The 230686-nt window shown below is 65.0% G+C and carries 185 protein-coding genes, 6 tRNA genes and 1 pseudogene (2 of these 192 only partly in view); 149 read left to right on the top strand and 43 right to left on the bottom strand.

All coding sequences use genetic code 11. The annotated features are described in order from the left end of the window. From BN3560_RS06930 to BN3560_RS06860, 16 genes are all read left to right on the top strand, one after another. On the top strand, positions 1 to 488 hold the final stretch of the coding sequence (locus BN3560_RS06930) for an AAA family ATPase (RefSeq protein WP_087191174.1). The gene continues 1801 nt to the left of window position 1, outside the view; only the last 488 of its 2289 coding nucleotides appear in the window; its start codon lies beyond the left edge, outside the window; the stop codon is at positions 486 to 488. Positions 489 to 558: 70 nt separating this feature from the next. Continuing rightward, positions 559 to 1875, top strand: coding sequence for an adenylosuccinate synthase (locus tag BN3560_RS06925; protein WP_015539258.1), 1317 nt, complete (start codon positions 559 to 561; stop codon positions 1873 to 1875). Next, complete coding sequence (gene purD, locus BN3560_RS06920) at positions 1875 to 3164, top strand: phosphoribosylamine--glycine ligase (protein ID WP_087191175.1); 1290 nt, start codon at positions 1875 to 1877, stop codon at positions 3162 to 3164. Before BN3560_RS06925 ends, purD begins: the two co-directional genes overlap by 1 nt. 90 nt (positions 3165 to 3254) lie before the next feature. Then, on the top strand, positions 3255 to 4562 hold the full coding sequence (locus BN3560_RS06915; protein ID WP_096227506.1) for a coproporphyrinogen III oxidase family protein: 1308 nt from the start codon (positions 3255 to 3257) through the stop codon (positions 4560 to 4562). A gap of 138 nt (positions 4563 to 4700) precedes the next feature. Next, positions 4701 to 8915 carry a pilus assembly FimT family protein gene (locus BN3560_RS06910; protein WP_096227505.1) on the top strand — a complete coding sequence of 1405 codons (4215 nt, stop codon included), beginning with the start codon at positions 4701 to 4703 and terminating at the stop codon, positions 8913 to 8915. Continuing rightward, positions 8912 to 9502 (top strand): hypothetical protein, encoded by a 591-nt coding sequence (locus tag BN3560_RS06905; protein WP_087191178.1) that lies wholly within the window; start codon positions 8912 to 8914, stop codon positions 9500 to 9502. Before BN3560_RS06910 ends, BN3560_RS06905 begins: the two co-directional genes overlap by 4 nt. After that, a complete protein-coding gene (locus tag BN3560_RS14335; protein WP_123649809.1) occupies positions 9499 to 9846 on the top strand; it encodes a hypothetical protein in 348 nt (115 codons plus the stop codon). Before BN3560_RS06905 ends, BN3560_RS14335 begins: the two co-directional genes overlap by 4 nt. Beyond that, entirely contained in the window at positions 9843 to 10379 is a 537-nt protein-coding gene (locus BN3560_RS06900; RefSeq protein WP_123649810.1) for a PulJ/GspJ family protein, read from the top strand. Before BN3560_RS14335 ends, BN3560_RS06900 begins: the two co-directional genes overlap by 4 nt. A gap of 2 nt (positions 10380 to 10381) precedes the next feature. Next, positions 10382 to 12082 (top strand): GspE/PulE family protein, encoded by a 1701-nt coding sequence (locus BN3560_RS06895; protein WP_096227503.1) that lies wholly within the window; start codon positions 10382 to 10384, stop codon positions 12080 to 12082. A gap of 12 nt (positions 12083 to 12094) precedes the next feature. After that, a complete protein-coding gene (locus tag BN3560_RS06890) occupies positions 12095 to 13150 on the top strand; it encodes a type IV pilus twitching motility protein PilT (protein WP_087191181.1) in 1056 nt (351 codons plus the stop codon). Then, positions 13150 to 14358: a type II secretion system F family protein gene (locus BN3560_RS06885; RefSeq protein WP_087191182.1), complete on the top strand. Its 1209-nt coding sequence runs from the start codon at positions 13150 to 13152 to the stop codon at positions 14356 to 14358. The genes BN3560_RS06890 and BN3560_RS06885 overlap by 1 nt, the downstream gene beginning before the upstream one ends. A 113-nt stretch (positions 14359 to 14471) precedes the next feature. Further along, the gene (locus tag BN3560_RS06880; RefSeq protein ID WP_123649829.1) at positions 14472 to 14870 is read left to right on the top strand and encodes a type II secretion system protein; all 399 of its coding nucleotides are present in this window, start codon (positions 14472 to 14474) and stop codon (positions 14868 to 14870) included. A gap of 65 nt (positions 14871 to 14935) precedes the next feature. Continuing rightward, the gene (locus BN3560_RS06875; protein WP_224767921.1) at positions 14936 to 15901 is read left to right on the top strand and encodes a prepilin peptidase; all 966 of its coding nucleotides are present in this window, start codon (positions 14936 to 14938) and stop codon (positions 15899 to 15901) included. 102 nt (positions 15902 to 16003) lie between these two features. Continuing rightward, on the top strand, positions 16004 to 16996 hold the full coding sequence (gene pilM / locus BN3560_RS06870) for a pilus assembly protein PilM (RefSeq protein ID WP_087191185.1): 993 nt from the start codon (positions 16004 to 16006) through the stop codon (positions 16994 to 16996). Between the two features lie 5 nt (positions 16997 to 17001). Then, entirely contained in the window at positions 17002 to 17712 is a 711-nt protein-coding gene (locus tag BN3560_RS06865; RefSeq protein ID WP_224767922.1) for a hypothetical protein, read from the top strand. Further along, entirely contained in the window at positions 17699 to 18301 is a 603-nt protein-coding gene (locus BN3560_RS06860; protein ID WP_087191186.1) for a hypothetical protein, read from the top strand. Before BN3560_RS06865 ends, BN3560_RS06860 begins: the two co-directional genes overlap by 14 nt. A 33-nt stretch (positions 18302 to 18334) precedes the next feature. On the opposite strand, the gene BN3560_RS06855 is transcribed toward BN3560_RS06860, so the two are convergent. Beyond that, a complete protein-coding gene (locus BN3560_RS06855) occupies positions 18335 to 20929 on the bottom strand; it encodes a GGDEF domain-containing protein (RefSeq protein WP_224767924.1) in 2595 nt (864 codons plus the stop codon). A gap of 207 nt (positions 20930 to 21136) precedes the next feature. Here BN3560_RS06855 and BN3560_RS06850 point away from each other — a divergent pair. Beyond that, positions 21137 to 21212: transfer RNA gene (locus BN3560_RS06850), tRNA-Phe, on the top strand. 356 nt (positions 21213 to 21568) lie between these two features. Here the strand turns inward: BN3560_RS06850 and BN3560_RS06845 are convergent. Further along, positions 21569 to 21712: pseudogene (locus tag BN3560_RS06845) on the bottom strand (twin-arginine translocase TatA/TatE family subunit); the annotation flags it as partial. A gap of 314 nt (positions 21713 to 22026) precedes the next feature. On the opposite strand from BN3560_RS06845, the gene BN3560_RS06840 reads away from it, so the two are divergent. The 11 genes from BN3560_RS06840 (at position 22027) to BN3560_RS06790 (ending at position 36266) form a co-directional block, all read left to right on the top strand. Continuing rightward, a complete protein-coding gene (locus tag BN3560_RS06840) occupies positions 22027 to 22623 on the top strand; it encodes a TetR/AcrR family transcriptional regulator (RefSeq protein ID WP_087191206.1) in 597 nt (198 codons plus the stop codon). A 157-nt stretch (positions 22624 to 22780) separates the two neighbouring features. Then, positions 22781 to 23251 carry a 5-(carboxyamino)imidazole ribonucleotide mutase gene (gene purE / locus BN3560_RS06835; RefSeq protein WP_087191188.1) on the top strand — a complete coding sequence of 157 codons (471 nt, stop codon included), beginning with the start codon at positions 22781 to 22783 and terminating at the stop codon, positions 23249 to 23251. Positions 23252 to 23443: 192 nt separating this feature from the next. After that, positions 23444 to 25540: a thiamine pyrophosphate-dependent enzyme gene (locus BN3560_RS06830; protein WP_197702177.1), complete on the top strand. Its 2097-nt coding sequence runs from the start codon at positions 23444 to 23446 to the stop codon at positions 25538 to 25540. Then, positions 25533 to 26126 carry an indolepyruvate oxidoreductase subunit beta gene (locus BN3560_RS06825; RefSeq protein WP_087191189.1) on the top strand — a complete coding sequence of 198 codons (594 nt, stop codon included), beginning with the start codon at positions 25533 to 25535 and terminating at the stop codon, positions 26124 to 26126. The genes BN3560_RS06830 and BN3560_RS06825 overlap by 8 nt, the downstream gene beginning before the upstream one ends. A gap of 137 nt (positions 26127 to 26263) precedes the next feature. Continuing rightward, the gene (locus tag BN3560_RS06820) at positions 26264 to 27247 is read left to right on the top strand and encodes a diguanylate cyclase domain-containing protein (RefSeq protein WP_096227502.1); all 984 of its coding nucleotides are present in this window, start codon (positions 26264 to 26266) and stop codon (positions 27245 to 27247) included. A gap of 302 nt (positions 27248 to 27549) precedes the next feature. Beyond that, entirely contained in the window at positions 27550 to 28791 is a 1242-nt protein-coding gene (locus BN3560_RS06815; RefSeq protein WP_096227501.1) for a phenylacetate--CoA ligase family protein, read from the top strand. A gap of 516 nt (positions 28792 to 29307) precedes the next feature. Then, positions 29308 to 29499, top strand: a complete 192-nt coding sequence (locus BN3560_RS06810) for a hypothetical protein (protein ID WP_096227500.1) — start codon at positions 29308 to 29310, stop codon at positions 29497 to 29499. Between the two features lie 243 nt (positions 29500 to 29742). Next, the gene (locus BN3560_RS06805) at positions 29743 to 31281 is read left to right on the top strand and encodes a sodium:solute symporter family protein (RefSeq protein ID WP_096227499.1); all 1539 of its coding nucleotides are present in this window, start codon (positions 29743 to 29745) and stop codon (positions 31279 to 31281) included. 389 nt (positions 31282 to 31670) lie between these two features. Beyond that, positions 31671 to 33122: an ATP-binding protein gene (locus BN3560_RS06800; protein WP_161959432.1), complete on the top strand. Its 1452-nt coding sequence runs from the start codon at positions 31671 to 31673 to the stop codon at positions 33120 to 33122. A gap of 258 nt (positions 33123 to 33380) precedes the next feature. Beyond that, positions 33381 to 34424, top strand: a complete 1044-nt coding sequence (locus BN3560_RS06795; protein WP_231897357.1) for a YdcF family protein — start codon at positions 33381 to 33383, stop codon at positions 34422 to 34424. 183 nt (positions 34425 to 34607) lie between these two features. Then, positions 34608 to 36266 carry a Na+/H+ antiporter NhaC family protein gene (locus tag BN3560_RS06790; protein ID WP_096227496.1) on the top strand — a complete coding sequence of 553 codons (1659 nt, stop codon included), beginning with the start codon at positions 34608 to 34610 and terminating at the stop codon, positions 36264 to 36266. Positions 36267 to 36409: 143 nt separating this feature from the next. Here BN3560_RS06790 and BN3560_RS06785 read toward each other — a convergent pair whose 3' ends face one another. Beyond that, positions 36410 to 37096 carry a 5-formyltetrahydrofolate cyclo-ligase gene (locus BN3560_RS06785; protein ID WP_231897419.1) on the bottom strand — a complete coding sequence of 229 codons (687 nt, stop codon included), beginning with the start codon at positions 37094 to 37096 and terminating at the stop codon, positions 36410 to 36412. A gap of 368 nt (positions 37097 to 37464) precedes the next feature. On the opposite strand from BN3560_RS06785, the gene BN3560_RS06780 reads away from it, so the two are divergent. Next, positions 37465 to 37938, top strand: coding sequence for an RrF2 family transcriptional regulator (locus BN3560_RS06780; RefSeq protein WP_096227495.1), 474 nt, complete (start codon positions 37465 to 37467; stop codon positions 37936 to 37938). A gap of 158 nt (positions 37939 to 38096) precedes the next feature. Here BN3560_RS06780 and BN3560_RS06775 read toward each other — a convergent pair whose 3' ends face one another. From BN3560_RS06775 to BN3560_RS06755, 6 genes are all read right to left on the bottom strand, one after another. Continuing rightward, positions 38097 to 39422 carry an Nramp family divalent metal transporter gene (locus BN3560_RS06775; protein ID WP_406565868.1) on the bottom strand — a complete coding sequence of 442 codons (1326 nt, stop codon included), beginning with the start codon at positions 39420 to 39422 and terminating at the stop codon, positions 38097 to 38099. A 66-nt stretch (positions 39423 to 39488) separates the two neighbouring features. After that, positions 39489 to 40841, bottom strand: a complete 1353-nt coding sequence (locus BN3560_RS06770; protein WP_087191196.1) for a magnesium transporter — start codon at positions 40839 to 40841, stop codon at positions 39489 to 39491. Positions 40842 to 41023: 182 nt separating this feature from the next. Continuing rightward, positions 41024 to 41100 (bottom strand) — tRNA-Arg (locus tag BN3560_RS06765). A gap of 192 nt (positions 41101 to 41292) precedes the next feature. Beyond that, entirely contained in the window at positions 41293 to 41460 is a 168-nt protein-coding gene (locus BN3560_RS14330) for a hypothetical protein (RefSeq protein WP_154270079.1), read from the bottom strand. Between the two features lie 221 nt (positions 41461 to 41681). Then, positions 41682 to 42575, bottom strand: a complete 894-nt coding sequence (locus BN3560_RS06760) for an ATP-binding cassette domain-containing protein (protein WP_096227493.1) — start codon at positions 42573 to 42575, stop codon at positions 41682 to 41684. Between the two features lies 1 nt (position 42576). Next, the gene (locus BN3560_RS06755; RefSeq protein WP_096227492.1) at positions 42577 to 44172 is read right to left on the bottom strand and encodes an ABC transporter permease/substrate-binding protein; all 1596 of its coding nucleotides are present in this window, start codon (positions 44170 to 44172) and stop codon (positions 42577 to 42579) included. Between the two features lie 374 nt (positions 44173 to 44546). Between BN3560_RS06755 and BN3560_RS06750 the strand changes: the two genes are divergently transcribed. Both BN3560_RS06750 and BN3560_RS06745 read left to right on the top strand, forming a co-directional pair. Beyond that, on the top strand, positions 44547 to 45896 hold the full coding sequence (locus tag BN3560_RS06750; RefSeq protein ID WP_096227491.1) for a citrate/2-methylcitrate synthase: 1350 nt from the start codon (positions 44547 to 44549) through the stop codon (positions 45894 to 45896). A 176-nt stretch (positions 45897 to 46072) separates the two neighbouring features. Beyond that, positions 46073 to 46522, top strand: a complete 450-nt coding sequence (locus BN3560_RS06745) for a MarR family winged helix-turn-helix transcriptional regulator (protein WP_096227490.1) — start codon at positions 46073 to 46075, stop codon at positions 46520 to 46522. A gap of 321 nt (positions 46523 to 46843) precedes the next feature. Here BN3560_RS06745 and BN3560_RS06740 read toward each other — a convergent pair whose 3' ends face one another. Continuing rightward, complete coding sequence (locus BN3560_RS06740; RefSeq protein ID WP_096227489.1) at positions 46844 to 47659, bottom strand: molecular chaperone TorD family protein; 816 nt, start codon at positions 47657 to 47659, stop codon at positions 46844 to 46846. 184 nt (positions 47660 to 47843) lie between these two features. Between BN3560_RS06740 and BN3560_RS06735 the strand changes: the two genes are divergently transcribed. The 5 genes from BN3560_RS06735 to BN3560_RS06715 all read left to right on the top strand — a co-directional run bounded on the left by BN3560_RS06735 (position 47844) and on the right by BN3560_RS06715 (position 53950). Continuing rightward, on the top strand, positions 47844 to 48983 hold the full coding sequence (locus BN3560_RS06735; RefSeq protein ID WP_123649812.1) for a hypothetical protein: 1140 nt from the start codon (positions 47844 to 47846) through the stop codon (positions 48981 to 48983). Then, on the top strand, positions 48980 to 50005 hold the full coding sequence (locus tag BN3560_RS06730) for a molybdopterin-dependent oxidoreductase (RefSeq protein WP_161959433.1): 1026 nt from the start codon (positions 48980 to 48982) through the stop codon (positions 50003 to 50005). The genes BN3560_RS06735 and BN3560_RS06730 overlap by 4 nt, the downstream gene beginning before the upstream one ends. Positions 50006 to 50033: 28 nt before the next feature. After that, entirely contained in the window at positions 50034 to 51731 is a 1698-nt protein-coding gene (locus BN3560_RS06725; RefSeq protein ID WP_161959434.1) for a molybdopterin dinucleotide binding domain-containing protein, read from the top strand. A gap of 10 nt (positions 51732 to 51741) precedes the next feature. Continuing rightward, a complete protein-coding gene (locus BN3560_RS06720) occupies positions 51742 to 52362 on the top strand; it encodes a 4Fe-4S dicluster domain-containing protein (protein WP_096227486.1) in 621 nt (206 codons plus the stop codon). A 208-nt stretch (positions 52363 to 52570) separates the two neighbouring features. After that, entirely contained in the window at positions 52571 to 53950 is a 1380-nt protein-coding gene (locus BN3560_RS06715) for an MATE family efflux transporter (RefSeq protein ID WP_157780555.1), read from the top strand. A gap of 173 nt (positions 53951 to 54123) precedes the next feature. Here BN3560_RS06715 and BN3560_RS06710 read toward each other — a convergent pair. After that, positions 54124 to 54211 (bottom strand) — tRNA-Ser (locus BN3560_RS06710). 222 nt (positions 54212 to 54433) lie between these two features. On the opposite strand from BN3560_RS06710, the gene BN3560_RS06705 reads away from it, so the two are divergent. The 5 genes from BN3560_RS06705 to BN3560_RS06685 all read left to right on the top strand — a co-directional run bounded on the left by BN3560_RS06705 (position 54434) and on the right by BN3560_RS06685 (position 59684). Then, positions 54434 to 54997 carry a nucleoside deaminase gene (locus BN3560_RS06705; protein ID WP_241555789.1) on the top strand — a complete coding sequence of 188 codons (564 nt, stop codon included), beginning with the start codon at positions 54434 to 54436 and terminating at the stop codon, positions 54995 to 54997. Continuing rightward, a complete protein-coding gene (gene ispE / locus BN3560_RS06700; protein WP_227153969.1) occupies positions 54994 to 56169 on the top strand; it encodes a 4-(cytidine 5'-diphospho)-2-C-methyl-D-erythritol kinase in 1176 nt (391 codons plus the stop codon). Before BN3560_RS06705 ends, ispE begins: the two co-directional genes overlap by 4 nt. A gap of 301 nt (positions 56170 to 56470) precedes the next feature. After that, the gene (locus tag BN3560_RS06695) at positions 56471 to 57025 is read left to right on the top strand and encodes a LemA family protein (RefSeq protein ID WP_087191493.1); all 555 of its coding nucleotides are present in this window, start codon (positions 56471 to 56473) and stop codon (positions 57023 to 57025) included. A 166-nt stretch (positions 57026 to 57191) separates the two neighbouring features. Further along, complete coding sequence (locus BN3560_RS06690; RefSeq protein WP_161959435.1) at positions 57192 to 59258, top strand: ATP-binding response regulator; 2067 nt, start codon at positions 57192 to 57194, stop codon at positions 59256 to 59258. Positions 59259 to 59306: 48 nt separating this feature from the next. Next, positions 59307 to 59684 carry a guanylate cyclase gene (locus tag BN3560_RS06685; RefSeq protein WP_096227483.1) on the top strand — a complete coding sequence of 126 codons (378 nt, stop codon included), beginning with the start codon at positions 59307 to 59309 and terminating at the stop codon, positions 59682 to 59684. A 61-nt stretch (positions 59685 to 59745) separates the two neighbouring features. Here BN3560_RS06685 and BN3560_RS06680 read toward each other — a convergent pair. Further along, positions 59746 to 59836 (bottom strand) — tRNA-Ser (locus BN3560_RS06680). Positions 59837 to 59900: 64 nt separating this feature from the next. Between BN3560_RS06680 and BN3560_RS06675 the strand changes: the two genes are divergently transcribed. From BN3560_RS06675 to BN3560_RS06665, 3 genes are all read left to right on the top strand, one after another. Further along, positions 59901 to 61976, top strand: a complete 2076-nt coding sequence (locus BN3560_RS06675; protein WP_227115366.1) for a DUF2207 domain-containing protein — start codon at positions 59901 to 59903, stop codon at positions 61974 to 61976. Between the two features lie 186 nt (positions 61977 to 62162). Further along, positions 62163 to 62753 carry an RNA polymerase sigma factor gene (locus BN3560_RS06670; protein WP_227115367.1) on the top strand — a complete coding sequence of 197 codons (591 nt, stop codon included), beginning with the start codon at positions 62163 to 62165 and terminating at the stop codon, positions 62751 to 62753. Then, the gene (locus BN3560_RS06665) at positions 62686 to 63771 is read left to right on the top strand and encodes a hypothetical protein (RefSeq protein ID WP_123649813.1); all 1086 of its coding nucleotides are present in this window, start codon (positions 62686 to 62688) and stop codon (positions 63769 to 63771) included. Before BN3560_RS06670 ends, BN3560_RS06665 begins: the two co-directional genes overlap by 68 nt. Positions 63772 to 64254: 483 nt before the next feature. Here BN3560_RS06665 and BN3560_RS06660 read toward each other — a convergent pair. The 4 genes from BN3560_RS06660 to BN3560_RS06645 all read right to left on the bottom strand — a co-directional run bounded on the left by BN3560_RS06660 (position 64255) and on the right by BN3560_RS06645 (position 67137). Further along, positions 64255 to 64341, bottom strand: a tRNA-Leu gene (locus tag BN3560_RS06660). Between the two features lie 171 nt (positions 64342 to 64512). Then, complete coding sequence (locus tag BN3560_RS06655; RefSeq protein WP_227115368.1) at positions 64513 to 65073, bottom strand: methylated-DNA--[protein]-cysteine S-methyltransferase; 561 nt, start codon at positions 65071 to 65073, stop codon at positions 64513 to 64515. 3 nt (positions 65074 to 65076) lie between these two features. Next, on the bottom strand, positions 65077 to 65619 hold the full coding sequence (locus BN3560_RS06650; protein ID WP_096227481.1) for a methylated-DNA--[protein]-cysteine S-methyltransferase: 543 nt from the start codon (positions 65617 to 65619) through the stop codon (positions 65077 to 65079). Between the two features lie 12 nt (positions 65620 to 65631). Continuing rightward, a complete protein-coding gene (locus BN3560_RS06645; protein WP_096227480.1) occupies positions 65632 to 67137 on the bottom strand; it encodes an AlkA N-terminal domain-containing protein in 1506 nt (501 codons plus the stop codon). A gap of 659 nt (positions 67138 to 67796) precedes the next feature. Between BN3560_RS06645 and BN3560_RS06640 the strand changes: the two genes are divergently transcribed. The 3 genes from BN3560_RS06640 (at position 67797) to BN3560_RS06630 (ending at position 72536) form a co-directional block, all read left to right on the top strand. Further along, positions 67797 to 70040: a serine/threonine-protein kinase gene (locus BN3560_RS06640; RefSeq protein ID WP_231897356.1), complete on the top strand. Its 2244-nt coding sequence runs from the start codon at positions 67797 to 67799 to the stop codon at positions 70038 to 70040. Between the two features lie 149 nt (positions 70041 to 70189). Then, positions 70190 to 71086 carry an acetamidase/formamidase family protein gene (locus tag BN3560_RS06635; protein WP_096227479.1) on the top strand — a complete coding sequence of 299 codons (897 nt, stop codon included), beginning with the start codon at positions 70190 to 70192 and terminating at the stop codon, positions 71084 to 71086. Positions 71087 to 71120: 34 nt separating this feature from the next. Next, entirely contained in the window at positions 71121 to 72536 is a 1416-nt protein-coding gene (locus tag BN3560_RS06630; RefSeq protein WP_096227478.1) for an APC family permease, read from the top strand. Positions 72537 to 72632: 96 nt separating this feature from the next. Here BN3560_RS06630 and BN3560_RS06625 read toward each other — a convergent pair whose 3' ends face one another. From BN3560_RS06625 to BN3560_RS14690, 3 genes are all read right to left on the bottom strand, one after another. After that, positions 72633 to 73508, bottom strand: a complete 876-nt coding sequence (locus BN3560_RS06625; protein ID WP_096227477.1) for a PfkB family carbohydrate kinase — start codon at positions 73506 to 73508, stop codon at positions 72633 to 72635. A 155-nt stretch (positions 73509 to 73663) separates the two neighbouring features. Continuing rightward, positions 73664 to 73864, bottom strand: a complete 201-nt coding sequence (locus BN3560_RS06620; protein WP_087191501.1) for a DUF6724 family protein — start codon at positions 73862 to 73864, stop codon at positions 73664 to 73666. Between the two features lie 78 nt (positions 73865 to 73942). Then, positions 73943 to 74344 (bottom strand): hypothetical protein, encoded by a 402-nt coding sequence (locus BN3560_RS14690; protein ID WP_172623281.1) that lies wholly within the window; start codon positions 74342 to 74344, stop codon positions 73943 to 73945. Here BN3560_RS14690 and BN3560_RS06615 point away from each other — a divergent pair. From BN3560_RS06615 to BN3560_RS06550, 14 genes are all read left to right on the top strand, one after another. Beyond that, positions 74343 to 76796 (top strand): hybrid sensor histidine kinase/response regulator, encoded by a 2454-nt coding sequence (locus BN3560_RS06615; protein WP_172623280.1) that lies wholly within the window; start codon positions 74343 to 74345, stop codon positions 76794 to 76796. The two genes, BN3560_RS14690 and BN3560_RS06615, sit on opposite strands and share 2 nt — an antisense overlap. 145 nt (positions 76797 to 76941) lie before the next feature. Beyond that, positions 76942 to 78231 carry a serine--tRNA ligase gene (serS, locus tag BN3560_RS06610; protein ID WP_096227476.1) on the top strand — a complete coding sequence of 430 codons (1290 nt, stop codon included), beginning with the start codon at positions 76942 to 76944 and terminating at the stop codon, positions 78229 to 78231. Positions 78232 to 78261: 30 nt separating this feature from the next. Continuing rightward, positions 78262 to 79566: a hypothetical protein gene (locus BN3560_RS06605; RefSeq protein ID WP_096227475.1), complete on the top strand. Its 1305-nt coding sequence runs from the start codon at positions 78262 to 78264 to the stop codon at positions 79564 to 79566. After that, positions 79567 to 79977: a cyanophycin synthetase family protein gene (locus tag BN3560_RS06600; protein ID WP_096227474.1), complete on the top strand. Its 411-nt coding sequence runs from the start codon at positions 79567 to 79569 to the stop codon at positions 79975 to 79977. A gap of 4 nt (positions 79978 to 79981) precedes the next feature. Beyond that, positions 79982 to 81247 carry an aminotransferase-like domain-containing protein gene (locus tag BN3560_RS06595; RefSeq protein WP_096227473.1) on the top strand — a complete coding sequence of 422 codons (1266 nt, stop codon included), beginning with the start codon at positions 79982 to 79984 and terminating at the stop codon, positions 81245 to 81247. Positions 81248 to 81266: 19 nt separating this feature from the next. Further along, positions 81267 to 82259: a D-alanine--D-alanine ligase family protein gene (locus tag BN3560_RS06590; protein WP_096227472.1), complete on the top strand. Its 993-nt coding sequence runs from the start codon at positions 81267 to 81269 to the stop codon at positions 82257 to 82259. Between the two features lie 138 nt (positions 82260 to 82397). Next, complete coding sequence (locus tag BN3560_RS06585) at positions 82398 to 83006, top strand: YtxH domain-containing protein (protein ID WP_087191508.1); 609 nt, start codon at positions 82398 to 82400, stop codon at positions 83004 to 83006. A gap of 163 nt (positions 83007 to 83169) precedes the next feature. Then, a complete protein-coding gene (locus BN3560_RS06580; RefSeq protein ID WP_096227471.1) occupies positions 83170 to 84165 on the top strand; it encodes a PRC-barrel domain-containing protein in 996 nt (331 codons plus the stop codon). 8 nt (positions 84166 to 84173) lie between these two features. Next, positions 84174 to 84986: a TVP38/TMEM64 family protein gene (locus tag BN3560_RS06575; RefSeq protein ID WP_227115371.1), complete on the top strand. Its 813-nt coding sequence runs from the start codon at positions 84174 to 84176 to the stop codon at positions 84984 to 84986. A gap of 182 nt (positions 84987 to 85168) precedes the next feature. Next, positions 85169 to 86263 (top strand): TM2 domain-containing protein, encoded by a 1095-nt coding sequence (locus BN3560_RS06570; protein ID WP_096227470.1) that lies wholly within the window; start codon positions 85169 to 85171, stop codon positions 86261 to 86263. A gap of 218 nt (positions 86264 to 86481) precedes the next feature. Next, positions 86482 to 87420, top strand: a complete 939-nt coding sequence (locus BN3560_RS06565) for a beta/alpha barrel domain-containing protein (RefSeq protein ID WP_087191511.1) — start codon at positions 86482 to 86484, stop codon at positions 87418 to 87420. Between the two features lie 470 nt (positions 87421 to 87890). Continuing rightward, the gene (locus tag BN3560_RS06560; RefSeq protein WP_096227469.1) at positions 87891 to 89444 is read left to right on the top strand and encodes a catalase; all 1554 of its coding nucleotides are present in this window, start codon (positions 87891 to 87893) and stop codon (positions 89442 to 89444) included. Positions 89445 to 89703: 259 nt separating this feature from the next. After that, on the top strand, positions 89704 to 89925 hold the full coding sequence (locus BN3560_RS06555; RefSeq protein WP_015539205.1) for a hypothetical protein: 222 nt from the start codon (positions 89704 to 89706) through the stop codon (positions 89923 to 89925). Positions 89926 to 90015: 90 nt separating this feature from the next. Further along, positions 90016 to 91449 carry a serpin family protein gene (locus BN3560_RS06550; RefSeq protein ID WP_096227468.1) on the top strand — a complete coding sequence of 478 codons (1434 nt, stop codon included), beginning with the start codon at positions 90016 to 90018 and terminating at the stop codon, positions 91447 to 91449. Between the two features lie 162 nt (positions 91450 to 91611). On the opposite strand, the gene BN3560_RS06545 is transcribed toward BN3560_RS06550, so the two are convergent. Then, positions 91612 to 91694, bottom strand: a tRNA-Leu gene (locus tag BN3560_RS06545). Between the two features lie 257 nt (positions 91695 to 91951). Between BN3560_RS06545 and BN3560_RS06540 the strand changes: the two genes are divergently transcribed. The 15 genes from BN3560_RS06540 to BN3560_RS06465 all read left to right on the top strand — a co-directional run bounded on the left by BN3560_RS06540 (position 91952) and on the right by BN3560_RS06465 (position 119894). Further along, on the top strand, positions 91952 to 93379 hold the full coding sequence (locus BN3560_RS06540; RefSeq protein WP_096227467.1) for a Sapep family Mn(2+)-dependent dipeptidase: 1428 nt from the start codon (positions 91952 to 91954) through the stop codon (positions 93377 to 93379). Between the two features lie 69 nt (positions 93380 to 93448). Continuing rightward, complete coding sequence (locus BN3560_RS06535; RefSeq protein ID WP_096227466.1) at positions 93449 to 94330, top strand: tyrosine-protein phosphatase; 882 nt, start codon at positions 93449 to 93451, stop codon at positions 94328 to 94330. A gap of 243 nt (positions 94331 to 94573) precedes the next feature. Further along, positions 94574 to 95287, top strand: coding sequence for a LytR/AlgR family response regulator transcription factor (locus tag BN3560_RS06530; RefSeq protein ID WP_080144027.1), 714 nt, complete (start codon positions 94574 to 94576; stop codon positions 95285 to 95287). 262 nt (positions 95288 to 95549) lie between these two features. Further along, entirely contained in the window at positions 95550 to 96833 is a 1284-nt protein-coding gene (locus BN3560_RS06525; RefSeq protein WP_096227465.1) for a Fic family protein, read from the top strand. 35 nt (positions 96834 to 96868) lie between these two features. Further along, complete coding sequence (locus BN3560_RS06520) at positions 96869 to 97045, top strand: LytTR family DNA-binding domain-containing protein (protein WP_227115373.1); 177 nt, start codon at positions 96869 to 96871, stop codon at positions 97043 to 97045. 233 nt (positions 97046 to 97278) lie between these two features. Next, positions 97279 to 99204: a hypothetical protein gene (locus tag BN3560_RS06515; protein ID WP_096227464.1), complete on the top strand. Its 1926-nt coding sequence runs from the start codon at positions 97279 to 97281 to the stop codon at positions 99202 to 99204. Positions 99205 to 99988: 784 nt separating this feature from the next. Beyond that, on the top strand, positions 99989 to 106708 hold the full coding sequence (locus tag BN3560_RS06510) for a leucine-rich repeat protein (RefSeq protein ID WP_123649814.1): 6720 nt from the start codon (positions 99989 to 99991) through the stop codon (positions 106706 to 106708). 37 nt (positions 106709 to 106745) lie between these two features. After that, entirely contained in the window at positions 106746 to 111077 is a 4332-nt protein-coding gene (locus tag BN3560_RS06505; RefSeq protein ID WP_096227462.1) for an InlB B-repeat-containing protein, read from the top strand. A 97-nt stretch (positions 111078 to 111174) separates the two neighbouring features. Beyond that, positions 111175 to 111801 (top strand): flagellar basal body-associated FliL family protein, encoded by a 627-nt coding sequence (locus BN3560_RS06500; protein WP_096227461.1) that lies wholly within the window; start codon positions 111175 to 111177, stop codon positions 111799 to 111801. Positions 111802 to 111833: 32 nt separating this feature from the next. Next, a complete protein-coding gene (locus BN3560_RS06495) occupies positions 111834 to 112484 on the top strand; it encodes a hypothetical protein (RefSeq protein ID WP_096227460.1) in 651 nt (216 codons plus the stop codon). A gap of 94 nt (positions 112485 to 112578) precedes the next feature. After that, on the top strand, positions 112579 to 113184 hold the full coding sequence (locus BN3560_RS06490; protein WP_123649816.1) for a hypothetical protein: 606 nt from the start codon (positions 112579 to 112581) through the stop codon (positions 113182 to 113184). Positions 113185 to 113204: 20 nt separating this feature from the next. Beyond that, positions 113205 to 116954 carry an InlB B-repeat-containing protein gene (locus BN3560_RS06485; protein ID WP_123649817.1) on the top strand — a complete coding sequence of 1250 codons (3750 nt, stop codon included), beginning with the start codon at positions 113205 to 113207 and terminating at the stop codon, positions 116952 to 116954. A gap of 11 nt (positions 116955 to 116965) precedes the next feature. Continuing rightward, positions 116966 to 117268: a hypothetical protein gene (locus BN3560_RS06480; RefSeq protein WP_096227457.1), complete on the top strand. Its 303-nt coding sequence runs from the start codon at positions 116966 to 116968 to the stop codon at positions 117266 to 117268. Positions 117269 to 117378: 110 nt separating this feature from the next. Beyond that, positions 117379 to 118068 carry a hypothetical protein gene (locus BN3560_RS14320; protein ID WP_123649818.1) on the top strand — a complete coding sequence of 230 codons (690 nt, stop codon included), beginning with the start codon at positions 117379 to 117381 and terminating at the stop codon, positions 118066 to 118068. Continuing rightward, complete coding sequence (locus BN3560_RS06465) at positions 118059 to 119894, top strand: hypothetical protein (protein WP_123649819.1); 1836 nt, start codon at positions 118059 to 118061, stop codon at positions 119892 to 119894. Before BN3560_RS14320 ends, BN3560_RS06465 begins: the two co-directional genes overlap by 10 nt. A 136-nt stretch (positions 119895 to 120030) precedes the next feature. Here the strand turns inward: BN3560_RS06465 and BN3560_RS06460 are convergent, their stop codons facing one another. Next, complete coding sequence (locus tag BN3560_RS06460; protein ID WP_096227453.1) at positions 120031 to 120267, bottom strand: hypothetical protein; 237 nt, start codon at positions 120265 to 120267, stop codon at positions 120031 to 120033. A gap of 416 nt (positions 120268 to 120683) precedes the next feature. Further along, positions 120684 to 121448 carry a nigerythrin gene (gene ngr, locus BN3560_RS06455; RefSeq protein WP_087191517.1) on the bottom strand — a complete coding sequence of 255 codons (765 nt, stop codon included), beginning with the start codon at positions 121446 to 121448 and terminating at the stop codon, positions 120684 to 120686. 264 nt (positions 121449 to 121712) lie between these two features. Between ngr and BN3560_RS06450 the strand changes: the two genes are divergently transcribed. The 4 genes from BN3560_RS06450 (at position 121713) to hypD (ending at position 127784) form a co-directional block, all read left to right on the top strand. Continuing rightward, positions 121713 to 123419 (top strand): glucose-6-phosphate isomerase, encoded by a 1707-nt coding sequence (locus BN3560_RS06450; RefSeq protein WP_096227452.1) that lies wholly within the window; start codon positions 121713 to 121715, stop codon positions 123417 to 123419. A 37-nt stretch (positions 123420 to 123456) separates the two neighbouring features. Further along, positions 123457 to 126270 (top strand): carbamoyltransferase HypF, encoded by a 2814-nt coding sequence (locus BN3560_RS14685; protein WP_227114990.1) that lies wholly within the window; start codon positions 123457 to 123459, stop codon positions 126268 to 126270. Positions 126271 to 126321: 51 nt separating this feature from the next. After that, positions 126322 to 126579: a HypC/HybG/HupF family hydrogenase formation chaperone gene (locus BN3560_RS06435; RefSeq protein ID WP_096227451.1), complete on the top strand. Its 258-nt coding sequence runs from the start codon at positions 126322 to 126324 to the stop codon at positions 126577 to 126579. Between the two features lie 119 nt (positions 126580 to 126698). Then, positions 126699 to 127784 carry a hydrogenase formation protein HypD gene (gene hypD / locus BN3560_RS06430; RefSeq protein WP_172623279.1) on the top strand — a complete coding sequence of 362 codons (1086 nt, stop codon included), beginning with the start codon at positions 126699 to 126701 and terminating at the stop codon, positions 127782 to 127784. A gap of 664 nt (positions 127785 to 128448) precedes the next feature. Here hypD and BN3560_RS06420 read toward each other — a convergent pair. Further along, a complete protein-coding gene (locus BN3560_RS06420; RefSeq protein WP_096227449.1) occupies positions 128449 to 130095 on the bottom strand; it encodes an FAD-dependent oxidoreductase in 1647 nt (548 codons plus the stop codon). A gap of 109 nt (positions 130096 to 130204) precedes the next feature. Between BN3560_RS06420 and BN3560_RS06415 the strand changes: the two genes are divergently transcribed. The 9 genes from BN3560_RS06415 to BN3560_RS06375 all read left to right on the top strand — a co-directional run bounded on the left by BN3560_RS06415 (position 130205) and on the right by BN3560_RS06375 (position 142329). Beyond that, a complete protein-coding gene (locus BN3560_RS06415; RefSeq protein WP_123649820.1) occupies positions 130205 to 131728 on the top strand; it encodes a helix-turn-helix transcriptional regulator in 1524 nt (507 codons plus the stop codon). Positions 131729 to 131827: 99 nt separating this feature from the next. Then, the gene (locus BN3560_RS06410) at positions 131828 to 133312 is read left to right on the top strand and encodes a cytochrome ubiquinol oxidase subunit I (RefSeq protein ID WP_096227447.1); all 1485 of its coding nucleotides are present in this window, start codon (positions 131828 to 131830) and stop codon (positions 133310 to 133312) included. 2 nt (positions 133313 to 133314) lie between these two features. Next, positions 133315 to 134352, top strand: coding sequence for a cytochrome d ubiquinol oxidase subunit II (gene cydB, locus BN3560_RS06405; protein WP_087191523.1), 1038 nt, complete (start codon positions 133315 to 133317; stop codon positions 134350 to 134352). Between the two features lie 130 nt (positions 134353 to 134482). Next, a complete protein-coding gene (locus BN3560_RS06400; protein ID WP_224767827.1) occupies positions 134483 to 135604 on the top strand; it encodes a DUF4190 domain-containing protein in 1122 nt (373 codons plus the stop codon). Positions 135605 to 135850: 246 nt separating this feature from the next. Then, entirely contained in the window at positions 135851 to 138472 is a 2622-nt protein-coding gene (locus tag BN3560_RS06395; RefSeq protein ID WP_096227446.1) for a molybdopterin-dependent oxidoreductase, read from the top strand. 15 nt (positions 138473 to 138487) lie between these two features. After that, positions 138488 to 139060, top strand: a complete 573-nt coding sequence (locus BN3560_RS06390) for a 4Fe-4S dicluster domain-containing protein (RefSeq protein WP_087190279.1) — start codon at positions 138488 to 138490, stop codon at positions 139058 to 139060. Positions 139061 to 139128: 68 nt separating this feature from the next. Next, the gene (locus tag BN3560_RS06385; protein ID WP_096227445.1) at positions 139129 to 139794 is read left to right on the top strand and encodes a TorD/DmsD family molecular chaperone; all 666 of its coding nucleotides are present in this window, start codon (positions 139129 to 139131) and stop codon (positions 139792 to 139794) included. Between the two features lie 36 nt (positions 139795 to 139830). Then, a complete protein-coding gene (locus tag BN3560_RS06380; RefSeq protein WP_096227444.1) occupies positions 139831 to 141501 on the top strand; it encodes an ATP-binding protein in 1671 nt (556 codons plus the stop codon). A gap of 114 nt (positions 141502 to 141615) precedes the next feature. Continuing rightward, the gene (locus BN3560_RS06375; protein WP_167380490.1) at positions 141616 to 142329 is read left to right on the top strand and encodes a response regulator transcription factor; all 714 of its coding nucleotides are present in this window, start codon (positions 141616 to 141618) and stop codon (positions 142327 to 142329) included. 148 nt (positions 142330 to 142477) lie between these two features. Here BN3560_RS06375 and BN3560_RS06370 read toward each other — a convergent pair whose 3' ends face one another. Next, entirely contained in the window at positions 142478 to 142921 is a 444-nt protein-coding gene (locus BN3560_RS06370; RefSeq protein WP_096227443.1) for a GatB/YqeY domain-containing protein, read from the bottom strand. A gap of 323 nt (positions 142922 to 143244) precedes the next feature. Between BN3560_RS06370 and BN3560_RS06365 the strand changes: the two genes are divergently transcribed. The 8 genes from BN3560_RS06365 (at position 143245) to BN3560_RS06330 (ending at position 151879) form a co-directional block, all read left to right on the top strand. After that, positions 143245 to 143733, top strand: a complete 489-nt coding sequence (locus BN3560_RS06365) for a PH domain-containing protein (RefSeq protein WP_096227442.1) — start codon at positions 143245 to 143247, stop codon at positions 143731 to 143733. Beyond that, on the top strand, positions 143733 to 145736 hold the full coding sequence (locus BN3560_RS06360; RefSeq protein ID WP_154270162.1) for a PH domain-containing protein: 2004 nt from the start codon (positions 143733 to 143735) through the stop codon (positions 145734 to 145736). The genes BN3560_RS06365 and BN3560_RS06360 overlap by 1 nt, the downstream gene beginning before the upstream one ends. A gap of 123 nt (positions 145737 to 145859) precedes the next feature. Then, positions 145860 to 146531 (top strand): PAQR family membrane homeostasis protein TrhA, encoded by a 672-nt coding sequence (gene trhA, locus BN3560_RS06355; protein WP_224767824.1) that lies wholly within the window; start codon positions 145860 to 145862, stop codon positions 146529 to 146531. A gap of 165 nt (positions 146532 to 146696) precedes the next feature. Then, positions 146697 to 148079 carry a hemolysin family protein gene (locus BN3560_RS06350; protein WP_096227440.1) on the top strand — a complete coding sequence of 461 codons (1383 nt, stop codon included), beginning with the start codon at positions 146697 to 146699 and terminating at the stop codon, positions 148077 to 148079. A gap of 34 nt (positions 148080 to 148113) precedes the next feature. Continuing rightward, the gene (locus BN3560_RS06345) at positions 148114 to 149250 is read left to right on the top strand and encodes a PspC domain-containing protein (protein ID WP_161959436.1); all 1137 of its coding nucleotides are present in this window, start codon (positions 148114 to 148116) and stop codon (positions 149248 to 149250) included. A gap of 287 nt (positions 149251 to 149537) precedes the next feature. Beyond that, positions 149538 to 150353: a CMP-2-keto-3-deoxyoctulosonic acid synthetase gene (locus BN3560_RS06340; RefSeq protein WP_087190270.1), complete on the top strand. Its 816-nt coding sequence runs from the start codon at positions 149538 to 149540 to the stop codon at positions 150351 to 150353. A 173-nt stretch (positions 150354 to 150526) separates the two neighbouring features. Beyond that, positions 150527 to 151192 carry a potassium channel family protein gene (locus tag BN3560_RS06335; protein ID WP_015539183.1) on the top strand — a complete coding sequence of 222 codons (666 nt, stop codon included), beginning with the start codon at positions 150527 to 150529 and terminating at the stop codon, positions 151190 to 151192. A gap of 9 nt (positions 151193 to 151201) precedes the next feature. Further along, positions 151202 to 151879, top strand: a complete 678-nt coding sequence (locus tag BN3560_RS06330; RefSeq protein WP_087190269.1) for a potassium channel family protein — start codon at positions 151202 to 151204, stop codon at positions 151877 to 151879. A gap of 101 nt (positions 151880 to 151980) precedes the next feature. On the opposite strand, the gene BN3560_RS06325 is transcribed toward BN3560_RS06330, so the two are convergent. Further along, positions 151981 to 152499 (bottom strand): MOSC domain-containing protein, encoded by a 519-nt coding sequence (locus tag BN3560_RS06325; protein ID WP_087190268.1) that lies wholly within the window; start codon positions 152497 to 152499, stop codon positions 151981 to 151983. A 180-nt stretch (positions 152500 to 152679) separates the two neighbouring features. On the opposite strand from BN3560_RS06325, the gene purB reads away from it, so the two are divergent. Beyond that, positions 152680 to 154023, top strand: a complete 1344-nt coding sequence (gene purB, locus BN3560_RS06320) for an adenylosuccinate lyase (protein ID WP_096227438.1) — start codon at positions 152680 to 152682, stop codon at positions 154021 to 154023. 111 nt (positions 154024 to 154134) lie between these two features. On the opposite strand, the gene BN3560_RS06315 is transcribed toward purB, so the two are convergent. Next, positions 154135 to 155724, bottom strand: coding sequence for a Tat pathway signal protein (locus tag BN3560_RS06315; RefSeq protein WP_227114992.1), 1590 nt, complete (start codon positions 155722 to 155724; stop codon positions 154135 to 154137). 153 nt (positions 155725 to 155877) lie between these two features. Between BN3560_RS06315 and BN3560_RS06310 the strand changes: the two genes are divergently transcribed. The 10 genes from BN3560_RS06310 (at position 155878) to BN3560_RS06265 (ending at position 168084) form a co-directional block, all read left to right on the top strand. Continuing rightward, the gene (locus BN3560_RS06310) at positions 155878 to 156588 is read left to right on the top strand and encodes a response regulator transcription factor (protein ID WP_015539178.1); all 711 of its coding nucleotides are present in this window, start codon (positions 155878 to 155880) and stop codon (positions 156586 to 156588) included. A gap of 54 nt (positions 156589 to 156642) precedes the next feature. Next, positions 156643 to 158238 (top strand): HAMP domain-containing sensor histidine kinase, encoded by a 1596-nt coding sequence (locus BN3560_RS06305; protein ID WP_224767959.1) that lies wholly within the window; start codon positions 156643 to 156645, stop codon positions 158236 to 158238. 85 nt (positions 158239 to 158323) lie between these two features. Beyond that, positions 158324 to 159202: a phosphoribosylaminoimidazolesuccinocarboxamide synthase gene (locus tag BN3560_RS06300; protein ID WP_096227437.1), complete on the top strand. Its 879-nt coding sequence runs from the start codon at positions 158324 to 158326 to the stop codon at positions 159200 to 159202. 183 nt (positions 159203 to 159385) lie between these two features. Then, positions 159386 to 160102 (top strand): hypothetical protein, encoded by a 717-nt coding sequence (locus BN3560_RS06295; RefSeq protein ID WP_227114993.1) that lies wholly within the window; start codon positions 159386 to 159388, stop codon positions 160100 to 160102. Positions 160103 to 160114: 12 nt separating this feature from the next. Further along, complete coding sequence (locus tag BN3560_RS06290; protein ID WP_096227436.1) at positions 160115 to 163831, top strand: phosphoribosylformylglycinamidine synthase; 3717 nt, start codon at positions 160115 to 160117, stop codon at positions 163829 to 163831. 77 nt (positions 163832 to 163908) lie between these two features. After that, positions 163909 to 164658, top strand: coding sequence for a GNAT family N-acetyltransferase (locus BN3560_RS06285; protein ID WP_096228606.1), 750 nt, complete (start codon positions 163909 to 163911; stop codon positions 164656 to 164658). A gap of 27 nt (positions 164659 to 164685) precedes the next feature. Next, complete coding sequence (locus BN3560_RS06280) at positions 164686 to 164907, top strand: DNA-binding protein (RefSeq protein ID WP_096227435.1); 222 nt, start codon at positions 164686 to 164688, stop codon at positions 164905 to 164907. A gap of 126 nt (positions 164908 to 165033) precedes the next feature. Beyond that, a complete protein-coding gene (locus BN3560_RS06275; RefSeq protein WP_096227434.1) occupies positions 165034 to 166275 on the top strand; it encodes a Fic family protein in 1242 nt (413 codons plus the stop codon). 155 nt (positions 166276 to 166430) lie between these two features. After that, positions 166431 to 167093, top strand: a complete 663-nt coding sequence (locus BN3560_RS06270) for a DUF6323 family protein (RefSeq protein ID WP_123649821.1) — start codon at positions 166431 to 166433, stop codon at positions 167091 to 167093. Between the two features lie 7 nt (positions 167094 to 167100). Beyond that, entirely contained in the window at positions 167101 to 168084 is a 984-nt protein-coding gene (locus tag BN3560_RS06265; RefSeq protein ID WP_096227432.1) for a DUF6179 domain-containing protein, read from the top strand. On the opposite strand, the gene BN3560_RS06260 is transcribed toward BN3560_RS06265, so the two are convergent. From BN3560_RS06260 to BN3560_RS06230, 7 genes are all read right to left on the bottom strand, one after another. Beyond that, positions 168081 to 169280 carry an Mbeg1-like protein gene (locus tag BN3560_RS06260; protein WP_096227431.1) on the bottom strand — a complete coding sequence of 400 codons (1200 nt, stop codon included), beginning with the start codon at positions 169278 to 169280 and terminating at the stop codon, positions 168081 to 168083. The genes BN3560_RS06265 and BN3560_RS06260 overlap by 4 nt on opposite strands. A 182-nt stretch (positions 169281 to 169462) precedes the next feature. Further along, positions 169463 to 169984, bottom strand: coding sequence for an Asp23/Gls24 family envelope stress response protein (locus tag BN3560_RS06255; RefSeq protein ID WP_087190257.1), 522 nt, complete (start codon positions 169982 to 169984; stop codon positions 169463 to 169465). Between the two features lie 79 nt (positions 169985 to 170063). After that, positions 170064 to 170633 (bottom strand): DUF2273 domain-containing protein, encoded by a 570-nt coding sequence (locus BN3560_RS06250; RefSeq protein WP_227114995.1) that lies wholly within the window; start codon positions 170631 to 170633, stop codon positions 170064 to 170066. A 12-nt stretch (positions 170634 to 170645) separates the two neighbouring features. After that, positions 170646 to 171269: an alkaline shock response membrane anchor protein AmaP gene (gene amaP / locus BN3560_RS06245; RefSeq protein ID WP_096227430.1), complete on the bottom strand. Its 624-nt coding sequence runs from the start codon at positions 171267 to 171269 to the stop codon at positions 170646 to 170648. Positions 171270 to 171561: 292 nt separating this feature from the next. Next, complete coding sequence (locus tag BN3560_RS06240) at positions 171562 to 172788, bottom strand: molybdopterin molybdotransferase MoeA (protein WP_172623278.1); 1227 nt, start codon at positions 172786 to 172788, stop codon at positions 171562 to 171564. A 364-nt stretch (positions 172789 to 173152) separates the two neighbouring features. Then, positions 173153 to 173548, bottom strand: a complete 396-nt coding sequence (locus BN3560_RS06235; RefSeq protein ID WP_087190254.1) for a molybdenum cofactor biosynthesis protein MoaE — start codon at positions 173546 to 173548, stop codon at positions 173153 to 173155. A 298-nt stretch (positions 173549 to 173846) separates the two neighbouring features. Continuing rightward, complete coding sequence (locus BN3560_RS06230) at positions 173847 to 174401, bottom strand: TetR/AcrR family transcriptional regulator (RefSeq protein ID WP_161959437.1); 555 nt, start codon at positions 174399 to 174401, stop codon at positions 173847 to 173849. Between the two features lie 381 nt (positions 174402 to 174782). On the opposite strand from BN3560_RS06230, the gene BN3560_RS06225 reads away from it, so the two are divergent. The 11 genes from BN3560_RS06225 (at position 174783) to BN3560_RS06175 (ending at position 190370) form a co-directional block, all read left to right on the top strand. Further along, the gene (locus BN3560_RS06225; RefSeq protein ID WP_096227427.1) at positions 174783 to 176876 is read left to right on the top strand and encodes an efflux RND transporter permease subunit; all 2094 of its coding nucleotides are present in this window, start codon (positions 174783 to 174785) and stop codon (positions 176874 to 176876) included. Between the two features lie 104 nt (positions 176877 to 176980). Continuing rightward, positions 176981 to 178870: a hypothetical protein gene (locus BN3560_RS06220; protein ID WP_123649822.1), complete on the top strand. Its 1890-nt coding sequence runs from the start codon at positions 176981 to 176983 to the stop codon at positions 178868 to 178870. Between the two features lie 935 nt (positions 178871 to 179805). Beyond that, positions 179806 to 181161: a diaminopimelate decarboxylase gene (lysA, locus tag BN3560_RS06215; protein WP_096227425.1), complete on the top strand. Its 1356-nt coding sequence runs from the start codon at positions 179806 to 179808 to the stop codon at positions 181159 to 181161. A gap of 10 nt (positions 181162 to 181171) precedes the next feature. Continuing rightward, the gene (locus BN3560_RS06210; RefSeq protein WP_087190249.1) at positions 181172 to 182455 is read left to right on the top strand and encodes a homoserine dehydrogenase; all 1284 of its coding nucleotides are present in this window, start codon (positions 181172 to 181174) and stop codon (positions 182453 to 182455) included. A 236-nt stretch (positions 182456 to 182691) separates the two neighbouring features. Then, positions 182692 to 183108, top strand: coding sequence for a zinc ribbon domain-containing protein (locus tag BN3560_RS06205; RefSeq protein WP_096227424.1), 417 nt, complete (start codon positions 182692 to 182694; stop codon positions 183106 to 183108). Between the two features lie 9 nt (positions 183109 to 183117). Next, a complete protein-coding gene (locus tag BN3560_RS06200; protein ID WP_224767917.1) occupies positions 183118 to 183558 on the top strand; it encodes a MarR family winged helix-turn-helix transcriptional regulator in 441 nt (146 codons plus the stop codon). 1 nt (position 183559) lies between these two features. Further along, positions 183560 to 184462, top strand: coding sequence for a DUF5685 family protein (locus BN3560_RS06195; RefSeq protein WP_096227423.1), 903 nt, complete (start codon positions 183560 to 183562; stop codon positions 184460 to 184462). Beyond that, complete coding sequence (locus BN3560_RS06190) at positions 184455 to 185234, top strand: J domain-containing protein (RefSeq protein ID WP_096227422.1); 780 nt, start codon at positions 184455 to 184457, stop codon at positions 185232 to 185234. The genes BN3560_RS06195 and BN3560_RS06190 overlap by 8 nt, the downstream gene beginning before the upstream one ends. Before the next feature lie 131 nt (positions 185235 to 185365). Then, the gene (dnaK, locus tag BN3560_RS06185; RefSeq protein WP_087190245.1) at positions 185366 to 187135 is read left to right on the top strand and encodes a molecular chaperone DnaK; all 1770 of its coding nucleotides are present in this window, start codon (positions 185366 to 185368) and stop codon (positions 187133 to 187135) included. A 226-nt stretch (positions 187136 to 187361) separates the two neighbouring features. Further along, positions 187362 to 189470: a sensor domain-containing phosphodiesterase gene (locus tag BN3560_RS06180; protein WP_231897355.1), complete on the top strand. Its 2109-nt coding sequence runs from the start codon at positions 187362 to 187364 to the stop codon at positions 189468 to 189470. A gap of 225 nt (positions 189471 to 189695) precedes the next feature. Continuing rightward, on the top strand, positions 189696 to 190370 hold the full coding sequence (locus tag BN3560_RS06175) for an HAD family hydrolase (protein WP_096227420.1): 675 nt from the start codon (positions 189696 to 189698) through the stop codon (positions 190368 to 190370). 46 nt (positions 190371 to 190416) lie between these two features. On the opposite strand, the gene BN3560_RS06170 is transcribed toward BN3560_RS06175, so the two are convergent. From BN3560_RS06170 to metA, 4 genes are all read right to left on the bottom strand, one after another. After that, the gene (locus BN3560_RS06170; protein WP_087190242.1) at positions 190417 to 190803 is read right to left on the bottom strand and encodes a type II toxin-antitoxin system death-on-curing family toxin; all 387 of its coding nucleotides are present in this window, start codon (positions 190801 to 190803) and stop codon (positions 190417 to 190419) included. After that, positions 190800 to 191015 carry a type II toxin-antitoxin system Phd/YefM family antitoxin gene (locus BN3560_RS06165; protein WP_096227419.1) on the bottom strand — a complete coding sequence of 72 codons (216 nt, stop codon included), beginning with the start codon at positions 191013 to 191015 and terminating at the stop codon, positions 190800 to 190802. Before BN3560_RS06165 ends, BN3560_RS06170 begins: the two co-directional genes overlap by 4 nt. A gap of 101 nt (positions 191016 to 191116) precedes the next feature. Beyond that, entirely contained in the window at positions 191117 to 191317 is a 201-nt protein-coding gene (locus BN3560_RS06160) for a hypothetical protein (protein WP_096227418.1), read from the bottom strand. Further along, a complete protein-coding gene (gene metA / locus BN3560_RS06155) occupies positions 191310 to 192251 on the bottom strand; it encodes a homoserine O-acetyltransferase MetA (RefSeq protein WP_096227417.1) in 942 nt (313 codons plus the stop codon). Before metA ends, BN3560_RS06160 begins: the two co-directional genes overlap by 8 nt. Before the next feature lie 262 nt (positions 192252 to 192513). On the opposite strand from metA, the gene BN3560_RS06150 reads away from it, so the two are divergent. The 4 genes from BN3560_RS06150 to BN3560_RS06135 all read left to right on the top strand — a co-directional run bounded on the left by BN3560_RS06150 (position 192514) and on the right by BN3560_RS06135 (position 197181). Continuing rightward, a complete protein-coding gene (locus BN3560_RS06150) occupies positions 192514 to 193644 on the top strand; it encodes a YkvI family membrane protein (protein WP_096227416.1) in 1131 nt (376 codons plus the stop codon). A 16-nt stretch (positions 193645 to 193660) separates the two neighbouring features. Further along, the gene (locus BN3560_RS06145; protein ID WP_096227415.1) at positions 193661 to 195022 is read left to right on the top strand and encodes an aspartate aminotransferase family protein; all 1362 of its coding nucleotides are present in this window, start codon (positions 193661 to 193663) and stop codon (positions 195020 to 195022) included. 365 nt (positions 195023 to 195387) lie between these two features. Beyond that, positions 195388 to 196668: an O-acetylhomoserine aminocarboxypropyltransferase/cysteine synthase family protein gene (locus BN3560_RS06140; RefSeq protein WP_096227414.1), complete on the top strand. Its 1281-nt coding sequence runs from the start codon at positions 195388 to 195390 to the stop codon at positions 196666 to 196668. A 78-nt stretch (positions 196669 to 196746) separates the two neighbouring features. Beyond that, positions 196747 to 197181, top strand: coding sequence for a hypothetical protein (locus tag BN3560_RS06135; RefSeq protein WP_096227413.1), 435 nt, complete (start codon positions 196747 to 196749; stop codon positions 197179 to 197181). Positions 197182 to 197233: 52 nt separating this feature from the next. On the opposite strand, the gene BN3560_RS06130 is transcribed toward BN3560_RS06135, so the two are convergent. Together BN3560_RS06130 and BN3560_RS06125 are read right to left on the bottom strand one after the other, a co-directional pair. Beyond that, positions 197234 to 198091, bottom strand: a complete 858-nt coding sequence (locus BN3560_RS06130) for a ZIP family metal transporter (RefSeq protein ID WP_096227412.1) — start codon at positions 198089 to 198091, stop codon at positions 197234 to 197236. 173 nt (positions 198092 to 198264) lie between these two features. Then, entirely contained in the window at positions 198265 to 199323 is a 1059-nt protein-coding gene (locus BN3560_RS06125; RefSeq protein WP_096227411.1) for an ECF transporter S component, read from the bottom strand. A 141-nt stretch (positions 199324 to 199464) separates the two neighbouring features. Between BN3560_RS06125 and BN3560_RS06120 the strand changes: the two genes are divergently transcribed. The 4 genes from BN3560_RS06120 (at position 199465) to BN3560_RS06105 (ending at position 201658) form a co-directional block, all read left to right on the top strand. Then, on the top strand, positions 199465 to 199749 hold the full coding sequence (locus BN3560_RS06120; RefSeq protein ID WP_087190233.1) for a homocitrate synthase: 285 nt from the start codon (positions 199465 to 199467) through the stop codon (positions 199747 to 199749). 439 nt (positions 199750 to 200188) lie between these two features. After that, positions 200189 to 200623 carry a 50S ribosomal protein L13 gene (rplM, locus tag BN3560_RS06115; RefSeq protein ID WP_087190232.1) on the top strand — a complete coding sequence of 145 codons (435 nt, stop codon included), beginning with the start codon at positions 200189 to 200191 and terminating at the stop codon, positions 200621 to 200623. A 3-nt stretch (positions 200624 to 200626) separates the two neighbouring features. Then, on the top strand, positions 200627 to 201019 hold the full coding sequence (gene rpsI / locus BN3560_RS06110) for a 30S ribosomal protein S9 (RefSeq protein ID WP_041239129.1): 393 nt from the start codon (positions 200627 to 200629) through the stop codon (positions 201017 to 201019). Positions 201020 to 201118: 99 nt separating this feature from the next. Then, complete coding sequence (locus BN3560_RS06105) at positions 201119 to 201658, top strand: GNAT family N-acetyltransferase (RefSeq protein ID WP_096227410.1); 540 nt, start codon at positions 201119 to 201121, stop codon at positions 201656 to 201658. Between the two features lie 112 nt (positions 201659 to 201770). Here the strand turns inward: BN3560_RS06105 and BN3560_RS06100 are convergent, their stop codons facing one another. Then, the gene (locus tag BN3560_RS06100) at positions 201771 to 202679 is read right to left on the bottom strand and encodes a helix-turn-helix transcriptional regulator (protein ID WP_096227409.1); all 909 of its coding nucleotides are present in this window, start codon (positions 202677 to 202679) and stop codon (positions 201771 to 201773) included. A 132-nt stretch (positions 202680 to 202811) separates the two neighbouring features. On the opposite strand from BN3560_RS06100, the gene BN3560_RS06095 reads away from it, so the two are divergent. From BN3560_RS06095 to BN3560_RS06025, 15 genes are all read left to right on the top strand, one after another. Next, positions 202812 to 203888: an AbrB family transcriptional regulator gene (locus BN3560_RS06095; RefSeq protein ID WP_096227408.1), complete on the top strand. Its 1077-nt coding sequence runs from the start codon at positions 202812 to 202814 to the stop codon at positions 203886 to 203888. A 1-nt stretch (position 203889) separates the two neighbouring features. Next, entirely contained in the window at positions 203890 to 204906 is a 1017-nt protein-coding gene (locus tag BN3560_RS06090) for a type I glyceraldehyde-3-phosphate dehydrogenase (RefSeq protein WP_096227407.1), read from the top strand. Between the two features lie 22 nt (positions 204907 to 204928). Beyond that, positions 204929 to 205162, top strand: coding sequence for an ArsR/SmtB family transcription factor (locus tag BN3560_RS06085; protein WP_197702176.1), 234 nt, complete (start codon positions 204929 to 204931; stop codon positions 205160 to 205162). Between the two features lie 122 nt (positions 205163 to 205284). Next, complete coding sequence (gene nrfD / locus BN3560_RS06080; RefSeq protein WP_157780554.1) at positions 205285 to 206145, top strand: NrfD/PsrC family molybdoenzyme membrane anchor subunit; 861 nt, start codon at positions 205285 to 205287, stop codon at positions 206143 to 206145. 27 nt (positions 206146 to 206172) lie between these two features. Continuing rightward, positions 206173 to 208728, top strand: a complete 2556-nt coding sequence (locus BN3560_RS06075) for a molybdopterin-dependent oxidoreductase (protein ID WP_096227404.1) — start codon at positions 206173 to 206175, stop codon at positions 208726 to 208728. Next, positions 208728 to 209414 (top strand): 4Fe-4S dicluster domain-containing protein, encoded by a 687-nt coding sequence (locus BN3560_RS06070; protein WP_096227403.1) that lies wholly within the window; start codon positions 208728 to 208730, stop codon positions 209412 to 209414. Before BN3560_RS06075 ends, BN3560_RS06070 begins: the two co-directional genes overlap by 1 nt. Positions 209415 to 209427: 13 nt before the next feature. Then, positions 209428 to 210018 (top strand): TorD/DmsD family molecular chaperone, encoded by a 591-nt coding sequence (locus tag BN3560_RS06065; RefSeq protein ID WP_157780553.1) that lies wholly within the window; start codon positions 209428 to 209430, stop codon positions 210016 to 210018. Between the two features lie 104 nt (positions 210019 to 210122). Beyond that, on the top strand, positions 210123 to 211094 hold the full coding sequence (locus BN3560_RS06060) for a substrate-binding domain-containing protein (protein ID WP_096227401.1): 972 nt from the start codon (positions 210123 to 210125) through the stop codon (positions 211092 to 211094). 5 nt (positions 211095 to 211099) lie between these two features. Then, complete coding sequence (locus tag BN3560_RS06055) at positions 211100 to 212563, top strand: HAMP domain-containing sensor histidine kinase (RefSeq protein ID WP_123649824.1); 1464 nt, start codon at positions 211100 to 211102, stop codon at positions 212561 to 212563. Next, positions 212553 to 213203 carry a response regulator transcription factor gene (locus BN3560_RS06050; protein WP_096227399.1) on the top strand — a complete coding sequence of 217 codons (651 nt, stop codon included), beginning with the start codon at positions 212553 to 212555 and terminating at the stop codon, positions 213201 to 213203. The genes BN3560_RS06055 and BN3560_RS06050 overlap by 11 nt, the downstream gene beginning before the upstream one ends. A gap of 186 nt (positions 213204 to 213389) precedes the next feature. Continuing rightward, positions 213390 to 214619, top strand: coding sequence for an MFS transporter (locus tag BN3560_RS06045; RefSeq protein ID WP_123649825.1), 1230 nt, complete (start codon positions 213390 to 213392; stop codon positions 214617 to 214619). 245 nt (positions 214620 to 214864) lie between these two features. After that, positions 214865 to 216952 carry a glutamine synthetase III family protein gene (locus BN3560_RS06040; RefSeq protein ID WP_041239126.1) on the top strand — a complete coding sequence of 696 codons (2088 nt, stop codon included), beginning with the start codon at positions 214865 to 214867 and terminating at the stop codon, positions 216950 to 216952. A 328-nt stretch (positions 216953 to 217280) separates the two neighbouring features. Further along, positions 217281 to 218204 carry a branched-chain amino acid transaminase gene (locus tag BN3560_RS06035; RefSeq protein ID WP_096227397.1) on the top strand — a complete coding sequence of 308 codons (924 nt, stop codon included), beginning with the start codon at positions 217281 to 217283 and terminating at the stop codon, positions 218202 to 218204. 14 nt (positions 218205 to 218218) lie between these two features. Next, complete coding sequence (cimA, locus tag BN3560_RS06030) at positions 218219 to 219814, top strand: citramalate synthase (RefSeq protein WP_096227396.1); 1596 nt, start codon at positions 218219 to 218221, stop codon at positions 219812 to 219814. A 166-nt stretch (positions 219815 to 219980) separates the two neighbouring features. Continuing rightward, positions 219981 to 220283: a YerC/YecD family TrpR-related protein gene (locus BN3560_RS06025; RefSeq protein ID WP_096227395.1), complete on the top strand. Its 303-nt coding sequence runs from the start codon at positions 219981 to 219983 to the stop codon at positions 220281 to 220283. A gap of 9 nt (positions 220284 to 220292) precedes the next feature. On the opposite strand, the gene BN3560_RS06020 is transcribed toward BN3560_RS06025, so the two are convergent. From BN3560_RS06020 to BN3560_RS06010, 3 genes are all read right to left on the bottom strand, one after another. Further along, on the bottom strand, positions 220293 to 221255 hold the full coding sequence (locus BN3560_RS06020; RefSeq protein WP_096227394.1) for a hypothetical protein: 963 nt from the start codon (positions 221253 to 221255) through the stop codon (positions 220293 to 220295). 168 nt (positions 221256 to 221423) lie between these two features. Continuing rightward, complete coding sequence (locus BN3560_RS06015) at positions 221424 to 222245, bottom strand: nucleotidyl transferase AbiEii/AbiGii toxin family protein (RefSeq protein ID WP_096227393.1); 822 nt, start codon at positions 222243 to 222245, stop codon at positions 221424 to 221426. Continuing rightward, the gene (locus BN3560_RS06010; protein ID WP_096227392.1) at positions 222246 to 222773 is read right to left on the bottom strand and encodes a type IV toxin-antitoxin system AbiEi family antitoxin domain-containing protein; all 528 of its coding nucleotides are present in this window, start codon (positions 222771 to 222773) and stop codon (positions 222246 to 222248) included. A 185-nt stretch (positions 222774 to 222958) separates the two neighbouring features. Here BN3560_RS06010 and BN3560_RS06005 point away from each other — a divergent pair, with 185 nt between their 5' ends. The 7 genes from BN3560_RS06005 to BN3560_RS05975 all read left to right on the top strand — a co-directional run. Further along, complete coding sequence (locus BN3560_RS06005; protein ID WP_096227391.1) at positions 222959 to 223921, top strand: DUF5692 family protein; 963 nt, start codon at positions 222959 to 222961, stop codon at positions 223919 to 223921. A gap of 99 nt (positions 223922 to 224020) precedes the next feature. Next, complete coding sequence (locus BN3560_RS06000) at positions 224021 to 224719, top strand: TetR/AcrR family transcriptional regulator (RefSeq protein ID WP_096227390.1); 699 nt, start codon at positions 224021 to 224023, stop codon at positions 224717 to 224719. A gap of 139 nt (positions 224720 to 224858) precedes the next feature. Continuing rightward, the gene (locus BN3560_RS05995) at positions 224859 to 225929 is read left to right on the top strand and encodes a C40 family peptidase (protein WP_096227389.1); all 1071 of its coding nucleotides are present in this window, start codon (positions 224859 to 224861) and stop codon (positions 225927 to 225929) included. Positions 225930 to 226049: 120 nt separating this feature from the next. After that, on the top strand, positions 226050 to 226610 hold the full coding sequence (locus BN3560_RS05990) for an NAD(P)H-dependent oxidoreductase (protein WP_096227388.1): 561 nt from the start codon (positions 226050 to 226052) through the stop codon (positions 226608 to 226610). 1 nt (position 226611) lies between these two features. Next, complete coding sequence (locus tag BN3560_RS05985) at positions 226612 to 227982, top strand: HD-GYP domain-containing protein (protein ID WP_227115002.1); 1371 nt, start codon at positions 226612 to 226614, stop codon at positions 227980 to 227982. 65 nt (positions 227983 to 228047) lie between these two features. Then, positions 228048 to 228605 carry a cysteine hydrolase family protein gene (locus tag BN3560_RS05980; protein WP_041239123.1) on the top strand — a complete coding sequence of 186 codons (558 nt, stop codon included), beginning with the start codon at positions 228048 to 228050 and terminating at the stop codon, positions 228603 to 228605. 99 nt (positions 228606 to 228704) lie between these two features. Continuing rightward, positions 228705 to 230686: the 5' portion of a molybdopterin-containing oxidoreductase family protein gene (locus BN3560_RS05975; RefSeq protein WP_096227387.1), read on the top strand. The gene runs 172 nt beyond the window's last position; only the first 1982 of its 2154 coding nucleotides appear in the window; its start codon is at positions 228705 to 228707; its stop codon lies beyond the right edge, outside the window.

Genomic DNA, 230686 nt, shown 5'->3' with positions numbered 1-230686 from the left:
GCACGCGCCAAGACGAGAGCGCCCAGGACTACGCGCGCCTGCTCTTGGCGAAGCGCATGCTGGAGGCCGCCATCGCCGCATGGGAATCCAAGAGCCAGCCCGAGGTGTACCGCCAGGCCAGCCGCCTTCTCTCGCTCATGACCGACGGGCGCTGGGTCAAGGTGGTCATGACGCCCGAGGGCAGGCTGCAGGTGATGGATGCGGTGAAGACGGAGCGCGAGCCCGTTCACCTGTCGCTGGGCACGTGCCAGCAGCTCTACCTGGCACTGCGCATCGCGCTGCTCATGACGGCCGACAACGTGGGCCGCTCCGTGCCCATCTTGGCCGACGACATCTTGGTGAACTTCGATGCTCGCCGCCGCATCGGCGCCGCCCTTGCGCTTGCGGAACTGTCCCGCACGCGCCAGGTGATTCTGTTCACCTGCCATGAAGAAATAGTAGAGTCCATGCGCTCGGTCGATCCGGCGCTGAACGTTGTGGAACTGTAATATAATCATGAATCTGCGGATAGGTTGACGGCCCGGCGCGCAGGCGCGGGCGCGAAAGGATGCGAACCATATGCCCAGCACGGTACTCGTCGGCGCCCAGTGGGGAGACGAAGGCAAAGGCAAGATAACCGACCTGATCGCGCGCGAATACGATTTCGTCGTGCGCTACCAAGGCGGCAACAACGCCGGCCACACGGTCATCCACGGCGACAAGAAGCTCGCGCTGCACCTCATGCCCTCCGGCGTCATGTACGATCACGCGGTGCCGGTCATCGGCAACGGCGTGGTGGTGGACCCCGGCGTGCTCATCAAGGAGATGGCCATGCTTGAGGCCGAGGGAATCTCCTGCAAAAACCTCAAGATCAGCTGCGATGCGCACGTTATCATGCCCTACCACAAGGACTTCGACGGCGCGGACGAGAAGCGCCTGGGCGAGAACAAGATCGGCACCACCAAGCGCGGCATCGGCCCGTGCTACCAGGACAAGGCCGCCCGCAAGGGCATCCGCATCCAGGACCTGCTGGACGAGAAGATATTCCGCCTGAAGCTGGAGACGGCGCTGGCGCAGAAGAACCCCGTGCTGCAGAAGATCTACGGCCTGCACACCTACACGGTCGACGAGATCTGCGAGGAGTACCTGCCCTACGCGCGCATCCTCAAGCCCTACATGGCCGAGACGGCCCAGCTGCTGAACGAGGGCCTGCGCGCCGGCAAGTCGATACTCTTCGAGGGCGCGCAGGGCACGCTCTTGGACATCGACCACGGCACGTACCCCTACGTCACCAGCTCGTCGTGCTGCGCCGGCGGCGCGGCCACGGGTTCGGGCGTGGGGCCCACGGCCATCGAGCGCGTGCTGGGCATCCAGAAGGCCTACATCACGCGCGTGGGCGAGGGCCCGTTCCCCACGGAGCAGCGCTTCCCCGAGGACGGGGGCGTTGGCGAGGAGGCCGAGGTCGGTGAGACGCTGTGCGCGGTGGGCCACGAGTTCGGCGTGACCACGGGGCGCAAGCGCCGCTGCGGCTGGTTCGACGCGGTCATCGCGCGCTACGCGGCCGAGGTCAACGGCCTCACTGACGTGGCGCTCACGAAGCTGGACGTGCTGTCGGCCTTCGACACCATCAAAGTGTGCACGGCCTACGAGTGCGAGGGCAAGGTGTACGACTACTTCCCCATGCAGCAGAGCGTGCTGTTCCACGCGAAGCCCGTGTACGAGGAGCTGCCCGGTTGGAAGGGCGTCGACATCACCGAATGCCGCACCTTCGAGGAGCTGCCCGAGAACGCGCAGCGCTACGTGGAGTACCTGGAGAAGATCACCGGCGTGCCCGTCAGCATCATCGCCGTGGGTCCCGATCGCGACCAGACGATCATGAGAGGGTGGGATCGCTAATGAACATCTTGGTGTTGGGCGGCGGCGGCCGCGAGCATGCTATCGCGTGGTCGCTTGCGAAGTCCCCGCGCACGGACAAGCTCTACGTGGCCCCCGGCAACGGCGGCACGGCCGATATCGCCCGCAACGTGGGCGACCTGGCCGTCGAGGACGGCCGCGCGGTGCTCGCGTTCGTGGAGGAGCACGACGTGGAGCTCGTGGTCATCGGCCCCGAGGCGCCGCTCGTTGCGGGCGTGGCCGACGAGCTGCGCGAGGCCGGCATCGCCGTGTTCGGCCCCGATGCCCAGGGCGCCCAGCTCGAGGGCAGCAAGACGTTCAGCAAGCGCTTCATGGACGCCCACGGCATACCCACCGCGCGTTACGGCAGCTTCGACGATCTTGAGGAAGCGCTGGGCTACCTGTCCGCGCTGGAAGCCCCGGTTGTGGTGAAGGCCGACGGCCTGGCGGCGGGCAAGGGCGTCATCGTAGCCGAGGACAAGGAGACGGCGGAAGAGGCCGTGCGCTCCTGCTTCGACGGCGCGTTCGGCCAGGCCGGCTCTACCGTGGTCATCGAGGAGTGCCTCACCGGCCCCGAATGCTCGCTGCTCGCGTTCGTGTCGGGCGGCAAGGCCCATTGCATGGCCACGGCCCAGGACCACAAGCGCGCCTTCGACGGCGACCGCGGCCCGAACACGGGCGGCATGGGCGTGTACTCGCCCGTGCCCATCGTGACGGCCGACGAGCTGGCCGCTATGCACGAGATCATGGAGAAGTCCGCCGCTGCCACGGCCACCGACTTCGCCTGCGACTACCGCGGCGTGCTGTACGGCGGCTTCATGCTCACGCCCGAGGGCCCGAAGGTGCTGGAGTTCAACGCGCGCTTCGGCGACCCCGAGACGCAGGTGGTGCTGCCGCGCCTGGAGGCCGACCTCGTGGACATCGTGCTGGCCGTGGCCGAAGGCCGGCCCGACGACATCGAGCTGCGCTGGAGCGAGCAGTGGGCCGTGTGCGTGGTGCTGGCCAGCGAGGGCTATCCCGGTGCCTACGAGAAGGGCAAGGTCATCCTCGGCATCGAGGAGGCCGAGGAGATAGAGGGCGTGACGGTGTTCCATGCCGGCACGGCGCGCAACGCCGACGGCGAGCTGGTCACGGCCGGCGGCCGCGTGCTCAACGTGGTGGCCTTGGGCGACTCGTTCGACGACGCCCGGGAGAAGGCCTACGAGGCCTGCAGTCTCATCAACTTCGAGGGCAAGCAGTACCGCACCGACATCGGCAAGAAGGCCGCCGCCGGTCGCGAGGCTTGGAACTAACCGCTCCGGGCATGCCCCGAGGCGTCCCGCAGGGGCGCGTTTCGGGGCATGCCCGCGCGTTTTCGCAGTAAACGAGAAGAGGTCTTCGCATTGCTATCTGAACGCATGCTCACGGCGGTCGTCCGCCAGTGCACGAAAAGCTACCTGAAGCTCCGGCCCACCGATGACGTGCGGGTTCCCGCGCCGAAGCCGGGGCAGAAGTACATGCTGTACATGCACGTGCCGTTCTGCGAGCGGCTGTGCCCGTACTGCTCGTTCAACCGCTTTCCGTTCGCGGAGGATCGCGCGCGGCCGTACTTCGCCAGCATGCGCAAAGAGATGATGATGCTGAAAGAGCTGGGCTACGATTTCGAGAGCCTGTACGTGGGCGGCGGCACGCCCACCATCATGATCGACGAGCTGTGCGACACCATCGATCTGGCGAAGGAGACGTTCTCCATCAAGGAGGTTTCCAGCGAGACGAACCCGAACCACCTGATACCGGCGTACCTGGACAAGCTGCAGGGCCGCGTGCAGCGCTTGAGCGTGGGTGTGCAGAGCTTCGACGACGGCCTGCTCAAGCAGATGGACCGCTACGACAAGTACGGCAGCGGCGCCGAGATACTCGCGCGCATCGGCGAGGCCAGCCCGTACTTCACCTCGCTCAACGTGGATATGATCTTCAACTTCCCCGCGCAGACCGAGGATATCCTCATCAACGACATCGAGCGCGTGGTGGAAAGCGGCACGAGCCAGACGACGTTCTACCCGCTTATGGCCAGTCCCAGCGTCGCACGCCAGCTCGCCCGCACCGTGGGGCGCGTGGACTACGCCCGCGAGCGCACGTACTACGAGATCATCAGCGAACTCTTGGCCGGCGGCTCCGACCCGCTGTTCGAGCACGGCAGCGCCTGGACGTTCAACAAGCGCGGAACCGGCGTGGCCGGCGAGGACGCTATGATCGACGAGTACGTGGTGGACTACGAGGAATACCCCGCCATCGGAAGCGGCGGCATCACGTACCTGGGCGACAACCTGTTCGTGAACACGTTCTCCGTGAACGACTACAACGCCGCCATCGCGCAGGGTCGTATGTCGCTCATGGGCAAGACCACCTTCAGCAAGCATGACCGCATGCGCTACCGATTCATGATGCAGCTGTTCGGCCTGCGCCTGGACAAGCGCCAGTTCCGAAAGGACTTCGGCTGCACCGTGGAGGCCGGCCTGCCTGTGGAGATGGCCTTCATGAAAGCATCCGGAGCCTTCGACCGCGACACGTCCGACGAGCTCACCCTCACCCCGAAGGGCCGCTACCTCATGGTGGTCATGATGCGTCAGTTCTTCATCGGCGTGAACAACCTCCGCGACCAAGCACGAGCCGCCTTGGTGGGCGAGGAGAGGGAGCTGATTTTTGGGTAGCGAGGCGGTCCAGACGCCGGCGTGTAATTCAGGCTTCAAACTACGGTTTAGTTAACCCCCCGTGTGCAAAATGTTAAGATGTACTTTCAGTACGTCTATGCTCGGCATGCCAAGCGGCGAGAACGAGGGAGCTGAAAGATGACCGGTAGCAAGAAGCATAGCGAGGGCTTCACTCTCGCAGAGCTCCTGCTCTCCATCGCCATTATTCTGGTGCTCGCCGCCATTGCCATTCCTTCTATTGTCAACGCGCAGAACAACATGCGCATGGTGGAGCTGAACAACGCCGCCGAGTCCATTGCCAACGCCGCCCAAACCCAGATGACCGCCAAGAAGGTCGCCGGAACGTGGCTGGATCTCGTGGAGAAGACGGGAACCGATGGCAAGAAAACGGACGTGTACCCGAAAGCGGTGGACTTGCCCGGCGGATTCTCCCCCGACGATGTTTACTACATGACGGCTTCCCAAGTTCGGCAAAGCGGTGTTCTTACCAACCTGTCCATAGATGACGCCGTGCTCAACGGCGACTATATCATCGAATTCACGAAATCGACCGCAAATGTGGTGAGCGTGTTCTACACCGACGGCAAATCCGGCTTCTTCGGCACGGCCCCGCAGGGCGGCAACGACGCCGCGAAGGCCTACTACCAGGCCTCCGGCTCCCGCGAGCAAGACGCCCGCAAGTCGGCGACTCCTATGATAGGGTACTACCAAGGCACCCCTGCCTCCGCCACGAACGCAGTTGCCCTGGAGAGCCCGGTGATCTGGGTGGATGAGCTCGGTCGGCTATGCATTCAAAACCCCAACATAACCAATAACAGTAAGGTGCCTACGACAATGGACGTGTCCATTTCGATAAAAGGCGAAGAGAACTCTGCGACCATCGTGCTTTCAGGGCTCGACGCAAAGGGGGGTGGCTACGCTGTCTCTTCAGGCGACCTTTCCGATTCGTATTCGAACTCGGTGAAAGAAACGCAAATATACGATGTGATATCCCGTGACATGGTCGATAACAATGTGTTCAGGATCGACCTGAATGATCTGAAACGTGTTCTGGAAAGTTCCGTCACAGATCAAGGCAAGGCTTTGGCGATAGTTGTCCAGAAGCTCGCTTCGTCAAGCGCAAATCTCCATGTTTTGGCTGCTGTCTCATCGTCTGATCCGGCTATGCCTTCGATTTCCGCCACAGCCGAGGCGTATATGGAATGGCCGGAGAAAATTGCAACACTGACCGTTTTGGTAACCAATCCTGCACTCGATGCGCAAATAGTTGAGGGCGGCAAAAAACGGTCTTCGGCCAGCCATATATCTGGAACCTATGAAGATCCCCAGACTAAGTTGATAACCGATTCAGGAGATGCGCCCGTCACGGATCTCTCCATGAAAGACCAGCAAGCCATTTTCAATCTGGATGATGCAGGAATCGAGACGAATTCGATTCTAAAAGCAGAAAATGTCGAATCTTCGCGGCAGTCGTATTCAGGCGGCTGGGTCAAGCTTGCCGACGCGATATCCCAAACGAGCAAAGACGTGAATGTCTATGCCCAAGTGACCGCCGGCACTTACACTTCGGATCCGGGCAGCGAGATAAACGTGTCGAAGATGGTCAATCCTGGAAACGGATCGTTGCTTTGGCAAGGCGGCGGATCGTTCTCTCCGTCGGGCAAAGCTCATGCGTACCAGATCTACGAGATTTGGATCAACGGCGAACGAGCTGGATATATAAATCAAGGCGTATGGACGTGGGAAGAATCCGAACTCGGAGACTGTTTTTCTCAATGCGTTGATCCGATAACCGCCGATTCTACCGAAGTGAAGATAAACCTTAGTCGACTGTACGACCGTGTACCGCGAGATTTCGATGGCTACGAAGTGTATGTGCGGACTACCCCCAAAGCCAGCGAGGTCAAGCAGTATTTCGTTGACAACATGGATCGTATCAAAGACTACTTTACCGGAAAGCAGCGAACGACGGGCATGCGCGGAGTAAATCTCGGTGCCCCCGTTCGCCAGCCATTCGAAAACGAGTTCGGTGCCTCGTCCACGGTGGCGTTGTTCAATATAACTTCGGCGTCGCCAACGGATAAGTACAATTCCGAAAGTGTGAAAAACGACGGTAAGTCTTTCTTCGCTTCAGATGATGTTCGCGTTTACTATTCGGCAACGTCGGCGTTGGCGTGGAAAGGCAATTCAAGCAACGCGAGCGTTTATACGGAAGTGCCGAGTGCTCAGCTGTGGGGTTTTAAGAAGGAAGACCAGTTCCAAAACGTTCTTCCCGACGCTTACGTAGAACAACCGAGGAGCTCAAACGAACCGTATGCGCTCACCAGCACCACATCAGCGGATTTCGAGCTGTCGACGCAGCGCGACGGCTTGTTCTATCGCGTGCTTGAATACTGTGACGACAAGGGAAAACGCTTAGACGGCAGCGAATTGCAGTATGTTCCTTATACTGTCCAAAAGATGGCGGAGTATGCGACAATAGCCGATGCGCCTCAAAAGGAAGGCTGTCTTTCAAGTTGGAAAACCCCGAATGCCAGCACTTGGCCGGCCGAGGGAGCGATCATTGTCGAACCGAAGCAACTGGTAGCCTCATATGGCTCTTTTCTTAAGTATGGACATGTAAAGCTAACGGTGAATTATAGTGAGATACCCAAAGTAGCAGGACTTATGTATTTGGAGTTCGGCGAAGACGGTAAAGTTGGTTATTACGGATGTCTGAGCTCCCAAACGCAGCCGATAGCGAATTTGTTGGATGAAATTAATGAAAATGGCGTTCAAGAAACCATAAGTTCTTGGGGCTACTATGCTGTGGTCCCTGTCGAAGAAGGCGATAGCGAGAAGGCGCCTTCGTTTGTCGGCACGAATAACAGATTGGCATCGCTCGATAGTAAGAGCCATATCAAGTTTTCCATCGACGGAGCCGAGTATCGGGCATACAAGATCACAAGCAAGGGAGACGGTCTTAAGGCAAAGAGCGTGGCGATAGAACTCAAATACAACGGAATCGACTCTCTTTACTACCTCAACTTCAACTTTGCGTGCGCAGTTGAAAACAACTCGAGCAAAGCTGGCTCTTGGGGTGAGACCGAAGGGGCTGCATGGATCGTGCGGCATGCCGATCAGTTTCCGGGGTGCTTGTCCACGGGCTATGCGACGCCAGTGGTGAAGACATATAGTGCCGACTGCTTCAAACAGACGCATGATTTGGATATGGTGCAACGAACAGGTACGGGCAGGAACTTCAAAGATGTATCGTTCTCGGGAGTCTATGACGGCCTTGGCTACAAAATACGCAACGCACATGTTAATGCTACGGGTGCTTTCCGATCCAATACGGTGAGTCCCCGCGGAGCCTCGTTCCTTTTTCCAGAGGTAATCGGAACGGACGACAAGCGCGCTTGTTTAAAAAACATCCATTTAGTTGAAGACACGAGTCAGCTTGATGCGGGGAAGTACGTATGGGACTGGTCATACGATGATGGCAACACGCACGACGATTCCCAGACGTATATCGGTTTGGTTGCTGGTACGATTCGCAAGTGTGATGTCGAAGGTTGCTCCGTGTCGGGCTACTCTTCTAACAAGTCCCCCTCTGCGTTTATAGAAATAGAGCACAAGGGCTCAAACGTCTATGGCTGGGGGATTTTGATCGGCTGGGCATCCGACTCTAATATCAAGGGCATGATAAACCCCAAGAATCCAGAAATCGTAACACCGACATACGTGGAAGGAATCACGTTTACCACGACATCCAGGTCTTCCTCATGGAGCTCCGACATCAGTATAGGTGCACTTCTAGGAAAAGCCGAGCAAAATGTCAATCTCAGCGACTGCTCGACAAGCAATGTCTCTGTAGGGACAAGCCTCTTGGCCAAGAATAGAACCGCTTTCGTCGGAGGGTTGGTGGGAAATTATGAAAATTCGCTGACGTTGGTTGGCTGCTCGGCTAAAGAAGTGAGTCTTTTGGTTGATCCTGGACAGGCAAACGGAAGTAACAAGCTTATCGTTGGAGGATTGGTCGGCAAAGGTATAGCCTTTGACTCTGGCAGTAAAAATAACTTCGTAGGCGTAGTTTTGAAAAGAGAGGGCCTGTCGGATTTCCAAGTTGTCGACCAAGGCGTCGTAGTGCAGCCGGAAGCGAAACCCGAATCGCCCTCGGAGCCTGGATCCGAACCTGTTGATGATGCTTTCGGTGTCGATTCTGATCTGTCTCAAAAAAGCGAGCATGATACGCCTTCGACCGAAAACGGGCGGAAGGAAGAGGTAGATCCTGTTCAAGACAAATCTGCCGATTCTCCGCAGCAGTCCGCTGAACAGCATCCAGAAGGTTCAGACGAGGTCATGCGATCATGAAGAGCAATACTCTTCAAGCGAAGTTTCGCGACACCGCCGGCGCCTCCATCGTCATCGCGTTGGTATTCTTCCTTATTTGCGCCATCATCGGGTCGGTGGTGCTCACGGCGGCGTCGGTGCAGGCGAAGGCTGTGCAGACGCACAGGGAATTGCAGCAGGCGGAGTACACAGTTGGCTCAGCAGCGCAAACCATTGGCTATGACATGGATATGGATGAATTGACCATTGTTTCTAGTCCTGACGGCGACACCGTGCAGGGTGCCCAATACAGTGTGTTCGGTCGAGAATTTTGGAAAACCTACGGTAGCAGCATTTTGGAAAGGCGGGCTGTAAAAGAGTCCTTTGGCTCGGGAGAAAGACTTGTTATCAAGCAAGGAAACTCGACGGTATATGGCAAATTGCTTGTAGATTCCGATCTCAACATAACAATAGACCTGTCATTGGATGAGAGCTTTGCTCCAGCCTCGCCTTACAACATGACGGTATACCTGCAATGTATCCCAACCTACAATGCCTCGGGAAAACTTGTATCGTTTTCTTATGAGCGCGCTGCTATTACGAAGACCAATGACGGTGATAGGATATGAGAAAGTATCTGGCCTCACTTAGTTCGAAGATTGCTTCTAAAGAAGCCGATACCTTAGTAGAGGCTTTGGCAGCGCTGCTTATAGCGGCACTCGGTGCCACGTTACTCGCAACGATGGTTATGGTCTCGACAAATGTGTCTGTGACGAGTAGGCAGTCACTCTCGAATTTGTACAAGGCCGAAGCGGGTATGGCCGAAAGCGGTGTCAGTGGAGCCGATTTCTCATTCGGTAAAATTAACATTCAAGTAAAGGTTTGGACATATCAGGCGAAAGACGACAGCGGCCAAGTGGTATTCGAACGGTATCAAAATATAAGCGCTCGGCCTGAGAACGCGCAGCAATGATTAAAGTGACTCGATATCGCAAAAGAACTCTTGTTGCTTTGACACATTGCTTGCGCGATCAGCGGGGTTTCATGCTGGCCGAGCAGTTGGTCAGCATTATATTCATTGGACTGCTGTGCATTGTGATATCCGCTGGAATGGGTGCTGCTATGAGCGCATACGGCAGCATCACGAGGCAAACTGTCGCTGACAATCTGCTAGCGCGCGCGGTTGAAACAGTGAGCGATGAGATGGCCTACGCTCGTTCGGTCGAAGGAAGTGGAGAGTTTCCCGCTTATGTGAGCGCAGGCTATCGCGAAACAGTGCAGTTTTACGATCCTGACGCTGGCTTTTCGCCCAACGGCATTATGCTGGCAACCAGCACTGCTTCAGTAACGCTTGTGCCCTCTCAGGATGGGCTCATTCCTGTTTTGGATAGCGTCATCTATGATGAGACAGCCAACGCTTGGACGTTTGATGTGAGCATTCGTGAAGGAGAGAGCCTTCCGCCCTTGGCGGAAGCATCGCTCTCCGTGAAAAGAATAGGATCGTAGCAATGGCATACAAGCGCTTGGGAGACGTGTTGACCGATGCGGGGCTCATCACCGATGAGCAGCTGGGGCATGCGCTCGCGCAGCAGAAGGAGTCGAAGCGGCGCCTGGGCGACGAGCTCATCGCCGAGGGCGTCATCACGGAGGTGGAGCTCATCGAGGCGCTGCAGATGCAGCTGGGCATCGAGTTCGTGGACCTTTCCGCCATCGACCTCGACCCCGAGATGAGCCGCGTGGTGTCGAAGAACGTCGCCCGGCAGTACAACGTGGTGCCTGTGCGCACCACGCCCGAGGACGTGTACCTGGCCATGAGCGACCCGCTGAACTTCATGGCCATCGAGGCGGTGAAGAATGCCACCCGCAAGCGCGTCGTGCCCATGGTGGCCACGAACGACTCGGTCATGCGCGCTATCATGACGCTGTACGGCAACGAGGGCGCCGCCCGCGCCATCGAGGAGATGAAGCGCGACGCCCGCGCCGCCGGCACCGACGACGGGGGCAACTTCCAAACCTCCACGCTGGGCGACGACGCCGACGCGCAGTCCGCCCCCACGGTGCGCCTGGTGAACAGCATCATCGAGCGAGCCGCAACCGAGCGCGCGTCCGACATCCACCTGGAGCCGCGCGAGGCCGACCTGCATGTGCGCATGCGCATTGACGGCGTGCTGCGCACCATCCTCACCGTGCCGAAGGAGCTGCAGGCTTCCGTCATCTCGCGTTTGAAGATCATGGGCGGCATGAACACATCCGAGCGCCGTGTCCCCCAGGACGGCCGCGCGAACATCCGCCTGAAGAAGCAGGACATCGACCTGCGCATCAACACGCTGCCCACCATCCACGGCGAGACGGTGGTCATCCGCCTGCTGGATAAGAACGAGTCGCTCTTCGACCCCAAGGGCATCGGCTTGGCGGGCTCGAACCTGGAGAAGTACAACCGCCTCATCCATGCTAACAACGGCATGGTGCTCATCGTGGGTCCCACCGGCTCGGGCAAGAGCTCCACCATGTACACCATGATCCGCGAGCTGAACGACGACTCGGTGAACCTGGTGACGCTGGAAGACCCGGTGGAGTACAACATCGACGGCGCGAACCAGGTGCAGATCAACGAGAAGACGGGCATGACGTTCGCCAGCGGCCTGCGCGCCATCTTGCGCCAAGACCCTGACATCGTGGCGGTGGGCGAGATCCGCGACGGCGAGACGGCCGAGATTGCCATGCGCGCCGCCATCACCGGCCACCTGGTGCTCTCCACCGTGCACACGTTCGACGCTGCCAGTACCATCGACCGCCTTGTCGACATCGGCGTGGAGCCGTACCTCATAGCCAGCGGCGTGCGCGGCATCATCTCCCAGCGCCTCGTGCGCCTGGTGTGCCCGCACTGCCGCGAGGAGTACGCGCCGGACCCGGAGGAGCTGGAGACGCTGGGCATGCGCTACGACCCTGCGGTGAAGTTCTTCCGCGGCACAGGCTGCCCCATGTGCTTCGGCACCGGATACCGCGGGCGCACCGGGGTGTTCGAGATACTCGTGCTCGACCGCGCGCTGCGCGCCCGCATCACGGGCGGCGCCACGCGCGAGGAGCTGCAGACCGCCATCGAGCAGTCGGGTTCGTACCGCACCATGGCCGACAGCTGCCGCGAGCTCGTGCTGAACGGCGTGACCACGGTGGAAGAGGCCCGTAAGACCATCACGGCGCTGGAATAGAAAGGCGCGACCATGAACATCGAACAACTCATCAACCATGCGCACGAGGCGAACGCTTCCGACGTGCATCTGGTGTGCGGCCTGCCGGTGAAGTTCCGCGTGAATGGCCACTTGGTGGATGCGGGCGTGGACGGCGACGCGCCGCTCACGCACGAGGCGTGCGAGCGCTTGGCGCGCGAGCTGGCCGGGCAGGATTACGCCTGCATAGAACGTGCGGGCGAGCTCGACCGGGCCGACACCATCGCCGGCGTGCGCGTGCGCGTGAACCTGTTCCGCCAGCAGGGGCACGTGAGCGCCGCCCTGCGCCTGTTGTCAGACGTCATCCCGCCGCTCGAGACGCTGGGCCTGCCCCCGGCGGTCATGGACTTCCCGAAGATCCAGCGCGGCATCGTGGTGGTGACGGGCGAGACGGGCAGCGGCAAGTCCACGACGCTCGCGGCGCTCATCGACGCCATCAACCACACGCGCGCCGAGAATATCATCACCATGGAAGACCCTATCGAGTATATCTACACGCCCGACCGCTCCATCATCTCCCAGCGCGAGATAGGACAGGACACGGCCAGCTACCACGACGCCCTGCGCGCCGTGCTGCGCGAGGACCCCGATATCATCCTCATCGGCGAGATGCGCGACCTGGACACTATCCAGACGGCACTCACCGCCGCCGAGACGGGCCACTTCGTGCTGGCCACGTTGCACACGAAGTCGGCGGCCGATTCCATCGACCGCATGGTGGACGTGTTCCCCGAGGGTTTGCAGCGCCAGATACGCATGCAGATATCCACCACGCTCGTGGCGGTGCTGTCCCAGCAGCTGCTGCCGAGCCGCGACGGGAGCGGCCGTGCGCTGGCGTGCGAGCTGATGATGGTGACGCCCGCCATCCGCAACCTTATCCGCGAGGGGAAGACGCCGCAGATCCAGAGCTCGCTGGCCACCTCGGCCGCCGCGGGCAGCGTCACCATGGACAACGCGCTGCTGAACCTGTACCGGGCCCGCGCCATAGACGCCCAGACGGCGCTCGAAGCCGCCCACGATGTCGATTACGTGAGAAAGAACGTCCGCTGATGCCCACCTTCACCTACACCGGCCTTTCCGTCACCGGCGACAAAGTCAGCGGCGTCGTGGAGGCCTACGACGAGATTGAGGCCATGGAGCAGGCGCGCGACCTGTGCCGCATCGTGCAGAGCGTGAAACAGGTGCGCGAGGGCAAGAACATCCTGACCACGGACATAACGAAGCCGCGCGCGAAGCCGAAGCAGCTGGCCATCATGTGCTCGCAGTTCGCCATCATCCTGCAGGCGGGGCTCTCCATCGCCCGCGCCGTGTCGCTGGTGGCCGACCAGACCACCGACAAGTACCTGCACCGCGTGCTGGCCGAGGTGGCCACCGACGTGGCGAGCGGCCACGGCCTGGCCGACAGCTTCGAGAACAAGGGGCCCGAGCTGCCGCGCGTGTTCGTGGAGACCGTGCGTGCCGGCGAGGAGAGCGGCCATTTGCCGGAAAGCTTCGAGCGGCTGCACAAGTACTACGACAAGCGCGCGAAGGTGGGGGCGAAGGTGGCCAGCGCGCTCACGTACCCGATATTCGTGCTCATCATCGCCGTGGTCGTGGTGGCCGTGATGATGGTGATGGTGATTCCCGCCATCGCGGGCATGGTATCGTCGCTGGGCACCGATATGCCGGCCATCACTCAATTTTTGATTGATGCCTCGAACTGGGTGTCGGCCAACTGGCTGATCGTGCTTATAGTGATAGTGCTGGCGGCGGTGGGAGCAAAACTGTCCAGCACGACCGAGGCTGGCAAGACCCTGCTGGCGAAAGCGAAGCTAAGGATGCCGGTGCTGGGCGTGGTGGGCGAGTTCTCCGGCGCCTCGCAGTTCGCGAACACCATGTCCACGCTCATTGCGGCGGGCTTGCCCATGACGCGCGCCGTGGCCGTGACGGGCCGTGTGCTGGGCAACTACGTGCTGTCGCGCGAGGTGGGACGCATGGAGGCGGGGCTTGAGGAAGGCCGCACGCTGGGAGAGTGCATGGAGCAGTGCCGGTATTTCCCGCGCACGCTCATAGAGATGTGCTCGGTAGGCGAGCAGACCGGCGAGCTGGAGGCGACGCTGGAGACGATGGGCGAGTTCTACGATAACGAGACGCAGCGCGTGACCGACCGCGCGCTCTCCCTTATGGAGCCGACGCTGCTCGTGCTCATGGCCGTGTTCGCCGGGTTCATCGTCATCGCGCTGTACCTGCCGCTTTTCACCATGTACGCGAACATGTAGGCTGTTATGCCACCGGGGATGTGTTAAATGGTGGTATGATCGTTCGATCATGAATGGGGGATTGTTCTTGGCGGCGAGAGGCTGCTGGGAGAGAGGAAACAACGGTGAAGGAAATGATTAAGAGGATAAGGGAAGAGAAGGGCGGCTTCACGCTCGCCGAGTTGCTGATCGTCGTGGCGATTATCCTGGTGCTGGTGGCCGTAGCCGTGCCGGTGTTTTCAGGGGCTATGGACAACGCCAACAAGTCCGTGTTTGAAGCAAACGTTCGTGCTGCGAGAATGGAAGCGGCGAATGATTATTTGTCAAACCATGCTTCCGATACGGGAGCGTTGTACCACGTTAGTCTTTATATGAAAGACGGTGATGGTCACAAAAAGGGCGATACCGTGATTTCGTATTCCGGCAAGGGCAGTGCTGCTGAAGACACTACTCCCGGTACTTGGAATGGCAACGACAGCCCAATTGTTTATAATGTGTATATCGCGCCGTCGGAAATTAAACCGACAGCTTAACTTTGTCCCTCCCGCTCAACATCTTCACTCCTAGTCAAGCGGCGATCCTCATCGGGGTCGCCGCTTTGCTCGGTGCGGTGTTCGGCAGCTTCGTGAACTGCCTTGCGTGGCGCCTCGTTCACGGCGAGAGCGTCCTTGCCGGGCGCAGCCACTGCACAAGCTGCGGGCATTCGCTCGGGGTGCTCGATCTCATCCCGGTCGTGTCGTGGCTCGCGCTGCGCGGGCGTTGCCGGCATTGCGGCGAGCGGGTGAGCCCGCGCTACGTGATAGTGGAGCTGCTGATGGCCGCCTTGTTCGTCGCGCTTCTCGTCGTGTACGGCGTAGGCGCGCCATGGCTCGCCTACGCTGCGCTCGCATGCATCCTCATGGGAGCCTCGCTCGTCGACCTCGACACGTACACCATTCCCAACGGCTTCGTGATCGCGGCAGCGGCCGTGTGGCTGCTCATGATGGCGGCGTCGCTCGCGGGCGCAATCGGCTTTCCGCTCGTTCCCGCAGCAATGCGTGAGCCCGCTGCGTTGGTGGCTGCCGACTCGCTCCTCGCCGGCGCTGCTCCCGAGGTCGTCTCCTCGGTTTTCGGCGTGGGCAGCCTGTTCGCCCCGCTGGTCGGGGCTGGCTGGCTGGCCGGCCTGCTCGACGGCCTGGCGGGCGGCCTTCTCGTGGGTGGCGGCATCCTGCTGTTCTCGCTCGTGTTCGACGCGGTGACGGGCAAGACGTCGCTCGGCGGCGGCGACGTGAAGCTGCTGTTCGCCGTGGGGCTGTTCCTCGGCGCGGCCCTGTCCCTGTTGAATCTGCTTGTCGCTTGCGTGCTGGGCCTCGTGTTCGCGGCTTTCCGCTTGCGCAGGGCCCCCTCGGCTCCGTGCGGCAAGGCCGTCAAGGACGTCGCGGGCGAAGGCAAGGGCGCCTCCCCGGAGAGCGTCCCGCCGCCGGTGGACAAGGCCATCCCCTTCGGACCGGCCATCGCGGCGGCCACCATGCTCACGCTGCTGGGAGGCCCGCTCGTCCTCACCTGGTACGTCGGGCTGTTTTAGGGCTGGCTGCGCGGCCTGTTCCGGCAACGGCGCGGGAATGGCAGGGGGGATGGTATAAACTGTCCTTGGAAGGGAAATGCGGGATCGAAAGGACTTCTCCGCATGGGTAAAACCTACACGGGCGTCGATATCGGCAATGCGAGCGTGAAGCTCGCGGTGTGCGATGACGACGTCATCAAGAACATCGTGGTGGAGGCGCTGCCGGAAGGGCTCATGGCCGAAGGCAGGCTCATCAGCTTCGACGCTATGGCCGACTTCATCAAGGGGCTCGTCAAGCGTACAGGCGGTATTGCAAAGGATGCGGCCCTCGCGCTCTCCTCGACGGATTGCCTTGTGCGACGGCTGTCCGTTCCGGCCATGACGGAAAAGGAGCTGGAACTGAACCTGCCCTACGAGTTCCGTGATTACATCGCCCAGGGCAAGGACCGCTACTACTACGATTACGCGGTGCTCGCCACGCACCTCGATCCCGAGGGCGTGCCGGAGGGCATGGACCTGCTGGCCGCCGCCACCACGAAGCAGACCGTGGACGACTACCTGGAGATGTTCCGTCGCGCCGGCATGCGCCTGCGCATAGCCACGCCGGCGGCTGCGGCGTTCCAGAACCTGGTGGGCGGGAACCCGCGCGCGTTGGCGAACTGCTGCGTCATCGACTTCGCGCACAGCGGTACCAAGCTGCACTTCTTCGCCGACGGTGCCTACGACGTCACGCGCGTCATCGACATCGGCGGGGCCGACATCGACCGCGCCATCGCCGCCGAGCGCGGCGTGGACGTCCATGTGGCGAACGGGTACAAGCTCTCCGACTACGACGGCGTGCAGCAGGGCGCGGCGGCCTTCGACGTCTACGAGTCCATCGCCGTGGAGATAGGGCGCGCCCTCAACTTCTACGGCTTCAACAACCCGGACACCAACGTGGAGATGGCGTACTGCTGCGGCGGAGGCTCGTCGCTGCAGCCGCTGGTGAACGTCGTGGCAAGCCATATCGATATAGACCTGCGGTCGATATCCGACATCATGCCCGAAGCGAGCGGCGACAACGATTTGCGCGCCCAATGCCCCGGCGCCGTGGGCGCGACCATGAAGGCCAGGTGAGAGTCGTGGTCGATCTCAACAGGGAAATATCGTTCGGTCCGTTCGGGCACAAGAAGGACGGCGCCGAGTCGCCGGAGCCAGGGGGCGCCCCTGGCTCCGGCCGCCGCGCTTCGCGCGGCGGCCGTGCCAAGGTCGTGTACCCCACGAAAACCACCATCAACCTTGTCAAGCAAGAGGCAACCCACGGCAGCATCGCAACGCAAGTGGGCCTGTTCGCCATCGCACTCGTTCTCATCGGCGTGTTCGCGAAGTTCGCGGTCATCGATCCGTTGGCAAGCGGCATGGACAGCTCGGCCGAGGTGGCCGCCGCCCAGGCGCAGCTCGACGAGCTCCAGGCCGCAAACGAGAACTACGCGGCCCTCAACGAGAAGTACGCGCGCTACGTGGTGACCGGCCTCACGGAGGAGGAATCGAACCTGGCGAACCGCAACGCCGTGCTCGACCTCATCCGTTCGAACCTCATGTCCGTGGGCTATCTGTCCTCGGTCAAGGTGGTGGGCAACACCGTGATGGCGACGTGTCTCGGGGCTGATCTGACCGAGGTCTCGCGCCTGGTGGAGCGCCTTGAGGCGGATAGCCGCGTCTCGCACGTTACCGTGTCCACGGCCCAGGGAAAGGACAACGCGGCAACGTCGGCAACCATCGAGGTCACGCTCAAGGGCGCGCTCGACGATGGGGCCGAGACGGGAGAGGGGGCCGGCAATGGCGCGGCGTAGCATATTGAACCGATCCTTCTCCACGCGCGAGAAAGTGCTTATCCTGGTATTGGTGGCGTTGCTCCTGGTGGCATGCTACTACTTTCTGGTCGTCAAGAACGTGGCCGACACTAAGGCCGAGAACGACCTGCAGCTGCAGGAGATCCAGATGCAGGTCGACACGCAGACGGCCCTTGCCATGGCGCGCACGCGCATGGAGAACGAGCTCGCCGAGTTGGGAGACGTGGGGAAGCTGCCCGTGGTGGCCGCCTACGACAACATCCGCAACGAGCTCGACGAGCTGAACACGCTTCTGTCCGGCGTGGGCACCTACGATGTGAAGTTCAGCCAGCCCGAGCTCGATGGCGAGCTGGTGCGGCGTCCTGTCACCATCACGTATACCGTGGCGGGCTACAACGAGGCGCTCGGTATCGTGCAGTCGCTCCAAAACGGCACGTACCGCTGCGACGTCACCGACTTCGCCTTGACCGGCAAGATGCTCGCCGACGGCAGCATCGAGAGCGTGAGCGCCACGCTCGACGTCACTTATTACGAGACGACGAAAGGCGCCACCAACTTGAGCGGCTTGGTTGAGAAGAGCGCATCGTAGCTATCTCGAGCGGTCGTCGCAAGGCGGCCGCTTTTAGTTTTCCCTCAATCTCTCCAACACGAAGCGGTCCTTGCCATCGGCCTTGGCGCGATAGAGGGCGCTGTCGGCTTGCTGGTAGGCTTCGCGGTACGGTATGGTGATGCCGGCCAGTTCCACGCCGCCGATGCTCAGCGTGATGGTGCGCTCGACGCCGTGTTGGTCGTCGAACGTCACGCCGCGGCCTACGAGGCGTGCGCAGCGTTCGGCCAACTGGTCGTGGTCGATAGGGCCGTCGATGCACACGGCGAACTCGTCTCCGCCCAAGCGTCCGATAAGGTCGTGGGGGCGGAAGGCGCCGCGCAGCTCTTCGGCGGTTTCGCGAAGCGCGACATCGCCGGTGAGGTGCCCGTACGTGTCGTTGACGCTTTTGAAGTCGTCTGTGTCGATGACCAACATGGCTCCGCACGTGCCCGACTCCAGCAGCTTCTCGGCCTGCTCGCAGAACGTCGCCCAGTTCAGCAAGCCTGTGAGGCCGTCGTGTCGCGCGCGATCCGAAAGATCCATCTTCTCGCGCACCTCGTCGTCCACGCTCGTGATCTTCCCGATGACCGAGATAGGCCGTCCCTCGTCGTTCGTCACCAGATGCGACGCGATACGAACCCAGTGCTTCTCGCCCGGTCTGGGCTCGTACGGCAGATCGACGGAAGAGTTGGTGGGAGACGTGAGCGCGTCGAGCATCTCGGGGTCGGCATCGGCGGCGATAAGGGCGTGAGCGTGGGAGATGATGCGGTACGATCCGTCGTCCGACTCCTCGCCCACGGAGGCGATCACGCGCGAGCGGGAGCCCTTGGGGTTCGACATGATCAGCGTGTCCGCGGCAAGCGAGTACTCGAACAAAAGCTCGTTCGTCAGGCTGTACAGCTTCTGGAAACGCAGGTTCTCCTCGCGCACGCGGCGGTTGGCAAGCACGCGCGAACGCAGGTAGAGCACCAGCAGCACGATCACCACCACGAGTATGGCGATAGCTGCGATGGCGAACTCCAGCAGGTGGCTCGCAAGGAATGCGCCGACCTGCTCTTCGGAATCGACGAGCACGTTCTCGTATACGATGGAGTCCAGCTCCTCGGTGGAGAGGCCGCGAATGGACTTGTTGATGATAGACAGCAGGTCGGGCTCCACCGGATGCACAAGGCCGAAGCACACTTCGATGGCCTCGGTGGAGGTGGGCAGGGTCAGCAGGTTGCTCAGCCCGTCCACGTTCGTGTAGTACGGGGCGGTGTACGAGGTGCCGTACGTATAGTCAGCCCGGCCGTCGTTCACGGCCTTGAAGCATTCCTCCATCGACCCGTATATGGTTGTGGAGTCGTTAGCGGGCAGGGCGCTTTCCAGTTCCCAGGAAAGGGCCAGCTTTCGATTGGACAGATCGTCGGGATCGACGAACCGGTTGTATACGAGCAGCAGGTTCGTGGTCATGTACGGTGCCGAGAGCGACAGGCCCAAAGTCGAGGCTACGGTGTCGTTGCCGTCTATTCCGGCTACTAAGTCAACCCCGGCCTCGCGGATGGCGGATGCCATGTCGTCGCTGCGCTCGATGCGCACGACCTCGAACGAGAGGCCCGTCTTTTGCGACAGGAAGTCGAGCATGCCCTGCGACACGCCCTCGAACTCGCCGGTCAGGCGGTCGAAGGACTGGAGGGGTGCCCGTTCGGCGATGATCCCTACGCGCAGCGTATCGTGGTTGCGTGCAAACTCCGCCTCGTCGCTCGACAGGGCGTATCCGGCGCCGTTGTTGGCGAAGTGCTTCTTGTAAAGGGAGTCCTGCAACTGGGGATTGCTCTCGTTGATGCGCTCGATGGTCTGGTCGATCTCGTCGATGATCGCGCGGTCGCCTTTCGGCGCCGCGAAGAAGAACGGTCGCCCGGCAAACGTGGCAACCACGTGGAATCCTTCTACGGGGCTGATGTCGACGCCAAGGAAGGCGTCGGCCTCTTCCGATATTGTCCTCTCTGCCAGTTCGTTGTTGGTGGAGCATTCTACAGTGGTGTACTCAAGGTTGTTTTTCTCGCAGAAATAGGCGAGCTCTTCGCGGCGCAGCTTCGCGGAGCTCGAAAGAGCAATGTTCAACGGCCCCTCGGTGAAGAGGTTGGTCGACGTTATTTTGGCGTTCTCGTTGGGGACGAACAACGAGGTGTGCGCAGTGCCGTAGCTGTTCCGGGGATACTCGTACATGTCGTCGAGTGCAGGGCTGTACGTCATACCGCCCTCGAGGTCGATTCGGCCGTCCTCGAGCATGTTTATCAGGTCGATTGCCTGGTCGTTGGTGGTTTCGCCCTCGGCTTCCACGAACTCGTACGTCCATCCGGTGAACTGTGCGATACGCTGCAGGTAATCGTAGGTGTAGCCTTCGAGCGTACCGTCGGCATTGCGGCAGAGCATACCCGGGATGTCCATGTACCCCACCCTGACCACGCGTTGCTCGAAACCGGTTGATTGGGTGCCCGGCGTCGACGCCGTATCCGCGAATGCCCTGCCCGCTGCGCCGTCGTTGGTGGCCGGTGTGATGGACATGAGGGTGCAGGCGAGCAGTGCGGCAAGGATGATCCTCGCCGCAACGGAGAAGCGCGCTATCCGGGATATTCCCACGACCATTAACCCTCTTTCTACAAGTGCTGTCATTGTAACCCCAACGGGGTGTTCTAACGCACGAGAACGACAACTGGCAGGAAGGGTTCAGCTCTAGGTTGCGGCTCGGAAGCCCGCTTGCGAAAATCCGAGAGGAAATGCCTCATGGGCGCTTGACCCGGACACGCGCGACCGGTACAATATCGTTCCACGTCCTCACGGACGCGTACCTGTGGTCGGGTAGCTCAGTTGGTAGAGCAGCGGACTGAAAATCCGCGTGCCGAGGGTTCAAGTCCCCCTCCGACCACCACTGCAACGACAGCGCCCCGAATCCTGCGATTCGGGGCGCTTTTTGTGTGCCGAGCAGGGCACGCTCTCTAAGGCTTATAGGGTTATAGGACAAAACGTGTAACCCTAGCCCTAATTCCAATCGCTTCTCCAAGGGCCGCTTGTATGCAGGTCGTTCCAGGCGACTGCGGTGCCCCATCGAGGGGTTATAGGCCGAAACGCGTACCTTAACCTCAATCGCAATCAAGTTGGTAGGGACCGCTAGAAAGTAGATGTGTGCGGGGTATGTCGGGGTGAGCGGCTGCGAACAGGTTAGGGAGACGGGCCGGCTTCTTGCCCTTGCTGCGCCGCCCAGGCGGGAGGTTATGCCGTCTGGGTATCGTCTTCCACCCGGCCGCGGATCTTCTTGACGGTGCGGCCCAGCATGCCGCCCAGCTTGGGCAGGTTCTTGGGGCCGAAGATGACGAGCACGACCGCGAGGATCAGGATCAGCTCGGGCAGTCCCATGCCGAATATTTTCATTGTCCGCCCCTTTCGCGGTCCGGTTTTCCATTGCCTTAGGTAGTATAGCAGCCCTAACTTTATAGCGACTATAAAATTGTGGCAAATAAAGAAATGACTCGCGAAACTTCCGTATAATGCAAGAAGTTTAACGAGCAGGACGGTAGGGGGGAGGAGCAGGCATGGAGAGGCCGTGCGAGCGGAAGAGAGCGCCGAGGGGCGAGAAGCGGAAGGCGCCGGGCGAAGGGAGCCCAGATGCCGTTGGATCACCCGCCGAGCCGGAGGGTAGCCCGACGGTTGCGGACGCCGTTGCGGTTGGGGCGGACGCCGAGGGCTTGCGCGAGCGCAAACGCCGCGAGACGCGCGCGGCTATCGAGCGCGCGGCTATCTCGCTGGTGGACGAGCTGGGCTACGACAACGTGACCGTGGCCATGATCAGCGAGCGAGCCGTGGTCTCGCAAGGCACGTTCTTCAACTACTTCCCCACGAAGGACGCCGCCATCGTGGGGCTGGGGCTCGTCGACCTCGATGCCGAAGCCGTCCATGCTGCCTACGACCGCATAGAGGGCACGCCGTACCACGCCACCCTCGCGCTGTTCCTCAAGGTGGTGCGCGATCTGGACTGGACGAGCGAGATCGCCGCCATGCGGGCGCGGCTGGTGGCCCAGACGCCGGCGCTTATGAAGCTGTTCCTAGACGGCACGTTCGGCTTCGTGTCCGAGTTCCGCGGCATTTTGACCACCTACCTGGAACAGCATCCCGAGAGGCGCACCTGCCCGGACGAGCTGGCGCCTTCCGAGGAGGCGGGTCTTGTGGTGGCCGAGGCGCTTGAGGCGGCGAAGTTCGCGTTGGCCCGCGCCACGGCCGATCCCGATGCATCGCTTCCCGAGGCGGCCGAAGTGGAGGCCGTCGTCAGGCGGATCGTCGGGTAGGGCGCCGCGCCTGCCTTCCGCGGTCTGCGTGCAGGACGCGGCCGGTCGATGGAAAAGCAGCGCATGAGCGGGCGCGGGCTTTCCGAAACCCCTACAATAACAGGATCGAACAATATGAGCGCCGCCGCGTCAGGTGACGCTGAACGAAGGAGGCCACATGCCCTGCGAGAACAACAATCCGGTCGTCGGCATCATCATGGGATCCGAGAGCGACATGCCTGCCATGGAGCCGTGCATGAAGCAGCTCGACGAGTTCGGCATCACCTACGAGGTGAAGGTGGCCAGCGCGCACCGCAAGCCGGCCGAGGTGCACGAGTGGGCCTCGACGGCGCACGAGCGCGGCATCCGCGTAATCGTGGCGGCCGCGGGCAAGGCCGCGCACTTGGGCGGCGTCGTGGCGGCGTACACCCCGAACCCGGTTATTGCCGTGCCCATGAAGACGAGCGATCTGGGCGGCCTCGACTCGCTGCTGTCGATGGTGCAGATGCCCTCCGGTGTGCCGGTGGCCTGCGTGGCTATAAACGGCGCGAAGAATGCGGCCATCCTGGCCGTGCAGATCCTCGGCACCGGCTGCGATACCGCCCGCCAGAAGATCATCGACTTCAAGCAAGGTATGGCCGAGGCGTAGGCTGCGCCGACCGCGCCTCGCCCGGACGCGCGCGCATGGAGGCTGCCGGTTTTGCTATCATGGGATTCACGAGAGTCCGGGCGTGAGATGCCGAATGTTTCACGTGAAACATTTGTACGGATAGTCGGCGGCGCATCCTCTCCGTTGCTGTCCTGGCAACGGCCAACGAGTACCGAAGCAGGCGAGACGCATATGACGAAGAAACTTCTGATGGGAAACGAGGCGTTCGCGCACGCGGCGCTCGAGGCGGGCGTGCGCGTGGTGGCAGGGTACCCCGGCACGCCTTCTTCCGAGCTTATCGAGACGGTGGCGAAGCTCCACGCGTCGGGCGCCGCGCACGGCGTGCATGTGGAGTGGTCCACCAACGAGAAGTCGGCGCTTGAGCTGCTGGCCGGCGCCTCCTGCGCCGGCGCGCGCTGCCTGTTCACCTGCAAGCAGGTGGGGCTCAACGTGGCGTCCGATCCGCTCATGAGCCTGAACTACGTGGGAGTGAAGGGCGGTCTCGTTCTGTTCGTGGCCGACGACCCGGGCCCCATCTCGTCGCAGACCGAGCAGGACACGCGCCGCTTCGCTGCCTTCGCGAAGATACCCGTGCTGGATCCGTCCACGCCCGACGAGGGCTTCGCCATGATGCACGCCGCCTTCGACCTGTCCGAGCGCTACCGCACGCCCGTCATCGTGCGGCCCACCACGCGCATCAACCACGCGTCCACGTTCTTCGACGTGGCCGATGCCACCGACGCGCGCCCCGTGCCGCCCGAGGGCTTCGAGCGCGATCCCAAGTGGATCATCTTCCCGCGCCGCGCCTACGAGGCGCACGGCGAGATCAACGAGCGGCTGCGCGCCATCGCGCACGACTTCCACGCCGAGCCCGCGCTGGCAGCGTTCAACCCGATAACGCAAACGAATGCTTCACGTGAAACAGGCGCGCCGCGCCTCGGAATCGTGGCGGGCGGGGTGTCGGCGGCCTATGCGCGCGAGGCGCTGCGCATGCTGGAGGAGCGCGGCGTCGAGCTGCCGGCCTTCCGCTTCTGGCAGGTGGGCACGCCGTACCCGTTCCCGGAGGAGACCGCGGCGCGGTTCGCGGAAGGCCTCGACCAGGTGCTCGTTTTGGAGGAGCTCGACCATGTGCTTGAGGACGAGCTGCTTCGCTTCGCCGGGCGCACGCACGCGGCGCTCGAGGTGCGCGGCCGCTTGACCGGAGACGCGCGCGACCGCGGCGAGAACGACGTGGACGACATCGCCGCGCGCATCGCGAGCTTCCTCGGCGTGTCGGGCGCCGTCCCCGACGCCTCGGCAGCGGCGGCTTGCGACGAGCCGTTGCCCGTGCGCCCGCCGGTGCTGTGCGCCGGCTGCCCGCATCGCGGCAGCTTCTACGCCGTGAAGCGCGCGCTGGGGAAGGCCCCGGCCGTGCTGTGCGGCGACATCGGCTGCTACACGCTGGGCAACGCCAAGCCGCTCGACGCCGTGGACACGTGCCTGTGCATGGGGGCGGGCATCACCATGGCGCAGGGCTTCGCCGTGGTCGAGCCGGGCAAGAAGCACGTGGCGTTCGTGGGCGATTCCACGTTCTTCGCCAGCGGCCTGCCGGGCATCGTAAACGCCGTCTACAACGGCCACGATGTGACCGTGTGCGTGTTGGACAACGCCACCACCGCCATGACCGGCTCGCAGCCGCACCCCGGCACGGGCGTCACGCTCATGGGGCCGAGGCGCGCGCCCGTCTCCATCGAGCGCGTGCTCCAGGCCGTGGGCTTCGAGTGCATCGTGCATGCCGATCCGCTCGACCTGGACGCCTCCGTTGCCGCCGCAACCGAGGCGCTGGCGTTCGAGGGCCCCAGCGCCATCCTGTTCGAATCGCCGTGCGTGCAGCTGGCGAGGCCGGGCGCGCCCGCGGCGGTGGACGCGGATGCATGCACCGGCTGCAAGAAGTGCATCACCGAGATAGGCTGCCCCGGCATCGGCTTCGACGGCGACGCGCGCGGCCCGAAGAGCGGCGAGCGCGGCCAGGCGTTCGTGGACGCGAGCCTGTGCAACGGCTGCGGCCTATGCGTGCAGGTGTGCCCCTTCGACGCGCTTCGTGTTCCGTCGGCTTGCCAGCCGACGGATGCGGTCGACTCTGCGGCTTCCCGCAGTGCCCGACCTCGCCGCGCTGACGAAGGCTCGCGTACCGAGGTACGCCACGCCTCCGCCAGCCCGTCGATCTCGGGCACTGCGGAAACCCTCGCTGACGTTGGCGGACCTGGAGCTTCGGACGAATCGGCGGCAGAAGGAGGCACCCATGCGTAACGTGCTGTTGGCGGGCGTGGGCGGCCAGGGCACGGTGCTGGCTGCGAAGGTGCTGGCCCAGGCCGCGCAGGAGAAGGGCTGGCAGGTGCGCACGGCCGAGACCATCGGCATGGCGCAGCGCGGCGGCAACGTGGTGTCGCACGTGCGCATGGGCGATGGCGGGGAAGAGGTGCTGGCGCCGCTGCTGGCACGCGGCACGGCCGACCTCGTGGTGGCCTTCGAGCCGGCGGAGGCCGCGCGCGTGGTGCCGTTCCTGGCGCCTGGCGGCACGCTGGTCACGGCCACGACGGCGCTCCAGCCCGTCACGGCGGCGCTGTCGAAGACCCCGTACCGCGCGGCTGCCGTGGTCGCGCGCCTGCAGGAGCAGCTGGCCGGTGCCGCCATGTTCGTGGCCGTGGACGACGCGGCGCTGTGCGCGAAGGCGGGAAGCCGCAAGGTGCTGAACACGCTGCTCCTGGCCAGCGCGCTGAAGACGGGCTGCCTGCCGCTCGATCTGGACGACCTGCGCCGCGCCATTGCCGCCTGCGTGAAGCCGCGCTTCGTCGACCTCAACCTGGCCGCCATCGACGCGGTGGCGGGCGCGTAGGTCCTTCGGCCGCGCCTTCGTCTTGCGACTTTCCGGCCACCTCCCATGCAAATGAGCAGGGGGGTAGCGTATACCCTGTTATACTGAACGGTGAAGCAGGAGCGGCATGCCGAATCCGAACCGGAACGAGGGACGACATGGATGAGACGATGGGGCGTGCATGGCTTGACGAGGCCGTCGAGCTGACCAAGGCACTCTGGCACGCCTACCTCTTGGAGCCCACCGAAGAGGGCGTCCATTTCATCTTCGACTCGCTCTTCCAAAGCGATTTCTCGCTCATCGGCACGGGCAAGCACGAGATGTACCCCAGCCTTCCGGCGTTCATGGCCGGCCTCGAGCGCGACCAGGAAGAGGCCCAGGACATAACCTTCGAGATACTCGACGACTACTACGAGGCCCGTCCGCTCGACGAGCGTTGCTGCATCGTGTTCGGCACGCTGTGGGTGCGCGAGAAACCCAGCAAGCCCAAGCCGCTGCTTGTGGAGATGGACACGCGCTTCAGCATGGTGTTCCGCCGCGAGGGCGACCGTTGGCTCCTTGCCCACCTGCACCATTCGACGCCCAACGTCGATCAGCGCCGCGACGAGTACTACCCCAAGACCGTGACGGAGCAGGCGAACGCCGCGCTCGCGTACTCCAAGACGCTCGAGCGCCGCGCAGAGATGGATTCAATGACCGGCCTGTTCAACCACGTTGCCTTCGAAGGTTACGTGAGCGAGGCCCTGGCGCGCGGCAGCGCGGACAGCACGTTCTTCATGATCGACCTGGACGACTTCAAGTTGGTGAACGACACGCTCGGGCACCCCGAGGGAGATCGCGTCATCGTGGAGTTCGCCGACGTGCTCTCCGACGTGTTCGCACGGGATGCGTACGTGGGGCGCATGGGCGGTGACGAGTTCGCCGCGTTCACCGAGTGCCCGCTCACGGCCGCGCAGGCCGAGGCGAAGGCGCGCACGCTCATCGAGCGCTGGACGGAGCGGTCGGACGGGCGCGTGAAGCTGGGCTGCTCCATCGGCCTGGCGTCCGTCGCGCGCGGCCAGTCGTTCCACGACCTGTACCACGCCGCCGACAAGGCGCTCTACGCCAGCAAGCGCAACGGCAAGGGGCGCTTCAGCTGGTAGGGCAGAGTAGCGGTGATTGCTCTGGGGCGAAGCGCGGAGGCGCTGTGGAGGCGCTGCGCTCCATGCGCCTCGCCTGGTGCTTGCAAGCCGCTGCGCGGTACGCCTCGTCCTCGTGCGAAAAAACGGCTTTGCTTTCCGCGGCCGTTCGCCTAGAATACCAAGCATGGTAATCGCGAACGACATCGTCTTCCTCCCAGCCGTGGTTTCGGCTGGTCGATGGCTCTAGCTTCAAGACTCGCCGTGGGCGAGCTTGAAGCGACCCCTGCAACCCCGCCAGCCATCCAACGAAACGAGGATCTCCCATGCAGCTGACCACCGACCAGTTCGCGCTCGTCAAGGAGCAGTTCAAGACTCTGAAAGCACGTTCGCCGTTCTATGCCATGAAGTTCGAGGGCATCGACCTCGCCGACGTGCAATCCCAGGAAGATTTCGAGAAGCTGCCGTTCTCCGAGAAGGACGATCTGCGCCGCGTGTACCCGCTGGGCCTGCAGGCCGTGCCCGATGAGGAGGTCGTGCGCATCCACTCGTCGTCCGGCACCACGGGCACGCCGGTCATCGTGCCTTACACGCAGCAGGACGTGACGGACTGGGCCATCCAGTTCGCGCGCTGCTACGAGACGGCGGGCATCACGAACACCGACCGCATCCAGATCACCCCCGGCTACGGCCTGTGGACGGCCGGCATCGGCTTCCAGCTGGGCGCCGAGCACCTGGGCGCCATGGCCATTCCCATGGGACCCGGCAACACCGAGAAGCAGCTGCGCATGATGCAGGACTTGAAGTCCACCGTGCTCTGCGCCACCAGCTCCTACGCGCTGCTGCTGGCCGAGGAGATCGCCGAGCGCGGCATCCGCGACAAGCTCTGCCTGCGCAAGGGCGTCATCGGCTCCGAGCGCTGGGGCGACAAGATGCGCGCCCGCATCGCCGGCGAGCTGGGCGTGGAGATCTACGACATCTACGGTCTGACCGAGGTGTACGGCCCCGGCATCGGCATCTCGTGCGACGCGCACCATGGCATGCACGTGTGGGACGATTACGTGTACGTGGAGATCGTCGACCCTGCGACGGGCTTGCCCGTGCCTGACGGCGAGGTGGGCGAGCTTGTGCTGACCACGCTGCGCAAGCAGGGCGCGCCGCTCATCCGCTACCGCACGCACGACCTCACGCGCATCATCCCCGGCGACTGCACGTGCGGCTTCGGACATCGCCACCCGCGCATCGATACGCTCACCGGCCGCACCGACGACATGTTCAAGGTGAAGGGCTGCAACATCTTCCCTGCGCAGGTGGAGGAGGTCATCGCCGCCACCGACGGCACGAGCTCGGAGTACCAGGTGATGATCGAGAACATCAGCGGCAAGGACGTGCTCACCGTGCTGTTCGAGACCCCGCTCGACGGCGAGGCGAAGACCCGCGCCGAGGAGGAGCTGGCGCTTATCTTCAAGGCGAAGTGCGGCTGCACCCCCGACGCGAAGGGCGTCCCCATGGGCGAGCTGCCCCGTTCGGAGAAGAAGACCAAGCGCATCTTCGACAGCCGGTACTAGTTCCGTTTGCCTACGGCAAACGGAACCAGCCGATGCTGCGGGCGGCTGCGGTACCCGATCTTCGCGCGATCGCAGAAGATCGGGTACCAAAGTACGCGTCGCCTTCGCGATCTCACGAACCTCGGGCACCTCAGCCGCCCTCGCTGACTTACTACGCCAACCTGCGCGGCCGTTATGCGGCCTCCGGCCGCATGGCCGGGGCGCTGCGCCCCGGCCAACCAACCGCGCGGCCGTTTTCGCGCCTGCGGCGCGAAGGCCGCCCTGCGGGCGGCCGGCGGCGGCTCTCCCGTGGTTTTCGCGCCTGCCGGCGCGAAAGGGCGCTCTGGCAAGCGCCCTGCTCAACCTGCGAGCCCGTTATGCGGCCTCCGGCCGCATGGGCGGATCGCTGCGCTTCCGCCCGATCAACCTGTGCGCTCCGTATGCTTCACGTGAAACATACGTTCGCTAGCGGGAGAAACGAGGCGGTCTGCTCACTTTTTCGCTGACCGAAGCGCTCCACTGTGATAAAGTATGCGCATGCATTCCGCGAAGGGACATATCGTCGTTGACGAGCGCTGGCGTTTCGAGCTGGCCGTCGCGGCCGTGTGTCGCGCCTTCGCTCCGCGTGCTTCCGAATGCCTCTCGCCGTCTGCCTTGCAGCGCACGGTCGCACAGCAGGATGACGGAACCTACCGCGCCATCTCCTATTATTCCTATCGATACCTCTAGCACATGGGTTTGCCCGTGGTGCTGCGACGTGTCGAACTCCGGCATGAAGCGCCCCGCAGCCGGCAAAGTCATGTGCGCCACCGCGCGGGCCTGTTCTTCGCGTGACGTTTCATGTGAAACATTTGTTCTTAAATCGCAGGACATTGAGACGAGTGTTTCACGTGAAACACGCGGGGGAGAGGGCTCGGATTACTCGAGCAAGCGCTGCCGCCAGGCAGCGCGCGATACGATGGGAATACTCCAATGATCGAAAAGATATGCATGGTGCTCATTTTCGTGGGCGTGGCGGTGGGCGTGGGCATATACTGCCGACGCCACACCGGCACTGTCGACGGCTTCATTCTGGGCGGCCGCAACGTGGGGCCGTGGCTCTCCGCGTTCGCGTTCGGCACGAGCTACTTCTCCGCTGTCATCTTCGTGGGATACGCCGGTCAGTTCGGCTGGAAGTACGGCATAGCGGCCACGTGGATCGGCATCGGCAACGCCATCCTCGGCAGCTTGCTGGCCTGGTGGGTGCTCGGCCCGCGCACACGCGAGATGACGCACCGGCTGGGCGCGTCCACGATGCCCGAGTTCTTCGGCGCGCGCTTCCAGTCGAAGGGCTTGCGCATCGCGGCCGCGGCCATCATCTTCGTGTTCCTCATCCCGTACACGGCCAGCGTCTACAACGGCCTGTCGCGTCTGTTCGGCATGGCGTTCGGGCTGCCCTACGAGTGGTGCGTCATCGGCATGGCCGTTATCACCTGCATCTACGTGGTGCTGGGCGGCTACATGGCCACCGTCATGAACGACTTCATCCAGGGCATCGTCATGCTGCTGGGCATCGTGGCGGTCATCGTGGCCGTGCTGGTGAACAACGGCGGCTTCACCGAGGCCATCACCACGCTCTCACTCATCCCAGCCGAGGGGTCCGAGATGGCCGGCCCGTTCGTGAGCTTCTTCGGGCCGAACCTGCCTGACCTCATCGGCGTCATCATTCTCACCAGCCTGGGCACGTGGGGCCTGCCGCAGATGGTGCAGAAGTTCTACGCCATCAAGAGCGGCCCGGCTATCAAGCAGGGCGCCATCATCTCCACGGTGTTCGCCATGATCGTGGCCGGCGGAAGCTACTTCCTAGGTGGGTTCGGCCGCCTGTACGGCGGGCAGGTGGAGATGACGGCCGTCGGCACGCCGGTGTACGATTCCATCATCCCCACCATGCTGTCCACGCTGCCCGACCTGCTCATCGGCATCGTGATCGTGCTGGTGCTGAGCGCATCCATGTCCACGCTGTCGTCGCTCGTGCTCACGTCGTCGTCCACGCTCACGCTCGACCTCATCAAGGACAACCTTGTGAAGAACATGAGCGAGAAGAAGCAGCTGTCGTACATGCGCGTGCTGTTGGTGGTGTTCATCGTGATCTCGGCGGTGCTGGCGCTCGTGCAGTACAACTCGTCCATCACGTTCATCGCGCAGCTCATGTCCATCAGCTGGGGCGCGCTGGCCGGTTCGTTCTTGGGCCCGTTTTTCTGGGGGCTGTTCTCCAAGCGCATCTCGCGGCCGGCCGTGTGGGCCAGCTTCATCGTGGGCGTGGGCCTGACCACGGGGAACATGATCGCCGGGTTCGTGGGCACGGCGTTCATCGCCAGCCCCATCAATTGCGGCGCCATCGCCATGGTGCTGTCGCTGGTCATCGTTCCGGTGGTGAGCCTGTTCACGAAGCGCGTGGACTTCGAGGTGGATCCGCCGCGCGTGGAGGGCGCTATCGACCGCGAGTACGAGCAGGAGCTGGAAGCGGAATAGGGCTGTGCGGCCGCCCCGCGCGAGGGACGGCAGGCACGCTCCCAGTGCGGGTATGCTCGGGCTGGGAGCGCGGCCGCGCCGTCTCATTCGTCTGTCGCACGAATGGATGCTTCATGAGAAACATCCGTTCGGCGGGCACGTAGCGGAAGCGCCCGCGGACGTCGCGGGCAGTGGTCGGCGTTTTTTCATTTGCTCGCCATTTGCTTTTCTGGGAGCGCTCGATGCCTTGCGCCGAGCGCTCCGAGGTCGATTCGCCTCCCGCAGCGCTTCTGACCAGGAGCGCTGCGGTCCTTTTCGCCCCAAATCCGCCCCGAATCTCATTTGCTCGCCGTTTGCTTTTCATTTGCTTCGTTGCTATGCTAGCGTTCAAAATGGAGCGAAGGAGCACTATGCAGAATATCGGAGCCTTGATTGAGAATCTTCGGAAACTTCCCAATGAAACGGAATACGTGGAATTCAAGAGAGACTTCACCGAGCCGGAGAAAGAGGCCAAGGATATTTGCGCTCTTGCTAACGCGGCAGCCGCTCATGACGCTTCGGCAGCCTACAAGATTTGGGGCATTGATGATGCCACTCATGAAATCGTCGGCACCTCTTTCAATCCGAAATCTCGCAAGAAGGGCAACCAAGAGCTCGAAATGTGGCTTCGGCAGCATTTGAGCGCGAACGCTCATTTTGAATTCATCGAGCACGAGCATCGAGGGCTCGATGTCGTTGTTCTCAAGATATGGCCCGCTTACCATCAGCCGGTGCAATATGACAACATCGTGTATGTTCGCACGGGCAGCTGCACCCAAAAACTCACGCACGGCTCAACTCGAGAGTCGGAGTTGTGGAAGAAAATCCAGCAAGAGGTTTTCGAGGATCAAATCGCGATCGAGGATGTCGCCGAGAAAGATGTGCCCGATCTTCTCGATGTGGACGCTTATTTCAGGTTAACAGGAACAACGCGGCCTGAGCAAATTGAAACGGTCATTCACTATTTTCTTGAGGAAGGCATGCTCCTTCGTCAAGACAACGGCTTGCTGTCGATAACGAACCTAGGGGTGTTGCTGTTCGCGAAGACCTTGGACTTGTTCCCGACGGTGCGTCGTAAAGCCGTTCGCGTGATGCTGTACAGCGGCCGTGGTCGAATAGACCTGATGAAAGAACGGGTGTTTAATCAAGGCTACGCAGTAAGCATGGAGTCTCTATACGATTACGTAATGGAGCTCGTTCCTGCGAAGGAGGATATCAGAGGTGCATTGCGAACGACGGTGACAGCGTATCCGTCTATTGCAGTCAGAGAGCTCATTTCCAACGCCCTTATTCACCAAGATTTCACGGTGACGGGCGCAGCTCCCCTTATCGAGTTTTTCGACCATCGTGTCGAGTTCACGAATCCGGGCAGCCCTCTTGTCGATGTGGACAGAATCGTGAACGATCCACCGAGGTCGAGAAACGAAAAGCTGGCAGCCCTCATGCGCCGGCTCCATATGTGCGAGGAAGCGGGGAGCGGCTGGGATAAGATCATCAGCGCTTGCGAGCATTTTCGCATGCCGGCTCCGAAGATTGAGATTCGTGAAGAGAGGAGCATGCGCGTTTCGCTGCGACAGGCTGTAGCTTACAAGGATCTAAGTCCGCAAGAGCGTTTGGATGCCTGCTATTGGCACTCGTGCATCTGCTATGCGCAAGGTGATTTCGCAACGAATCAGAGCCTGAGAGATCGTTTCGGTTTGAAATCGTCGAATGCTTCGCAAATTTCTCGTCTCATCAAAGAGGCGATCGATAGAAATCTCATCAAACCGGTCGATCCCGATACTTCGTTTCGCTACATGAAGTACGAGCCCTCTTGGGCCTAGGAAAGTTCATTTGCTCGCCATTTGCTTTTCTGGGAGCGCTCGATGCCTTTCGCCGAGCGCTCCGAGGTCGATTCGCCTCTCGCAGCGCTTCTGACCAGGAGCGCTGCGGTCCTTTTCGCCCCAAATCCGCCCCGAATCTCATTTGCTCGCCATTTGCTCAGCACGCCGCGTTAACGCGTGCCTCACATGAAGCACGCGGCCGGCCGCTCCAAAAGGAACAATTCGGTGACGGCGGGGCGTCGAACGCTATACTATCCGATGACCGTACCCATCCTCCCGAACCCCGTCGGAAGCCAGTCTATGTTCTTCACGCTGCTCCTCATATACTTTCCCGCGCTGGTGTTCGGGTTCCTGTTCATAAAAAACTACCGCAAGGAGCCGCGCCAGTTCCGCAACGCTTTGTACTTCCTGCTGTTGTGCCTGTTCGCGCTCTATGGCTTGTCCATCCAGTTCGAGCTGCCGTGGCTCGTGCTCATCGGGTTCGCCGCTATCCCCTTCGGCACGGTGGCGCTTGTCGTGTTTCTAACGGCGAACACGTTCGTGGTGGTGAGGCGCGAGGGGCTCAGCTTGTCGCATTTGCTGCCGGGGCTCCTAGCGCTCGGTATCGTGACGGCTTGCGTAGGCGGGCCGGTTCTCCTGCTTGTGCAGGCACCCCCGTTGCTTTTGGCGCTGTATCTGCTCGTGCTGATGGAGGGCTCGTACGTGGCGTTCACGTTTGCGGCGCTGCTGCTGTACTCGTGGCTGTACCGACGGCTGCCGAAGCGCCGCGACTACGACTACATCGTCGTGCACGGCGCGGGCCTGTCGGGAACGAAGCCCACGCCGCTGCTGGCCGCGCGCCTCGACAAGGCCGTCGAGCTCTGGGAGGCCGACGGGCGCCGCGCGATCATCATCGCGTCGGGCGGCCAAGGCGCCGACGAGGCCGTGTCGGAAGCGGAGGCCATGCGCACGTACCTCGTCGAGGAGCGCGGCGTGCCTGCCGACGCCATCATCGAGGAGGACCGTTCGACCACCACGATGGAGAACCTGCGCAACTCCAAGGCCATCATGGACGCGCGGTCGGGCGCGGGCGCGTACCGCGCCGCCGTGGTGACCAGCGATTACCACGTGTTCCGCACCGCCGAGTACGCGCACAAGATCGGGCTCGCCGCCGACGGCGTGGGCAGCAAGATCGCGCGCTACTTCTGGCCCACCGCATTCATCCGCGAGTTCGTGGCCGTCAGCAACGCCCATCGCTGGCCGTTCGTGGCGATCTTCGTGCTCTGGCTTCCCTTCGCCGCCGTCGCGCTGCTCCAGCTCTAAGCATTCCAGCTGCGGCCACCCTCCTGGCCGCAAGCTGCAAGCGCGCGATCAACCGCTGTCCGTGCCGGCGCAAAAGCGGTATTCGCGCTGCTCGCGACGCTTCCGTATCGTATACTAGGGCGCATGACTCAAGCGCCGCACTCGTCGGCGCTGACGGATCCGATGCGACTGAAGGGGACGCATATGGAAGGCTTCGACCTTATCAGCACGGGCGTGTGGTCCATCATCCCGCCCATCCTGGCGCTGGCGCTGGCGCTCATCACGAAGGAGGTGTACTCCTCGCTCGCCATCGGCGTGTTCACCGGCATGGTTATCTACCAGTTCAGCCTGAACGGCGCCGGGTTCGAGCAGCTGGTGGATTCGTTCACCATGGTGCCGCAGATGATGGCCGAGCAGATAGCCGGCAACGGGGCGCTGCTCTTGTTCCTTGCGCTGTTGGGCGCGCTCGTAGTGGTCATTGCCGGCGCGGGTGGTTCGCGCGCGTACGGCGAGTGGGTGGCCACGCATATCAAGAACGCGAAGATGGCGCAGATCCTCACGGCGGTTCTCGGCATCATCATCTTCGTGGACGACTACTTCAACTGCCTCACGGTGGGCGCGGTCATGCGCCCCGTGACCGACCGCTTCAAGATCAGCCACGAGAAGCTCGCGTGGATCATCGACTCCACGGCCGCGCCCATCTGCATCATCGCGCCTGTGTCTTCGTGGGCCGTGGCCGTGGGCGGCTACCTGGGCGAGGGAGGCTTTACCACGTTCGTCCAGTCCATCCCGTACAACTTCTACGCGCTGCTCACCATCGTGTTCGTGTTCTTCATGTGCGCCACCAAGAAGGACTTCGGCCCCATGCGCGTGGCCAAGGCCGAGTTCCAAGACGAGGGCGCCAAGCAGGATATCCCCCCGAAGGACAGCGCGCTCGAGGCCATGGCGACCGTCGGCCTTTCCGACCGCGAGGCCGCCGACACGCTGCCGCCGTTCAACATGGAGACGGTGGTGGCCGAGCGCGACGAGTTGGACGAGGCGGCGCAGACGGCGGTGGAGGAGTTCAAGGGCATCGCCATCTCCGAGAAGGGTCGCGTGTTCGACCTCATCGTGCCCATCGTGGTGCTCATTATCTTCTCCATCTTGGGGATGCTGTACGCGGGCGGGTTCTTCAAGGGCGTCGACTTCGCCACCGCCGTGGGCGAGAATCCGGTGTTCGGCCTGTGCATAGGCGTGTGCGTTTCGCTCGTGGTGGCCGCTATCATGTTCCTGCCGCGCAAGCTCATGACGCTTTCCGGGTACATGGAGGGCATCTCCGAGGGCGTGCGCTCCATGGTGGGCGCCATCATGATCCTCGTGCTGGCGTGGAGCCTCGGCGGCACGTGCCGCTACCTGCTGGGTACGGGCGAGTTCGTGAGCGGTTTCCTGAACAGCATCGGCGTGGGGCTGGCTCTGTTGCCGGCCGTGATCTTCGTGGTGGCCGCGTTCATCGGGTTCGCCATGGGCACGTCGTGGGGCACCATCGCGCTCATCCTGCCCATCGTGATCGGCGTCTTCCCCGCCGACAACCCGCTGTTCCTGGTGGCCATCGGTGCCACGCTGGGCGGCGCGGTCTACGGCGACCACGTGTCGCCCATATCGGACACCACCATCCTGTCGTCGGCCGGTGCGCAGTGCAACCACCTGCGCCACGTGGCCACGCAGCTGCCGTACGCGTCGGTGGTGGCCGTGATCTGCCTGGTGGGCTATCTCATTGCCGGGTTCACGGGCAATCCTTGGATCTCGCTCGCCGTGGGCGCCGTGCTCATGGTGGCGGCCGTGCTGGTGCTGAACAAGTCCAGGTACGGGGCTTTGAAGGGCTAGCGCGCCTCTGCCGTTGCTTGTTTTGCCGGGCCGTGCGCCGCGAAGAGGCGCACGGCCTGTTATTTCAAAAACCCCGACTGGTTTGGTCGAAATGACGAAAAACCAGGAGGGTGGCATTCCGGCCGTTCGTGCATCCCCGCCGTCTACGCGTGGACGATGCGGGCAAGTGGGCGGTCGTGCGGTTCGCAGGGCACGGCCGGCACCCTTTGCTCGTCGAAGGCCACGCCCACGACCAGCGCGTCGTCCCGGAGAAGGGGGAGCAGGCGGTCGTAGTTGCCGCCGCCGTAGCCAAGCCGATTCCCCGCATCGTCGAAAGCTACGAGCGGCACCGCCACTGCATCGAGGTCGGCGGGCTCCGCTTCCTCGTAGCCTCCGTCGGACAGCGCGGCGCAGGGCAGACAGCGCAGCGGGCTGTCAAGGAATGCCGTGCGCGCCTGGTCGAGGCGCTCGCGGGGCACGCGGTAGAATGCCATGCGGCTTGGCCCCCGATCATCCGCCCCCGCGCGCACCATGCAGGGGAAGCACACGTCCCACCCGCGTGCGAAGGCGGCGTGAACGAACGCTTGCAGGTTCACCTCGCTGCGCATGGCGGCGTACACGGCAATGCATGGCGGGCGGCCGAAGTTCCGATATGTCCGAACTTCATGTGTCGGTCCCTGCTGGTTCGCTTCCGCGGAATCACCGGCGGGAGGGCATGTTCTGCCGGTGCCGGTGACCGGCGCGCAGGCTTCCTCAACCAATCGTTCAAGCGCGCGGCAAATCGTCGCGGACTTGTGCGCTCGCGTTTGCGCATCCAGTGCGTCGCGCCTTCCGAGCACGTCTGCGCGCATGTTTTTCTTCTCGTCCATGTCGCCAGTATAACACCGCGGCAACGCCGGTAATGGACGGCTGCATTCGATGGCCCAGATAGTTAACGATAGTCGATAACTGCAGGTCAAGATTGCGTAGACGTAACCGTTTCCATTCGATTTGCTATGCAATCGGCTCAATGACCTTGCTATAATCGTTCTGCATTCGGTACACTCGAATCGTCCCGGAACGCCCTGCTGGTCTTCGGAGCGTACATGTTTGAAAGACGCTGTTTTACGGCGTCTTTTGTGTTATTCGGGACATGTTTGAGCATTTAGCGTATATATATGAAAGTCGCTTATAGCAGGCATCTTAGCCTACCGAAAGCAGCGGCGAGTTAGGAGACATCGTGCAATTCAAGGCATCGACGGACTATGGCATGCGCGCCATCCTGTACCTGGCCGCACAGGGTACCACGTGCTCCTCCAAAGACATCGCGCAGGACATGTCCATACCGCGTGATTATCTCATCCAGCTGGCCCAGTTGCTGCGCAACGCGGGCCTCATCGAGGCGCGGCCGGGCAAGCACGGCGGCTATCGGCTGGCAAAGGAGCCGTCCGATATCACCGTGCTGCAGATCATGAAGGCGCTCGAGGAAGATGCGAAGGCCTCCACCCGCGCCAAGCGCTCGTCCCGCAAGGACGGAGCCATGGTGCAGGGCGTGAAGCAGACCTATCAGCTTATCGAGGAGAGCTTCGACGCCTACCTGGACAGCCTGACCATCGAGATGCTGCTCGAAAGCGTGAAGAACGGCGACAACCGCCGCCTCTTCCTGGCCGAGCGCCTCGAGGACGAGGGCAAGCGCCTCGCCGAGAACGCCTAGCGTCTGAAAGACGCGCCCCGTACGTCGGCCGTCTATGCCGCCTGCCGGCGTGCTCGGCGATATTCCGCTGCCCTGGGCTCCTTAGGCGCCCTGCGCAGCTTGCCGTTGCGGAAGGCCGCATCGGCCCCAGTGCCGATCGCCATCCCGGCCTCGCGCTCCTAGCCGATGCCCAGCATCTGCATGACCAGCAGCGCTGCCGTAAGCACGGTGACGATGCCCACGGTCAGCCAGATGAGCACGCGTGACACCGCGCGCGAGCGATACGCGCCCATCACGCGCTTGTCGGCCGAGATGATGGCCATGAATACCAGCAGCACCGGCAAGATGAGGCCGTTCACGAACTGCGCCGTGAGCATGACCCCCATGAGGTCGATTCCCGGGATGAGCACCACGATGGCCGAGAACGCAATCACGAACGTGAAGATGCTCTTGAACAGCGGCGCCTCCCTCCACTTGAACGACACGCCCGCCTCCCAGCCGAACGCCTCGCAGATCACGAACGACGTGGTAAGCGGCAGCACGCACGCTGCCAAGAACGATGCGGCTATGAGTCCGATGGCGAACAGCGCCTCGGCGTAGTGTCCCGCGAACGGCGCCAGGGCCGATGCGGCGTCGGCGGCCGATTCTATCTCGATGCCCTGCGGGAACAGCACGGCGCCCGTGGTCACGATGATGAACCACGCCACGAGGCACGCGGCGATAGTGCCGGCGATCACGTCCACCTTTTGCGAGAAGAAGTCCTTCACGCCCACGCCCTTCTCCACCACGTTGCTCTGGGCGAAGAACATCATCCACGGAGCGATGGTGGTGCCGATCATGGCGATGACGAGCGAGACGAAGCTCGTGTCGCTTACCACGTGCGGCACTACGGTGCTGACCAGCGCATTGTCCCAGTCAGGCTGCGCCATGAACGCAGCCACGATGTACGTGACGAACACGAGCGACAGCACGAGGAACACCTTCTCCACCCGCTTGTAGCTGCCGCCCACCACCAAGAGCCATACGGCCACGGCGGCCACCGGAACGGCCAGGTACTTCGACACGCCGAACATCTCCATGCCGCTGGCGATGCCGGCGAACTCCGAGAACGTGGTGGCCACGTTGCCGATGAGCAGCGCCAGCATGGCCAGCGCGGTCAGGCGAATGCCGAAACGCTCGCGGATGAGCGCTGCGAAGCCCTTGCCCGTGACGGCGCCCATGCGGGCAGCCGTCATCTGCACCACGATGAGCAGCACGCACATGATGGGTATGACCCAGAGCGTCGCGTAGCCGAACTTCGCACCTACGGTGGAGTACGTGGAAATGCCGCCTGCGTCGTTGCCGGCCATGGCCGTGACCACGCCGGGACCGAGCGCGGCCAGCAGCAGCCACAGCTTGCTCGGCTTCTTCTCGGCGGGCATTTGGGCGGGATCGGCGCCCCCCTCCGCGGCATCGGCGGGCACGGCGCGCGCAGGCGCCTTGCCCTCGCCTCCGGCCTTCGTCATCTTGAAGCTGCCCCATTCGCGCTGCGCGCGGGCCGGGCGCTCCTCCCGGTTCCTCACCATCATGGCCTACCTCCCGGCGTAGCCGATGACCTGCAGCAGCACCAGCGTGTACAGTCCCAGGAACAGCAGGGAGGCCAGCACGATACCCACCGCCTTGAGGGCCGTGGCCTTCGTCTTGTCGCCGCTCACGTCCTCTTCGATGGCATCCCAGGCGTCGTCGACGGTGACGATGCCCAGCAGCATGTTGTGCTCGTCCACCACGGGCATGGCGGGAAGCTCGTACTTGAAGATGTCGGCCGCCACGTCCTCCTCCGTCTCGTCGGGCGGTACGGAGATCACGTCCTCGTACATGACGTCGCCCACGGGCCTCGCGTCGTCGGTGAGCACGAGGGTGCGCAGGCTGAGAACGCCCTCGAACTCGTCGTACTCGTCGAGCACGTAGACGTAGTGAACGGTGGGGTGGTCCTCGGGAAGCTCGCGCAGCACCTCGATGACCTCGCCGACCGTGTCGGTGGCGTGCACTGACACGAACTGCGTGGTCATCATGCCGCCGGCCGTGCCGTCCTTGTAGCCCAGCAGGCGGCGGATCTCGGTGGCGTCCTCCACGCCCATCAGGCGCAGCAGCGTCTCGGCCTTCTCGTAGGACAGGTCGCGCACGATGTCGGCCGCGTCGTCCGGGTCCATGCTGCCCAGCAGGCCGGCGGCACGGGCGTCGTCCAAGTCCTCGATGAAGTCGGCCTGGTACTCGTCCTCCATCTCGGAGATGGCCTCGGTGGCCTGGGCGTCGTCCAAGTGCTGGAACACGTTGGCACGCTGCTGGGGGTCAAGCTGCTCCAAGATGTCGGCCACGTCGGCGGGATGCAGCTCGTCCAGGCGCTTGTGCGTCACGGACAGCTGCACCTCGGACAGGTCGCGGTCGAGCAGGTCCATGTAGTTCCAGGCGATGATCTGCTCGTCGATGCGCTTGCCGAATACCTTCGCCACGGCCACCACGGCGCGCTCGAGCCACGGCGCCAGGCCGCGCAGGATGCCGCGCGCCCCCACCTCGGCGCCCAGCAGGCGCAGCTGCGTGCCCGAGATGGAGAGCTTCAGGTCGTTCACGCGCACGACCTTCATGCCCTGCGTGTCCACGATCTGGCGATTCAGAAGGTCGCGCGCCAGCAGGATCTCCTCGGGCTGCAGATAGCTGAAGCGGATGTCGTGGGCCGGCACGGACAGCCTGATGCCGTCCTCGTCGAACTCCTCGACGTACTTGCGCCACGAGATCATGAACGGGACCTTGCCCGGCCCCTGGAAGGCCAGGCTGGTGATGCGGGGGAACACCTCGCCGGTGGAGATGGCCAGGTCGGAGATCGTGCCGATCTTCTCGCCGGTCGCATCGACGACGGGCTTTCCCATCATTTGAGAGAGATAGAGCATGTGAATTCCCTTACGTGTTTGCTCGCAGGCAGTCGTCCTTCGACCGCCGACGTAAGGGAATCGAAGGAGGACTACTTACTGTGAGGTTTCGATTTTCGAACCTTCAACAAAGTCCCTTTCGCTCGACCAATAAAAAAACCGCACGTGCTGCTGCCAGTCGTTGCGGAATGAAAGTGCTGAAATGGTGCGCCGTGAGGGATTCGAACCCCCGACGTACTGATTCGTAGTCAGTCCCTCTATCCAGCTGAGGTAACGGCGCACGTCGAAACAGCAAAAGCTATTATGCCGGTAACCATCTTCTCTGTCAACGGCTATTTTTAAGAAGTTTGAGAAATATTTCCCGTGAAGCGTTGGTTGCGCGCAGCTTGCCGGTGCCCGAGCACCAAGCGCTGTCCGCATCGGGCGCACGCCTGATGCGGACAGCAGGAATGCAGAGGCGCGTCTTGGCTGCCTACTTGGCTTCCGACCAGTTCTCGATGATCTTGGCGGACTCCTTGTTGCCCACATCGATGACATCGATCTCGTCGGGCGTTTCGACGACTTCCAAGACCTCCTCGTTGCTGGGGATGACGATCTTTTCCTCGGAGCCGTTTTCCTCGGGCGTTTTCTTGTCGGACATGGTTTCTCCCATCTTTCGGACGAACGGTACGCTGGAACCAATCGTAAGGCGCCGACACGGCGAGCAAGCTCGGCATGGGCATCGTTTACGTGCGCGTAGCGGAATGTTTGGGGGCGTGACAAAGGGACGGGGATAATGTCACACTCTCGGGAGCCCTACTGCTTTCGAGCACAGCGGGGAGTGAGACATTATCCCCGTCCCTTTGTCACGCTCGTGCGGCCCTATCGCGCGTACACGCTCTGCTTGCGGGAGACCAGGCGGTCGACGAACTCGGTGGCGGGGCTGCGCAGGATCTCGCAGGGCGGCGCGAACTGCACGGCGCGGCCGGCTTCCATGACCAGCACCTTGTCGCCGAGGTCGAGCGCCTCGTCGATGTCGTGTGTCACGAACAGCACGGTGATGCCCGTCTGCCGGTGGATGCGCTTGATCTCGTCCTGCAGGCTGCTGCGGGTGATGGCGTCCACGGCGCTGAACGGCTCGTCGGCCAGCAGGATATCGGGGCTGGCTGCCAGCGCGCGGGCGATGCCGACGCGCTGCGCCTGACCGCCCGACAGCTCGGCGGGGTAGCGGTCCATGATGTCGCGCGGCAGCCCGATAATGTCCATCCACTTCTCCACGGCCGCCTCGGTGCGGCGGCGATCGCGCTTGTTCAGCAGCGTGGGCACGTATGCGATGTTCTGCTCCACGCTGAGGTGGGGGAACAGCACGCTGCCCTGGATGGCGTAGCCGACGGTGCGGCGCAGCTCGATGGGATCGACGCTCGACGTGGCCTGCCCGTGCACGAGCACCTCGCCCTCGTCGGGCATCACCAGCGCGTTCACCATTTTCAGCAACGTGGTCTTGCCGCAGCCCGAGCTGCCGATGATGGCGACCAAAGCGCCCTCTTCGATGGCGAGGTCCACGTCGTTCACGGCCACGGCGTCGCCGAAGCGCTTGGTCACGTGCTCGAACGCCACCGCGGGCGCGCACGTGTCGTCCTGGGCGGAGGCGGTACGGCATCGTCCGTCATTCCGAACGCCGTCAGCGGCTTCCCTCTTGTCGTCCCGAGCGGAGGCGGTGAGGCTGTCGGGGTCGAAGGATCCTGAGCGGCGCGTCTGCGCGGATGTTGTTTCCATGTTACATCAGCCCCTTCTCGGCCAAAAACGCATCGGCCACCGCTTTCGGTTCCTGCCCCTGCGTCTCAACGGCGTTGTTCATGCGCGCCATGTCGGTGTCGGTGATGGCTCCTTGCAACTTCAGCAGCTCGTCGCGCAGCTCGGGGTGCTTTTCCAGGGTGTCCTGGCGCACCACGTTGCCGCAGAGGTACGAGGGGTAGAAGTGCTGGTCGTCCTCGAGCACCACGAGGCGATCGTCAGCCACTTTGCCGTCGGTGGTGGATACGACGATGGCGTCCACCTTGTTCTCGAACAGCGCCTGGTACTTCAAGCTGATGTCCATGTCGCGCGTGCTGCCGAAGTCCATGCCGTAGGCAGCCTGCAAGCCGAGGTAGCCGTCCTGACGGTCGTAGAAGTCGGGCTCCGCGCCGAGCGCGAGCCCGCCCGCAACCTCCGCAAGGTCCGAGTATGTGCGAAGATCGTAGCGTTCGGCCACGTCCTTGCTCACGGCCAGGCCGTACGTGTTGTTGAAGCCGTACATCCCCACCCAGGTGAGGCCGAGCTGCGACTCGTATTCCTGCCGCATCGTGTCGAACATCGACTCGTCGTAGGTGTTCTCGTGCTTCAGCACGGCGTTCCAGCCTGTTCCGGTGTACTCGGGGTAGAGGTCGAAGTCGCCCTTCTCCATGCCGGGCTCGATGTTCGACGTACCGCCTCCCACGCCTTGCGTCAGCTCCACGGCGAGGTCGGTGTCGTGCTCGATCAGCGTGTTCAGCATCTCGCCCAAGATGTACTGCTCGGTCATGGGCTTCGTCGCGATGTTCACCACGTTGTCGCCGCCGCCGCGATTCGCGAACGCGAAGGCCCCGCCCGCGATCAGCACCACGGCCGTGCCCGCGGCCACGACGGCACCCGTGCGCCGACGAAAGTCCTGGCCCGCTTCCTTCTGCGTTCCGGTGCGCTTGCGACGGTGCGCGCTCGACGGCTCGAGGTGGCGGCGCGTCGACTTCTCGGCCAGCCCCAGCAGCAGGTCAACGACGATGGCCAGCAGCGCGATCAGCACGCTGCCCGCCAACGTCATGGCCTCGTTGCCTGTCGTGATGCCGCGGTAGATGGCCACGCCCAGGCCGCCCGCGCCGATGAAGCTGGCGATGCCGGCCAGCGCGATGGTCATGGTGGCCATGTTGCGGATGCCGCTCATGATGATGGGCGCGGCCAGCGGCAGCTCGATGCGGTAGAGCAGCTGGCGGTCGGTGGAGCCCATGCCGCGCGCCGCCTCGATGATGGCGGGGTCGATGGTGGTGAGGCCGGTGTAGGTGTTGCGCACCATCGGCAGCAGCGCGTACACGGTGAGCGCCACGATGGCCGTGAGGTCGCCGATGCCCGTGACGGGGATGAGGAAGCCGAACAGTGCGATGGACGGGATGGTGTACACGAAGTTCACCAGCGCGAGCACCGGTTTCGCGCCGCGCCGCCACTGGGCGATGGCAATGCCCAGCGACAACCCGATGAGGACCGCCAGCGCAATGGATATGAACGAGATGCCTATATGCTGAAGGAACAGGTCGAAAAACCAAGCGCGCTTCTCGATGAGCAGCTGGAACAGGGATGAGAGCATGGACGCCTCGTTTTCACTGGATGGGCACCGTGTCGTACCGGCTATTTTAGCGCTCCGCCCCTTGAGCCATCGCCCGCCCTGCCGTCCGCATACGAACCGTCATTTGCCCGTCACCGCCGCTCCGTGCGCGCATCCGCCATTTCCGGTCGGATGGCGGCGCGCCCTCCTCCGCTCCGCTGACCTTCCACATGAAGATTCCCTCTGTTATTCGCCGGAAAGTGCTGTGAAGGCGTATCCCAAGGCTTTATCATACTAAAGCACGAACGGACGACCATCCGATTTCCCCGCCATTCGCTTCGCATTGCGCCCGGTCTCGCCGGGTCTCGGGCAATGCACGGCGGGAGCGGGGCCGTCCATGACGCAGGGAGGTTTGCATGCAAGAAGAAGAGAAGAAGATCGCTCTCTACGAGAATTTCAAGACCATCAACTCCATCGACCCCGCCTACTACGAGCAGTACGACGTGAAGCGCGGCCTGCGCAACGCGGACGGCACCGGCGTGGTGGCCGGCCTCACGAACATCGCGAACGTGCACGGCTACGTGGTGTCGGACAACGAGAAGATCGCCGACGAGGGCCATCTTCGCTACCGCGGCTACGACGTGTACGACCTCTTGGGCGACCAGTCCGCCGAGCACCGCTTCAACTTCGAGGAGGTGTCGTACCTGCTGCTCATGGGCGAGCTGCCCACGCGCGAGCAGCTCGACCGCTTCATCGAGGTCCTCGACGGCCAGCGCGAGCTGCCCGACGGGTTCACCGCGTCTATGATCATGCGCGACACGCCGCCCGATATCATGAACGTGCTGGCACGCACCATCCTCTTGCTGTACGCCTACGATCCCGACGCGGAGGATCGCTCGGCCCACCATGAGATCCACACCGCCATCTCGCTCATCTCGCGCCTGCCGCGCATCATGGTGCTCACGTACTATGCCAAGCGGGCCCGCTACAACAACGAGTCCATGATCATGCACCGCTTCATACCCGGCCAGTCCACGGCCGAGACCATCCTTTCCATGCTGCGTCCCGACCGCCAGTTCACGCCGGAGGAGGCGCGCATGCTCGACGTCATGCTGTGCCTGCACGCCGAGCACGGCGGCGGCAACAACTCCACGTTCACCACGCGCGTGCTGACCTCGTCCGACACCGACCCGTACTCCACGTATGCCGGCGCCATCGGCTCACTGAAGGGCTGGAAGCACGGCGGCGCGAACCACCAGGTGCTGGCCATGCAGCAGGAGATCAAGGAGAACGTGGCCGACTGGTCAGACGAGGGCCAGGTGGCCGACTACCTGGCGAAGATCGTGCGCAAGGAGGCCTTCGACAAAACGGGCCTCGTGTACGGCATGGGCCACGCGGTGTACACGAAGAGCGACCCGCGCGCCATCATCTGCAAGCAGTTCGCCGAGGGCCTTGCCGTGGGCACGGAGTTCGAGGCCGAGTTCAATCTGCTGAAGTCCATCGAGCGACTGGCCCCCGAGGTCATCCTGCGCGAGAAGGGCACGGCCAAGGATATGTGCGCGAACATCGACATGTACTCCGGCTTCGTGTACTCCATGATGGGCATCCCCGAGGATTTGTTCACCCCGCTGTTCGCCTGCGCCCGCATGTCCGGCTGGGCCGCCCACCGCTTCGAGGAGATAGTCTCCGGCAAGCGCATCATCCGTCCCGCCTACAAGTCCACCCGCAGCGGCAAGCGCGACTACGTGGCCATGGAAGAGCGGTAGGACAAGCCGCGCGGCCAACAAGGGAACGGATGCCTCATGCGAAGCATTCGCTACCGCAGGACCGGCAAGATCGGCGCTCGAAGGGTTTCGGCGCGGCATCGCTTCGGCGGTGCCGCGCCTTTGTTGTTTCTGTGGGTCGACGATTGATATATCAACGAACGTGCTAGCATGGGCGTATGAACACTCAAGACTCCATACCCGTGAATCTGGCGCAACGCCTTGTGTTCACGGTGAACCAGTATCAGGCGTATCTCTCGCGGCACCTCAAGGAGTACCGGATTGGGTCGTCGGAGTATCCCGTGCTCATCTACCTGGTGCATCGCGAGAGCGAAGGCGACGGCACGCTGAAGGTCAGCCAGAGCGACATCGCGCAGCGCCAGCACCGCGACCCGGCGCTCATCACGCGCGCCGCGCGCAGCCTTGCCGAAAAAGGGCTGATCACCGTGCATCCCGATCCCGAGAACCGCGCGCGCAACGTGCTGCGCCTCACGCCCGCGGGCCGCGAGGCGGCCGTCAAGGTGGAAGAGCTCGTTTCGGCATGGGAGGAGGAGGCCCAAGGCGGCCTCGACGAGCAAGAGCGCCGCCAGCTCGGCGACCTCCTCGCCCGCCTGGAGCTCCCGCGCTAAAGGGTGATCTGGGCGATCCGCCCGCCTCCTGCCGCCTGCCCGAAAACCCGCCGCGGCACGTGGCAAATTTCTCCCTGCTGCTTCAAATAATCGAACGAATATTCTGACCCTCCCTTTGACGCATAACCAACTGCAATGGTAAAAACTACCGAATTAGGAAAGATCGCACGGTCTGACTATATGAATATTTTTATTCACCAGGCATTTTGCAGGGAAGCACCCTCAGATTCGGCCGTAAAGCGGTCCTGATCTTCCGAATTCGGTAGTTTTTTATCAACGGGAGGCGCGCTGCGCGTCAAAGGGAGAATCAGAACGAATGTTTCACGTGAAACATTCGGGTTGGTTGCCGCGCGCAGAGCGGGCGGCGAGCGCTTCGAGCGCGGCCCTGCCGTACGCCGTGCGCGCGTGGGGAAGCGCGGCGGTGCAGAAGGCGGCGACCCAGGGGAGGTGCTCCTGCTCGAAGGATTGCCTCTGCTGCGCGTATGCGGCGGCTGCGGGACCGTCGCCCCGTGCGTATGCGGCCTCCTCGGCGCGGACCAGGCAGTCGAGGAAGGCCAGTTCGACTCCCAGATAGTCGTCGCGCTCGGCCGTGCCGTCGAATCGGACGCCGGCACGCCGGTAGCTGGCAGACACATCGCCCTCGACGGCACCTTCGCGATAGTACGCCTCGTAGGGGGGCAGCGGGCCGTCCTGGCTGACGCCGCGGCAGAGCCGCGTGCGGTCTGCGGCGACGGCCCGCTGCTCCTCGGCGAGCGCATCGGCGCCTTCCACCCCGCGCGCTACCAGATCCTCCACGCGCTTGCACCAAGCGGCAAGCCCGCTACGCCCGGCAGCATCCGCCTCCCCGGCTGCATCCGCCGCCCCGGTCGTGTCCGCCGCCCCGGCCGCGCATGCCGTTCCTGTCGCTTCTGCTGCAGCCGTGACGCCTACCGCGCCCACCGCCCCCGCCGTATCGGCAGCGCCCGTCGCGCCTGTCGCGCCCGCCGCTCCAGCTTCCTCGGCCTCGGTCGACTCCAGCAGCATCCGCGTGCGTTTCGCCAGATCGACGACGTAGGCTGTTCCCGGTACCTCTATCGGGTCCAGCAGCACGTGCGCGCCGTAGCCGTACCAGGCTGCCGCTTTCCGGGCGTCTTCCATCCCGCATCCCCTCGCTTCGCTCGTCCTTCGCTGGTGAAGAATATACGGTCATTGTCTTGACATGTCAACAGCCGGTTGCTAGGATTCACAAATGACAAGTCAATAGACATGTCAATAAGCATACCGGGTAATGGGAAGGAAGCCCGGTCTGCGCTTCCAGACGACCAAGAAGAAGGAGGGATTCATGGAAAGCGATCTGTCGAAGTCGGCCGCACAGGCGGCGACGGGAGAGCCGGGGGCTGCGATCGCGCCGCCGCCAAGGGCCGTGTGGGTCGCCGGCATCGTGCTGGCCGTGGTCGGCGCGGCGGCGTTCGCCGTGCAGATGGCGAACCAGAGCATGGCGGGAGGCTCGCACTACCCCTGGGGGTTCTACATCGCGCTGTTCTACGCTGCGGCCTCGGCCGGCGCGGGGCTGCTGATGGTTGCGGGCATCGCCCGTTGGGCGGGCGCCATTGGCGCGCGCGACATGGGCGTGCTCTACGCCGTCGCATGCGCCCTGTTCGTGGTGGCATCGGTGCTCATCGTGGTCGACCTGGGCAACCCGGCGGCCATCCTGCTGACGTACGCTTCGGCCAACCCGGCCTCGCCGGTGTTCTTCGACGCCATCGTGCTGCCGCTGTGCATCGCGTTCGCCGTTGCAGCCGCGCTGTTCGCCGGGAAGGGCGAGGCGGCGGGAAGGACGTTCGCCCTCGCGGGCGTCGTCGCGGGGCTTGCGCTGCTGGCGGTGGAGGCATGGCTGCTCACCACGTGCAGCGGCCGCGACGCGTGGGGCGTGCTGCTGGGCGCGGGCCCGGCGCTCATCCAGGCGGCGGCGCTCGGCATAGCCATCGTCGTGCTGTGCGGCCCCGCGCGCCGCGGATGGCGCGCGCTGCTGGCGGGAGCCGCGCTGGTCATGACGGCGTCGCTCGTGTTCGACGTGGTGCTGAACCAGGGCGATGGCACCGTGCTGGGAGCCCAGTTCGCCGCCATCGCCGCTTCGCCCTTGTTCTGGGCTGCGGCCGTCATGGGTCTCGCCGCCGTCGTACTGCTGGCGCTGCCGGCCGCCTCGGCCCTCGTCGCACGGGTGGCCGCGGCATGCGCCGTCGCCGCCGTGCCGCTGTTCAAGCTGGCCATCTTCCAGGCGACCCAGTCCGTCGTGCCCCTCGCCGAGCTCGAGGCCGCCGGTGCGGCGCCGTTCGACGCGATGGAACTTGTCGTGTTCGCGGGCGCCGTGGGCGTGGGGACCCTCGTGTACGCGGCGGCCCTGCGCATTCTCGCCGCCCGTTCCACCGCCGCCGCCAATCCGGCTGCGGCCGCCAACGCAAAGGAGGTGCAGGCGTCATGACGCTCACACGCCGCACGTTTTTCAAGGGCGCCGCAGCGGCGGGGGCCGCCGCTATGCTGGGCGCCGAGGCTGCCGGTGCCAGCCCCTGGTTCTCGCCGCTCGCGCCCGAGCAGGCGCACGCCGCCCCCGTCGAGGAGTGGAAGCCGGCCACGTGCCCGGCCTGCCACAACCCCATCTGCGGCACGCAGGTGAAAGTGGTCGACGGCGTGGCCGTGGAGATCAAGGGCGACCCGAATTCGCCTACGAACCAGGGCAGGCTCTGCCCGCGCGGCCTGTCGGTTCTGGGCGGGCTGTACCACCCGTACCGCGTGAAGAAGCCGCTCAAGCGAACGAACCCGGAGAAGGGCCTCGACGTCGACCCCGGCTGGGTGGAGATCAGCTGGGACGAGGCCCTGCAGATCACCACCGAGAAGCTGAAAGCCTGTCTGGAGAAGGACCCGCGCACGCTGTTCACCCAGACGGGCTTCGGCAACGAGGACTCGTTCAAGCGCCTGATATTCGAGAGCGCCTTCGGCACGCCGAACGGCCTGACCACCTCCGGCCCGCTGTGCGCCGACCACTTCGGCCCCATGTGCACCAAGGGCACGAAGGTCGACCGCGCCGACACCGAGCGCTGCAACTGCCTGGTTATCATGGGCCGCTCCGTGGGTGACGAGTGGGGGCTCGCGCACCGCAACACCAAGGAGTACGTCGATTCGGTCGCGCGCGGCATGAAGATCGTCTGCGTGAACCCGCGCAAGACCAACGCGGCGCAAACCGGCGAATGGGTGCCCATCGTGCCCGGCACCGACGTGGCCATGTGCTGGGCGCTGGTGAACGTGATGCTGTACGAGCGCCAAGACGTCGACGAGCACTTCCTCAAGGTGCGCACGAATGCGCCGTACCTCATAGAGGACGTGTCCGAGGAGCTCAAGGGCACGAAGGTGTGCTTCCAGGACTATGCGCGCGACGAGGCCACGGGCAAGCCGCTCGTGTGGGACGAGGGGGCAGCCGCGGCGGTTCCGTTCCACGTCGTCGGGTGAGACGTACGCCCTGTTCGGAGAGTACGCGGTGGGCGGTAAGAACGTGAAGACCTGCCTGCAGCTCATCAAGGACTACACGGCGGATATGACGCCCGAATGGGCGGAGGAGATCACGTCGGTGCCCGCCGATACCATCCGCCGCATCGCCAACGAGCTGGTGGACCACGCGCTCATCGGCTCCACCATCGAGCTGGACGGCGAGACGTTCCCGTTCCGTCCCGCCGGCGTGCTGGCGCCCGGTCGCGGCTCGAACTCGAATCCGCTGAACGTCGAGCTGTTCAAGGCCATCGAGGTGGTGAACGAGCTGCTGGGCTGCATCGACGTGCCTGGCGGCATCCTGGGCCTCGAACATGGCGACCTGCACGTGATGGACACCGACGACGACGGCATGCTGCTCCCCCCGGCCTCCGACAACTTCAGGAACCAGGCGGTGGGCCAGGAGAAGCTGTCGTTCCCGCCCAAAAGCTACAAGCTGGAGTGCTTCTATCCCCACGAGCTGCACGTGATGCAGCTGGTGTGGCGCGCCGCGCTCGACCCGGAGAGCTATTACCTGGACTACAAGCCCGAGGTGTACATGGTGCTGGGTGGCGGCAACCCGCTGCGCTCGAACTCCAACCCCGAGGCGGTGGTGGAGGTGCTCAAGCAGATCCCCTTCACGTTCACCATCTCGCTGTGGATGGACGAGATGACCCAGTTCGCCGACGTGGTGCTGCCCGAGCACCACGCGCTCGAGCGCTACGCGCTGTGGAATGCAAGCTGGATATCCAACAAGAGCGCGTCGGACTACGTGAAGAGCCTGCGCGTGCTGGAGGCGCGCAAGCCGGTGGTGGAGCCGGTGTTCGACACGCGCCAGCAGGAGGACCTGCTGATCGAATGGGCGTCCCGCCTGGGCATCCTGCCGAAGATGACCGGCATCGCCAACAAGGGCTTCCAGGGGAAGTTCCTGCCCGGCAAGCCCGGCGGCATCGCCGACGAGTACGCGCTCAGCCCAAAGGAGCCCTACACATACGCCGACGTGTGCGAGCGCAAGCTGAAGACGCAGTTCGGCGAGCAGGGCTGGGACGCGGTGAAGGAGTGCGCGGTAGTCGGGTACACGCAGCCCGACGTGAAGTCGGGCTATATCTGGCACTGGCATCCCGAGAACGCGTACCGCGTGCCGCTGTACTTCCGCTACAACGCCCGCAGCGCCCAGATGCTGCGCGCGCTCATCGAGGAGAACGACATCGAATTCCCGCACGCCGACCTGGACGAGGTGCTGCGCCAGTACTCGGGCGCACCGGTGTTCTTCGAGTTCGAGGGCATGCACCCCACCGAGGAGTTTCCGCTCAAGGTGCTCCAGTTCAAGACGCACTTCCAGGTGAACGACTCCACGGGCTTGTCGTACAACCACTGGCTGCACGACATCGAGCAGCGCTTCGACCCTCATCTGAAGAAGGTGCTCGTGGCGCCGTCGCGCGCCGACGAGCTGGGATTGGCCGAAGGCGACCAGGTGGTGGTCGAGTCCATGTACGGCGGCAAGACCACGGGCGTGCTGCACCTTTCCGAGATGATCCATCCCTCCACGCTCGCCATCTCGGGCAAGTGGGGCGCGAAGGGCGCGGGGCTCGTCGACTTCGCGCACGAGGGGCCGCACTACAACACGCTGCTCAACGACGACGAGCGGGACATCGGCTTCATGATGGGCAACTTGAACAACTCGGTTGCCGTCAAAGTCTACAAGGCGTAAGGGGGACTTTATGAGATACGGAATGGTCATCGACCTGCGGCGCTGCGTGGGATGCAACGCGTGCACGGTCGCGTGCAAGCAGTCCAACGGCACGCCTCCCGGCATGTTCTACTCGCATGTGTCGCTGCGCGAGGAGGGCGCGTACCCGAACGCCACTGCGCGCTACACGCCCATGCTGTGCGGGCATTGCGAGGAGGCCGCCTGCGTGTCGGTGTGCCCGACGGGCGCGTCGTACCGCGACGAGGCCGGCGTGGTGCGCGTCGACCACGGGAAGTGCATCGGATGCAAGTACTGTATCGCCGCCTGCCCTTACGAGGTGCGCACGTTCCTGAGCGAGCGCATAGAGGGGTACTTTCCCGGAAGCGGCCTGACCGAGCAGGAGCGGGTCATGTACGGAGGCTTCGAGGTTGGCAAGGTGTACAAGTGCGACTTCTGCCGCAGCAAGGGCTACACCGACGGCATCGGGCCCTCGTGCGTGCGCGCCTGCCCCGGCGATGCGCGCGTGTTCGGCGACCTGGACGACCCCGAAAGCGAGGTGGCCAGGTTGCTGGCCGCCGAGCAGGTGCGGGTGCTCGGCGAGGAGTACGGTACGAAGCCGAACGTGTATTACGTCGCGCGTTCGGGAGCATAGCGAGCCCGAGGGCTCGAACCTCCCCGATCCGTCTTCCCGCCCCCTCCGCGATGGCCGGGCGCTGCACACCGTGCGGCGCCCGGCCTTGCATATGCGGGGAAAGCCGGTATCATAGGACGTGGCATTGACATGTCACTATTGAACGGGGAGAGCGGCAGACGGGGGAGCGATGGGTCGGCTCGGCAGGAGGGAAAGCGCTTCGGGGCGCATGGCGCCCCGGGCCGCCGTGCGCATGGGCTCCGATCCCGTCGGGCGGCTGCTGGCGCGGTTCGCCGTCCCCGTGGTTGCGGGGCTTCTGGTATCGCGCTTCTACATCCTCGTGGACGGTATGTTCGTGGGCCAGGCGCTGGGCTCGGCGGGCGTGGCCGCGACCGCCATCGCCATGCCGTTCGTCACGCTGCTGAACGCCCTGGTCATGCTCATCGGCGACGGGGGCACCGCCGTGGTCGCCCTGCGCCTGGGCGCCGGCGAGCGGCAGGGGGCGGCTTCTGTGCTGGGGAACGCCCTGGTAATGCGCCTCATCCTGGCCGTCGTGCTGGGGGCGACCGTGCTGTGGTGGGCCGATCCGCTGCTGGGGCTGGCGGGAGCGTCGGGGGCGGTGCTCGGGCAGGCGAAGACGTACCTGGTCGTCACCGTGTTCGGCACGTTCGCGCTGGGCTTCTCGCTGGGCATCGACACGTTCCTGCGCGCCGCGGGCTTCCCGAACCGCACGCTGCTGGTGCAGGTGGCGGGTGCGCTGGCGAACATCGGCTTGGACTATGCGTTCGTCGTGGCCTGGGGCTGGGGCATAGCGGGCGCGGCATGGGCGACGGTCCTGGGACAGGGGGTGTCCCTGGTGGTTACGCTGGCGCTCCTGTTCAAGCGCGACATGCCGTTTCGCCTGCGCGTGCGCGACCTGCGGCCCGACGCCCCGCTCATGGGGTGCATCGCGCTGCTGGGCATGCCGTCGTTCATCGTGCGCGGATCGGATGCCGCGCTCAACCTGGTGATGAACGCGCTGATCGTGGGCTATGGAGCCGCGACGGCTATCGGCGGGGACGACGCGCTCGCCGTGTCCGGGGCCATCAACCGCGTGCTGCAGTTCGCGCTGGTGCCCGCCATCGGCATTGCGGTGGCGGCGCGCCCGCTGGTCGGCTTCAACTACGGCGCGGGGAACCGCGTGCGCGTGCGCGCCATCGTGAGGGTGGCCCTTGCATCAGGCGCGGCTTGCCTGACGGCGGTATGGCTGCTGGTGGAAACAGACCCGGCGCTGCTCATGGGGCTGTTCGGCTTCCACGGGGAAACCGCAGCGTTCGCGGCGTGGGCGCTGCGGGTGTCGCTGCTGGCCATGCCCATCCTCATGGTGCGCATCACGGGCACCAACTACTTCCAGGCCATCGGCGGTGCGAACAAGGCCATCCTGCTCACGTTCTGCCAGCAGGTGGTGTTCCTGCTGCCCTTCATCGTTGCAGCGCCCCTGGTGCTGCCGCAGCTGACGGGCGCCACCCCGCTCGAGTCGGTGTTCTGGGGCATGCTGGCCTCCGACGTGGCCTCGACCGCCCTGGTCGCGGTGTTTTTGCTGCGCGACCCTGCGCTGCGCAGGGCGTGACGGCGACGTGCGCGCCGGCCCGCGCCCGGCCGGCCGCCGCAGTAACCGGCGGGCTGCCGCAGCACCCGCCCGGCCGGCCGGGCGCCGCAATACCTGCTCGGACGACGCAGTAACCGGTCGGCTGCCGCAGAAAAAAGCGCCCGGAGCCGCTGGCTTCCGGGCGCGTTGCGCTCTGGCGGAGGAAGTAGGATTCGAACCCACGGACGCGTGAACGTCAACAGTTTTCAAGACTGCCGCCTTCAACCACTCGGCCATTCCTCCGCGATGGGGGATGCGGGCGCTGTCCGCGAGGGGCGCTCCGCACGGCAATGTTTCACGTGAAACATTTGTTCGCCGCATGCGCTTTTCGAAAAGAGGTTCCGAAAAGCAAGCAAAGGATACCATATAATAATCCGTATGTACGACGAAGACAACAGAGCCGACGCTCCCCCTTGCGAACCTGCGGCCTCTGCGTCCCGAACGTGCAGGCCGGAGGAGACGGCGGTGCCGAGCGGCCTGACGGCGCAGGAGGCTGCCCGCGTTTCCGCTCATTGGCGGCCGCGCCTTTCCGACGAGGACTATATGCGCCTGGCGATCGACGAGGCGCGTCGCGCCGAAGGGCTGGGCGAGGTGCCCATCGGTGCCGTGGTGGTGTACGAGCCCATCGACCCTGCGACCCGCCGCCCCCTGGCCGAACCGCGGGTGATCGCGCGAGCGTGCAACTTGCGCGAGACGACGCGGGATCCGGCGGGGCACGCCGAGTTCCTGGCCATGCGGCAGGCGTCGGCCGCCCTCGGCGCGTGGCGGCTTGCCGGCTGCACGGTGTACGTGACGCTGGAGCCGTGCATCATGTGCGCGGGCCTCATGCACCAGGCGCGCATCGACCGCTGCGTGTACGGTGCGCCCGATCCGAAGGCCGGCGCGCTGGGAACGCTGTACCGCATCAACGAGGACGAGCGGCTCAACCACAACTTCACCGCGGCGCCCGGTGTGCTGGGCGACGAGTGCGCGGAGATGCTGCGTGCGTTCTTCGCGCGCAAGAGAAGGAAACGAACGGAGCCCCGATGACGAACCAGAACGAAGAGAACCTCCCCGGCACCCATGTGTCCGACGCTCCCGAGAGGGCGGCGTCTGCCTGCTCCGACCCGGGACGGCAGGCGGCCGCCGCAGGCTCGCAAGCTCCCGCCTGCCCGGCTTCGGCGCGGTCGGCAGCTGCGAACCCGCAGCCTGCAGCCGGCACGCCCGCGAGCGACCCGCATGCGGTGGACATGCTGGCGGCGGCGCGTGCCGCGCAGAAGGTCGACGAGGCGGCGTTCGGTGGCCCGGGAGCCGTCAAGGTCATCGCGCCTGCCAAGGTGAACCTGTTCCTGGGCATAGGGCAGCGGCGCCCCGACGGCTACCACGAGGCCCTGAGCGTCATGCACGCGCTCACCATGCACGACGTGCTGCGCATGCGGCTGGCGCCCGCGCAACCCGAAGGCCCCGCCGGCCTCTCCATCGCCCTCGACTGCCGCGTGGCCGAGGGCCTGCCCCCGCTCGATGTGCCGCCCGAGGACAACATCGTGAGCAGGGCGATCCGCCGGCTCGCCGAGGCAATCGGCCGCAGCGAGTGCGAGCAGGTGTCCGTGCTGCTGGAGAAGCGCATCCCCGCCGAGGCGGGGCTGGGCGGCGGCTCGTCCGATGCCGCCGCGGCGCTCGTGGGCGCGGCACAGCTGTGGGGGCTGGCCGCCGACGACCCGCGCATCGAGGAGGTCGCGCGCACCCTGGGCGCCGACGTGCCGTTCTTCCTGCACGGCGGATGCGCCGTTCTGGATGGCGCGGGCGATGCGTTCGTGCGCGAGCTTGCGCCCATGGGCTCTCCCGTGGTGCTGGTGAGGCCTGCGGGCGGCGTGTCGACGGCTGCCGCGTACCGGGCGTTCGACGAGTGCCCGGTGCCCGTGGCCGCATCCGACCGCGACGCGGCGCTTGCCGCCGCACGCGCCCAGGACGTGCCCCTGCGCAACAACCTGGCGGCCGCCTCCGAGTCGCTGCTGCCCGCGCTGGCCGACGTGCGCGCGTGGGCCGAGGCGTGCCCGGACGTGCAGCAGGCCCTCATGTCGGGCAGCGGGTCGGCCGTGTTCGCGCTCTGCGACACGTTCGAGGCCGCCGGTCGCGCCGCCGCCCAGGCCCGTCTGCGCGGCTGGTGGGCCCATGCCACGACGTTCGGCCGGGTACGCGCCGCCGCCGTCCCCTCCCGCTGAGCGCACCCGCCCGAAGCCGCGCCTCCCGCTCCGGTCGACGGCGCCGTCCCGATTGCAACCAGCCCGCAATCTGCCCCACCGGCGCCGTCCCGCCTATGACCGTGAGCCGTCCTACCGCGGCCCGTCCCGACAAGCTGCTGCTCCCGCCGCCCGCTATGGCCCGAAAGGGGGATGCAGCGCTCCGCTGTCCGCCTACGGCTCGTACTAAAGAAGGATGCCCTGGGTTACAGATTCAATCTATGTTCCCCATACGTGACCCAAGATGTTAAAATCCCAGTTACGTAATAGCAAAGGAGAGCTTATGAGCATCCCACTGATTGTCATCCTCGTCATCGTTGTCGTCCTGGTCGTTGCCATCATCGGCCTGTACAACAACCTGGTGAAGCTGCGCAACATGGTGGACAACGCCTGGGCGCAGATCGACGTGCAGCTGCAGCGCCGCTTGGACCTGATCCCGAACCTCGTGGAGACGGTCAAGGGCTACGCCTCGCACGAGCGCGGGACGCTCGAGGAGGTCACGCAGGCGCGCACCGCCGTGATGAACGCGCCCACGCCGGAGGGCAAGATGCAGGCCGACGGCATCCTTACCGGCGCCCTGAAGAACCTGTTCGCCGTGGCCGAGGCTTACCCCGACCTCAAGGCCAACGCGAACTTCCAGCAGCTCCAGGCCGAGCTGTCCAACACCGAGGACAAGATCAGCTACATGCGCCAGAGCTACAACGACACGGTCATGAAGTTCAACACGGCCATCCAGACGTTCCCGGCGGTGCTGTTCGCGGGGATGATGGGCTTCAAGCAGCGCGACAGCTTCGATGCCGCAGCCGGGGCGGACGTCGCCCCCAAGGTTCAATTCTAAGAGCGATCACCGCGCGCGCCCGAACCAACGAGGCGGGCGCTCCATTCTAGCCTAGCCAAGATCCGTTCGCGCAGCCACGCCGAGCGGCGCGGTTGCGCGAACGGATATGCCCGGTGGCCTTCTCCATTCGGGCGCTTGTCGGAGACAACAGGTCGGAAGTGATTGTATGACGCATGGTTTCCGCTACCATCGGATGCTCGACCGCGACCAACTCGCGCGGGTGCTCGACACCCGCATGCTCTCGTTCGCAATGACGTGCGCCCTGGTCGTTCTTCTTCTTGTGTTCTACACGGTGACGATGGTGAACATGGGCGCCATCTCCAGTCGAATCGACGAGATAAACGCGCATCCCTATCCGGTGACGGTGGCGGCAGGCGAGGTGGAAACCAACCTGGTTCAGCTGCGCACGCTTTCGGACCGGCTCGTGTACGTGAGGACGCCCGAGGCCGTGGATGCCGTCGAGGACGAGTATGCGAGCATCGATCGGGCGATAGCGGATCCGCTGGCCACCATTGCCAGCCAATGCCGGTCGTCCCCCGAGAAGGCGGGCGCGCTTTCGGCTGACTATGAAACGCTGAAGGCCGAGCAGCGACGGCTCATCGACACGTGCCGCGATCCCGCCACTACCGACGCCGAGGTGCAGCGCACGGTAAGCGAGCAGGTAGACCCGCTGATCGGGGCAATGCTCGCACGCAATTCCGAGATCATCGGGAGCTCGCACCAATCGTTCGACGCCCTGTTCGAGCTGGCCGTCAAGGCCTGTGCGGAAACCGCGCTGTACGCTACCGTGCTCATGGCGGGCGTGTTGGCCGTGCTCGCTGTCTTCTTGGTTACGTTAAGGCGCCGCAATGCCGAGCGCGACCGGCTCCAGAAGAACCTCGAGGCAGCGCTCGAAACGGCCCGCCACGCCAGCCAGGCGAAGTCGCAGTTCCTTGCCAGCGTGTCGCACAACATACGCACGCCGTGTTCGGCCATCGTGGGGCTGACGGAGATTGCCGAGCGCCATGTGGGCGAGAAAGACCGGGTGGAGGAGTGCTTGTCGAAGATCACGCTCTCATCGCACCACCTGATAAGCCTGATCAACGATGTTCTGGAGATGAGCAAGATCGAAAGCGGGCGGTTCATGCTGAATGACGAATCGTTCAGTTTGGAAGAGCTCGTGTCCCTGGTCGACGTTATCGCCCAGCAGCAGGCGCGCACGAAGCAGCTCGTGTTCCACATGGAAGCGGACGACGTTTCCGGCGTCTACGTGCGCGGCGATTCCCTGCGCTTGCGTCAGGTGCTGCTGAACCTTATCGGCAATGCCGTGAAATACACCGAGCCGGGCGGCGAGGTTCGCCTGCGCGTGCGGCTGGAGCGCCCAGGTTGCGTGTCGCCCGATCGGGCTCCCTGTACCGACGAGTCCCTGATGCTGGGCGAGAGCCGCGGCACCGACTTTCCCGAAACGCCCTGCGGCGGAGAAGGAGCGTGCGGTTGCGCGCTGTACCGGTTCGAGATCGAGGACAACGGTATAGGCATGGCGCCCGAGTTCGTGGGGCGTATCTTCGAGCCCTTCGAGCGAGAGCGCTCCGATGAGACGCGCAGCATCGAGGGAACCGGGCTGGGCATGTCCATCACGAAGAGCATCGTCGATCAGATGGGCGGCGCCATCGCCGTGAAAAGCGAGCGTCATCATGGCACGACGTTCACGGTCGACCTCCCGCTCTGCCTGGAGAGAGCCGATGCTGCCAAGCCCCTGCCCGCCGACGACGTGGTGCCCACGCTGCCGAGGCGCGTGGATTTCTCGGGCGTGCGCGTGCTGGTAGCAGAAGACGATGAGATCAACGCCGAGATAGCTTGCGACATCGTGGGACGCACGCATGCCGAGGTAGTCTGGGCGCATGATGGCGCAGAGGCGGTCGAGACGGTGTTGGGCGCCCCCGACGGCTGGTTCGACCTCGTGTTCATGGATGTGGAGATGCCGAACATGGACGGCTTGGAGGCTTCGCGCACCCTGCGGGATGCCTGCCGTCGCGAGGGGCGGCCGCAGCTCGTTATCGTGGCCATGACGGCGAATGCGTATGTGGAGGACCGTCGCCGCGCGTTCGATGCCGGCATGGACGACTACCTGGTGAAGCCTTTCGGCTTCGCCGACGTATGCGACGTGATGGACCTGCGCCTGCCAGCCCGCAGCGAATCGGATGGGCGGCATGCGGCAAACGAGTCGGCGGAGCCCGCCTTCTCTTTGGTATGATGGTGGCGAAGGAACGTAGGCGGGAGCGGCATTGAAGGGAGTGGACCGATGGTAGCAAGGCTTTCGCGTATCGTGCCGCTGCTCATCGTGTTGGCCGTTGTCGCGGGCATCGTGTACCTTGTTGCCGCATGGCGCCACTCGCCGAACCGCGGCAAGGAGATACTCATCAGGCTGTTCACATGGTTGACGGGGGCTCTCTCGGTCGTGTTCCTGCTCATAAGCCTGTATGCGCTGCTTGACGGCAATGCCCTCATCCTTGACTTGGGCGCGAGCTTCCTCGTGGCCGCGCTCATCGGCCTGGGCATAACGCGCATCTGCCGCGCCGTGTTCGTGCGCAATCACCCCGGCTGGAAGCAGAAACCCGTGCGGACGACGCACCCGGACGATCATCCTCGGCGCCCGTTCACGCCGCCGTGGAAGCGGTAGGGAGGACGGGCGAAGGTGCAAAAAAGAAAGCACCCCAAGAGGGGTGCGAAGGATGTCTCGATGGCGGAGAAGCAGGGATTCGAACCCTGGATACCCTTGTGGGGTATACTCACTTAGCAGGCGAGCACCTTCGGCCTCTCGGTCACTTCTCCGCGCTATAATAGGTGCGATTCGCTATGATACCGTGACCATCTCGAACTTGCAAGGAGATTGACCGTGCAAATCACGAGTGATCCTCATAATACCGGGGCGCGTGCTGCGATAGCCGCCCCTGCACGCCGTGCGAGCCATGCCGCTGCAGATGCTCGGGCCGTGCGCCGTCCCGTTGCGGCGCGCCTCATACTGCTGGCATCCGCGCTCGTCTTGGCTGCCGCAGCGCTGCTGGCTGCCGCGCCGGGCGAGGCGTTCGCGAAGTCCTACGACATGACGAAGGTGGACATAACGGCGCAGGCCGAGACGGATGGGTCGCTGCATGCGGTGGAGCAGCGCACGTTCGACTTCAACGGAGACTTCACGGCGGTGTGGTGGACGTTCGAGGGATTGCCTTCGAACGCGGAGCTGAAGGTGAACTCCGTGCGCATGGCGCGCGTGGACGGGGACGGCAACGTGGTGGGCGAGTGGGAGACGCTGCCCGGCGTGCCGTTCGTGCTGGACTGGCGCGATGCGGGAGGCCCCGGAACGGATGCGTACTCGGTCGACGCGCCGAAGAACACGGTGTACGCCTTCTTCGATGTCTCGGATGAGAAGGCGGTTATCGAGCTGGACTACACCGTGGTGAACGGCGTGCAGGCCTACAAGGACGTGGCCGAGGTGAACTGGAAGTACGTCGGCGACCAGTGGGAGGAGTCGTCGGCCGACATCACCATGACGCTGGCGCTGCCGGTGCCGCAGGGCGTGGCGGTGGAGCCCGGCGAGAACGTGCGTGCATGGGGCCATGGCCCGCTCGACGGGTCGTTGGCCATCAATTCGGACGGCAGCGTCACGTACACCGTGCCGAAGGTGAACGCCGGCCAGTACGCCGAGGCGCGCGTGCTGTTCCCCGTGGCGTGGCTCACGAACCTCTCTCCCGATGCGGCGAAGCTCCATGCGGACGAGGCGCGTCTCGACAAGGTGCTGGCCGAGGAGGAGGACTGGGCCGACCAGGCCAACCACAACCGCATGCAGTCGCTGGCCTTCGTCATCGGCTGCGGTGTGCTGTGCGTGCTGCTCATTGCTTGGGCGCTGTGGTCCTACTTCCGCTACGGCAAGGAGCATGCCCCGAGCTTCACCGACGAGTACTGGCGCGACGTTCCCGATCCGCGCGTGCACCCGGCCGTGATCGGCCGCCTGTGGCGCTGGGACCGCGAGAGCCAGGACGACTTCACGGCCACCCTCATGCACCTGTCGCACAGCGGCGCCATCCGCATCGACCGCGGCACGTATCAGGACCAGAAGTCCTTCGGCCGTACCGAGACGGTGGAGGACTACTATCTGACGCGCGTGCCCGCCGTGGCCGACGCGGTGGAGAACCCCATAGACCGGCAGGCGCTCGACCTCCTGTTCGGCACCATTGCCGCCGGTGGCGACTCGCTGTGGTTCGGCACCATCCAGCAGTATGGGAAGGACCACCCCGAGAAGTTCCTGGATGCCATGAAGACCTGGCAGGGCATCGTGTCGGCCGAGACGAACCGCTGGGACTTCTTCGAGGTCAAAGGCAAGCGCTACCAGGGGTACCTCGTTACGCTCGCCATTCTGGTGGGGGTGGCCGGCTTGGGCGTCGGGCTGCTCACGGACAACTTCATCCCGCTCATCTTCATGCTGCCCACGGCCATTGCGCTGGGCGTGATAGGCAACTACCTGCCGCGGCGCAGCGTGGAGGGGAACAACCTGGTGGCGAAGTGCAAGGCGCTGCGCAACTGGCTGCGCGACTTCTCGTCGCTCGACGAGCGCCCTCCCACCGACGTGAAGGTGTGGGGCGAGTTCATGGTGTACGCCTACGTGTTCGGCATTGCGAAGCAGGTCATGAGCGAGCTGCAGACGCACGTGCCCGAGCTGTTCGAGCCCGCGGCGGGCACGGCGTACGGATACGGCTACGTGCCATGGTGGTTCTGGTACGCGCCCACGCACGGCGCCGGCGGCGCGGTCATGCCGGCAGCGGGCGACCTGCTGCACACGGCCGTATCGAACACCGTGAGCACGGCGCAGGCCGCCATCTCGGGCGCGAGCGGCAACTTCTCCAGCGGCGGCGGCTTCGGCGGCGGTTTCAGCGGCGGCGGAGGCGGCGGCTTCGGCGGAGGAGGCGGCGCCCGGTAGCGCGGGGCGCGATTGCGGGCGGCTGGCGGCGCGGCATATCGTCGGATCTGCGCATCGGCGCATCGAGGCGTTATTGCTGACGGTGCGGCGCTGCGGCGCCCGATCTGCTCACCGTTCCGTCAGTTTCCGTAAACCGCATGAGACACCCTCCTGCTCCCGAGCGTGTTAGGGGCAGGAGGTGAATACGTGAGAAGAGAAAAAGAACGTGCCAGCGGGCGCCCCCTCAGGTCGGATGCGCTCATCCGGCAGGCCATGGCCGCCTGGGGCGGCTCGGTCTGGCGGCTCGCCCTGGCGCAGACGGGCTCCAAGGAAGATGCTGAGGACGTCTACCAGGACGTGTTCTTGCGGCTCGCCCAGAACACGACAGAGTTCTCCGGCCAGGAGCACCTGAAAGCCTGGCTCCTGCGCGTGGCCGTCAACCGCTGCCATGACGTGGCCCGCCTACGCAGCCGCCGTCCGGCGGTGCCCCTCGACAGCATGCCCTTCGAGCCGACCGATGCGGGCCCGCTCTCGCCCGACGAGGTGCGCGCCCTGTGGGAAGCGGTGGGGGAGCTGTCCGAGAGCATGCGCATCGTCATCCATCTGTATTACCAAGAGGGCTATTCCGGAAAAGAGATCGCGGAGGTGCTCGGCATCGAGCCGTCCACCGTGCGCACGCGCCTGCAAAGGGCGCGCGCACAGCTAAGAACATCTTTGGGAGGTGTCGACTATGGCCAGTGCGAACCAGTACAAAGCGATGATGGACCAAGCGGAGCCACCTGCCCATCTGCAGGATGACGTGATGGCGCGCCTCGGCGAGCTGCGCGGGGAGAAGGCTGCCGGACGCGAGGGGGCAACGTGCGGGCCGCAGGCGTTCATAGCTCGCGCCGGGGGAAAGCGCCGAGCGGTGCCTAGGGCGGCGAAGGTGCTGACCGGTGCGTTGGCTGCCGCGGTTGTGGCGGGCGCCCTGATCGCCGTGCCCGCGCTGCTGCCCGGCGTTCCGGGCGGCTCGGAAGGCGCGGGTGCCGGGACGCCCGCATCCTCGCTGGCCGAGCAGTTCGGCTTGGCGCTCTACGCGGATGCCGACGAGGGCGGCCAGACGGTGAGCGTTGCGACGGCTGACGAGGGCATTGTGCCGTTCGGCGGCGAAGGGGGGCCGCGGCCGAGCGCTCTCTCGTACCAGTTGAACCTCGCCTGCGTGGGCGAGGGCATCGAGTCCGTGATCTACGCCATCGACGGCGAGGATGTGGCGTTCGAGCTGATAGACATGAAGCCGCTGGAAGACGGGACGCTGGTGCCGTCGACGTACACGGCATCGCAGGAATTCACCCTTGACTACGCCGACCAGCAGCCCGAGGATCTGTGCCGACTGGTCAAGGTGGATCTGCGCACGCCGGAAGAGCGCGATTGGAGCGCACGCGTCGCTGACGTGCTCGCACGCCTGGATGCAGCAACTGATCCCGCTGAAAAGGAGGCGCTGAACAATGAGCTGACCGAGCTCGACAAGGAGCAGGCAGATAGCATCAACGGTGGGTACGAGGCGCTTGGCCAAGATGAGGATGCGCGCTACGCCGCCATGGACGAGCTCTTCTTCGAAGCATCCTGCGAGGCTGCACAGAAGATCGGCCAGGCAACGCTTTCGGCCACCGCCACGTTCACTGACGGAACCACTCTCATGCGCCGGTACCGCATCATGCCCGTCGAGAACTTCGAGCAGGTGTTCGCCGACCGCATGGCCGCCAACCGCGAGCAAGGCCGCCCCGACGACGACCCCCGCCTCACCGCCCCCCTTTTCGAGATCACCGAGCTGGCGTAACAAGCTCCAACGCGCAATCAGAAGGGCCCTGGTCGTTGACCGGGGCCCTTCTGCATTCAGGCGCCTTCGCATGTCGGCGGTAATGTGCTCTGCCCAAGAGCGGGTAGCTGCTGTGTAGCATGCTATAATGAGCAAGTTCGGTGCTTCGTCGCCCGGGCGGCTTCGAAAGATCGGAGAAGCCTATGGATCCCCAAACGATCATTGCGGTATGCGCGCTTCTTACGGTGGCAATCGGAATCGTGAGTTTGGCCAGAAGGGAGTGACGAACGGCCTTGTGCGTGAAAAAGCCGGTAACCCCTGTGCAAGAGTAAACCGGCTTAAGCAAGGAACAAGTGCTGCCCGAGTCGGCGGGGCACCGTTCGATTCGGATTGTACCACACTCGCGCAAACGACGCAGGGCTCGGCACATTGCTGTGCACCAACGAAGCCACACTTGCCGACAACGAAAAGAGCCCCGGATTCCGGGGCTCTTCCAAGTTCAAATGGTGCGGGTGAAAGGACTTGAACCTTCATGGGGTTGCCCCCATACGGACCTGAACCGTACGCGTCTGCCAATTCCGCCACACCCGCATCTGCTCTCCGACCTCGGTCGAAAGCAAGAACAGATGATACAGGACTTCATCCGCCTATGCAAGACTGAAATTTGCTCCTGCGGAGAAAAACGGCCTATAACGAGCAATCGCAGAGAGCTTCCACGCGTCTCCCGCGCTGCGCTCTCCGGGTACGTGCTGCGGAGGCTCCTTACAGGGCGGTGCCGCGCTTCGGCACGTAGAGGCCGGTCAGGTCGGCGCCCTCGTGCTCCAGCAGCCAGGCCTTGCGGGCGATGCCGCCGGCGTATCCGGTCAGGCTGCCGTCCGAGCCGATCACGCGATGGCAGGGCAGGATAATGGAGATGGGGTTGCGCCCGTTCGCCGTGCCAACGGCGCGCGCCGAGGCCTTACCACCGCAATCGCATGCGATCTGCGCGGCGAGCTCGGCGTAGGTGCGCAGCTCGCCGTAAGGGATGTCGGCCAGCAGCTTCCACACGCGCTGCTGGAACGGGGTGCCGCCCGGCTTGAGGGGCAGCGTCGCTACGGGAAGGGGGTCGCCGTCGAAGTAGCGGTCGAGCCAGGCGCGCACCTGCGCGAACACGGGAAGGTCGTCGCGGCGCTGCAGGTTCCCCGCCACCTTGCCGGCGAAGTACTTCTGACCCTCGATCCATAGCCCGACGATTGCCTCGCCGTCGCTCGCGATGGTGAGGTCGCCCAGCTCGGCATGGGGGTACACGGTCGAGTAAAGCATGAGGTCCCCGCTCTCTTCCATGCGCTAGAGCGCCGTGCCCTTCTTGGGAACGAAAAAGGCCTCCATGTTGACTCCCTCGTGCTCCAGCAGCCATATCTTGCGCGTCAGGCCGCCGGCGTAACCGGTCAGGCTGCCGTTCGCGCCCACCACGCGGTGGCAGGGTATGATGATGGAAATGGGATTGTGCCCGACGGCCCCGCCCACGGCCTGGGAGGACATTTTCTCCTTGCCGTTTTCCTGTGCGATTTCCCGGGCCAGGTCGCCGTAGGTGCGCACGCAACCGTAGGGAATCTCTGCCAGCTTGCGCCACACGCGCTGGCGGAATGCGGTGCCGTTGGGCGCCAGCGGCAGCTCGGCTGTCGCTGGTCGCTTGCCGGCGAAGTAGCGCTCAAGCCAGTCTTTCGCCTGCGCGAAAACGGGCAGGTCATCGGCCGGCACCATCTCGCCGTCCACCGTGCCGCCGAAGTGCTTCTGCCCGGCCATCCACAGCCCCACGATGCTCTGGCCGTCGCTTGCTATCGCGACCTCGCCGAATTCTGGATGGGTGTAGCTCGTCCGATATACCATGTGCCTTCCTTCCTATGCGGCCAGCGAGTTCCACAGGCACAGCACCGCGTAGCTGCGCCACGGGCGCCACTGCTCGGCCAGCGCCAGCCGTTCCTTCGGTTCCAGGTGGGGTAGAGCGTGTTTCACGCCGGCATCGGTCTCCATGAAGGCGTCGGGATGGTTGAGCACCCTCATGGCCAGGTAGTTCGCCGACCAGGGGCCGATGCCTTTCACCGCTAGCAGGCGTTCCATCTGCTCCGCCACCACGGCACCGGTATCGAAGCGCAGCTCGCCGGTCTCAAGCAGCCGCGCGATCTCGGCGATGGTACGCGAGCGCGTCCTGATAATGCCCAGCACGCCGAGCGCGTCCTCGATGGGTTCGAGCGCGGCGACCTCCGCCGCTGTGGGGAACGCGTGCGTGAGCCCTGGGATGCCGGTGTCCACGGGCTTGCCGTAGCGCTCTACGATGCGCGCCGCCAGCCGGTTGGCGGCCACCACCGTCACCTGCTGGCCGAGGATGGCCCGCACGGACGTCTCGAAAGGGTCGAAGCAGCCGGGCACCCGCGTTCCCAGGACCGCCGCGCCCGGAACCGTATCATTCAGCGAGGCGATGCCCTCGTGCACGGCCTGCGGGTCGCAATCGACGTCGAACATGCGGCGCACCCGGGCGATGACCTGCGACGTCACCGGCAACAGCGACGCGCTCATCGTGACGGCAAGCGCCCCCCGCCGCTCGTTGTCGGTCACGCGCACCCAGCCGAGCACCTCCTCGTTGCCGTGCTGCATGCGCACGACGCGCGCGTAGGCGTGCTCGTCCACCGCTTCCACGCCTTCCAGCTGGCGGGCACGGAAGAACGCGAGCAGCTCGGCGAAGCGGTACGGCGGACGGTAGCTCAGCGTGAAGGCCACTCCGTCGCCCGACGGCGTGCGCCGTCGGGCGCTCTTGCGCACGGCGGTGGGGGTGAGTCGATAGCGTTCCTTGAACAGGTCGTTGAAGCGCCGCACGCTCTTGAACCCGGCGGCCGCGGCCACCTGGCTTACCGGGAGGTCCGAGTCGGTGAGCAGGCTCTTCGCCAGAAGGAGGCGGCAGGTTTGCAGGTACTGCACCGGCGTCACCTCGAACTCGCGTTGGAAGGCCCGCCGCAGGTGGCGATCGGTGTAGCCCAGCCGCTCCGCCATGCGCTCGAGGCTCTCGCCGCTCGTGCAGCCCTCGCGCAGCAGCGAGGCCGCCCGCCGCGCGAGGTTCGCGGACGCGTCGGCGATGGAGTGGCCGGGCGCGAGCTCCGGGCGGCACACGAGGCACGGGCGGTATCCGGCAGCCTCCGCCTCGGCCGCTGTCTCGTAGAACGTGCAGTTCTCGTACTTGGGCATGTGCACGTGGCAGACGGGGCGGCAGTACACGCCCGTGGAGGACACGCCCACGAACGCCTGGCCGTCGAATCGCGCGTCCTTCGACGCGAACGCCGCGTACAGCGCCCGCTTGCGCGATTCAGGATGGTTGAGGTCCTTCCGCAAGGTGCTCTCCTGTGCTTCTGCCATGGGGTGCCGCCCTCCTTCCGAGTGATCCGCACTGCGAGAGGCGGTGCAGCTGCCGAGCCGCCTCTAAAGTCGCCGTACCATGCAGCGCCGCGCCGCCAGTTGCGGCACCGAACTGCCTCTCCGACAAGAGTCTAGCGCGAAAGGCTGGAGGGAACTAGCCGTTTTCGGACGTCAAGTTGAAACCTCTGTGGAACAACGCCGCATTCGCGCGTCCGGCGCTGTTTCCTGAAGCCTCGCGTTTGCGGCCCGTTCGCCCGGTTCGTCATCTGACGCCGAAAACGCCTGCTGCTGTCAAAAAAGAGCCGGTTTGGCAATCTGGATGTCGGCCTTGGAAGGTCTTCTCTGCGAGGAACTAGAAAAAGGCCAGGTCGCGTTACACACTGCACCACCTTCGAAGTGGCAGCGGTTGCCAAACCGGCGCTTTTTTGACAGCAGCAGGCGTTTTTGCCGGCAGGCCGGTAACTACGGCCAGACAGCAGGTCCGGCTGGACCAGAAGAATGACTGCTGGTTTCGAGGAGCGCCGTCGCTCGTTCATTCGACGCTTCCGGGTGGGGAGCGTGCCGTGGAGGGGCGAATTGCGCTATCATGGTCGGTGCAGGCGCGCGGTGCTCGCCTGCCGCTTTCTGAAACGAACCCGCAACGACCGCAGAGAAGGCGCATGGCACGCAACCAGCTCATATTGGATCGGTACCGACCCATCGGGGAGTCGCGCTCGGGCGGCTTCGGCACGGTGCGTGTTGCGTGGGACACGCGCATCCAGCGCAAGGTGGCCATCAAGTGCATCGAGCTCGACGAGGTGGATGCCGCACGTGCGGCGCTGCCGGGTGCCGATGCGGTGCGGCGGCAGACGACCGCCCCCGCCTCTGCGCCTGTCGAAGCCCACGGCTATCCCGAGCAGGCGGGTGCCGGCGCGATGCCGCGCTTCGACGAGGTCGACTGGGACGATATCCCGTCTTGGGAAGGCGAGGATGTGTTCCCGGGCGAGGAGCCGCCCGTCGCGCAACGGCGCGCGGCCCAATCCGGCGTGGCTGCGGGACGCAATCCCGACGACGTCCCGCCTTGGGAGGACCTCCCCGCCGCCCCTCCGCCGCCTCCCGACTTCGAGAGTCCCTTCCGTAAGCGGGACAAGGCTGCCGCGACCGCAGCCGCGCGCCCCTCATCCGCCGCGCCCCATGGTTCCCCGGCTGCCGCAGCCTACCGCGACCCCGCGGCCGACCTGGACGACGACCTGCCGCCGGTGCGCTCGCTCTCCCACATCCCCGGCTTGGACGAGGCGCGCACGGCCGCCATGCTCACCGACCCGAACATCGTCACGGTGTACGACTTCGAGGTGCAGGGCCAGACGGCCTACCTTATTATGGAGTACATCGAGGGCATCACCCTCACGGAACTGCTGCACGACTACGCCGACTACCTCACGCTCGACATGGTGGCCGCCGTGTTCGGCTCCGTCGCCCACGCGCTGGAGGTGGCCCACGAGAACCAGGTGCTCCACCTGGACATCAAGCCGGACAACGTATTGATCAACCGCCAGGGACAGGTGAAGGTGACGGACTTCGGCCTGGCCACGCTCGCGGATGCCGGCGGCTTCGGCGCGGCGGGCGGCGGTACCATCGGCTACATGCCGCTCGAGCAGATGCGCGGCGTGAGCCTGGACGCACGTTGCGACGAGTGGGCACTCGCCTCCGTCACGTACGAGATGCTGGCCGGCGAGAACCCGTTCCTTGCGCCCGATCTGGCCCGCGCGGAGTCCGCCATCGAGGATGCGGAGCTCGTGCTGCCTTCGCTGTGCTGGGACGAGCTCGATCCGGCGGTCGACGACGTGGTGTTCTACGCGCTCGACCCCGACCGCGAGCAGCGCTACGACAACGTGACCGACTTCGCCGAGGAGATGGAGAAGTTCCTGGGCGACCCGAGGACGGGTCATCGCGAGCTGGCCGTCATCGTAGGCGATGCGCAGGGCGACGACGAGGCGGAAGAGGAAGAAAGAGCGCCGCACCCGTCCCGTCCCCCGCGTGTGCCGCTGCGCGAGCGCATCACGCGCCGGCAGGCGGCCGTGGCGGCGCGCATCGTGGGCGCGGCGGGCAGCGGGGCCGTGGCATTCGTGGCGCTGGCGAACTTGCCGCAGATAGGCGGCCTGGAGGGTATCTTCGGCCTGGCGGGGCCGGCCCTGCTGCTGTTCTGGGGGCTGTTCGCGCTCATTGCGCTGGCCGGCGCGCTCAAGCCGCACCTGGGAGCATTGCTGGCCTACTTCGCGCTGGCCGCGGCGCTCATCGCGCAGGGCGCGCCGGCTGCCGGCTGCGTACTGCTGGCGGCTACGGCGGTGTGGTGGTACTTCGCCGGGCGGTTGGGCAACGCGGCGGCGAACGCCACGTTCGCCGTGCCCCTGGCCGGCGCCGTGGGCGGCAACCAGCTGGCGCCCGTGGTGGCCGGGTTCTTCCTGCCGCCAGCCCGCGCGCTCGGCACGACGGCGTTCGCGCTGCTCGTGGCCGCGCTGCTGGCATCGTTCGGCTCCGGCAACCTGCTGGGATGGGACGCGTTCGCCCGTTGGGACTTCGCCGGCACCGACGTGCAGGCGAACCTGGGCGCGCTGCTCTTGCAGCCCGCCACCTGGTGCGTGGCCGTCAGCTGGCTGGCCGCCGCCGCAGTTCTCTCCGCGTGTCGGTGCCGTCTGTCGCGCATCCTCGCGGTGCTCGGCATCGTGCTGGTCGCCGCCGCGCTCGTGGCCGGCATCTGCGCTGCGGCTTGGCTTGCCTCGGGCCAGCTCACCTGGATGCCCTCGGTTGCGGCCATCGTGTCCACGGCCGTGGCCGTCGCCGTCCTTGTCGTTGCCAGCCACCTGGAGCCACCTGCGCTCGACCTGCAGGAGGAATGGGAAGAAGCCGCGTCGAGCGAAGGCTGACCGGCATTTCCTCCTAAATAGCGCGTGCGTTCGCGTTCCTTCTGGAGTATCGTGTGATGCGCCAACGGTAGAGCGCTCTATTGCGCAGGAGCGTTGCGGCCATGGCGTCAGAAGAATACGAGCAAGCGAGACGAAGAAAGGGGAAACCCATGCATCAGCTAGGAGACGAGTGCGTGCTGTTCGCGTTCGCGCGCGACCTCGAACCGGCGCTCCGGGTGGCGTCGGGCGACACGGTACGCATCCGCACGCAGGACTGCTTCGGCAACCAGGTGCAGGCGCCCGAGGACCAGCTTGACGAGATCGACTGGGACGCCATCAACCCGGCCACGGGCCCCGTGTACGTGGAGGGAGCCGTCCCCGGCGGCGCACTGAAGGTGAGCATCGACAACATCGAGCTGGACGCGCAGACGGCCTCGTGCACCGGCAAGGACGAGGGCGTGTGCGGCGACCGCTTCGATGCGTGGAGCACGCGCCTGTGCGCCATCGAGGACGGCAAGCTCAGGTGGAGCGACAAGCTGTCCATCCCGCTCAACCCCATGATCGGTGTTATCGGCGTTGCCCCGGAGGGCGAGCCCGTGAACTGCGGCACGCCGGGCAGCCACGGCGGCAACATGGACAACACCGCCATCACCACGGGGGCCACGCTCTACTTCCCGGTGGCCGTGGAAGGCGCGCTCTTCGGCTGCGGCGACATGCACGCGGCCATGGGCGACGGCGAGATCAGCGTCTCGGGTGCGGAGGTGGCCGGCTGGGCCACGGTCACGCTCACGGCACTCCCGGACCTGCATCTCGCGGACCCGCTTATCGAGAACGACACGCACTTCGGCGTGATCGCCTCGGCCGAGACGCTCGACGCAGCAGCCGACCGCGCCGTGCACGAGATGGTGGACCTGCTGCATGACCGCACCGGCGTGGCCCAAGACGAGCTCGTCATGCTGCTGTCGCTCGTGGCAGACGTGCAGGTGTGCCAGATGGTCGACCCGGAGAAGACCGTGCGCTTCATGGTGCCGAAGTACGTGCTGGACGCGCTCGGCTTCGCGCTGTAGGGCAAAGACAAACCAAGAAAACAGGGGGGATCCAATGACTGAAGAGCAGAAGGCGGTCTCGTCCGCCAACGACGCGGCCCAATCCCAAAGCGCCGCCTCCGAGGCCGCGCTGGAGGCCATGGGCTACAAGCAGGAGCTCAAGCGCGCCATGTCCGTGCCCGACATGCTGGTGTACGGGCTCATCTTCATGGTGCCCATCGCGCCGTTCGGAATCTACGGCGGCGTGTTCGGCGACTCGGGCGGCATGCCCGCGCTCGTGTACCTGGTGGGCATGGTGGCCATGATCTTCACGGCGTTCTCCTACGCCACCCTCTCGCAGGCGTTCCCCGTGTCCGGCTCGGTGTACGGCTACACCAGCCGCGGCATCAACAAGCCGGTGGGCTTCGTGACCGGCTGGACCATGCTGCTGGACTACCTGCTGGTGCCCACGCTGCTGTACGTGGTGGCCGCGCAGGCCATGAGCGGCATCGTGCCCGAGGTGCCCGCGCTCATCTGGGGCATCCTGTTCGTGGCCATCAACACGTTCGTGAACATCCGCGGCATCGAGCTCACGGTCATCGTCGACCGCGTGGCCGTGGTGCTGGAGATACTGTGCCTGGGCGTGTTCGTGGTCATGGGCGCGCTGTGGATCGCCACCGACCCGCTGTCCAACGGCTTCACCATCCAGCCGTTCTACAACCCCGAGACGTTCAACCCCGGCCTGGTGATGAGCGCCGTGTCGCTGGGCGTGCTGTCGTTCCTCGGCTTCGACGGCATCGCCACGCTGTCCGAGGAGGCCAAGGACGCGAAGAAGGGCCCGTCGAAGGCCATGGTGGGGTCGCTCCTGATCGTGGGCTTCCTGTTCATGCTGCAAACCTACATCGCGGGCTGCATCAGCCCCGACGGCGCCGTGTTCGCGAACGACCCCGACAACGCGTTCTACCTGGTGGCCGAGGTTGCCGGCGGCAAGTTCCTCTACGTGCTGTGCGCGCTGGCCACGGCCATCGCGTGGGGCATCTTCAACTCGCTGGCCGCTCAGACGGCCATCAGCCGCATCCTGTTCGCCATGAGCCGCGACGGCAACCTGCCGAAGGCGCTTGCAAAGGTGCATCCCAAGTTCAAGACGCCCTACGTGGCAGCCGCGTTCGTGGGCGCGCTGTCGCTCGTGCTGGTCATCGTGTTCGAGCAGCTGGGCATCGACGCCATCTCGCGCCTCGTGAACTTCGGCGCGCTCACGTCGTTCTGCGTGCTGCACGTGACGGTGGTGTGGCACTTCTTTATCAAAGAGCGCGACGGCAAGGTGTTCACGCACCTCATCCTGCCGCTTCTGGGCTTCATCATCGTGGGCTACACGTGGATCAGCCTCGACCCGGCGTCCAAGACCATGGGCATCATCTGGGTCGTCGCCGGCATCGCGTACTATTTCGTGCTGCACAAGGTGATGAAGAAGAACGTCGACCTGGAGGTGTAGCGCCCCAACCGCCCGCTGGAGCATAGCGCAAAAACGCCCTCGGGAACCCAATCCCGAGGGCGTCGCCTGTCGACTGCGTGATGCGATCGCGTCCCTCTACAGCAGTTCGCACACCTTTCCCAGCAGGGGCTCGAAGCTCACGCCGCGGTCGCGGAACTCGGGCTGCTTCGCACTCACGATCATGGCGTCGTGCACGAAGTCGCCGGCGAAGCGCACGGCCTCCTCCAGCGTGCGGCCCGCCATGACGGCAGCCATCAGGCACGATGCGTACAGGTCGCCGGTGCCGTGCAGCATGTAGGGCAGGTACTCGTTGTGCACCTCCACGGTGTCCATGTCAACGCCGCCCACGAAGTTGCGGATGCACGTCTCGCCCTCGCGCTGGATGCCCTTGAGCACCACGTGCTTCGCGCCCTTCGCAACCAGCGCGTCCACCAACCGGTGCGCCTCCTCGTCCGAGATGTCCGTGCCGGCCCACTCGTCGCCGATGGGCTCGCCCAGGATGATGGCGGCCTCCGTCAGGTTCGGCGTGAGGATGTCGGCGCCGCAGGCCAGCTCGGCCATGGCGTCGCAGAGCTCGGGCGTGTAGGTGGGGTACACCTTGCCGTGGTCGGCCATCACCGGGTCGACCACGCGCAGCGCGGCGGGGTACAGGGCATACAGGTCGCGGATGCGGTCCACCTGCTCGGGCGCGCCCAAGAAACCGGAGTACACCGCATCGATCTCCACGCCGATGTTCTTCCAGGCCGCCAGGTAGTCCTTCAGCATGGAGGTGGTGTCGTGCATGTACCAGCCGGGGAACGCCGTGTGCGACGAGAACAGGCCGGTGGGCACGGGGCACACGTCGCAACCAGCGGCCGACAGCACGGGAATGGCCACGCCCAGCGAGCACTTGCCGTAGCCGCACAGGTCGTGCACGGCGGCAACGCGCGGGATGTAGTCGCCTTCGCGGGAGTACAGGGTGGTTTCGCTCATGGTTCGCTCTTTCTCGAAGGGGTCGGTGTCTGGTTCGTTGTCTGGCAATGGTACGATGCGGCGGGTGGGCGGCTCGAACCGTTGCCAAGTTGAAAACGGGCGCCGTGGGCGCCCGTTGGTGTCCTCTGCTCGAACCGATGCGGTAGGAGCTTCTGTTACTGGTCCTTCTCCTCGTCGTCATCATCGTCGAAGAACGACCAATCGTCTTCTTCGGCCTCGCGGCTGACGAAGCGCTTGCGCGTACGCCTCTCCATGATAATGCAGGCTATTATGCTGATGACCAGCCCGATGGCGATCAGGCATCCGATGCCCTCGAACGTCTCGAACAGGAAATGGTACAGTTGACCGAAGTCCATGGCAGCCTCTTCGTCCTATCTACGCAAAGTCCGCCCGCAGGCGTCACTTCTCCGATTAAGTTTTGCGGGTAGAGTATACTATGCCCGTGCAAATTCGGGATACCTCCACGACGAGAATCCTTCATATACGTGAACGCACCAACTGAAGACTGCGAAGGTGGGCGCATGCGCGCTGGAAACCAGGCGGGACGCGGCAGGCGGCTCGCTCTCTATATCGTCGCCGCCTTGGCAGCGGTTGTTGTCCTGGGCACCTCGCTCGGGCTCATGGGTTACATCGACCAGAAGCTCAAGCAGGGAGCCGAGCAGCAGGTGGTCACGTTCACGCAGCAAGCCGCCTCCAATGTCGCAGACCGCATCTTCATCGTGCAGAACGCTATCGGGGCGTTCGAGGTGCAATCGGCCGATCCGGTCACCGTCGTGCCGGCGCTGCAGGGCCTGCGCGACCAGTTCGGCTTTGCCGAGGTTTGCGTTCTCGGGCATGGATGGCCGAGGGGTCCTCTCGGACGGCACGCCGTTCTCCGTGGAAGAGATGGCCCAGCCCGAAACGGCCCTCTCGCAGGGCAAGGACTCGTACTCCTCCACGTTCGAGCTGGACGATGGCCGCCGCGTGCGCCTGGCACAGCGTCCCCTCTATCTCGATGGGCAGCAGATAGGCGCGCTGTACGTGCAGATTCCCCTGTCCATGTTCTCCATGAGCAAGCAGTTGGACATGTTCGACGGACGCGGCTACTTCATGCTGTTCCAAGGGACGACGGGCGAGATACTCGTGCCTCCTATCGAAGACACGAAAACGCCGGTGAACAGCGGCATGACGGTCTACTCGTTCCTCGACCAGGCGGCGGAATACGAGCGACCTCCCGACGACGGCATGACGGAGATGATGGCCTTGTCGTTCGGCGAAGATGCGGAAGATCTGCCCACGTTGGACGAGACGGTCGCGGCGGGCGAGACGGGGCTTGCCGTCGGGTTCGTTGACGGCAAGGACAGCTACGTGTGCGTGGCGCCGGTGGGAGAGGGCAGCTGGTACGTATGCAACGTCATACCCGTGGAGAACGTGCGCGCCGAGGCGTCTATCGTGCTCACCGCGTTCCAGGTGGTGTTCGCCGTGGTAGTGCTGTGCTTCGCCGCCGTCATCGCGCTCATGTTCTCCTCGTATCGCAAGCGCATGCTCGAGCGCAACGTGGCCATGAAGTCGCGCCTGTACAAGGCCCTGTCCGACAGCTTGGATATGGCGGTTAACCTGTACTGCCCCGTAGACGGTACCGTCACGCCCATCGTGGCGAAGGCTGCGCGCATCCTGGGCTTCACCATGCCCGAGATCATCGCAGACCCCCGCGTCGCCGACGAGCTGCAGCTGTCGGAGCAGGGCCGCGGCCTGCTGGACCGCCTGCGCGAAGGTGCAGTGCAGGCCCCGCAACAGGGCCAGTTCTCATTCGTGCACCTGCAGACAGGCAAGGTGCGGTGGATAGCGTATTCTGCCAGCCCCTTGAGCTACGAGGGCAAGCAGCGCATCCTGGTGGTGTTGCGCGACGTTACCACCGAGAAGGAGCTGCAGCTGTCCATGAAGGATGCCATGACGGCCGCCGAGGCCGCCAACCAGGCGAAATCCGAATTTCTCTCGCGTATGAGCCATGAGATACGCACGCCTATGAACGCCATCATAGGCATGCTGCAGATAGCGAAGCTGCATACCGACGATGCCGAGAGGACCGAGGAGAGCCTGCGGAAAATCGGTGCGGCGTCCGACCATCTGCTCAACCTCATCAACGACGTGCTGGACATCTCGAAGATCGAGAGCGGGAAGATGGTGCTAACGAGCGAGCCGTTCCGCTTGTCGGTGCTTTTGGAGCGCGCGGCCGCCGTCATCGGCCCGCAATGCGAGCAGAAGGGCCAGGCCTTCGAGGTGGTCGTTCCCGAAGACGACGAGGTGTTCGTGGGCGACGCCGTGCGCCTGCGCCAGCTCCTCATCAACCTGTTGACGAATTCCGTGAAGTACACGCGGCCGGGCGGCCATGTGAGGCTGGAGGCATCCATCGACGCAGACTCGATCGTAGCCTACCGCTGCGTGACCTTCGTGGTGGCCGACGATGGCATCGGCATGACCGAGGAGTTCCACGAGCACCTGTTCGAGCCGTTCGTTATGGAGGGGCGCGCGAACGTGCAGGGTACGGGTCTCGGCATGCCCATCGTGAAGAACATCGTTACCATGATGGGCGGCGACATACACGTGCGCACCGCGGTCGACCAGGGCACGACGTTCACCATCACGGTGAACCTGCGGCTGGCGTTCGAGCCCGAGCGCCGCGCGCTGGCGGCGGCCGAGCGGGCGGGCGATGCGTGGGAGGGCTCGCTCGACGTGTCGGGTCGGCCGCAGAAGCAACCGCAATCGCACTTAACCGAGGTGGCTTTCGACGGCCTGTACGGAACGGCGTCGCGTGTGCCCGCGCCGTCCTCGTTGTCTCTCCCGTCGGCCACGAGGTCGCCCCTGCTGCGGCCCGACGGCCCCGCGACGGCCCCTCTGCCCACGGCGGCGAGCCTCGCGGGCACGCGCGTGCTGCTGGCCGAGGACAACGACTTGAACGCCGAGATAGCCTGCGAGCTTCTGGGCGAGTCCGGCCTGGAGGTTGAGTGGGCCGAGAACGGCGAGGAGGCGTGCCGCCTGTTCGCCGAGTCCGAACCGGGCTACTACGACGTGGTGCTCATGGACGTGCAGATGCCGGTGATGGACGGTTACGAAGCCACCCGTTGCATTCGCGCGCTCCCGCGTACCGACGCCGCCGACGTGCCCATCATCGCCATGTCGGCGAACGCCTTCGCAGAGGACGTGCGCGCCTCGCTGGAGTGCGGCATGGACGCCCACCTGTCCAAGCCCATCGACATGCGTCGCGTGCTCAAGGAGATAGCCATCCACCTTCAAAAGCGCCGCAGCTAGCGGGCGCGCGGGCGAAAGAGGCGCTGCTTGCGGAACTGGCCGGGAACATGCCGAGCGAGTGAAGGATTGCATGAGGCGCTCGTGGGTGCGATATACTGAAGTTATACTGAAACGATAACCGGGTCCTACCGAGAAGGAGCGCGTCATGCTAGACATCAAGTTCGTCCGCGACAACCAGGCAGCCGTCGCCGAGGCGATGGAAAACCGCCATGCCTCGTGGGATGCCGCTCGCTTCTCCGAACTGGACGAGACCCGTCGTGCCGCCATCGCGAAGGAGGAGGCGCTGCAGGCCGAGCGCAACGCCGCCTCGAAGTCCATCGGCGCCATGATGGGCGCCGGCCAGAAAGACGAGGCCGAGGCTGCCAAGGAGCGCGTGCGCGCCATCAACGACGAGCTGGCCGTGATCGGCAAGGAGCGCGAAGCCGCCGACGAGGCCCTGCGCGACCTGCTGCTGGCCACGCCGAACATGCCGGCCGACTCCACGCCCGTGGGCGAGAGCGAGGACGACAACCCCGAGGTGCGCCGCTGGGGCACGCCGCGCGACTTCGCCGCCGAGGGCTTCGAGATGAAGCCGCACTGGGACCTGGGGCCGGAGCTCGGCATCATCGACTTCGAGCGCGCGGTGAAGCTCGCGCGCAGCCGCTTCATCCTGCTGGGCGGCCTGGGCGCCCGCCTGGAGCGCGCCCTCATTAACTTCATGGCCGACACGCACTCCTCGCGCGGCTACAAGGAATGGTGGTGCCCGGCCATGGCCAACGCCGAGACGCTCACCGGCACGGGCCAGCTGCCGAAGTTCGAGGAAGACCTGTTCCACACCACCGAGGGCCTCTACCTCATCCCCACGGCCGAGGTGCAGCTCACGAACATCCACGCCGGCGAGGTGCTCGACGCCGGCCAGCTGCCGCTCAAGTACTGCGCGTTCACCCCGTGCTTCCGCGAGGAGGCGGGCAGCGCCGGCCGCGACACGCGCGGGCTCATCCGCGTGCACCAGTTCGACAAGGTGGAGATGGTGAAGTACGCCAAGCCCGAGGAGAGCTTCGACGACCTGGAGGCCATGGTGGCCGACGCCGAGAACATCCTGCAGCTGCTGGGCCTGCCGTACCGCGTGATCAGCCTGTGCACGGGCGACATCGGGTTCTCGGCCGCCAAGACGTACGACCTCGAGGTGTGGCTGCCCAGCTACAACGGCTACAAGGAGATCTCGTCGTGCTCCAACTGCACGGACTTCCAGGCGCGCCGCGCGAACATCAAGTACCGCGACCCCGCGAATTTCAAGGGCTCGCGCTTCGTGCACACGTTGAACGGCTCGGGTCTGGCGGTTGGCCGCACGATGGCCGCCGTCATCGAGAACTACCAGCAGGCCGACGGCACCGTGCGCGTGCCCGACGTGCTGGTTCCCTACATGGGCGGCGTCGAGGTCATCGCGCCCGAATAGGCGCGGCGGGCTCGGTCAGGGGCGAAGCGCGTGGTAACGAAGCGCAAGTCGGTAAAGAACGCGAAGAAGATCTCCAGCATGCCGGACGCGGCGAAGGCCGCGTCCGGCGTTTCGGCGAAGGCTGCCGCCACAGGTCCGGTTAAGGCCGTGCCCAAAAGCCCGGCGAAGGGCGCGGAGAAGGAGCCCGCCGAGGCTCCGGCGAAGGCAGCTTCGGCGGATGCGGCCAAAAGCTCGGCCAAGCGTGCGGTCGAGGGCCTGGCGAAAGGCCCTGCCAAGGATCCTGCCGAGGGCGCGGCCAAGGCGGGCGGCGCGAAGCCCAAGCCGTCCGTTGCCTCTGCGCGCAAGGTTGCCGTTCCGCCGGCGCCGGCGGAAGCCTCGGCGTCGAGTGGCGCGCGGTCGAAAAAGGCGGCGAAGCGGAAGGGCGCACCAGGACAGAGCGGGCGTCTCGAGAAGCAGGCGAGCGCCGCGGCTGGAACGGGCGAGGATGCGGAGGCGGCCCCGTCCCGCGAGGGCGCGCCGCGCAAGCACGCAGGAGGCCGGCGCCGCTGGCCCTGGTGCGTGGCGCTCGGCGTGCTGGCGGTGCTGCTGGTTGCCGCGGCCGGGTTCTCGTGGGACCGCTGGCTGCGTTACGACGACGCGCGCGAGCTGCAGGGAGAGTGGCAGGTCGACGGCACGACGCGGGTGATCGTGATCGACGGCGCGTCTATCAAGCTCACCGACGACGTGGCCTACGCCTACACCATCGATCCTACGGCCAAGACCATCGAGTTCACGTTCGGGAACATGGAGGGATCTGGCCGCTACCGCTTCTCGGCCGATCGGTCGCAGCTCGTGGTGACGGAGGGGTCCTCTTACTCCGCCCTGTCCACGCTGTTCGAGGATGTCGGCTGGATGTGGGACGGGCTCGTGCGCTTCGTGCAGGGGCAGGCCCCGGCGCAGCCGGAGGCGGAGGAGGGCATCACCGTTCTCGCGCGCGTCTCGCACGACGCTGCGGCGCAGCCGCGTAACGACGAGGGGCTTGCCGCAGGTGCAGCAGGCGACCTGGCAAACGGCGCCCCGGGGGCCGGTTCGTCCGACGCTGCCAACGGCTCGGCAGGCGATGCGGGTGCGAGCGGCGGCGCCTCCGCGGATGCGGGCAGCACGGGCTCCAACGCGCCCGCCGGCGATGCGGGTTCCAGCGGGGATGCCGACGGCGGCACCAATGCGGGCGGCGGGAACGCCGCCAACGCCGGGGCCTCGAACTCGAATGCCTCCCCGTCCAACGGCCCGGGTTCGATCTCCCCTGCTCCCGACAATCTGTTCGACCTGAACGACGTGAACGACGCGGGTGCCTGATTGGACGCCCTCGCCATCGAGCGCCTCGTGGTGGGCGAGGGCCGCATCGGCTGCGACGTGGTCTTTGCCGCGCAGGCGCCGCGCACCACCGATCCCGTGCTCGCCGCCCGCGTGTGCGCGTCGTTCCCCAACCTGCCGCGCCATGCCTGCGTGAACGGGGCGGGCGACACGTTCGGCGCCGTCATGGAGGCCACGTCGCTGCCGCATTTGCTGGAGCACCTCGTCATCGACCTGCAGACGCAGGCGGCGCCTCCCGATGCGTCCCCCGACACCGCCTACGTGGGCATCACCAGGTGGACGGACGAAAACGCCGGGCGGGCGCACATCGAGGTGAGCTTCACCGACGATTTGGTAGCTTTGCGGGCTTTTCGCGACGCGGCGCGCTTTCTGAACGAAGCGGTGGTACTCTAACGCAATGACTACGGCACACCTCACATTCGACCAGACGGGCGACAAGATTGCCGAACGCGTCGTGAAGATGCGCTCTTCCGCCGTGCGCGACCTGTTCGCCGCCGCGTCGAACCCCAACATCATCTCGCTCTCCGGCGGCATGCCCGACGTGTCGCTGCTGCCGCACTCCGCCATCCGCGCGGCCACCCGCGCCGCCTGCGACGACGAGCGCGCCGTGGCGCTGCAGTACGGCTCCACCGACGGCCGCGTGGAAACGAAGCAGGTGTTCTGCGACCTCATGCGCGACATCGGCGTGCGCGCCAAGCCCGAGAACGTCATGATAACCACGGGCGCTCAAGAGGCGCTCGACCTTATTGCCAAGACGTTTTTGAATCCGGGCGACATCGTGCTGGCCGAGGGCCCCACCTACCTGGGCGCGCTGCAGGCGTTTTCCGCCTACGAGCCCGACATCCGCTGCATCCCCTTCGACGACGAGGGCATGCGCATGGACCTGCTGGAGGAAGAGCTCGCGCGCCTCGGCAAGGGCAACCTGCGCCTGAAGTTCCTCTACACCATCCCGAACTTCCAGAACCCCGGCGGCGTGACCATGGTGCCCGCCCGCCGCAAGCGCCTGCTGGAGCTGTCGGAGGAGTACGGCTTCATGGTGGTGGAGGACGACCCCTACGGCCGCCTGCGCTACGACGGCGGCCACGTGCTGCCGCTCAAGGCGCTCTCGGACGACGTCGTGTACCTGGGCACCGTGTCGAAGGTGTTCGCGCCGGGCCTGCGCACCGGCTGGATCGTGGCGCCGAAGAGCGTGCTGGCGAAGATCAACCTGGTGAAGCAGGGCACCGACCTCTGCGGAAGCGCCTTCAACCAGGTGGTGGTGGAGCACTACTTCACCGACACCCCGTGGCAGAAGACGTTGCAGAAGTTCGTGAAAACCTACCGCACGCGACGCGACGCCATGCTGGCCGCGTTGGACGAGCACTTCCCGGCCGAGGCCACCTGGACGCGCCCCGAAGGCGGCTTCTTCGTGTGGGTGACGCTGCCGCCGTACGTGGATACCGGCTCCATGCTGTCCGTGGCGCTGGAGAGGGGCGTGACGTACACGCCGGGCGACGGCTTCTATCCCGGCGGCTCCGCCGGCAAGAACTGCATGCGCATCGCGTTCTGCTACGAGAGCCCCGAGAACCTCGCCGAGGCCGTCAAGCGCCTCGCCGCCGTCATCAACGACCGCCTGGAGCTCTACCGCGCCTTCCTGGAGGCGGGCGCCATCAAAGCCGAATAAGCCGAACAAGGAGTTATCGATGGGCCTCAAAGTTGCAGTGTTGATGGGCGGCGCTTCGTTCGAGCGCGAGTTTTCCCTGGCCAGTGGCAAGAATGTGTGTGCTGCGCTCGAAGAGGCCGGCCACAAGGCGGTGCCGCTCGACACCACGGGCGAGCTGGTGCCCACGCTGCGCAGCGAGCGCCCCGACGTGTGCTACAGCGCCCTGCACGGCAAGCACGGCGAGGATGGCACCATTCAAAGCCTGCTCGAGTTCCTGGACATCCCCTTCATCGGCTCGCCGTCGCACGTGTGCCATCGCTCGTGGAACAAGGACTCCATGCACTACGAGCTGGCCACGTACCGCGCTATCACCGGAGAAGCGCCGGTCGCCTCGTGGCCGCAGGGCATCTACCTGGCGCGTGACGCGTTCAAGGACATGGGCGCGGCCACGGCGCTCGATCTGGTGCAGGAACGCGTGATCGGCGGCTTCCCCGTGGCCGTGAAGCCCGCGCATGGAGGTTCCGCCCTGGGCGTGCACAAGGTGGATTCCGTCGACGATCTGGGCGAGGCCATCCTCGACGCGCTCTCGTTCGACGAGGCCGTGGTCATCGAGCAGTGGGTGGACGGCGTGGAGATGGCCGTGTCGGTGCTCGGCACCGGCTGGGACGCCTACGCGCTGCCGCCGGTGGAGATCGTGCCCACGAAGGGCCTCTACGGCACCGAGGCGCGCATGGAGCCCGGCGCCGTGCAGTACTTCGCGCCCGTGCGCCCCGCCTCGCTGTCCGACGACGAGGGCGACGCCCAGGCCATCCGCGCCGAGATCGAGCGCGCCGCGCTGGAGGTGTACCGCGCCTACAACGCCCGCGACCTAGCCCGCATCGACCTCATCTGGGACGGCGCCCAGGCCCGCGTCTTCGAGGTGAACGTGTCGCCCGGCATGGCCGAGCGCTCCCTGTTCCCCGCCGCCTGCGCCGCCGCCGGCCTGTCCCTCTCCAGCGTGCTGAACGAGCTGGTATCCCAGTACGCGAAGTAGTATCGCGGCGCTTTCGCTTCTGGCAACGAAACGGCAACTGAATCATAGAGCGCTCGTGTTTTCCCTACTGGTGGTTGGCGGGTGCCCCTATAATGGGCTGATCGACAAACGTCCAGGACATTCCTTTAGGAGGCAGATATGGGCAACAAGGTAGGAACCTTCCTCATCGGCGGTTTGGTCGGCGCTGCCGTCGCACTGCTGTACGCTCCCCGCTCGGGCTATGAGACGCGCGCCATGGTCACCGACAAGATGAACGCGGCGTGGGGCGAGGCCCAGGAGTTGGGCGCGCAGGCGTCTGACAAGGCGCAGCAGGTGTACCAGGACGCCACGTCCAAGGGCCAGGAGGTCGTGCACGACGTGGCCGCCAAGGGCCAGCAGGCCGTTCAGGACGCCCAGACCAAGGGCCAGGAGCTGTACGGCGCCGCCAGTGCGCGCGTGCAGGAAGCTGCCGACAACATCAAGCCGGTGTTCTCCGAGAAGAACGACGACCTGCGCGAGAAGATCGAGGCTGCCCGCCAGCGCATCGCGGCCCAGGTGGCCAAGAACGCCGAGCAGGCGCATGACGCCGTGAGCGACAAGATCCCCGTAGCCGCCGACAACGCGCACGAGGCGGTGGACAACGTGGCCGGCAAGGCCAAGGAAGCCGCCGATACCGCGACGAACGCCGCCGAGTCGGCCGCCGGCAAGATCGCCGGCGACACGGAGGTCCCGGTCGACAAGGGCCCTGCCGAGAGCAAAGAGAACTAAGTAGCCTGCACGAATGAAGGGTGCACCGCGCCAAGCCGGACGGCGATGACCGTCCGGCTTCCGCATGCCCCCTTCGCGTCATCGGCACGCAGGAAGACAGCGGCCGACGCGGCCTGAGAGAGCCGCGCCGCTACACAGCTGCGCGCCTGGGGGAAGATCGAACATGGCCAACAAACTTATCACGACCGACGAGCTCACGGGCGTGCGCGTCGTCGGCGGGAAGAAGGGCACGAAGCGCATCGGCAAGGTGCGTCGTTTCGTGTTCCACCCCAAGGAGAAGCGCGTCGTGGGCTTCGTGGTGAAGCGCCCCGACCTGCTGTGGATGTTTCGTCGCAAAGACCTGTTCGTGGCCGTTAACGGCTACGAGATAGAGGACGGCCGCATCGTGGTGAGCAACGATCCGGCTGCCACCAACCGCGCCGCCTGCAAGGAGCTCGGCGTTGACTGGGACGCGTGCGTGCTGTGGGTGGGGCTGCCCGTCATGACCGAGGACGGGGATACGCTCGGCGTGGTGGGTTCCGTGGCGTTCGATCGCAGGACAGGGGCTATCGCCTCCGTCACCACCGACAGCGGTGCGACGGCCAATGCGCTGCTGGGCAAGCGCGAGATTCCGGCCAATCTCGTGAAGGGCTTCAAGCGCGGCATGGGCGCAGCTCTCGCCCAAACGGGCGAGGAGGGCGAGGAGTCCGAAGAGGTGGTGCTCGGCGCCATCCTCGTGGCCGACGAGGCGCGCGACATCGCCGTGGAAGGCGGCCTGGCCGAGAAGGCTGGCGAGGCCACGGCCGTGGTAGTGGACAAGGCCCATACCGCCGTCGACAAGGCAAAGCCCGTCGCCAGCGCCGCCGCCAAGAAGACCGGCGAGGTGGTGAACAAGGGCGCGTACGCCACAGGCAAGCAGATCGCCGCCACGAAGGGCATGTTCTCCGGCTTCAAGGAGGAATACGACAAGGCGCGCGGCCCGAAGCCCTCGCAGGAAAAGGCTCTGGAGAAGACAGGCGAGCTCGAAGCGGATGAACTGCCTGAACCGTCATCGCAGGCCGAGAAAGCCCCCGCCAAGCAAGCTGCGACCAAGAAGCAGTCCGCCAAGAAACCGGCGCCCAAGAAGAACATGTTCTCCGCATTCAAAGAAGAGTACGACAAAGCGCGCCACGACGATTAGGCATACCATTGACGCAGAAACCAACGCATGAATTCGATACCGGCAAACTGAAGCAGAAGGCGGCCGAACGCACGCACGAGCTGCACGAGAAGGCGCAGCAGGAGACGACCGTGCACGGCCACAAGATGGAGAAGGGCGACATCTTCAAGTTCGTCGGCCTGATCGCATTCTTCGCCATTATGGTGATTATCTGCCTGCTCATCTGGCCGTATGTGGCCGACATCTTCGAGCCGGGCGGCATCGACCGCGTCATCGCGGACGTGCGCGGCGCAGGGCCGGTGGGCTTCCTCATCCTGCTGGGGCTTCAGTTCCTGCAGATCGTGGTGGCGTTCATCCCGGGCGAGGTCGTGCAGATAGCGGCCGGCATGCTGTACGGGCCGTGGTTGGGCGCGCTCATCATCCTGATGGGCTGCGTCGTTTCCAGCGCGTTCATCTTCGCGCTCGTGCACAAGCTGGGCGCGCCGTTCGTGCAGAGCATGGTGCCCACGAAGTACCTGGAAAAGTTCCGCGCCTTCGAGAAGACGGGGAAGCTGAGCATCGTGGTGTTCATCCTGTTCCTTATCCCCGGCTTGCCGAAGGACACGTTCACCTACCTGGTGCCCCTCACGGACATGAACATGCGCACGTTCCTGCTGCTGTCGAACATCGGGCGCATACCCGGCATCCTCGTGTCGACGTACGCTGCCGACGGGCTCATCGACGGGCGCTTCGCAGAGAGCGCCGTCCTGTTCGCCGTGGCCGCGGTTATCGCGGTGCTGGGCATCGTGTTCCAGAAGCGCATCATGAAATTCCTGGAGAAGCGGTCGCACCGCGACAAGTAGGCGCAGCGCGCACCAGCCACGTCGTACGGCGCGACGGGTGCGCGCTTTCGGAACTTTCGGCAACGGAAACCTTAACGATGGTATACAGAGGGCAACGACACGGTGACGGTTTACCGTCAGAGCCGTACGGCCGGATACCATGGCGCTATCACCTTGGAACCTCACGATAAGAGAGGCATGTTATGAACCTCAACGAACAGAACGGCAGCGCATCGGACGAGGTCGCCGCTGCTGAAGCCGAGCTTCGCGCTGCACAGGAAACGCTCGAGGCGGCACGCGCGCGCCTTGCCGAGCTCAAGGGCGAGCACCCCGCCGTCAAGCCGGGTGCCGCTCCGTCCGATGCCGCCGGCGACGGGGAGCCCGCCGAGGCCTTCGGCGTGGCCGCTGTCGTCGTGGACGAGGATACCGCCGAGATCGAGGCCGTCATCTTCGAGGCAGAGGCGGTGGCCGCGGCTGACGATGACGTGCAGGGCGATTCCGTGGCGGACGGAGATACGCCTGCCGAGGCTGCTTCGGATGATGCTGGCGATGCGCCTGCGTGCGCGGTGGACGAGGCGGATACGCCTGCGGCTGGCGACGCTCCGGATTATTCCGGCTTCGATGAGCCTGCAAGCGGCGAGCCTTCCTCGAACGATGCGCCCGAGCCGGCGCCGGCCTCCCCGGCCGACACGGCCGCCATTCCGGTGCAAGGCGAGCCGACGCCCGAATGGGTTCCCTACACGACGGCTCCCGCAGCGGACCCGTCGCTCGGTTCGCAGCCGACGCCCCCGTCGGGTGCATCCTATGATGCGCCGTACGTTCCGCCCACCGGCTCGACGGTGTCCGGTCCCGTGCCTCCTGCACCTGGCCAAGGCTCCTACCAGAATCCCCAGCAACCGCCGCAGCCCCAGCAACCCTACGGCGGTTATGCCGCACCCTACGGCCAGACGCCCCATGCGGGTCCTGGAGCCGTGCCTCCGCAGCAGCCGTATTACGGCTACCAGCAACCCTATTACCAGCAGCCGTACCAGCAGCCTGTCATCGCGACGAAGGATCATGTGGCCGCCGGCCTGCTCGCCATCTTCCTGGGCGCGTTGGGCATCCACAAGTTCTACCTGGGCTACAATACGGCCGGCTTCATCATGCTTGCCGTCACCATTCTGGGCAGCTTGTTCACGTTCGGCCTGGCGGGCGGCGTCATGTGGGTCATCGGCATCATCGAGGGCATACTCTACCTGACGAAGTCCCAGTCCGAGTTCGAGCAGATGTACGTGGTAAACAAGCGCGAGTGGTTCTAAGGTTCCGACGGCCTCCCGACAGCCGAAAGGCCTCGGAGCGCCCCTGCACGAAGCGCTTTGCCGGGCGTCTGCCATCGTCCAACTGCCAAACGCCCGCTCGCCTGATAGTTCCCCGGTTTTTCGGTGGAGCAACGCGGGCGGTTCCGTCCATTGGCTAGAATAACTTCATCGATTAAGGCAGCGTTGCCTTGCGACTGAGATCCTATAAGGAGGAAATCATGCCCCAAATTACTCGTGACCAGGTGAGGGTGCCGGCCGACGTCATGCCGGAGTCCCGCGACGAGTACATCGCGAACTACCTGAAGGCCACCCGCGGAACGGGCCGCCTCATGCTGTTCGCCTGCGATCAGAAGATCGAGCACCTCAACAAGGACTTCTACGGCGAGGGCATCGACATTGCCGACGCCGAGCCGCAGCACCTCTTTGAGATCGGCCGCCAGGGCGTGTGCGGCGTGCTCGCCGGCCAGCGCGGTCTCATCGCGCAGTACGCGGCCGACTATCCCGAGATCAACTACCTCGTTAAGATGAACTCGAAGACGAACCTCGTGGGCACGAAGCAGGACGACCCCTACTCGCCGCAGCTCTACGACCTGGACGCTGTGCTTGCCATGCGCGAGGCCGGCGTGAACGTGGTGGGCATCGGCTACACCATCTACCTGGGCAGCGAGTACGAGTCCACCATGATGGCCGAAGCCGGCGAGCTCATCGCCCAGGCCCATGCCAACGGCCTGCTGGTCGTGCTGTGGATCTACCCGCGCGGCAAGGCCGTCACGGCCGAGAAGGACCCGGCGCTCATCGCCGGTGCGGCGGGCGTGGCCCTGTGCCTCGGCGCCGACTTCGTGAAGGTGAACCCGCCGAAGCCCGAGGACGGCACGGCTCCGGCCGAGGCCCTCAAGGTGGCCACGATGGCGTCCGGCCGCACGGGCCTCGTGTGCGCCGGCGGATCGACGGTAGACGCCGAGACGTTCCTCACCCAGCTCTACGACCAGATTCACACGGGCGGCGCCGTGGGCAACGCCACCGGTCGCAACATCCACCAGCGCTCGCTGGACGAGGCTGTCCGCCTGACGAAGGCCATCAGCGCCATCACCTTGGCCGACTACTCCGTCGCCGACGCCCTTGCCGTGTTCAACGGCGAGAAGGATTTCGCTCTGTAGGGTTTCGGGCTCCCATCGCGAACAGGGAAACGGGCGCTTCGGCGTCCGTTTCCTTTTTATACGCCTACCGCGGTCCGAGAGAAGGGGAGCGCCCTTGGCCCCACCTTCGAGACCCACCTGCAGCGAATCATGGACGATCTCAGGGAAACGTACTCTGATATCCCTGCTCATCACGCTGTTTCACATGAAACACCCCATCCCGACTAGCCTCCCCCTAGCTCGTCTCGTCCCGGCTCGCCCCTTCCTTCCACGGCTCATTCCCCGCCTTTTCGCTCCTCTCCTTGTCTCTCCACCTCTAACATTTGCGATTTATTTCGAAATTCAAAAATCAATTCGCTTGATGAAACTGTGATCTAATTGAGAATTATTATCAATAATATGGTGAAGTGAGCTCCTCGGGTGCTATGATCGCGGCAACCGATAGATGTGAACGATGCCCATCGGGGCATCCGCCAGGAAGGGGTCATACCATGGCCAGCGAATCCGACACCACGCGCCTCACGAACGAGGTAGGCAATCCCGTCGCCGACAACAACCACACGCTCACGGCGGGCGAGCGCGGCCCCATGATGCTCCAGGACAACTGGATGATCGAGAAGCTCGCGCACTTCGACCGCGAGGTCATCCCCGAGCGCCGCATGCACGCGAAGGGCTCGGGCGCGTACGGCACCTTCAAGGTGACGGGCGATATCAGCCAGTACACGAAGGCCAAGGTGTTCCAGCCGGGCGCCGAGACCGAGGTGTTCGTCCGCTTCTCCACGGTTGCCGGCGAGCGCGGCGCGGCCGACGCCGAGCGCGACATCCGCGGCTTCGCCATGAAGTTCTACACGCCCGAGGGCAACTGGGACCTCGTGGGCAACAACACGCCGGTGTTCTTCCTGCGCGATCCGAAGAAGTTCATCGACCTCAACCACGTGGTGAAGCGCGACCCGAAAACCAACATGCACTCGGCCCAGAGCAACTGGGACTTCTGGTCGAGCCTGCCCGAGGCGCTGCACCAGGTGACCATCGTCATGTCCGACCGCGGCATCCCGGCCAGCTACCGCCACATGCACGGCTTCGGCAGCCACACCTACAGCCTGATCAACGAGCAGAACGAACGCGTGTGGGTGAAGTTCCACCTCAAGACCAACCAGGGCATCAAGAACCTCACCGACGACGAGGCCGCCCAGATCATCGCGGGCGACCGCGAGAGCCATCAGCGCGACTTGTTCGGTGCCATCGAGCGCGGCGAGTTCCCCAGCTGGCGCTTCTGCATCCAGGTGATGGACGAGGCCACCGCGAAGAACCACAAGGAGAACCCGTTCGACATCACGAAGACGTGGAGCCAGAAGGAGTTCCCCCTCATCGAGGTGGGCACGCTGGAGCTGAACCGCAATCCCGAGAACTACTTCGCCGAGGTGGAGCAGGCCGCGTTCGCTCCGACGCACCTCGTGCCGGGCATCGGCCTGTCGCCCGACAAGCTGCTGCAGGGCCGCCTGTTCGCATACGGCGACGCGCAGCGCTACCGCCTGGGCGTCAACCACAACCACATCCCGGTGAACCGTCCGCGCTGCCCCTACGCCGAGTTCCATCGCGACGGGGCCATGCGCACCGACGGCAACTTCGGCGGAACCATCGGCTACGAGCCCAACAGCTACGGGCAGTGGCAGCAGCAGGCCGACGCGGCCGAGCCGCCGCTGGACCTGTTCGGTCCGATGGACGCGTGGGACCCGGCGGACGACCCGACCGATGACACGTTCTATCAGCCGGGCGACCTGTATCGCCTGATGGAGGAGCCGCAGCGCGCTGCGCTCATCGGCAACACCGCGCGCAACATGGAGGGCGTGACCGAGAACATCCGCCTGCGCCACGCCGCCCACTGCTACAAGGCCGACCCCGAATACGGCGACCGCCTGGCCGAGGCGCTGGGCGTGGACGAGAACCGCGTGCACGAGCTGGCGCAGATGACCCACGAGGAGCGCATGGCCGCCACCGGCCAGCAGGTCCCCGCCCGGAAGATCGGCGGCGAGGTGCGCGCGTAAATCATCCGAAGAGGGCAGCCTTTCATCAAGCCATCGAAAATGGGCTCGTCGAATTCGACGAGCCCATTTCGCATGTCGTCACTGAAAATATCAGTGACGACATGCAGTGACAAGTGAGAAATTGTAGTGAGAATTGATAGAGACGTATCCTTCAAGCGGTAGTCGGGTTGAGATCGGGTTCGACACGGTTGGGGGATGCGCGTGGCACGGTGGACGGCTTGGCGTATGCTGGCTCTTTCATCAAGCGAAAGGAGCCGCCATGCGCGAGATATCGGGTTTGGCCAAGTTCGGGTACTTCTGCGTGGGATTGTTCGGCGGGTTGTTCGGCGTGCTGGCCGCGTGGTTCATGGGCAAGGACGGCTGGGGCTGGAGCGAAGGCGGCAAGCTGTTCGCTTGGTTCGGTTGCCTGTTTTGGCTCATCGTGTGGGTGATCATGGTGGTGACCGGCGGCATCGCGACGTTCCTCGCCTTCCTGTTCTAGCTTTTCCCGACAATCGGGCGCGTTGGATCGTGTTACCCTGCGAAGGAACGAACGCGACCGGCGCGCTGCGCTTTGGGGAAGGCGGGGAGCATGCGGAGGAAAAGAGACACGCAGATAAAGCCGAGCGTGCGTGCGGTGCGCGCGCAGTCGGAGGCAAGCCTGCATGAGGCAAGATCGCACGCGCAGGCGAAGGCGAGGCCCCTGCGGAAGGCCGTGCTTGCGGCGGTGCTCGCGCTGGCGGCCGCCTTCGCGCTGGCCGCCTGCGCCCAGGCAGGCGATGTACCGCAGCCTTCGGGATCGGTCTCCTACGAGGGCGTGACCACCGTTGCGCTCGCAGAGCTCCCCGCGAAGCCGGCGGCCGACGACTACGAAGCGCAAGACGAGCTCTTGGGCGCGAATGCGCTGGACGGGTCGTTCGTAGACGGCCTCTCGGCGTTCTCCTACCGCAGCGCATCCGCGGTGCTCGGCGATGAGCCGCAGGCCAACGGTAACTTCTCGCCGGCCAGCCTGTACCTGGCGCTCGCTATGACGCAGATGGGCGCCGCCGGCGAGACACGCGACGAGATCGCGGCGGCGCTGAGCTCCTCCGACGCTGCGGCCACGGCGGAGCAGTGCGGCAACCTGATGCGCCTGCTGGCCACCGACCACCTTTCTGACGTCAGGCTGGCGAACTCCGTGTGGATGCGTCCCGACGCGCAGTTCAAGCAGCCGTTCGTCGACGCCATGCGCGACCAGTTCTACGCCTCGTTGTTCCTGGCCGATTTCGGCACCGGTGCAGCCGACAAGGCCATGGCGCAGTGGATTGCCGACAACACCGAGGGCACGCTGAACCCCGCGTTCAAAAGCCAGGAGGGCCAGCTGCTCTCGTTGATCGATACCGTGTACTTCAAGGGCGAGTGGGCTAAGGCCTTCGACGCGGAGGCCACTGTGCCCGGCGCGTTCGCGGCCGAGCGCGGCGACGTGCAGGCGGCCTTCATGGTGCAGCGGCTCGACCGTCCGCAGGAGATCCGCCAGACCGAAGCCTACACGCGCGCGAGCCTCGGGTTCGTGGACGGCAGCGAGATGACGTTCGTGCTGCCCGCCGAGGGCAGGGGCGTGCAGGACCTGCTGGCCGACGGGGCCCTGCTCGAAGAGGCGTTCGCGGGCGAGTCCACCGGCGAGGCATTCGTCACCTACCGTGTGCCGAAGTTCGCCTTCGACAGCTCCTATGGCTTGATCCCCGCTCTTGAGCGGCTGGGCGTCGTCGCAGCGTTCGGCGACCAGGCCGACTTCTCCAATCTTTCCGACACTCCCGCCTACGTGTCGAGCGTGTCGCAGGAAAGCCGCATCGGCCTTGACGAGAACGGCGTGGAGGCGAGCGCCTACACGAAGGTGGACATCATGGAGATGTCGGCATTGCCCGACCCGTCGGTGATCGAGGAGCTGGAGTTCAATTTGGATCGGCCGTTCCTGTACGAGATCCGCACGCGTCAGGGCATCCCGCTGTTCGCCGGCCTCTGCGCCCAGCCCGACGCGGTGGCGTGAGGGCGTCATGGCGCAAGGCGCGCCGCTGCTCGTTGTCATCCTGGGTTGCATGCTTCCGCTCAAGATGCAGGTGACGAGACGAATACCCCGCCCGTCTCTCCGCGTTTTCGCTCCCCAATGCAAAAACGATCCCTTGACGGGATCGTTCTCGGATATGCGAAGTGGTGCCCGAGGCGGGATTTGAACCCGCACGTCTAGGACAACGGTTTTTGAGACCGCCGCGTCTGCCATTCCGCCACTCGGGCGCACCGTGAAAGTATACCGGATGCCCCGTAGGCCGTCGAGGGCAAACTGGTGCGAATTGTGCGCGCGAATCGCAAGAAGGCTCTTCGCGCTGCGCACTCGCCGCTACCTTGTGGCGCCCGCTCGGCAAACGGTCAACATATACATGACGGTCTGGCGCGCCGTTGCCGCTTGGCGCATAATGGTGGCAACGTCGCCGGACGGCGCTAGCGCCGCTGCGGCCTGCAAACGCATCTTCGGAACGAGAGGCGGACACGCAATGAATCAAACCGAACTGACGAATAAGATCGACGCATACCTCGAGAAGAACTGGGACGCCATGGTGGACGACATCGCCACGCTCGTGCGCATTCCCAGCTTCCAGGAAGACGACAAGAAGGCCGACGGCGCCCCGTTCGGCCCCGGCCCCAAGAAGGCGCTCGAAGCGGCGCTCGAGCTGGCGGGCGGCATGGGTTTCAAGACCCATGATGCCGAGGGCTATATCGGCTTCGCCGACTTCCCCGGCGCCTCCGACACGCAGCTGGGCATCATCGGCCACATGGACGTGGTGCCGGCCGGCCCCGGCTGGACCTTCGAGCCCTACGAGGTCACGCGCAAGGACGGCTACCTTGTGGGCCGCGGCACGCTGGACGACAAGGGCCCCAGCGTCATGGCCCTGCACGCTATGAAGTTCTGGAAGGACCTGCAGGACGAGGGCGAGGCGCCGCAGTTCCCCTATACCGTGCGCTTCCTGTTCGGCGCGAACGAGGAATCCGGCATGGCCGACGTGGCCTACTACCACCTGCACTACGACGACCCGGCCTTCCTGTTCACGCCCGATGCGGAGTTCCCCGTGTGCTACGGCGAGAAGGGCGGCTACGACGGCATGCTCATGAGCAAGCCCATCGAGCCGTGCGCGCGCGTCGTCGTGGAGTTCGAGGGCGGCGCGGCCACGAACGCGGTGCCGGGCCTGGCCCACGCCATTGTGAACGCCGATGCCCACGAGCTGAAGAACACCGACCGCATCGTCGTGACCGAGGCCGGCCCCGGCCGGGCGCGGCTCGAGGCCACCGGCAAGGGCGCGCACGCCTCAATGCCCGACGATGGCGTCAACGCCATCGGCCTCATCGTGGACTACCTGCTGGAGAACGGTCTGTGCGGCGCCGACGAGCGCGCGTTCCTGGAGTTGGACCAGAAGCTGCTCAACCACACGGATGGAAGCGGCGTGGGCATCAAGAGCTCCGATGAGTACTTCGGCCCCCTCACCGTTATCGGCGGCACCATCGCCCTCAAGGACGACCGCTTCGTGCAGACGGTGGACAGCCGCTTCCCCACGTCCATCACGGCGGACGAGATTACCGAGCGCCTGCGCCAGCTGGCCGAGGAGATCGGCGGTTCGTTCGAGAACACCCTGCTCATGGAGCCGTTCCTGGTGAAGCCGGACAGCCCCGTGATTCAGGCGCTGCTGAACGCCTACAACGAGGCCACGGGAGAGGACGCCAAGCCGTTCACCATGGGCGGCGGCACCTACGCGCGCGAGTTCAAGAGCGGGGCGAGCTTCGGCCCCGAGAAGCCGTGGGAGAAGAATCCGGACTGGGTCGGCACGATGCACGGTCCCGACGAGGGCGTGAGCGAGGAACTGCTCAAGCAGTCCTTCAAGATCTACGCGCTCACGTTGGACAAGCTCATGCAGCTCGACCTGAAGTAGAAGCCTGCGCGAGCGCCCCGCCGCCGGATAAGCGCGCGGGGCGCTTCCGTCTTTGGAAGGAGCACTGCCATGGTCGACACCGTGCCCGACGATTTCTCCCCCGCGCTCGGCATAGCCGATGCCGAAGGGCTCGAGAAGGTATCCGACGGCCATATCGAGCTGGAGGGGCTGCCGAACACGCGCGATATCGGCGGCATCCCCGCGGCCGACGGTCGCTACGTCAAACACGCGCGCCTGCTGCGTTCGGGCGCGCTCGCCGGTGCGACAGAACGCGACCTGGAGGTGTTGCTCGACGACTTCGGCGTGCGCACGGTCATCGACCTGCGCACCGAGGAGGAGCGCCGCGAGAAGCCCGACCCCGAGGACGGCGTGGAAGGCGTGCGCTTCGAGGACGCTCCGGTGCTGAACACGGCCACCCTCGGCGTGACGCGCGAGGGCGGCATCAAGGGCGCGCTAAAGATGCTGCGCGCCGTGCAGGATGACCCAGCCCAGATCATGAGGGATATCTACGAGCGCATGGTGCTGGACGAGGCCAGCCAGCGCGGCTTCGCCTCCTTCTTCGACGACGTGCTGGACACCCAGGAGGGCGCCGTGCTGTGGCACTGCACCATCGGCAAAGACCGCGCAGGGCTGGCCGCCATGCTGCTGCTGCACGTGCTGGGCGCCTCGCACGACGACATCATGCGGGACTACGAGGCCACGAACCGCTACGTGGCGTCGCGCACCGAGGACATTATGGACGCGCTGGCAACCTACCATCTGGCCGGAAAGCTGGACAAGAGCATTCAGGTCATCAATTCGGCCGACCCGCGTTTCCTGCAGGCGGCGCTCGACTCCATCGACCGGGAGTTCGGCGGGTTGGACGCCTACGTGGAGAAAGCCGTGGGCATCACCGACGAGAAGCGCGACACCTTGCGCGCCCGCTACCTGACGGACGACCCGAGAGGCTAGGCGAAGGCAGGAGGGGGCGCCTTGGGGCCCGCGGGAGCCGACGCGCGCGCTGCCGCCGTGTTTTCGCTGCGGCCCCGCGCCGCCTCGCGTCGAGCCGCCTCCCGTTCTGCATGACGTTCGCCGCTTGAAACCGTCGAGTTAATTCGTATATTCGGGCTTCTCCGCAGTTTCCGCCTGCCTTGATTTATAATGATGCCGAAAGAGGCGAAAAGTATGTCGGGGTTCGGAAGCGAGGAGGTTCACGTGTTGAAGGCCATGATCGTCGATGATGAGGCTCCTGCGCGCTCTGAACTGAAGTTCCTGCTGGACGAGTTGGGGCAGACCGAGGTGGTCGCCGAGGCCGCCAGCGTGCGCGAGGCTATCGAGAAGCTCAAGGAATACCCGGTCGACGTCATGTTCCTGGACGTGAACATGCCCGAGGCCACGGGCCTGCAGCTGGCCGAGGCCCTGCAGCACCTGAAGTTCCCGCCCGCCGTGGTGTTCGTGACGGCGTACAGCGAGTTCGCGCTCGAGGCGTTCAAGGTCAGCGCCATCGACTACCTGGTGAAGCCGGTGGAGACGGAGCGCCTGTCGCAGGCCATCTCCCGCGTGCGCGAGCACGTGTCGCTGCACGTGGCCGCCCAGAAGTCCGAGCGCATCCCCGTCGAGAAGGGCGGGAAGAAGATACTCATCGGTATCGACAAGATCCGCTTCGTCATGGCGCGCGACGACTATGCCTACCTGCAGACCGACACGGACCGCTACTTCTCCACGGTGAGCCTGGCCCAGCTGGAGAAGCGCCTGGACGGCCACGGGTTCTTCCGCGTGCACCGCGGCTACCTGGTGAACCTGTCGATGGTGGAGGAGATAGAGTCGGTGTCCGGCGGCACCCTGCTGCTCACGCTGAACGCCGTGGACGAGAAAATTCCCGTGTCCCGCCGCCGCGTGTCCGCGCTGAAGAAGGCTCTGGGACTGTAACTGGCGCCGCATACGATGAACGAGCAAGGGAGGCTGAGGCCTCCCTTTTTTCTGGCCGGCCGCCAAATATGCCAGTTCTGTCTTCGAGCGAAAGGCGCGCTTCAGCGTGCGAGCTGCTCCTTTTGCTCCAAGATCGCCCTTGATTGGTCATCATTATTTCAGGTTAATCAGTAACCTGAAATAAGAAGAAGCCATGTTTCAGGTTGCCCGCAGTTCTTCACTCCTTGTTTCGGGTTATAGTAACCTGCAATAAGGAGGCAGCATGGGAACGTTGCACCAAGAGTTCTGGATGAGCGAAGGCTTGGGAAGGACGCGGCGCGAACGGCAGAGCGGCGCGTATCGCTACTACCTGCCTACGCGGCTCAGGGATATGCACATAGCTCTCGAACCCGACGTTGTGGGCGACGTCAGCCGAGCTGAGTACGCTATCGTTGCGTTGAACGAGCGCACGGCCGCGCTTCGCAGCTCCGAGGGCATCGCCCGGCTTTTGCTGCGCGCCGAGGCGGTCTCGTCGTCTTTCATCGAAGGCCTTTCGATCGGCACGCGAAGGCTTTTGCGGGCGGAAATGAACCTGGGCAGCCAAGAAGCGTTTCGCCATGATGAGTCCGCGGCCGAAGTAGTGGGAAACATCCACGCGATGCAGAGCGCGCTCGCGGCAGCCCAGGCTGACGAGACGGTTACGACCGAGACGATCCTCGCGATTCATCGGACGCTTTGCGCGGGCACGCGCATCGAGCGGTTCGGCGGGGTGGTGAGGGATCGGCAGAACTGGGTTGGCGGAAACTCGTACAACCCCCTCGCGGCCGATTACATCCCGCCCGCACCCCAGCATGTGCCCGCCCTGTTGGACGATCTCGCAGAATACTGCAACGACCAGGTTGTTTCCCCTATTGTGCAAGCCGCGATCGTCCATGCGCAGTTCGAGTCCATCCATCCGTTCATAGACGGGAACGGTCGGACTGGCAGAGCGCTCATTCACCTTGTTCTCCGAAGACGGGGTCTTGCACCGCAGCTCGTGCCCCCGGTGTCCCTCGTGCTCGCTACGCATGCGCAGAGCTACGTCCAGGGGTTGACGGGCTTCCGCTATCTCGACTCGGCACGGGAGGAGTCCATCCGCGGCGGCATCAACGAATGGGTGTCCTTTTTCGCCGGCGCGTGCCTCGCCTCGTGCGAGGAGGCCGAGCGCTTCGAGCGAAGCGCCGACGCGCTGCTGGTCGAATGGCGCGATCGGCTGGGAAGCGTTCGCAAGAACTCCGCGCTCGACCTCATGTTGGAAGAGCTGGTGGGCATGCCGGTGTTCACGGTGAAGTTGGTCGTCGAGGCCACGGGGCGTGCGACGAGCGCTGTCTCGGCGGCGATCGAGCGGTGCATCGATGCGGGCATTGCCAAGCCTCTGGGCAATCAGAAGCGCAACCGGGTGTTCGAGATACCCGAGGTCATCAACGAGTTCAACATCTTCGAGCGCAGGTTGGCGAGCCCGGTGGGCGATACGAGCATGGAAAAGCCCGTGCGCGCCGTGCCCGAGCGGCTCAGGCATATACGGTAGGGTGGACGGAGATTCGAGTTTCACCTAGGTGTCAGTTGGGCGGCCACGGGTTCTTCCGCGAGCACCGCGGCTACCTGGTGAACCTGTCGATGGTGGAGGAGATAGAGTCGGTGTCCGGCGGCACCCTTCTGCTCACGCTGAACGCCGTGGACGAGAAGATCCCCGTGTCCCGCCGCCGCGTGTCCGCGCTTAAGAAGGCGTTGGGACTGTAAAGAACTTCAGTCATATATTTGAATGCGAGGGAGGCTGCGGCCTCCCTTTCTGTTGAGGCTGTCAACCTTTGAGCGCACGTGGCGCGAGACGATCGAGGTTTCCCGTAGGCATGCGGTTTAGGCGTTGCGCGGGAAAAGACGTATAATATCACGCCATATCCGAGAGGCCCGCGTGCGAGGCGCCGCGGCGGGGGCCCGCGCATGGCGCGCGGCGCGACAAAACGAAGGACGGCATGGGCGAGAGGTCACAGGGAAAACTGACGCTGGAAGAGCTGCTGCATGCAGCCGATGCGCCGATCCTCGACGTGTCCGATGGCGCGATGCCGGACGAGCCGGTGTCGGATCTTCTGCGCGACCTGCTGGGCGGAGGAGCGGATGAGTCGCGGGATGACGGAGGCCTTTTAGAGCAGCTGCAGGACTTGCCGCGCATTCCCGTTGCCGCCGCGCCTTCGGAGGAAAAGCCGGAGGAGAGGGCGGACGAACCTGCGGCCGGCGAGCCACCTGCCGGCCACGCCTCCGGCAAACAGCCTGCCGCCGAGCCGGCGGTTGAAAGATCGCTCGCCGGTACGGTGCCGGTGGAAGCGCCTCTGACTAACGCGATGCCGTTCGAAGATTCGCAAGCCGCAAAACCCGCCTCCGATGAATCGTCCGGAGATCTTCCTGCTGACGACCCGAATGGAGAATCGTCGGCCGGAGCTCCTCCGGCCGATACGGTGTCTTTTGGAAAGTCGCCTGCTGGCGAGGAATCTGCGGGTGCGCCTTCCGCCGACGGTTCGCCGACCCGAGGGCAACCGGCAGAGGAGCTCTCGCCGAAGGCCTCGACAGAGGAACTGCCAGTCGAGCCAGCGGTTGAGCTGCGGGAGCGGCCAGCCGAGGAGAGAACGCGCAAACGCGTGTCGGCCAAGGAGCCTTGCACTTCGTCGCCGGTAGAGAAACCCGCCGCCAAACAGGGGGAGCCGACGGGGCAGTCAAGCGAGCGGCCGTCCCGTCGGCTGGGACGGCATGCTGCCGGAACATCGGCCAGCCGTGCGCGTCGCCGCGAGGCAGAGCGGCAGCAGGCGGTCTCTCGTTCGGCGCTCGAGTCGCCAAAGCAGCCCGAACCGTCGTTCCAGCTCGCGCTTGAGCCAATATCGCCGTCCGAACCCGCACCGCAGTCACCGGCGGCGGCTGCCCAACGCGAGCACGCCTCGCAGCGCGAGACGGTGCCGAAAGACGAAGCCCGGCTCGCGTCCGCTCCTCTCACCCTGTCCGACCTGACCGCGGCCGTGGAGCCTCTTCCCTCACCTGCCTCGGCGGCGGCGCCCGAGCAGCCGCGCCGCCCCGACGCGCGCGGCGCGCAGCTGCGCGCCCTGCGGCAGCAGCTCGAACGGCGTATGCGGGATCTCGCGGCGGGGGAGACATCGACGCCGTGTGAGCGCATTCGACGGGAGACGCTTGCCACTGGCAACGCCGCGAACAAGATGCGCCCGGCAGCAGCATCGGAGAACGCGGCCGACCGTCCGTCGAAGGGCCCCGCCCATGCCCGTCCGACGAAGTGCGCTCCGTCCAGGTCGCGGCGCCTGAAAGTGGCGGCGGCCACGGCGGGCGTTCTCGTGCTCGTGGCGTTTCTGGCGACGGCATTCGGTCTTGCGGGCGCGCCCTTTGGCTTCCCGAGCCTGCCCGGCGACACCGTCTTTTCGACGGCTCCGTCCGAAACCGATGCCGGCGGCGCTGTTTCCGAAGGCAGAACCGGCTCGGCCGCAGGCGATTCCTCCAGCGACGAGGCCAAGGGCGAATCCGGATCCGGCTCGCCCGCCTCTTCGGGAAAGGCCGGCGCCCCGCAGACGGCAACCGAGGACCGTTCCGGTACGGTGGTGTACCGCTACACGGCGCTCTCCGCCGACGGCATGGGCAGCACGGTGGTTGAAACCGTGCGATTCGGCCGGGATGGTCTTTGCGAAACGTCCACCATGGAGGCAGCCTTTGCCGACGGGTTGGAGGCGGAGGCGTTCCTCGAAACCCTACGGCGCGACTACGGCCCCGCGTTCGAGGATGGTGCGACTGAAGGCTCCACGGCCACGGCCACGCTCGACGTGAGCGCCAACAAGCTGGATCGTGAGGCGTACGAGGACGCTCTGCGGGACAGCGTAGAGGATCTTTCCATAGTGAGGAAGTCCTGAGTGGTGCTCGGCAGCTGCGGCCGGTTTGTGTTCTGATATATCCGAATCACCCAGCGTTTACAACAGCGGGGTGATGTAATCGAGCGGTTCGTATCGGGTTACCGATCCCCGTTTTCCCCTTTGGCTCCGTATGTTCCACGGTCGCGCGTGCCGGCGTGTGCACGCTTGTCTAAGTGCGGGGCAGTGATGTGTTTCGGGCACGAAGCTAGAAGCCGGAGCACGATAAAACGCCGTCTTAAGCGGGTCTGGGTCCTCTGGTAAAACCGAGTCACGAAATCATATAACCGCAGTTGAAATGCTATTTTAACTCAGTGGGGGTGTTATATAAAACCTTCTCGGTCCCCTTCGTTATGAAGGAAATATGAAAGTATTCGCCAAGTTCCTTCTACCGGGAAAACGTTGCGGGACAAGGCCATATCGCACGCCGACCGTACATCCAGCGCGTTGCGCGAAAAAAACCCAGAGAAAACCTAGCCATTCGTTTTCTCGATTTTGCACAGGGGGGATCGCTATACTGCATGCCACTACCGGGGGGTGTCTAAAACCGCACCACGGATACTTGGGGGAGCACCATCTTGTCCGAGCAGGCGCTCTATGGGTAGTGAACAGGAACATTCAAACGCACAAGCAGAAGCACAGCAGAGGGAAAACGATGCGACATAGCCGAATAACGAACGTCGGAAAGGCAGCCTGCGCTGCCTTCTTGTCATGCCTTCTAGCGGCCAGCCCCGTTTTGGACGGGTTGGCAATGGAGCCGCGCGCGTACGCGAACGAAGGAGGCGCGGTGCAAGAGGCCGCCTCGCCCGAGGAGCAGGGAGCTGCTGGCGGCGAGGGAACGACGACGGATGACGCCGGTTCTTCCAGTACCGGGGGCAGCGACGCCAAGGCGGAGGGCGGCGCGGCTGATCCGGAAGGCACCGGCCAGTTTCAGCAGGAGCTTCCCCTGTCCGGCGGCACCGCGGGCGGGCAGTCGGCGGCCGGTGCCCCGGACACGGCGGCGCGTCCTCCGCAAACCACGGCGGACGATCGCGTGACCGGCGACATGCCGTTGTCCGACGGCCCGTCTGCCGCGAAGGCGGGAACCATCGTGGTGGACGGCGTGAAGTACGTCGTGAACGCCGATGGCGTTACGGCCACGGTGGCGGGCTGGCATGACACGGCCGTTCCTGCTGGCGATTTGGCCATCGTGGCGAAAGTGGTGAGCGGGGCTGATGCCTACCTGGTGACGTCCGTTGCCGACGAGGCGTTCAAGGGATGCACCGACCTGCGAACCGTCGCGTTGCCCGACAGCTTGGAGAACATGGGCAAGGACGCGTTCGCCGAGTGTCCCGCGTTCGAGTCGTTCGCGGTGGGCGAGCGCAACGAGGCGTTCGCCGCCTTCGACGGCATGCTGTTCGACGCGCCGCTGGAGACGCTCGTGCGCTGCCCCGAGGGCAAGCGCGGCACGGCCCTGCTTCCCGACACGGCGAAGAAGGTGGACGAGGGCGCCTTCGACGGCTGTGCCCAGCTGGCCGTCATCGAAGCTGGCCCCGACAATCAGGCTTTCGCCACGGTGGACAACATCCTGTACAGCAAAGACCATACCACGCTGCTGCATGCGCCCGCGCGCACGGTTGCGGCTGCGCTGGCCCTCGAGACCAAGACCGTGGCCGCTGGATCGTTCGCGCAGTGCGACGGCCTGGCTTCCCTGCTGTCACTGGGCTCGGTCGAGACGGTGGAGGGAGGCGCGTTCTCCTTCGAAGCGTTCGCAAACGTTGTCGTGGCGCTGGCCTCCGGCGACAATTACGACGCGCGCAAGGCCGTGTGGGAGCGCGCTGGCTTCTCGCGGTTCCAAGAGCCGGCCGATCCGGGCACGGTACAGGCTCCTGCACCCGGCGAGGGCGGCTTCGCGTTCGAGCTGCTCGACGACTACACGTTGGCGGTCTCGTGGAGCGGCGGCTCGGGCGAGCCCGATGCCGATCTGACTATTCCCACGTCCGGCCAGGTTAACGACGTGAGCTACCGCGTGTCGGCCATCGCCCCCGGTGGCTTCGCCGGCATCGAGCGCCTGACCAACGTGCAGATCCGCGCGCCTATTACCAAGGTGGGCGACAACGCGTTCGCCGGCTGCGCGAACCTGTCGTCCGTTACCTTGGAGGAGGGTGTTGCCTCCCTCGGTGCCGGCGCGTTCGCCGGTACGGCCGTCGAGTCCGTGGCGATTCCGGCCAGCATCTCCTTCGTCGGGGAGCGTGTGTTCTCCGACTGCTCCGCGCTTTCGCGCATCCTCACGTTCTCGAATGCCGCTGACGTGGCACCCGACGTCCTGGCCGGCTGCTCCGGCGTCTCGGTGTACTGCCCGGTGGCGCCCGACGGAACCTATCCTTGGAACATCGGCCTGCCGGCCGCCGGCAACCACCGCTGCGCTTACGGCCTGTCATTCGCCCCTGAACCTCTGACGCTCGCCATGGGCGAGAGCGCCGACCTGTTCGCAGGCGGCACCTGCGAGGTTCCTCAAGGCTGCGAGCTGGCCTATTCCTATCCCGCCACTCCGCTTTCCGTGGACAATGGCCAAGCCACCGGCAAGAAGCCCGGCACCTCGGAGGTGACGGCCACGCTGTCGCTCGACGGCATCGAGCTCGCCCGCGCCACCCGCACCGTGGAAGTGTGCGAGGCGGCAGCTGAGGAAACCGAGGACGAAGGCTCCGACGAAGTAGGGAGGGGAGCTGACGACAAGCCCGCAGGCGAAACCGTGCAGAACGAGGTCTTGCCATCCGAGGCTCACGAGGACGATCTCGTTCTGCTTGGCGAGGAGTACCCCATGCTCTCCATGGCGGCCATGCTTGGAACGTCAGAGACGTTCGAGGTCGATGCTCCAACTGGGCAAAAACTCATCTGCACAGTCCTCTCTTCTACGGCTGGGACGAGCGATAGGCGTGTGTCCGTTGCGGCCGCCGACCCGACTTCGTGCGAGGGAGCGCTCGAGATACCCGCTACCGTCAGTGGTGGCGGAGAAGAGTACAAGGTAGTCGAAGTGGCTTATCGCGGGTTCTACTACTCGGAAATCGAGAGCGTTGCCCTACCGTCATCTATTGAAACAGTCGGCAATGACGCTTTCTACGGTTGCTTCCGGTTGCGCGAAGTCGTTTTCGAGGGATCGGGTGCCACGATCATCGGCGACAATGCGTTCCTCGGGTGTAGGGTGCTCGGCGCCATCGAACTGCCCGCGGGAACGACATCCATCGGCTCCCGGGCGTTCGCGCTTTGCGCGGCTTTGGCCGACATGGTTGTTCCCGATTCTGTGACGACACTGGGAGCCAGGGCCTTCGAGTCCTGCTCGAGTCTCGCCAGCCTTGTGGTGGGGAAGGGTGTTGACAGCATTCCCGGCCTCTTTGTCATGCGCTGCCCGCTCTTGACCGACATCGTCGTTCTCGGAACCATTCAGGCATTCGATCCCACTGCGTTCGATTCGGCCGATGCAAGTGGCATGGTCGTGCGCGTATCGACAAAAGCCCAGCAGACCTTGTGGACAGAGGCTAACGATGCGAACGGATTCGGCCTCGATCCCGCGAACATCGTTGTTGCAGGCGAGTTGTGCACGGTTCGGTTCGAGCCGTCCAATGGCGAGTTCTCTGCTTTCGAGCGCTTTGTCGAGAAGGGAACGCCTCTCTCCGAGCCTGCAGCGCCGGCACGGGACGGCTTTGGACTTGCCGGATGGCATGTTCAAGATATTTCCGGTCCCCGTTGGAGTTTCTCTTCCGCCGTAGAGCAGGATATGACTCTCGTGGCCGAATGGATCGAGGACGCCCAAGAGGGAAATCTCGTCTATCGTATGCGGTCTGATGGCGAGAGCGTCTCGGTTGCCGCAGCGGATCCGTCCGCAGTCCCGGAGAGTCTCGACATACCCGCCTCGGTCGAACTTGCCGGTCGCAACTACCCCGTGCGCGAGATCGCATCCTATGGATTCGCTTTCGCCAAAGAGCTGGCCTCGGTGCGGGTACCCTCCAGTGTCGAGGTTCTCGACGTCCGTGCATTCAAAGACTGTCAAGCGCTCACGGAGATCGTGTTCGGCGTCGGGTCGTCGCTCGGAATAATCGAGGCAGATGCGTTCGAGAACTGCACTGCGCTGAAGGCCCTATCGCTACCGGCAAGTTTGGTGAACATCAGCAGAGCGGCTTTCGGAGGCTGCACTGAATTGGAGGCGCTCGAATTCGAGCAGGGCTCGAGTCTCCGCATCATTCAAAGCGCGGCATTTGTGGGTTGCTCGAAACTCGCTGCTGTGAATTTTCCAGACTCGCTAGAGACCATCTACGACGTGGCGTTTTCCTCCTGCTCTTCGCTGCGCTCGGTCGGGTTTTCCACGGGGCTTAAGATGATCGGTGCGAACTCTTTCAATGGCTCGGGCCTTGAATCCGTTTCGCTACCCGAGGGCTTGACCAAGCTTGAGTCGGGGGCTTTCGGCAGCTGCAAGTCCCTGAAGAGCGTCGAGCTCAATCTTTCGATTGTGGCAGATGGCAAATTGGTCTTCAACGGCTGCCCTGAACTTGACAGCGTGTTCGCGTATGGAAAGATGGAAAGCAGCAACATTTCCACTGCTTTCCCTGATGCTATGAAGGGCGACTCCGGCGTTACCGTCGTCCTGCCCCCGATAGCTCGTGATGGAAGCGGCGACGATTTTGCCGCTATGGCCGAGACGTGGAAAAACGTCCACGGCTTTTCAAAAGTTGTCGTTTCGGAAGGCGTGCTCCCCACCGATGGCAACACGCAATATGGTCATTGGAATTTAGACGCAGACGGCATCCTGCGCATCTGGTGTGAACGCGATGGAGCGGTGATCCAAGATCTGGGATGGACGACATGGGGTCCCTCCCAGCCTTCGATCTTCCAGAATCATTGGGGCCCTGTGCGCGATTTTGTCAAAAGTATCGTCGTGGAGGACTCGGTCGACGCCGTCAACATGCGGTTTTGGTTTTCCACCATGAAGAATCTTTCGGACGTCTCAAGTGTCCAGGTGCCGGACGGCGTCACTGATATTGAGGCGATGTTTGCCGCCTCGGGTATCAGGCAAGTGCCCGATACTCTTGTTCTCCATGACGGAATAACGAACCTCAGAAGGCTTTTCATGGAGTGCGCGCAGCTCGAGTCTTTCCCTGCATATTTCAACTTGCCTGCTGCCGCAGTCAATTTCGAGGCAATGTTTGCTAGTTGCGAATCCCTTGTCAAATTGCCCGATAATTTTTCTTTACCGACTTCTGTGGAAAAATGCGGATCGTTATTTTCTGGGTGCCGTTCGCTCGAATACCTTCCTGAGGGCTTCAAACTACCGCAATCCGTTGTCGACGGTACCGGTTTCAACAACATGTTTTGGGAGTGCAATTCACTTAAGGCGTTGCCGTCTGGAATGAGCATGGATGGCTGCGACGAGTCTGTAACGTATCTCAACGGAATGTTTGTCAACTGCAAATCGCTCAAAGAGCTGCCTACAAGTTTTCGACTACCTCCTTATGTGAAGGAGATGGTCAGCGTATTTAGAGGCTGCAGCGCCCTCGCGTCTTTGCCTGATGGATTCACCATCCCCGGAGGAGCTAAAGACTTGCAGACGGTGTTCAAGGATTGCACATCGCTCGTTTCGCTACCTGACAGCTTTGAGTTCTCCACGAGCCCGGCGGCCACTACGAATATGTTCCTTGTTGAAGGGACCGACCAAGCTATCCCCATGTATTACAACGGGCCTGATCAGCGAGTAAAAAACTATCCTTGGGCGAATTCGAACAGATTCTTGGTCACTCCTTCGGTCGAGCAAGAGGGTGTCAAGACTGTTATGCTCAACATTAAAGAGCGAGGCGAGGTAGGGGCAGGGTTGACATGGACTCGTCTGCATACTGACGCTTCCGGCAAGCTTGCTGAACCTGGTTTTGCACCTTCCCACCCGGGCATGGTGTTCACGCTCTGGTATGCCGACGAGGCCTGCACGCAGCGCGTAGACTTCTCGAAGGCGTTCACGGGCGACACCACGCTCTACGGCGTGCTGGCTCCGGGGACGAAAAGCGGCACGCTGCCCACGACAGATGGCATGGACTCGGCGTTCTGGTCGCTTACCGATGACGGTACGCTCTATATCAGGTGCACGTCGGATGCGACGGTAGCCAATCTTGGGTTCAGCAAGGTGAGCGAGGCGGAGGCTTGTCGCACCTACTGGGGGCCGTTCCGAGACTACGTGAAGAAGATATCCATGAATCCGGGCCTTAAGGCGGTCGACATGGATCGTTGGTTCTGCCTGATGCCCAGCCTCGTAGATATTTCGGAAGTGTTCATACCGAGCGGGGTAGAGCGTGCGCACGCCCTCTTCAGCACCTGCTCCTCCTTGACGCAGGTTCCGGATAGCTTCGTGTTGCCCCAAGGCATAAAGTGGATTGAGTCGATGTTCGGGGCTTGCACCTCGTTGCGACAGCTACCTGAAACGTTCTCGATGCCGCAGAGCGTCGAGAATTGCGCCTACTTGTTCCAAAGGACGGCTATCGTCTCTCTTCCTTCAACGTTCGTTCTCCACGAAGGAATCAAGCAATGCCACTATATGTTCAACGGTTGTGAATCGCTCGCCATGCTTTCAAAGGGTTTCTATATTCCGTCGACGGTAAAGACCGAAAGCACCTACGGAATGTGGCGCATGTTCGACGGCTGCAAGTCGCTTATGAGTTTGCCCGAAAACTTCAAATTCCCGGTGCAAGCCGGAAAGGAAAACTCTTTCATGTGCGAACTCGCACCTGGAGAGCCGCTCGTCCCCACCTACTACACGGGCAACGACCCGTCCGTGCTCGAATTCGATTGGGCCAGCCAGAACCGCGAGCTCATCAGGATAACCGCTGGAAGCACGTTCGAGCAGCAATCGGCAGATGGCACCTGGTTCAAGTACACCGTTACCGGCGGCGTCGACAATGGCATTCCCACGGTCTCGGTCTCCAGGAGCGATGATCCGGCCAAGAGGCCGGAAGGGGATCTCTCCATTCCGAGCGAGGTGACCTATGACGGTGTGCGCTATACCGTGACCGAAGTGGGGAAATCCGCCTTCATGGATTTGGCGAATCAATTGACTTTGGGTTCTATTACGTTGCCGGAGACTATCTGCACAGTGAGGGAAGCTGCTTTTGCATGGTGCAGTATCAGTGGTGTTGTTCGTATTCCCGCAACAGTGACCCTCATTGAAAAAAACCCATTCGCCGGCAATGCGAAGATCGAGGCGTATGAGGTCGCTCAAGGTAATACCACCTACCGCTCCGATGAAACCGGTGCGCTTTACCCGGTCGATATGTCAAGCCTGATTGCAATTCCCGGTGGGTTTACGGGACATTTCGAGGTTCCGAGTACCGTGACAAGTATCGGATCCAGTGCGGCGGACACTTGTACGAGACTTTCTTCAATCAGTCTTCCGTCGGGTCGAGCTCCCCGCCAGTTTCGTGTTGCCAGTTACGGTAACGGAGGCACCTGGCCTGTTCGAGAATTGTACTTCTCTAGTCTCGCTGCCCGCTGATTTCTCTGTTCCCGATGGCGTAGGCAGCTTGAACAATATGTTTGCGGGGTGCGACTCTCTGCTGCGGCTCCCCAAGGACTTCAGCATTCCTGCAGCAGCCAAGAGTAATAAAACGGTATTTCAGGTGAAAGGTACTAAGCTGCCGATGTACTATGACGGCAAAAATGGGAACGTTACGGGGTATGTGTGGGAAGCGGCGAATCGCGAATTGGTCTCATCTGCGAGCAAACCCGTCGGCGCCCACGCTGTCGCTCTCAACATAAAGGCTGGGGATGAGACAGGCCCCGGCTCATACTGGACAACCGCCTATACGGATGCTTCTGGCAAGCTTGCTGAACCTGGGTTTGCACCTTCCCGCCCGGGCATGGTGTTCACGCTCTGGTACTCCGACTCGGAGTGCACTCAGCGCGTGGATTTCTCAGAACCGTTTGCGGGCAACACGACGCTCTACGGTGTGCTGGCTCCGGGCATGCATGGCGGCGCGCTGCCGACCAAGGACAACGTCGGCGCCGCCTTCTGGTCGCTTGATGCCGACGGCACGCTGTACATTCGCGGAGGCGGCGTCATCGACAAGATCGGCTGGGACGACAAGACAGTCGGCATGGTCGATCTGCACTGGTCGACGCTGCGTTCTCAGATAAAGAAAGTCGCCATGGCTCCTTCATGCAAAGTGCAGATCATGGAGTACTGGTTCACCGGGTGCGAGAATCTCTTCGACATCGAGGGCGTGGTAATCCCTGAAGGCACGGTAAGTACCGGCGATCTGTTCTCCAATTGCACTTCTTTGAGGAACCTGCCAGAAAACTTTAGTCTTCCGACATCGGTCGGCTGGACGTTCAGTATGTTCAAGGACACGCCCATCGCTTCGCTGCCGGCAAACTTTTGTTTACCGGTCAACATAAACAATTGCGCAAACATGTTCAAAAACTGCCGCAATCTTACGTCTCTCCCCAAGGGATTCAGCATACCGAAGACTGTTGGCAACATGCCGGAGATCTTCTATGGCTGCGACGCTCTGACCATGCTGCCCGACGATTTCAGCTTCCCGGCCGAAACCGTGGTGAATAGCGACACAGGAAAGAACAGAAGGCCTTTCTTCGTTTCGATCGATAGCGGCGCCCCGCTCGTCCCCCTCTACTACGGCGGCTGCGATCCAGCCGTGTTGAACTTCGACTGGGCTAGCCAGAACCGCGTGCTCATCGCCGACTCGGCCGACCGCGGCATGTTCGAGGTCACGTACAAGCTGGTAAACATAGACGGCACGTGGTCCACGCGCTCGACGGCGCTCACTGACACGGACGGCATGGTGGCCGACATCGGTGCGCCTCTGGGCGGCGGGTACGGCTTCACCGGCTGGTGCGCGGACGAGGACTGCCTCGAGCCGTTCGACTTCTCGCAACCCGTGAGCGAGCCCACGACTCTCTACGGCAAGTGGACGGTGGACGGCGGCGCGTTGCCGACGACTTCCGATAAGGGCAACACCGACCCAGCGCTTGCCGGCTGGACGCTCGGCATCGACGGCACGCTGTCGATTACGTGCTTGCGAGGTCAGACGATCGACGACCTGCATTGGGGGTGGGAAGGCCAGAGCTCGGGGCACTGGAGCGGCGTGCGCGCGTCGGTGAGGCGAATTGCCATGGGCGATGATGTGCGGGCATACCACATGAACTATTGGTTTAAGAGAATGACAAGCCTCGAGGACGCGTCGGGCGTATTTGTTCCCGAGGACTCGATTGGCGCCTACGGCTTGTTCTACGGCTGCTCGGCTTTGAAGAAGGTGCCCGCGTCGCTTACGTTCCCGGAAAGCGCCACGAACCTGGGCGGCATGTTCCAGAACTGCACGGCGCTCGAAGAGGTCCAAGAGGGCTTCGCGCTGCCGGCAACCACGGAGCATTCGTCACTGATGTTCAGGGGATGCACCGAGCTCAAGTCGCTTCCGGAAAGCTTGGCCCTTCCAAAGTCCGTATCGCGCGCCTCGTCCATGTTTAACGGGTGCACGCAACTGGAGTCGCTTCCGAAAGACTTCATGCCGGCTGTTGACCTGACGGCCGACCCAGATGTCGCCTACCAGCTTACCGACGCCGACAACATGTTCTACGGCTGCGCGGCCTTGGCGTCGCTGCCCGAGGGATTCGCGGTCCCCGAGAGCGTTGGGAACATGGACGGAATGTTCGCAAATTGCAGCTCGCTGACGGTGCTCCCCGACGGCTTCGACTTCCCCGTAGCCGTGGCCGAGGCGGCCAAGGCGACACTTCCCTTCCAATGCAAGGAAGAGACGCCGACGTGTTTCAACGGCGGTGCAGAATCCGCGGTTATGAAGTACACGAAGTGGGCTGATAACAAGCGCACGGTACAGATAGGTATCCCCGATGGCTCGGCATTCGTGGATTACCATCTGCCCGATGGCGAGGGCGTTCAAAAGCTGTGGACGCGCCAATCGGCCGCGAAGAACTCCACGATACGCGGGCTCGTTGCCCCCGGCCGCGAGGGTGCCTCGTTCCTCGGCTGGTACACCGATGCGGCCTGCACGAGCAAGGCGAGCTTCCCGCTGACGGTGGACGGCCCCCTTTCCCTGTACGCCAAGTACGCCGCTACCAGCGGCGCCCTGCCGACGACGGACGCTCCCGGCAACGACGACCCGCAGGTCGCCGGCTGGTCGCTCTCGGACGACGGCACGCTGCGCATCTGGTGCGAGCCGGGGGAGGTCATAGGCTACTTGGGGTGGAACCATGCAGACGCCTCGTTCTCCGAAGGAAAGTGGAATAACGGCTACTGGGGTCCTTTGCGAGACGAGGTTCGGAGCGTGAATATGGATTCCAGCGCATCGGCCATCAACATGAACTGCTGGTTTGCCGAAATGCATAATTTGAGCGACATTTCGAAACTGGGCATATCGACGCAAGCGAAAGAGCTGAGGAGGCTTTTCTTCCGCTGCACGTCCTTGGTGGAAGTGCCCGATGAGTTCGATATCCCTGAAGGCGTTGAATGCGTTTCGGACATGTTTGCCTACTGCCGCGAGCTTTCGAAGCTGCCATCCGGATTCGAGCTCCCTCGTTCAGTGGTCACTGCCAATCACCTATTCGATGCGTGTGCAAAGCTAACCGAGATCCCAATGAGCTTCCTGCTTCGCGAGGGAATAAAAGACGTCCGCTGCATGTTCATAGGGTGTTCGGCCCTGCGGACCCTTCCGGTTGGTTTTACTTTGCCGTCAACGGTAAATGCGGCTAATGGGTTTATAAGCGGCTGCTCTTCGTTGGAGGCGCTTCCTTCCGGCTTCGCCTTGCCGGCCGGCGTGGGTTCGCTTAAAGAGTTTGCGAAAGGAGCGTCGTCTCTCGAGACGCTTCCCTATGGTTTTTCCATTCCGGCTGGGACTACGAGCACGGTCAGCATGTTCGAAGGCTGTACTTCGCTCAAGGCTCTGCCTGAAGGATTTGCATTCTCCAATGCCGCGAACCTGAATGACGTATCGTCGATGTTTGGTGGTTGCACCAGCTTGACTTCGCTTCCTTCAACACTCGAATTGGCGGGCATGGGCGGGGTAGCTGGAGTTGGCACCATGTTCGGTGGCGTCGGGGCGGCAGGATACGGATCGGAGAACGGGCTTCCTACCTACTACGCTGGCGAAGACCTCTCCAAGCTCGGTCCCACTAGTGCCGACGCATCGACATATTGGCTGAGCAACTACGGACGCGCCCTCTTTACCGCAGCAAGCAAGCCTGCTGGAACGCATACGGTGTGCTTCGTCTTGGTCGATCCTGCGACAGGGGAGGCCGAGACGTGGATGTCGGTTAGTACCGATAATGCAAAAATCTCGCGCCCCGCCGACCCTGCTCTGTATGGCTATGCGTTCGACGGTTGGTATCGGAACAATTCGTTCACGGCCGACTCGAAAGTGATGTTTGACGAAAACAACGCGATGCTGGTTGACGGCAATCTCATGCTCTTCGGAAAGTACACGCTGCAAACCATGTATCAGATACCGACGAAGGCAAAAGTGAAGCTCGACCCCACGGGCAAGACTACGTCGGCGGACGTGCAGATGCGGTCATTCACGCCCGTGCCGCTCAAGGTAACGGATGTGTCGTGCGACGCGGCGAATGCGGCTAGCGAGATCGTGGGCCCGGCGGATATTCAGAACATAGCGGCAACGATACTTCCTGAGGGTGCCAAGCGCGCCCTGCCGCTGGGGGTTGGCGAATCGGGAACGCTCTCGTCGCTTGTGCTGCCCGCTGCGCAGCCCGGCGCTCCCGGCGTGCTCAACTATTCCATCGGGTTGGACATTCCCGATGCGTCCGTGGTGAAGCTGTGGCGCGATGGATGGAGCACTGATCTGGTTTGCCTCAAGTACACGATGGAGCCTGCGGCGTGAGAAAACCTGGCATTCGATGCCCGGCGCTCCCTCGGGGGCGCCGGGCGAAACCTACCCATTTGCGCTTCGGCGCATTGATCGATGAAAGACAGGGGATATGACCGAAGAACAGCAGACAGACCAGAATCCCTCCCTGCATGAAGTGCACCGGGCAGCCGGTGTGCACGAGGTGCATCCGTCTCGCGGGCCGCGGCCCTCGATTGCGCCGCGTTCGGAAGGCGACGGCTCGTCTAAGAAGAAGCGCCTGGTTGCGGCTGCTGCCACCGTGGTGCTGCTGATCGTGGTAGGCCTCGCGCTGTGGTTCGCGCTCGGGCGTCCGGCGGACATCTTCGATCCGAACGCGAAATCGGGACAGGCGCCCTACAAGTCGGCCGAGGAGATGCAGGCAGAGCTCGACCGCATCGTGGAGGAGGGCATGTTCGGCATCTCCATCGCTAGCGTGATCGAGTTCGACGACGGCGCTGCGCCCGGCACGGCCTACCTCGAGAACGTGCCCGGCAACCGCTACCTCATGCAGGTGGCCATCACGCTGGACGACACCGGTGAGACCGTCTACGAGTCCAAGGCCATCAAGCCGGGCAGCTACATCGAGTCCATCACGCTCTCGGCCGACCTGGACGCCGGAACCTACCCGGCCACCGCCATGTTCACCGCCCTCGACGCTGAATCCCACGACGATGTGGGCAAGGCTGCCGCCAAGGTGACCCTCATCGTGAAGGGGTGAGTGCATGGAAGCTCTCGAAGCGAAGGATCGAGGTGGTTGATGAAGCGATGACCTCGAACAATAAGAAGCAGTTGGCAACGATCAAGGAGGTAACGAACATGAAGAAGAAAGTACTGGCAACCGCCGTCCTCACTGCGGCCCTCGCCTTCGGCACGGCTGTCCCGGCGTTTGCAGAATCTTTTAGCAATAACTCTGCCGATACAAAGGTGTCGATTTTTACCGATACGAGCAATATTAGCGCCACGCTTCCGTTGAATTTGACGGTCGGGGCTCCGGCGAACGGCGGCGCATTCACTGGTCCTACCGATGGCACGTACAAGATCGTGAACAACTCGGCGTTCGATATCAAGGTGGAAGAAGTGGTGGCCACCCAGACGACCGATGCTGCGTCGAAATGGGGCCTTTCGTCTGACAATCAGGCAACTGCATCAGCTCCGAGTGACGGAAAAATCGCCACGCTTCAAATGAAGATCGCCACGACCGATGACACAACTGGATGGAGCGTTGTCACCAACAACTCGTTCAAACCTGCAACAGGCTGGACCGTTGCTGCCGGCGCGAGCAACAACGAGCTCGCCATCGCGCTTTCCGGCACCATGTCGAAAGCCTCTAGCACGGCTCAGAATTCAGCAGACAAGGCAGTCGAAGCCGTGAAGCTCACGTACAAAGTCAGCGCAGCTTAGGAAACGGATCGCGGGCCGGGCTCGTTAGGGCCCGGCCTCGCAAAACCACTAACAGGCAAAACGGCGCCGTCAGCATAACGATCGGAAAGGGTATATGTCAGTCTCTAGCAACAACGAAAATCCGGAAGGCGCACGTCCTTCCGAGACGGGCATGTCCACGGCGCGCGGGGAGGCGCAGCCGGGTTCGGCCGCTGCCCGCCAATCGCTGCCGCCCCTTTTCTGGATTATGGCCGCAGTGGCGGCTGCGGCGCTCGTGGTAGCCGGCGTGCTCGCGTTCAACCTGGGGAGCCATAGCCTCCAGGGACGCGACCCGAATGCGGCGCTCGGCCAGCTGGAGGGCAAGACGCCCGACGAGCTGCAGGCCGAGCTCGACCGCATCGTGGAAGAGGGCATGTTCAACATATCCATAGCGTCCTACGTGGAGTTCCGCGAGGGAACCGCCGAGGGTGAGGTGCGTATAGAAAACGTGCCGAGCAACCACTACCTCATGCAGGTGGAGGTGGTGCGCGACGACACGGGCGAATCCGTGTACCGCACGGGCATGATCGAGCCCAACCATCACATCCAGCGTGCGCGGCTGGACGCGGATCTGGATGTGGGGTCTTACCCGTGCACAGCCGTGTTCTACGCCTTCGAGTCGGACACGGAGGAGCCGGTGGGGCAGGCCGCCGCGAAGATGACCATCGTGGTGGCAGGCTGACAAGGGAAAAGGGAACAGGTATGAGAAGGTATATACACAAGTCACTGGCTGCGCTGCTGTGCGTATGCCTGCTTACCACCCCCGTTTCCGCCATTGCGGAACCTGCGTCGTCGCCCTCCGGGCCGTCGGCGGGGCCGGCCGTGCCGTTTGCGGGCGAAGAGGCCTCAACCACGGTGAGCGTGCTGGTGGTAGGGCTTTCCATCTTGGGGAAGACAGACGACATCGCCGCCTCGCTGGCTGACATACGAGCCGATATGGGAAAGCCGGTCGACCAGCAGACCTATGTGCTGAAGGTTGTGGTGTCGGGGGCCAACCCCGATGTGTGCTCCTACTCGTGGACGCGCGGCGTGCTGGGCGTTGACGGTTCCGTTGCGCCCGACCAGGCCTTCGCCGACGACCGCCCGCAGCATCCCCTGTCGGACGATGTTGCGGCAGGCCTTCTTGAAACCGGCCGCACCTACCGCTATACCGTGGAGGTTGCGGATCCGGCCAGCGGGTCGTCGGCGAGCGCGTCGATGGACGTGACGCTGTCCGACGAGTACCTGGACCGCACGCTTGCGAGCGCCGCCGGTGTGACCGTGCAAGGCGCTCTGCACCGTTCGCTTGCCGACGCCGACCTCGCGGCGACGCCGCTCGATGAGCGCTCGGCTGCGTATGCGTTCCTGCTCGAGGCCGCAGCGGGGATGCGCGTGGAGGGAGCATGGCACGTGGGGCTGCCCACCGCCCCCGACGGAACGCCGGCGTACCGCGGCGATCTGGGCGTGTCGTTCCCCGTCGACCTGCCCGACGGCGCAGAGGTCACAGTGCTGCGCCTGGGGGCATCGGGCGCGGTCGAGCAGATCGCCGCGCAGGTTGTGGGCGGCAGGGCGCTGGGCAAGACGGGGGCGCTCGGGGCGTTCGCGTTGGCCGTCCCCGCCCAGGGGACATGCTCGGTTACGGCCGAGGCCGGAGCGGGCGGCTCGGTGAGCCCGGCCGGAACCGTGGAGTTCGCGCCGGGCGCCAAGCCGGTGTACGCGTTGTTGCCGCACGAGGGCTACGTGCTCGACCGCGTTGAGGTGGACGGGGCGGCCGTGCAGGCCGCGGGCAACGCCTACGTGTTCCCGCCCCTCGAGGGCGATCACGTGCTGCGCGCTTTCTTCGCTCCTGCTGTGGTGGATGAAGGGCGCCAGCATACGGTGACGGCCCAAGTGCAGGGCGAGGGTGGCCTGGTGGCTCTGGGCGGCGCGCAGCCGTCCGCCTCGCAGAGCATGCCGGCCGCGCATGGCACCGCCGTGCGCGTGCTGCTGGTGCCGGCCGAAGGCTACGCAGTGGACGAAGTGCTGGTTCGCAAAGGCAATGTGCCAGCCGAACGAGCGGTGGTGTTCGGCGACGAGCTGCTGCTGCCGGCCGTGCTGGACGATACCGAGGTCACGGTCACGTTCCGTTCCGGCTCGCCGCTTCCCGTCGTAACGCGCACCGTGACGGCCGAGGTCGTGGACGGTCGCGGCACCGTGTCGCCCGCTCAGGCCGACGTGCCCCACGGCGGCACCGCCACGGTTTCGCTGGCGGCCGAGGACGGCCACCGCCTGAACGCGGTTATGCTCGACGGCGACGACGTAACCGGACAGGTGCGTGGCGGCAAGCTTACGTTGCAGAACGTGGTGGCGGACCACCGCGTGGAGGTTGCGTTCGAGCCGGTGCCGCGCGACCCGGCCGCTCCCGACTGCGTCACGGTCGAGGCGCGCGCAGGCGCGGGCGGCGCAGTGAGCCCAGCAGGAGGGGTGCTGGTGCCGCGCGGTTCGGCGCAGACGTTCTCCTTCTTCCCCGAACAGGGCAAGCAGGTCAGCGCGCTTTCCATTGACGGGCGCGAGTTCGCGTTCAACGGCTCCAGCTACACCCTGTTCGACATACAGGCCGACACCGAGCTTTCCGTCGCGTTCTCCGATGCAGGCTCCGTGCCGCGGCCCCAGCCAGGCGCCTACACGGTCACGGCGCAGGCGGCCGCGCACGGCACCGTGTCTCCGTCGGGGGAGGTTCGGGTGATCGAGGGCGGCTCGGTGCTGTTCGCCCTGCTGCCCGACGAGGGCTACGAGGTGGACGAGGTGCTGGTGGACGGCGCTGTGGTGCAGTCCGGGGGCTTCTCGTTCCGCTTGGCGGACGTGGCGAAGGACGCGCGCGTGGAGGTCACGTTCAAGGAGCGAAAGCATTTGCTGCCGGACGATACCCTGGTGAGCGTCGAGGTGGCCGTGGAGGTGACGTCCGACAGCGGCGAGGGTGGCACCGTGTCGCCCTCGGGCTCGCTGCGCCTGGTGGCAGGCTCGTCGCAGACGTTCTACGCATATCCGGAGCCCGGTTTCGGCCTGGACGCCGTGCTGGTGAACGGCCAGCCCGTGCCGGCGCACGCGGTGGTGGCGCCCACGCTGCGATCCCTGAGCGCGGTGCTGCCGCAGAGCGCGTACTGCTTCACGGTAGACAATCTGGCCGAGGATGCCCAGGTGAGCGTCCGCTTCAAGAGGCTCGCGGACGGCGAGCCCGCTCCCTCGCCGGTGCCGGTGCACGAGGTGTCGGCGAGTGCGGAGGGCAGCGGCATGATCTCGCCTGCAGGGGCCGTGCGGGTGCCCAGCGGCGGCGGGGCGTCGTTCACGGTGCGGGCCGATACGGGTTGGCACCTGGCTGCTCTCACCGTGGACGGGCAGGATGCAACGGGCCGGCTTTCGGGAGGCGTGCTCGCCTTGGAGAACGTGCGTGCCGACACGCAGGTGAGAGCCGTGTTCGCAGCCGATGCGGAGGAACCCGGTCCTGCGGCGCCCTTTACCGTGCGGGCCACGTCCTCCGCTGGGGGCCGGGTGTCGCCGTCGGGCGACGTGCCGGTGCGGGCGGGCGGCTGCCAGACGTTCGCGTTCTTCCCCGAGGAAGGCTACGTGCTCGACAAGGTGGAGGCGGGCGGGCGCACGGTCACGCCCGTCGACGGCACCTACACGATGTACGACGTGGCGGCGGACACGACGCTGCACGCCACGTTCCGCCTGCGCGCCTCCGGCGATCCCGACCCGGTGCTGCCCGACACGTTCCCGGTGACGGCCACGGCCTCGGAGGGCGGCTCGGTCACGCCGTCCGGACGCTTGGACGTGGTGCGCGGGCAGGAGGTCCTGTTCGCGCTCGAGTCCGACGAGGGCTACAAGCTCTCGCGCGTGACCTTGGACGATGCCGATGTGACTTCCCAGGTGCAGAACATGACCTTCATGTTGGCGAACGTCGAGGCCGCCCATGGGCTGCACGCCGAGTTCGCTCCCGTGGAGGAACCCGACCCGCCCGTTACGCTGCATACGATCACGGCAACGGTGGATGGCGGCCACGGGCGCGTGTCGCCCAGCAATGCGGTGGAGGTTGCCCATGGTGCGAGCCAGACGTTCTACTTCTATCCCGACGAGGGCTACGCAGTGGGGGCTGTAACGGTGGACGGGGCACGCCTAGCCTGGTCGCGCGCAAGCTACGCGTTCTTGGACGTGCGCGGCGACCATACGCTCGCCGTTTCGTTCAAAGCGGCTCCGACACCTGCGCCCACGCCGGACGACCCCGGCGGCACGGGAGAGGGAGGCAGCTCGGGTACGGGTTCCGGAGCAGCCTCGCCATGGAGTGCTTTGGGTGGGTCAACGGTTACGAAGACGGGGGATCCCCTAATTTCCGTTGCGGTAACCGTAGGTTTTGCGGCTTTGGCGGCCGCGGCTGTGCTGGGAGCGGCCGCATGGTCGCGTCGCCGCAGAAGAACGGGAGACTTGGAGGAAAGCTGAGGTAGAATGCCATGTCCAGAACGAGCGACAAGGTCATCCGGGAGAACGCGCTCAGGATGCTGATGTTCATTCGCGAGGAAACATCGCGTGCCCGCAGCCACGTCGCGCCGCTCTCGTATAGGCAGATGGCCCGCGGGTTGGGGCTGAGTATCCAGCAGGTGCGTTTTCTAAGCATGCGCCTGGAGGAAGAGGGTTTGGTGGCGTCCACGCCCCGTTATGCGGAAGACGGGGGACAACTGGCGAACGGCTACGCGCTGACATCGAGGGGAAGATTGCTGCTTCGCGAAGCGCGCAAGTTGGAAACGATTCGATGAGATGGGCCGGATGCGGGGCCGCTTTTCAGGCGGCCCCGCTTTTGGCGTGTTGAAGCGGATGGGTCGCACGCGGTCCCATGCGCAGAAGAAAGGCGAGGATGGCGAATTCGATGAGGAAAGCGCGCTCGGTGGTGCTTTGGCTGGCGGTATGCTTGCTGGCCGGGTGCCTTGCGACGCTGTGCACTGCATCGGCCTGGGCAAGCGCGCCGGGGCCGGGTGCGGCAGGTTCATCGGCAGGTGGCGAGGCGTCGAGCGCCGGATCTGAGTCGGGCTGCATCGCGGGAGGCGCCGACGGCGCCGGCGGGGAGGCGCCGGCGGGCGAGGGTGTTGCTGCGACGGTCGGTGTTGATGGCGGCGTGGCTGGGACTGCAGTGCCAGACGGGGGCGAGACTGCGGACGGCGCCGAAGGGGACGCCCCCGCGGGCGATGTCCCCGCCGTCGGCGAAGCAGCCGATCCGGCCGAGGCCGAAGGCGGGGAGAGCGGCGGCCCTGCTTTTTCAGCGAGCGGTGCGGTTCAGGGACTGGGAGCTTGGATGGCGAAGCGCGATGCGCAGGCGCTCGCGGCCGCCGAGTCCACCGCGAGCGCCGCAGCGGGGGAGTCGGCCGACGAGCGCGCCGGCATTCCTTTGCCGTCCGCAGGCGCAGGCGTGCTCGCGCTCGCCTGCGCCTGCGGGGCCGCCGGCTGCTTCGCCACCGGGCGCTCGCGGCGCGCCTCCGCCCCGTCGGCCTCCAACCTCTGCGGCAAGCGCACGCCGCTCCGTACCGTTAACCGAGAGAACGAGGGATCGCTATGCCTGTAAACTCCGCATTGTCGCTCGAGGCGCTGCTGGGCGCCGCCGACGGGGACGCGTCGGGCCCCGAATCTGCCGAAGAGGCTTCTCCTCGTTCGGATTCCGTCGACCTTTCGATGCTCCTCGGGCTTGCCGGCGAGCAAGAGGAGGCAGCGCAGGCGCCTGCGTCCGCCTCGCTTGCGACGTTCTCCATTTCGTTCGATGATGCGGCGGGCCGGAAGGAGGGGGGCGAGCGGGCCGGCGAGGGCGATGCGGCCCTCGTCGACAGCTTGCGGTCGCTGCTGGGAGGCTCGTCTGCAGAGGGGGAGGCCGAGGCCGTCCCGGCCGAACCCCAAGCCGCGGCCGACGACTGGGTGAGCGGTTTGGCCGCCCTCGTCGCCGAGGTTCCGCGCGAGGCCGAGCCCGCCGAGCCCGGCCGGCGCGGAGATGTCGCGCTCACGGTAGAGGCCGTCGCCGCCTTGGCGTCCGGCGTTCCCGCCGCGAAGACGGCCGCCGTCGAGCCAGCTCCCCATACGGTAAGGAGCCGTTACGCAGATGCGCGCGCGTTCCGCCCCGCCGCCGGCCGGACTTCGGCGGCCAAGCCGGTTTCCGCACGTGAGCCGCAGCCTGCGACCGCCCCTGCCGGTGTTGTCGGCAAGCAGGGGGCGAGCGCGAAGGCTGCGGTGCCTGCGGGGAGGGAGGATGCCGCTCCGGCCGCTGGAAGCGTCGCGGACTCCGATGCGGCGAAGACCGTCACGGTGCCGTCGGGCGAGCCTGCCCCAGCCGCGAAGCCGTCCGGGCCTTTGGAGCCGAAGGCGGCTCTGCAGGATGCCAAGGCCGCTGGGCCTTCCGCATCCGTAGAGCCCACGGAACAGGCGAAGCGGAAGGAACAGGCGAAGGACGCGAAGGACGCGAAGGACGCGAAGGACGCGAAGGACGCGAAGGACGCGAAGGACGCGAAGGACGCGAAGGACGCGAAGGACGCGAAGGACGCGAAGGACGCGAAGGACGCAGGGCCTTCCACGGCCGCGGAAAAGCCTCCCCTCTCCCAAGCGGCCGACGTTGCCGCCGGTGCCGCGCTAGTTGCGGAGGTTGCGGATGCCGCCACCGCAGCCGCCGAGGGTTCCGCAAGCGAAGGTTCCGCGCAAGCCGCCAAGGACGCGCGCGGCACCGGTTCGGCGCATTCCGCGAAACCCATGGTCGCCTCCCTTGGCGTTTCAGGCGTTTTACCCGCACCCGCAGAAGGCGCTGACTTCGCGTCACCGTCGGGCACCTCCGCCTCGAAATCCCCTGCCCCCGCGCCTCCGTCTGGCTCCGCTCTCGAGGCGGCTTTGCCGGTCGCGCCCTCCGCAGAGGACCGTTCGCCTGCCCGGCCGGTCAAGCGCAAGTCGGCGCGGGACGCATCCCCCACCACCCGCTGGTACGTGCTGTGCGCCGTGCTGCTGGCCTTGGCCGTGGCGAGCACGTGCTTTGCCGTTTGGACGTCGGCTGACACGCACGAGGCGCCTGCGCTCTCCAGCGCTCCGGCATCTGGTGCGCTCGCTTTCGCCTACACGGTGCAAGGTCCCGACGGCCAGCTGCGCAACGCGCGGGAATCGGTGGCCTTCGGAGACGACGGCCTGGCCGAGAGCAGTACCCTGTCCATCCAAGCCGAGAGCGACGAGGCGGCCGAAGCGCTCTTGTCCGAGGCGAAGGAGCAGTTCGGCTCCTCGTGGTCGGGCGGTTCGGTGGAGGGCGGCAACGCGGTGTTCACGGTCGACATGCGCGCCGAGCGCATCGACCGCAAGACCTACGAGGCCCTGATCATGGCGAACACCGCCGATGCGCGCCTCCTAGCCCTTGGCGAGGAGGCATAGCCTCATCGCGCTCCACTGCCTCGGCGGCTGCCTGGCTGCCCGCTTCAAAAGAAAACCCGCCCCTCGCAGCTTTTCGACCAGAAGTCAAAGCGGAGAGGGACGGGTTTCGGCCTTGCGGGCGCCCGGAGGTTTCGGATTAGGCGGAGGCGGAAGGAGAGGCAGTCGTCTGGGCGGCCTTCAGCTTGTCGACGGCCTCCAAGAATACGTTGTACAGGTCCGGCGAGATGATAACGCTCGACACCTCGTTGTTCGTCACCACCATCTTCACGCGCTTGCTCTGCACGTTCTTGACGAAGTCGCTGTCCTTCATCTTCCTGATATCATCCAGCGTCATGATTGAATCGAGCTGAGGCAGCGCCAGTTCCAAAGCCATAGTTGCAACTCCTCTATATAGTAGTGAAATGAGCGCAACCAGTATAGTCCGCGTTCGCCGCGTGCCTCCAGGGTCGTGCGAGAGAAGCGCCTCTCGAGCCCAGCCGTGCGCCATCAAGTTGACTACCATAGGAAAAAAGCCAGGTCAAGCAACCGATAAGCAGCGAATCAAGCCGCCGCAGCAGGCCGGTGCGCCCCTCGCGCCACAACCCCTCCATCACTTATATGACACCCCCGGTGATGTAAGCCGCCTCGAATCCCCCCGCCTCCGCCCCAATGCGGCAAGGCCCAAGGCTCGCCTTGGCCGGTCGCGAAGGCGGAAGAAAGGCAAGGGGGATGGGGAAGGGAAGGCCCGGGCACGCCAAGGGCGCATCCGGGCCTTCGAGGGAGAGATCCCGTTAAGGGCAGGTCGAAAGCCTAGTATTCCTTGAAAGAAGCCTTGGGTGCCAGGCAGATGGGGCAGGCGGTGAAGTTCTCGCCCTTGTGGATGTAGCCGCAGATGGGGCAGAGGTAGTATTTGTCATCCGTGGGCGTGTCGATGGTGTTGTACGCGTCCAGGTAGCGCTCGGCGTGGTACGCCTCGGCCAGCTTCGCGCGGGTGAACACCTGCACGGCCTCGTTGTTCTGCTCCTCCTGCGCCACTTTGATGAACGCGGGGTACATGTCCGACGTCTCGTAGATCTCGCCGTTCGCGCCAGCAATGAGGTTGAGGTCCACGGTGTGCTCGGGAACCTCGGGCGGCTCGGGCTTCTCATAGCCCGGCTCCAGTTTCTGTGCCAGTTTGTACTCCAGCTCGATGTGGATCTTCTCGGCATCCGACGTGCAGTTGAACAGGCGCGCGATGTGGTCGTAGCCCGCTTTCTCGGCAACCTTTGCCCATGCGGCGTACTTCGTGGTGGCGCCCGTCTCGCCCTCGATGGCCGTCTTCAGGTTGTCGAGCGTCGTGCCCACGGTGGTGGCGCTTTCCTCAACCACGTTGAAGTTGCTGGCCGTAGCCGCGTCGGGCATGGTTTGCGGGTCGAGCACGTTCGCCGTAGCGCCGTCGGCGGGAGCGTCGGCGTTCGCCTGAGGCGCGGGCTCTTCCTGCTTGGGCGCGCAGCCGGCCAGCAGGCCGAGCGTACCGACGGTTGCGGCTCCAATAGCCGCGTTCCTCATGAAGCTTCGCCGGGAGATATCGGACATGGAAACCCCTCCTGTTCCAGCGGCGGTGCTTTCTGCGCCGCCCGATCCGCGTGAGCGCTGCTCTCGTCTGCGCTCATCTAATGATTGATACTTTATATCAATAAGTAATAAAAATCAATAAGAAATATAATCGAATTAGTGGACTTTCAGGAAGGAGCCGCTGGGCGGTCTCACGTACACAACTCCGTCACAAGCCGAGGTGGGCACGGGCACTTCTCGCCGCCGTTTGCTAGAATGGGCGGAACTCCGCTGAAAGAAGGTTTCATGATTTCGGGTGATATGGAAAAGCTGTATCCCTCCGCGAAGACGCTCGTGAAGGAATGCGTTGCCAGCCGCGTCCACGCGAAGGACGCGAAACTCTATGATTTCTCCGAACAGGCCCAGGCCTGCGCCGAACGGTACATGGGATGGACGGACCTTGCCAGCAACCCGCCGTACCCGCTCGCCGACATCCAGGCGTTCGCCGATTCCATCATCGAGCAGGGACTCAAGACGGTCGTGCTCATCGGTCAGGGTGGCTCCACGCAGGCGCCCATGACCATCACGAAATACAACAAGCCTGACTCGTCGCGCATCGTGTTCAAGACGCTCGACTCCGACTCGCCCGTGCGCGTGCGCGCCATCCTGGCCGAGGCGCGGCCCGAGACAACGCTGTTCGTTATCTCCTCGAAGAGCGGCGGCACCATCGAGCCGCGCCTCGCCCTGCGCGCCGTGCGCGACGCGGTGGGCGATGCCCTGGCCGAGGAGGAGCTGGTGCAGCACCTGGTGGCCATCACCGACCCCGGCTCTGACTTGGAGCGTCAAGCGCGCGAGGAAGGCTGGGCTGCCGTGCTGCCCGGCGAGCCGTCCGTGGGCGGCCGCTTCTCGGCGCTGTCCGTGTTCGGCCTGCTGCCCGCCGCACTCGTGGGCATCGACCTGGAGGAGCTGCTGGAGCACGCCGTGGAGGCCGAGAAGCGCTGCAGCGAGGACGCCATCGACAACCCGGCCATCGGGCTGGCGGCGTTCCTGTACGACAACTACCTGCAGGGGCGCAACAAGTTCTCGTTCCTCACGCCGAAGCGCGGTCGCGTGCTGGGCCTGTGGATAGAGCAGCTGGTGGCCGAGAGCCTGGGCAAGGACGGCCAGGGCATCCTGCCGAACATCGAGATAGACTCGCTGCTGCTCACGAACGACCCCGGCGACCGCAGCGTCATCATGTACCAGACGAAGACCGACCTGTGGGACGAGCGCAAGAACTTCGAGATGAGCCTGTCCTACATCGATCCCACCATCCCGCGCGCGAACTTCAAGATCGACTCGGTGGAGGAGCTGGCCGAGCACTTCGTCATGTGGGAGTACGCCGTGGCCATGTGCGGCTACCTCATGCGGGTGTGCCCGTTCGACCAGCCCGACGTGGCCTCCGCGAAGGCCGTGGTGCTGGACATCCTGAAGGAGGGCCAGCCGGCGCCCGACTTCGTGCAGGACTACATCGGCGACGTGCACATGGGCGAGGTGGAGGTGCGCCTGGCGCCGTGCTTCAAGGACTGCACCGACGTGCAGGGCGCCCTCCGCGCGCTTCTGACCAGCATCCAACCGGGAGATTACTTCGCGCTCAACGCGTTTCTGCCGTTCACGGGCGAGGGGCGGCGCGAGGCGCTCGAGCTCATACGCCACGGCGTGGCGGCCAGCCGCCATACGGTGTCGTGCCTGGAAGTGGGGCCGCGCTACCTGCACTCCACGGGCCAGCTGCAGAAGGGCGGCCAGAACAACGGCGTGTTCCTCATCCTGTCGGCCGACGAGCTGAAGGACATCCCGCTGTCGGAAGAGGCCGAGAGCTTGGGAACGCTGGCGAAGGCGCAGGCTTCCGGAGACCTGCTGACGCTCGCCGACCGGGGTCGCCGCTGCGTGCACCTGCACCTCCCCGACAACTCCGGCGTGACGCTGCGCGCCCTGTCCGAGGTTATCACGGGGATACTCGCAACGTTGAACTAGGTAGGTTCCGCTCGCAAAGCTATCGGGAAGGCGCACCATGATCGAAGCGCTCGACATACAGGTGAAGGGTATCGTGCAAGGGGTGGGGTTCCGCCCCTTCGTCTATCGAATGGCGAAGAAGTACCTGATAAACGGTTGGGTGCTCAACGCTACCGACGGCGTGTTCATCCATGCCGAGGGCGAAGCGAAGCTGCTCGACGAGTTCGTCATCGAGCTGTCCGAGAACCCGCCGGCCGCCTCGCGCGTCGAAGAAGTGACGCTCAAGGAGGTTCCGTTGGAGGACTTCGACTCCTTCGAGATCCGCTTCTCGGACGCCGGCGCGGTGGAGAAGACCACGCTCGTGTCGCCCGACCTGGCCACGTGCGACGACTGCGTGCGCGAGCTGTTCAACCCCAACGACCGGCGCTACCGCTACCCGTTCATCAACTGCACGAGCTGCGGGCCGCGCTTCACCATCATCGAGAAGCTGCCCTACGACCGCAAGAGCACGTCTATGAAGGACTTCCCCATGTGCGAGCGTTGCGCCCGCGAGTACGGCGACCCGCTCGACCGCCGCTTCCACGCGCAGCCCGACGCGTGCTTCGAGTGCGGGCCGCACCTGAGCTGGCGCGAGCACGAGGGCCTGCCCTGCGCGCTGGCCAGCGTAGACGCCTCCGTGCCGGCCGTAGGCCTCGAAGAGCGCACGAATGCTGCAGGTGAAGCATGTGACGCCCCCGACGCCATCGCTTCGCCACTTGGCCCGGTGATCTGGGGGAAAACGCGTGCAGAGAGCGATGCCATCCTCGCGCGCGCCGTGGAGCTGCTGCGTGCGGGGAAGATTTTGGCCGTGAAGGGCCTCGGCGGTTTCCACCTGGTGTGCGACGCGAACAACGCCAACGCCGTGGCGCTCCTGCGCGCTCGCAAGCGCCGCGAGGGCAAGGCGTTCGCGGTGATGGCTGCCTCGACGGCCGACGTTCGCCGCGTCTGCGAGGTGAACGACGCCGAGGCTGCCGCGCTCGAGGGCTCGCAGCGCCCCATCGTGCTGCTGAAGAAGCGCGCGGGCGCCGCCTTCGCCCCCGGTCTGGCCGACCGCCTGCCCGAGCTGGGCGTCATGCTGCCCTATACCCCCCTCCAGCACCTCCTGCTCCACGACTTCGCCGATGAGACAAAGGGACGGGGATACTGTCACATTCCCCTGCTCGTCATGACGTCCGGCAACATCCACGACGAGCCCATCGTCATCGATGACGAGGATGCTTACGCGAAGCTGTTCTCCGTGGCCGACGCGTTCATCGGCCACGACCGCGCCATTCGCGCCCGCTACGACGACTCGGTGGTGCGCGTCATCGATGCCGGCAGCGCGGGCGAGGCCCTCCAGTTCCTCCGCCGCGCCCGTGGCTTCGCGCCCCTTCCGATCCCGTTGGCCGGCCAGCCAGCGGAACGAGCCGACGCTGCGGCCTCCCGTGGCACCCGATCTGCGTCCGCTGACGAGAGCTTGCGTACCGAAGTACGCGGCGCCTCCGTCAACGACCGCATCCCGGGCACCGGGGAAGTCCTCGCTGACCCCGATGGGCCCGAGGGTTCCCACGATGCTTCACGTGAGGCATCCGTTCGTTCGCAGGCGATACTCGCCGTGGGCCCCGAGCAGAAGAACACGTTCACGCTCACGCGCGATGCCGAGGCGTTCGTGTCGCAGCATATCGGCGACATGGAGAACGCCGAGACCTACGACGCGTGGCTCCAGGCGAAGGACCGCTACGAGACGCTGTTCGAGATCACGCCGACGCGCCTGGCCTGCGACCTCCACCCCGAGTACCTCACGTCGAAGTGGGCGCACGACGAGAGCCGCGCGCGCAAACTGCCCCTCACCGAGGTGCAGCACCACCACGCGCACATCGTGTCGGTTATGGGCGAGCATGGGCTGCCCGGCCCTGTGTGCGGCATCGCGTTCGACGGCACGGGCTACGGTGTGGACGGCGCCATCTGGGGCGGCGAGGTGCTTCTGTGCAACCAGCGCGCGTTCGAGCGGTTCGCGAACTTCGCCTACGTGCCCATGCCGGGCGGCGCGGCGGCGGTGAGGCATCCGTTGCGCATGGCCTACGGTGCCCTGTGGGCGTTCGACCTGCTGGAGCATCCGGGCGCGGCCGACGCGCTCGCCGCCCTGGGCGATCAGGCGGCCCTGTGCGAGCAGATGATCGACCGCGGCCTGAACACGCCTATGACCTCGTCTGTCGGCCGCCTGTTCGACGCCGCCAGCGCGCTTCTGGGCATCTGCACGGAACCGAAGTACGAGGGCGAGCCGGCCATCTTGCTAGAAGCGGCGATGGACAAAAACCAAACAAATGTTTCACATGAAACAGCGGAAGCCGGCCAACGGGAGGCCGCGCATGCCGCGGCCGATGCAGCAGCTGCCCTTCCGGCCGCCCCCCCGAACGCCGAGGATGATGCCGCTGCGGCCGACCGCTACGCCATCGAGGTCGTCAAGAACACCGCCACTGCGGAGAGCACGGCGCAGGACACCTCGGTCGTGCTGTTCGACGCGGCCCCTGCGTTCCGTGCGCTTCTGGACGATAAGGCTGCCGACGTGCCCGTGCCCGTCATCGCGCGACGCTTCCACGACGCGTTCGTGCAGGCTGTTGCCACGGCGGCCGAGCTGGCGCGCAGCGTGTACGGCATCGAGACGGTGGCGCTGTCGGGCGGCGTGTTCATGAACCGCTACCTGGTGGAGCATGCGCTGGCGGCGCTCGAGCGCGTCGGGTTCACGGTGGCCGTCAACCGCGATCTGCCGCCCAACGACGGCTGCATCTCGTTCGGCCAAGCTGTGGTAGCATGGGCCTCGAACGAAGAGGGCGCCGCCGAGCGCGGTGCGTAAGGCGCGATCCGCCGCGGAGCCGCGCCGCAACCTGAAAGAAGGCATGAACTTATGTGCTTGGCCATACCTGCTAAGATCACCGAGCTCAAAGACGGCAACCTGGCGACGGTCGATATCCTGGGCGTCACCCGCGACATTGCCGTCGACCTCACGCCGCAGGCCGGCGTGGGCGACTTCGTGCTCGTGCACGCCGGCTTCGCCATCGAGGTGGTGGATCCCGGCTACGCCCAGGAGACCATCGACCTCATCAAGCAGTTCCCCGAGCTGGCCGGCGAGGACATTCCCGACGTCGAAGAGGCGTCCCGATGAGCGGCCCGACGAGCGCCGCTCCAGCGAACCAAAAAAATGGAACGGATGTTTCACGTGAAACATCCGCCGCGCCGGTCGAAACGCCCGCGCACGAAAAGCCCGTAGTCGATGGCGCCGCCATGGAAGCCGAGCTCGCGGCGTTCAAGGATCCCGAGCTCGCGCGCGGCCTCATAGACTCCATCCAGAAGCTCGCGCCCGCGGGCGGCGCCACGCTCATGGAGGTGTGCGGCACGCATACGGTGGCCATCGCGCGCAACGGCATCCGCAACCTCATGCCCGAGGGCATCCGCCTGGCGTCCGGCCCCGGCTGCCCGGTGTGCGTGACGTCGAACCACGACATCGACACCGTCATCGCGCTCGCGCGCACCGACAACGTCACCATCGCCACGTTCGGCGACATGACGCGCGTGCCCGGCTCCACGTCCAGCCTGCTCAAGGAGCAGGCGGCGGGCCGCAGCGTGCAGATCGTGTACTCGCCGCTCGACGCGCTGGCGCTCGCCCAGCAGAACCCCGACCGCGAGATCGTGTTCGTGGGCGTGGGCTTCGAGACCACCACGCCGCTCGTTGCCATGGCCATCAAGCGCGCGGCCGCGGCGGGCCTCGAGAACTTCACCGTGTTCGGCGCCCACAAGAACATGCCCGGTGCGCTGGAGGCCATCATCAACGACCCGAAGCTCAAGCTGGATGCGCTCATCCTGCCCGGCCACGTGAGCACCATCATCGGCGCGGAGCCGTACCGGTTCCTGGCCGAAAAGTACGGCATTCCCGGCGTCATCACGGGCTTCGAGCCGGTGGACGTGCTGCAGGGCATCGCCATGATCATGCGCCAGCTGCACGAGGGCCGCGCCGAGATCGAGATCGCCTACGCGCGCGGCGTCATGCCCCAGGGCAACCCCGTTGCGATGGCCGCCATCGACGAGGTGTTCGAGACGTGCACCGCGCTCTGGCGCGGCCTGGGCGAGATCCCCGGCTCGGGCTACCGCATCCGCGAGGAGTTCGCGCAGTTCGACGCCGTGCGCCGCTTCCAGCCCGACATCGAGCCCACGCAGGACCCGAAGGGCTGCCGCTGCGGCGATGTCCTGCGCGGCATCATGGCTCCCAACGAGTGCCCCCTGTTCCGCCGCGTGTGCACGCCCGAGAATCCCGTGGGCCCCTGCATGGTGTCCAGCGAGGGCAGCTGCGCCGCGTACTACCGGTACTATTGAGATCGCGAGTGGGAGGGTTTGTCTTGCTCACGCCTTCTCGACCCGCAATGGCAGGGGATTACTCCATGAATCCGACTTCCCCAAAGATAGCCGTCCGTTTCAAATATCATGAACGAACTCTTCCGCAAGACCGACATTTTGGAGGCCATCGTCGTCACGCGGGATGACGAGCTTTCCAAGAGACGCCCTTGCTTAATCGCACGGAGGGGGCGTGAGGAGCCGCTCCATCTGCCCAGCAGCATCATGCGGTACCTTTACCCGCTAGAGGGCAACGAGTCGGTGCTGGGTGACAATGTGTTCAGCGACCCGTATCGCAAGGTCGATGCCCAACTGGCCGTCGACACGAAGACGATCACCCTTTCGGACCTCGATGAGCTCACGCAAGGTGGCGATAGGCTGTGGGCATGCGCATCGGTGCCTGCTGTCGAATGCTGTAGGCGCTTGCGAGTGCTTCCGGCGCATGAGCCAGCACAAGTTGACGCCCCTTCCATGGTGCCGAGCGAGGGCAGCTGCGCGACGTATTGTCGATACTGCTAAAGTTCATAACTGCCGACTCTGAAAGAGCCCCGGCCCCGAAAATCACGAGCGGGGAGCCGAGATCCGGCTCCCCGCTCTGGGAGGGACGCTACCAGGCCCAAAGGCCGGAGCAAGCGGTGCGTGCGCGCTAGGCTTGGTTCGCCACGGCGCTCTTGGCGGAGATGCGTCCAAATACGAGGCACTCGGCCACATTGCCGCCGCCCTCGTAATAGTGGCCCCAGATGGAGCCGAACTCGCCTGCAGAATACAGCCCGGGAATAGGATTACCCTCGTAGTCGAGAATGGCGCCGCTCGCCGAGCGCACCGGGCCGCCGTCGGTGTTCAGGAAAGACGGCGCGCACAGCTGCGCATAGAAGGGCGGTTCGCTCACCGGCACGAGCGTGCTGGCCGGGCGGTGGAAATACACGTCTTCGCCATGAGCGCAACACTCGTTCCACTGGCTCACCGTGCGCGTGAGCTCGTCGACCGGCACCTCCATCTTCGCGGCCAATTCCTCGATAGTGTTGGCTGCGTGCGCATAGCCCTTCGCATCGGGCGTGGAGCCGTCGGCCGAGGGAGGGATGGCGCCCTGCGCAAGGCCCTGCGCGTCGAACACGAACCACGCCTTCGACGGCATGGGCAGATGAGGCCATTCGCCACCGAATTGCATGTGGCCGTGGCGCGAGCCCACGTGCAGGCTTATGTCGGACATATAGGGGTACTTCTCGCGAACGTTGTATCCGTCCCAGTCCATGTAGAAGCGGCGCCCGTTCACGCCCACGGTGATACCGAAACCCTTGGGCGCCGGCTTGAAGATGGGGGGATTCGTGTAAGCGGTGTTTTGCAGGTCGCGGCCTGCCATCCAGAAGCCCGCAACGTTGTTCATATGCCAGAAATCAGCGCCCAACTCCGCGCAGATTCGATGGCCGTCGCCCGTGTTCAGCGAACCGGCAGCGGGTACGGCAGCACCTTGGCCCAGATAGTTCTGCATCATTTCGGGCGAGTGCTCGAAACCTCCCAGGCACATGATAACACCGCGCTTGGCGCGGATGCGCTTCGGGGACCTCTCACCGGCCACAACACCCAGCACGGCGCCCGATTCGTCCTGCACAAGGTCCACGAGCGGCGTGCTTGTGCGATATTCAACCACATCGGCGTGTTGAGCTACGGCTTGCTCGAGGAATACCTGCACATGGTTCGGGCCCTTCACCTCGACCTTCGAGTTCTTGCCGATGGCGAAGTAGCCGAACGCGTAGGAGTTTTCGTACTCGTGGTATTCGGCGTTGCGCTCCTCTGGGTCGGTGGCGGGTTCGGTAATACTCATCTCATCCTTGCTGGCACCCATTTCCAGCACCCAGTCGTAGATCTCGGAGCAGCCCTGCGCGTAGGCTTCCAGCACGTCGTCGGGAGTTGTGCCGTGCGCCAGCTGCTTGAGGTAGGACGCTAGCTTTTCGGGTTCCTTCGTCCAGATAGCGTCGCCCTTGCAAAACGGGCTGTTGCCGCTGGGGCTCGAGCCCTTCTCAATCAGTAGGCAGGTGGCGCCGTTCCCCTCGGTAGCCACCGTCAGCGCCGCCGCATGTCCGGCGATGCCCGCGCCTACCACCACTACGTCGAACTCCTCGTCCCATGTTCCGTCTGCCGACGCGTCGACCTTGCCCGATGCCGGTGCCTGGGGTGCGCAGCCGGCCAGCCCGAAGGCCGCCACGCCGGCGCCGGCCAATGCCACGCCGGCCGCTTTCACGAAGCCGCGGCGTGACTGTGCGGGACCCCGAAGATCTATTTCCCTGTTGCTCATATTCCCTCCTTGGGTTCGATGAAAAAGCATCTGCCTGATCATCCTTGTTCTCACGGGGTTTGAACATCGCCGAAATGGCATATTTTTGCAGGTGGGGGGCATCCCCAAAATGGACGATGTTGCGCTGTCGACCGCGCGGCCGTATTATGGGGCGACCGGTGCCGGGCCGGCTTGGCTTTTCTCCGAAGGAGGACGCGCTATTAGCGGGGTCAAACGATATCTGATGGCTGCGAGCGTGGCCTCGGGATGGGGGCTGCTTGCAGCTTGGGCCGATCTGTTCGGCCATTCTCCAGGATTCGCCGAGCCCTATTCCGGACTGGCTGGCTTGGGCAACATGCGGGTATACTGGCTGGCGGGCCTGCTGACGCTCGCGGTTAGCATGGCCCTGTTCCCGCGCTGGTTCGAACGGACCCAACGCACGCTGTTCTATTGCCTTCCTCTGGCGGCCTCGTTCGGCACGATGGCATTCGCGGTGGCTTGCCATCAGACGTTCTTCCCGCCCGAGCCGGTGGCGCTTGCCGGCATCGCAGTGGCGGGCGCGGGCTATACGTGGTTCACGTGCCTGTTCTGCGGCATGCTGGCGAAAACCCAGTGCATGTCGTACGCTGTCGGCAGCATCGTGGCGGGCCTCGCGCTCAAAACAGTGCTTGGCAGCTGGTTCACCGGCTTTTTGGATGCGGCGGCACAGGTGGGGCTTGCCATCGCCCTTCCGCTGGTCATAGTAGGCTTCACGCTAGTGGCGGAGCGCGGCGTGGACACGCGCATAGCCGACGACGAATGGAAACCGGCTGCCAGTGACAAGGTGGTCTATCGCTATCTTGCGCCCCAGATTGTGGTAGCCGTTCTGGCGGTTGCTACCACGCGTGTGCTCACGCCCCTCGGCTTTTTCGGCGACCCGCTAAACCTGTTCACCGGTGCCTTGTCGGCAGCTATGGGCTCTGTGGCCGTTGGCGCGGTGCTCGTTGCGCTTTCGTACATACTGCTGGTGAGGAGGGCGAAGGTGCATTTGAGCAAGCGATTCATGCCGGCTTTTCTCGTAGTTATCTTCGCGTTCTTTCTCTCGGCCACGGGGACTTCGTACCACGGATTTCTCGCGGCGGTGGTGGAGGTGTTCATCACGGCTATCGAGGCGCTTTCCCATGCGCTGTTCTGGACTATCGCGGTCACGGCCATTCGCCTGAAGGACGCGTCGCCGTTTCGCGTGGTGGGTCTTTCGGCGGGGCTCTACGACGCCGTCTCCATCGTGTGGGTGATGTGCTTCTTCAGCTTGGGCGTGGTGAATAACGGCGTGATCATCGTGGTGGCGTTCGCCATCGTGGCGTTGGTAATGTGGCTGACTGATCGCAACGAGCAAGAGGCGAGCACTGTCGTGCCCCCTGCGCTCTTGGTGGATCGGCGTGCGGGGATAGCGGAGGCACATGGTTTGTCCCCGCGTGAAACCGAGGTCTTCATGTTGCTGGCCCAAGGGCGTTCGCGAGCTTATATCAGCGAGGAGCTCGTGGTATCCGAGGGCACTATCAAAACGCATATCTCCCACATCTATGCCAAGCTGGGCATTCACGGCAGGCAGGAGATGTTCGACCTGCTGCTTGCCGAGGAAAAGCACGCCAACAAAAATATTCAAAACACGTAGCGCTTGTGGATAAATGGTGCTAATATAGTATCAATTAAAAGCGCGCCGATTCCCCAGGGCTGGCGCGAAGGGCAAGGCGAGACATAAAGGGGGTGTGCCATGGATATCTTTTCCGATCCCGTGTTGCTGGCGCGTGTGCAGTTCGCCCTGACGGCGGCCTACCACTTCTTCTTCGTGCCGTTGACCATAGGTTTGGGATTGATCCTAGCCATCAACGAAACCAGGTACTACCGCTCGCGCAACGAGAAAGACGCAGCGGCCTCGAGGTTCTGGGTGAAGATCTTCACCGCGACGTTCGTGATAGGCGTGGCCACGGGCATCACGATGGAGTTCTCCTTCGGAACGAACTGGGCGGACTACTCCCGCTTCGTCGGGGACATCTTCGGGGCGCCGCTCGCGGCCGAGGCCCTGCTGGCCTTCTTCTTGGAGTCGGTGTTCCTGGGCATCCTGCTGTTCGGACGCAAGACCGTGTCGCCGAAGTTCTACCTGGTGAGCGCCTGGCTCGTGTGGTTCGGCTCGTGCCTGTCCGCCCTGTGGATCCTCATCGCGAACTCGTGGATGCAGACGCCGGCCGGTGCGGAGCTTGCGGCCGACGGGTCGAAGGCCGTCATCACGGACTTCCTAGGCGCCGCGCTCAACCCGTCGCTCATGGCCCGCTACAGCCACGTGGTGGTTGCGCTGCTCATCATGGGCGCGTTCGCCGCCATGGCCGTGAGTGCGTGGTACCTGATCAAGGGCAGGCACGCCGACTTCGCCATGAAGACCATGCGCATCGGCGCCGTGGTGGGCATCGTCACCAGCTGCGTCATGATCTTCACGGCGCACGCGTCGGCCGTGGTCGTGGCCGAGGAGCAGCCCACGAAGCTGGCCATGATGGAGGGCATGTACGACGACGAGGTTCCTCCGCTGTACCTGTTCGGCTGGGTGGACGAGGAGAGCCAGCAGGTCATCACCCCGTTCGCCATTCCCGGTGGCACCAGCTTCCTGGCTACGGGCACCTGGGACACCGAGTACCAGGGTCTGAACTCGCTGGCCGAGACGGAGCAGTACGGCGCGCTCGATCCCGAGACGGCGCCCGTGAACTTCGTGTTCCAGACATACCATATCATGGTTGCCATGTACGGCCTGATCATGATCACGGCTATCCTGGCCATCGTGTTCACGTACCGCAAGGGCGGCCGCATCAAGAACATGAAGTGGCTGCAGCGCCTCGTGTTGATCTCGCCCGTGTTCCCGGTGATCGCCATCCAAACCGGATGGTTCACCGCCGAGCTCGGCCGCCAGCCGTGGGTCGTGTACCCTTCGGCCACCGGCCCCGAGGGCGTGGCGCTTGCCACCGGCGATGCGGCCTCGGCCTCGGTGTCGGCTCCCGAGCTGCTGATCACCATGGCGCTGTTCTTCCTGGTGTACGTGTTCCTTATCTTCGCGTGGGCGCGCGTCATGGGCCGCTTCATCAAGGAGGGCCCGGTGGCGAAGCCGGCCGAAGCCGACAATGCCGCATCCGACGACGCCAAGCGCAAGGACGTCGTGCCCGGCTTCGCGCCGGTGGACGATCCGGCGGTTGCTGCGAAAGGCGGTGAGTAGCCATGGAAATGACCTTCTTCAACGTGCTGTGGTTCTTCCTGATCTTTGTGCTCATCGGCGGGTACTTCGTGCTCGACGGGTTCGACTTGGGCGCAGGCGTGCTGTACCCGTTCGTGGCGAAGGACGATCACGACAAGGCTGTCGTGCGCCGCAGCATCGGGCCGGTATGGGACGGCAACGAGGTGTGGCTGCTCACGGCCGGCGGCGCGCTGTTCGCGGCGTTCGCCCCCGCGTACGCCACCACGTTCAGCGGGTTCTACCTGGCGGTCATGCTGGTGCTGTTCGGGCTTATCGTGCGTGCGGTGTCGCTTGAGTACCGCGGGCACGACAAGAAGTACGGCAAGGTCTGGGACGGCTGCTTCTTCGTGGGATCGCTCTTGCCGGCGCTGCTTCTGGGCGTGGCCGTGGGCAACATCTACGCGGGCATTCCCATGGATATGAACGGCGATTACGTGGGCGTTCCGTTGCTGGGCCTCATCACGCCGTTCACGCTGCTGTGCGGCCTGCTTGGCCTGGCCATGTTCTTGGCGGCGGGCGCTGCGTGGATCGCGCTCAAGGCCCCGAAGCCGTCCGCCCTTCAGGCGCGTGCGGCCGGCCTGCGGCTGCCGCTGCAAATCGCGGCGCTCGTGCTGTTCCTGGCGGTGTCGGTGTACGGGCACTTCGTCATCCAGCCGGCCATGGACCCAGCGCTCGGCATCGTACGCTGGCTCTTTGCCATCCTGGCGGCGGGCGGCATCGTGGCGTCCATCGTGCTGGCGCGCAGCAAGGGAAGCGACAAGGGCGCCTTCCTCGCGCAGTCGGTTTCGGCATTTTGCCTGGTGGGACTTCTGGCGGCCTCGATGTTCCCGAACCTTGTGGTGGCGTCGGCCGGCAGCGCGGGCCCGTCCATCACGCTCATGAGCGCTGCGTCGTCCGAGCTCTCGCTCATGTGGATGACCATCATCACGTGCGTGGGCCTGCCGCTGGTATTGGTGTACCACGTGATCATCTATCGCACGTTCCGCGGGCGCATCGAGGACGACGACCTGGCGCACTACTAACGCGAAAGCTGCGGAACCTTCAACGAAAAGCGGAATCGAAGGCCGGCCCGATTTGCGGGCCGGCCTTACTTTACTCTAGTATTGTGATAGAGTATTGTGCAATAACGAGCCTGATCAGAAAGGAACGACTATGGCAGACGATCAAGATCGGACGGTTCCCTTGCCCGAGAACTCCGAGCCGCAGCAGCCGGGGGGCGAGGTGACGCCCGCTGCCGAGCCTGCTCCCGGATCCGCTCCCGAGCCGACGCCCACCGCGCCGTCCGCTGCATCGCCCACCCCGCCTCCCCCGCCCGCTCCGGGGCAGGACCAGCCTGCGCAGCCGTACCAGCCAGCCGCGCCTTACGGCCAGCCGCAGCAGCCTGTAGCTCCCGGCCAGCCCTTTAACCCGTACGGCCAGCCCGCTCCCGGCTACTACCAGCAGCCCGCCAAGAGCGGCAAGGCCACGGGCGCGCTCGTGTGCGGCATCTTCGCCATCCTGCTGGCGTGGGCGCCGCTTTTCGGCATTATCCTGGGCATCGTCGCCATCGTGCTTGCGGTGAAGGCCGTGAAGGAGGCCGGCAAGGACGGCAAGGCAACCGGCGGCAAGGTATGCGGCATCATCGGCATCGTGCTCTCCGTGCTGTCGTTCATTCTGTATCTGGTCATCGGCTTCGGCGCCATGGCCTACATCGCGGCGAATCCCGGTTCGGTGACGGTGGTGGACAACGCACCCTATTCGGATTCGAACTCCGGGCTCGCTGCCACCGAGGACGAGAAGCAGGCCGAGGCCGTGGCCCAAGCGGAGCTCGACAAGCTGAAGAACCAGGACCCGGCATTCGTGCAACAGCTTGCGGCCCAGCTCGATGCCGAGTTCGCCGACAGCGCCGGCTACAGCCTTGCCGAGCTGGGCGTAGATCCGGTTGCGTTCGTCCAGTGGCTGCTGGCCGACTTCGACTACCAGCTTGACGGCACCTACACGAGCAGCGATGGCACCGGCACCACGTATGCCGACGTGACCATGCGCGACGTGTACGCGTTCGCCGGCGCCTTCATGACGGACGCCACGGCGTTCTCGCGCTCCACGGAGGCGGGCTCGATGGACGAGGCGGCCGTTAAGGCCAAGCTCGGCGAGCTGTTCAATGCCGCCATGGAGAAGACCACGGACACGACCGAGACCTACATCGGTGTTGACCTGGTGAAGCAAGGGGATGCTTGGGTCGTAGACGAAGAGTCCTGGTCCGATGAGACGGAACTGCTGTTCGGCAACCTCTAAAACTCCCCGCGCGGCCGTCCTTTGCGGACCGCGAACGCCGACCATGCGGGAAGGCGGGCCCAGCGGCCCGCCTTCCCGCGTTTCAGGGATAACACGACCAGGGGAATCATTAATAATTGGGAAACATCTTCTTAAGAAACACTCAAGGTGGTGGCCATTGCTATTAACGCCGCCGGTTTGTAGTCTCATCGCAAGGCGCCGATAAGGTGCTGCTCCAAGGGGAAAGCACGAAAAAGGAGGGAAGAGATGACGAGCTACATGGAGAAGGTTCGGCAGTCTTCGGAGCTGAGCAGAAGAGGCTTCGTCAAAGCCAGCGCCGCCGCCACGGCCGCCCTGGCCGTAGGCGGCCTGGCTGGCTGCGCGCCCAACAAGGTGGAGCCGGCGAAGAAGGACGAGGCCGCCGACGCGCGCAACATCACGGACGGCACCTGGGTCACGGCGGCCTGCTGGCACAACTGCGGCGGTCGGTGCCTCAACAAGGCGCTCGTGAAGGACGGCGTGGTCATACGCCAGAAGACCGACGACACCCACGAGGACAGCCCCGACTACCCGCAGCAGCGAGCCTGCGTCCGCGGCCGCGCCCAGCGCAACCACGTGCTGTCCGCCGACCGCCTGAAGTACCCCATGAAGCGCAAGTCTTGGCAGCCCGGCGGCGGCGAGAATGCACACGGAGACCTCCGCGGCAAGGACGAATGGGAGCGTATCTCCTGGGACGAGGCGTATACCTACATCGCAGACGAGATCAAGCGCATCAAGGATGCCCATGGCAACCGCGCGTTCTTCGCCGACGGCGGCCCCGTTTCCAAGTTCCTAAGCCTCTACGGCGGCTACATCGGCCACTGGGGCACCACGTCGCGCGGCGCGTGGACGTACACGCCCGATGTGGTGGGCATCGCCCCGCAGCCGAACGAGGGCATCAACGACCGCCTCGACATGCGCAACAGCGAGGTCGTGGTCATGTTCGGCACGAATCCGGCCTGGTCGTCCGCCGGCAACCCCGCCTACCATCTGCTGCAGATGAAGAAGGCCGGCGCGAAGTTCGTTGCGGTCGATCCGTTTTACAACGACTCCTATGCGCTCGTGGACGCGGAGTGGATTCCCTGTCGTCCCTCGACCGACATGGCGTTGTTCTTGGGCATCGCGAACGCCATGTTGGAGCTTGACGGCGAGAAGGGCCTGATAGACTGGGATTACCTGAACACCCACACCGTAGGTTTCGACGCCGACCACATGCCCGAGGGCGAGGACCCGGCCGGCAACTTCAAGGACTACGTCCTGGGAACCCACGACGGAACCCCGAAGTCGCCCGAGTGGGCCTCCAAGATCTGCGGCGTGAGCCCCGAGAACATCCGCTACCTGGCCGGGCTCATGGGCAAGGACAACAAGGCCGCCATTCTCATGGCCTGGGCCTCCGCCCGCACGCACAACGCCGACTGCCTTCCCCAGCTGGTCATGACGCTGGGCGCGATGGGCGGCCACTTCGGCAAGTCGGGCCACATGTGCGGCCTGTCGTGCCATTCGCGCTCGTTCAACGGCGGCACGTACCTGATAGGCGCCGGCTCGAGCGAGCTCCCGTCCATCAAGAACCCGCTCGCTGCCACCGAGAGCATTAACGACACGGAGATGTGGAACGCCATCGTCGACGGCAAGTACACCTATGCGGGCGGTTCCACGAAAAAGGTTCCCGGCGAGCCGCGCGAGGTGGATATCAAGCTCATCTACCACGACAGCATGAACGCTAAGCTCCAGACCACCGACGGCCAGGCCAAGGGTATCGAGGCGCACCGCAAGGTCGACCTCGTGGTCACGCACTCCCTGTTCATGACCACGAACGCCGCCTACTCCGATTTCGTGCTGCCCATCGAGTCCTACTGGGAGAAGGAGGGCGGGTTCCTCCAGGGCAACCGCGAGGCGCTCATCTACCACTCTAAGGTGATCGACCGGATGTACGAATGCCTTTCCGACGAGGAGATCGCCAGCGAGATAGGAAAGCGCTTGGGACTCAACCCCGAGGAAGTGTTCCCCTTCGGCGTGAAGCAACAGTTGTTCAACCAGTTCGTGGGAGCGTACATCGTCGACGAGGCGGGCGAGAAGAAGCCGCTCGTCACCATCACCGAGGACGACATCAAGGAATGGGAGTGCGAGGGCGAGCCGCAAGAGGGCGTGATCGGGATGAAGGAGCTCATCGAGAAGGGTATGTACCAGATACCCCGCTCGCCCGACGACGGCTATAGCTACATCGCCTACGAGAAGTTCGTACAGGACCCCGAGGCGAATCCGTTGAAAACCGCCAGCGGCAAGCAGGAGATATACTGCGCGCCCCTGCGTGACGCCATCAACGGCATCGGCTACAGCAAGATCGAGGCCATTCCTACCTACGTCCCCCCGCAAGAAGGCGTCGAGGCCACGTTCAGCGACTTCGAGGCGGGCGTTAAGGGCGACTATCCCTACCAGGTGTACAACCCCCATTACCTGCGCCGCTCCCACACCGTGTTCGACAACGTGCAATGGCTGCGCGAGACCTGGCCGAACCCCGTGTTCATCAGCGCGCAGGACGCGCAGGAGAAGGGCATCCAGGAAGGCGACACGGTGCTGATCACAAGCCCCCACGGCAAGTGCCTCCGCACCGCGTGCCCCACGCAGCGCTTCATGCCGGGCGTTATCGGCCTGCCCCACGGTGCATGGGTCGATATGGACGAGGAAAAGGGCATCGACCGTGCCGGATCGGACAACATCCTTACGGGGCAGATACAGTCGGGCCAGGGAGTGTCCGGTTGGAACACCTGCATAGGCAACATCGAGAAGTACCAAGAAGAGCTCGCACCCGACAGCGAGCAGCCCCCGCGCATCCCCGAAGCGCAGATGTAGGAGAGGTGATCGACGATGAGGAACGGATTCTACTTCGACATGACCGCCTGCATCGGCTGCAGGACGTGCCAGGTTGCGTGCAAGGACAAGAACGACCTTGAGATGGGCGTGATCTTCAGGAGGCTGTCGGACTTCGAGGTGGGGGAGTACCCCGCCGTGCAGACCTACCACTACTCCGGCTCGTGCAACCATTGCGAGAAGCCCGAGTGCGTGGCGGCCTGCCCCAACGCCGCCATGTACATCGACGAGGAAGACGGCACGGTGCAGCACGACGATGAGAAGTGCATCGGCTGCCAATACTGCGTGAAGGCGTGCCCGTACGGCGTGCCCCAGCATATCGAGTCGATCCAGAAGACGCACAAGTGCGATGGCTGCATCGAGCTTCGCGCGAACGGCGAGCAGCCGGCCTGCGTGGCGGCGTGCCCGATGCGCGCCCTTGAGTTCGGGCCGATCGACGAGCTGCGCGCCGCGCATCCCGATGCGGTGAACGCCGTTGCGATCCTGCCCGAGCCGAAGACCGAGCCGAGCATCGCCATCGTGGCCAAGCCGGCGGCGCTCGAGCCCGACCCCGTGTCGGCGCTCATGTAACATCCGACGACAAGCTGCAGCGGCCCTCTCCCTCCCAGTCGCTGCAGCTTGCCCGTAAGGGGGACGATATGCGCTTCGATGATGCGGCGGGCACCGTGCTCGCCAACCGGTGTTTTCTCTACCGCTACCTTTGGCGGGCCTTCGCGGCCGAGCCCGACGACGCCCTGCTCGGCATCGTGGCCGACGCGCACACGCGAGAGGAATGCGCGCTGCTCGACGGCGAGGGCGGCGAGGGCGCGCGCCTGCAGGATGCGATCGCCGAGGCGGTTGCAAGTGGTTCCGATGGACTGCGCAGTGCGTACACGAAACTTTTCATCGGCCCGGCGAAGCTCCCCGCACCGCCGTGGGAATCGGTGTATGCTACCGGGGAGCCGCTGCTTTTTCAGGAGAGCACGCTTGCCGTGAGGGATGCTTACCGCCGGGCGGGCTATGCCGCTGCGGGGTATCCCCACGAGGCCGACGACCATCTGGCGGTTGAGCTCGACTTCATGGCCACGCTTGCGGCCGATGCGAGCGCCGCGTTTGGGGCGGGCGACGAGGAGCGCTGCGCTAACCTGCTCGCCGTGCAGCGAGATTTCCTGCGCGAGCACCTGCTCACGTGGGTCGCCGCGTTCGCTGAGCGGTTGGCGGGCAGCGCAGGGGACGGGGCCTTCTATCCGCGGTTCGCGGAGCTGGCAGCCCTCGTCTGCGCGCGCGACGCCGACGTGCTGGAGGAGCTCGCGGCCTCCGCGTGAGGCCGGGCCAAGGCGCTTGAGGGGAGGGGGAGCGTCATGGGGAACATAAAGCTGAAGACGAAGTTCGCGGGCCTGATCATCGCGCTGATCGCCGTGTCGCTCGTGGCCAACCTGGCCTGGACGTCCGAGAACAAGCGCGCCCAGATGGAAAACGAGCTGCGCGAAAAGGGCATGGTGCTGACCCAGCAGATGGACGCCGTCTGGGAGTTCATGGCCTCGAACCAGGACCGCCTCGAGCAGATATCCTGCACCGACGACGGCGTGTACCAGGGCCTCCACTGCGCTATCGCCGGCCGCAGCATAGGGCAGCTCTTCACGTCGCAATCCAGCTACACCACGCGGTTCGTGAACTTCAACCCGCGCAACCAGGCTGACGAGCCGGACGCCTTCGAGGCCCGCGCGCTCGACGCGTTCTACGCCGACCCGACCTGCCGCGAGTTCTACGAGATCACGCAGTACCAGGGCGAGGAGGTGTTCCGCTACCTGGCGCCCATGCGCATCGAGAAGAACTGCCTCGACTGCCACGGCGAGCCGGCCGGCGAGATCGACGTGACCGGCTATGCGAAGGAGGGTTGGCGCTCGGGCGACGTGGGCGGAGCCATCAGCATCGTCATTCCGCTCGACGTGTACATGGACAACGAGAAGAGCGCCGTGGTGCAGGACGTCATCTTCTTCGGGGGCATGCTGGTGGCATGCCTGGTTATCATGTACCTGGCGCTCACCTACCTCGTCACGCGGCCGCTCAGCAAGATCCAGGCGGGCGTCGAGCGCATCCAGACGGGCGATCTGGACGTGGAGCTGGCGCACACGGAGTCGTCGCGCGAGATGAACACGCTCATGACCGAGTTCAACGAGATGGCGCACGAGCTGGCCGGCATCTACAGCAACCTGGAGGCGCAGGTGCAGGTCCGCACCGCGCAGCTGGCCGAGGCGAACGCCGTGCTCGAGCGGCAGCGCGCGCAGCTGGAGGAGGCCAACGGCCGCCTGCGCGACGAGAACCGCTACAAGTCCGAGTTCCTTGCCATGATGAGCCACGAGCTGCGCACGCCGCTCACGTCCATCATCGCGTTCACGGAGCTGCTGAACCGCAACAGCGAGCCCGCCGACGAGAAGGAGGCGGAGACGCGGCGCGAGATCGAGGCGAACAGCCGCGCGCTCCTGCTCATGATCAACGACATACTGGAGATGAGCCGGCTCGACGCCGGAAGGATCGAGATGAATAGGGAAACGGTAGACTTGGGCGACATCGCGGGCATGGTGCAGGCCGTGGTGCAGCCGCTGGCGAACCGAAAGAACATCGCGTTCGCCTGCGAGATCGACCCCGACGTGCCGCTGATCACAGCCGATTTCGAGAAGCTGCGCCACGTGTTGGAGAACCTGTGCGGCAACGCGGTGAAGTTCACGCCGGAGGGCGGCGACGTGCGCCTGTCCATCAGCTGGCATCCCGAATGCGGCCAGGTGTGGCTGCGCGTCGCGGACACGGGCATCGGCATTGCGAAGAAGGACCAGCGGCGCATCTTCGACCGTTTCGTGCAGGCCGACTCGTCGGCGTCGCGCCGCTACAATGGTACCGGGCTGGGGCTCTCGCTGGCGAAGGAGTACGCCGAGATGCACGGGGGCACCATCTCCGTGGAAAGCGAGCCGGGGCGCGGCAGCGTGTTCGCGGTGCGCATCCCGGTGGACGGGCCTACCGAGGCCCGAGCGTGAACGCGGCGCTGTTTCTGGCGGCGCGTCCTAAAGGGGGCAGCGCCTCGCGGAGCGAGGGAGAGCTGCAGGATGGGCTGCTCGGGTGCGCAGCACGAGCGGAAGGGGAGGAACCGTATGGGGAATGCGGCGAAAGTGATGCTCATCGACGACGATGAGAGCTTGCACGTGCTCATGAGGCGCATCGTGGAGGATGCGGGCTATGCGTTCTGCGCGTCGTTCGACGGCGAGGAAGGGCTGACCCTGCTGGCCGACGAGAAGCCCGACCTGCTCCTGTTGGATGTGATGATGCCCGGCATGAACGGCTTCGAGGTGTGCCGCCGCATGCGCGAGGACGGCCGGCGCATTCCCATTATCTTCCTGTCGGCGAAGGGCGATATCGTGGACAAGAGCATCGGCTTCAAGGCCGGGGGCGACGATTACGTGGTCAAGCCGTTCAGCCCCGACGAGCTCTTGCTGCGCATCGAGGCGCATCTGCGCCGCCACAAGGACGACCTCGCGTTCGCGAAGGCCGTGAACCGCGAGGGAAGCGCTACCACAGGCGACCTGGAGGTGTTCTTCAACCAGTACGAGGCGCGTCTGCACGGGCGCAAGGTCGACCTCACGGCAAAAGAGTTCGAGATCCTGGCGCTTTTGGCCGCGAACCCCGGGCAGGTGTTCACGCGCGCGCAGATATTCGAGCATATCTGGGGCGTGGACAGCGAAGTGGATGAGAGCAGCATCACCGTTTTCATGCGCAAGATCCGCGAGAAGATAGAGGAGAATCCCTCTCAGCCGAAGTACCTGATCACCGTATGGCGTGTGGGCTACAAATTCGCCGAGCGCCGGTAGGGGCCGCAACGAAAGCCCCCAAGCGCAAGCCCCGCCTGGGGATCATCCCGTAGGGCAGGGGCTCTGGCCCCTGCCGCAATCCGTTGCACCATCCTGTTGCGCGCCCAACCCGCCACAGGCGACCCCGCCGCCGGTGGATCGCAGGCGGCTACGCCAAGCGCTGTCCCAGCTCCTTGGCGGCGGCCGCTTTGTCGAAGTTGCCGGAGGTTTTCTGCGTGAGGGCGCCCATGACGCGCCCCATGTCCTTCTTCGTGGAGGCGCCCATCTCGGCCAGCACCTCGCCGATGAGCGCGGTGAGCTTGTCGCCTGTCACCTGCTTGGGCAGGTAGCCTTCCAAGATGGCAACCTGCTCGGACAGCATGTCCGTGCGCTCCTGGTCGTTGCCGGCCTTGATGGATCCGTCGAGCGTCTCCCGCGTTTGCTTTATGAGTCGCTTGATCATGGCGTCGACGTCTGCGTCCTCGATGTCGCGCCGCTCGTTGACCTCGATGTTCTTGATCTCGCCATGCACCTGCCGCAGGATGGACAGCCGAACCTTGTCCTTCGCCTTCATGGCGGCCTTGATCTCGTCTTTCAGTTCGTCGTACTTCATCTTGCCCTCGCTTTCGTCATGCGGTTGCTTTGAGTTCAAAGTATACTGCACGACGCGCGAAGCCAAAAAACGAGAACGAATGTTTCACGTGAAACGCTCGTTCTCGTAGCGCCTTCGTTTAGGTGGAAGCCGGCGCTGCCGAACGGGCTGCGTCGGACCCTACGGCTCGGCGCCACCTGCTCCGTTGCACGGGAGCCGTGCGAAGGGATCTGGCCGCATCGGCGGGTAAAGCAAAAACCACGTTACAAGCTGGGCGATCGCATCGGTCGCAAACGGGTGCTCTGGTATGATAAGGACGCATATAGTTCGAGTGGAGGACGTTCATGAGAGACCTGCCTGCAAACCAGCTTAATCCTAAGATAAAGAACGTGTGGCGCATCAACGATGCCATATGGCTCACGGTGGTGTTCCTGTGCTGCTTCGTGCCGTTCGCCATCGCTGTGGCGGTGGAGTCGGCCGGGTGGATGTTCGTCGTGTTGGCGGCGCTGGCTGCCCTGTACGTGGTGGGCATGGTCGTATGGCTGGTCGTGCTGCCGCCCATCCGCTTCATGCGGTGGCGCTACGAGCTTTCGGACGACTACCTGGACATCGCGCGCGGCATCGTGTGGCGCAAGCGCTTCGTCATCCCGTTCATCCGCGTGCAGAACACCGACACGCGCCAGGGGCCCATCCTGCGCGCGTTCGGCCTGGCCAGCGTTACGGTGGCCACTGCTGCGGGCGAGCACGAGATACCGGGGCTCGACAGCCAGACCGCCGAGCAGCTGCGCGACAAGGCGGCCGAGCTTGCGCGCCTCGCCCAGGAGGACGTGTGATGGCCGACAACCAGCAACCTGCACGGCCCCCTGTCGGCCAGCCTCAGCCCGGTTTCAACCAGCAGCCGCCGAACCAGCCGTATCCCGGCCAGCCCTGCTGGAACGATCCCGTCACGGGGCAACCGCCTGCGCCCTCGGGGCAGCCGTATCCCCCGCAGCAGCCGGCGCCGTATCCTGGCCAACCGTACCCGCCGCAGGAGCCGCCGCGCCACCATGTGCATCACAGCTACATCTGGCTCGGCAGCATCCAGGCAGGGGCCGCCATGTTCTTCGTGGTGCTCGTCTCGGGCTTCTCCGGGTTCGTGGGGGCGTTGGCCGATGGCGAGACCATCGGCGGCGACCTTCCCCTGCTCATGCTGGTCATCGGCGCCATCGTGCTGGGCCTCGTGCTCATCATCGGCTTGGTGGCGCTTTTCCAGTGGCTGTCGTACAAGCACCTGTACTACGTCATAGGCCCCGAGGAGTTCAACCTGTACTCGGGCATCTTCAACAAGAAGCGCGTTCACGTGCCCTACCAGCGCATACAGTCGGTCGATCAGCGTGCGTCGCTGCTCCAGCGCCTGTTCGGCGTGTGCACGGTGAGCATCGACACGGCGGGCGGCTCGAACAACAAGGCCGTTCAGGTGCCCTACGTGCAGAAATCGCAGGCCGAGCAGCTGCGCACCGAGCTGTTCGCGCGCAAGCAGTACGCGACGGCCGTCCAGGAGGGCATGGCGCCCCAGGAGGCTGCCGTGGCCGTGGCGGCTGCAAGCGGCGTGGTGCTGCCCCAGGCGGGAGCGGCCGGCCAAGCGGCGGCGGCGGGAGCGGGAGCCGCCGGGCAGGCTCCCCACAACGTGCTGGACGCGCCGGCCGAGATATGGACGGACGTGCGCGGTGTGTTCGGCGGGTCGGCCGTCGACACCGGCAAGGTGAGCTACGAGTACGGCTTGAGCAACAAGGAGCTTTTGTTCACCGGCCTTTCGAACAACACGGCGTTCGTGCTCGTCATCTTGGGTATCCTGGGCGGGGCTGCCCAGTTCGCCAGCCAGATGGCGCCGGTTCTCACCGGCATGGTCGATCCCATCGTCGGTCAGTTCATGCTTTTAAGCGGCCAGCTGTTCGGCGGCAACCTCGTGGCTGCCGGCGTGGCCTTGGTGCTGGTGGTCGCAGCCGTGATGTGGCTTCTGTCCATCGTGGGCAGCGCCATCTCGTTCGGCGGCTTCCGCGCCTGTCGGCGCGACAACCGCATAGAGGTGGAGCGCGGCCTGCTGCAGCACCAGTTCCAGGGCGTGAGCGTCGACCGCGTCCAATCGGTCATCGTGAAGCAGAGCTTCATCCGCCGTTTGCTGGGATACTGCGAGCTCTCGCTCGGCAAGATCGATGCGGCGGCCGAAGGCTCCGACGAGCAGCAGAAGAGCCTGAGCCAGGGCCTGGTGGTGCATCCCTTCGTGAAGATGAGCCGCGTGCCCGAGATCCTCGCAGGGCTGGTGCCCGAGTTCGCCGGCGTGCCGGTGGAGAGCACGCCCGTGGCGCCCGTGGCCCTGCGCCGCGCGCTCATCCGTCGCGGCATCATTCAGGGAACGGGGCTGTGGCTCGCCGTCGTCATCGCCATCGGGCAGGTGTGCTCGAACGCATTCATCGTACCTGACGCCGATGGCCTCACGGTCCTCTTCTATATCAACACCGGCGCCTTCATCGGCTATGCGCTGTGCCTCGTGCTGTTCGTGTTGGACTTGGTGGGTGCCGTTCTGTGGTTCCGAGGCTCCGGGTTCGCGTACAACGAGCATTTCATGCAGGTGAGCAACGGCGGCTTCGCGCGTGAGACCGTGAGCTTCCCGCGCAAGAAGATCCAGTTCGGCTACACGAAGACGAACCCGTTCCAGCGCCGCGCCCGCACGGCCACGGTGAGCGCCCGAACCGCGGCCGGCATCGGCGGCACCACGATTCGCCTGATCGACGTCTGTGAAGAAGATGCCCGCAGCTGGCTCGATTGGCTCAAGCCGCGGGGAAATGTGGTAGAGTGAGGCATTATGAGCGCACAGGTAACACCCGATGCATCGGACAGCCGAAGTAGTACTTCCCCTTTGCCGGAGCCTCCGGATGAAACCCCCGCGGGTTGCAAGCCCGCCGCGGCCACGGCGCCCGCCGTGGCCCATTCCTCGGTAAGCGCGTTGGGCGAGGGCCACGTCGTTCGCGAGTACACCGTGGGGGAGGAGATAGCCAACTCCATCTCGCATGGCATAGGCATCGTGCTCGCCCTGGCGGCGTTGCCGTTCCTGGCCGTGCGCGCAGCCGCCCATCCCGAGGGCACCTATCTTGTGGCCGCGCTCGTGTACGCCTACTCCATGCTGCTCGAGTACACCATGTCCACGCTGTACCACGCCATCGCCGTCGACAAGGCGAAAAAGGTATTCAAGGTGCTCGACCATAGCTGCATCTACCTGTTCATCGCCGGTTCCTACACGCCGTTCTGCCTCATCTCGCTCGCCGATTCGGGTGGCCTGTGGCTGTGCGCGTTCGTGTGGGCCGTGGCGCTGGCGGGCGTGGCCAGCGAGACGTTCTGGGTGTTCCGCCCGCGCTGGATATCCGCCGTGCTCTACTTGCTCATGGGGTGGTGCGTCGTCTGGTTCCTGCCGCCGCTCGTCGCAGCGCTGTGGGGGCCGGGCCTGTGGCTGCTCGTGGGCGGCGGCGTGTGCTACACGATAGGCTGCATCTTCTACGTGTTGAAGAAGGTTCCCTATATGCATTCCATCTTCCACCTGTGGGTGCTGGCCGGAACGGTCTGCCAGTTCTTGGCCATCGCCTTCTATATTATGTAAGCGGCGCGTGCACGAGCGCGCGGGCATGACAGCCCCACGGTTGCCGGGGTGGAAGCGGCTCCGTACCCCTTCCCATCCTCCGGCGAGGCGCGAAAGCGCGAACGCGGGCCGCAGAGGCGGCTTCGCATGCATCCGCATCGCTTAGAAGGAGTGAGTTTCGCTTTCATGGACATAGGGATAAGCATCGTCGTCACGTTTTTGCTCGTTCTGGTTAACGGCTACTTCTCCATGTCGGAGATGGCCCTGGTCAACGCCAAGCACGTGCTGCTGCAGAAAGAGGCCGACGAGGGCGACAAGAAGGCCCAGCGCGCGTTGGGACTGGCAAGCGACTCGGGGCAGTTCCTGGCCACCATTCAGGTGGCCATCACGCTCGTGGGCTTCTTCGCGTCCGCTGCGGCGGCCACGAACCTGTCAGATCCGCTGGCCCAGTGGCTGTCCGGCTTCGGCGTTGGCTGGCTCTCGGTCATCGCACCCGGCTTGGCCCCCGTGCTCATCACGCTCATCGTGTCGTACCTGAGCATCGTGGTGGGCGAGCTCGTGCCGAAGCGCATGGCGCTGGCCGATGCCGAGCGCGTGAGCAAGACGGTGGCCGGCCCCCTGATGGTGTTCCAGAAGGTAGCGCGTCCGCTCGTGGCGCTGACCTCGGCCTCGGCCAACGGCCTGTCGCGCCTGCTGCGCATCAAGAACGCCGACGAGCGCCAGAGCGTGTCCGAAGAAGAGATCAAGTATATGGTCACGGACAATGACGAGCTGCTGCCCGCAGAGAAGCGCATGATCCACGATATCTTGGACTTAGGGGACATGACCGTGCACGAGATCATGCAGCCGCGCGTGGACATGATCCTCGTGGAGGATACGGAAACCGTGCGTCAGGCCGTCGACCGCATGCGCGGCACCGGCTACTCGCGACTGCCCGTGTTCCACGAGGACATCGACCGTATCGTCGGCATCGTGCACTACAAGGACCTGCTCGCGCCCCTCATGGACGGCAAGGAGAACGAGCCGGTGGTGGCCTACGCCTACGAGGCCCTGTTCGTGCCCGAGACGAAAGACCTCTTCCCGCTTCTTTCCGAGATGCAAACGAATAGGCAACAGATGGCCATCGTGGTTGACGAGTACGGTGGCACCGATGGTTTAATTACCGTCGAGGACATTGTGGAGGAGATCGTCGGCGAGATCATCGACGAGTCGGACATCGAGAACAAGTTCATCACGCCGCTGTCGGACGGAACGTGGCTCGTGGACGGGCGCTTCCCCGTGGAGGATGCGCTGAAGCTTGGCTGGCCCGTCACGGAGTCGGATGACTACGAGACCATGGCCGGGTGGCTCATGGGCATGATCGACTTCGTTCCCCAGGTGGGCGACGAGTTCGAGTTCGGTGGGTACCGGTTCAAGATCCAGGCCATGCGGCGCAGGCGCATCTCGAACATCCGGATGACGCGCGAGGTGGGTGCGGGCAATGCGTCGGCCGTGCAGGCCGAGGAAGACGCGGGCCGCGGTCCTGCCGAAGCCGTTGCCGAAAAAGCCGAGCATCCTGCCTCCCACTGATAGTGCGGCGCCGAAGGTTCGACCAGGAGGCAGCGTGAACACCGAGAAGCGACTCTACCGCTCGCGCAATGCGCTCGTCGGGGGCGTGTGCGCCGGCGTTGCCGAGTACTTCAGCTTCGATCCGCTGGTCGCCCGCATCCTCACGGTGGCGCTCACGCTGTCCACGGCGGGCCTGTTCGCCGTCGCATACGCGGCGCTGTGGGCCATCCTGCCCCTGGCTCCCAACGAGGCCGGCCCCGTGGAGGTCGAGCCCCATTCCGTGCACTCGGACACGTACGGCTCCGTGGATGTCGGCGCATCGCGGAACCGCGCCGACGACGCCGCTCGCGCCGCCTCCGAGGCGGCGGCTGCGCAGCAGCACCTCCCCTACGACGCCTATGCGGGCACGGGCCATGTGCCCCCCGAGCCGCCCACGGCCGAGGCTGCCGCGTGGGCGCACCGGGCGCAAAGCCAGGCACCCGGCTGGCAGGCGCCCGGTTGGCAGCCGCCCAGTTGGCAGTCGCCCAACTGGCAGGCGCCGCCGAATGCAGGACGGGAACCGGTGGAAGGGGGATCGCCCCAGGTGCCGGGCGGCTACGCAGATCCGCTGCAGGCCGGGGCGCCGAGCAGCTGGCGCGCACCGGACGGTGCGGCCGTGCCGCCGCCCGTGACGATGCAGCAGCCACGGCGGAACGGTGGGGTGAAGGCGGCCGTGTTCACCGGGTCGTTCCTGCTGTTCTTCGGCATAGCCGCGCTGTTGGCCGAGAACATCGACGGGGTGTCATGGTGGCAGTTTTGGCCGCTTGTCCTTGCCATCATCGGCATCGTGCAGATGGTGGTCCCGGGGGTCCCGGGGCGCCGCATGCTCCAATTCGTGGACGGTCTCATGCTCTTCAGCCTGGGTGCCACGCTGCTGCTCTTCAGCCTGGGCGTAGTGGGCTGGACATCCTTGCAGCTCATGTTTCTGAACCTATGGCCGCTGCTGCTCATGATGGCGGGGTTCTTCGTCATTGGCGGCGCACTGCATGCGCCGTGGTGGACCCTGCTGGCAGGGCTGTGCTTCGTGGCGTTCTGCGTCTTGGGGGTGCTGTGGTTCTCGGTGCCGGGGCCGAACGACCTCATCGTGCTCACGTTGCCCTACGGCCGCGAGTTCGCCTTCCCCTTCGAAGTGAGCATTGCGGTTGTTCGCTAGCGTTGGCGCTTGCCTCCGCGCTCCGTCAACCGTGGCTCTGTTCGAAAAACGAGCGCCTGCCGAGGATGCATAACCACCTGCGCATCTGCGGCTTTCCTGTTTGTCAAGCGAACAAAACGTGGAGGCCGTCTCCACACTTTTTTGCCTACGCGGGGTCCCATGGGCTAAAATACACCTCGACAAAACAGCATATCGCCCCTTCGGCAGCAACCACCCCTTACAACCTACTACGCTGTCACCGCTCCGGCGGCGTGGTCGTGCGCTGTTCATTGAAAGGTAATCGAGGTTTGACTGACAGACGATACAAGCAGCGGAAGTCGAGCATTGTCGCGAAGATCGCGGCAGTCGGGTGCGCGTCCATCGTGCTCGCCGGGTGCATCGGCTTCGGCATCGCCTCCGCTGGCGGCAGCGCGCAGGAAGTCGATGCGTTCGGCATCGACGCCATGAGCGCCCCCGTGTCCGAGGCGGATACCGCGACGTTCGCCGAGAGCGCGACCGATTCTTCCGCGCACGAGGCCACGGTGCTCGCCAGCACGGCGAAGCGCGACATCTCCAAGGGCATCGAGGCCATAGAGGCCGAGGAGGAAGCCGCCCGCATCGCCGCCGAGGAGGCCGCCCGTGCCGAGGAGGCTGCCCGCGTGGCCGCCGCCGAAGCCGCCAAGGCCGAACAGCAGGCGAGGGCCGCCCAGGACAGCGCCGCCTCCGCGCTGGCCAGCTTGCCCGATGTGGACTTCTCCGTGGGCAAGGAGGCCTTCATCTCCACGTGGTCCCAGCGCATCGACGCCTATCTTTCCGGCTCGCCGCTGGCGGGGCAGGGCGTGACGTTCGCCACGGCCGCCTGGGAATACGGCGTGGACCCGCGTTGGTCTCCCGCCATCTCCAACACCGAGAGCTCGAAGGGTGCCGTGTGCTTCAAGCCTTACAACGCCTGGGGCTGGGGCCAGTCGAGCTGGGGGAGCTGGGAAGAGGCCATCAACGCCCATGTGGCCGGACTTGCGAGCGCTTACGGATACTCAATCACGTACGGTGCGGCGATGAAGTACTGCCCGCCGAACTACGACCACTGGTTCAACGCGACGCTGGGCCAGATGCAGATGATCTAAACGTTTCGCCGGCCGCCGGGCCGGCGAAACTGTTTTCCGCCTCGGAACCCATGATGCCAGCCTGCCTGTAGCTGCTCTACGGGCGGGTTTCGCCGCTTTCCCGCGCGCGGGGCTTGCAGTATGCTAGGGCATGGCAGGAAATCGGCGCACGGGCGCTTGGTGAAAGGATCGGTATGAGCAACGTGATCGTCGTCGGCTGCGGCCGCGTGGGTTCGCAGTTGGCGAACATGCTGTCGGACAACGGCAACAACGTGTGCGTCATCGACAAGAACGCCGACGCGTTCGCGAACCTGGGGCGCAACTTCAACGGCTCCACGGTGCAGGGCCTCGGTTTCGACGAGGAGACGCTCGTGAAGGCCGGCGTGGAGGACTGCGACGTCATTGCGGCCGTCACGCAGTTCGACAACACGAACCTCATGGTGGCCGAGGTGGGCAGCCGCCTGTACGGCGTGCCCCATGTCATCGCCCGCCTGTACAACCCCGACCACGAGCGCGCCTACATGCAGCTGGGCATCGACCACGTGTGCGGCACGTCACTCGTTGCCGAGGACGTGTTCAGCAAGATCGTGTCGGGCCACGGCGCGCACATCGACACGTTCGGCGAGTTCGAGGTGCTGCGCTTCTCGCTCGACCTGAGCTGGCGCGACACCGACCATCCCACCATCCGCGTGTCCGAGATGGAGCGCGACCATGACATCCGCATCATCGCGTTCGAGCGTGCCGACGGCTCCGCTTCGTCCATTCCCACGCGCGACTCGATCCTCTACCAGGGAGATTCCGTGCTCGCCTGCGTGCGCCACGAGCTGATCGGGGCGTTCTCTCGCTACATTCAGGACTAGGAGAATTCCATGTACATCGTTATCGCCGGCGGCGGCAAGATCGGGGAGTACCTGGCCAGCGTGCTGCTGGGAAGCGGCAACGACGTGGCCGTGATCGAGGAGAACCTGCAGACGGCCGACCATCTGTCCATCGTGCTGGAAGGACGCTACCTCGTTATACACGGCGATGGGTGCGACTCGAAGTACCAGGAGGATGCCGGCATCCGCAAGGCCGACGTGTTCGTGGCCACCACGGGCCAGGACGACGACAACCTGGTGTCGTGCGAGATCGCCCAGCGCGTGTTCAACGTGCCGCGCTGTATCGCGCGCGTTAACAATCCGAAGAACCTGCGCATCTTCCGCGAGGTGGGCATCGAGAGCGTGTCGTCCACCACGCTCATCGCGAACCTTATCGAGGAGGAGACGCTGTTGGGCAGCGTGAGCGTGGCCTCGTCGCTCACGCACGGCAACGTGGTGCTCACCGAGATCACCGTGCCGCGCATGCGCTACCATTCCAACGAAGCCGGCATTTTGGCCGAAAGCGTGCCTATGCCGGAGAACAGCCTGATAGCCGCCGTGTCGCCCAAAGACGACGACAACGTGGAAGTGGTGGGCGAGGAAACCGTGCTCTACCCCGGCGACAAGGCCATCGTCGTAGCCGACACCGAAGTGCTGGACGAGGTGCGCTCCCTGTTCAAGGGGCTCTAGGCTCCGGCGACGCTAGGTTCCGGCGGCCTGCCGGCCGCCGGAACGCTGCCGACGCTGCGGCCGGCCCCGTTGGTTATCGGCGCAACCTGGGCGTGCTCCTCCTATCCCTCGCGCGCCGCGCGCAGCTCCTCGAGGGCCTCGGGCGGGGTGTGGGCGCAGGTGCCGTCGCCCAGCGCGACCACCTGCACGGAGTCGCCGGGCTTCACCTCGCCGTCCTCCAGCGCCACGAAGAACACGCCCTCGCGGGGGAAGATGCAGTCGCCGGCCAGGTGGTAGATGGCGCACTTCGTGTGGCACACCTTCCCGATCTGGGAGAGCTCCAAGAGCGCGCCGCCCACGCGCACGCGGGTGCCCAGCGGCAGCGCCAAGAGGTCGATACCCTCGGTGGTGACGTTCTCCGCGAAGTCGCCCTCGGCCACGTCGAGGCCCATGGCCTGCGCCTTCTCGATGGACTCCCATGCCAGAAGCGACACCTGCCGGTGCCAGTCGCCGGCATGCGCGTCGCCCGCCACGCCGCGGTTCGCCTCGATGGCGGCACCGCCCGCACACGGCGTCTTCCGGCCGCCCTTGCGCCGCGACGTGTTCACCGACCGCACGCGGCCCTCCCTGCATTCCTCCATCTCGCCCGCCCTTCTCTCGAATGCCTAGTATTTCTATAGGAAATATATACTACTTGATCGAGGATAAGCAAGTCAAGGGCGTCGCGCCCAAGGCTCGACACTTTCCGTGAAGTGCGCCGCCCGGGGGCTTGTTTGCGGTATGCTGGTTGCCATCAGGTACGACGTGGGAAAGGGACCGGCGTGATCAACCGTTACACGCGCCCGGCAATGGGCGCCATCTGGGAGCTGCAGAACAAGTTCGAGATCTGGAAGGAGATCGAGGTGCTGGCCTGCGAGGCGCAGGCCGAGCTGGGGAAGTCCGGCATCACGAAGGAGGAGGCCGCGTGGATCCGCGCGCATGCCGACTTCACCGTTGAGCGCATCGACGAGATCGAGAAGGTGACGAACCACGACGTCATCGCGTTCACCACGAACATGGCCGAGTACATCGACGCCGACGTGCCGGAGGGCCAAGAGCCGCCCAGCCGTTGGGTGCACTACGGCATGACCTCGTCCGACCTGGGCGACACGGCGCTGTCCTACCAGATCACGCAGGCGATCGACATCATCCTCGAAGACATCAAGCAGCTGGGCGAGACGTGCAAACGCCGCGCGTTCGAGTTCCAGGAGACGCTGTGCGTGGGCCGCACGCACGGCATCCACGCCGAGCCCATGACGTTCGGCATGAAGTTCGGCAGCTGGGCCTGGGCCCTCAAGCGCGCCCAGACGCGCATGGAGGAGGCCCGCAAGGTGGCCGCCACGGGAGCCATCAGCGGCGCCGTGGGAACGTACTCGAGCATCGACCCGTTCGTCGAGCAGTTCGTGTGCGAGCGCCTGGGGCTTGAGGCCGACCCGCTGTCCACCCAGGTGCTGGCGCGCGACCGCCACGCCCAGGTCATGGCCGGCCTCGCGGTGACGGCATCTACGCTGGAGTCCATCGCCATGCAGGTGCGCCTGCTGCAGCAGTCCGACGTCATCGAGGCCGAGGAGCCGTTCGCGAAGGGCCAGAAGGGCAGCTCGGCCATGCCGCACAAGCGCAACCCCATCACGGCCGAGCGCGTCTGCGGCCTGGCCCGCACCGTGAAGTCCAACGCGCAGGTGGCCTTCGACAACGTGGCGCTGTGGTACGAGCGCGACATCAGCCACTCCGGCGCCGAGCGCGTCGCGCTGGCCGACAGCTTCATCGCGCTCGACTACATGTTCGGCAAGATGCAGTGGATGCTCGACGGTCTGCAGACCTACCCCGCCAAGATGGAGCACAACCTGTGGCGCACGAAAGGCCTCATCTTCAGCTCGAAGGTGCTGCTGGCGCTCGTGGACACGGGCATCAGCCGAGAGGACGCCTACGTCATCGTGCAGCGCAACGCCATGAAGGTGTGGGAGGATATCCAGAACGCCGTGGACGGCCCCACCTACCGCGAGAACCTCGAGGCCGACCCCGAGGCGAATCTCTCGGCCGAGGTGCTCGACGAGATATTCGACCCCTGGGACTTCCTCACCCGCAAAGACGTGGTGTTCGACCGCCTCAAGGAGCTGGAGTTCTAAGCGTCCCGTTTCGCCACACGAACGCGAGCAAGGAGCTTTCCATTCGGAGGGCTCCTTTTTTCAAGAAGCGCAGCGACGTTGCGTCGCCTTCCTGCCAGGCGCGCCTTTCCCTTACCCGACCGGCTTCCACACCCTTACCAGGCAGTACTTCTTCGGCTCGCCGTCGATGGGCTTGTCGTCGATATTGGCGTAGGTGACTATGGATTCGTTCGAGCCGGTGGTGGCCAGGTACTCGCCGTAGTCGTCGGCGCCGTTCTCGGGCTGGAGGGCGAAGTACTCGTTCGTCTCCAAGTCGATGCCGCACACGGTGCGCTTCGACTTGACGATGAAGCATCCGCCACACCAGGCGGGGGCTGCCGTGGGCGCGAGGCTGAACGAGAACCAAGGTGCGCCGCTGTAGTTGCCGTCCGTAACGGGGGACGCGGGCGTGTACGTGCCGATCTGGGAGATGCCGTCGCCGTAGTTGTACCAGGCGTCGAACGAGAACGAGAACCCGTTGTCGCCGTAGCCCGCCTCCAGCGGGCGCATGGAGCGTGGCAGCACCATGGTGTCCAGCACGCTGCCCGATGCGGCATCCAGGCGGGTGAGCTGGTAGTACGTGCCCGCAGTGTCCGCGCGCGGCGTGATGACCACGGAGTCGGCCAGCGCGTAGGGCGGCGTGCACGGCCTACCGTGGGACGTGTAGACGGTCTCGACGTCGCCCGATCCCAAGGAAGCGCGCTTGACCAGGGAGTCCTCGGCGCTGTAGTCGCCGTCGACCTTGGGCAGGACCTGCCAGAACGCGTAGGCGCCGGATGCTGCGATCGTGGGGGTCTCCCACTGGCCGTCGCCTTCGTCCGCCAGGCGCGGATCGCCGGCCACGCCGTCGGTCAGGCGCGCCGTGTACACGCGCCAGAGACCGTCGAGGATGTCGGCCTCCGTCCACACGAGGCCCGACGCCGTGGCGCGCACGTCGTAGATCTCGAAGCCCTCGTCCTGGCCCACGGCCTTTTCCAGCACCGTGGACAGGTTTCCGCTGCCAAGCGACAGCAGCCCCACCTGCGCGAGCGGCTTCGCCTCCTCCGTGGGCAGCAGGCAGGCGGCCACGTCGTCGCCGCTGGCCCAGACGAGCGATCCGTAGGGCAGCTCGGCTCGCACGGACAGGCCCATGCGGGTGGCGGCATCCTCCACGAGGGCGAACGCGCTCTCGGAATCGGACGTGTTCAACGTGGTCACGGCCGAGGCGGGCACTTCGAGCACCGTCACGTTGCCGGCAGCCTCCTCACGCTGCTTGAGGACCACGGAGGCCGCACCGCCGGCCGCCGCGAGCGCGGTCACGCCGATGGCGCCGAACAGGAAGTGGCGGCGCGTGAGCAGGATCTCCCCGCCGTTCGGCGTGGGAACGTGGACGCCGCCACCGCCGGAACTGGAGCCTGCGCCTCCTGCGCCGCGCCGGTGCACGCCTCCGGAGCCGAGCGCATCGCCGGGCCCGACGGAGGCCTTCTGCGCGGCGCTTCTGCGTGCTGCTTGCCGCGAGGTGCCCGATCCTCCCAGGCCGCCGCTGCCAAGGCCGCCCACGTTTCCCACGTGGCCGCCGCGGGGGTTGGGCTTGCCGCCGGCGTAGGTGCCGCCGCCTGGCGTCGCATTGCGGCGCTGGGCGTTGCGCGCGCCGATACGGCTGGGTTTCGCGTGGTGGGCATGTGTTGATCTGCGGGTTACCATGGTGGATATTGTGTCATTTCCCGCACAGGTTCCAGCTGCTTCAGGGGTAATTGCTACAATAAACGCAAACACGACCTGAACGCTCGGAGCGGAGCGCGTATGGGATACGCGGCCAGGTGGGATCCGAGCCGGTGACGACTTGAGGTGGTATCCATGAGCAACGAGACGCGACGTATACTGCTTGTTGAAGACGAGAAGGCCATCCGCGATGCGGTGACGGCCTATCTCGAGCGCGAGAACTACTGGGTGACGGCGGTCGGCGACGGCCAGGAGGCCTTGGAGGAGTTCTCGAAGCACCACTTCGACCTGGTCATCCTCGACCTCATGCTGCCCCGCGTGCCGGGCGAGCGCGTCTGCCGCGCCATCCGCGACAACTCCGACGTGCCCATCATCATGCTCACCGCGAAGGGCGAGGTGGAGGACCGCATCATCGGCCTGGAGCTGGGCGCCGACGACTATCTGGTGAAGCCGTTCAGCCCCCGCGAGCTCGTGGCCCGCGCCCGCGCGCTTTTGCGCCGCGTGCACGCCGACAGCGAGCCGCAGCGCGAGGTGCTGGAGTTCGGCGAGCTCACCATCGACGTGTCGGGCCACAAGGTGCTGGTGAACGGCGAGGAGATCGACCTCACGGCCAGCGAGTTCAAGCTGCTCACCACGCTGTCGCGCTATCCTGGTCGCGTGTACTCGCGCATGGAGCTGGTGGAGAAGGTGCTCGGCTACGACTTCGAGGGCTACGAGCGCACCATCGACTCGCATGTGAAGAACCTGCGCGCGAAGATCGGCGACAACCCGCGCAGCCCGAAGTGGCTGCATACCGTTCACGGCGTGGGCTACCGCTTCGAAGACCCGACCAAAGTCCAGCAGTAAGCACCGCGTGAGCGCCTCGAGCGTGAGCGCATAACCGTGCAGGAGGAGCGAAGCGTGCAAGACTCGGCGACGACCGGACCCATCGGCAAGGCGGGCGCGGACGACGCCGGTGCGGGCAAGCGCAAGCGCCCGGGTTGGGACAACCTGTCGTATACGACGCGCGTGACGGCGGCGTTCGCCTTCATCGCGGCCATGACCGCCCTGGTGGCCATCGGCGTGGTGTCGTTCGTGTGGGAGCAGCATTTCCAAACGTACACGCGCGAGAACATGGTGTCGACCGCCGAGTCAGTGGCCAAGGACATCGCGGCGAACTACGAGAAGTCGGGCACGTTCGACGCGCAGACGCTCGCGCCCGCGCGCTACATGGTCAACGTCACGCCGAGCATCGGCATGCGCGTCGTGGACAACACGGTGCCCGCGAACAGCGAGCAGTCGGTTGTGTTCGACTCCACGCTCGTCGAGAATGGCGAGGACGCCGCCGGCGGGGTGTCGCTCGTGCCCAAGCATGCCAAGCCCGAGCAGATGGTCACGGTGCCCATCGAGGTGAAGAGCCCCGACAACGAGATGACCCAGGCCGTGGGCTCGGTGAGCGTGTGGGTGCTCGGCTCCGATACGCTGCTGCGCTCCACCGACGAGGAGTTCCGCAACAAGTCCTACCAGGCCATGTTCTTCGCGGCCGCCATGGCCATCCTGCTGGCCTCGTGCATCGGCTTCCTGTTCGCCCGCAACCTGGTGGGCCCCATCAACCGCATGACCAAGACGGCGAAGGCCATCAAGGAAGGCGACCTGTCCGCCCGCACCGATCTGCACGGCGAGGACGAGATCGCACGCCTGGGAGAGACGTTCGACGAGATGGCCGACTCGGTGGAGAAGGACCGCGAGCTGGAGCGGCGCCTGACCACCGACGTGGCGCACGAGCTGCGCACGCCGCTCATGGCCATTCAATCCACGGTGGAGGCCATGGTGGACGGCGTGTTCGAGGCCGACCCCGAGCACCTGGAGACGGTGAACTCGGAGGTGCAGCGCCTAAGCCGCCTGGTGGACTCATTGCTGAAGCTCTCGCGCCTGGAGAACCGCGCGAACCCCATGAAGGAGGAGGTCGTGGACGTGGGCCAGCTCATCAGCGGCATCATCGCCACGCACGACGCCTTCGTCACCGACTCGGGCCTCACGTTGGAGTACCAGGCCGACGAGGGCGTGCGCGTGCTGGGCGACGCCGATATGATACGCCAGGCCACGGCCAACCTCATCTCGAACGCCGTTCGCTACACGCCCGAGGGCGGCCACATCACCGTGCAGGTGAAGCGGGGCGACCTCATGGCCTCCATCGCGGTGCGCGACACGGGAATCGGTCTCTCGCCCGAGGAGTGCAAGATGGTGTTCTCGCGCTTCTGGCGCGCCGATGCCGGACGCAACCGCGAGAGCGGCGGCCTGGGCATCGGCCTGGCCGTGGTGAAGGAGATCGTCGACCGACACGGCGGCTGGGTGCAGGTGGAGGGCCGCAAGGACGAGGGCGCCTGCTTCACCATCCACATCCCGCTGTACGACGAGGGCCGCACGCCCAAGGCGCGCCAGCAGAAGCCCAAGCAGGCAAAGGTGCCGAAGGTTGCGAAGGGCAAAGAAAAACAGCGCCCGAAGGGGCATAGATAGCCAAACTGCGCGATAATGAGGCGCGCATGAAAAACGCTGCGGCCCGAGGAGAGCGCGCGGCGTGTCGATGAAAGGACAGAGCAGCATGACCGGAATGGACATCAAGCCCGACGCGCAAGGCAAAGTGCGCGACCTCTACGACTTGGGGGACAAGCTCTTGTTGGTGGCGTCGGACCGCATTTCCGCGTTCGACTACATTCTGGAAGACGAGATCCCGCACAAGGGCGCGGTGCTCACGCAACTGTCGTGCTTCTGGTTCGAGCTCCTGGACGGCGTGGTGGAGAACCACCTGATATCCGCCGACGTGGCCGACCTGCCCGAGCAGTTCAAGCCGTACTCCGACTACCTGCGCGGGCGCTTCATGCTGGTGAAGAAGGCCGACATGTTCCCCGCCGAGTGCATCGTGCGCGGCTACCTGGCCGGCAGCGGCCTCAAAGAGTACGAGAAGCAGGGAACCGTGTGCGGCATCGAGCTGCCCGAGGGCCTCGTGAACTCGTCGAAGCTGCCCGAGCCCATCTTCACGCCGTCGACGAAGGCCGAGATCGGCGACCACGACGAGAACATCAGCTTCGAGCGCCTCGTGGAGATCATCGGCGAGGACGACGCCTCCCAGCTGCGCGACCTGGCCCTCAAGGTGTACACGACGGCACGCGACCACGCGGCCGAGCGCGGCGTGGTCATCGCCGACACGAAGTTCGAGTTCGGACGTCTGAACGGCCAGATCATCCTTGCCGACGAGGTGCTGACCCCCGACTCGTCCCGCTTCTGGCCGGGCGACGAGTATGCCGAGGGCAAGGACCAGCCCAGCTTCGACAAGCAGTTCGTGCGCGACTGGCTGAACGCCAACTGGGACCGCCAGGGCAACCCGCCCCGCCTGCCCCAGGACATCATCGATCGCACGAGCGAGAAGTACATCCAGGCCTACGAGAAGATCACCGGTCGGTCCTTCGTTCCGTTTGCCTAGCGGCAAACGGAACTCCTCGACGCTGCGAGGCGCCGAGGCACCCGATCTTGGCGCTCCAAGCTTTGCTCACGTGCGCAAGCACGCTTCGCGAAGCTTTCACGCCAATCTCGGGCACCTCAGCGCCTCTCGCTGACTTTGCCAGACCTGCGAAGTTCAAAAGCATTCAACAAGGAGCAACATACCATGTCCCAACGCAACCCCATGAACGACCGTTACCAGACCGACGAGCATCGCGGTCAGACGCGCAAGAGCGCAGCGGCCATGAAGCCGAAGTCGAAGGCGGCCGCCTCGGTGCGCGTGCAGCCTAAAGAGAAGACGAAGCAGCAGAAGAAGGCCGAGAAGAAGGTGGCCCGCCAGAAGCAGAGCGATCTCGACCGCAAGTACTACAACCCGCCCACGCCGCAGTACAAGCGCCTGCGCAAGATCTGGTGGGCTCTGCTCATCGGCGCTATCGCGGCCACGGCGCTGTCGTGGGTGGGCCGCTCGTGGTTCCCGGACGCGGTGAGCTACGTCATGCTGGGCGCGGCCTACGTCTGCATCATCGGCGCCCTGTACGTGGACTTCTCGAAGATCCGCAAGGTGCGCCGTGCCTATCAAGAGCAGATGGAGGCTTCGAAGTCCAAGGAGCAGCGCGCTTTGGAGAAGCAGCAGAAGGCCGCCCAGAAGGCCCAGAAGGCCGAAGCCGCCGAGGCTCCCGCCGAAGAGGAGAAGCCGAAGAAGCGCGGCCTGTTCGGCAGCGGCTTCCGCCTTTCGAAGGCCGAGCAGGCCAAGGCCGAGAAGCAGGAGGCCGACGCTGCCGATGGCGGCGAGGGCAACGCAGCGTTCGAGCGCGGCAAGGCGAACGCCAAGGCCGCGGCCGATGCCGCAAAGAGCCAGTCCCCTAAGGGTTCGAAAAAGTAAGGGAGATTCTTCATGGTTTCTCGCGTGTATGTTGAGAAGAAGCCCGGCTTCGACGTGGAGGCGCAGCAGCTCGCCCACGAGCTGCGCGACATCTTAGGGATCGAGCGGCTCGAAGGCCTGCGCCTGGTGAACCGCTACGACGTGGAGGGCATCTCGGACGAGTTGTTCGCCCAGTGCGTGCCCACGGTGTTCAGCGAGCCGCAGTCCGACGTGGCCACTTTGGAGATGCCGGCGGTGGAGGGCGCGGCCGTGTTCGCGGTGGAGTACCTGCCCGGGCAGTTCGACCAGCGCGCCGACTCGGCCAGCGAGTGCATACAGCTGATCAGCCAGGGCGAGCGTCCCGAGGTGCGCAGCGCGAAGGTGTACCTGCTGGAGGGCCCGCTCGCCGACGAGGACGTGGCCGCCATCAAGCATTACGTGATCAACCCCATCGAGGCGCGCGAGGCCTCTCTCGAGCCGCGCGAGACGCTGCGCATGGAGCAGCCCGTGCCGCCCATGGTGGAGACGGTGGAGGGCTTCCTCGACCTGGACGAGGCGGGGCTCGCGGCGTTCATCGCCGACCGCGGCCTGGCCATGGATCTGGCCGACCTCGCGTTCTGCCAGCGGTACTTCGCGGAGGAGGGGCGCAACCCCACCATCACCGAGATCAAGATGATCGACACCTACTGGTCCGACCACTGCCGCCACACCACGTTCGGCACGGTGCTCGACGACGTGCGGATCGACGACGAGGCCGTGCGGGCGGCCTTCGAGAAGTACCTGGCCATGCGCCACGAGCTGGGCCGCGACGAGAAGCCGGTGTGCCTCATGGACATGGGCACCATCGGCGCGCGCTGGCTGAAGGCGAAGGGCATCCTCACCGGGCTCGACGAGTCCGAGGAGATCAACGCCTGCACCGTGAAGGTGAAAGTGGACGTTGACGGCGAGGAGCAGGACTGGCTCTACCTGTTCAAGAACGAGACGCACAACCACCCGACCGAGATAGAGCCGTTCGGCGGCGCGGCCACCTGCGTGGGCGGCGCCATCCGCGACCCGCTTTCCGGGCGCAGCTACGTGTACCAGGCCATGCGCCTGACCGGCGCGGCCGACCCGCTGGTGCCCGTGAGCGAGACGCTGCCCGGCAAGCTGCCGCAGCGCAAGCTGGTGACCACGGCCGCGGCGGGCTATTCGTCGTACGGCAACCAGATAGGGCTCGCAACCGGCCAGGTGAACGAGCTGTACCATCCCGGCTACGCGGCCAAGCGCATGGAGATCGGCGCCGTGGTGGGTGCGACGCCGGCCGACCACGTGCGGCGCGAGACGCCGGCCCCGGGCGATGTGATCGTGCTTCTGGGCGGGCGCACGGGCCGCGACGGCATCGGCGGCGCCACGGGATCGTCGAAGGCGCACAAGCTGGAATCGCTCGAGACGTGCGGCGCGGAGGTGCAGAAGGGCAACGCGCCGGTCGAGCGCAAGATCCAGCGCCTGTTCCGCCGCGGCGACGCATGCCGCATGATCAAGCGCTGCAACGACTTCGGCGCGGGCGGCGTGTCCGTGGCCGTGGGCGAGCTGGCCGACGGCCTGTTCATCGATCTGAACAAGGTGCCGAAGAAGTACGAGGGCCTGGACGGCACGGAGCTCGCCATCGCCGAGAGCCAGGAGCGCATGGCCGTGGCGCTCGCGCCCGAGGACGTGGACGCGTTCATCGCGCTCGCGCACGAGGAGAACCTCGAGGCCACGCCCATCGCCGAGGTCACGGAAGAGGCGCGCGTGCGCATGGAGTGGAACGGCTCCACCATCGTGGACGTGAGCCGCGACTTCCTCAACAGCAACGGCGCGGCCAAGCACCAGGACGTGCATGTGGTGCCGGGCGGCGGCTACGAGCGCACGTGGGAGGGCGAGACGCTGGCCGAGCGCCTGGGCGCGCTCGTGCGCGACCTGAACGTGTGCTCGAACAAGGGCCTGTCGGAGCGCTTCGACTCCACCATCGGCGCGGCCACGGCGCTCATGCCGTTCGGCGGCGCGCGCCAGCTGACACCGGCGCTGGCCATGGTGGCGAAGCTGCCCGTGTTCGGCGAGACCTCCACGGTGAGCGGCATGGCCTGGGGCTTCAACCCGTACCTCACGGCGGCGAACCCGTTCGTGGGCTCGTATGTCGCCGTGGTGGAGAGCGTGGCGAAGCTGGCGGCCGCCGGTTTCGCGCGCGAGGACATGTACCTCACGTTCCAGGAGTACTTCGAGAAGCTGCGCGACGAGCCCGAGCGCTGGGGCAAGCCCGCCGCAGCCGTGCTGGGCGCGCTGATGGCGCAGGTCGACTTGGGCGTGGGGGCCATCGGCGGCAAGGACTCCATGTCCGGCAGCTTCGAGCAGCTTGACGTGCCGCCGACTTTGGTGTCGTTCGCGACGGCCGTGGGATCGATCGACCGCGTGACGTCTCCCGAGTTCAAGGGAGCCGCCCATCGGGTGGCGCGCATCGCTCCCGCGGCTTACGACGGCGTGGTGCCCGAGGCGGCGGGGCTGCTGGAGGCCATCGCGGTTGTGGAGCGCCTCATCGGCGAGGGCGCGGCGCTCGCCGTGTCGACGCCCGGCTACGGCGGAGCGGCCGAGGCCCTGTTCAAGATGTGCGTGGGCAACGGCATCGGGCTGACGCTGGACGAAGCCGTGACGGCCGACGAGCTGTTCGCTCCCGCCTACGGCAGCTTCCTCGTGGAGCTGGCCGACGACGCCGCAGTGCCCGCCGCCGGCGATGCTGTGCGCGTCGACGTGCTGGGGGAGACGGCGGAGGCCTACCAGTTCGCCGCCTGCGGCGAGACGATCTCCCTCGCCGACCTGCAAGAGGCCTGGGAATCGCAGCTGGAGCCCGTGTTCCCGTACCGCGCCGAGGGCGAGCGCGTGGAACCGGTGTCCTTCGGCAGCGCCACGCCCCTCACCTACAACGGAACCATCGCGCGTCCGCGCGTGGTGATCCCCGTGTTCCCCGGCAACAACTGCGAGTACGACTCCGCGCGCGCCTTCGAGCAGGCGGGGGCCGTGGTGGACACGTTCGTCATCAACAACCTCACGCCCGACAAGGTGGCCGAGAGCACGGCCGAGCTGGTGCGGCTCATCAACAACAGCCAGATCATCATGCTGCCGGGCGGCTTCTCCGGCGGCGACGAGCCCGACGGCTCCGCCAAGTTCATCACGGCGTTCTTCCGCGCCCCCGCGGTGACGGAAGCGGTGCGCGACCTGCTGCAGAACCGCGACGGCCTGATGCTGGGCATCTGCAACGGCTTCCAGGCGCTCGTGAAGCTGGGCCTCGTGCCGTTCGGCGACATCCGCCCGATGGACGAGAGCTGCCCCACGCTCACGTTCAACGACATCGGCCGCCACCAGAGCCGCCTCGTGCGCACGCGCGTGGCGTCCAGCCTGTCGCCGTGGCTCTCGCGCTGCGAGGTGGGCGACGTGCACACGGTGCCGGTGAGCCATGGCGAGGGCCGCTTCGTTGCGAGCGACGAGCTGCTCGCCCAGCTGCGCGACGCCGGCCAGATAGCCACGCAGTACGTGGGGGCGGACGGCCAGCCGTCCATGGACCTGGACGTGAACCCCAACGGCTCCGCCTGGGCCATCGAGGGTATCACGAGCCCCGACGGCCGCGTCCTCGGCAAGATGGGCCACAGCGAGCGCCGCGGCGCGGGCCTGTACCGGAACGTCCCCGGCGACCTGTTCCAGCCCTTGTTCGAAGGCGGCGTGGGCTACTTCACCGACTAAGCGTCCCCATTGGGGACGTTCGAGCGGCGCGTCCTTCGGGGCGCGCCGCTTTCTCGATTGAAAAGGACGGGATGCCCATGGAGCCCGAATTCGTCAACCTCACGCCGGAGAACCTCGCCGACGAGCACCTCTCCTGCCTCATCCGCGTCAAAAAGCCCCATCCGGGCGTCGAGGCGAAGCGCCGATGGCTGGCCGACCGGCTGCGCGAGGGCCACGTGTTCCGCAAGCTGCAGGTGAAGGACCCGGTGTTCATCGAGTACGCCCCGCTTGAGACGGCGTGGGTTCCCATCGTGGGCGACAACTACCTGTACGTGTACTGCCTCTGGGTGTTGGGCGCGTCCAAGGGGAAGGGGTACGGGCGCGCGCTCATGGAGTACTGCCTTGCCGATGCGCGCGAGCAGGGCAAGTCGGGCGTGTGCATGCTGGGCTCGAAGAAGCAGAAGTCGTGGCTGTCCGACCAATCGTTCGCGAAGAAGTTCGGCTTCGAGGCAGTGGACGCCACGGACGACGGGTACGAGCTGCTCGCCCTGTCGTTCGACGGCACCGTGCCGGCGTTCGCGCCGCGCGCCAAGGCGCAGAGGATCGAGCGCGACGAGCTGACGATCTACTACGATTTCCAGTGCCCTTACGTGCCCGGGCATATCGCCGCGGTGCAGCGGTACTGCGAGGAGAACGATGTCCCGCTGACGTTGATCCAGGTCGATTCGCTGCAAACGGCGAAGGACCTGCCCTGCGTGTTCAACAACTGGGCCGTGTTCTACAAGGGCACGTTCGAGACCGTGAACCTGCTGGATACCGCGTATTTGAAGCGGATACTCAAGAAGTAGGCGAGACTCCGGCGAAGGGAGTGCGGAATGGGTTTTCTCGAAAGCTTCAACCGCGGGCTGAGCGGGGATGACGGCTACGAGTTCGCGGGCAGGCAGGTGGCGTGCTCGCACTGCGGCGGCACCGCGTTCGACGAGCGGTCGGCGCAGCTCAACACGATGGGCCTCACGTTCCTCGACCTCGATTGGGCGAACAGGAGCGCCACGGTCCTCGTCTGCAAAGACTGCGGCCACCTCGAATGGTTCTTGTGACACAGGTGCGGAAAGGTATCAAATAGAAACCGATTCCCTGTCGCTATTTGATAGAAATCGCGATTTTGATCAAATAGGGTAGTACAATGACGCTTGTATTTGATAACAATCGGGCAGGATCAGTATATGAGCGGCTACCCAACGCTGGAAAAACTTTTCTATTCCGACTCGTCGTCCGAGCGCGTCGAGCATGTGAAGGCCGAGGCTGAGAGGCGGCTCAACAACCCCGCCTCATTCCGCACGGGCATCGAGCTGTCCTCGGGGGAGCTCTTCCTGGCAACGCCGCGCGAGCTGTCTCTCCTCAACGAGAAGATGCTTCGGGCGGAGCGCAAAGTGTCCCAGCTCTGGCGCGATCTGCCGGGTATCGCGCGGTGGGCGTACTTGCGCAGCCTCATCATGGACGAGATCATGTTCACCAACGAGATGGAAGGCGTCCACAGCTCCCGGAGGCAGATCGAGGAGGCGCTCGAAAGCGCGGAGGCGAAGCGGCCGACGAAGGAGGCGAAGCGGTTCAGGGAATTTGCCAGCCTTTACCTGGAGCTCACTGATTCGAACCACGTGTACCCTCAAACACCTGCCGACATCAGGGCGATTTACGACAAGGTGGTGGCCGACGCCATCGATGACCGGGATCTGCCGGATGGGAAGCTGTTCCGGGCCGGGCTCGTGGACGTGAAGTCGGCGAGCCAGAAGACGCTTCACACGGGAGTGGGTCCGGAAAGCAAGATCGTCGAGATGATCGACCGTATGATCGAGCTGGTTGCCTCGCCCGACATCCCGCAAACATATTCGGCTATCCTCTCGCATTTCCTGTTCGAGTACATCCATCCGTTCTACGACGGCAACGGAAGGACGGGGCGGTATCTGCTGGCGCTCTATTTGAGCGAGCCGTTGTCGGAGACGACGGTGCTTTCCCTTTCGCGCGTGATCGCGGAGAACAAGAGCAAGTATTACAAAGCGTTCGATGTGACCGAACGTCCGATGAACCATGCTGAAGCCACCTTCTTCGTGATGCAGATCATAGAGCTGATCAGGTTGGCACAAGACTCGCTCATCGAGAGCATCGAGCTGAAGCGGATGCAGCTCGACGCCGCTTGCGCGTGCATGGGGCGGCTAGCATCGGAATGCGAGCTTACCGACATGGCTGTGAACGTGCTGTTCGTCATGGCCCAGCTCCACCTGTTCGGCGCGTTTTCCGAGGCCTCGCTCAAGGATATCGCCGGGAACCTCGAGGTGAGCACGCAGACGGCGCGCCGGTACTTGCAAGAGCTGGAGGGGAAGGGCCTCATCGCAACCGTATCGAGGAAGCCGCTCAAGTTCGTGCTGAGCGGCAAGACCGTGGAAGCGCTCGAGATGCCTGCGGCTTAAGGCTGCGGCGCACGGGTTCGCTTAGGACGTCAAAAAAGCGGAGGATTCATTAATTCTCCGCTTTCATCTGGGGAAATAATACCACAAAACGGGCGAAAAGTCGAGTCGTGCATGTGCACGGGGTTCGCGGTATAACCCTGTGCGAGGTGATGCGCATGGGTTTCGATCTGACAATACCGCCACAGCTGCAACGGGCCGCTGCGCGGGAGGATCTGGCCGTCTGCAACGAGGCGACGGCGAAACATGGGCTGCGGCTGACCGAGCCGCAGATGATGGAGCTGGTCGAGCGTCGCGGAGAGGCGCTGCGCGCGACGGGGCGCGTGGAGTTCGGGCGCGGGGTGGTGCGCGAGCTGGTGCGCGGGTTCTGCGATTCGCCTTACCTCTCGCAGGAGAACTATGCCGAGGCAATCGCCGACGTGCAGGACGTGTTCTACCGCCGCAAGGAGGACGCCGAGGCGGCGGGTGAACCGATAGCCGATGACGATCTGGTTGAAGCGCTGCGCCACGCGTTCGATGGCGAGGCGGCAGGGTCGGCGGAGCTTCTGGCCGATGTTCCGGTCCCAACGCTGCGCACGTATGCAGCGCGCGGCCGGACGGGCGAATACGACGAGAAGACGCAGGCCGAGACATTCGAGGAGGAGGCTGCCCATGACGGAGCCGGGGAACGCGTGCGGGATGAGTTCAGCCGCGTGCTGGACGACGAGCGGTGGGAGCGCCCCGGCAACGAGTACGCCGACGGCTTCTACGACGGGTACCATGATCTGTACCGCATCGGGTTCGACTCCAACAGCCGCATCGGGGGCTCGTCCCTCGGCTGACGAGGCTGTGGACGACGAGGCGTGCCAGGTTGCCGGCGCGCGCGGTGCAGGTACCCCGCCCGAGGCCGGAGAGCGCACGCACGGCCTGGGTCCCACGGCATCGGCAGGCGACGAACCGGCCCGTGCCGCATCCTCTGTCGAATACGTGCAGCTGGCGCTCTGGCAGGTGCTCGCGAAGCAGGTCGCGCTCTACACGATGGGGGAGAGCAGCTCGCTGCCCGAATACGACGCTCATCGGCTGCTCGCCTCCGCATGCTTTGTGATGGGCATAGACCCCGACGACCCTCGGCCCGACGCAGCCCTCGTGCGGCAAATAGCTGATGAGGGCCCGGAAGCCGTTTTCGAGCGAGCCGTGGCGCGCGTCGAGCGCGAGGCTGCGCGCACCGAGGTGCTGTGGAGGGACGTGTGCCTGGGCACGCCGCTGCTCGAGAGCATCGCACTCAAGGATACGCTGGAGAGCCTGCGCGGGTTCCCCTCGCGCTACGTGCCGCGGTTCTTCGCACATGAGGTGCCGGCCGACATCGACTACCCGTTGGCTCAGCCGGTGCCGGAGTCGCTGCAAGGCGTGGACTACGTGAACGCCTACCTGGAGCGGCTGCTGATAGAGAACCGTTTCCTGCAGCAGTTTGACGTCGCGCGGTGCCGGCGCTTGCTGCGCGCCGTGCACCCGCAGTACGGCGAGCTGATACTCAACCTGTTCGAGCCGGTTGCCGCGAACGCCGTCGGCTGCGTGCTGGCAGGCTGCGATGTGCGCAGCCTGCAGCTGGACGAGGCGGGCTGCGCGCGTATCGCCGAAGGGCTTGCAGGGAGCGCCCCGCATGCCTTGGCGCGGAAGTTGGAGGACGCCGCGAACGCCGTCTGCGCCGAGCTCGCCGTTGACGACGGCGCTGCCCGTGCCTATGTACGCCGGCTGGCGGGGCAGCTGGCACCCCGTGTGGCCACGGCCCTGCGCTGCCGCAGCCTGGAGGGCGTGTTCGTCCGCTGGAGCTAGGCGTCCTCGCCGCGTTCCGCAGCCCGCGGCCGAGACGGTGCTCGCGAGCCGGGCCAGAGCACGGAGACGCCCTGCGCGAGGTGCCGCGCGACGATCTCGGTGAGGGGCTTCAGCGCGGCGAGCAGCGTGGAGCGGGCGCCGGGGTCCATGTTCTTGGCGGCCTCCGAGACAAGAGCGAGCGCCTTCGAGCCGCCGCAGAGCAGGTCGGACGCGTCACGGGCGCCTGACGACTCCACCGCTTGGAAGAACGCGTCCACCACCACGGCCGCCTCCTCGTCGTTGAACCGTGCCAGCCATTCCGTGAGCACGGCATCGGCGAGCTGGGCACCGTCGGTGAGCCCATCGAGGTATGCGAAGTCATCGCCCGCGACCTCCCACGAGAACACGCTGTGCTGGTCTATCCCCTTGGCGGTGCTCCTCACCACATGCGGCAGTACGGGCGACTCCATGAGCAGGCCTACGACCGAGTCCTGCGGCACGGTGCGGTGGATGCGGCCCTCGAGCGGCGCCCAATCGGCGGGCGCGAACGTGCCCGCCTTGAATCCGGGACCGTCGTGGCTGTACACGCGCTCGATGCGCCGCTGCACGGCGGGTGGCGCCTTGAGCGCCGCGTACACGGCCAGGTTGCCGCCCTTCGAATGGCCGCCCACGTACACGCGCTTCGGCGCGCGCTGCGCGACGGCTTGCAGGTAGCGCACGGCCTGTTCCTGGGCGGGGACGGGGGCGGTGTAGGCCATGTTGAAGTTCTCGCGCCAGCCGGTGAACGACGTGTCCGTGCCACGGAAGCCCACGTAGGCGAAGTCCTTCCGATACACGAACGTCATGGCGGCGAACTGCGTCTGGCGGTCGGTGTCGAACAGGCTCAGGTAGTCGCGCACGCGCATGTCGCGGAAGCGCGGGCTGGCGGCCAGTGCCAGCAGGTTCTCCTTCACCATCTGCGGGTCAAGGCCGGTGAACATGGTCGGGTAGAGCTCGGCGCGCAGCGCGTCGGCGAAGCGCACGGCCTTGCGCGTGGGCGATAGCAGGTTCTCCACGATGGTGCCCAGGTCGAGGAACGACGAGCGTTCGCGGAGCGCCGGCACCACCCCCTCGGCACGCACCATGCAGAACTGCGACAGCACGGCCGAGTCCACCGGGTTGAACGGCTTCTCTTCGAACGGGGCGAACTCCGTCGCCAAGTAGTCGAGCAGGTTCATGGGCCTCTCCCTCCGCGCGCGGGCTGTCCACCCATTGTAGCGCTTCGGTTCGCGGCGGGGACGGGTAGGAGGTGCGGAGTGGGCAGGCCGCCGAGCAGCACAAGGCCCGCCTTCCCAAGGGAGAGGCGGGCCTTCGCCGCACGCGGACGGGACGCGTGCGGCAACACGACGCGCGGGAGTCTCTACTGGTCGTTCGAGGAGCCGCTCTGCCCGTCGTCGGTGTTGTTGCCGTTCTTCTGGTCGTACTCGTCCTGGGTCATGACGTCGACCACGTTCACGGTCATCTCGATGACGTTCAGCCCCGTCATGTCCTTGATGTCTTGGCCGACAACCTTCTTGATCTGGTCGAACACGTCGGTTGCGGACTTGCCGTACTCCAGCACGATGTCCAGGTCGAGCTTCGTGTTCTTGTCATCGACGACATCGGCGTCAACGCCCTTCGTCTTGTCGTTGCCGCCCAGGCCCTCTTGCACGCGGGAGAGCAGGTTGCCCTTCATGTCGATGATCCCGTCGATCTTCTGGGCGGCCTTCGAGGAGATCTTCTCAACGACGTTCTCGTCGATGACGAGCTTGTACTGCGGCTCGGCCGGAACGCTGTCGGCCTGGTAGGAGCTGGCGCTTGCGTCCTGGCCGTCCATCGATGCGTACGGGTCGTACGTGCTCTTGGCGGAGGTGGAGGGCTTGGTCATGGTTGCTTGGGACATGGTGGTTCCTTTCTATCGTCAGGTGGGTGAAACCGGTTGGGGCGGCGTGCCGGGCATGCGGCCCGACACGCCGGGGCTGCTAGCTGCTGATGCGTTCCAGGATGCCCTTCATGCGCTCGCGGGTTTTCTGGTCGCCGTCGCGGTAGCGGCCGATGACCACGCCCACGGCGGCGAACACCGCGAGCAGCACCGTGGGCCAGAAGCCCACGATGAGGATGAGCGCCGCGGCGACGAAGCCCACGATGCCGTAGAGCACCGTGTGGCTGTGCTTTTCCAGGTAGGGCGCCGTGGCAGCGCGCATGCTCGCGAACATGCCGGTCTTCCCTTCCTGGGCCTTCGCGGCCGCGTTCGTGATGACGTCGGAGGGCGTCTGCGCCTCGGGCCCCGGCGTCTTGTCCGCGCTCATGGTGGTGCCGGCGCCGGGGACGCCCACCTTGCGGGCGTCGGGGTTCGGCTTGGACGGGTCGCCCTGCACCGCCTTGGCCTGCTGCTGGGGCTGGTAGGCCTTGGCCGCGCCCGAAGCGGTGGAGCCCTGCTGCGCCGCGCTCTGCTTAAGCCGGCTCTGCTTGGCGTTCGCCTTGCCCGCGCCCGTTTTGGACGGGGCCTTCGTCATCGGGGCCGGATGCATGCGTATGGCCGATTGCGTCATAGTCGCACCTCCTTACTTGCCCACGGCATGGGCCGGCACCGGCTGCGTCTGGTGCTGGCGGTGCGTGTCTTCCGAGTACTTCGTGGCCTGCTGCGTGAACGCGGGCGTTACCACGTCGGCGTCGCCGGCGAACGTGATGCGCACGGAGTCCACCGGGTAGCCGGTGAACGCCTCGAGGGTCGAGGAGATCTCGTTCTGCAGCTTCGCGCCCAGCTCGCCCAGCTCGGCGTTGCGGCCGGGGTCGATCTTGGCATGGATGGCCATGCGCGGATCGTGCTTGTTGGTGATATCGACCTTCACGTTGTCGGTCGACAGGCCGTGGTGCGCCTCCACCACGTGCTTCACCGTGGACTGGATGGCGTTCTGCGTGATGGCGATGCTGCCGTTGTCGCGCTCGATCTCAAGCTGCGAGTTCTTGCCCGGCGCGGTGAGCGCGCGGATGAGCACCACCAGCAGGCCTACTGCCGTGATGCCTAGGAGCACGGCTTCCACGACGTAGAACCAGGGCATGGCCATGAGCCATGCGATGGCGGGGAACAGCGGTTCCCACGCGAACCACAGGGCCGCGAGCACACCGATGCCGAGTACGGCAGCGACGACGAACACGACCATGCAGAAGCGCTTGAACTTTCCCATATATGCCGCCTTTCTTTCTCGTGCGCGCATCGCGGTGAGCGGCGCGCGGTCGGATGGAGTGCGACTACTCTAGGGGAAAGGATGGGCGGCGGTAACCGCTTGTACGGAAGTGCGGCCGGACGATTGCCGGGCCGTTAAGGCGGGGATCCGGGGTTCGCTGGGTGCTTGCCCTGTAGGGCAGGCACCCAGCGCTCGCCGCCGCCCGAGGGACGGCCCCGTGCGGGCGCGAGAGGGCGCGAGGGGGGAGTGACGCGGCCCGCCCTCGTACCCTTAGCGCTGACGTGGCCGTTTGCTAGTCGATGAGCTCCTCGCCGCGCAGCAGCTCCACGTCCACGAGGGTGCCGGCCTCGAAGCCGTGCTCGCCGAGGGGGGAGACGCGCTGGGCGTTGCTGGCCATGCAGGCGGCCAAATCGCCGGCCTTGAAGTTGAGGAACTCCGCGGTGTAGCCCGAGGGGTTCGCCGGGTTGTCGTCGCGGACCAGGTTCACGCGGGCGATGTTCGCCATCTGGGGTGGGCCGCTCACCGCGGCAGCTGCTTGGGCTTGCACGGTGGGGATCTTGCGCACGGGCACGTCCAGGAAGCGTGCGACGACAGCCTGCAGGCACCACTGCGTGCCGTAGTAGGCGGCCATCGTCGGGCCGGGCAGGTCGACGACGGGCTTGCCGTCGGCCACGGCCATCATGAGCGGGCGGCCCGGCACAGCGGCTATGTAATGGTGCACCACGCGTCCGCGAGCCTCGATCATGCGCACGTTGAAGTCCTCCTCGCCTACGGCCGATCCGCCGTTGACCACCACGGCGTCGGCCACGGCCAGCGCTTCGGCGAATGCCCGCTCGAGGGCGGCCTCGTCGTCGTGCACGATGGGGAAGATGAGGGGCTCGGCGCCATATTCGATGAGCATGTGCTTCACCATCAGGCTGTTCGTGTCCACGTTCTGGCCGCGGCGCGGGGCGATGCCGGCCGGCACGAGCTCGCTGCCGGTGGGGATGAACGCGATGCGCGGCTTGCGGCGCACGGGCACGAGCGTGATGCCGCCCATGGCGAGCGCCGCCAGGTCGGTCGGGCGGATGGGCAGGCCGGCCTTCATGAGCGGCGCGCCGGCCCTTATGGTGTCGCCCGCCTGGCGCACGTTCGTGCCGGACTCGACCTGCACGTCGTCGTCGAGAACGACCGAGCCGTCCGGCTGTATGGCGGCCTTCTCTATCATGATGACGGCGTCGTAGGCGTCGGGGAAGTCGTCGCCGGTGTCGGCGCGCACGTAGTCGCGGCCGAGCTCCCAGGAGCTCGTGTCCGGCCGGCCGTCCGCGAAGGCCGCCGACCTCACCGCAATGCCGTCGCACGCCGATGCGCGCACCACCGGCAGCGTGTTCGCCGACACCAGGTCGCGCGCCGTCACGCGCCCTACGGCTTCGTCCAGGCTCACCAGCTCGGTGGCTTCCGCCGGCGGCTCCCAGGCGGCGAAGAAGTCCGCGAGCGCTTCCTCCCGCGAAGGGAACCCGTGCATGATCTTCTCTCCCATGTTGCCTCTCCCTGCTCGTGTGGATGTGCTGGCCATATTATAGTACGGAAGAAATATTTTGATATCAGGATATTTGAGCGAAAGACGGTCGAGGGAAGGGCGGCGCGGTCGCCTTGCATCCCCCGCGCCAACCGAGATGAAAAAACGACGCGTGCTAATGCGACACGGTCTCGATTGCCCGCATGAGCAAATGATCCGCGCCAGTGTCATCGGGTCTCGATGGCGCGCAAGAAAACGGCTCGCGGTGCCACGGGAAGATGCTCAAAGCACCTACGAAAAAACGCGCTTTCGCGCGTTCCTTCGCGAATGTTTCACGTGAAACATTCGTTCGTTATTTGGTTGGCGGAACCGTCGTGCGAGCGCCCTACGCGTAGATCTCCTTCTCCACCACGAGGTCGTTCTTGATCTTGCCGACGAGCTTCTGCAGCGCATCGATGCAGTTCGGGCGGATGTCGGCGCCGATCAGCACGTACATGATGGAATCGCCCACGTCGAGCACGCCCTCGTTCAGCCAGGTGCGCACGTAGTAAACGCCGGGCCATGTGAGCGCCTCCTTCTCGGCCGCCGCGACGCCCTCGGCATCGTACGAGAACTCCACCTGCGCCACGTCGCCCAGGCCCTCCACGCCCTCGCGCACGAGCTTCTTCGGCGTGATGCGCACGATGCCGTTATGGGCGAGGAACATGCCGCACTGCGCGGCCTGCGGATCCTGCTTGGCCTCTTTGAGCCACTGGTCGATGGACGGTTCTTGCTGAGCCATGATTCCCCTTTCTCGGTTTCGATAGTGCCATTATACGCTATCGAGGGCAATAAAAACACAGCAATCGAGTAGGAATATGAAAAGCGGAGCTAGGGGCCAATATACGAACGAATGTTTCACGTGAAACATTCGGGAAGGCTGTCGCCGACCTGCGCGACGTAAGGGGGCCGTTGGAAGTGGGGGCTCGGCCGCTCATGAGGGCGCGTCTCGTTACAAGAGGTCGAAGCGACGCCTGCGGCTCGCAGCGGGTCGGGCGCAGCACTGGCGCGGGTGCTGTAGGGCGGCGAGGCGCGGGGCGCTACAGGGCGGCGAGGCCGCTGTCGGTCATCTTCTCTATGAAGCGGGCGATATCCTGGGGGCTGTCGGCCATGTCGTTGCGCACCCACGAGCGGATGACCGAGAGGCACCCGTTCGCCATGAACGTGTACAGGCGGTCGAGCTCGGCTTCGGGCAGGTCGGGGCGCTGCCGGCGCCACAGGGCGATGCTGCTCTCACGCAGCGTTTCCACCACGCGCAGGGGAAACTCGGGGTCTCCGTGCTCGCCGAAGATGGCCTGGCACGAGCGCTCGTTGTCTACGATTATGCGGCAGATCTCGTTGCTGAACGCGCTGAGCGACTGGCTGGACAGCGTGGTGCTCAGGGAGCGCATGATGGTGTGCGCCAGGTCGCGCTCGATCTCCTCGTGTAGGTCGAAGAGGTCGCGGTAGTGCGCGTAGAACGTGGCGCGGTTGACGTTGGCCTGCTCGCACAGCTCCTTCACGGTGATCTTCGCCACCGGCTTCTCCACGAGCAGGTCGAGGAACGCCTCGCGCAGCAGCAGCTTCGTGAGCCGTATCCGATGGTCCTGCTTCATGGTTTTCCCACCTTCCGCTCGCCCGGTCATTGCTCTCCGGTCGTCGCCCCGGCCACCCATCGTCCGCCGCCCGTCTGCTGCTCTCGAGTCGGGCTCGCCCGCTTATCGTGCGCCGTTCGCCCATCGTCCGTCTGCCGCTTGATTGTTTGCCAGCCGTCTGACATTACAACGTCCTTATGCGATATTTTCGATAACGTTCGACATCGGGGACAAAAGTGTCGGTTTGCCGACACATCCGAGAAAATCATCGGTTGAAGATTCGGCATAATGCAATATAACAGTATGAGCGAAAGATAATCAACACGGTGTTGCCAAGCCGGAGCGGTCGTGCACCGACTGTTCCGGTCGCAGGGCCGTGTCGGCGGCAGAAAGGGCGCCTCAGTGGAGCGGTTCAGCGCGTTCGTCACGAATCATCGCGGCCCTATTGTGGGGGTGGCGCTGGTACTTGCCCTTCTGTCGGGAATTGCGGCGCTGTTCGTGCCCATCAACTACGACCTGACGTCCTATCTGCCCGAGTCGGCGGAGTCCACGCGGGCGCTCGAGGAGATGGACGCCGAATTCGACGCTGCCGTGCCCAACGCGCGCGTTATGGTGAGCGGCGTGGATGTGGAGCAGGCCCTCGCGTACAAGCAACAGCTGGCGGACGCGCCCGGCATCGAGGGCGTTTTGTGGCTGGACGATGTGGTTGACCTGGGCACGCCGCTTGAGATGCTGGATCCTGACGCCGTGGGGCAGTACTACCGCGACGGCCATGCGCTGTTCGACGTGACGGTGGCCGCTGGCCAGGAGACCGAGGCGCTCCAGGTCATCTACGACATCGTGGGCGAAGACGGCAGCGCAACCGGCCAGGCCGTGAACACGGCCGAGTCCAAGGCCATGGCCGGCGGCGAGGTGGCCAACGCGTTCGCCATCCTGGTGCCGCTCATCCTTCTGATACTCGTGCTCTCCACCACCTCGTGGATCGAGCCGGTGTTCTTCCTGCTGGCTATCGGTGTGTCGGTGCTGCTCAACATGGGTACGAACATCTTTTTGGGCGAGGTGTCCTACATCGCGTTCACCATCGCGCCCATCTTGCAGCTGGCGGTGTCTCTGGACTACGCCATCTTCCTGCTGCACGCGTTCCAGCGGGCGCGAGAGGAAGAGCCCGACGCAGTGCGGGCCATGCGCACGGCCATGAAGCAAAGCTTCTCCGCCATTGCCGCCTCGGCCGCCACCACGCTGTTCGGCTTCGCGGCGCTCGGCTTCATGCAGTTCCGGATCGGTGCCGATCTGGGGCTCACGCTGTGCAAGGGCATCGCGTTCTCGTTTTTGTGCGTGGTGGTGTTCCTGCCGGCGTTCACGCTGGTGGCCTACAAGCTCATCGACAAGACGAAGCACCGCCGCTTCCTGCCTGCGTTCAAGGGCGTGGGGAAGGTGCTGGCGCCATTGCGCATTCCCGTGTTCGCGCTCGTGCTGCTGCTGGTGGTGCCGTGCTTCCTGGCACAGGCGAACACGTCGTTCACCTACGGCATGGGATCGACCGAGGGCAGCCAGACGCGCGTGGCGCGCGACACCGAGGCCATCAACGAGGCATTTGGCCAGTCCACGCCGGCCGTGGTGCTGGTGCCGAGGGGCGATATCGGCCGCGAGCTGGAGCTGGCGGAGCGGCTTGAGCAGATTCCGCACGTTACGAGCGTGTTGTCGTATCCCACCGCCGTGGGCGCGGCCATCCCCACCGGGTTCCTGGACCCCGCCGTCACCGAGCAGTTCTACTCGGAGCACGATGCGCGCATCGTGGTGTACGCCGACACGGAGTCGGAGGGAACGGCGGCCTTCGCCGTGGTGGAGCAGGTGCGCGCGGCCGTGCACGACCTGTACGGGGATGCGGGCCTCGTCACCGGCATGGCGGCCAGCCTCTACGATATGAAAGGCGTCGTTACCGAGGACAACCAGGTGACGAACCTCATCGCCATCGCGGCCATCCTGCTGGTGCTCGTGCTGACGTTCAAGTCCGCCACGCTGCCCGTCATCCTCATCGCCACCATCGAGTCGGCTATCTTCCTGAACCTGGCCGTGCCGTATTTCACGGGCGATTCGCTGAACTACCTGGGATTCCTGGTTATCAACACCGTGCAGCTGGGCGCCACGGTTGACTACGCCATCCTGTTCACCGACACGTACCGCAAGCACCGCCGCAGCATGCCGCCGCGTCAGGCGCTGGCGCGCACGCTGGGCACGTCGTTTCAGAGCATCCTGGTGTCGGCGAGCATCCTCACCTTGGCGGGACTCGTCCTGTGGCTCACGTCCACGAACAACATCGTGTCGCTTTTGGGCTTGCTGCTGGCCCGCGGCACGCTGCTCTCGTTCTTCCTCGTGGTCACGTTCCTGCCGGCTGCGCTGCTCATATTCGACAAGCTCATTGCGAAGACCACGTGGCATGCGGGCTTTTTCCGCGGCGGCGGACAACTGGAAACGGAAAAGGAGGCTGATGCATGAGGCTTCTGAAGAAAACGCTATCGGCGCTGCGGATGCGGTCGGGCACGCCTGACGAAGCGGCGAGGAAATACGGCGGCACGGCGGTTTCTCACAGGGCGACGTGCATGGTTGAAGAAGCGAAGGCGGAGCGACCGGCTCGCTGCGCGCGGAAGGCGCGGGCGCGTTTGTGCGCGGCGTTCTCACTCGTGCTGGCGGGTACGTTGGCTATCGGGCTATGCGGCGGCTCGCCTGCGACGCTCGCGGCCTTGGCGGCGGAGGGCGGCGCTGCGGCGAGTGCAGGCGAAGCGGGCTCCGCGGGTTCGGCGAGCGCTGCGGCGACCGGAGCAGCCGTCAACGATACGCCCAAGGAAGAAGTGGTGTACGCGCGGTTGTCTGCGGCGGGGGCTGTGGACAACGTGTACGTGGTGAACGTGCTCAACCCGGACGCGCCGGGGAAGGTGGTCGATTACGGCCCGTACACCGCTGTGCAGAACCTTACCGACGCGAGCGGCGTCGAGCAGCAGGGCGATGCCGTGTCGGTGGACGTTGCCGGCGACTCGCTAAGCTATCAGGGCGACCTGGGCGCGGCGGCGCTGCCGTGGGACGTGTCGGTGGAGTACGAGCTTGACGGCAAGCGCGTGGACGCGGCCGATCTGGGCGGTGCGAGCGGCAAGCTGGCCATCTTCGTTACCACGAAGAAGAACACGTCGGTCGACCCGGCGTTCTTCGACAACTACCTGCTGCAGATTACGGTCCCGTTCGTGTCGGACCAGGTGAAGGACGTGGCGACCGAGGACGGGCAGATCGCCCTCGCCGGCTCGAACACGCAGGTCACGTTTACGGGCATGCCGGGCAAGGACGGCTCGTTCAAGGTCGAGGCTCAGGTGAGCGGTTTCTCGATGAGCGGCATCAGCTTCGCCGCCGTACCGTTCTCAATGGGCATCGAGATGCCGGACACGACGGAACTCGTGTCCGGGTTCCGCCAGCTGGGCGACGGCGTGGGCGCGCTCAAGACGGGCGCCGATGGCTTGGCGAGCGGGGCAAGCGAGCTCGCCTCGGGCGTGGGCCAGGTGGCGGGCGGCGCGAACGGCCTTGCCGCAGGTGCCGGCCAACTGGTAGGCGGCGCGAATGAGCTTGCAGGAGGCGCGCAGGGCGTGGCTGCGGGAGCGCAGGGGCTTGCGAGCGGGTTGACGACTTACCAAAACGAGCTGGCCGCCCAAGCTGCGCAGACGCTTGGCATGGTCGACCAAGCCGCTGCCGCTGCCGCTCAGGGCGCCTATGAAAACGCGATGGCGCAGTACACCCAGGCCTTCATCGGAGAGTACACCCCTCTGTACACGCAGGCCTATGCGGAAAACCTAGCTGCCGGCATGGACGTCCAAGACGCAATGAAGGCGGCTGTCCAAACCGCCTCGATTGCGGCGATGGGAAAACCCGCTGTCGCAGCAGCGCAGGCGAGCCTTCAGACGGCTTTGGAAGATCTCGTGACCGTTAACGCGGCGAATGCCGGCTACGGTGCCTCGTCCCAAGCGCTCTCGGGCGCGGCGAGCGGAGTTGGCTCGATTGAAGATGCGAACAGCTTGATAGGCGGCGCCAATGCCCTCGCCTCCGGCGCCTCCCAGTTCGCCGGCGGTGCAGGCGCTCTCGCCTCCGGCACGTCCGAGCTTGCCTCCGGCGCGAACCAGGCGGCTGCGGGCGCAGGGGAGCTGGCGGCTGGCGCGAGCCAGCTTTCGTCGGGCGCCCAGCAGCTGGCCAACGGCACCGGCACATTGTACGAGGAAGTGCAGGGCATTCCCGACAAGGTGCAGAAAGAGATCGACGCCATGATGGCCGATTACGACAAGAGCGATTTCAAGCCGGTGAGCTTTACCAGCGCGAAGAACGCCAACGTCTCGCTCGTGCAGTTCGTCATGTCCACCGATCCCATCGAGGCCCCGACGCACGAGGAGCCGGCAGTCGAGGAGCCCGAGCAGGGCATCTGGGATCGCCTGCTCGCGCTGTTCGGGCTGGCGTAGGCCTTTCCAAGGAGGCTCGCGGCGTCTTCTTGGAAGGCTTTGAGCGCCGAAAGGGCGCTATCGGGCTGCCTGCGCCGCGGTGGAAAACCTCTTCAGGGACTCGGCCTGTTTGGTGGAAAAGAATCGGGCGCTGCGTTTTTACGCGGCGCCCTGGCTTTTTCGCGCCCGCTGCGCCGGATCTTGCACATTTGCCGAAGGTCGACCGCCCAAACCTTGCACGCCGACCGTCCAAACCTTGCCGATCCGCCGTCCGAATCTTGCACATTTGCCGTGACGGTGCCGCAAGAACCTTGCATGCCGACCGCTTGAATCTTGCGCGGTTGCCGCGTTGATCTTGCGGGATCCCTGCCGAAACCTTACACGTTTTCGATACCAAAAATAGCATCTGAACAGGAGATTTACTATCTTCGCATCACCGTTTGGGCAGCGTACAATGCACGGTGCCGGCGGTGTCCGTGTTCGGGTGGCGCTTCCATGAAGGGAGTGGTGCCTATGAACATTGTTCTTGAAATCCTTTACGCCATAGCGGCGGTGGCCACGATCGGGAGCTTCCTCCACGGTCTGCGGACGGACTATAGGAAACACGGACGAAGTGGGAAGGGATCCAAGGGAGCTGAAAGCAAAGGCCGGGAATAATCCCGGCCTCCCGTAAAACCTGCGCCGCCCGAGCTGGATGGTGAACCCGTTAACTCGCCGTCCTGGGCACCGCCGATAATCCGCATTATACGAAGCAGCAAGCGATTCTGCAACGGGTTTGACCTCGCAATTCGGACACGTTGGCCGGCAATCGTCGACAAGCGCATCCGCGCGCCGCGAAACACGCTGCTCGCCGTGTAATATTCCTCTTTTTAGCCCATCTGAAAACCGCCTCTCCCGCGGCAATGCTAGACTGGGTGAATTCCCTCAGCAACACGACGGACGCGAAAGGAACGCGTATGTCCCTACCTGCGGCAGACACGAGCAAGCAGCCCGACAACCGCACCACCATGGAGCTGGGCGCGGTGCTCCCCCTCACGGCCGAAGTGCGCGACGACCACCTGTTCGTCGGCGGCGTCGACCTGGTTGAGCTGGCGCGCGAGCAGGGCACGGCGCTCTACGTCATGGACGAGCGCGACATGCGCACGCGCATGGAAACCTACCTCGAGGCGTTCCGCAGCCGCTACGGCAACGCCGACGTCGTCTATGCCAGCAAGGCGTTCCTCAACAAAGAGGCCGCGCGCATCGTGAACGAAGAGGGCCTGTGCCTGGACGTGTCGGGCGGCGGTGAGCTGGCGTGCGCGCTGGCCACGGGTTTTCCCGCCGAGCGCATCTTCATGCACGGCAACAACAAGACGCCGCAGGAGCTGCGCGAGGCCATCCAGGCCGGCGTGGGCCGCATCGTCATCGACAGCCGCATAGAGCTGCACCGCATCTCCGATATCGCCGGTGAGCTGGGCGTGGAGCAGCCCATCTACCTGCGCATCACGCCAGGCGTGGAGGCCGACACGCACCAGTACATCCGCACGGGATGCGAGGACTCGAAGTTCGGCTTCACCATGCGCGAGGATTTCGCCTTCAAGTGCGTGAAGGACGTGCTCGCGGCGCCCAACGTGCGCCTGGCGGGCCTGCACTGCCACATCGGCTCGCAGATCTTCGCGCTGCACTCGTATCCGGAGGCCGTCGAGGTCATGGTGGACCTCATGGCGCGCATCCGTGAAGAGTACGGCATCGAGCTCGCGGAGCTGGACATGGGCGGCGGCCTGGGCGTGGCCTACACGGCCGACGACAAGCCCGCCTCCATCGAGGAGTTCGCCGAAACCATCACCGCGGCCGTGAAGGCCTCCTGCGCCGCGCACGGCATGCCCGAGCCGCGGCTGCTCGTGGAGCCGGGCCGCAGCCTGGTTGCCACGGCGGGCGTGACGCTGTACACGGTGGGCATCATCAAGACGCTGCCGAACATCCGCAAGTACGTGGCCGTGGACGGCGGCATGTCCGACAACATCCGCACGGCTCTCTACCACGCCGACTACGAGCCGGTGGTCGCCAACAAGGCGGGGCAGCCGCGCACCGAGATCGTCACCATCGCCGGCAAGCACTGCGAAAGCGGCGACGCCGTGGTCATCGACATGCCCATGCAGCGTCCCGACCTGGGCGACATCGTGGCCGTGTTCGGCACGGGCGCGTACAACCACACCATGTCGAGCAACTACAACGGCCAGCCGCGCCCGGCAGTCGTGTTCGTGAAAGACGGCGAGGCGCGCGTGACCACGCGCCGCGAAACGTACGAGGACCTTTACAGTCGAGACATTTAGGAGCAGCAACATGACGGTTAAACTTGGGCTCGTGGGAACCGGTACCGTGGGCGGCGGGTGCATCGACATCCTGAAGAGCCACCGCGAGGAATTCAAGCGCCACTACGGCATTGACGTGGAGCTGGTGCGCGTGTGCTCGCGCAACCCCGAGCAGGCTATCGAGCACGGCGTGGAGGACATCTTCACGCAGGACTTCCACGATATCCTGAACGACCCGGACATCGACATCGTCATCGAGCTCATCGGCGGCACCACCGTGGCACGCGACGTGGTGCTGGGCGCCCTGCGCGCCGGCAAGAACGTGGTCACGGCGAACAAGGCGCTCATGGCCACGCACGGCGAAGAGGTCATGCGCACGGCCGAGGAGGCCGGCAAGGAGATCGCGTTCGAGGCCAGCGTGGGCGGCGGCATCCCCATCATCGACCCGATGAAGCACTCGCTCATCGCGAACCGTATCGACTCCGTCATGGGCATCGTGAACGGAACGACGAACTACATGCTCACCCGCATGGCCGAGGACGACATGCCCTATGCCGACGTGCTGGCCGAGGCGCAGGCGAAGGGCTTCGCCGAGGCCGACCCCACCGCCGACGTCGACGGCCTGGATGCGGCGGCGAAGATCGCCATCCTGGCATCCATCGCCTTCAACTCGCGCGTCACCATCGATGACGTGCACGCCGAGGGCATCCGCCACATCACGCCGCTCGACCTGGAGATAGCGAAGGACATGGGCTACTGCGTGAAGCTGCTGGCCCACGCGCACCGAACCGACGAGGGCATCGACGTGCGCGTGCATCCCACCATGCTGCCGCTGTCGCACCAGCTGGCCACGGTGAACGGCGTGTACAACGCCATCTACGTGGTGGGCGATGCCGTGGGCGAGACGATGTTCTTCGGCGAGGGCGCGGGTTCCGGCCCGGCCGCGAGCGCCGTCATGGGCGACGTGCTGGAGGTGGCGCGCCACCTGCAGGCGGGCATCCCGCCGTTCGTAGGCTGCACCTGCACCGACAAGCTGCCGCTCGTGCCCATGGAGGAGCTCAAGACCAAATATTACATCCGTTTCGCCGTGGCCGACCGCTCCGGCGTGCTGGCCGCCATGGCCGGCGTGTTCGCCAGCCACGACGTGAGCGTGCACTCGGTTATCCAGCGCGGCAAGAAGGATGGCAACAGCGTGGACATCACCTACGTCACGCATACCGCCCGCGAGAAGAGCGTGCGCGCCGTGCTCGCCGACATAGCGAAGCTCGACGACGTGCTGCGCGAGGAGCCGAGCGTCATCCGCGTGGAGGATTAAGTAGGTTCTGGCGTTTTGCCGAGTTGCGTCTGTCCGAGGCCCCGTGCTCAGCACGGGGCCTCATTGCTTCCTCCGCCTCCCGACGTTGCAGACCTGTGGCCGTCTTGTGGCCGTAACGTTTCGATTAGGTGACGGCGTGCCGAATCGGCACGAATAGTCTTATTTTATAACTAAATGATTTCGCTGCCCAAGGGCGCCCGAAAGGCGGGCGGGGGCGGCGAAGGGAAAGGTTCATCGTGAGAGGTTTCTTCGAGCGTCTGCAGTGGAGGATGGCTGCCTGGATGCAGGGCCGCAACGGCGTCGACGGGTTGTCGAACTTCCTCATGGGCGTAGGCCTCATCCTGCTCATCCTTTCGGTTATCCCGGGGCTCGACCTGCTGTCGTGGGTGGTTCTGGCGGTTCTCGCGGTGGCGCTGTTCCGCAGCTTCTCGAAGAACATCGTGGCGCGCTCGAAGGAGAACGCGGCGTACGAGCAGGCCGTCCAGAAGCCCAAGCGCTGGCTCGCGCTGAAGCGCAAGGCGTGGGCGAACCGCAAGACCACGCGCTACTTCAAGTGCCAGGGCTGCGGCACCGTGCTGTCCGTGCCGCGCGGGAAGGGCACGCTGCGCGTGGTGTGCCCGAAGTGCAAGACCGAGACGACGAAGAAGTCGTAGGGGACGGCGGTGGACCTCAACGAGTTCAAGCACGCGTTCTTCGGCGTGGCCTGCGACATGCAGAAGCTGCTGCACGACACGGTGGCCCCCGTGTGCCAGCAAAACGGGCTGACGCTGCAGCAGATGCATGTGCTGCTGGAGCTGGTGGGCACGCCGGGCCAGACGTCAACCCAGCTCAGCGAGCGTGCGGGCATCTTGCGCACGAACTTCTCCAGCGTGTGCCACAAGCTGGAGGAACGGGGGCTGGTGGAGCGCCGCCGCAGCGACCGCGACCGTCGCGCCTTCGAGCTGCGCGCCACCGACGAGGGCCGGGAGCTGCTGGCACGTATCGATGCCGACATCAAGCGCCGCTACGGCGCGGCGTTCGAGAACGAGCCGCCGGAGACGTTCGAGACCATCCTCGCCGGGTTCAGGGCGCTCAACGCCTTCGCCGCGAAGCTGGGGCGCTAGCATGTTCGGCTACGTGATGCCCCGTATGGAGGATCTGTCGCAGGAGGAGCGCGAGCGCTACCATGCGGCGTACTGCGGCGTGTGCCGGGCGCTGGGAGAGCGGTGCGGCCAGCGCTGCCGGGTGGCGCTCACCTACGACATGACGTTCTTGGCGCTGCTGCTGGGCTCGCTCTACGAGCCGGACGAGCGGCAGGGCAGCAGGCGCTGTGCGCCTCACCCGGTGCGCCCGCACGCGTACCTGGGCTCGGACTGCATCGACTACGCGGCCGACATGACCGTGGCGCTGGTGTATCACAAGTGCCTGGACGACTGGCGCGACGACCGCAGCGGCTGGGCGCGCGCCTACGCCTCCCTGCTGGGGAAGGCGTACCGCGCGGTGGGCGAACGCCATCCGCGGGCGTGCGCGGCCATCGAGGAGGGCCTGGCCGACATCGGGCGCTTGGAGGAGGCCGCAGCGGCGGCGGCCTCGGCCGGCGACGCCGCCGCGTCGCCGCCGCCCGACGCGGCGGCCAACCGGTTCGGCGCGCTGCTGGGCGAGGTGTTCGCCTGGAGCGACGACTTCTGGGCCGCGAGCCTTCGCAGCCTAGGAGCCAAGCTGGGGAAGCTCGTATACGTGATGGACGCTGCGCTGGACATGGAGGACGACCGGGCCTCGGGCAGCTACAACCCGCTCGTGGCGCTGGACGTACAGCCGCAGGACGTGCGCGAGGATTTGGAGCTGCTGGCGGCCGATGCTGCCGCGGCGTTCGAGAGGCTGCCGCTCGAACGCGATGCGCGCGTGCTGCGCAGCGTGCTGTACGCGGGCGTGTGGCAGAAATACTATGCGAAAGACGCGAAACGGACGAAGCAAGCGAAGGGAACGACGCACGTGCAAGAGGAACACCAGGAGGCGCACCGTGGTTGAGAACCCCTATGACGTGTTGGGAGTGAGCCGCGACGCCTCGCTCGACGAGGTGAAGAAGGCGTACCGCAAGAAGGCGCGCGAGAACCATCCCGACTTGAACCCGAACGATGCGGCCGCCGCCGAGCGCATGAACAAGATCAACGAGGCGTACGACCGCATCGTGAACCCGGAGAAGTACGCGGCGCGCGACCGGCGCGCGGCGGCGAGCAACCCGAGCGCCGGCTACGGCGCGGGCGGCGCGGCGGGTTCGGGCGGTGCCGGCGGCTCCGGCCAGAACCCCTACGGCTCCGAGGGCCCCTACGGATGGACGGGCGGCTTCGGCTTCGACTTCGACGACCTGTTCGGTTTCGGCGGCCCGGGCGGCGGCGCCCGCGGGCCCATCCATCCCGAGGCGTCGGCCGCCGACGGGCCCGTTATCCGCAGCGTGATCGACGCCATCAACGCCGGCCGGTTCCAGCAGGCCATCGACCAGCTGAACGCCGTGACGAGCGACGGCCGCAACGCGCGCTGGTACTACCTGAGCGCCCTAGCCAACGACGGCGCCGGCAACTCGCTCATGGCGCTGGAGCAGATACGACGCGCCGTGCGCCTGGACCCGAACAATCCGGACTACCAACGTGCCCAGCGCCAGTTCCAGCAGGCCGGGCAAACGTATCAGCAGGAGGGGCAGGCGCAGGGATTCAGCATGGGCATCGACCCCATGACCCTCTGCTGCGGCATCTGGTGCTGCGGACCGGCCCTCTGCCGCATGTGCGTGCCGTTTGGGTTCTAGGGTGAGACAAGGGGACGGGGATGATGTCTCGTTCCCCCGACACGCTCGGCGGCGGCGAGGCTCCCGGGAACGAGACATCATCCCCGTCCCCTTGTCTCACCTTTGTCACACTGGTTGAAAGGAAGCGAAGCATGACAGCGACGATAGGCATCGATCTGGGAACCACGAACAGCTGTGCGGCAACGGTGGAGGGCGGGCGGCCCGCCATCGTGCCCAACGCGGAGGGCGAGCGCACCACGCCGAGCGTGGTGGCGTTCTCGAAGGACGGCGAGCGCCTGGTGGGCGCCATCGCCAGCCGGCAGGCGGCCGTGAACCCCGACCGCACCATCTCGTCCGTGAAGCGCCGCATGGGGAGCGACTGGAGGGCGAGCATCGACGGCAAGGCGTTCACGCCGCAGGAGCTTTCGGCCATGATCCTGCGGAAGCTCCGCCGCGACGCCGAGGCGTTCCTCGGCCAGGACGTCACGCAGGCCGTCATCACGGTGCCCGCGTACTTCGACGACGCGCAGCGCCAGGCCACGAAGGACGCCGGCAAGATCGCCGGCCTCGACGTGCTTCGCATCATCAACGAGCCCACGGCCGCGGCGCTGGCCTACGGACTGGACAACGGCACGCCGCAGAAGGTGATGGTGTACGACCTGGGCGGCGGCACGTTCGACGTGTCCATCATCGAGATAGGCGACGGCGTCATCGAGGTGCTGGCCACCTCCGGCGACAACCACCTGGGCGGCGACGACTTCGACGAGCGCGTGGCGAACTACCTGCTGGACACCTTCCAGCGCGAGCACGGCGAGGACCTGCGCCGCAACCCGATGGCCGTGCAGCGCGTGCGCGAGGCGGCCGAGCAGGCGAAGAAGGAGCTGTCGTCACTCGACTCCGCACACGTGAACCTGCCTTTCCTCGCACAGAACGCGGGCGGCCCCTTGCACCTCGACGCCACCGTCACGCGCGCCGCGTTCGACGACATGACGCGCGACCTGGTGGAGCGCACGACCGCGCCCGTGCAGACGGCTCTCAACGATGCGGGCATCGCGGCCTCGGAACTGGGCTGCGTGCTGCTGGTGGGCGGCTCCACGCGTGTGCCGGCCGTGCAGGCGCACGTGCGCAAGCTCACGGGCCAGGAGCCGTCGGCCTCCATCAACCCCGACGAGTGCGTGGCCACCGGGGCTGCCATCCAAGCTGCCACGCTCGCCGGTGCGTCGACGGGGCTCGTGCGGGCGAACAGCCTGCTGCTGCTGGACGTGACCCCCTTGAGCCTGTCCATCGAGACGGTGGGCGGCGTGGCCACCCGCCTCGTGGAACGCAACACCACGCTGCCGGTGCACTACTCGCAGGTGTTCTCCACGGCCGCGGCGTTCCAGACGAGCGTGGAGGTGAAGGTGCTGCAGGGCGAGCGCCCTATGGCCGCCGACAACAAGGCCATCGGCACGTTCCGCCTCAAGGGCATCAAGCGGGCGCCTGCCGGCGTGCCGCAGATCGAGGTGACGTTCGACATAGACGCGAACGGCATCCTCACCGTGTCGGCGAAGGACCTGGACACCGGCAAGCAGCAGTCCATCACCATCGACGACTCGGGCCGTATGTCCGACGACGAGGTGGACCGTGCCATCCGCGATGCCGAGCAGTACGCCGAGCAGGACGAGGCGCGCCGCGACGCCATGCTGGCCCGCGAGGAGGCGCAGCGGTTGGCGAACGAGGCCGACCAGGCGCTCGCACAGAAGGGCAAGCAGCTGGAGAAGGACGAGAAGAAGCAGATCAAGGCCGATGTGGCCGCCGTCCGCAAGCTCCTGTCCAAGAAGGTGGACAAGGTGGACGAGGCCGACGTGGCCGCGCTGCGCACCGCCTCCGAGCAGCTGGAGCGCTCGAGCGCCCGCGCCCGCAACCTGGTGCAGCAAGGGTAGGCACCGATAGGCGCAGCGGGCTTCGGGAACGTCGGCGTTTTGGCCATGCCCGAGGTTCGGGCACGCCGAAGGGCTCGCTGCGCCGCGCTGGGCTTCGTCTTTTCACCACCCCTCTGGCAACGGTAAACGCCTGCTTCTATAATGGCAGGCAGCGCGTTCTCTCTTCCCGTTGCGCCGCGCGCGGGCAGGCAACACGCCCGACCCGATGCTAGCGAGGGAGATGGATTTGCGGCAAGACGTCCTCCATACCATGCTCGATGGGCTCTCCGAGCTCATCTATGTCTGCGACATGGAAACCCACCGGTTGCTCTACCTCAACGAGGAGGGCCGCCGCCTCTACGGCGTCGATGTGGTGGGAGGCGAGCGCCTGTGCTACCAGGTGCTGCAGGGACGCGACGAGCCATGCCCATTCTGCACGAACGGGCAGCTGTCCGGCGAGTCCTTCTTCGAATGGGAGTTCACGAACCCGGTGAGTAGGCGCCATTACCTGCTGCGCGATCGCCTCGTGGACTGGGATGGGCGGCCGGCGCGCCTGGAGATAGCCTTCGACATGACGGAGCGGCAGCGCGAGAGCGAGTCGTTCAAATTCCTGGCGAACGCCGGCTCCATGGTCGTCGACTGCATCCGGGTGCTCGAGGGAGGGAGCACGCTCGAGATCGCCCTCAACGATGCGCTGTGCATCTTGGGAACGTTCCTCGAGGCAGATCGCGCCTACGTCTTCAAGCGCGAGGGCGACCGCATGTCGAACACGCACGAGTGGTGCGGCCTGGGCGTCGCGCCGCAGCGGCGGTTCCTGCAGGATCTGCCCGTAAGCCTCATAGACGAATGGGTCAAGCGCTTCGACGCGGGCGAGGCCGTGATCATCGAGGATGTCGACCAGCTTCCGTCCTTGGGGCGCGCCGCCGAGTACGAGGTGCTGAAAAGCCAGGACATCGCCTCCCTCGTGGCGGCCCCGATCGAGATAGACGGTACGTTCGCGGGCTATTTGGGCGTCGACAATCCCCGCCGCGTCGGCGAGCTCGGGGTGGTGAAGTCGCCGCTCGTTGCGTTCGCGAGCTTCGTGTCTGCCCGCATGAAGCGCGAGATCGCCCAGCGCCAGGTGGCCGAGTTGACTTGGAACGACTCTTTGACCTGCGCCCATTCGCGTGCGGCATTCCACCGCGATTTCGATAGGGGCACGTTCGGGCGCATCGGCTTCGTGCTGGTGGACGCCGATCGACTGGCCGTCGTCAACCGCGAGCAGGGGCATTCTGCCGGCGACGAGATGCTGTGCCGTATAGCGTCCTGCCTCCGGGAGGTGTTCGGCGACGCCGTGTACCGCATCGGCGACGACGAGTTCTGCGCCGTGTCGACGTCCGTCGACTACAACCGCTTTGCCGAACTGGCCGAACGCGCTGCGCAGCAGTTCCACGACGAGGGCATTCCCGCATCGCTCGGCCCGGCGTGGCACGAGACGTGCACAAGCACCACCAGCTTGCTGGACGTGGCCGGCGACCGTATGCGCAGCGCGAAGCGCGGCCGCCACCGCGCCGTCGATCTGGGTGTCGACCTGGCATCGGACGCGGCCGTGAGCAGCCTGCTTAGGCCGGGCGGCGCGCAGGAGGCCGCAGAGGCGGGCCTGCTGACCATCCACCTGATGCCGCAGGCCTCCGGCAGAACGGGCGAGATCGTGGGAGCCGAGGCACTCATCCGCTACTGCGACCGCGAACGCGGCATGCAGGCGCTGCCCGCGTCGTTCATCCCCGCGCTGGAGGATATGGGCGAGATAGCGGCCATCGACTTCTTCGCGCTGTCGAAGGCGTGCGAGACGGTGGCGCGCTGGCAGCGGGAGGGACGGCCGACGGTGCCGCTGGCGGTCAACTTCTCGCGTCGCACCATCGGCGAGGAGGGCTTCGTCGAGCGCGTGGCGGCCGCGGTGGCGTCGCACGGCATCGACCGGTCGCTCATCGAGCTGGAGATCACCGAGTCCGCACGCGAGGAGAACGAGGCGCTGCTGCGCTCGGTGGCGGACGAGCTGCGCGACCGGGGGTTCCGCGTGTCCATCGATGACTTCGGCGTGGACAACGCCAACTTCCAGCTGTTCATTCAGCTGGAGTTCGACGTGTTGAAGATAGACAAATCGCTCGTGTGGGGCCTGGGCACCGAGAAGCGCACCATGCAGGTTATCTGCAGCCTCGTGAGCCTGTGCGACGAGCTGGGCATAGCTACGGTGGCCGAGGGCATTGAGACCGATCAGCAGTACCGCGCCCTGCGGGAAGCCGGCTGCACCCGCGCGCAGGGCTACCGCATCGGCCGTCCGCAGCCCATCGAGCAGTTCGAGCAGCGGTTTCTCTAGCGCGTCGCGCCCGCTACGGCGAGCCGTGCAGGTTGCGAGAGCCGTGCGCGAACCGCGAGCCCTGCGTGCGTTGCGGGCGGGGCGTGGCGCAGGTTCCCAGGTCGCGCGAGCCGTAAAGGTTCTGCAAATTCACCCGATGCCTTTGCCGCGCGGACGGGGCCATCTGCTAAGCTGGCACGCGACGAAAAACGCGACGGGGCCCGGCCCCGCATCTCGGGAGGCATCATGGAACCTGGACGCATCGGCGTCATCTTCGACTGCGACGGCACGCTGCTCGATTCGATGGACGTGTGGCGCGAAGTGGAGGACGAGCTGGCGCGCCGTGCAGGCGCGACACTGACGGATGCGGACAAGGACGAGCTCACCACGCTCAACATTCCCGAGGCGGGTGCATTCTTCCATGACCGGTTCGGTTTGGGCGCCGCTGCAGACGATGTCGTGCGCATGATGGACGAGCTCATGCTGGACTACTACCGCAACCGCGCGCACGAGCGTCCCGGCGCCTTGGCCTTCGTGAGCGCCCTTGTGGAGCGCGGCGTGCGGGTGAGCGTGGCCTCGTCCAGCCCGCAGAAGTACCTGCAAGCGGGCCTCGAGCGGGCGGGCTTCTCGCCGTATGTGAGCCTGATCGTCTCGGTGGACGACGTGGCGTCCTCGAAGCGCGAGCCGAAGGTGTACGACCATACGAGGCGCCTCATGGACACGCCGTTGGATACGACCTGGGGTTTCGAGGATTCTGCCTACGCCCTGCGCACCCTGCGCGACGCCGGCTACCGCACTGTCGGCATCTACGACCGCGATGATGCCGGCACCCATGAGGAACTGCAGGCGAACGCCGACGTCGTCATCGACAGCTTCGAGGAACTGGACGCGGAAACGTTCATCGGCTGGAACGGTTGCTAAGCTATAGCGCTCACGACGCTTTCTGGGGAAAGCGTCGGGTCGTCGACTAAAGCTGTTCCTCGATCCAGGAAACCAGCTCTTCGTAGCCGAGGGTACCGTTGGCTATCTGGACGATAGTCTCCTGCATGTCGGTAAGCTGCGGTTTGAATCGCACGCCGTTCGCCCTCAGAAACACGGCGAGCATGGCTGCGCCGGTTCTTTTGTTGCCGTCCGCGAAGGGGTGGTTCTTGATGATTCCGTATGCGTAACGGGCGGCTTTTTCTGCAAGTGAGGGGTAGAGCTCGACGCCGTCGAACGTCTGCTGAGGTTGTGCCATGGCAGACTCGAACAGGCCCTGATCTCGCAATCCGTCGATTCCTCCGTACCTATCGATCGAGCGCGCATGTATCGCGAGGGCGTCCTCGAGCGATACGTACCTGATATCGCCGGTCATTTTGCGAGTTCGACGAACATGTCGTCATACTCGTCCATGAACTCCTCGGTTAGTTTTACCATATCCTGCTCCTCCTTCACCTCGTCGATCGGTATGATCTGGGCGATGGGGTGGCTGTTCTTGATGACGGTTACGCTTCCTGCCGCCCGGGCCTTCTCCATCACGCCGTTGAAGTTGCGGGCGACTTCCGTCGCGGTGACGCTGATAGGCATGGCGTCCTCCTCGGTCCGGCTTTCATTGTGGTCAGTATAGCATGAATACGTATAATTTTACAAATATAGATGCAAAATATATTACGTAAAATTATGCGTAGTTACCGCCACGGATCTTCCTGGTACGTTGGCTCCGGGTCCGCCGGGCGGTCGGAGTAGGGGTCGTAGCCGTCGTCGTCCTCGGCTTCGGGGCGCAGGAAAGGGTCGCTGGCGAGTTCCGGCGTCGCGGGTGCCGCAGGCGCGACCGGCGTCGTCACCGGTCGCACGCGGTAGCGGGGTTGCGGCTCGCGTTCGTCAGCCACGGTTGCCGACCTCCTCGGTGCCTACTTTCGCCAAATCGTAGGGCGTGGTCTGATACACGTAGTAGTTCAGCCAGTTCGTGTAGAGCAGCTGCGCGTGGGCGCGCCAGGTGGCGCGGGGAGCCTGTGCGGGATCGTCGTTCGGGAAGTAGTGGCACGGCAGGGGCATGTCCAGGCCCTTTGCGATGTCGCGCTCGTACTCCACCATAAGCGTGCCGGCATCGTACTCGGGGTGGCCGAACACGAAGAAGTGGCGGCTGTCCGTGCTCTTGGCAATATAGACGCCAGCCTCGTCGGACACGGCGATGAGCTCCAGGTCGGGATGCGCCTCGATGTCTGACGCATGAACCTCGGTGTAGCGCGAGTGGGGCGCCCTGAAGAAGTCGTTGAAGCCGCGCACGAGCGGCGACGACGGCTTCACCACCTCGTGCTCGAACACGCCGAACAGCTTCTCTGGCAGCTCGTACTTGGGAATGCCGTAATGGTAGTAGATGCCCGCCTGCGCGCCCCAGCAGATGTGCAGCGTGGAGTGCACGTTCGTGGCGGACCATGCCATGATCTCCGCAAGCTCGTCCCAGTAGTCCACGTCCTCGAAGTCCAACAGCTCGACGGGCGCACCGGTGATGATCATGCCGTCGAAATGCTGGTCCTTGATCTCGTCGAACGTGGTGTAGAACGTTTCCAGATGCTGCTCGGACACGTTTTTGGACTCGTGGCTGGCCGTTTGCAGCAGGCTCACCTCTATCTGGAGCGGCGTGTTGGACAGCTTGCGCATGATCTGCGTCTCGGTGACGATCTTCGTGGGCATGAGGTTGAGCAGCAGCACCTTCAGGGGGCGGATGTCCTGGTGCATGGCGCGGAACTCGGTCATCACGAAGATGTTCTCGCCTTCGAGGACGTCGGTTGCGGGCAATGCGTCGGGTATTTTGATAGGCATGGCAGGCCTCGCCTTCCGTGTCGGGGCACCTGGAATGTTCGTACCATGATACCTTTTGTGCAGATGACCCGCCTATCTGAATTATCGGTAGCGCGTTATCGCCGCCACGCGCGACGAGGCGCAGGGAACGGGGCGTGCAAAGGGCAGGAGGGCAATGGGAATCTCGTCGTGCCTGATCGCGCGCTCGCGCGGTCGGGTATCTTGTACTAGAATCTTCAGGGCAAAAAGCAAAAGGGGTTCAGGCAAGGAGAGGAAGGTTTTTATGGCGTCAGAGCAGAAGACGCCGGCGGTGCGTCCGGTCACGGTCGTCAAGTTCGCCGGCGCGGTCATCGCCACGCTGATCGGATCGGGATTCGCCTCGGGGCAGGAGGCCATGCAGTTCTTCGCCGCGTACGGAACGAACGGCATCATCGGGTGCGTCATCGCCATCCTGCTGTTCGCGGGCATGAGCGGCGTGCTTCTGGGCTACGGTTTCAAGCACAAGGGGGCAAGCGACTTCTCGGCGTTCCGCTACTTCTGCGGCAAGTACCTGGGCACGTTCCTGGAGTGGTTCACCATCCTGTTCTGCTTCCTCGTGGGCATCATCATGGTGTCGGGCGCGGGCGCGACGCTCAACCAGTACTTCGGCGTGCCGCAGATCGTGGGCAGCGGCCTCATGGCGGCCATCGTGCTGCTGAGCGCGCTCTTCGGCCTCAAGCGCATCGTGGACATCCTCGGCTCCATCGGGCCCGTGACCATCGCGTTCCTCATCATTCTGGCCGTCTACACGCTCGTCGTGCATGGCGGCGGGCTGGCCGACGCCAACGCGGCCGTGGAGGCCGCAGGCGACAGCGTGGTGTACGGCGTGGGATCGGGCAGCGCGTGGTTCGCGCTCGGCGCGTTCATGTACGTGGCGTACAACATCCTGGCCGGCGTGCCGTTCATGTCCGAGATGGGCACCGGCGCGCGCTCGCGCAAGGAGGCCGTGCTCGGCGGCGCCCTCGGCGGCGCGGCGCTCGGCGTGTGCGCGCTCCTTTTGAACCTGGCGCTGCTGTCGGTGTTCGGCGAGGCCGTGCAGTACGAGGTGCCGGTGCTGTTCCTGGCGCAGCAGATCTCGCCGGTCGTGGGCCTGCTGTTCGCCGTCATCCTGCTGGCCGAGATCTACAACACGGCCGTGCCCATGGTGTGGACGGTGGCCAACCAGTTCGTCGACGAGAAGCAGGACAAGCGCAAGTACCAGTTCCTCATCGCGCTTCTGTGCGCCGTCATCTTCATGGGCGGGCAGCTGCCGTTCGGCATGCTGGTGAACCTGATCTACCCGTTCGTGGGCTACTTCGGCGCGCTGTTCATCGTGGTGGTCATCGTGCAGATGATCCGCTGGCGCATCGACCGCGCCCGCGGGATCACGCGCTAAGGCGAGGGAGGCGAAGATGGCAGAGGCAAGCGAAAACCCCGCCCGCACGCAGGAGTACGTGGAGCGCGACCGCGCCTGCATGGGTCCCACGGCGCGCATTCCCTACTACGACCTGGTGGTGGACCACGCACGCGGCGCGCTGCTCTACGACGTGGAGGGCAACGAGTACATCGACCTGCTGGCGGCGGCCACGTCGGCCAACGTGGGCCACTCGCACCCGGCGGTGGTGGAGGCCATCTGCGGGCAGGTGCAGAAGGTCATCCAGTGCTCGCCGGCCTACTTCTACCACGCGCCCGAGGTGGAGCTGGTGGAGAAGCTGGCCGCCATCGCGCCGGGCGACACGCCGAAGAAAGTGGTGTTCGGCACGTCGGGCTCCGACGCCAACGACGCCATCATCAAGTTCGCGCGCGCCTACACGGGACGGCCCTACGTGGTGTCGTTCCTGGGCGCCTACCACGGCTCCACCTACGGCTCGATGACGCTCTCGGCCCTCAGCCTGGGGATGCGCCGCAAGATGGGGCCCATGCTGCCGGGCATCTACCACATCCCGTACCCGGACGTGCAGAGCGCGGGCGTGGGGCACTTGAGCGAGCCGGAGCAGGCGGAGCACTTCATGCGCCCGCTGCGTGAGATGTGCGAGACGTACCTGCCGGCCGACGAGATAGCCTGCATCGTGATGGAGCCCATCGCGGGCGACGCCGGCATCATCGTGCCGCCGCAGGCCTACGTGGACGCGCTCACCGCGTTCTGCCGCGAGAACGGCATCCTGTTCGCCGTGGACGAGGTCAACCAGGGCATGGGCCGCACGGGGAAGTGGTGGGGCATCGAGCAGTTCGGCGTGGAGCCCGACCTCATGTCGGTGGGGAAGTCGCTGGCCAGCGGCCTGCCGCTGTCGGCCATCGTGGGCAAAGCCGACATCATGGACAGCCTGAGCTTCCCGGCGCACATCTTCACCACCAGCGGCAACCCCGTGTGCTGCGCGGCCGCGCTCGCCACCATCGACGTCATCGAGCGCGAGGGGCTGCTCGAGCGCGGGGCCCAGCTGGGCGCCTACGCAAAGGAGCGCTTCGAGGACATGGCCGCCCGCCACGCTATCGTGGGCGGCGTGCACGGCATCGGGCTCAATCTGGGCATCGACATCGTGCGCCCGGAGACGGGCGAGAAGTGCGCGCTCGACGCGCTCAAGGTGGTGTACCGCGCGTTCGAGGAGGGCGTGGTCATCATCTGCATGGCGGAATCGGTGCTGCGCTTCCAGCCGCCGCTCGTCATCGAGCGCGAGCAGCTGGACCGCGCGCTCGACGTGCTCGACCGCGTGATCGGCGAGGTGGAGGCCGGCCTGGTGCCCGACAGCATCGTGCCCGAAGGCAAGGGCTGGTAGAACGCGTTCCGGCAACCCCGCGGCTGCAACGAACGCCTGGATGTTTCACGTGAAACATCCAGGCGTTTGAGTACATGCGTCCGTTTTGTTATCCTGAGCGTAGGCGGCGAAGCCGCCGTAGTCGAAGGATCTTCGACCAAGCGAGGCGCCCGTTGCCGAAGATCCTGCGACTCGCTTCGCTCGCTCATGATGACAAAGAGGGTCGGCATTTCTCGCTCAGGATGACAGTACGCGTAATATCGATAGCTCCGTTATCGTTCTAAGCGATAACATAGTATCGGAAACTCGGCACTACCGGACGCGTCGCCGCTGCCCCTATAATGATCCGGACACTTCGAACCCCCGGATCCACCAAGGAGCACCCCATGAGCGAGTCCATCGGAACCACCTGCGTGCAAGGCGGCTACCGGCCCGGCGACGGCGAGCCGCGCCAGATCCCCATCTATCAGTCCACCACCTGGAAGTACGACACGAGCGAGCACATGGGCAAGCTCTTCGACCTCGAGGAGTCGGGCTACTTCTACACGCGCCTCGCCAACCCCACGAACGACTTCGTGGCGGCCAAGATCGCCGAGCTCGAGGGCGGCGCGGCGGCCATGCTCACGTCGTCGGGCCAGGCGGCAAACTTCTTCGCCGTGTTCAACATCGCGGGCTGCGGCGACCACGTGGTGGCGTCGTCGGCCCTGTACGGCGGCACGTACAACCTGTTCGCCGTCACTATGAAGCGCATGGGCGTGGAGTTCACCTTCGTCGCGCCCGACTGCTCCGACGATGAGCTCGAGGCCGCGTTCCGCCCCAACACGAAGGCCGTCTTCGGCGAGACGGTGGCCAACCCCGCGCTCACGGTGCTCGACATCGAGCGTTTCGCGCAGGCGGCCCACGCGCACGGCGTGCCGCTCATCGTGGATAACACGTTCCCCACGCCGGTGAACTGCCGCCCCATCGAGTGGGGCGCCGACATCGTCACGCACTCCACCACCAAGTACATGGACGGTCACGGCGCGAGCGTGGGCGGGGCCATCGTGGATGCCGGCCGCTTCGACTGGCTTGCGCATGCCGAAAGGTTCCCGGGCCTCACGCAACCCGACGAGAGCTACCACGGCGTGGTGTACGCCGAGCGCTTCGGGCTGGAAGGTGCGTTCATCACGAAGGCCACGGCCCAGCTCATGCGCGACTTCGGCTGCTCGCAGTCGCCGCAGAGCGCCTACCTCATCAACCTGGGGCTCGAGAGCCTGCACCTGCGCATGGCGCAGCACAACAAGAACGGTTTGGCGCTGGCCGAGCACCTGGCTGCGCACCCGAAGGTCGCGTGGGTGCGCTACCCCGGCCTGCCGGGCGACTCCCAGCACGAGCTGGCGCAGAAGTACCTGCCCGGCGGCGCGAGCGGCGTGGTGAGCTTCGGCGTGGCCGGCGGGCGCGCGGCGGCCGAGGCGTTCATGGCCAACCTCAAGCTGGCGCAGATCGCCACGCACGTGGCCGACGCGCGCACCTGCGTGCTGCACCCGGCCAACGCCACGCATCGCCAGATGAACGACGCCGAGCTGGCCGCCGCCGGCATCACGCCCGACCTCATCCGCCTCTCGTGCGGCATCGAGGCCACCGAGGACCTGATCGCGGACGTCGACCAGGCGCTCGCGGCGGTGTGACGCGACCGTGGTATAATAGCGGCTCAAGGAAATCCCGCGAGCAGAGTCGTAACGAGAACTCGATCACGGAGGTGCCCCATGAGCCGCAAGAAGCTGTATGCGCGTGTCGGAATCGGCGTGGGGGCGGTGGCTCTTCTGACATGCGTTTTCCTCGTGGCCATGGCCGTCGGCGACCTCGGCCGTCTTCGCCAGGGCATCGAGAAGGGCTTCGATCTGCGCGGCTCCTACCAGCTTCCCGAAAGCCGCGGCGAGTACCTCTCGTTCCAGGTGTTCGACGAGGAGCGCACATGGGAGGCGTGGAACGGCGGCGAGGCGAAGCCGGCCAGGGGCACCATCGGCGCAACCGATGATCCGAACTGCTACCTGCTGCTTGACGAGGCCGGTGCCGAGGCGGGGTGGGTGCACCTCGCCGTCGCCGACTGCGATGGCACGGGCACGCTCTACGTGCGCTATGGCGACGGCAACCTTGTGGAAATGCGCAAGGTGAGCACCGCCCCGCTTTACTTCAAGTGAAAACCAGAGGGCGGCGGCCTGGCAGCAGGGTGATTTGCGTGCCCGCAGGCGCCTAGTAGTAGATGATGAGCAGTCCCAGCAGGATGCCCACGATGACGAAGAACGTGGGCAGCTTGCTGCGGTACATGAGCACCGACTGCGGGATGATCTCGCCGAACACCACGTACAGCATGGCGCCGCTCGCGAAGCCGAGCGACAGCGACAGCCCCAGGGGCCCGATGTCGCCCAGCCAGTAACCAAGCCACGCGCCCAGCACGGTGGGGAGGCCGCATGCGGCCGTGGCTGCGACAGCGCGCACGCGCGACATGCCGCCGTTGATGAGCGGAACCGACACGGCCATGCCCTCGGGGATGTTGTGCAGGCCAATGAGCACGGCCATGATCATGCCGGTGCCCAGCAGCAGGTTGTCCGATGCCACGAAGCTCGCGCCGATGGTCATGCCCTCGGGCACGTTGTGCAGCGCGATGGCGCAGGCCATGACGATGCCGGCCACGAACAGGGCCATCTTCGAGTCATCGCGCTTGCGGTGCTCGGCCAAGTGGTCGGCATGGATGAGCTCGTCGAGGTCGTCGTGCGTTTTGGGGTGCGACTTCCTCGCCACATGGGGCACCTCGTGCCGCGTGCGCCGGTCGATGGCCAGGTTCAGCCCGTACACCACGGCCACGCCCGCGATGACGGCCCCCGCCGCAACGAGCACGGCCTGGCTGGTGAACGTCTCCGCCGCTTCGACGGATTCGGTGAGCAGGTCGAAGCATACGATGGAGAGCATGATGCCGCCTGCGAACGACAGCAGCAGGCTCACGGTGCGGTTCGATTCGCTTCTGAACAGCGCGCCCACGATGCCGCCCAACCCCGTGCCGCCCGCTCCGGCAACGAGCGTGACGACGGTGATGAACACGAACGGGTCCATGATTCCCCTCTACCCCTGAAGGCGCCCGCATCAGCAGGGCGTCGTTGGCTCTCTCGTCGGGAACCATGATAGCAAAGTCGGCTCACAGAGTTAACGGCGTCCAACTATTTCCTATCGCCAGGAGAACCCGCATCCGTAGATCCTCCTGGCGATGCTTGCGGGCGTGCCGGCAGTTATGCTGCCTCCGATAGGCCTTCCCAAGCGTCATCCTCGCCTTCGCCCGGTTCCTGCGCGCCGGAGCCGCCGACGCTCCCGTTGTCGCCGCCCACCTTGACGACGTTCGCCAGCGCCGCTGCGACGGCCGCGGGGTCGGCCTTCGACAGGACGTCGGTACCGTCCTCGACCGTGCATCCCGAACAGCCGCGCGTGCGCTTCGCGTCCAGCGCGTCCTGCACGGTGCCGGAGTAGATGGTCCCCGAGTTCTTGAGGTGCTGGCAATCGGGATTGAAGTGGTACACCTCGCCGAACGGCGTCCAGTAGGCCAGCCCGTCGTCGGAGAGCACCGCCGCGCCCGCCTCGGCCTGGTCGAGATCCTCCTGCGTGGCCGGATGGTAGTCGATGCCGCTCGCCACGGCGGCCACGAGCGCGATGGCCGCCACGATGGCGCCCGCCTTCTTCGTGCCCTTGTCCAGGTCCTTGTTCGTCAGCAACAGCAGGATGACGGGGGCGAACGCGATGGCGGCGACGATGACGCCCAGGTCGGTCTGCACCCAGTAGGACAGCTTGTTCTCCTTGGAGGCCGGCGCGAGGTGGTTCGCGCGCTTCCACAGCTGCGAGCCTATGACCACCATCACGAGGTCGACCACGAGGAAGATGATGAGCCACGTCGAAGCACCCGGGCCGGGCAGGAACAGCGTGCCGTTCATCACGAGCACGGCCATTATCTCGCATACGATGCCCAGCACCCAAAGCACCGCGGCCCCGATGCGGAAGGGAAGCGCCGACCCGTTGCGGGCAGAGTGCATCTCCTCGCGCGCGGCCTGGTTGGCCTCGGCGCCCGAGCCGCCTTGGTGCGGGTGCGCGATGGCCTTGCCGGTCTTGGCGTCGACGAACGTGCGCTCCTTCGGCTCCTTCTTGGCGGGATGCTCCGCCGCAGGCTCGGCTGTCGCGGCCCCATTCTCGGCTACCGCCTCCTTACCGGATGCGGGCTCCGGCGCGGGCTTCTTCGCCTTCGGCTTCGCAGCTGCCTTCGTTTCCTCGGCGGCCTCTTCGTCGTGCTTCTTCGTAGTCATGCGATCCCTGTCTCCTTGCGGTTCAATCTATGGTTGAACTGGGCCTTTGCCCGTATCCCCTCGCGCATCCCATTATAATTCCCACAGTGGAAAAGCAGGTTTTCCCTGTGGGGGTGCAAGCATTAGTTGAAAGAGGAAGCCATGGGCGTGGACGTGCAGGAGATCGTGGGACAACTGGTGAAATCGGCCGCGGAAGACCCGGACAGCCTCAAGCAGTTCGGCGTGGACCCGGCCGCCGCCATCAAGGGTGCCACGGGCCTCGATCTGAGCGAGGAGCAGGTAGCCGACGTGGTGAAGGCCGTCGAGCCGCTGCTGGAGGGCAAGGAGCTGAACCTGGACGCCGTCATGAAGGCCGCCGGCGACTTCCTCGGCAACGACCCGAGCGCCCTTCTCGGCAAGTTGGGTGGTTTGTTCGACGGGAAGTAGAGGTTTGTCGCAATTCGGAGCAGCGCATTTCGGGGAAGGAGCGTTGGCCGGATCGTCGAGGGACGCTGTCCTCGGATACCCTCCGCCATCCGAAAAAACTTTTGAATATTTCTGCAGATCGCGACGAATGCGGAGGTTTTCCGTTGACTTCGCGAACGGCTCCGACATACAATGCAAAGGTTCGCTTTCAAAAGCCCCGTGCATGCAGCGAAAACGGAGACGCAGACAAAGGAGTCCAGGCCCGAGTCGCGTGTCGGCGTAGGAACCCGACGGTCCGTCCCACCTGCACTTTTGAAAACCGACGTGTCGCTTCCGCACTAAGGACGACTGCCGGAGAGGCCCTGCCTCGAAGGGAATCGCCCGGACGCGTGGAGAGCGGTGATCCCGGCGGGCGCGTTTGCGCGCACGGCGGAATGAAGGATTATTTGGAGGAAGCTAAGTGAAGACGTATTACGCGAAGCCCCAGGAAGTTGAGCGCGAATGGGTCTTGATCGACGCTGCGGACCAGGTTCTGGGCCGCGTCGCCGTGAAGGCCGCGCACATCCTGAAGGGCAAGCACAAGCCGCAGTACACCCCGCATGTCGACACCGGCGACTTCGTTGTCATCATCAACGCGGACAAGATTCGCGTGACCGGCAACAAGGCCGAGGACAAGCGCTACTACCGCCACAGCGGTTTCCCGGGCGGCTTGAAGTCCGAGACCTTCAACGAGGCCATGGCGAAGCATCCCGAGCGCGTGATCGAGCATGCCGTGAAGGGCATGCTGCCGAAGAACACGCTGGGCCGTGCCATGGGCAAGAAGCTCAAGGTCTACACCGGTGCGGAGCATCCGCACATGGCTCAGCAGCCCCGCGAGATCAAGATGGAGGGTTAAACAATGGCAGGTGAAGCTTTGTACTACGGCACCGGCCGTCGTAAGAACGCCGTCGCTCGCGTGCGTCTCGTTCCCGGCACCGGCAAGGTTACCATCAACGGCCGCGAGGCCCTGCAGTACTTCGGCCGCGAGGCGCTGGTGAACTACGCGCTCACGCCGTTCAAGGTGACCGACACGATGGACCACTTCGACGTCATCGCCCGCATCGACGGCGGCGGCATCTCGGGCCAGTCCGGCGCGCTGCGCCACGGCATCGCCCGCGCCCTGCTTGCGGCCGGCGACTACCGCGCCGAGCTCAAGAAGGCCGGCTACCTCACGCGCGACGCCCGTATGGTGGAGCGCAAGAAGTACGGCCTGAAGAAGGCCCGCAAGCGCCCGCAGTTCAGCAAGCGCTAGGATCGCGCTGCCGAGCAGCACGTTTTCTGCAAGCCCGCTTCCCCTTGCCGGGAGGCGGGCTTTTTCACATCACGGGGACGCCAGGGGAAGGAGCCGCGCATGGCAACGGTTCGGAAAGCGAGGGCCGATGAGGCCGACCAGGTGCTGGATTTCTACACGCGCATGATCGACGGGATGCGCGGCACAGAGTTCGACGTGTGCTGGGAGCACGACGTGCACCCGACGCGGGCGTTCCTGCGCGCTTCGACCGAGGCGGGCGAGGTGCTGGTGGTCGAGGCGCCCGGAACCGGGGCCGACGGGCCGCGCTTCGCCGCTGCCCTGGTGCTGAACGCGGAGTGCGACCCCGGCTACGACCAGGTGCGCTGGCAGGTGGATGCCGCACCCGACGAGGTGCTGGTGGTTCACGTGCTGGCCACGCTGCCGCAGTTCCACGGCCGCGGGTACGCGCGCCAGCTCTTGGAGGGCGCCATCGCAGCCGCGCGCGAGGCGGGCGCGAAGGCGCTGCGGTTGGACACCTTCACCACCAACGGGCGGGCCCAGGGGCTCTACGAGTCGTGCGGCTTCGCGAACTGCGGCGTCTACGAGGACTTCTACCCCCACCTCGGCCGCGCCGGCGTCCTGTACGAGTTCGCGCTGTAGCGGAGGGCGCCTGCCGGCCCAACGGATTCGCCGAGCGCCGAAGCGCTTGAGCGCTCAAGTTCGCGGATTCGAATCTCCGAACTCCGCGATTCCGGGCAGGCCCTTCTCTCTGCTATCCAATCCACACGATGCGGCCCATGTCCGAGGTGTCGTAACCGCCGAGGCCGGCGAACTCCTCGCGGAGCAGGCCCGACTCCAACACGCCCATCATGGCCTGTACCGGTCGTGAGTCGAAGTTCTCCCGTTTCACCACTAGGTCGTAACGCTCTTTTTGCAAAGGGACGAAGTCGATGCCCTCCACCTGCCGCGCTATCTTCTCGCTGCCCACGGCCACGTCGCCCCGGCCGCGCGCCACGCTGCTGGCCACCGCGATATGGGACTGCGTCTCGGTGCCGTACCCCTCGATGGACGACGGCTCCGCGCCGAGGAGGCGGACGTGCTCGTCCAAAAGCACGCGCGAGCCTGCGCCCTTCTCGCGGTTGACCAGGCGCACGCCCGGCCGCAGCAGGTCCTCCCATGTCCGCAGGTTCTTCGGGTTTCCCTTCGCCACATAAAAGCCCTGCATGCGGTAGGTGAGGTTCACCACCACCACGGCAACGCCGGGGAGCAGCTTCCTCACGTAGGGGACGTTGTACTCGCCGGTCTCGCCGTCCCAGAGATGCGACGAAGCCACCTGCACGCGATCTTTGTACAGGTCTGCGAGCGCATCGTAGCTGCCAATGTAGGCGCGCAGCGACTCGATGCCCGTCTGGGCCACGTAGTTCGACAACACGTCGAGGATGATGTCTTGGCCGCATATCACGAATCGTTCGCGGCTTGCGGGCGCGGTTGCGAGCCCCGCCGTGGGCGCCGCCTTCGAGCGTGCGATGTAGGCCTGCACGTCGGCGTAGGTGAACCGCAGCTTCCGGCCCACTTTATAGGAGCCGAGCTCGCCTTTGTCCTTCAGGGCGTAGACGGTGTTGCGTCCCACCTGGAGTATCTCTGCCACATCGTCGACGGTGAGCGCCTCGTCGTTCCTCATGCTGCCTCGTTTCTGCGAGATGGGGCGAGGCGGGATGAAAGGGGACGAATGCGAGCCCGCAGATACCACCTCGTTTGCCTGCGTCCGATACGGCGATTATACTCCTACGAGAATTGAAGGGAAGGGGAAGGGATGGAGGTACCGGTTGCGCGGTTGCTCGCCACGCTGGCCGTGGGCGTGTGCTGCGGGCTGCTGTTCAAAAAGCTTAAGGTTCCGGCTGGGTACCTGATAGGTGCCTTCGCGGGCGTGGCCGTGATGAGCGTGGCGACGGGTCTCGCTTGGCTGCCCTCCGGTACGCGGACGGCTGTGCAGATCGTTGCCGGAGCGTTCGTGGGCTGCTCCCTCGAGCGGAGCGACCTCGCCCGCATGCGGGGCTTCGTGAAGCCGGTTCTGCTCATGCTGGCGTCGTTCCTCGTGCTGAACCTGGCGCTGGGTTTCGCCATCTGGGCGGCATCGCCGCTCGACCTTGTGACGTCGCTCATGTGCGCGGTGCCGGGCGGCATCAACGACACGCCCATCGTGGCAGCCGACATGGGAGCGGACGCGCCCGCCGTCACCATCATGCAGCTCATACGCCAGGTGCTGGGCATTGGCGCGTTCCCCCTCATGATCGCGGCGTTCGACCGGCTGCGCACCGCGCAGGGCCATCCCGATCCCGGCAACCGCACCTCCGCTTCCCACGCCAAGCGCGCCAAGTCGAAGCAGAGGTCGGCGGCGTCCACGGTGGCAGCGCTCGGTGTTGCGGTGGTGGCGGGCCTGCTGGGCAAGGCAACGGGCATCCCCGGCCTCACCTTCACCGCGTCCATCCTGGCCGTGCTCGTGCTGAAGCTGGCCTTCGACTTCGCCTACCTTCCCAAGGGGGTGAAGAAGTGCTGCCAGCTGGTGGCGGGGTGCTATCTGGGCACGCTGCTCACGGCGCAGGGGCTTGCAGGGCTGGTCGACCTCGCGGTGCCGGCGCTCATCCTGGTTGCCGGGTACACGGCAAACTGCTTCGGGGCGGGTTGGCTGGAAAGCAGGCTGTTCGGCTACGGGCGCAAGGAGGGCATGCTCATCGCGTCGCCGGCCGGGGCGTCGGACATGGCGCTTATCATCGACGACCTCAACGTGAAGAACACCGACGTGGTGATCATGCAGGTGGTGCGGGCCGCTGTTGTCATGGCGCTCTTCCCGCAGGTCGTTAATCTGATAGGCTATTTCATAGGAGGATAGCATGGAGAAGAAACGCATCGCAGTAAACGGGCTGGGCCGCATCGGGAGGCTGGCGCTGCGCAAGCTGGCGTGCGACGAGCGGTTCGAGGTGGTGGCCGTGAACGACGTGGCCCCTATGGAAACCGTTGCCTACCTGCTGCGCCACAGCTCGGAGCACGGCGCGTTCGATGCGGCTGGGCGGGTGGGGTACGCCAATGGAGCGCTCGTGCTGGGCGTTGCGCAGATTACGGCCTTCCGCGAGGCGGACGCGGCGCGGCTGCCTTGGCATGACCTTGGCGTGGACCTCGTTCTGGAGTGCTCGGGTGCCTACACCTCCCGCGCGAAGGCGGAGGCGCATCTGAGCGCGGGGGCGGGCCGGGTGCTCGTGTCGGCAGCCGTCGGCAGTGACGTTCCCACCGTCGTGTTCGGCATCAACGAGGATACCGTGGACCCGCAGGATTCCATCGTATCGGGGGCGTCCTGCTCAACGGTGGGCCTCGCACCGCTCGCTCGCGCACTCAACGAGATCGCGCCCATCGAGCATGGCGTGTCCACCACCATTCATGCACTCACGCCAACTCAGATGGCGCTTGACGACCCGCAGGCGAAGGGCAACCTGCGCCGGTCGCGCACCGCCTCCACGAACATCATCCCCACGAGTGCGGCCGCCGCCCAGGCGGTGGGCCTTGTGGTGCCCGAGCTGGCAGGCAGGCTGTCCGGTTCGGCCATCAGGGTTCCCGTCACTCGCGGCAGCCTTATCACGCTCTACGCCTGCGTGCGGGCCGCCTCGCTCACAGCCGAGGGGCTGAACGCGGCCATGCGCGAGCGTGCGAACAACCTGTTCGCGTACACCGACGAGGAGCTGGTGTCCTCGGACATCGCCGGGACGGAGTACGAGTCGATCTTCGACGCGACCCAGACCAAGGTGGCGAAGGCGTCAGAGGGCCGCTATCTGGTGGAAGTGGCGGCCTGGTTTGACAACGAGACCTCGTATGTGGCGCACTTCGCCAAGCTGGCAGCGCATTTGTGCGGCGTATGAGCCCATGCGCAAGGGATATTGCTTGCTGTCCGACGCGAACCGCTTGAAGATCGTGACGATGATCTCCCAGCGGGGCGAGTTGTGCGCTTGCAAGATATTGGATGAGCTGGGCATCGCGCAGCCGACGCTCTCCCATCATATGAAAGTGCTTTGCTCGTGCGGCCTGGTGAAGTGCCGCAAGGAGGGCAAGTGGATGCACTACTCGCTCGCAACCGAGGTCGTAGCAGAACTGAGGCGCTTCGTCGATTCCCTCTAACGCGCTCGCCATACGGTGTCGGGGAAACTCTGACAGAGAATCAGAGTTTCGATGATACCCAGCTTCCCTTGAATTTCGCATGATGGAACCAGCGTTTCCTGACGATGCGAAAGGGGAAGGATATGGATTATTCCAGTCTATGGGACGTGCGTATTTTCTTGGACCTGTTCTTAGGGGGTATCGGCGTCGGCATCTTCCTGTTCATGGCGTTCGGCTACGGGGAAAGGGATGCGAGGCGCCTCTCCACGCTCAGAATCGGCGCAATCGCCTCTCTGGCCTTGGTCGGGGCAGGTGCCCTCTGCCTGGTGAGCGAGCTCGGCCGGCCGTTCGGCATCCTGTCGACGGTGACGGGGTTCAATGCGACCTCGGTGACTTCATGGGGCGGCGTGCTGCAGGTGGCGTTCCTGCTTGTGGACGCTGCGCTCTGCGCGATGCTCTTCGTCCGCAAGGGCGCGCTGCTCGACGGCGTTGCGTTCAAGGTCGTCGGCGCGGCGGGCGTCGGGTTCGCCGCGCTCGTGCTCGCATACCACGGTCTCGTGCTCAACTCGGTCGGCCGGGGGCTCTGGGCCGACGCGCTCATCATTCCGCTGTTCATGACGTCATCGGTGCTCGCCGGTGGCGCGGCGGCGGCCGCTATCGGGCGACTGGCGGGCGCGGATGCATCCGCCGGTGAGGCGAAGTTCGTGTCGGCTTCATCGCTGGCCGTTGCGGTGCTGATGCTCGCCTTCGGCTTCACGGTGGCCCCGGCCGGGGCCGATGCGGCCTTCTGCTACGACGTCATGATGGCCCAATCCGGCATGGTCTGGTGGCTGGTCGCCTTCGGCGTGGGGGCCGTCGTGCCGTTGGTGCTATCGGTCGTGGCGCTCGCGAAACCCCGTGCGCAGGGGACGGCCCTGTTCCTTGTCATAGCCGTTTGCGCCCTTGCGGGCAGCTTCGCCTGCAAGTTCCTGCTGGCTTCGACCGCACAGATACTCATCGGCTAAACGCACCTCGGAAAGGAGCTGCATAGTATGAAAACCAACATCACGCGCCGCGGATTCGTCCAGGCTACGGCTGCGACCGCAGCGGCGGCCGCATTGGCGGGGCCGACGCTGCGCGCCTTCGCCGAGGCGCCGTCCGAAAACGCCGCGAAGGCCGAGGAAGGAGGCAGGTGGGTGTCGTCCGCCTGCCAGGGCTGCACGTCGTGGTGCGCCGTGCAGGTGTACGTGGAGGACGGGCGTGCCGTCAAGGTGAAGGGCAACCCGAACTCGAAGGCGAACCGCGGCTTCATCTGCCCGCGTCCGCACCTGGCCATCCAGCAGCTGTACGACCCCGATAGGCTCAAGGGTCCCATGAAGCGCACGAACCCGAACAAGGGCCGCGACGAAGACCCGGGCTTCGTTCCCATCAGCTGGGACGAGGCGGCCGAGACGATAGCCGAGAAGCTCATGGAGCTGCGGCAGACGGGAGAGACGCACAAGTTCATGTTCCTCAAGGGCCGCTCCACCAACAACACCGACGTGCTCTTCAAAGCGCTGCCCCAGATCTATGGGACCCGCAACTGCTTCGCCCACTCGACGATATGCGCCGAGGCGGAGAAGCTCGGGGCCGGTGTGACCGAGGGCTATTGGGACTACCGCGACTACGACGTGGCGAACACACGGTATTTCATCATGTGGGGAACCGACCCCATCGCCTCGAACCGCCAGATCGCGAACATCAGCAACCATTTCGGGGACATGACCGACAACGCGACGGTGGCGGTCGTCGATCCGCGCCTCTCCGCTACGGCGGCGAAGGGCGACGAATGGCTTCCCGTCATCCCGGGCCAAGATGGGGCGCTGGCCTCTGCCATCGCGCACGTCATACTGGTCGAAGGGCTCTGGAACAGGGAATTTGTTGGCGATTTCACCGATGGCGAGAACCGTTTTACCGCGCGCGTGCAGGTTGACGAGGCAACGTTCGCCGAAAACCGCACGAACGGGCTGGTGAAGTGGTGGAACCTCGAGCTTTTCGATAAGACGCCAGAATGGGCCGAGCCGGTTTGCGGCATTCCGGCCGACCAGATATACCGCGTGGCCCGCGGCTTCGCGGCGGCCGCCCCGAACGCGACGTCTTGGATGTCGCCGGGCGTGGCCATGCAGGTACGCGGCGCCTACATGGCCATGGCCACCAACGCGCTCAACGGGCTCGTGGGCTCGGTGGAGAACGTAGGCGGCCCGAACCGCGCGCCCTCCGTGCCGGCGGGCAAGCTCCCGGACATCAAGCCTTACCAGGATGAAGTTGCCCAAGCGGGTGTCAAGCAGCCGTTTTTCGACCGGCGCGGCACATTCGATTTTCCGGCAGTTGCAAAGGGAAAGCTGCACGATCAGGTTGTCACGAACCGCATCGCAGACTGCCTGAACGAAGGCGAGCCGTACGATATCAAGGTGGCCATCTCCTATTGGAACAACTGGGTGTACTCGTGCACCGGCGCGCAGCGCTGGGAAGAAGCGCTCGCGAAGATCCCCTTCTTCGTGCACATCACGCTCAACCCCGCCGAGATGTCCCAGTTCGCCGACATCGTGCTGCCGGCGCGCCATCAGATGTTCGAGCGGTGGGGCTCGGTGACGAACAAGCAGGACCTCCACTCCTACACGGCGCTCGAGCAGCCGGTTGTCGAGCCCTTGTGGGACACGCTGACCGACGAGACCGAGATCGCGTGGCTCATTGCCGAGAAGCTTGCCGACAAGGGTTTTCCGAACGTGCTCAATTACTACCGGGAATGCTTCCATGACCCCGAGACCGATGCGGAGCCGCAAAGCGGCGAGGACCTGTCGCTTTTCGCCACGAAGCTGCTGACGAAACCGCTTTGGGATCCTTCGGCAGACAAGAAGGGCGGCGACGAGCTCTCCGGTTGGGACGAGTTCGTGGAGAAGGGCATATGGAACAGCAAGAGGCAGGGCTACCGAGAGCATTGGGACGACTTCGGCACCAAGACGGGCAAGTACGAGTTCTACAGCGAAACGCTTAAAAGCATTCTGGAGGAGCACGCCTCAGGGTTTGGGAAAACGGTAGACGAGCTGATGGATGAGCTGAACTACCAAGCGCGCGGCGAAATCGCCTTCGTGCCCCATTACGAGGAGGCGTTCCGTGAGGGTGACGAAGGGGAGTATCCCTTCATATTCAGCGAGCATCGCTCGCGCCTGAATCGCGAAGGGCGGACAGCGAACACCTCGTGGTACCAAGAGTTCAAGGACGTCGATCCGGGCGACGAGCCTTGGGACGATGTGCTCAAGATCAATCCGGCCGACTGCGAAGCCCTTGGGATAACGTCGGGAGATCCGATTCGCGTGACGTCGGTGCAGGGGTCGGTGGTCGTGCATGCCAAGGCGTGGGAGGGCACGCGCCCCGGCGTCGTGGTCAAGTGCTACGGGCAAGGCCACTGGGCGTACGGCCGCATCGCCACCAAGGATTATGCGGCGAAGGTGCCGCGCGGCGGCAACAACAACGAGATCATCCCGTCGAACTTCGAGCGCATCAGCTCGTCGACGACGCGCCACGGGGGCCTCGCCTGCGTGAAGATCGAGAAAGTTGAGGAAGCGTAATGACTCGCTATGGAATGGTGATCGATCTGCATAAGTGCGTCGGATGCGGCGCTTGCCAGATCGCCTGCAAGAAAGAGAACAACGTGGATACCGGCATGTTCTGGTCCCATCATATCATCGAGGAATCCGGCGTGTTTCCCCATGTGCGCCACGAGTACACCCCTACGATGTGCAATCATTGCGCCGATGCCGAGTGCGTGCGCGTCTGCCCGACGAGCGCCATGCACAAGGATGAAAACGGCCTCACGCTGCACGAGGCAAGCCGCTGCATCGGGTGCAAGAGCTGCATGATGGCGTGCCCCTACAACGCGGTCAGCTTCAATCGCAAGGACGTGCCGCGCTCGTGGGACGATGACGAGCCTGCCATTCCCGGCTGCACGTCAACCGCAAAGGAGCAACAGGAGAAGACGGGAGTGCCGGTTCCGTACTACAACAAGGATCGTGAGGCGACCTATCCCGGGGTGCGCGAAGTCGGCACCGTTGAGAAGTGCACGATGTGCGACCATCGGGTGAAGGATGGCCTCGTGCCCTACTGTGCCGAGGTCTGCCCGGCCCAGGCGCGCGTGTTCGGCGATCTCGGTGATCCAGAAAGCGATGCGTCTCGCCTGCTTGTACGCCATGGAGGCCAGGTGCTCAAGCCCGAGGCGGGCACTCATCCGGCTGTGTACTATATTCGGAGTTTCTAAGGAGGTCGAGACGATGGTGTTCTCTCGAGAGTGCGAGGAGCTGGCCGCGCAGGCGGAAGCGCTCAGGCTCCTTTCCCTCCTTTTCGATGGCCCCAGTCCCTCCCTGCTGCCGGTTGTCGAGAGTTTGGAAGGACTCTATCGTGGCGACCGTGAAGCTGTTGAGCTGCTCGAGGGCATGGCCGAGTCGCTGGAGCGCGACGATCTTGTCGCGCTCCAAGTGGACCATGCGAGGCTTTTCATCGGCCCCTTCCAGATGATCGCACCGCCCTATGCCTCGCTGTACCTTGAAGCGGGCGATCGGGTCGACGGCGAGGTGACGAGGCGTATTGCGCGACGATACGCAGAAGGTGGCTTGAGTCTCCTGCCGGATGAGAAGCGCCCCGCCGATTACGTCGGCTACCTGTTCGAGTTCCTCTCCTATCTTGCCTTCGAGGTCGTACGCAACGGCGACAAAGGTCGTTTCAGTGAGATGGACCAATTTGCGGAAGAGTATGTGCTCGGCTGGGTGCCTCGCTTGTTCGGACTTATGCAAGAAGGTGCGGACACACGCTATTTCAAGAGCTTTGGGAAGCTTGGTTTGGAGCACCTGCCCATCGGCTTGTAGCGGCATCGTGGATTCTCGGGGCCGGCTCGTTCCTCAGGGAGGGCCATCGGCCGGTTGCTATAATCGGCCGATGGAAGGGTGGGCAACGTTAAGAGGGGGCTCGCATGATCGATAGAAGGTGCTTTCTTGGAATGCTGCTCCTGTCGGGCGGGGCGGTCCTTTCGTCCTGCTCGAACGCGGCCGGGAAAGACTCCGAAGTTATTCCCCTGTTCGCAGAGCGAAAGGATGGCGATGAGGCTGCGTCTGATGGCGCTGCCGAAAAGGTGAAGGTGGCGTTCGCTGCCCTCGTCTCTCCCCAAGAGTCGTTCTACAAATACCAGAACTTGGTTAATTACCTGGAAGAGAAGATAGGCCGCAGTATCGAGGTGGTGAGAAGGCAGACTTATCAAGAAGTGAACGACTTGCTTGGGGCGGGCGAGGTAGACTTCGGGTTCATCTGCTCGCTTTCGTATGTGATGGGGCGCGACGAAGGCACGCTTGCGGGCATTGCCGCTCCCGTGATAGGCGGCAGCAGTTTTTACCGATCCTACCTGATCTGTCGCACGGACAGCGGGTGCAATATGCTCGAGGACCTTCAGGGTAAGACGTTCGCCTTTACCGATCCGCTTTCCTACACGGGTCGGCTCTCGATGCTCAAGCTTCTTCACGATCAGATAGGCGCCGACGAGGGATTCTTTCGCGAGGTGTTCTACACCTACAGCCACGACTCCTCCGTGCATGCGGTCCACCTCGGCATCGTCGATGCCGCTTCCGTCGACGGGCTCGTGTACGATGAGCTGGCGGCCTCTCAATCCGACTTGGTGGGCAACGTCCATGTTATCTACAAGGGGCCGGCTGCGGGCATGCCCCCGGTCGTGGCCTCTGCGCTCGCCGATGACGGCCTGAAAAGCTCTTTCCAGAATTGCCTGCTCGGCATGGTCGATGACGAGCGCGGGAGGATCGTTCTCGAAGAGCTCGGCTACGATCGGTTCGAGGTGCCCGACGACACGAACTATGAGGTTATCCGCGAGGCTGTTGCGGCCGTTGGGGAAAGCGCGGTGGACGAGTCGGGTGCGGTTCGGCAGATGCGGAGGTGAAAGCCGTGATCAAAACGATAACCGGCGCCGTTCGCAACGCTTCGCTCCAGATGAAGATGTTCAGCCTCACCGCGGCGGTCGTTGTTGCCGTGGCCGCCTGTTCGTTCGCCTGGATGCAGTCGGCGCTCTCGGGATCGCTCTCGCTTCAGGTTGAAAGCAGGGCGCGGGCTTTGGCTACCTACGTGGCCTCTCGAAGCATCGATCCGCTGCTCACGAACAACATATACGCGCTCAACGCGCTCGTGGACGACACGGTCAAGAACAACGAGGATGTGAAATACCTGTTCATTGTCGGCGAAAACGGCGAGGTGATCGTGAGCTCCGAAAAGGCTTTGGCGGTAAGCGACGAGCTTTTGGCGGCGAACGCATCCGTTGCAGAAGACGGGTTGTATCGCGAGAGCTCGAAGGCCTTGGAGACCGACGCAGGACGCATCATGGACAATGCCGCCCCCGTGTTCAAGGAGGGGGGAGCCGAGGTGCGTGTGGGTATGGGATACGAGTCGGTCGGATCGTTCATGACCGATGTAAGCTCGCAGCTCCTCGTTATCGTCGGACTCGTTTTGGCCGTGGCTATGGCCGTTTCCTATGCCATCGTGAAGGTGACGTTGAGGCCCGTCAAGGACCTCGTAGGGCTGACCGAGCGCGTATCCGAAGGGGAGTTGGGGGAACGCGCACACGAGTACAACCACGATGAGATAGGCAGGCTCGCCGAATCGTTCAACCGCATGCTCGATGATCTGCAGATGGCCGAGGCCGAGCGCAACGATTATGTGGGGGAATTGGCAGACAAGGAGCGGATTCTCGGCCTGTTGCTCCAAAAGGTCATCAACGCGCAGGAGGATGAGAGGAAGCGTATAGCGCGTGAGCTACACGACGAAACGAGCCATTCTCTCACGGCCATGCTGATAGAGTTGCAGGAACTTAGGCGTGGCTCGCTCACCGCCGACCAAGAGGGACATGCGGTGGCGCTCAAGTCGCTCATCGACCAGGCGCTCAAGGACATCAACCAACTCGCCTGGAACCTCCGACCGAGCGTGTTGGACAAATTCGGCCTTCAGGTGTCCCTCGAGCGCTATGTAGAGGAGATCGAGGCGCATCATAGCTTCTCCGTCGATCTGGTGGTTCAGGGAGATGCCGCCTCGCTGCCCCCCGATGTCGAGATCACCATATACCGGTTGGTTCAGGAGGCGGTCACTAACGTGGTGAAGTATGCCCATGCCCGCGAGTTGGGCATCATGCTGGTGGTGAACGCCGCCTTCGTGTCCGTCGTGGTTGAGGACGACGGGGTTGGGTTCGATGTTGGCGCGGTAACAAGGTTGAGGCCGGGCGAGCATCTCGGGCTGCTGGGCATGGACGAGCGCGTTTCGATACTCGGCGGCACGCTTGATATCGAATCGTCCGTCGGCGGGGGCACCACCATCATAGCGAAGGTGCCATTGAGGGATAAGGGGGCATCGGATGAGACGTAGGCTCGTTTTGGCCGATGACCATGCGCTTTTCCGGTCGGGCCTCAAGATGATCTTGGAAAAGGACCGGGATATCGAGATCGTCGGGGAGGCATCGTGCGGCAAGGAGGCGGTGGAGCTTGTACGCGATGCCTGCGGCGCCGTCGATCTGGTGATCCTCGATATCAACATGCCCGACATGGACGGCATCGAAGTTGCGGAAGCCATTCGTGCCTTCAATGGGAAAGTGGGCATTCTCATGGTTACGATGTACGAAGACGAGGCCTATTTGAAGGCAGCTCTCAAAGCCGGCGCCAACGGCTACGTGACCAAACAGGCTGTTGACGAGGAGCTTATCACCGCCGTGAATGCCATTCTCGTTGGCCGCACGTACATCTATCCGACGCTGGCCGCCCTGCTGTTCGATGATTCTCCTGAAAGCGAAGAAGGGGCCAGCGCAAACCCCGACGTGCTGAGCTCACGTGAAAAGGAGGTTCTCCGCTATCTTGCGCTCGGGTACACGCAACGCGAGATCGGAGAAGCCTTGTTCATAAGCGAGAAAACGGTGGAAACGTACAAGAGCCGGTTGCTGGCGAAACTCGGTCTCGAGAAGCGCTCCGAGCTCGTCCGCTACGCATTCGAGAAGGGGATCGTCGACTTGTAGTGGTTGCAAAGCGCGGCATCGACGGCTGGACTTGGGGATCCTCTCGATGAAAAACAAGCCTTCGCAGTGGTCGGAGGTTGAAGAGTGCCGTGAACCTGTTATCGTGGTACTCGTTTGCCCGCCTAAGGCCTTTGTGTGCTCGGTGACGGGCCGAAGTCGTGCGTCGGGTTCAGGGGGACGGTGCCGGTGAAGAATTTCGACCGCGGGGTGTACCGCGCGGTTCTCAAGGTGAGGGAGGCCTACGCGTTCGACGCGGGCGGCATCCTCATGCGCGTGTACGCCTACATGGCAACCATCGGGTCCATCTCCATGCTGACGCTGGCGGGGTACTCGTTCTTCCTCGCGGGCACGGTGTCGTCCACCATCGCGCTGGCCACGTTCCTCATCTCGCCGCGCGTCTCCAAGCTGGTGGACGAGCGCGGCCAGCACGCGGTGGTGCCGAAGGCGGCGGTGGTCACGCTCGTGGGGCTCGCCCTCATGCTGGCAACCGTGAGCCTGGGCGGGCCCATCGCGCTGTGCTACGTGGCCGCCGTGCTCATGGGGTTCATCCCCAATGCCCAGGCGCTCACGCGCGCCCGCTGGACGTACCTGGTGCGCTCGGGCCGGCTGGGCGAGGACGCCCCCACGCTGAAGACCGTGTTCTCCTACGAGGGCATCATCGACGACGTTGCCTTCATGGTGGGGCCGGCGGCCTCCATCGCCCTGGCCGCGGCCCTCTTTCCGGCGGCCGGCATGCTGGCGGGCGGCGTGTGCTTCGCCGTGGGCGTCGTGGTGCTCACGCTCTCCCGATCGACCGAGCCCACGGTGGGAAGCGTTGGCGCCGGGGAGCCCCCGAAGCACCGTCGCAGCATCATCGCCACCTCGTCGGTCGTGCGCGTGCTGTTTGCGCTTATGTTCTTCCTCGGCGCGTTCTACGGGGTGTTCGACACGGCCACCGTGTCGCTCGCCGAGGACGTGGGGAACCCGTCGGCCGCCAGCGTCATCCTCATCGTGGCCGCGTGCGTGTCCATTGCGTCCGGGTTCCTGTTCGGCATGATCCGCCTGACCATACCGCAGTACGTCCAGCTCGCGGCCGTGAGCCTTCTGGTGGGGTGCGCCTACGGCACCATGGTGTTCATCGGGTCCATCGAGTCGCTGTTCGTGGTGTCCACCGTGGCGGCGATGTTCTACGCGCCGTTCTTCATCACGGCGAACGCCACCTGCGAGCGCATGGTGCCGGGCGACCGCCTGACCGAGGCCATCACCTGGATGAACTCCGGGAGCATCTGCGGCCTGGCGTTCGGGCCCACCCTGGGCGGCGCGCTCATCGACCAGCTGGGAACCACGGCCAGCTTCGGCTTCGGCGCCGTGCTGGCCGTGATGGTGCCCGTCATCGCGTTCGCGTGCCTGCCCCTGCTGAAGCGGCACGAACGGTAGCTTCCACGTGCAGCCGAGGGCGGCGCGCGCTGCCGCGCCGGGCCAGCGAAGGTATCCGGCACGCAGGCGGGAGGCGCCCACGCCCGTAACCTCTCCGAAACAATGAGCCGTTAGTTTGATGACGGCATGCTGAAAGTGCGTTTCCCCTGCGAAGCATGGTATCGTATACGGCGATTGAATCCGCGCGCACGCGGCGCGACGGCCCCGGTAGACGCCGGGCCGGCAAGGTGAGGAGCTAAAGCCCTATGGCACGAGTTTCGGATACGTACGGCTCGATGGTGTTCAACGAGCACACGATGCAGGAGCGTCTGCCCTCGGCGACGTACAAGAGCCTGCTCAAGACCATGAAGCAAGGCGAGCCGCTGGAGATAGAGGTGGCCAACGTCGTAGCCCACGCCATGAAGGAGTGGGCCATCGAGAAGGGCGCCACGCACTTCACGCACTGGTTCCAGCCGCTCTCCGGCATCACGTCCGAGAAGCACGACAGCTTCCTCGACCCGGTGAGCGACGGCCGCGCCATCATGAGCTTCTCCGGCAAGGAGCTCATCTCGGGCGAGTCCGACGCTTCCAGCTTCCCCTCCGGCGGCCTGCGCGCCACGTTCGAGGCCCGCGGCTACACGGCGTGGGACCCCACCTCCTATGCGTTCGTGAAGGACGAGGTGCTGTGCATCCCCACCGCGTTCTGCTCCTACACCGGCGAGGCGCTCGACAAGAAGACGCCGCTTCTGCGCTCCATGAGCGCCATCGAGGAGCAGGCGAACCGCGTGCTCGCGCTGTTCGGCTGGGAGCCGCAGCGCGTCGTGCCCACGGTGGGCGCCGAGCAGGAGTACTTCCTCATCTCCGAGAAGGACTACGCCAAGCGGCAGGACCTCGTGATGTGCGGCCGCACGCTGTTCGGCTACGCCCCGTGCAAGGGCCAGGAGCTGGAGGAGCACTACTTCGGCGCCATCCGCCCCACGGTGAACGAGTTCATGAAGGAGCTCGACGACGAGCTGTGGGCCCTCGGCGTGCCGGCGCGCACGAAGCACAACGAGGTGGCCCCCGCGCAGCACGAGCTGGCGCCCATCTTCACGAACGCGAACCGTGGCGTGGACGAGAACCTGCTCACCATGGAGAAGATGCGCCTTCTGGCGTCGCACTACGGCCTGGTGTGCCTGCTGCACGAGAAGCCGTTCGAGGGCATCAACGGCTCCGGCAAGCACAACAACTGGTCGCTGTCGGCCAGCAAGAACCTGTTCGACCCGGGCGAGAGCCCCATGGACAACCTGCGCTTCCTCGTGTTCCTCACCGCGGTGATCCAGGCGGTGGACGACTACCAGGAGCTGCTGCGCATGTCGGTGGCCTCCGCCGGCAACGACCATCGCCTCGGCGCCGACGAGGCGCCCCCGGCCATCGTGTCCATCTTCCTGGGCGACGAGCTGGACGCCATCGTGGATGCGCTCGTGGACGACCACGAGTACGAGAGCGCCGAGAAAGTGGCCATGGACCTGGGCGTGGACGTGCTGCCGAACTTCCTGAAGGACAACACCGACCGCAACCGCACCTCGCCGTTCGCGTTCACGGGCAACAAGTTCGAGTTCCGCATGCCCGGCTCGAACGTGAACCTGTCCGACGCGAACATGATCCTGAACACCGCCGTGGCGAAGAGCTTCAAGGACTTCGCCGACGCCATGGAGGGCAAGGAGGGCGACGAGTTCGAGACGGCCACCATCGCCTACATCCGCAAGACGCTCAAGGCCCACCGGCGCATCATCTTCAACGGCAACGGCTATGCGGAAGAATGGGAGCGCGAGGCCGAGCGCCGCGGGCTGGCGAACCACCGCACCACGGCCGATGCGCTGCCGTGCTTCGTGGACCCGAAGAGCATCGCGCTGTTCGAAGGGCTCGGGGTGCTTTCCGAGGCCGAGGTCCGCAGCCGCTACGAGGTGAAGCTGGAGAAGTACAACAAGCTGCTGAACATCGAGGCCCGCACCATGAAGCGCATGGTGCGCCGCGCCTACCTCCCCGCCATCAACGACTACGCCGCCGAGGTGGCGCGCGGCATCACGGCCGTCCGAGCCGCGGCCGCCGATGCCGAGGTGGGCCAGCAGGAGGCCCTGCTGCACAAGCTGCTCGCCGGCGTGAAGGAGATCGACGCCCAGCTGCAGGCGCTCGACGCCGCGCACCACGCCGCCCTTGGGCTGCCCGACCAGCAGCAGCGCGCGAACAAGTACGCCCACGAGATCGTGCCCATCATGGAGAAGCTGCGCGCCGCCGTGGACGAGATGGAGGTCGTCACCGACCGCGACCACTGGCCGGTGCCCACCTACAACGACATGCTGTTCTACGTGTAGGGTTCCGCGGGCCTCCGGCCCGCGGAACAGCTTGACGCCGCGAGGGCCCTTGGCGCCCGGTCCTCGCCCCTTTTTCGCTTGCCAGCGTGCGATCTTGTCCGGCAAGCCTCTAACTGCCCAGCCTGCTTTCGGTGCCGGTTTTCTGTCGCTTCGCCGGAAACCGCGGCGCGCTTTAGCCTATTGGAGTACAATGGGCGGACGATCAAGAACGATACCCGCACGTCAGACCGCATGGGCTCGTTCGCCCGCCCGATTGCCGGCACGGCCGGGAGCGGGGCGAACGATTGCATGCGGCGGCGTCCAACCCGAGGCGAGAAGGGACGCGATCATGGCCGACATCACCGAAGTGGAGTACATCTGGAAGAACGGGGAGATGATCCCCTGGGCCGAGGCCACCACGCATATCTTGTCCCACTCGCTGCACTACGGCTCCGGCGTGTTCGAGGGCATCCGCTGCTACCAGAACCCCGAGAACGGCAAGAGCCATGTGTTCCGCCTGCGCGACCACATGGAGCGCCTGCATCGCAGCTGCAAGATCGCCTGCATCGAGCTGCCCTACACGGTGGACGAGCTGTGCGACGCCACGCTGGACCTCATCCGCAAGAACAACCTGCCGTCGTGCTACATCCGCCCGCTCGTGTACCGCGGCTACGGCGTGATGGGCGTCGATCCCACCGGCTCGCCCACCGACGTGGCCATTGCCGTGTGGCCGTGGGAGAGCTACCTGGGCGCCGACGCGCTGGAGAACGGCGTGGCCGTGGGCGTGTCCTCGTGGCGCCAGCGCTCGAACAACGCCATCCCTCCCGCGGTGAAGAGCACGGCGTCCTACATGAACTCCATTTTGGCGAAGCTCGAGGCCAAGGAGCATGGCTACGCCGAGGCCATCATGCTGAACGAGGCCGGCCTTGTGTGCGAGGGCACCGGCGAGAACCTGTTCATCGTGCGCGACGGCGTGCTGTCCACGCCGCCCCTGTCCGACGGCCTGCTGGAGGGCATCACGCGCGACACGGTGCTCTGTCTGGCCGACGACCTGGAGATCCCCGCTATCGAGGAGAGCCTCACCCGTAGCGACCTCTACATCGCCGACGAGGTGTTCATGACCGGTTCCGCCGCCGAGCTCACGCCCATCGGCAGCGTCGACGGTCGCGAGATCGGAAAGCCGGGCGAGGTCACCCGCGCCCTGCAGGACCGCTACTTCGCCGTGGCCTACGGCCAGATCGACGACTACGCCGACTGGCTCGCGGAAGTATAAGCGCGACAAAGGCCATGACCCAGAAGATTCTCACCTACGACAGCACGCTGCGCGACGGGGAGCAGAGCGAGGGCATCACGCTCTCGCTCGAGGACAAGCTGCGCATCGTGGAGCGGCTCGATGCGTTCGGCATCGATGCCATCGAGGGCGGCTTCCCCGCGTCGAACCCCAAAGACATCGCGTTCTTCCAGCGCGTGCGGGAGCTGCCCCTTGCGCACGCGCGCATCGCGGCGTTCGGCTCCACGTGCAAGAAGGGCGTGGCGGCGGCCGACGACCAGGGGCTCGCCGACCTCGTGGCCAGCGGCGCGCCCATCGTCACCATCGTGGGCAAGACGTGGGATGCCCAGGTGACGCGCGCGCTGCTCACCACGCTCGACGAGAACCTGCGCATGATCGCCGATTCGGTGGCGTTCCTGAAGGCGCAGGGCCGCGAGGTGGTGTTCGACGCCGAGCACTTCTTCGACGGCTACAAGGCCAACCCCGCCTACGCGCTCGCCTGCGTGCGCGCGGCCAGCGAGGCCGGCGCCCACTCTATCGACCTCTGCGAGACGAACGGCGGCGCGCTGCCGCATGAGGTGGGCGAGATCGTGGCCGCTGTGGCGGCCGAGCTGCCGGGGCAGCGCATCGGCATCCACTGCCACAACGATTCGGGCTGCGCCGTGGCGAACACGCTGGCCGCCGTGCGTGCCGGGGCGACCCAGGTGCAGGGCACCGTCAACGGCTTCGGCGAGCGCGTGGGCAACACCGACCTGCTCACCACGATCGCCGACCTGGAGCTGAAGATGGGCTGCTCCACCGTCGGCCCCGACAAGCTGCGCCAGCTGACCAGCGTGTCGCAGTTCGTGGCCGAGACCTGCAACATGGCCGTGCCCACGCACCATCCCTACACGGGCGCATCGGCGTTCGCGCACAAGGGCGGGCTGCACGCCAGCGCCATCGCGCGGTTTCCGGAAGCCTACGAGCACACGCGCCCCGAGAACGTGGGCAACGCGCAGCGCATGCTGGTGAGCGAGCTGGCGGGCAAGGCGTCGCTCGTGGCGAAGGCGGCCAGCCTGGGCGTCGACCTGGCCGCGCATCCCGAGCAGGCGCAGGCCATCCTCGACGACATCAAGGCGCGCGAGGCGCAAGGCTACTCCTACGAGGTGGCCGACGGCTCGCTGGCCGTGCTGCTGCAGTGGCACCTGGGCACCTACCGGCCGCACTTCACGCTGGAGAGCTTCCGCGTCATCGTGGACGACCACGAGGACACCGGCGCCCGCGCGAAGGACGCCATGAGCGAGGCCACCATCAAGATACACGTGGGCGACGAGCGCTTCGTGGCCACGGGCGAGGGCACCGGCCCCGTGGGCGCGCTCGACAACGCGCTGCGCCTGGCCATCACGCAGTTCTTCCCCGAGGTGGCGGGTATGGAGCTGGTGGACTACAAGGTGCGCATCCTCGACGAGAACGTGGGCACGGGCGCCATCACCCGCGTCGTCATCACCACGCGCGACGCCGAGGGCACCTGGGGAACCATCGGCGTCTCCGAGAACATCATCGAGGCGTCATGGAACGCACTGGTCGACTCAATAGAGTACGGCCTGATGAGATGCAACGTTCCGCCGTCCTGACGGACGGCGGAACTGCCCGACGCTGCGGCCTCCCGCAGCACCCCGCCTTGCCGCTTTTGCGCTTACCCTCACGTGCGAAGCACGCTCGGCCGCGCAACGCGTCAATACGGGGCACCGCGGGAGCCCTCGCTGACATTAGTGGACAGGTAAGGGAAAGTAGGTTGGCATGAGCGATCTCAGGACGCCGGAGGTGGAGGACCTGCTGCGCGTGTTCGCCGCGCTCGACGACGAGGACACCGTCTACACGCTGCTGGAGGACTTGTTCACCATCCGCGAGATCAAGGAGACCTCGCAGCGGCTGGCCGTGGCGCGCCTGCTGGATGCCGGCAAGTCCTACGCCGCCATCGAGGAGGCCACGGGCGCCTCGGCCACTACCATCGCGCGCGTGTCGAAATGCCTTAGCTACGGCTCCGGCGGCTACAACGCCGCCCTCAACGCGCTGGACGACGCTCAAGCCTCGAGCCGGTAGGCGCGCCCGTCACCCCGCGACGGGCGCGGCGTCGTCGTCTGGGAGCGCGGGGGCCTGCGGCTTGCCCGCGGCCGGCGCGGGCAAGGCTACCGGGTCGCCGTACTCGTCGATCGTGCCGTTCGCACGCCCTTCCAGGTAGATCGCGCGCGCCTTGCCGCGCCGGAACGCCACGTCGGCGCGGCCCGTGTGCAGCTGGTAGCAGTACCAGAACACGAACGGGATGCCGATGATGCCGTTGAACAGGCCCCATCCTGCCATGAAGTCGGGGTTGAACCACGCGGCGCTGTTCATGATGGTGGGGAACAGCAGCGGGAAGCAGCTGCGCAGCAGCAAGTGCGCGCCCAGCGTGTAGATGCGCCCGGTGATGTAGAGCTCCGGCCGGCGCATGACAATGGGGTACAGCTCGGCTGCCGCCAGGATGCAGCAGGTCGAGGCGAAGAACTCGTGTCCCTCGGCGTACACGAAGCACGCGTTCCAGGTGGTGTAGAGGAAGTTCCACATGGGCACGGTGTAGGAGAGGATCTCGCCGTGGCTCGAGGTGTCGTACTTCCAGAACTTGTCGCCGAACGGCATGGTGACGCACAGGATGAAGCCGGCGAGCGCGTTCATCATGTTGCCCATCTGCACGTCGCGCAGCGTGGCCTCGGCGATGTTGCAGAACACGATGCCGTACAGCACCCAGCGTACCCAGCGCTTGCGCATGGTCCGCCAGAACGGCGTGTCCTTCTGCTCCACGGCGGCGATGCGCCCGAGGCCGGCGAAGATGAGCGGCAGGATGACGGAGAGGTTCTTGGCCCAGCGGAACCAGTCATCCCCGGGGATGTTGGCTATCCATAGCGGAATGGTGACGAGCGACACCACCCACACCCACATCGACGTGCGGTAATGCCGTCGCATGAACTCGGTGAGCAGCATGAGCAGCACGGTGTAGACAACCATCGAGATCGGTGTGACCCACACAGGCACGGTCATGGCGAAACCCCTTCCCCCGGTGAAGCGGCAGCGGCCGTGGAACGGCATGCGATGCCGGCAACGTTGACGCCGCCAGTCTAGCATCGCCGGCCATGCCGCTTCTTTCACAAACCGCCCTCCCGTGTGAAAGACTTCGCGTAGGCGGCGCTTGCAAAAGAACTGCGCGCCTTAGGCGTTCGCTATCGTAGTTACCAGCTCGTTGGCCCACGCAACCGCCTCGTCAACCGACTGCAGGACGGGAGGCGGCAGCACCTGCGCGTCGTACAGGGTCTCCCATCCTTCGTTCTTCGTGATGACGGAGGGCCATGGCTGCATGGCTCGATAGGCGAAAAGCCTCTCGCATGTTCTCCGCGTCAAGGTCGAGTCAACCGTCGCTCCTCGCATAATGATTTGGAGATCGATGAGGTCGTGGGCCCGTTTGCTTCCCGGTTCGCTTGCCCCGTGCAATTTCTGAGCGATTTGATGGTGGAGCGGCATGAGGGGCAGGGGGTCGGGATCGGGAAACCCAAGCTCTCGAAACATGCGTGCGATATCTGGTGGAAGCATGCGTTCGGGCTCGTCGGCATCGCCCAGCTCATTGTGTCCGACTTCCAGCGAGACGGTGCACCATGGTTTCCCACGGTAATCGATCTTGATGTCGAATGGGCGCATGACGTACTGGGGCGGCACATGCGCCGGGCGAGCTTGGCTGCGCGGCACGAGTCGGCCTGCGAAGCCGTTCCATCCGGAGGAAAGCGAGGCCTCGAGCTTCTCCACAAAGGCGTCGAGATCGCTTTGCCTGGCAGCGTCCAAATCTGTGGTGAAACGCGTCGCCGCATCTCCGAAGCGGAATTTCAGGGCCGTTCCGCCTTTGACGGCTCCGTTCGGAAGCATCTGGCCGACGATCGCGTTGGCCAGTAGGGCGCGAAGCTTCACGAAATCCTTGTCGGAGGCGGCCATCCGGTGAATAGCCATGTCGAGGTTTCTTCGGCTGTTTGGCTGTTTTGTCATTTATACGAGCGCCTCCTCAAGTTCGTCGAACTCTGCTTTCGTCAAGAACCCTTCGGCGCGAGCGCGATGGGTCGCTTCGTTCAGCCGTTCGAGCATAATCGTGTCCTGGCAAGAGAGGATGGCGTCTTTGACGCGTTGGCAGGGGATTCCCTCGTAGCTCGTGATGCGGGCGGGCTCTTTTCGCGACACCACTTGGATACCCTCGGGGAGCCGCTTGCGAGTTCGAACGGATGTGGCGACGAAGATTCGATCGGGATTTGTCGGCGCCAGCTTCAAAAGGGCGAGCACGGATTCCCCGTACAGGTAGGCGGAGCCGCCCACGCGCGCAACGGCGATCGCGTAGGGATCGAACTCGCTCGGCACGTACCGGGTCAGGCGGTACAGTCCCCGCCCCAGATTTTGGAGCCGCCCTCGCTTCGCGAGCTTTGCGAGCTCTACTGGCGGTATTCCCAGGTTGTTCGCGTCGTCGGTGGTGACGAGGTAGTAATTGTCGACGGCGTGCTCGTATAGGTCGTCATAGTAAGTCATGGCAGAACTATACCATTTTCGGTATTGTTCTGCCAGTCGTAACAAGGTTAATTTGATTCCACCTCTTTCACAAACCGCCCTCCCGTGTGAAAGACTTCGCCCGCGAGCGCCCCGTATACTGCGGGCAAACGCGCGGTGGGCGAGGGGCTCATCCGTGCACGGACTCGCAGAAGGGGGCGATCCTCGTGGGTATCCTGTACCAGGCCGAAGATCCGCTGTACTGGGCCATCTGGCTGTTCATCCTGTTCGCACTCATGGCGTTCAACGAGCTGGGGCGCGTGAAGCTGTGGGCCGGCATCGCGCTGTTCGCGGTGGTGCCGCTCGTGCTCACCGTGTTCGTGTGGCCCACCACGGCCGCGCCGGGCAACCCGTACGGTACGGGCACGTGGTTCAACTGGGTGAAGACGTACTCGGCGCTGGCGGGCTGCCTCGGCTTCATCGCGCTGCGCTTCGTGAAGTGGCGCGGGGCCGACGGCCGCACCCATCACCTGTACGAGAAGCGCTGGGCGCTCTGCTTCCCGCCGCTCATCTTGGCTGTCAACATCGCCGAGGCCGTGGTCCGCGACTTCCAGGTGTTCAGCTTCGGCTTGTGGCAAGGCGGCATCGTAGAGAACCTGTGGACCATCTCCGGGCCGTGGAACATCATGAACGGCATTGCCGGCATCCTGAACATCGTCACCATCTGCGGCTGGTTCGGCATCTTCATCTCGAAGGACTCCGCGCGCGACATGATCTGGCCGGACATGATCTGGGCGTGGATCATCGCCTACGACCTGTGGAACTTCGCCTACACGTACAACTGCATCTCCGACCACTCCGCGTACTGCGGCCTGGCGCTCTTGCTGGCGTGCACCATCCCCACGTTCTTCATCAAGAAGGGGGCGTGGCTGCAGCATCGCGCGCAGACGCTCGGGCTCTGGATCATGTTCGTGATGACGGTACCGCAGTTCGCCGACGTGCTGGCGCCCATCCCCACCACGCACAATCCCGCAGCGTTCTTCGCGGTCAGCCTGCTCGCGCTCGCCTCGAACGTGGCGCTGGCCGTGTTCCAGTTCCGCCGCATCCGGCAGCGCAAGCTCAACCCGCTCACCGACGAGCTGTACGCCGACACCAAGGCCTACCAGCGGGTCGTGGAGGAGAACCGCTAGGCCGTGCGCATGTCCGGCGCCTCTTCCCTCCCGTATAATGGACGCGTGCAGGAGCACCCCGCGCGCGTCCATGCGCGCTTCGGAGCGAGGGGAGGGGCCATGCGGCTGGGCACCAGGCAGACCAGGTACGCGCCCGTGCAGCGCGAGTGCGGTCGCTCGCTCGCCGAGAGTCGGCGCCTCACGGGGCCGGCCGGCGACATCATGCTGGCGGCGCGCTCCCTGTTCGAGCGCCAGGGCGTGGCGAAGACCACGGTGAAGGACGTGGCCGCCGAGGCCGGCGTCACGCGCGAGCTGGTGTACTACTACTTCGAGAACAAGCAGGCCGTCGTGGACGCCGTATTGGACGATTACGTGGAAGACCTGGTGGAGAGCGTCATCGTGTGGAACGAGTCGCGCCGGTTCGGCGACACGTCGGGGTCGCTGCGCGCGTGCATCGCCACGTTCCGCCGCGCGCTCTACGACGCCGAGGGCAACCAGCGCCCCATGATAGCCGTGCTGGAGGAGCTGGGAGTGCGCGACGCGTTCGACGTGCGCGCCGTGCGCGAGACGGTGGACTGCATCAACGGGAATATCGTGGCCGAGTACGCGGCGTACCATCAGGTGGAGATAGAGTTCGTGTACGAGATGTTCTGCGTGGTCGTCTTCGGCCTGGTGGGCCTCGTGAAGATCAACCCCGCCATCTCCGACGAGGCGCTCATGAAGGTGGTGGAGCAGGCGCTGCACCTGGACATGGAACCGCTCGACGCTCCCGACGAGATACGCCACCCCAACCCACCTGCGGCTACGTGCGAAGCGTGAAGATTGGCGCGCGCGTTGCCGGGGCGTGTTATAGTCATCACCGACGCGTTGACTGTGGAACGCCTGGCATTTATATGCTTTGACCTCGTATTATACCGAGCGAGGCGGCGTATCCCGGATCGCGAGGGAGGTTTGACGAATGAGCGAATCCACGCGCGGCCTTGACCGCCGCACGTTTTTGACAGGCGCTGCCGCACTGGGCGCGGCCGTGCTTTTGAAGCCGGCTCTGGCGTTCGCCGAGCCCACCGCCGCCGACAAGCTGGCGGAGGCCGACGCCGTCCGCGCGCGCATCGTGGACATGCAGGCGCAGCTGGACGTGGTCACGGAGCAGTACTACAAGGCGCTCGACGAGCACGCGGCTGCCCAGCAGGCCGTTGCCGATGCCCAGGCGCGCATCGACGAGGCGACCGCGCAGATCGCCGGATTGCAGGAGAAGCTGGGCTCCCGGGCCCGCAGCATGTACCGCACCGGGCAGTCCTCGGTGCTCGACTTCATCATGGGCGCCGCCACGTTCGAGGAGTTCGCCCAGAATTGGGATCTGCTGGAGAAGCTGAACGACAACGACGCCAGCCTCGTGCAGCAGACGAAGGACCTGCGCGCCGAGGTCGAGGCCGCCAAGGCAGAGCTCGAGCGCCAGGAGCAGATCGCGGCCGAGGCGGCTGCCGAGGCCCAGCGCATCAAGGAGGACGCCGAGCGCTCGGTGGCGGAACTGCAGGCGCTGCTCGCCCAGCTGGACGCCGAGGCCCAGTCGCTGCTTGCGCAGGAGCAGGAAGCGGCACGCCAGGCCGAGATAGCCGCGGCGCGCTCGCGTTCGTACGGCTACTCGGGCACGACATCGCCCGTGCCATCCCAGGGCTCCGTGGTGGACTACGCGCTCTCGCGCATCGGCTGCCCCTACGTATGGGGTGCGGCCGGGCCGGATGCGTTCGACTGCTCGGGCCTGGTTCGTTGGGCGTATTTGCAGGTGGGCATGTCGCTTCCGCACCAGACCGAGGCGCTGTACAACGCGGCGAAGGCTCGCCTTCCCGTTTCCCAGGCGCAGCCCGGCGACGTACTGTGGGTGGGCTACGGCGACGGCTGCAACGGCCACGTGGGCATCGCCTGCAATGCGGGCGGCACCCACTACGTGCATGCCCCCACGTTCGGCGCCCGCGTGCGCGATACCGACGGCCTTGGCTGGGCCGGCTTCACCCACGCGCTGCGGTTTTAGGCCGCCGCTCGGTCCGGTTCGCTTTTCGCATCGCCCGCACCCGCGCCGCTCCCGGCGCGGGTGCGCTATTATAGGATGGGCGCCCTCGGAGGCGCACGATGATATACCGAAGGAGCTTTCATGACTACGCTGTTCGTGAACGCCTGCATGCGCGGAGAGGACTCGCGCACGCTCGCACTGTGCCGTGAATACCTGCAGGGCAAAGAAGAGGTCGTCGAAGTCGACTTGGCCACGCTCGGCCTCAAGCCGTTCGACGCCCAGATGGTGGCCTACCGCACCGAGAAGCAGAAGGCGAAGGCATGGGACGATCCCATCTTCGACCTGTCGCACCAGTTCGCCGAGGCCGATGAGGTCGTCATCGGCGCGCCGTACTGGGACCTGTCATTCCCGGCGGCGCTCAAGGTGTATATGGAGCATGTGAGCGTGTGCGACATCGCGTTCCACTACACCGAGGACGCGCGGTGCGAGGGCATCTGCAAGGCGGACCGCCTCACCTATATCGCGTCGTGCGGCGGGTTCGTGGAGGGTGCGAACTTCGGCTACGAGTACTTCTGCGGCATCGCCAAGATGTTCGGCATTCCCGAGACGCGGTTCGTGGCCGCCGAGGGGCTGGATATCGTGGGTATCGATGTGGAGGCCCAGATGGACAAGGCCCGAGCCCAGATAGCCGCGCTCGACTAGCATGTCGTCGGCCGCCCATGACGCCGAGGGCCTCGTGGCCCTTGTGCCCCCGCACCTCGACCATCCTGTCCGGTTGTCCGACTACCTGGGTGCAGCCGGCGCGACCGTGATGATCCAGCGGGCGCTCAACTGCGTGGATTCCCGGTTGGTGGATCACGGCCTGCGGGTGGGCGCGATCATGGACGCCATGCTCGAGGCGGCGGGGTGGGAGCCGGCAAGGCGCCGCGACGCGTGCCTCATGGCGCTCATGCACGACATCGGCGCCTATCGCACCGAGGAGATCGACCGGCTCGTGGAGTTCGAGTCATGCGACGTGTGGGAGCATTCGTTCTACGGCTACCTTTTCTTCAAGGAGCTCTCGCCGTTGGCCGGCTATGCCGAGGTCGTGCTCTACCACCATATGCCCGATCGCCTGTTCACCGACCAAGATCCGGCGGTGCGTTTCCTCGCGCAGGTGCTGCAGGTGGCCGACCGCGTGGACATGCTGTTGCTGGAGCGCCCCCGGGCAAGCACCGAGGAGGTGGCGCATGCGCTGGGGAGCGCTCCTGCGGGCCAGTTCTCGTTCGAGGCGACGGCCCTGTTCCAGGAAGCGGAGCGGCGCGCAGGCCTGCTCGGGCAGCTGCGCGGTGGTTTCGATGCGGGGGATGCGCTGCGCAAGGTGTCGGCTGCGGCCGATCCCGATGCCGCTGCGGCCTTCCTCGACATGCTCGTGCATGTCATCGACTTTCGCAGCCGCCACACCGTCACCCATACGGTGACCACGGCCTGGACGGCCTACGAGATAGCCCGCCGCCTGATGGCCGACGAAGCCGAGAGGGGCCGTGTGTACTGCGCCGCGCTGCTGCATGACGTGGGCAAGATCGGCATCCCGCTCGGCATTTTGGAGAAGCCGGGGCGCCTCGATGCCCGCGAGATGGCCGTCATGCGCACGCATGTGACCTTGACCAAGTCGATCCTGGCCGGTTGCGTGCCCAACGACATAGCCGCCGCGGCGGCCCGACATCACGAGAAGCTCGACGGCTCGGGCTATCCGCGCGGCCTCGCGGCTGTCGACCTGAAGATGGCGGACCGCATCATCGCAGTGGCCGACATCGTGAGCGCGCTGGTGGGCACCCGCAGCTACAAGGAGGCGTTCCCGAAAGAGCGGGTGCTGGAGGTGCTGGCCGACCAACGCGATCGCGGGTTGATCGACGGTTCGTGCGTGGCGGTGATGGTGCGCGATTACGACGAGGTCATGGCCGTGGTGCAGCGCGCATGCCTTCCCGTCGCGGCGTTGTACGAGCGCGTGCAGCAGGAATACCGCTGGCTTTTGGACCAGCTGGCGCGCCATGAGGCGGGGCCTTTGACGGAGCCGGTCGCGCCGGTCGGCTGAACGGCGGGTACCGTGCGCCGCTCCAGGCCGATAATGACGGCCAGATGAAGGGGAGGAACAGGATCATGAAACGTTTGCTCATGGTGGTGGACTACCAGAACGACTTTGTGGACGGGGCCTTGGGTTTTCCCGGTGCCGAGAAGCTGGAGAAGCCCATCGCCGACAAGATCGCCGCGTACCGCGAGGCGGGCGACGAGGTGGCGTTCACCTTCGACACGCACCGGCGCGACTACCTTGACACGCAGGAGGGGAAGAACCTCCCCGTGGCGCACTGCGTGGAGGGCACGCCCGGCCACGACCTGTACGGCCAGGTGGCGGACTGTCTGCGCGACTCCGACACCGTGTTCTGCAAGCCGGCGTTCGGCTCGGCCGCGTTCTTCGAGCGCTGCCGCCAGTCGCAGCGTGCTGCCGACGCGGTGGGCAAGCTGCCGTTCGCGAGCATAGAGATCGTGGGCCTGGTGTCCAACATCTGCATCATCTCGAACGCCGTGCTGGCAAAGACCGCCTGCCCCGAGGTGCCCGTCATCGTGGACGCCGCCTGCACGGCCTCGTTCGACCCCGACCTTCACGAGAAGGCCCTCGACGTCATGGAAGGCCTCCAGATACAGGTGATCAACCGCTAGCAGCGCACCGTGGCGCGCCCTTGCGCCTGCGGCGTTGCGCGCGTATATTCTGCCTAGACGGGGGATAGCGTGCCGGGGGACGACGTGCGAGGGAGAGCTATGGAGACGAAGTACACGACCTGCGTGTTCTGCGACGGGGGCTGTCGGGTCAAGGCCGAGGTCGACGGGGATCGGCTGAGCGTGCTGCCGGCCGATCCGGCATTCCCGGCCATCTGCCCGAAGGCGGGCATGGTGGATGCGTACCGCCTGCATCCCGACCGCGTGACCGTGCCGCTGAAGAACGTGGGCGAACGCGGCGAGCCGCAGTGGCAGGAGGTGTCCTGGGGCCAGGCGCTCGACGAGATAGCCGCGCGGCTGCAGGCGGTGGCGGACGCTTACGGCCCGGAGGCTGTGGCGTTCGCCGAGATGCCGCTCAACGTAGGCTTCGGCGGCATCACCCGCCGCCTGATGAACTGCCTGGGCACACCCAACTACACGGCGCCGGTGGCGCTGTGCATGGGCAACACCGCCCAGGTGCACCGGGCGGTGTACGGCTGGTTCGCCGGGGCGGACTGGGGACGGGCCGACTGCATCGTCTACTTCGGGCAGGACCGCGACCGCGAGCGCTGGCCCGGCGAGTACCTGGCTCTGAACGCAGCGCTCGAGCGCGGGGCGGTGCTCATCGAGGTCGACCCGCGCGAGACGGCCACGGCGAAGCGCGCGCACTACCACCTGCGCATCCGCTACGGCACCGATGCGGCGCTCGCGCTCGGGTGGATCAACGTCGTCATCGGGGAGGGGCTCTACGACCGCGCCTTCGTGGAGGGCTCGTGCACGGGCTTCGACGAGCTGGCCGCGCGGGCGGCGGAGTACCCTCCCGAGCGCGTGGCCGCCCTCTGCGGCATCGACGCCGAGCTCGTGCGCGAGACGGCGCGCGTGTACGCGCGGGCGCAGGCGGCCATCATCCCCTGGGGCGTGGTGGGCGACATGCAGCGCAACTCCACGTCGCTATTGCAGGCGCAGTGCATCCTGCGCGCCCTCTGCGGCTTCGTGAACAAGAGCGAGGCGGTGTGCGGGCCGGCGCTCGGGGGCGTGGGCAACGCCGAGCTGGCCGCGTTCGAGCTGCTGCCAACCGAGAAGCGCGCCCTCCAGCTGGGGCGCGGCACCCATCCGCTGCTCACGTTCGCGGCCTCGGACCTCTACCGCCAGGCCAACGAGCGCGAAGGCGTACCCTACGAGCCCGACCTGCTGGCCGAGTCGTGCGCCTGCGATCCGGCATCGCTGTTCGCCGCCATGCGCGGCGAGGGGCCCTACCCCGTGAAGGCCTTCTTCTCCGTGGCGAACAACACGGTGATGAGCTATGCGAACCAGCAGGGCATCGTCGACGCGCTCATGAACCAGGACCTCGTGGTGGCCTTCGAGCATTGGCTCACGCCCACGGCGCAGCTGGCCGACTACGTGCTGCCGGGCGATATGTGGGCCGAGCGCGACGTGTTGGGGTCGCCGTTCGACGTGGGGCCGGTCTTCTCGGCGGGGCAGGCGTTCCGCAGGCCGGCGGGCCAGTGCAAGAGCTGGTACTACGTGGTGAAGGGCCTGGCCGACCGCCTGGGCTTTGCGGAACGGTTCCCTTGGGCGAACGAGCACGAGCTGTACGATTGGCGGCTGGCGCCGCTCGGCCTCACGTGGGAGGACGCGTGCGCGCGGGCGCCGGAGCCCCTCCTGCGCGAGCTGGCTGCGCCGGGACGGTTCGTCACGCCTTCGGGCAAGGTGGAGCTGGCCAGCTCCGTGCTGGTCGAGCTGGGCTTCGACCCGCTGCCCTCCTACGAGGAGCCGTCCGATCCCGGCTGCGAGGCCGCGCCGGAGGGAGCGTACCCTTACGTGGCGTTCGCGGGCTTCCGCGAGCGGAAGTCGTACAACACGAACCTGCACCAGATGCCCGAGCTGCGCGCGCAGGAGCCGGAACCGCGGTTCTTCATCAACCCGGCCGATGCGGCGGCCGAGGGCATAGGCGAGGGCGCCTGGTGCGTGGTGGAGACGGCGTACGGGCAGGTGGAGCTGTTGTCCCACCTGGATGAGGCGCAGCCTGAGGGCACGCTGCGCGT

The sequence above is a fragment of the Gordonibacter urolithinfaciens genome (genome assembly GCF_900199375.1).
GTDB lineage: Bacteria > Actinomycetota > Coriobacteriia > Coriobacteriales > Eggerthellaceae > Gordonibacter > Gordonibacter urolithinfaciens.
This window is presented reverse-complemented; position numbering and strand designations above follow the sequence as displayed.

Bases quoted from the DNA above. Each gene is read 5' to 3' on its own strand.
- BN3560_RS06925 (WP_015539258.1), top strand. From the start codon at position 559: ATGCCCAGCACGGTACTCGTCGGCGCCCAGTGGGGAGACGAAGGCAAA.
- purD (WP_087191175.1), top strand. From the start codon at position 1,875: ATGAACATCTTGGTGTTGGGCGGCGGCGGCCGCGAGCATGCTATCGCG.
- BN3560_RS06910 (WP_096227505.1), top strand. From the start codon at position 4,701: ATGACCGGTAGCAAGAAGCATAGCGAGGGCTTCACTCTCGCAGAGCTC.
- BN3560_RS06905 (WP_087191178.1), top strand. From the start codon at position 8,912: ATGAAGAGCAATACTCTTCAAGCGAAGTTTCGCGACACCGCCGGCGCC.
- BN3560_RS14335 (WP_123649809.1), top strand. From the start codon at position 9,499: ATGAGAAAGTATCTGGCCTCACTTAGTTCGAAGATTGCTTCTAAAGAA.
- BN3560_RS06900 (WP_123649810.1), top strand. From the start codon at position 9,843: ATGATTAAAGTGACTCGATATCGCAAAAGAACTCTTGTTGCTTTGACA.
- BN3560_RS06895 (WP_096227503.1), top strand. From the start codon at position 10,382: ATGGCATACAAGCGCTTGGGAGACGTGTTGACCGATGCGGGGCTCATC.
- BN3560_RS06890 (WP_087191181.1), top strand. From the start codon at position 12,095: ATGAACATCGAACAACTCATCAACCATGCGCACGAGGCGAACGCTTCC.
- BN3560_RS06885 (WP_087191182.1), top strand. From the start codon at position 13,150: ATGCCCACCTTCACCTACACCGGCCTTTCCGTCACCGGCGACAAAGTC.
- BN3560_RS06880 (WP_123649829.1), top strand. From the start codon at position 14,472: ATGATTAAGAGGATAAGGGAAGAGAAGGGCGGCTTCACGCTCGCCGAG.
- pilM (WP_087191185.1), top strand. From the start codon at position 16,004: ATGGGTAAAACCTACACGGGCGTCGATATCGGCAATGCGAGCGTGAAG.
- BN3560_RS06860 (WP_087191186.1), top strand. From the start codon at position 17,699: ATGGCGCGGCGTAGCATATTGAACCGATCCTTCTCCACGCGCGAGAAA.
- BN3560_RS06855 (WP_224767924.1), bottom strand. From the start codon at position 20,929: ATGGTCGTGGGAATATCCCGGATAGCGCGCTTCTCCGTTGCGGCGAGG.
- purE (WP_087191188.1), top strand. From the start codon at position 22,781: ATGCCCTGCGAGAACAACAATCCGGTCGTCGGCATCATCATGGGATCC.
- BN3560_RS06830 (WP_197702177.1), top strand. From the start codon at position 23,444: ATGACGAAGAAACTTCTGATGGGAAACGAGGCGTTCGCGCACGCGGCG.
- BN3560_RS06825 (WP_087191189.1), top strand. From the start codon at position 25,533: ATGCGTAACGTGCTGTTGGCGGGCGTGGGCGGCCAGGGCACGGTGCTG.
- BN3560_RS06820 (WP_096227502.1), top strand. From the start codon at position 26,264: ATGGATGAGACGATGGGGCGTGCATGGCTTGACGAGGCCGTCGAGCTG.
- BN3560_RS06815 (WP_096227501.1), top strand. From the start codon at position 27,550: ATGCAGCTGACCACCGACCAGTTCGCGCTCGTCAAGGAGCAGTTCAAG.
- BN3560_RS06810 (WP_096227500.1), top strand. From the start codon at position 29,308: ATGCATTCCGCGAAGGGACATATCGTCGTTGACGAGCGCTGGCGTTTC.
- BN3560_RS06805 (WP_096227499.1), top strand. From the start codon at position 29,743: ATGATCGAAAAGATATGCATGGTGCTCATTTTCGTGGGCGTGGCGGTG.
- BN3560_RS06800 (WP_161959432.1), top strand. From the start codon at position 31,671: ATGCAGAATATCGGAGCCTTGATTGAGAATCTTCGGAAACTTCCCAAT.
- BN3560_RS06795 (WP_231897357.1), top strand. From the start codon at position 33,381: ATGACCGTACCCATCCTCCCGAACCCCGTCGGAAGCCAGTCTATGTTC.
- BN3560_RS06790 (WP_096227496.1), top strand. From the start codon at position 34,608: ATGGAAGGCTTCGACCTTATCAGCACGGGCGTGTGGTCCATCATCCCG.
- BN3560_RS06785 (WP_231897419.1), bottom strand. From the start codon at position 37,096: ATGCGCGCAGACGTGCTCGGAAGGCGCGACGCACTGGATGCGCAAACG.
- BN3560_RS06775 (WP_406565868.1), bottom strand. From the start codon at position 39,422: ATGACGAAGGCCGGAGGCGAGGGCAAGGCGCCTGCGCGCGCCGTGCCC.
- BN3560_RS06770 (WP_087191196.1), bottom strand. From the start codon at position 40,841: ATGCTCTATCTCTCTCAAATGATGGGAAAGCCCGTCGTCGATGCGACC.
- BN3560_RS14330 (WP_154270079.1), bottom strand. From the start codon at position 41,460: ATGTCCGACAAGAAAACGCCCGAGGAAAACGGCTCCGAGGAAAAGATC.
- BN3560_RS06760 (WP_096227493.1), bottom strand. From the start codon at position 42,575: ATGGAAACAACATCCGCGCAGACGCGCCGCTCAGGATCCTTCGACCCC.
- BN3560_RS06755 (WP_096227492.1), bottom strand. From the start codon at position 44,172: ATGCTCTCATCCCTGTTCCAGCTGCTCATCGAGAAGCGCGCTTGGTTT.
- BN3560_RS06750 (WP_096227491.1), top strand. From the start codon at position 44,547: ATGCAAGAAGAAGAGAAGAAGATCGCTCTCTACGAGAATTTCAAGACC.
- BN3560_RS06745 (WP_096227490.1), top strand. From the start codon at position 46,073: ATGAACACTCAAGACTCCATACCCGTGAATCTGGCGCAACGCCTTGTG.
- BN3560_RS06740 (WP_096227489.1), bottom strand. From the start codon at position 47,659: ATGGAAGACGCCCGGAAAGCGGCAGCCTGGTACGGCTACGGCGCGCAC.
- BN3560_RS06735 (WP_123649812.1), top strand. From the start codon at position 47,844: ATGGAAAGCGATCTGTCGAAGTCGGCCGCACAGGCGGCGACGGGAGAG.
- BN3560_RS06730 (WP_161959433.1), top strand. From the start codon at position 48,980: ATGACGCTCACACGCCGCACGTTTTTCAAGGGCGCCGCAGCGGCGGGG.
- BN3560_RS06720 (WP_096227486.1), top strand. From the start codon at position 51,742: ATGAGATACGGAATGGTCATCGACCTGCGGCGCTGCGTGGGATGCAAC.
- BN3560_RS06715 (WP_157780555.1), top strand. From the start codon at position 52,571: ATGGCGCCCCGGGCCGCCGTGCGCATGGGCTCCGATCCCGTCGGGCGG.
- ispE (WP_227153969.1), top strand. From the start codon at position 54,994: ATGACGAACCAGAACGAAGAGAACCTCCCCGGCACCCATGTGTCCGAC.
- BN3560_RS06695 (WP_087191493.1), top strand. From the start codon at position 56,471: ATGAGCATCCCACTGATTGTCATCCTCGTCATCGTTGTCGTCCTGGTC.
- BN3560_RS06690 (WP_161959435.1), top strand. From the start codon at position 57,192: ATGACGCATGGTTTCCGCTACCATCGGATGCTCGACCGCGACCAACTC.
- BN3560_RS06685 (WP_096227483.1), top strand. From the start codon at position 59,307: ATGGTAGCAAGGCTTTCGCGTATCGTGCCGCTGCTCATCGTGTTGGCC.
- BN3560_RS06665 (WP_123649813.1), top strand. From the start codon at position 62,686: ATGGCCAGTGCGAACCAGTACAAAGCGATGATGGACCAAGCGGAGCCA.
- BN3560_RS06655 (WP_227115368.1), bottom strand. From the start codon at position 65,073: ATGGAAGAGAGCGGGGACCTCATGCTTTACTCGACCGTGTACCCCCAT.
- BN3560_RS06650 (WP_096227481.1), bottom strand. From the start codon at position 65,619: ATGGTATATCGGACGAGCTACACCCATCCAGAATTCGGCGAGGTCGCG.
- BN3560_RS06645 (WP_096227480.1), bottom strand. From the start codon at position 67,137: ATGGCAGAAGCACAGGAGAGCACCTTGCGGAAGGACCTCAACCATCCT.
- BN3560_RS06640 (WP_231897356.1), top strand. From the start codon at position 67,797: ATGGCACGCAACCAGCTCATATTGGATCGGTACCGACCCATCGGGGAG.
- BN3560_RS06635 (WP_096227479.1), top strand. From the start codon at position 70,190: ATGCATCAGCTAGGAGACGAGTGCGTGCTGTTCGCGTTCGCGCGCGAC.
- BN3560_RS06630 (WP_096227478.1), top strand. From the start codon at position 71,121: ATGACTGAAGAGCAGAAGGCGGTCTCGTCCGCCAACGACGCGGCCCAA.
- BN3560_RS06625 (WP_096227477.1), bottom strand. From the start codon at position 73,508: ATGAGCGAAACCACCCTGTACTCCCGCGAAGGCGACTACATCCCGCGC.
- BN3560_RS06620 (WP_087191501.1), bottom strand. From the start codon at position 73,864: ATGGACTTCGGTCAACTGTACCATTTCCTGTTCGAGACGTTCGAGGGC.
- BN3560_RS06615 (WP_172623280.1), top strand. From the start codon at position 74,343: ATGGATGGCCGAGGGGTCCTCTCGGACGGCACGCCGTTCTCCGTGGAA.
- BN3560_RS14690 (WP_172623281.1), bottom strand. From the start codon at position 74,344: ATGCCCGAGAACGCAAACCTCGGCAAAGCCGAACTGGTCGCGCAGGCC.
- serS (WP_096227476.1), top strand. From the start codon at position 76,942: ATGCTAGACATCAAGTTCGTCCGCGACAACCAGGCAGCCGTCGCCGAG.
- BN3560_RS06595 (WP_096227473.1), top strand. From the start codon at position 79,982: ATGACTACGGCACACCTCACATTCGACCAGACGGGCGACAAGATTGCC.
- BN3560_RS06590 (WP_096227472.1), top strand. From the start codon at position 81,267: ATGGGCCTCAAAGTTGCAGTGTTGATGGGCGGCGCTTCGTTCGAGCGC.
- BN3560_RS06585 (WP_087191508.1), top strand. From the start codon at position 82,398: ATGGGCAACAAGGTAGGAACCTTCCTCATCGGCGGTTTGGTCGGCGCT.
- BN3560_RS06580 (WP_096227471.1), top strand. From the start codon at position 83,170: ATGGCCAACAAACTTATCACGACCGACGAGCTCACGGGCGTGCGCGTC.
- BN3560_RS06570 (WP_096227470.1), top strand. From the start codon at position 85,169: ATGAACCTCAACGAACAGAACGGCAGCGCATCGGACGAGGTCGCCGCT.
- BN3560_RS06565 (WP_087191511.1), top strand. From the start codon at position 86,482: ATGCCCCAAATTACTCGTGACCAGGTGAGGGTGCCGGCCGACGTCATG.
- BN3560_RS06560 (WP_096227469.1), top strand. From the start codon at position 87,891: ATGGCCAGCGAATCCGACACCACGCGCCTCACGAACGAGGTAGGCAAT.
- BN3560_RS06555 (WP_015539205.1), top strand. From the start codon at position 89,704: ATGCGCGAGATATCGGGTTTGGCCAAGTTCGGGTACTTCTGCGTGGGA.
- BN3560_RS06550 (WP_096227468.1), top strand. From the start codon at position 90,016: ATGCGGAGGAAAAGAGACACGCAGATAAAGCCGAGCGTGCGTGCGGTG.
- BN3560_RS06540 (WP_096227467.1), top strand. From the start codon at position 91,952: ATGAATCAAACCGAACTGACGAATAAGATCGACGCATACCTCGAGAAG.
- BN3560_RS06535 (WP_096227466.1), top strand. From the start codon at position 93,449: ATGGTCGACACCGTGCCCGACGATTTCTCCCCCGCGCTCGGCATAGCC.
- BN3560_RS06525 (WP_096227465.1), top strand. From the start codon at position 95,550: ATGGGAACGTTGCACCAAGAGTTCTGGATGAGCGAAGGCTTGGGAAGG.
- BN3560_RS06515 (WP_096227464.1), top strand. From the start codon at position 97,279: ATGGGCGAGAGGTCACAGGGAAAACTGACGCTGGAAGAGCTGCTGCAT.
- BN3560_RS06505 (WP_096227462.1), top strand. From the start codon at position 106,746: ATGTTTGCGGGGTGCGACTCTCTGCTGCGGCTCCCCAAGGACTTCAGC.
- BN3560_RS06500 (WP_096227461.1), top strand. From the start codon at position 111,175: ATGACCGAAGAACAGCAGACAGACCAGAATCCCTCCCTGCATGAAGTG.
- BN3560_RS06490 (WP_123649816.1), top strand. From the start codon at position 112,579: ATGTCAGTCTCTAGCAACAACGAAAATCCGGAAGGCGCACGTCCTTCC.
- BN3560_RS06485 (WP_123649817.1), top strand. From the start codon at position 113,205: ATGAGAAGGTATATACACAAGTCACTGGCTGCGCTGCTGTGCGTATGC.
- BN3560_RS06480 (WP_096227457.1), top strand. From the start codon at position 116,966: ATGTCCAGAACGAGCGACAAGGTCATCCGGGAGAACGCGCTCAGGATG.
- BN3560_RS14320 (WP_123649818.1), top strand. From the start codon at position 117,379: ATGAGGAAAGCGCGCTCGGTGGTGCTTTGGCTGGCGGTATGCTTGCTG.
- BN3560_RS06465 (WP_123649819.1), top strand. From the start codon at position 118,059: ATGCCTGTAAACTCCGCATTGTCGCTCGAGGCGCTGCTGGGCGCCGCC.
- BN3560_RS06460 (WP_096227453.1), bottom strand. From the start codon at position 120,267: ATGGCTTTGGAACTGGCGCTGCCTCAGCTCGATTCAATCATGACGCTG.
- ngr (WP_087191517.1), bottom strand. From the start codon at position 121,448: ATGTCCGATATCTCCCGGCGAAGCTTCATGAGGAACGCGGCTATTGGA.
- BN3560_RS06450 (WP_096227452.1), top strand. From the start codon at position 121,713: ATGATTTCGGGTGATATGGAAAAGCTGTATCCCTCCGCGAAGACGCTC.
- BN3560_RS14685 (WP_227114990.1), top strand. From the start codon at position 123,457: ATGATCGAAGCGCTCGACATACAGGTGAAGGGTATCGTGCAAGGGGTG.
- BN3560_RS06435 (WP_096227451.1), top strand. From the start codon at position 126,322: ATGTGCTTGGCCATACCTGCTAAGATCACCGAGCTCAAAGACGGCAAC.
- hypD (WP_172623279.1), top strand. From the start codon at position 126,699: ATGGAAGCCGAGCTCGCGGCGTTCAAGGATCCCGAGCTCGCGCGCGGC.
- BN3560_RS06420 (WP_096227449.1), bottom strand. From the start codon at position 130,095: ATGAGCAACAGGGAAATAGATCTTCGGGGTCCCGCACAGTCACGCCGC.
- BN3560_RS06415 (WP_123649820.1), top strand. From the start codon at position 130,205: ATGGACGATGTTGCGCTGTCGACCGCGCGGCCGTATTATGGGGCGACC.
- BN3560_RS06410 (WP_096227447.1), top strand. From the start codon at position 131,828: ATGGATATCTTTTCCGATCCCGTGTTGCTGGCGCGTGTGCAGTTCGCC.
- cydB (WP_087191523.1), top strand. From the start codon at position 133,315: ATGGAAATGACCTTCTTCAACGTGCTGTGGTTCTTCCTGATCTTTGTG.
- BN3560_RS06400 (WP_224767827.1), top strand. From the start codon at position 134,483: ATGGCAGACGATCAAGATCGGACGGTTCCCTTGCCCGAGAACTCCGAG.
- BN3560_RS06395 (WP_096227446.1), top strand. From the start codon at position 135,851: ATGACGAGCTACATGGAGAAGGTTCGGCAGTCTTCGGAGCTGAGCAGA.
- BN3560_RS06390 (WP_087190279.1), top strand. From the start codon at position 138,488: ATGAGGAACGGATTCTACTTCGACATGACCGCCTGCATCGGCTGCAGG.
- BN3560_RS06385 (WP_096227445.1), top strand. From the start codon at position 139,129: ATGCGCTTCGATGATGCGGCGGGCACCGTGCTCGCCAACCGGTGTTTT.
- BN3560_RS06380 (WP_096227444.1), top strand. From the start codon at position 139,831: ATGGGGAACATAAAGCTGAAGACGAAGTTCGCGGGCCTGATCATCGCG.
- BN3560_RS06375 (WP_167380490.1), top strand. From the start codon at position 141,616: ATGGGGAATGCGGCGAAAGTGATGCTCATCGACGACGATGAGAGCTTG.
- BN3560_RS06370 (WP_096227443.1), bottom strand. From the start codon at position 142,921: ATGAAGTACGACGAACTGAAAGACGAGATCAAGGCCGCCATGAAGGCG.
- BN3560_RS06365 (WP_096227442.1), top strand. From the start codon at position 143,245: ATGAGAGACCTGCCTGCAAACCAGCTTAATCCTAAGATAAAGAACGTG.
- BN3560_RS06360 (WP_154270162.1), top strand. From the start codon at position 143,733: ATGGCCGACAACCAGCAACCTGCACGGCCCCCTGTCGGCCAGCCTCAG.
- BN3560_RS06350 (WP_096227440.1), top strand. From the start codon at position 146,697: ATGGACATAGGGATAAGCATCGTCGTCACGTTTTTGCTCGTTCTGGTT.
- BN3560_RS06335 (WP_015539183.1), top strand. From the start codon at position 150,527: ATGAGCAACGTGATCGTCGTCGGCTGCGGCCGCGTGGGTTCGCAGTTG.
- BN3560_RS06330 (WP_087190269.1), top strand. From the start codon at position 151,202: ATGTACATCGTTATCGCCGGCGGCGGCAAGATCGGGGAGTACCTGGCC.
- BN3560_RS06325 (WP_087190268.1), bottom strand. From the start codon at position 152,499: ATGGAGGAATGCAGGGAGGGCCGCGTGCGGTCGGTGAACACGTCGCGG.
- BN3560_RS06315 (WP_227114992.1), bottom strand. From the start codon at position 155,724: ATGGTAACCCGCAGATCAACACATGCCCACCACGCGAAACCCAGCCGT.
- BN3560_RS06310 (WP_015539178.1), top strand. From the start codon at position 155,878: ATGAGCAACGAGACGCGACGTATACTGCTTGTTGAAGACGAGAAGGCC.
- BN3560_RS06300 (WP_096227437.1), top strand. From the start codon at position 158,324: ATGACCGGAATGGACATCAAGCCCGACGCGCAAGGCAAAGTGCGCGAC.
- BN3560_RS06295 (WP_227114993.1), top strand. From the start codon at position 159,386: ATGTCCCAACGCAACCCCATGAACGACCGTTACCAGACCGACGAGCAT.
- BN3560_RS06290 (WP_096227436.1), top strand. From the start codon at position 160,115: ATGGTTTCTCGCGTGTATGTTGAGAAGAAGCCCGGCTTCGACGTGGAG.
- BN3560_RS06285 (WP_096228606.1), top strand. From the start codon at position 163,909: ATGGAGCCCGAATTCGTCAACCTCACGCCGGAGAACCTCGCCGACGAG.
- BN3560_RS06280 (WP_096227435.1), top strand. From the start codon at position 164,686: ATGGGTTTTCTCGAAAGCTTCAACCGCGGGCTGAGCGGGGATGACGGC.
- BN3560_RS06275 (WP_096227434.1), top strand. From the start codon at position 165,034: ATGAGCGGCTACCCAACGCTGGAAAAACTTTTCTATTCCGACTCGTCG.
- BN3560_RS06270 (WP_123649821.1), top strand. From the start codon at position 166,431: ATGGGTTTCGATCTGACAATACCGCCACAGCTGCAACGGGCCGCTGCG.
- BN3560_RS06260 (WP_096227431.1), bottom strand. From the start codon at position 169,280: ATGAACCTGCTCGACTACTTGGCGACGGAGTTCGCCCCGTTCGAAGAG.
- BN3560_RS06255 (WP_087190257.1), bottom strand. From the start codon at position 169,984: ATGTCCCAAGCAACCATGACCAAGCCCTCCACCTCCGCCAAGAGCACG.
- BN3560_RS06250 (WP_227114995.1), bottom strand. From the start codon at position 170,633: ATGACGCAATCGGCCATACGCATGCATCCGGCCCCGATGACGAAGGCC.
- amaP (WP_096227430.1), bottom strand. From the start codon at position 171,269: ATGGGAAAGTTCAAGCGCTTCTGCATGGTCGTGTTCGTCGTCGCTGCC.
- BN3560_RS06240 (WP_172623278.1), bottom strand. From the start codon at position 172,788: ATGGGAGAGAAGATCATGCACGGGTTCCCTTCGCGGGAGGAAGCGCTC.
- BN3560_RS06235 (WP_087190254.1), bottom strand. From the start codon at position 173,548: ATGGCTCAGCAAGAACCGTCCATCGACCAGTGGCTCAAAGAGGCCAAG.
- BN3560_RS06230 (WP_161959437.1), bottom strand. From the start codon at position 174,401: ATGAAGCAGGACCATCGGATACGGCTCACGAAGCTGCTGCTGCGCGAG.
- BN3560_RS06220 (WP_123649822.1), top strand. From the start codon at position 176,981: ATGGTTGAAGAAGCGAAGGCGGAGCGACCGGCTCGCTGCGCGCGGAAG.
- lysA (WP_096227425.1), top strand. From the start codon at position 179,806: ATGTCCCTACCTGCGGCAGACACGAGCAAGCAGCCCGACAACCGCACC.
- BN3560_RS06210 (WP_087190249.1), top strand. From the start codon at position 181,172: ATGACGGTTAAACTTGGGCTCGTGGGAACCGGTACCGTGGGCGGCGGG.
- BN3560_RS06195 (WP_096227423.1), top strand. From the start codon at position 183,560: ATGTTCGGCTACGTGATGCCCCGTATGGAGGATCTGTCGCAGGAGGAG.
- dnaK (WP_087190245.1), top strand. From the start codon at position 185,366: ATGACAGCGACGATAGGCATCGATCTGGGAACCACGAACAGCTGTGCG.
- BN3560_RS06175 (WP_096227420.1), top strand. From the start codon at position 189,696: ATGGAACCTGGACGCATCGGCGTCATCTTCGACTGCGACGGCACGCTG.
- BN3560_RS06170 (WP_087190242.1), bottom strand. From the start codon at position 190,803: ATGACCGGCGATATCAGGTACGTATCGCTCGAGGACGCCCTCGCGATA.
- BN3560_RS06165 (WP_096227419.1), bottom strand. From the start codon at position 191,015: ATGCCTATCAGCGTCACCGCGACGGAAGTCGCCCGCAACTTCAACGGC.
- metA (WP_096227417.1), bottom strand. From the start codon at position 192,251: ATGCCTATCAAAATACCCGACGCATTGCCCGCAACCGACGTCCTCGAA.
- BN3560_RS06150 (WP_096227416.1), top strand. From the start codon at position 192,514: ATGGCGTCAGAGCAGAAGACGCCGGCGGTGCGTCCGGTCACGGTCGTC.
- BN3560_RS06145 (WP_096227415.1), top strand. From the start codon at position 193,661: ATGGCAGAGGCAAGCGAAAACCCCGCCCGCACGCAGGAGTACGTGGAG.
- BN3560_RS06140 (WP_096227414.1), top strand. From the start codon at position 195,388: ATGAGCGAGTCCATCGGAACCACCTGCGTGCAAGGCGGCTACCGGCCC.
- BN3560_RS06135 (WP_096227413.1), top strand. From the start codon at position 196,747: ATGAGCCGCAAGAAGCTGTATGCGCGTGTCGGAATCGGCGTGGGGGCG.
- BN3560_RS06130 (WP_096227412.1), bottom strand. From the start codon at position 198,091: ATGGACCCGTTCGTGTTCATCACCGTCGTCACGCTCGTTGCCGGAGCG.
- BN3560_RS06125 (WP_096227411.1), bottom strand. From the start codon at position 199,323: ATGACTACGAAGAAGCACGACGAAGAGGCCGCCGAGGAAACGAAGGCA.
- BN3560_RS06120 (WP_087190233.1), top strand. From the start codon at position 199,465: ATGGGCGTGGACGTGCAGGAGATCGTGGGACAACTGGTGAAATCGGCC.
- rpsI (WP_041239129.1), top strand. From the start codon at position 200,627: ATGGCAGGTGAAGCTTTGTACTACGGCACCGGCCGTCGTAAGAACGCC.
- BN3560_RS06105 (WP_096227410.1), top strand. From the start codon at position 201,119: ATGGCAACGGTTCGGAAAGCGAGGGCCGATGAGGCCGACCAGGTGCTG.
- BN3560_RS06100 (WP_096227409.1), bottom strand. From the start codon at position 202,679: ATGAGGAACGACGAGGCGCTCACCGTCGACGATGTGGCAGAGATACTC.
- BN3560_RS06095 (WP_096227408.1), top strand. From the start codon at position 202,812: ATGGAGGTACCGGTTGCGCGGTTGCTCGCCACGCTGGCCGTGGGCGTG.
- BN3560_RS06090 (WP_096227407.1), top strand. From the start codon at position 203,890: ATGGAGAAGAAACGCATCGCAGTAAACGGGCTGGGCCGCATCGGGAGG.
- nrfD (WP_157780554.1), top strand. From the start codon at position 205,285: ATGGATTATTCCAGTCTATGGGACGTGCGTATTTTCTTGGACCTGTTC.
- BN3560_RS06075 (WP_096227404.1), top strand. From the start codon at position 206,173: ATGAAAACCAACATCACGCGCCGCGGATTCGTCCAGGCTACGGCTGCG.
- BN3560_RS06070 (WP_096227403.1), top strand. From the start codon at position 208,728: ATGACTCGCTATGGAATGGTGATCGATCTGCATAAGTGCGTCGGATGC.
- BN3560_RS06065 (WP_157780553.1), top strand. From the start codon at position 209,428: ATGGTGTTCTCTCGAGAGTGCGAGGAGCTGGCCGCGCAGGCGGAAGCG.
- BN3560_RS06060 (WP_096227401.1), top strand. From the start codon at position 210,123: ATGATCGATAGAAGGTGCTTTCTTGGAATGCTGCTCCTGTCGGGCGGG.
- BN3560_RS06050 (WP_096227399.1), top strand. From the start codon at position 212,553: ATGAGACGTAGGCTCGTTTTGGCCGATGACCATGCGCTTTTCCGGTCG.
- BN3560_RS06040 (WP_041239126.1), top strand. From the start codon at position 214,865: ATGGCACGAGTTTCGGATACGTACGGCTCGATGGTGTTCAACGAGCAC.
- BN3560_RS06035 (WP_096227397.1), top strand. From the start codon at position 217,281: ATGGCCGACATCACCGAAGTGGAGTACATCTGGAAGAACGGGGAGATG.
- cimA (WP_096227396.1), top strand. From the start codon at position 218,219: ATGACCCAGAAGATTCTCACCTACGACAGCACGCTGCGCGACGGGGAG.
- BN3560_RS06025 (WP_096227395.1), top strand. From the start codon at position 219,981: ATGAGCGATCTCAGGACGCCGGAGGTGGAGGACCTGCTGCGCGTGTTC.
- BN3560_RS06020 (WP_096227394.1), bottom strand. From the start codon at position 221,255: ATGACCGTGCCTGTGTGGGTCACACCGATCTCGATGGTTGTCTACACC.
- BN3560_RS06015 (WP_096227393.1), bottom strand. From the start codon at position 222,245: ATGACAAAACAGCCAAACAGCCGAAGAAACCTCGACATGGCTATTCAC.
- BN3560_RS06010 (WP_096227392.1), bottom strand. From the start codon at position 222,773: ATGACTTACTATGACGACCTATACGAGCACGCCGTCGACAATTACTAC.
- BN3560_RS06000 (WP_096227390.1), top strand. From the start codon at position 224,021: ATGCGGCTGGGCACCAGGCAGACCAGGTACGCGCCCGTGCAGCGCGAG.
- BN3560_RS05995 (WP_096227389.1), top strand. From the start codon at position 224,859: ATGAGCGAATCCACGCGCGGCCTTGACCGCCGCACGTTTTTGACAGGC.
- BN3560_RS05990 (WP_096227388.1), top strand. From the start codon at position 226,050: ATGACTACGCTGTTCGTGAACGCCTGCATGCGCGGAGAGGACTCGCGC.
- BN3560_RS05985 (WP_227115002.1), top strand. From the start codon at position 226,612: ATGTCGTCGGCCGCCCATGACGCCGAGGGCCTCGTGGCCCTTGTGCCC.
- BN3560_RS05980 (WP_041239123.1), top strand. From the start codon at position 228,048: ATGAAACGTTTGCTCATGGTGGTGGACTACCAGAACGACTTTGTGGAC.